194 protein-coding genes, 4 tRNA genes and 1 pseudogene (2 of these 199 cut by a window edge) are annotated in these 230,686 nt (G+C 71.7%); 86 read left to right on the top strand and 113 right to left on the bottom strand.

Annotated features, from left to right (window positions below):
* Positions 1–100, bottom strand: the beginning of a protein-coding gene (locus ACFYYR_RS18890) for a pyridoxal phosphate-dependent aminotransferase (RefSeq protein WP_388854202.1). It extends 1,058 nt beyond the left edge of the window; the window shows 100 of its 1,158 coding nt (coding positions 1–100); it begins with the start codon at positions 98–100; its stop codon lies beyond the left edge, outside the window.
* A gap of 513 nt (positions 101–613) precedes the next feature.
* Between ACFYYR_RS18890 and ACFYYR_RS18885 the strand changes: the two genes are divergently transcribed.
* The gene (locus ACFYYR_RS18885; protein ID WP_388854199.1) at positions 614–1,840 is read left to right on the top strand and encodes a hypothetical protein; all 1,227 of its coding nucleotides are present in this window, start codon (positions 614–616) and stop codon (positions 1,838–1,840) included.
* Positions 1,841–1,873: 33 nt separating this feature from the next.
* Here ACFYYR_RS18885 and ACFYYR_RS18880 read toward each other — a convergent pair whose 3' ends face one another.
* Positions 1,874–2,416, bottom strand: a complete 543-nt coding sequence (locus ACFYYR_RS18880) for a YbjN domain-containing protein (RefSeq protein WP_388854196.1) — start codon at positions 2,414–2,416, stop codon at positions 1,874–1,876.
* Between the two features lie 252 nt (positions 2,417–2,668).
* Positions 2,669–5,356, bottom strand: coding sequence for an ATP-dependent Clp protease ATP-binding subunit (locus tag ACFYYR_RS18875; protein WP_388854193.1), 2,688 nt, complete (start codon positions 5,354–5,356; stop codon positions 2,669–2,671).
* Between the two features lie 504 nt (positions 5,357–5,860).
* Between ACFYYR_RS18875 and ACFYYR_RS18870 the strand changes: the two genes are divergently transcribed.
* A complete protein-coding gene (locus ACFYYR_RS18870; RefSeq protein ID WP_388854190.1) occupies positions 5,861–6,274 on the top strand; it encodes a pyridoxamine 5'-phosphate oxidase family protein in 414 nt (137 codons plus the stop codon).
* A 79-nt stretch (positions 6,275–6,353) separates the two neighbouring features.
* Here the strand turns inward: ACFYYR_RS18870 and ACFYYR_RS18865 are convergent, their stop codons facing one another.
* The 3 genes from ACFYYR_RS18865 to ACFYYR_RS18855 all read right to left on the bottom strand — a co-directional run bounded on the left by ACFYYR_RS18865 (position 6,354) and on the right by ACFYYR_RS18855 (position 7,925).
* Positions 6,354–6,647 (bottom strand): hypothetical protein, encoded by a 294-nt coding sequence (locus ACFYYR_RS18865; protein ID WP_388854187.1) that lies wholly within the window; start codon positions 6,645–6,647, stop codon positions 6,354–6,356.
* Positions 6,648–6,652: 5 nt separating this feature from the next.
* On the bottom strand, positions 6,653–7,012 hold the full coding sequence (locus tag ACFYYR_RS18860) for a cupin domain-containing protein (protein ID WP_388854184.1): 360 nt from the start codon (positions 7,010–7,012) through the stop codon (positions 6,653–6,655).
* Positions 7,013–7,175: 163 nt separating this feature from the next.
* Entirely contained in the window at positions 7,176–7,925 is a 750-nt protein-coding gene (locus tag ACFYYR_RS18855; RefSeq protein WP_388854181.1) for a DUF4232 domain-containing protein, read from the bottom strand.
* A gap of 203 nt (positions 7,926–8,128) precedes the next feature.
* Here ACFYYR_RS18855 and ACFYYR_RS18850 point away from each other — a divergent pair, with 203 nt between their 5' ends.
* A complete protein-coding gene (locus ACFYYR_RS18850; RefSeq protein ID WP_388854179.1) occupies positions 8,129–9,703 on the top strand; it encodes a helix-turn-helix domain-containing protein in 1,575 nt (524 codons plus the stop codon).
* Between the two features lie 103 nt (positions 9,704–9,806).
* On the opposite strand, the gene ACFYYR_RS18845 is transcribed toward ACFYYR_RS18850, so the two are convergent.
* Genes ACFYYR_RS18845 through dnaK form a run of 4 tightly spaced genes read right to left on the bottom strand, consistent with a single transcriptional unit; the run spans position 9,807 to position 14,054 of the window.
* The gene (locus ACFYYR_RS18845; RefSeq protein ID WP_388854176.1) at positions 9,807–10,283 is read right to left on the bottom strand and encodes a heat shock protein transcriptional repressor HspR; all 477 of its coding nucleotides are present in this window, start codon (positions 10,281–10,283) and stop codon (positions 9,807–9,809) included.
* Position 10,284: 1 nt separating this feature from the next.
* The gene (dnaJ, locus tag ACFYYR_RS18840; protein WP_388854173.1) at positions 10,285–11,472 is read right to left on the bottom strand and encodes a molecular chaperone DnaJ; all 1,188 of its coding nucleotides are present in this window, start codon (positions 11,470–11,472) and stop codon (positions 10,285–10,287) included.
* Between the two features lie 39 nt (positions 11,473–11,511).
* On the bottom strand, positions 11,512–12,204 hold the full coding sequence (gene grpE, locus ACFYYR_RS18835; RefSeq protein WP_388854170.1) for a nucleotide exchange factor GrpE: 693 nt from the start codon (positions 12,202–12,204) through the stop codon (positions 11,512–11,514).
* Positions 12,201–14,054: a molecular chaperone DnaK gene (gene dnaK / locus ACFYYR_RS18830; protein WP_388854167.1), complete on the bottom strand. Its 1,854-nt coding sequence runs from the start codon at positions 14,052–14,054 to the stop codon at positions 12,201–12,203. Before dnaK ends, grpE begins: the two co-directional genes overlap by 4 nt.
* Before the next feature lie 343 nt (positions 14,055–14,397).
* Here dnaK and ACFYYR_RS18825 point away from each other — a divergent pair, with 343 nt between their 5' ends.
* Positions 14,398–16,665: a heterodisulfide reductase-related iron-sulfur binding cluster gene (locus ACFYYR_RS18825; protein ID WP_388854165.1), complete on the top strand. Its 2,268-nt coding sequence runs from the start codon at positions 14,398–14,400 to the stop codon at positions 16,663–16,665.
* A gap of 333 nt (positions 16,666–16,998) precedes the next feature.
* Here ACFYYR_RS18825 and ACFYYR_RS18820 read toward each other — a convergent pair whose 3' ends face one another.
* Entirely contained in the window at positions 16,999–19,668 is a 2,670-nt protein-coding gene (locus ACFYYR_RS18820) for a SpoIIE family protein phosphatase (RefSeq protein WP_388854162.1), read from the bottom strand.
* 649 nt (positions 19,669–20,317) lie between these two features.
* Here ACFYYR_RS18820 and ACFYYR_RS18815 point away from each other — a divergent pair.
* From ACFYYR_RS18815 to ACFYYR_RS18795, 5 genes are all read left to right on the top strand, one after another.
* Positions 20,318–21,913 carry an FG-GAP repeat protein gene (locus ACFYYR_RS18815; protein ID WP_388854159.1) on the top strand — a complete coding sequence of 532 codons (1,596 nt, stop codon included), beginning with the start codon at positions 20,318–20,320 and terminating at the stop codon, positions 21,911–21,913.
* 211 nt (positions 21,914–22,124) lie between these two features.
* Positions 22,125–23,006, top strand: coding sequence for a hypothetical protein (locus ACFYYR_RS18810; RefSeq protein WP_388854156.1), 882 nt, complete (start codon positions 22,125–22,127; stop codon positions 23,004–23,006).
* Positions 23,007–23,166: 160 nt separating this feature from the next.
* The gene (locus ACFYYR_RS18805) at positions 23,167–24,363 is read left to right on the top strand and encodes an FG-GAP repeat domain-containing protein (protein ID WP_388854153.1); all 1,197 of its coding nucleotides are present in this window, start codon (positions 23,167–23,169) and stop codon (positions 24,361–24,363) included.
* Positions 24,364–24,765: 402 nt separating this feature from the next.
* Positions 24,766–26,331: an FG-GAP repeat protein gene (locus ACFYYR_RS18800; RefSeq protein ID WP_388854150.1), complete on the top strand. Its 1,566-nt coding sequence runs from the start codon at positions 24,766–24,768 to the stop codon at positions 26,329–26,331.
* 247 nt (positions 26,332–26,578) lie between these two features.
* Entirely contained in the window at positions 26,579–27,556 is a 978-nt protein-coding gene (locus ACFYYR_RS18795) for a Yip1 family protein (RefSeq protein ID WP_388854504.1), read from the top strand.
* Between the two features lie 159 nt (positions 27,557–27,715).
* Here ACFYYR_RS18795 and ACFYYR_RS18790 read toward each other — a convergent pair whose 3' ends face one another.
* The 3 genes from ACFYYR_RS18790 to ACFYYR_RS18780 form a co-directional block, all read right to left on the bottom strand.
* A complete protein-coding gene (locus ACFYYR_RS18790; protein WP_351506773.1) occupies positions 27,716–28,213 on the bottom strand; it encodes a phosphoribosyltransferase in 498 nt (165 codons plus the stop codon).
* A gap of 27 nt (positions 28,214–28,240) precedes the next feature.
* The gene (dcd, locus tag ACFYYR_RS18785; RefSeq protein WP_351506772.1) at positions 28,241–28,816 is read right to left on the bottom strand and encodes a dCTP deaminase; all 576 of its coding nucleotides are present in this window, start codon (positions 28,814–28,816) and stop codon (positions 28,241–28,243) included.
* A 148-nt stretch (positions 28,817–28,964) separates the two neighbouring features.
* Entirely contained in the window at positions 28,965–29,174 is a 210-nt protein-coding gene (locus tag ACFYYR_RS18780) for a hypothetical protein (RefSeq protein WP_388854146.1), read from the bottom strand.
* 576 nt (positions 29,175–29,750) lie between these two features.
* Here ACFYYR_RS18780 and ACFYYR_RS18775 point away from each other — a divergent pair.
* A tRNA-Gly gene (locus ACFYYR_RS18775) sits at positions 29,751–29,824 on the top strand.
* A gap of 140 nt (positions 29,825–29,964) precedes the next feature.
* On the opposite strand, the gene ACFYYR_RS18770 is transcribed toward ACFYYR_RS18775, so the two are convergent.
* From ACFYYR_RS18770 to ACFYYR_RS18755, 4 genes are all read right to left on the bottom strand, one after another.
* Positions 29,965–30,702 (bottom strand): response regulator, encoded by a 738-nt coding sequence (locus ACFYYR_RS18770; protein ID WP_388854143.1) that lies wholly within the window; start codon positions 30,700–30,702, stop codon positions 29,965–29,967.
* The gene (locus ACFYYR_RS18765; protein ID WP_388854141.1) at positions 30,699–31,862 is read right to left on the bottom strand and encodes a sensor histidine kinase; all 1,164 of its coding nucleotides are present in this window, start codon (positions 31,860–31,862) and stop codon (positions 30,699–30,701) included. The genes ACFYYR_RS18770 and ACFYYR_RS18765 overlap by 4 nt, the downstream gene beginning before the upstream one ends.
* A 161-nt stretch (positions 31,863–32,023) precedes the next feature.
* Positions 32,024–32,539 carry a hypothetical protein gene (locus ACFYYR_RS18760; protein ID WP_388854139.1) on the bottom strand — a complete coding sequence of 172 codons (516 nt, stop codon included), beginning with the start codon at positions 32,537–32,539 and terminating at the stop codon, positions 32,024–32,026.
* Between the two features lie 903 nt (positions 32,540–33,442).
* Entirely contained in the window at positions 33,443–33,994 is a 552-nt protein-coding gene (locus tag ACFYYR_RS18755) for a DUF5994 family protein (RefSeq protein WP_388854136.1), read from the bottom strand.
* Between the two features lie 536 nt (positions 33,995–34,530).
* Here ACFYYR_RS18755 and ACFYYR_RS18750 point away from each other — a divergent pair.
* Positions 34,531–35,814, top strand: a complete 1,284-nt coding sequence (locus ACFYYR_RS18750) for a PAS domain-containing protein (protein ID WP_388854133.1) — start codon at positions 34,531–34,533, stop codon at positions 35,812–35,814.
* Between the two features lie 453 nt (positions 35,815–36,267).
* Positions 36,268–36,489 (top strand): type A2 lantipeptide, encoded by a 222-nt coding sequence (locus ACFYYR_RS18745; protein ID WP_388854130.1) that lies wholly within the window; start codon positions 36,268–36,270, stop codon positions 36,487–36,489.
* Between the two features lie 369 nt (positions 36,490–36,858).
* Here ACFYYR_RS18745 and ACFYYR_RS18740 read toward each other — a convergent pair whose 3' ends face one another.
* From ACFYYR_RS18740 to ACFYYR_RS18730, 3 genes are all read right to left on the bottom strand, one after another.
* Positions 36,859–37,647, bottom strand: a complete 789-nt coding sequence (locus ACFYYR_RS18740) for a DUF4232 domain-containing protein (RefSeq protein ID WP_388854127.1) — start codon at positions 37,645–37,647, stop codon at positions 36,859–36,861.
* Positions 37,648–37,921: 274 nt separating this feature from the next.
* Entirely contained in the window at positions 37,922–38,689 is a 768-nt protein-coding gene (locus tag ACFYYR_RS18735; protein ID WP_388854124.1) for an SDR family NAD(P)-dependent oxidoreductase, read from the bottom strand.
* A 106-nt stretch (positions 38,690–38,795) separates the two neighbouring features.
* Positions 38,796–39,875, bottom strand: coding sequence for an alkene reductase (locus tag ACFYYR_RS18730; protein WP_388854121.1), 1,080 nt, complete (start codon positions 39,873–39,875; stop codon positions 38,796–38,798).
* Positions 39,876–40,196: 321 nt separating this feature from the next.
* On the opposite strand from ACFYYR_RS18730, the gene ACFYYR_RS18725 reads away from it, so the two are divergent.
* Complete coding sequence (locus ACFYYR_RS18725; protein ID WP_388854118.1) at positions 40,197–40,781, top strand: MarR family winged helix-turn-helix transcriptional regulator; 585 nt, start codon at positions 40,197–40,199, stop codon at positions 40,779–40,781.
* A gap of 123 nt (positions 40,782–40,904) precedes the next feature.
* Here the strand turns inward: ACFYYR_RS18725 and ACFYYR_RS18720 are convergent, their stop codons facing one another.
* A complete protein-coding gene (locus ACFYYR_RS18720; protein ID WP_388854115.1) occupies positions 40,905–41,837 on the bottom strand; it encodes a squalene/phytoene synthase family protein in 933 nt (310 codons plus the stop codon).
* Between the two features lie 257 nt (positions 41,838–42,094).
* Here ACFYYR_RS18720 and ACFYYR_RS18715 point away from each other — a divergent pair, with 257 nt between their 5' ends.
* The 3 genes from ACFYYR_RS18715 (at position 42,095) to ACFYYR_RS18705 (ending at position 44,354) form a co-directional block, all read left to right on the top strand.
* A complete protein-coding gene (locus ACFYYR_RS18715; RefSeq protein WP_388854113.1) occupies positions 42,095–42,442 on the top strand; it encodes a PadR family transcriptional regulator in 348 nt (115 codons plus the stop codon).
* Entirely contained in the window at positions 42,439–43,152 is a 714-nt protein-coding gene (locus tag ACFYYR_RS18710) for a hypothetical protein (RefSeq protein ID WP_388854110.1), read from the top strand. The genes ACFYYR_RS18715 and ACFYYR_RS18710 overlap by 4 nt, the downstream gene beginning before the upstream one ends.
* Positions 43,153–43,394: 242 nt before the next feature.
* Complete coding sequence (locus ACFYYR_RS18705) at positions 43,395–44,354, top strand: class I SAM-dependent methyltransferase (RefSeq protein WP_388854107.1); 960 nt, start codon at positions 43,395–43,397, stop codon at positions 44,352–44,354.
* A 163-nt stretch (positions 44,355–44,517) separates the two neighbouring features.
* Here ACFYYR_RS18705 and ACFYYR_RS18700 read toward each other — a convergent pair whose 3' ends face one another.
* From ACFYYR_RS18700 to ACFYYR_RS18685, 4 genes are all read right to left on the bottom strand, one after another.
* Positions 44,518–44,778 carry a hypothetical protein gene (locus tag ACFYYR_RS18700; RefSeq protein WP_388854104.1) on the bottom strand — a complete coding sequence of 87 codons (261 nt, stop codon included), beginning with the start codon at positions 44,776–44,778 and terminating at the stop codon, positions 44,518–44,520.
* 316 nt (positions 44,779–45,094) lie between these two features.
* On the bottom strand, positions 45,095–46,429 hold the full coding sequence (locus ACFYYR_RS18695) for a diaminopimelate decarboxylase (protein WP_388854101.1): 1,335 nt from the start codon (positions 46,427–46,429) through the stop codon (positions 45,095–45,097).
* A 279-nt stretch (positions 46,430–46,708) separates the two neighbouring features.
* Entirely contained in the window at positions 46,709–48,373 is a 1,665-nt protein-coding gene (locus ACFYYR_RS18690) for a PucR family transcriptional regulator (RefSeq protein WP_388854098.1), read from the bottom strand.
* A gap of 301 nt (positions 48,374–48,674) precedes the next feature.
* Entirely contained in the window at positions 48,675–50,312 is a 1,638-nt protein-coding gene (locus ACFYYR_RS18685; RefSeq protein ID WP_388854095.1) for an alpha/beta hydrolase, read from the bottom strand.
* A gap of 330 nt (positions 50,313–50,642) precedes the next feature.
* On the opposite strand from ACFYYR_RS18685, the gene ACFYYR_RS18680 reads away from it, so the two are divergent.
* The 3 genes from ACFYYR_RS18680 to ACFYYR_RS18670 all read left to right on the top strand — a co-directional run bounded on the left by ACFYYR_RS18680 (position 50,643) and on the right by ACFYYR_RS18670 (position 52,646).
* Positions 50,643–51,422, top strand: a complete 780-nt coding sequence (locus ACFYYR_RS18680; RefSeq protein WP_388854092.1) for a hypothetical protein — start codon at positions 50,643–50,645, stop codon at positions 51,420–51,422.
* A gap of 278 nt (positions 51,423–51,700) precedes the next feature.
* Entirely contained in the window at positions 51,701–52,066 is a 366-nt protein-coding gene (locus tag ACFYYR_RS18675) for a PH domain-containing protein (RefSeq protein ID WP_388854089.1), read from the top strand.
* Between the two features lie 247 nt (positions 52,067–52,313).
* On the top strand, positions 52,314–52,646 hold the full coding sequence (locus tag ACFYYR_RS18670) for a putative quinol monooxygenase (protein WP_388854086.1): 333 nt from the start codon (positions 52,314–52,316) through the stop codon (positions 52,644–52,646).
* A 239-nt stretch (positions 52,647–52,885) separates the two neighbouring features.
* Here the strand turns inward: ACFYYR_RS18670 and ACFYYR_RS18665 are convergent, their stop codons facing one another.
* Together ACFYYR_RS18665 and ACFYYR_RS18660 are read right to left on the bottom strand one after the other, a co-directional pair.
* The gene (locus ACFYYR_RS18665) at positions 52,886–53,596 is read right to left on the bottom strand and encodes a hypothetical protein (RefSeq protein WP_388854083.1); all 711 of its coding nucleotides are present in this window, start codon (positions 53,594–53,596) and stop codon (positions 52,886–52,888) included.
* A 329-nt stretch (positions 53,597–53,925) separates the two neighbouring features.
* A complete protein-coding gene (locus ACFYYR_RS18660; protein ID WP_388854501.1) occupies positions 53,926–55,221 on the bottom strand; it encodes a S41 family peptidase in 1,296 nt (431 codons plus the stop codon).
* Between the two features lie 175 nt (positions 55,222–55,396).
* Here ACFYYR_RS18660 and ACFYYR_RS18655 point away from each other — a divergent pair, with 175 nt between their 5' ends.
* Complete coding sequence (locus tag ACFYYR_RS18655; protein ID WP_388854081.1) at positions 55,397–55,654, top strand: hypothetical protein; 258 nt, start codon at positions 55,397–55,399, stop codon at positions 55,652–55,654.
* Between the two features lie 141 nt (positions 55,655–55,795).
* Here the strand turns inward: ACFYYR_RS18655 and ACFYYR_RS18650 are convergent, their stop codons facing one another.
* On the bottom strand, positions 55,796–56,524 hold the full coding sequence (locus tag ACFYYR_RS18650) for a peptidoglycan recognition protein (RefSeq protein ID WP_388854079.1): 729 nt from the start codon (positions 56,522–56,524) through the stop codon (positions 55,796–55,798).
* A 294-nt stretch (positions 56,525–56,818) separates the two neighbouring features.
* Between ACFYYR_RS18650 and ACFYYR_RS18645 the strand changes: the two genes are divergently transcribed.
* Positions 56,819–57,109 carry a hypothetical protein gene (locus ACFYYR_RS18645; protein ID WP_388854076.1) on the top strand — a complete coding sequence of 97 codons (291 nt, stop codon included), beginning with the start codon at positions 56,819–56,821 and terminating at the stop codon, positions 57,107–57,109.
* Positions 57,110–57,401: 292 nt separating this feature from the next.
* On the opposite strand, the gene ACFYYR_RS18640 is transcribed toward ACFYYR_RS18645, so the two are convergent.
* The gene (locus ACFYYR_RS18640; RefSeq protein ID WP_388854073.1) at positions 57,402–58,202 is read right to left on the bottom strand and encodes a VOC family protein; all 801 of its coding nucleotides are present in this window, start codon (positions 58,200–58,202) and stop codon (positions 57,402–57,404) included.
* 547 nt (positions 58,203–58,749) lie between these two features.
* Here ACFYYR_RS18640 and rsgA point away from each other — a divergent pair.
* Positions 58,750–59,856 carry a ribosome small subunit-dependent GTPase A gene (gene rsgA / locus ACFYYR_RS18635; protein WP_388854070.1) on the top strand — a complete coding sequence of 369 codons (1,107 nt, stop codon included), beginning with the start codon at positions 58,750–58,752 and terminating at the stop codon, positions 59,854–59,856.
* 123 nt (positions 59,857–59,979) lie between these two features.
* Here rsgA and ACFYYR_RS18630 read toward each other — a convergent pair whose 3' ends face one another.
* The 3 genes from ACFYYR_RS18630 to ACFYYR_RS18620 are packed head-to-tail and all read right to left on the bottom strand — an operon-like array spanning position 59,980 to position 63,354.
* Positions 59,980–60,249, bottom strand: coding sequence for an acyl carrier protein (locus ACFYYR_RS18630; protein WP_388854067.1), 270 nt, complete (start codon positions 60,247–60,249; stop codon positions 59,980–59,982).
* A 13-nt stretch (positions 60,250–60,262) separates the two neighbouring features.
* Positions 60,263–61,408 carry an HAD-IIIC family phosphatase gene (locus ACFYYR_RS18625; RefSeq protein ID WP_388854064.1) on the bottom strand — a complete coding sequence of 382 codons (1,146 nt, stop codon included), beginning with the start codon at positions 61,406–61,408 and terminating at the stop codon, positions 60,263–60,265.
* Positions 61,405–63,354: a GNAT family N-acetyltransferase gene (locus tag ACFYYR_RS18620; RefSeq protein WP_388854061.1), complete on the bottom strand. Its 1,950-nt coding sequence runs from the start codon at positions 63,352–63,354 to the stop codon at positions 61,405–61,407. The genes ACFYYR_RS18625 and ACFYYR_RS18620 overlap by 4 nt, the downstream gene beginning before the upstream one ends.
* A gap of 894 nt (positions 63,355–64,248) precedes the next feature.
* On the opposite strand from ACFYYR_RS18620, the gene speD reads away from it, so the two are divergent.
* The 3 genes from speD to ACFYYR_RS18605 all read left to right on the top strand — a co-directional run bounded on the left by speD (position 64,249) and on the right by ACFYYR_RS18605 (position 66,288).
* Positions 64,249–64,629: an S-adenosylmethionine decarboxylase gene (gene speD, locus ACFYYR_RS18615; RefSeq protein ID WP_388854058.1), complete on the top strand. Its 381-nt coding sequence runs from the start codon at positions 64,249–64,251 to the stop codon at positions 64,627–64,629.
* A 378-nt stretch (positions 64,630–65,007) separates the two neighbouring features.
* Positions 65,008–65,205 (top strand): DUF3073 domain-containing protein, encoded by a 198-nt coding sequence (locus ACFYYR_RS18610; RefSeq protein ID WP_388854055.1) that lies wholly within the window; start codon positions 65,008–65,010, stop codon positions 65,203–65,205.
* 330 nt (positions 65,206–65,535) lie between these two features.
* Positions 65,536–66,288, top strand: coding sequence for a 4'-phosphopantetheinyl transferase family protein (locus ACFYYR_RS18605; protein ID WP_388854052.1), 753 nt, complete (start codon positions 65,536–65,538; stop codon positions 66,286–66,288).
* A 72-nt stretch (positions 66,289–66,360) separates the two neighbouring features.
* Here the strand turns inward: ACFYYR_RS18605 and ACFYYR_RS18600 are convergent, their stop codons facing one another.
* The gene (locus tag ACFYYR_RS18600; RefSeq protein WP_388854048.1) at positions 66,361–67,422 is read right to left on the bottom strand and encodes a Ku protein; all 1,062 of its coding nucleotides are present in this window, start codon (positions 67,420–67,422) and stop codon (positions 66,361–66,363) included.
* Between the two features lie 70 nt (positions 67,423–67,492).
* Positions 67,493–67,960, bottom strand: a complete 468-nt coding sequence (locus ACFYYR_RS18595) for a DUF6233 domain-containing protein (RefSeq protein WP_388854045.1) — start codon at positions 67,958–67,960, stop codon at positions 67,493–67,495.
* A gap of 330 nt (positions 67,961–68,290) precedes the next feature.
* Between ACFYYR_RS18595 and ACFYYR_RS18590 the strand changes: the two genes are divergently transcribed.
* Complete coding sequence (locus tag ACFYYR_RS18590; RefSeq protein ID WP_388854042.1) at positions 68,291–68,662, top strand: VOC family protein; 372 nt, start codon at positions 68,291–68,293, stop codon at positions 68,660–68,662.
* Positions 68,663–68,783: 121 nt separating this feature from the next.
* Here the strand turns inward: ACFYYR_RS18590 and ACFYYR_RS18585 are convergent, their stop codons facing one another.
* Positions 68,784–69,026: a DUF1059 domain-containing protein gene (locus tag ACFYYR_RS18585; RefSeq protein ID WP_388854039.1), complete on the bottom strand. Its 243-nt coding sequence runs from the start codon at positions 69,024–69,026 to the stop codon at positions 68,784–68,786.
* Positions 69,027–69,164: 138 nt separating this feature from the next.
* Here ACFYYR_RS18585 and ACFYYR_RS18580 point away from each other — a divergent pair, with 138 nt between their 5' ends.
* Positions 69,165–69,398: a hypothetical protein gene (locus ACFYYR_RS18580; RefSeq protein ID WP_388854036.1), complete on the top strand. Its 234-nt coding sequence runs from the start codon at positions 69,165–69,167 to the stop codon at positions 69,396–69,398.
* Positions 69,399–69,536: 138 nt separating this feature from the next.
* On the opposite strand, the gene ACFYYR_RS18575 is transcribed toward ACFYYR_RS18580, so the two are convergent.
* Both ACFYYR_RS18575 and ACFYYR_RS18570 read right to left on the bottom strand, forming a co-directional pair.
* Complete coding sequence (locus tag ACFYYR_RS18575; protein ID WP_388854033.1) at positions 69,537–70,439, bottom strand: class I SAM-dependent methyltransferase; 903 nt, start codon at positions 70,437–70,439, stop codon at positions 69,537–69,539.
* A 220-nt stretch (positions 70,440–70,659) separates the two neighbouring features.
* Complete coding sequence (locus ACFYYR_RS18570) at positions 70,660–70,896, bottom strand: hypothetical protein (protein WP_388854031.1); 237 nt, start codon at positions 70,894–70,896, stop codon at positions 70,660–70,662.
* A 522-nt stretch (positions 70,897–71,418) separates the two neighbouring features.
* Here ACFYYR_RS18570 and ACFYYR_RS18565 point away from each other — a divergent pair.
* Entirely contained in the window at positions 71,419–72,798 is a 1,380-nt protein-coding gene (locus ACFYYR_RS18565) for an FAD-binding oxidoreductase (protein ID WP_388854028.1), read from the top strand.
* A gap of 79 nt (positions 72,799–72,877) precedes the next feature.
* Here ACFYYR_RS18565 and ACFYYR_RS18560 read toward each other — a convergent pair whose 3' ends face one another.
* From ACFYYR_RS18560 to ACFYYR_RS18545, 4 genes are all read right to left on the bottom strand, one after another.
* Positions 72,878–74,560, bottom strand: coding sequence for an MFS transporter (locus ACFYYR_RS18560; RefSeq protein ID WP_388854026.1), 1,683 nt, complete (start codon positions 74,558–74,560; stop codon positions 72,878–72,880).
* 403 nt (positions 74,561–74,963) lie between these two features.
* Positions 74,964–76,610: a hypothetical protein gene (locus ACFYYR_RS18555; RefSeq protein ID WP_388854023.1), complete on the bottom strand. Its 1,647-nt coding sequence runs from the start codon at positions 76,608–76,610 to the stop codon at positions 74,964–74,966.
* A gap of 430 nt (positions 76,611–77,040) precedes the next feature.
* Positions 77,041–77,829, bottom strand: a complete 789-nt coding sequence (locus ACFYYR_RS18550) for a VanZ family protein (RefSeq protein WP_388854020.1) — start codon at positions 77,827–77,829, stop codon at positions 77,041–77,043.
* A 367-nt stretch (positions 77,830–78,196) separates the two neighbouring features.
* Positions 78,197–80,281 carry a PhoX family protein gene (locus ACFYYR_RS18545; RefSeq protein WP_388854017.1) on the bottom strand — a complete coding sequence of 695 codons (2,085 nt, stop codon included), beginning with the start codon at positions 80,279–80,281 and terminating at the stop codon, positions 78,197–78,199.
* Positions 80,282–80,469: 188 nt separating this feature from the next.
* Between ACFYYR_RS18545 and ACFYYR_RS18540 the strand changes: the two genes are divergently transcribed.
* From ACFYYR_RS18540 to metG, 3 genes are all read left to right on the top strand, one after another.
* A complete protein-coding gene (locus ACFYYR_RS18540) occupies positions 80,470–80,757 on the top strand; it encodes a barstar family protein (protein ID WP_388854014.1) in 288 nt (95 codons plus the stop codon).
* Between the two features lie 372 nt (positions 80,758–81,129).
* Positions 81,130–82,827, top strand: a complete 1,698-nt coding sequence (locus tag ACFYYR_RS18535) for a VWA domain-containing protein (RefSeq protein WP_388854010.1) — start codon at positions 81,130–81,132, stop codon at positions 82,825–82,827.
* A gap of 376 nt (positions 82,828–83,203) precedes the next feature.
* Complete coding sequence (gene metG / locus ACFYYR_RS18530; RefSeq protein WP_388854007.1) at positions 83,204–84,934, top strand: methionine--tRNA ligase; 1,731 nt, start codon at positions 83,204–83,206, stop codon at positions 84,932–84,934.
* 143 nt (positions 84,935–85,077) lie between these two features.
* Here the strand turns inward: metG and aspS are convergent, their stop codons facing one another.
* A complete protein-coding gene (gene aspS, locus ACFYYR_RS18525; protein ID WP_388854004.1) occupies positions 85,078–86,913 on the bottom strand; it encodes an aspartate--tRNA ligase in 1,836 nt (611 codons plus the stop codon).
* Between the two features lie 141 nt (positions 86,914–87,054).
* On the opposite strand from aspS, the pseudogene ACFYYR_RS18520 reads away from it, so the two are divergent.
* A pseudogene (locus ACFYYR_RS18520) lies at positions 87,055–89,220 on the top strand (SpoIIE family protein phosphatase); the annotation flags it as partial.
* Here ACFYYR_RS18520 and ACFYYR_RS18515 read toward each other — a convergent pair.
* The 3 genes from ACFYYR_RS18515 to ACFYYR_RS18505 form a co-directional block, all read right to left on the bottom strand.
* Positions 89,136–90,305 (bottom strand): AI-2E family transporter, encoded by a 1,170-nt coding sequence (locus ACFYYR_RS18515; protein ID WP_388854498.1) that lies wholly within the window; start codon positions 90,303–90,305, stop codon positions 89,136–89,138. The pseudogene ACFYYR_RS18520 and the gene ACFYYR_RS18515 sit on opposite strands and share 85 nt — an antisense overlap.
* 66 nt (positions 90,306–90,371) lie before the next feature.
* Positions 90,372–91,325 (bottom strand): pirin family protein, encoded by a 954-nt coding sequence (locus ACFYYR_RS18510; protein ID WP_388854001.1) that lies wholly within the window; start codon positions 91,323–91,325, stop codon positions 90,372–90,374.
* 200 nt (positions 91,326–91,525) lie between these two features.
* Positions 91,526–91,990, bottom strand: coding sequence for an SseB family protein (locus ACFYYR_RS18505; RefSeq protein WP_388853998.1), 465 nt, complete (start codon positions 91,988–91,990; stop codon positions 91,526–91,528).
* A gap of 133 nt (positions 91,991–92,123) precedes the next feature.
* Here ACFYYR_RS18505 and ACFYYR_RS18500 point away from each other — a divergent pair, with 133 nt between their 5' ends.
* The 5 genes from ACFYYR_RS18500 (at position 92,124) to ACFYYR_RS18480 (ending at position 99,474) form a co-directional block, all read left to right on the top strand.
* A complete protein-coding gene (locus ACFYYR_RS18500) occupies positions 92,124–93,950 on the top strand; it encodes an acyl-CoA dehydrogenase (RefSeq protein ID WP_388853995.1) in 1,827 nt (608 codons plus the stop codon).
* A gap of 699 nt (positions 93,951–94,649) precedes the next feature.
* Positions 94,650–95,945, top strand: a complete 1,296-nt coding sequence (locus ACFYYR_RS18495) for a M18 family aminopeptidase (RefSeq protein ID WP_388853992.1) — start codon at positions 94,650–94,652, stop codon at positions 95,943–95,945.
* Between the two features lies 1 nt (position 95,946).
* Positions 95,947–97,860 (top strand): BTAD domain-containing putative transcriptional regulator, encoded by a 1,914-nt coding sequence (locus ACFYYR_RS18490; protein ID WP_388853989.1) that lies wholly within the window; start codon positions 95,947–95,949, stop codon positions 97,858–97,860.
* Between the two features lie 190 nt (positions 97,861–98,050).
* Positions 98,051–99,013, top strand: a complete 963-nt coding sequence (locus ACFYYR_RS18485; protein ID WP_388853986.1) for a DUF4232 domain-containing protein — start codon at positions 98,051–98,053, stop codon at positions 99,011–99,013.
* Between the two features lie 230 nt (positions 99,014–99,243).
* Positions 99,244–99,474 (top strand): hypothetical protein, encoded by a 231-nt coding sequence (locus ACFYYR_RS18480; RefSeq protein ID WP_388853983.1) that lies wholly within the window; start codon positions 99,244–99,246, stop codon positions 99,472–99,474.
* Positions 99,475–99,894: 420 nt separating this feature from the next.
* Here the strand turns inward: ACFYYR_RS18480 and ACFYYR_RS18475 are convergent, their stop codons facing one another.
* Together ACFYYR_RS18475 and ACFYYR_RS18470 are read right to left on the bottom strand one after the other, a co-directional pair.
* Positions 99,895–101,757 (bottom strand): NHL domain-containing thioredoxin family protein, encoded by a 1,863-nt coding sequence (locus tag ACFYYR_RS18475; protein WP_388853980.1) that lies wholly within the window; start codon positions 101,755–101,757, stop codon positions 99,895–99,897.
* A gap of 53 nt (positions 101,758–101,810) precedes the next feature.
* Complete coding sequence (locus ACFYYR_RS18470; protein WP_388853977.1) at positions 101,811–102,638, bottom strand: carbon-nitrogen family hydrolase; 828 nt, start codon at positions 102,636–102,638, stop codon at positions 101,811–101,813.
* A 161-nt stretch (positions 102,639–102,799) separates the two neighbouring features.
* Between ACFYYR_RS18470 and ACFYYR_RS18465 the strand changes: the two genes are divergently transcribed.
* A complete protein-coding gene (locus ACFYYR_RS18465) occupies positions 102,800–103,624 on the top strand; it encodes a maleylpyruvate isomerase family mycothiol-dependent enzyme (protein ID WP_388853974.1) in 825 nt (274 codons plus the stop codon).
* A gap of 34 nt (positions 103,625–103,658) precedes the next feature.
* Here the strand turns inward: ACFYYR_RS18465 and ACFYYR_RS18460 are convergent, their stop codons facing one another.
* The 6 genes from ACFYYR_RS18460 to pdhA (ACFYYR_RS18435) form a co-directional block, all read right to left on the bottom strand.
* Complete coding sequence (locus ACFYYR_RS18460) at positions 103,659–104,957, bottom strand: nitrate/nitrite transporter (RefSeq protein ID WP_388853971.1); 1,299 nt, start codon at positions 104,955–104,957, stop codon at positions 103,659–103,661.
* Entirely contained in the window at positions 104,954–105,613 is a 660-nt protein-coding gene (locus ACFYYR_RS18455) for a GntR family transcriptional regulator (protein WP_388853968.1), read from the bottom strand. The genes ACFYYR_RS18460 and ACFYYR_RS18455 overlap by 4 nt, the downstream gene beginning before the upstream one ends.
* 83 nt (positions 105,614–105,696) lie before the next feature.
* Entirely contained in the window at positions 105,697–107,019 is a 1,323-nt protein-coding gene (locus tag ACFYYR_RS18450) for a DUF222 domain-containing protein (RefSeq protein WP_388853965.1), read from the bottom strand.
* A 678-nt stretch (positions 107,020–107,697) separates the two neighbouring features.
* The gene (locus ACFYYR_RS18445) at positions 107,698–109,266 is read right to left on the bottom strand and encodes a dihydrolipoamide acetyltransferase family protein (RefSeq protein WP_388854495.1); all 1,569 of its coding nucleotides are present in this window, start codon (positions 109,264–109,266) and stop codon (positions 107,698–107,700) included.
* A gap of 24 nt (positions 109,267–109,290) precedes the next feature.
* Positions 109,291–110,271 carry an alpha-ketoacid dehydrogenase subunit beta gene (locus ACFYYR_RS18440; protein ID WP_388853962.1) on the bottom strand — a complete coding sequence of 327 codons (981 nt, stop codon included), beginning with the start codon at positions 110,269–110,271 and terminating at the stop codon, positions 109,291–109,293.
* A gap of 1 nt (position 110,272) precedes the next feature.
* Complete coding sequence (gene pdhA, locus ACFYYR_RS18435) at positions 110,273–111,421, bottom strand: pyruvate dehydrogenase (acetyl-transferring) E1 component subunit alpha (protein WP_388853959.1); 1,149 nt, start codon at positions 111,419–111,421, stop codon at positions 110,273–110,275.
* Between the two features lie 347 nt (positions 111,422–111,768).
* On the opposite strand from pdhA (ACFYYR_RS18435), the gene ACFYYR_RS18430 reads away from it, so the two are divergent.
* The 3 genes from ACFYYR_RS18430 (at position 111,769) to ACFYYR_RS18420 (ending at position 114,275) form a co-directional block, all read left to right on the top strand.
* Positions 111,769–112,428: a response regulator gene (locus ACFYYR_RS18430; protein ID WP_388853956.1), complete on the top strand. Its 660-nt coding sequence runs from the start codon at positions 111,769–111,771 to the stop codon at positions 112,426–112,428.
* 160 nt (positions 112,429–112,588) lie between these two features.
* Positions 112,589–113,107: a pyridoxamine 5'-phosphate oxidase family protein gene (locus ACFYYR_RS18425; RefSeq protein WP_388853953.1), complete on the top strand. Its 519-nt coding sequence runs from the start codon at positions 112,589–112,591 to the stop codon at positions 113,105–113,107.
* Between the two features lie 178 nt (positions 113,108–113,285).
* A complete protein-coding gene (locus ACFYYR_RS18420; RefSeq protein WP_388854492.1) occupies positions 113,286–114,275 on the top strand; it encodes a phosphotransferase in 990 nt (329 codons plus the stop codon).
* A gap of 74 nt (positions 114,276–114,349) precedes the next feature.
* Here ACFYYR_RS18420 and ACFYYR_RS18415 read toward each other — a convergent pair whose 3' ends face one another.
* Entirely contained in the window at positions 114,350–115,939 is a 1,590-nt protein-coding gene (locus ACFYYR_RS18415) for a protein kinase (RefSeq protein ID WP_388853950.1), read from the bottom strand.
* Positions 115,940–116,261: 322 nt separating this feature from the next.
* Between ACFYYR_RS18415 and ACFYYR_RS18410 the strand changes: the two genes are divergently transcribed.
* Positions 116,262–117,938 (top strand): protein kinase, encoded by a 1,677-nt coding sequence (locus ACFYYR_RS18410; RefSeq protein ID WP_388853947.1) that lies wholly within the window; start codon positions 116,262–116,264, stop codon positions 117,936–117,938.
* 358 nt (positions 117,939–118,296) lie between these two features.
* On the opposite strand, the gene ACFYYR_RS18405 is transcribed toward ACFYYR_RS18410, so the two are convergent.
* The 8 genes from ACFYYR_RS18405 to pdhA (ACFYYR_RS18370) form a co-directional block, all read right to left on the bottom strand.
* Positions 118,297–118,860, bottom strand: coding sequence for a bacterial proteasome activator family protein (locus ACFYYR_RS18405; protein ID WP_388853944.1), 564 nt, complete (start codon positions 118,858–118,860; stop codon positions 118,297–118,299).
* Between the two features lie 414 nt (positions 118,861–119,274).
* Positions 119,275–120,027 carry a hypothetical protein gene (locus ACFYYR_RS18400; protein WP_388853941.1) on the bottom strand — a complete coding sequence of 251 codons (753 nt, stop codon included), beginning with the start codon at positions 120,025–120,027 and terminating at the stop codon, positions 119,275–119,277.
* 150 nt (positions 120,028–120,177) lie between these two features.
* Positions 120,178–121,155, bottom strand: coding sequence for an NAD(P)H-quinone oxidoreductase (locus tag ACFYYR_RS18395; protein ID WP_388854489.1), 978 nt, complete (start codon positions 121,153–121,155; stop codon positions 120,178–120,180).
* A 158-nt stretch (positions 121,156–121,313) separates the two neighbouring features.
* The gene (locus ACFYYR_RS18390) at positions 121,314–122,981 is read right to left on the bottom strand and encodes a molybdopterin-binding protein (protein WP_388854486.1); all 1,668 of its coding nucleotides are present in this window, start codon (positions 122,979–122,981) and stop codon (positions 121,314–121,316) included.
* 439 nt (positions 122,982–123,420) lie between these two features.
* A complete protein-coding gene (locus ACFYYR_RS18385) occupies positions 123,421–124,482 on the bottom strand; it encodes a DUF6457 domain-containing protein (protein WP_388853939.1) in 1,062 nt (353 codons plus the stop codon).
* A 136-nt stretch (positions 124,483–124,618) separates the two neighbouring features.
* Positions 124,619–126,184 carry a dihydrolipoamide acetyltransferase family protein gene (locus tag ACFYYR_RS18380; protein ID WP_388854483.1) on the bottom strand — a complete coding sequence of 522 codons (1,566 nt, stop codon included), beginning with the start codon at positions 126,182–126,184 and terminating at the stop codon, positions 124,619–124,621.
* Positions 126,184–127,179: an alpha-ketoacid dehydrogenase subunit beta gene (locus ACFYYR_RS18375; protein WP_388854480.1), complete on the bottom strand. Its 996-nt coding sequence runs from the start codon at positions 127,177–127,179 to the stop codon at positions 126,184–126,186. Before ACFYYR_RS18375 ends, ACFYYR_RS18380 begins: the two co-directional genes overlap by 1 nt.
* A 53-nt stretch (positions 127,180–127,232) precedes the next feature.
* A complete protein-coding gene (gene pdhA, locus ACFYYR_RS18370; protein WP_388853936.1) occupies positions 127,233–128,375 on the bottom strand; it encodes a pyruvate dehydrogenase (acetyl-transferring) E1 component subunit alpha in 1,143 nt (380 codons plus the stop codon).
* A 223-nt stretch (positions 128,376–128,598) separates the two neighbouring features.
* Here pdhA (ACFYYR_RS18370) and ACFYYR_RS18365 point away from each other — a divergent pair, with 223 nt between their 5' ends.
* Positions 128,599–129,099: an Lrp/AsnC family transcriptional regulator gene (locus ACFYYR_RS18365; RefSeq protein ID WP_388853934.1), complete on the top strand. Its 501-nt coding sequence runs from the start codon at positions 128,599–128,601 to the stop codon at positions 129,097–129,099.
* Between the two features lie 146 nt (positions 129,100–129,245).
* On the opposite strand, the gene ACFYYR_RS18360 is transcribed toward ACFYYR_RS18365, so the two are convergent.
* A complete protein-coding gene (locus ACFYYR_RS18360; protein WP_388853931.1) occupies positions 129,246–129,845 on the bottom strand; it encodes a TetR/AcrR family transcriptional regulator in 600 nt (199 codons plus the stop codon).
* Positions 129,842–131,365, bottom strand: coding sequence for a 3-hydroxyacyl-CoA dehydrogenase (locus tag ACFYYR_RS18355; protein WP_388853928.1), 1,524 nt, complete (start codon positions 131,363–131,365; stop codon positions 129,842–129,844). Before ACFYYR_RS18355 ends, ACFYYR_RS18360 begins: the two co-directional genes overlap by 4 nt.
* 154 nt (positions 131,366–131,519) lie before the next feature.
* Between ACFYYR_RS18355 and paaN the strand changes: the two genes are divergently transcribed.
* Entirely contained in the window at positions 131,520–133,217 is a 1,698-nt protein-coding gene (paaN, locus tag ACFYYR_RS18350; RefSeq protein WP_388853925.1) for a phenylacetic acid degradation protein PaaN, read from the top strand.
* Positions 133,218–133,271: 54 nt separating this feature from the next.
* Here the strand turns inward: paaN and ACFYYR_RS18345 are convergent, their stop codons facing one another.
* The 3 genes from ACFYYR_RS18345 to ACFYYR_RS18335 are packed head-to-tail and all read right to left on the bottom strand — an operon-like array spanning position 133,272 to position 136,041.
* Positions 133,272–133,931, bottom strand: coding sequence for a TrmH family RNA methyltransferase (locus ACFYYR_RS18345; RefSeq protein WP_388853922.1), 660 nt, complete (start codon positions 133,929–133,931; stop codon positions 133,272–133,274).
* Positions 133,928–135,370 carry an HTTM domain-containing protein gene (locus ACFYYR_RS18340; protein ID WP_388853919.1) on the bottom strand — a complete coding sequence of 481 codons (1,443 nt, stop codon included), beginning with the start codon at positions 135,368–135,370 and terminating at the stop codon, positions 133,928–133,930. The genes ACFYYR_RS18345 and ACFYYR_RS18340 overlap by 4 nt, the downstream gene beginning before the upstream one ends.
* Positions 135,367–136,041 carry a DUF5819 family protein gene (locus ACFYYR_RS18335; RefSeq protein ID WP_388853916.1) on the bottom strand — a complete coding sequence of 225 codons (675 nt, stop codon included), beginning with the start codon at positions 136,039–136,041 and terminating at the stop codon, positions 135,367–135,369. Before ACFYYR_RS18335 ends, ACFYYR_RS18340 begins: the two co-directional genes overlap by 4 nt.
* A gap of 178 nt (positions 136,042–136,219) precedes the next feature.
* Between ACFYYR_RS18335 and paaA the strand changes: the two genes are divergently transcribed.
* The 6 genes from paaA to ACFYYR_RS18305 all read left to right on the top strand — a co-directional run bounded on the left by paaA (position 136,220) and on the right by ACFYYR_RS18305 (position 141,176).
* Positions 136,220–137,176 (top strand): 1,2-phenylacetyl-CoA epoxidase subunit PaaA, encoded by a 957-nt coding sequence (paaA, locus tag ACFYYR_RS18330; RefSeq protein ID WP_388853913.1) that lies wholly within the window; start codon positions 136,220–136,222, stop codon positions 137,174–137,176.
* Positions 137,173–137,460, top strand: coding sequence for a 1,2-phenylacetyl-CoA epoxidase subunit PaaB (gene paaB, locus ACFYYR_RS18325; RefSeq protein WP_388853910.1), 288 nt, complete (start codon positions 137,173–137,175; stop codon positions 137,458–137,460). Before paaA ends, paaB begins: the two co-directional genes overlap by 4 nt.
* Complete coding sequence (paaC, locus tag ACFYYR_RS18320) at positions 137,457–138,161, top strand: 1,2-phenylacetyl-CoA epoxidase subunit PaaC (protein WP_388853907.1); 705 nt, start codon at positions 137,457–137,459, stop codon at positions 138,159–138,161. The genes paaB and paaC overlap by 4 nt, the downstream gene beginning before the upstream one ends.
* Positions 138,155–138,673 carry a 1,2-phenylacetyl-CoA epoxidase subunit PaaD gene (gene paaD, locus ACFYYR_RS18315; RefSeq protein WP_388853904.1) on the top strand — a complete coding sequence of 173 codons (519 nt, stop codon included), beginning with the start codon at positions 138,155–138,157 and terminating at the stop codon, positions 138,671–138,673. The genes paaC and paaD overlap by 7 nt, the downstream gene beginning before the upstream one ends.
* Entirely contained in the window at positions 138,674–139,753 is a 1,080-nt protein-coding gene (locus ACFYYR_RS18310) for a 2Fe-2S iron-sulfur cluster-binding protein (RefSeq protein ID WP_388853901.1), read from the top strand.
* A gap of 286 nt (positions 139,754–140,039) precedes the next feature.
* Positions 140,040–141,176: an acyl-CoA dehydrogenase family protein gene (locus ACFYYR_RS18305; protein ID WP_388853898.1), complete on the top strand. Its 1,137-nt coding sequence runs from the start codon at positions 140,040–140,042 to the stop codon at positions 141,174–141,176.
* 152 nt (positions 141,177–141,328) lie between these two features.
* Here ACFYYR_RS18305 and ACFYYR_RS18300 read toward each other — a convergent pair whose 3' ends face one another.
* The 4 genes from ACFYYR_RS18300 to ACFYYR_RS18285 all read right to left on the bottom strand — a co-directional run bounded on the left by ACFYYR_RS18300 (position 141,329) and on the right by ACFYYR_RS18285 (position 145,000).
* Complete coding sequence (locus ACFYYR_RS18300; protein ID WP_388853895.1) at positions 141,329–141,676, bottom strand: rhodanese-like domain-containing protein; 348 nt, start codon at positions 141,674–141,676, stop codon at positions 141,329–141,331.
* A gap of 55 nt (positions 141,677–141,731) precedes the next feature.
* On the bottom strand, positions 141,732–142,565 hold the full coding sequence (locus ACFYYR_RS18295) for a J domain-containing protein (RefSeq protein WP_388853892.1): 834 nt from the start codon (positions 142,563–142,565) through the stop codon (positions 141,732–141,734).
* A 294-nt stretch (positions 142,566–142,859) separates the two neighbouring features.
* The gene (locus ACFYYR_RS18290; protein WP_388853889.1) at positions 142,860–144,302 is read right to left on the bottom strand and encodes a DUF2252 domain-containing protein; all 1,443 of its coding nucleotides are present in this window, start codon (positions 144,300–144,302) and stop codon (positions 142,860–142,862) included.
* A gap of 335 nt (positions 144,303–144,637) precedes the next feature.
* On the bottom strand, positions 144,638–145,000 hold the full coding sequence (locus ACFYYR_RS18285) for a winged helix-turn-helix transcriptional regulator (protein WP_388853886.1): 363 nt from the start codon (positions 144,998–145,000) through the stop codon (positions 144,638–144,640).
* Positions 145,001–145,103: 103 nt separating this feature from the next.
* On the opposite strand from ACFYYR_RS18285, the gene ACFYYR_RS18280 reads away from it, so the two are divergent.
* Positions 145,104–145,754: an FMN-dependent NADH-azoreductase gene (locus tag ACFYYR_RS18280; RefSeq protein ID WP_388853883.1), complete on the top strand. Its 651-nt coding sequence runs from the start codon at positions 145,104–145,106 to the stop codon at positions 145,752–145,754.
* A 642-nt stretch (positions 145,755–146,396) separates the two neighbouring features.
* Here the strand turns inward: ACFYYR_RS18280 and ACFYYR_RS18275 are convergent.
* Positions 146,397–146,483, bottom strand: a tRNA-Leu gene (locus tag ACFYYR_RS18275).
* A gap of 363 nt (positions 146,484–146,846) precedes the next feature.
* Between ACFYYR_RS18275 and ACFYYR_RS18270 the strand changes: the two genes are divergently transcribed.
* The 6 genes from ACFYYR_RS18270 (at position 146,847) to pknB (ending at position 154,936) form a co-directional block, all read left to right on the top strand.
* Entirely contained in the window at positions 146,847–147,680 is an 834-nt protein-coding gene (locus ACFYYR_RS18270) for an FhaA domain-containing protein (RefSeq protein WP_388853880.1), read from the top strand.
* A 10-nt stretch (positions 147,681–147,690) separates the two neighbouring features.
* A complete protein-coding gene (locus tag ACFYYR_RS18265) occupies positions 147,691–148,224 on the top strand; it encodes an FHA domain-containing protein (protein WP_388853877.1) in 534 nt (177 codons plus the stop codon).
* A gap of 120 nt (positions 148,225–148,344) precedes the next feature.
* Entirely contained in the window at positions 148,345–149,904 is a 1,560-nt protein-coding gene (locus ACFYYR_RS18260; RefSeq protein ID WP_388853873.1) for a PP2C family protein-serine/threonine phosphatase, read from the top strand.
* Between the two features lie 21 nt (positions 149,905–149,925).
* Complete coding sequence (locus tag ACFYYR_RS18255; protein WP_351506539.1) at positions 149,926–151,323, top strand: FtsW/RodA/SpoVE family cell cycle protein; 1,398 nt, start codon at positions 149,926–149,928, stop codon at positions 151,321–151,323.
* The gene (locus ACFYYR_RS18250) at positions 151,320–152,780 is read left to right on the top strand and encodes a peptidoglycan D,D-transpeptidase FtsI family protein (RefSeq protein ID WP_388853869.1); all 1,461 of its coding nucleotides are present in this window, start codon (positions 151,320–151,322) and stop codon (positions 152,778–152,780) included. Before ACFYYR_RS18255 ends, ACFYYR_RS18250 begins: the two co-directional genes overlap by 4 nt.
* 167 nt (positions 152,781–152,947) lie before the next feature.
* Complete coding sequence (gene pknB, locus ACFYYR_RS18245; RefSeq protein ID WP_388853865.1) at positions 152,948–154,936, top strand: Stk1 family PASTA domain-containing Ser/Thr kinase; 1,989 nt, start codon at positions 152,948–152,950, stop codon at positions 154,934–154,936.
* 321 nt (positions 154,937–155,257) lie between these two features.
* On the opposite strand, the gene ACFYYR_RS18240 is transcribed toward pknB, so the two are convergent.
* The 6 genes from ACFYYR_RS18240 to ACFYYR_RS18215 all read right to left on the bottom strand — a co-directional run bounded on the left by ACFYYR_RS18240 (position 155,258) and on the right by ACFYYR_RS18215 (position 159,978).
* A complete protein-coding gene (locus ACFYYR_RS18240) occupies positions 155,258–155,980 on the bottom strand; it encodes a class E sortase (RefSeq protein ID WP_388853862.1) in 723 nt (240 codons plus the stop codon).
* Positions 155,981–156,095: 115 nt separating this feature from the next.
* Positions 156,096–157,586, bottom strand: a complete 1,491-nt coding sequence (locus ACFYYR_RS18235) for a class E sortase (RefSeq protein ID WP_388853859.1) — start codon at positions 157,584–157,586, stop codon at positions 156,096–156,098.
* On the bottom strand, positions 157,583–158,221 hold the full coding sequence (locus tag ACFYYR_RS18230) for an aminodeoxychorismate/anthranilate synthase component II (protein WP_388853856.1): 639 nt from the start codon (positions 158,219–158,221) through the stop codon (positions 157,583–157,585). Before ACFYYR_RS18230 ends, ACFYYR_RS18235 begins: the two co-directional genes overlap by 4 nt.
* Positions 158,218–158,397 (bottom strand): hypothetical protein, encoded by a 180-nt coding sequence (locus ACFYYR_RS18225; protein ID WP_388853853.1) that lies wholly within the window; start codon positions 158,395–158,397, stop codon positions 158,218–158,220. The genes ACFYYR_RS18230 and ACFYYR_RS18225 overlap by 4 nt, the downstream gene beginning before the upstream one ends.
* A 71-nt stretch (positions 158,398–158,468) precedes the next feature.
* Positions 158,469–159,170, bottom strand: a complete 702-nt coding sequence (locus tag ACFYYR_RS18220) for a class E sortase (protein WP_388854477.1) — start codon at positions 159,168–159,170, stop codon at positions 158,469–158,471.
* Between the two features lie 34 nt (positions 159,171–159,204).
* Positions 159,205–159,978: a DUF881 domain-containing protein gene (locus ACFYYR_RS18215; protein WP_388853850.1), complete on the bottom strand. Its 774-nt coding sequence runs from the start codon at positions 159,976–159,978 to the stop codon at positions 159,205–159,207.
* Positions 159,979–160,120: 142 nt separating this feature from the next.
* Here ACFYYR_RS18215 and crgA point away from each other — a divergent pair, with 142 nt between their 5' ends.
* The gene (gene crgA / locus ACFYYR_RS18210; protein WP_388853847.1) at positions 160,121–160,372 is read left to right on the top strand and encodes a cell division protein CrgA; all 252 of its coding nucleotides are present in this window, start codon (positions 160,121–160,123) and stop codon (positions 160,370–160,372) included.
* A gap of 311 nt (positions 160,373–160,683) precedes the next feature.
* Here crgA and ACFYYR_RS18205 read toward each other — a convergent pair whose 3' ends face one another.
* Positions 160,684–161,583: a rhomboid family intramembrane serine protease gene (locus ACFYYR_RS18205; protein WP_388853844.1), complete on the bottom strand. Its 900-nt coding sequence runs from the start codon at positions 161,581–161,583 to the stop codon at positions 160,684–160,686.
* A gap of 187 nt (positions 161,584–161,770) precedes the next feature.
* Complete coding sequence (locus ACFYYR_RS18200; protein ID WP_351509157.1) at positions 161,771–162,304, bottom strand: peptidylprolyl isomerase; 534 nt, start codon at positions 162,302–162,304, stop codon at positions 161,771–161,773.
* Between the two features lie 323 nt (positions 162,305–162,627).
* On the opposite strand from ACFYYR_RS18200, the gene ACFYYR_RS18195 reads away from it, so the two are divergent.
* Positions 162,628–163,347: a DUF5324 family protein gene (locus tag ACFYYR_RS18195; protein ID WP_351509128.1), complete on the top strand. Its 720-nt coding sequence runs from the start codon at positions 162,628–162,630 to the stop codon at positions 163,345–163,347.
* Positions 163,348–163,798: 451 nt separating this feature from the next.
* Here the strand turns inward: ACFYYR_RS18195 and ACFYYR_RS18190 are convergent.
* Positions 163,799–163,871, bottom strand: a tRNA-Ala gene (locus ACFYYR_RS18190).
* 162 nt (positions 163,872–164,033) lie between these two features.
* Between ACFYYR_RS18190 and ACFYYR_RS18185 the strand changes: the two genes are divergently transcribed.
* The gene (locus ACFYYR_RS18185; protein WP_351509109.1) at positions 164,034–164,582 is read left to right on the top strand and encodes a DNA-binding protein; all 549 of its coding nucleotides are present in this window, start codon (positions 164,034–164,036) and stop codon (positions 164,580–164,582) included.
* A 24-nt stretch (positions 164,583–164,606) separates the two neighbouring features.
* A complete protein-coding gene (locus tag ACFYYR_RS18180; RefSeq protein ID WP_388853840.1) occupies positions 164,607–166,100 on the top strand; it encodes a protein kinase in 1,494 nt (497 codons plus the stop codon).
* Position 166,101: 1 nt separating this feature from the next.
* Here the strand turns inward: ACFYYR_RS18180 and ACFYYR_RS18175 are convergent, their stop codons facing one another.
* The 12 genes from ACFYYR_RS18175 to dnaA all read right to left on the bottom strand — a co-directional run bounded on the left by ACFYYR_RS18175 (position 166,102) and on the right by dnaA (position 182,618).
* Entirely contained in the window at positions 166,102–167,625 is a 1,524-nt protein-coding gene (locus tag ACFYYR_RS18175) for a hypothetical protein (protein ID WP_388853837.1), read from the bottom strand.
* An 8-nt stretch (positions 167,626–167,633) separates the two neighbouring features.
* Positions 167,634–169,559, bottom strand: coding sequence for a VWA domain-containing protein (locus tag ACFYYR_RS18170; protein WP_388853834.1), 1,926 nt, complete (start codon positions 169,557–169,559; stop codon positions 167,634–167,636).
* A gap of 148 nt (positions 169,560–169,707) precedes the next feature.
* Positions 169,708–169,842, bottom strand: coding sequence for a DLW-39 family protein (locus ACFYYR_RS18165; RefSeq protein ID WP_003958712.1), 135 nt, complete (start codon positions 169,840–169,842; stop codon positions 169,708–169,710).
* Positions 169,843–170,000: 158 nt separating this feature from the next.
* Positions 170,001–170,074: transfer RNA gene (locus tag ACFYYR_RS18160), tRNA-Ile, on the bottom strand.
* Positions 170,075–170,122: 48 nt separating this feature from the next.
* Positions 170,123–170,953 (bottom strand): DUF3566 domain-containing protein, encoded by an 831-nt coding sequence (locus tag ACFYYR_RS18155; RefSeq protein WP_388853831.1) that lies wholly within the window; start codon positions 170,951–170,953, stop codon positions 170,123–170,125.
* Between the two features lie 3 nt (positions 170,954–170,956).
* Entirely contained in the window at positions 170,957–173,584 is a 2,628-nt protein-coding gene (gene gyrA / locus ACFYYR_RS18150) for a DNA gyrase subunit A (RefSeq protein ID WP_388853828.1), read from the bottom strand.
* A 42-nt stretch (positions 173,585–173,626) separates the two neighbouring features.
* Positions 173,627–175,684: a DNA topoisomerase (ATP-hydrolyzing) subunit B gene (gene gyrB / locus ACFYYR_RS18145; RefSeq protein WP_388853825.1), complete on the bottom strand. Its 2,058-nt coding sequence runs from the start codon at positions 175,682–175,684 to the stop codon at positions 173,627–173,629.
* Between the two features lie 269 nt (positions 175,685–175,953).
* Positions 175,954–176,490: a DciA family protein gene (locus ACFYYR_RS18140; protein WP_351509095.1), complete on the bottom strand. Its 537-nt coding sequence runs from the start codon at positions 176,488–176,490 to the stop codon at positions 175,954–175,956.
* Positions 176,490–177,671, bottom strand: coding sequence for a DNA replication/repair protein RecF (recF, locus tag ACFYYR_RS18135; protein ID WP_388853822.1), 1,182 nt, complete (start codon positions 177,669–177,671; stop codon positions 176,490–176,492). Before recF ends, ACFYYR_RS18140 begins: the two co-directional genes overlap by 1 nt.
* An 81-nt stretch (positions 177,672–177,752) precedes the next feature.
* The gene (gnd, locus tag ACFYYR_RS18130; protein ID WP_388853819.1) at positions 177,753–178,628 is read right to left on the bottom strand and encodes a phosphogluconate dehydrogenase (NAD(+)-dependent, decarboxylating); all 876 of its coding nucleotides are present in this window, start codon (positions 178,626–178,628) and stop codon (positions 177,753–177,755) included.
* Between the two features lie 174 nt (positions 178,629–178,802).
* Entirely contained in the window at positions 178,803–179,933 is a 1,131-nt protein-coding gene (gene dnaN, locus ACFYYR_RS18125) for a DNA polymerase III subunit beta (RefSeq protein WP_388854474.1), read from the bottom strand.
* A gap of 855 nt (positions 179,934–180,788) precedes the next feature.
* Complete coding sequence (gene dnaA, locus ACFYYR_RS18120) at positions 180,789–182,618, bottom strand: chromosomal replication initiator protein DnaA (protein WP_388853816.1); 1,830 nt, start codon at positions 182,616–182,618, stop codon at positions 180,789–180,791.
* 428 nt (positions 182,619–183,046) lie between these two features.
* Here dnaA and rpmH point away from each other — a divergent pair, with 428 nt between their 5' ends.
* From rpmH to ACFYYR_RS18075, 9 genes are all read left to right on the top strand, one after another.
* Positions 183,047–183,184: a 50S ribosomal protein L34 gene (gene rpmH / locus ACFYYR_RS18115; RefSeq protein ID WP_030354375.1), complete on the top strand. Its 138-nt coding sequence runs from the start codon at positions 183,047–183,049 to the stop codon at positions 183,182–183,184.
* Between the two features lie 17 nt (positions 183,185–183,201).
* Entirely contained in the window at positions 183,202–183,618 is a 417-nt protein-coding gene (gene rnpA / locus ACFYYR_RS18110; protein ID WP_388853813.1) for a ribonuclease P protein component, read from the top strand.
* Entirely contained in the window at positions 183,615–183,932 is a 318-nt protein-coding gene (gene yidD, locus ACFYYR_RS18105; RefSeq protein ID WP_388853810.1) for a membrane protein insertion efficiency factor YidD, read from the top strand. Before rnpA ends, yidD begins: the two co-directional genes overlap by 4 nt.
* A 3-nt stretch (positions 183,933–183,935) precedes the next feature.
* Positions 183,936–185,051, top strand: coding sequence for a membrane protein insertase YidC (gene yidC, locus ACFYYR_RS18100; RefSeq protein WP_388853807.1), 1,116 nt, complete (start codon positions 183,936–183,938; stop codon positions 185,049–185,051).
* A 12-nt stretch (positions 185,052–185,063) separates the two neighbouring features.
* Positions 185,064–185,600: a protein jag gene (locus ACFYYR_RS18095; RefSeq protein WP_388853804.1), complete on the top strand. Its 537-nt coding sequence runs from the start codon at positions 185,064–185,066 to the stop codon at positions 185,598–185,600.
* 104 nt (positions 185,601–185,704) lie between these two features.
* Positions 185,705–186,424 carry a 16S rRNA (guanine(527)-N(7))-methyltransferase RsmG gene (gene rsmG / locus ACFYYR_RS18090; protein ID WP_388853801.1) on the top strand — a complete coding sequence of 240 codons (720 nt, stop codon included), beginning with the start codon at positions 185,705–185,707 and terminating at the stop codon, positions 186,422–186,424.
* 221 nt (positions 186,425–186,645) lie between these two features.
* Complete coding sequence (locus ACFYYR_RS18085) at positions 186,646–187,731, top strand: AAA family ATPase (protein ID WP_388853798.1); 1,086 nt, start codon at positions 186,646–186,648, stop codon at positions 187,729–187,731.
* Positions 187,728–188,834, top strand: a complete 1,107-nt coding sequence (locus ACFYYR_RS18080; RefSeq protein ID WP_388853795.1) for a ParB/RepB/Spo0J family partition protein — start codon at positions 187,728–187,730, stop codon at positions 188,832–188,834. The genes ACFYYR_RS18085 and ACFYYR_RS18080 overlap by 4 nt, the downstream gene beginning before the upstream one ends.
* A 335-nt stretch (positions 188,835–189,169) precedes the next feature.
* The gene (locus ACFYYR_RS18075) at positions 189,170–189,787 is read left to right on the top strand and encodes a GNAT family N-acetyltransferase (protein WP_388853792.1); all 618 of its coding nucleotides are present in this window, start codon (positions 189,170–189,172) and stop codon (positions 189,785–189,787) included.
* 62 nt (positions 189,788–189,849) lie between these two features.
* On the opposite strand, the gene trxA is transcribed toward ACFYYR_RS18075, so the two are convergent.
* The 7 genes from trxA to ACFYYR_RS18040 form a co-directional block, all read right to left on the bottom strand.
* Entirely contained in the window at positions 189,850–190,179 is a 330-nt protein-coding gene (gene trxA / locus ACFYYR_RS18070) for a thioredoxin (RefSeq protein WP_351509074.1), read from the bottom strand.
* Between the two features lie 40 nt (positions 190,180–190,219).
* Complete coding sequence (gene trxB, locus ACFYYR_RS18065) at positions 190,220–191,194, bottom strand: thioredoxin-disulfide reductase (protein WP_388853789.1); 975 nt, start codon at positions 191,192–191,194, stop codon at positions 190,220–190,222.
* Positions 191,195–191,305: 111 nt separating this feature from the next.
* The gene (locus ACFYYR_RS18060) at positions 191,306–192,211 is read right to left on the bottom strand and encodes an anti-sigma factor family protein (RefSeq protein WP_388853786.1); all 906 of its coding nucleotides are present in this window, start codon (positions 192,209–192,211) and stop codon (positions 191,306–191,308) included.
* Positions 192,208–192,885: an RNA polymerase sigma factor SigM gene (gene sigM / locus ACFYYR_RS18055; RefSeq protein WP_388854471.1), complete on the bottom strand. Its 678-nt coding sequence runs from the start codon at positions 192,883–192,885 to the stop codon at positions 192,208–192,210. Before sigM ends, ACFYYR_RS18060 begins: the two co-directional genes overlap by 4 nt.
* A gap of 53 nt (positions 192,886–192,938) precedes the next feature.
* Entirely contained in the window at positions 192,939–194,672 is a 1,734-nt protein-coding gene (locus ACFYYR_RS18050) for a serine/threonine protein kinase (protein ID WP_388853783.1), read from the bottom strand.
* 112 nt (positions 194,673–194,784) lie between these two features.
* Positions 194,785–196,950, bottom strand: coding sequence for a murein biosynthesis integral membrane protein MurJ (gene murJ / locus ACFYYR_RS18045; protein WP_388853780.1), 2,166 nt, complete (start codon positions 196,948–196,950; stop codon positions 194,785–194,787).
* Positions 196,951–196,995: 45 nt separating this feature from the next.
* Positions 196,996–199,362, bottom strand: a complete 2,367-nt coding sequence (locus tag ACFYYR_RS18040) for a DUF6049 family protein (protein WP_388853777.1) — start codon at positions 199,360–199,362, stop codon at positions 196,996–196,998.
* A gap of 172 nt (positions 199,363–199,534) precedes the next feature.
* Here ACFYYR_RS18040 and ACFYYR_RS18035 point away from each other — a divergent pair, with 172 nt between their 5' ends.
* Positions 199,535–201,046: a CCA tRNA nucleotidyltransferase gene (locus tag ACFYYR_RS18035; protein ID WP_388853775.1), complete on the top strand. Its 1,512-nt coding sequence runs from the start codon at positions 199,535–199,537 to the stop codon at positions 201,044–201,046.
* Positions 201,047–201,155: 109 nt separating this feature from the next.
* Here the strand turns inward: ACFYYR_RS18035 and ACFYYR_RS18030 are convergent, their stop codons facing one another.
* The 3 genes from ACFYYR_RS18030 to ACFYYR_RS18020 all read right to left on the bottom strand — a co-directional run bounded on the left by ACFYYR_RS18030 (position 201,156) and on the right by ACFYYR_RS18020 (position 204,380).
* A complete protein-coding gene (locus tag ACFYYR_RS18030; protein WP_388853772.1) occupies positions 201,156–202,442 on the bottom strand; it encodes an MFS transporter in 1,287 nt (428 codons plus the stop codon).
* A gap of 100 nt (positions 202,443–202,542) precedes the next feature.
* Complete coding sequence (locus tag ACFYYR_RS18025; RefSeq protein WP_388853769.1) at positions 202,543–203,625, bottom strand: inositol-3-phosphate synthase; 1,083 nt, start codon at positions 203,623–203,625, stop codon at positions 202,543–202,545.
* Positions 203,626–203,675: 50 nt separating this feature from the next.
* Entirely contained in the window at positions 203,676–204,380 is a 705-nt protein-coding gene (locus tag ACFYYR_RS18020; protein WP_388853766.1) for a helix-turn-helix transcriptional regulator, read from the bottom strand.
* Positions 204,381–204,736: 356 nt separating this feature from the next.
* On the opposite strand from ACFYYR_RS18020, the gene ACFYYR_RS18015 reads away from it, so the two are divergent.
* The 3 genes from ACFYYR_RS18015 (at position 204,737) to ACFYYR_RS18005 (ending at position 209,993) form a co-directional block, all read left to right on the top strand.
* Complete coding sequence (locus ACFYYR_RS18015; protein WP_388853763.1) at positions 204,737–207,364, top strand: transglycosylase domain-containing protein; 2,628 nt, start codon at positions 204,737–204,739, stop codon at positions 207,362–207,364.
* Between the two features lie 93 nt (positions 207,365–207,457).
* Positions 207,458–208,939, top strand: coding sequence for a glycosyltransferase family 87 protein (locus ACFYYR_RS18010; RefSeq protein WP_388853760.1), 1,482 nt, complete (start codon positions 207,458–207,460; stop codon positions 208,937–208,939).
* 70 nt (positions 208,940–209,009) lie between these two features.
* Positions 209,010–209,993 (top strand): Bro-N domain-containing protein, encoded by a 984-nt coding sequence (locus tag ACFYYR_RS18005; RefSeq protein ID WP_388853757.1) that lies wholly within the window; start codon positions 209,010–209,012, stop codon positions 209,991–209,993.
* A 173-nt stretch (positions 209,994–210,166) separates the two neighbouring features.
* Here ACFYYR_RS18005 and ACFYYR_RS18000 read toward each other — a convergent pair whose 3' ends face one another.
* The 3 genes from ACFYYR_RS18000 to ACFYYR_RS17990 all read right to left on the bottom strand — a co-directional run bounded on the left by ACFYYR_RS18000 (position 210,167) and on the right by ACFYYR_RS17990 (position 212,861).
* Positions 210,167–211,198 (bottom strand): alanine racemase, encoded by a 1,032-nt coding sequence (locus ACFYYR_RS18000; RefSeq protein ID WP_351509050.1) that lies wholly within the window; start codon positions 211,196–211,198, stop codon positions 210,167–210,169.
* 90 nt (positions 211,199–211,288) lie between these two features.
* Entirely contained in the window at positions 211,289–212,407 is a 1,119-nt protein-coding gene (locus ACFYYR_RS17995; RefSeq protein WP_388853754.1) for a lipid II:glycine glycyltransferase FemX, read from the bottom strand.
* Positions 212,408–212,531: 124 nt separating this feature from the next.
* Positions 212,532–212,861: a hypothetical protein gene (locus ACFYYR_RS17990; RefSeq protein ID WP_388853751.1), complete on the bottom strand. Its 330-nt coding sequence runs from the start codon at positions 212,859–212,861 to the stop codon at positions 212,532–212,534.
* 268 nt (positions 212,862–213,129) lie between these two features.
* On the opposite strand from ACFYYR_RS17990, the gene rpsF reads away from it, so the two are divergent.
* The 4 genes from rpsF to rplI all read left to right on the top strand — a co-directional run bounded on the left by rpsF (position 213,130) and on the right by rplI (position 214,856).
* On the top strand, positions 213,130–213,420 hold the full coding sequence (gene rpsF, locus ACFYYR_RS17985) for a 30S ribosomal protein S6 (protein ID WP_351509044.1): 291 nt from the start codon (positions 213,130–213,132) through the stop codon (positions 213,418–213,420).
* An 83-nt stretch (positions 213,421–213,503) separates the two neighbouring features.
* Positions 213,504–214,091 carry a single-stranded DNA-binding protein gene (locus ACFYYR_RS17980; RefSeq protein WP_388853747.1) on the top strand — a complete coding sequence of 196 codons (588 nt, stop codon included), beginning with the start codon at positions 213,504–213,506 and terminating at the stop codon, positions 214,089–214,091.
* A gap of 63 nt (positions 214,092–214,154) precedes the next feature.
* Positions 214,155–214,391: a 30S ribosomal protein S18 gene (rpsR, locus tag ACFYYR_RS17975; RefSeq protein WP_003978893.1), complete on the top strand. Its 237-nt coding sequence runs from the start codon at positions 214,155–214,157 to the stop codon at positions 214,389–214,391.
* An 18-nt stretch (positions 214,392–214,409) separates the two neighbouring features.
* A complete protein-coding gene (gene rplI / locus ACFYYR_RS17970) occupies positions 214,410–214,856 on the top strand; it encodes a 50S ribosomal protein L9 (RefSeq protein WP_388853744.1) in 447 nt (148 codons plus the stop codon).
* A 277-nt stretch (positions 214,857–215,133) separates the two neighbouring features.
* On the opposite strand, the gene ACFYYR_RS17965 is transcribed toward rplI, so the two are convergent.
* On the bottom strand, positions 215,134–216,468 hold the full coding sequence (locus ACFYYR_RS17965) for an MATE family efflux transporter (protein ID WP_388853741.1): 1,335 nt from the start codon (positions 216,466–216,468) through the stop codon (positions 215,134–215,136).
* A gap of 498 nt (positions 216,469–216,966) precedes the next feature.
* Here ACFYYR_RS17965 and dnaB point away from each other — a divergent pair, with 498 nt between their 5' ends.
* Positions 216,967–218,421 carry a replicative DNA helicase gene (gene dnaB / locus ACFYYR_RS17960; RefSeq protein ID WP_388854468.1) on the top strand — a complete coding sequence of 485 codons (1,455 nt, stop codon included), beginning with the start codon at positions 216,967–216,969 and terminating at the stop codon, positions 218,419–218,421.
* Between the two features lie 109 nt (positions 218,422–218,530).
* Here the strand turns inward: dnaB and def are convergent, their stop codons facing one another.
* A complete protein-coding gene (gene def / locus ACFYYR_RS17955) occupies positions 218,531–219,193 on the bottom strand; it encodes a peptide deformylase (protein WP_388853738.1) in 663 nt (220 codons plus the stop codon).
* A 110-nt stretch (positions 219,194–219,303) separates the two neighbouring features.
* Here def and ACFYYR_RS17950 point away from each other — a divergent pair, with 110 nt between their 5' ends.
* The 3 genes from ACFYYR_RS17950 to ACFYYR_RS17940 all read left to right on the top strand — a co-directional run bounded on the left by ACFYYR_RS17950 (position 219,304) and on the right by ACFYYR_RS17940 (position 222,813).
* Positions 219,304–219,885, top strand: coding sequence for a winged helix-turn-helix domain-containing protein (locus ACFYYR_RS17950; protein WP_388853734.1), 582 nt, complete (start codon positions 219,304–219,306; stop codon positions 219,883–219,885).
* Between the two features lie 764 nt (positions 219,886–220,649).
* Positions 220,650–221,153: a GNAT family N-acetyltransferase gene (locus ACFYYR_RS17945; RefSeq protein WP_388854465.1), complete on the top strand. Its 504-nt coding sequence runs from the start codon at positions 220,650–220,652 to the stop codon at positions 221,151–221,153.
* A 280-nt stretch (positions 221,154–221,433) separates the two neighbouring features.
* Positions 221,434–222,813 (top strand): serine hydrolase domain-containing protein, encoded by a 1,380-nt coding sequence (locus tag ACFYYR_RS17940; RefSeq protein WP_388853731.1) that lies wholly within the window; start codon positions 221,434–221,436, stop codon positions 222,811–222,813.
* A gap of 87 nt (positions 222,814–222,900) precedes the next feature.
* Here the strand turns inward: ACFYYR_RS17940 and ACFYYR_RS17935 are convergent, their stop codons facing one another.
* Together ACFYYR_RS17935 and ACFYYR_RS17930 are read right to left on the bottom strand one after the other, a co-directional pair.
* Positions 222,901–223,353 carry a GNAT family N-acetyltransferase gene (locus ACFYYR_RS17935; RefSeq protein ID WP_388853728.1) on the bottom strand — a complete coding sequence of 151 codons (453 nt, stop codon included), beginning with the start codon at positions 223,351–223,353 and terminating at the stop codon, positions 222,901–222,903.
* A 43-nt stretch (positions 223,354–223,396) separates the two neighbouring features.
* Positions 223,397–223,870: a MarR family winged helix-turn-helix transcriptional regulator gene (locus tag ACFYYR_RS17930; RefSeq protein WP_388853725.1), complete on the bottom strand. Its 474-nt coding sequence runs from the start codon at positions 223,868–223,870 to the stop codon at positions 223,397–223,399.
* 174 nt (positions 223,871–224,044) lie between these two features.
* Here ACFYYR_RS17930 and ACFYYR_RS17925 point away from each other — a divergent pair, with 174 nt between their 5' ends.
* On the top strand, positions 224,045–225,262 hold the full coding sequence (locus ACFYYR_RS17925) for an MFS transporter (protein WP_388853722.1): 1,218 nt from the start codon (positions 224,045–224,047) through the stop codon (positions 225,260–225,262).
* 77 nt (positions 225,263–225,339) lie between these two features.
* On the opposite strand, the gene ACFYYR_RS17920 is transcribed toward ACFYYR_RS17925, so the two are convergent.
* Positions 225,340–225,906, bottom strand: a complete 567-nt coding sequence (locus ACFYYR_RS17920; protein WP_388853719.1) for a DUF2269 domain-containing protein — start codon at positions 225,904–225,906, stop codon at positions 225,340–225,342.
* A 90-nt stretch (positions 225,907–225,996) separates the two neighbouring features.
* Here ACFYYR_RS17920 and ACFYYR_RS17915 point away from each other — a divergent pair, with 90 nt between their 5' ends.
* The 3 genes from ACFYYR_RS17915 to ACFYYR_RS17905 all read left to right on the top strand — a co-directional run bounded on the left by ACFYYR_RS17915 (position 225,997) and on the right by ACFYYR_RS17905 (position 230,176).
* Positions 225,997–226,629, top strand: a complete 633-nt coding sequence (locus tag ACFYYR_RS17915) for an HAD family hydrolase (protein ID WP_388854462.1) — start codon at positions 225,997–225,999, stop codon at positions 226,627–226,629.
* Positions 226,630–227,204: 575 nt separating this feature from the next.
* Positions 227,205–229,334 carry a globin domain-containing protein gene (locus ACFYYR_RS17910; RefSeq protein ID WP_388853716.1) on the top strand — a complete coding sequence of 710 codons (2,130 nt, stop codon included), beginning with the start codon at positions 227,205–227,207 and terminating at the stop codon, positions 229,332–229,334.
* 107 nt (positions 229,335–229,441) lie between these two features.
* Entirely contained in the window at positions 229,442–230,176 is a 735-nt protein-coding gene (locus ACFYYR_RS17905) for a pyridoxamine 5'-phosphate oxidase family protein (protein WP_388854459.1), read from the top strand.
* 45 nt (positions 230,177–230,221) lie between these two features.
* Here ACFYYR_RS17905 and ACFYYR_RS17900 read toward each other — a convergent pair whose 3' ends face one another.
* Positions 230,222–230,686, bottom strand: partial view of an NUDIX hydrolase gene (locus ACFYYR_RS17900; protein ID WP_351509026.1) — the 3' portion only. It continues 15 nt past the right edge of the window; only the last 465 of its 480 coding nucleotides appear in the window; its start codon lies beyond the right edge, outside the window — the gene reads right to left on this strand; its stop codon occupies positions 230,222–230,224.

Here is a 230,686-nt window from a genome sequence, read left to right as displayed (position 1 = left end):
GGTTGATCGCGCCCGTCCGGACCGCCAGCGCCGACATCTCGGCGAAGATCGTCGTCCCGTGCCCGTCCAGCCTGCGGTTCAGCAGCGGCCTGCCGTCCATCTCTCCACCGTCCTCGCGTGGGTGCCCTGCCCCCGGTGGCCGGTTCCGCGGTCCGCCGTCCGTCCCGGGGCTCCGGGATTCGGCCCCACGATAGGCGGGCCCCGGGGCGGCGGGGCAGACATCCGGGCAGTTCGGGCGGACCGTTCGGGCGGACCGTTCGGGCGGACAGCGGCGAGGTCCGGCCACCGCCGGCGGTTCCGGTCCCGGTCCCGCCCCCGCCGGGTCGCGGGGCCCGGCCGCCGCACCTCCCGATGCCGGCCGGCCGCCGCCACGCGGCCCGGCCGGGCTCCACGACCGCTCCTGCCGGCCGGAGACCGGCCCCGGCCCCAGCTCCCGGCCGGCCCCGGCCCCCGGCCCGAGGCGAAGGCCGTGCACCCGGGCGGGTGCACTTCCGCACACCGTCGGACGTGAGCGGTCGCGCGCCCCGCGGGCGGCCCACAAGGTCGGGGGTGCAGACCCTCTCCCGGCGGGGGTCCGCGTCCGCTCCGCCGCGCCCGCACCGGAGGTGCTCCCGTGTCCGCCGACACCCATGTGCGCGTCACCGCCCGCGGGCCGCGGCCCGTGCGGGTCCGGGCAGGACTGTTCTGGCGGGTGCGGGGGGCGCTGCTGCGGGCCGGGCCCGCCCTCGCGCTGTACGCGGCGGCCCGGCTGTCCGGCATGGCCTTCATGACGCTCTGGGCCTGGCACACCGGCCGGCACCCGCGCGATCTGCTCGGCTCCTCGTGGGACTCCGTCTGGTACGCGCGGGTCGTGGAGCACGGCTACGGCACCATCGTGCAGGGCGGCGCCCCCGGCCGCCTCTACAGCGATCTGGCGTTCTTCCCGCTCTACCCGGCGCTCGTCCGGGGGACCCGCGGTGTGCTGTCCCTCGGCTTCGTCAACGCCGGGCTGCTCGTCTCCTGGACCGCGGCGGCCTGCGCGGCCTGGGGGATCTACGCGGTGGGCGAGCGGCTGCACGGCCGTCGCGCCGCCACCCTGCTGGTGCTGCTCTGGGGCGTGCTGCCGCACGCGGTCGTCCAGTCGATGGCGTACACCGAGAGCCTGCTCACCGCCTGCGCCGCCTGGGCGCTGCACTCCGTGCTGGCCGGGCGCTGGGTGTGGGCGGGGGCGCTCGCCGTGCTCGCCGGGCTCTCCCGGCCGAACGGGATCGCGGTCGCCGCGGCCGTCTCCCTGGCCGCGGCCTGGCAGATCGTGCAGCTGTGGCGGGCCCGGGACCCCGGCCTCGGGCCGCTCCGCGGCGGCCGGGCCCGGCTGTGGGCGGGGGCGCTGCTGGCGCCGCTCGGCTGGTGCGGATACGTCCTGTGGGTCGGCCGGCAGCAGGGCAGCCCGCTGTTCGGCTACTTCCGGGTGCAGCGGAGGTGGGGGTCGGAGTTCGACTTCGGGCAGGACGCCTGGCTGTCGGTCCGCGCGCTCGTCGTGGGCCGCGAACACCTCACGTACCCGATGGTGGTGGCGGTCGCCGCGCTGGCGGTGCTGATGTTCGTCCTGCTGCTGCTGGACCGGGCGCCGCTGCCCCTGCTGGTGTACTGCGCGGTGCTGCTGGTCATCGCGCTGGGCGGGGCGAGCTACTTCACCTCCAAGCCGCGCTTCCTGCTCCCCGCCTTCCCGCTGCTGCTGCCGGCGGCGGCAGCCATGGCGAGAGCCCGGCTGCGCACCGTCGCGGTGACGGTCGGCGCGCTGGCCGGGCTCTCGTGCTGCTACGGGACGTACTTGCTCACGATCGCCACCTCGGCACCCTGACGGGCGCCGGGCGATCACGGCGTACGGCGGGGGTCAGTCCTCGCCGTTGTCGTCCTTCTTGTCGTCGGGGTCGGCGGACTCCACGTCCGCCTCCAGCCCGAGCTGCTCCACGATCCACTTGTCGAACTCGATCGACGCCCGGACCCAGCTGACGGTGCTGGACACGAAGTGCTCCAGGCTGACGCCGGTGCCCACCAGCATCTGCGCCTCGCCGATCAGGCGGACGGTGCCGTCGTCGTTGGTGTGGCTGTAGACCTTCGGCCACAGGGTGCGACGGTTCCAGTCGTCGATCGACTCCAGCAGCTGGGGCTTGGACTCGATGGGGTGCGGGCGGTCGTAGAAGGTACGGACCGAGAAGACTTCCTGCTCGTCCTCACCGCGGAACATGAAGTACGTGCGGAACTGCTCCCACGGGGCGGCGAGGTCGCCCTCGTCGTCGACGACGTACTTCAGCTCCATCTGATCGAGGAGCTGCTTGACCAGATCCTGATCAGGGACGACGGGGCCCACCGGCCCCGACGGCTGCGGTTCGGGCTGGCCCCCGAAATTCGGAATCGAGGACGGGTCGATGCTCACCGTGGATTTCCCTTCGTACGGTTCCTCCCATCCTCTCCCATGCCGGGCGGGGGCTGGCAACCCCCGCCCGCCGCGCACCGGTGCGGGCGGCACGATCAGCCCGTTCGGTGCAGCGGGGCGGTGCCGCGCCGCGGCCGCGGGGGACCGCCGGGCTTCCACGGGAACGGCCCGCCCCCGGCGTGCGCCGCGGGAGGTCCGCACGCCCCGCGGATGCCGGGCGTGCGGGTGTGCGGGCGCGGGCGTCCGGCCGGTTCAGCGGACCGGGGTCACCGACAGCCCGGTGCCGTCCAGGTCCACCCGGACCGTGTCGCCGTTCTGCACCGCGCCGGAGAGGATCTCCTTCGCCAGCCGGTCGCCGATCGCCGTCTGGACCAGGCGGCGCAGCGGCCGGGCCCCGTACGCCGCCTCCGGGCCGGGCACCCGGTCCCCCTCCTCCGCGCCCTCCGGGGCGTAGCCGAGCCGGCCCAGCCACTCCAGGGCGGCGTCGGTGACGTCGAGGGTGAGCCGGCGCTCCGCGAGCCGCTGCTGCAGATGACCGATCTGGAGCCGGGCGATCCGCTGGAGCTGGTCGGCGCCGAGGGCGTGGAAGACCACCAGGTCGTCCAGGCGGTTGAGGAACTCCGGCCGGAACGCGGCGCGGACGGTCTCCATCACCTTGGCCCGCTTCTCGTCCTCGCTCAGCGCCGGGTCGACCAGATAGGGGGAGCCGAGGTTGGAGGTGAGGATGAGGATGGTGTTGCGGAAGTCGACCGTCCGGCCCTGGCCGTCGGTGAGCCGTCCGTCGTCCAGCACCTGGAGCAGGATGTCGAAGACCTCGTGGTGGGCCTTCTCCACCTCGTCCAGCAGCACCACGCTGTACGGCCGGCGGCGCACCGCCTCCGTCAGCTGGCCGCCCTCCTCGTAGCCGACGTAGCCGGGCGGGGCGCCGACCAGCCGGGCCACCGAGTGCTTCTCGCCGTACTCGCTCATGTCGATGCGGACCATGGCCCGCTCGTCGTCGAAGAGGAAGTCCGCGAGGGCCTTGGCCAGCTCGGTCTTGCCGACGCCGGTCGGCCCGAGGAACACGAACGAGCCGGTGGGGCGGTCGGGGTCGGCGATCCCGGCGCGGGTGCGGCGCACCGCGTCCGACACCGCGCGGACGGCCTCGGCCTGCCCGATCAGCCTCCTGCCGAGCTCCTCCTCCATCCGCAGCAGCTTCTGCGTCTCGCCCTCCAGCAGCCGCCCGGCGGGGATGCCGGTCCAGGAGGCGACGACATCGGCGATGTCGTCCGGTCCGACCTCCTCGCCGATCATGCCCTCCAGGGCCTTCTGCTCGACGGTCGCCTCCTCCAGCTCCTTGCGGGTCTGCGGGATGACCTCGGAGCGGAGCCGGCCGGGGGTGACCCAGTCGCCGGTCTCGGGGGCCTTGCGCTCGGCGAGTTCGAGCTCCGTCTCCAGCTCGTCCAGCCGCTTCTTCAGATCTCCGACCCGGGTGTGGATCTCCTTCTCGGCGTTCCAGCGGGCCCGCAGACCGCGGAGCTTCTCCTCCTTCTCGGCGCGGTCCCTGCGCAGCCGGTCCAGCCGCTCCCGGGCGTCCGGCGAGAGGTCCTTCTCCCGGTCCTGCTTCTTGCGGAACATCCCGGCCGACTCGGTGGCCTGGGCCGCCAGCAGCGACTCCTCCTCCATGAGCAGCCGGTCGACGGCGCGCTGGAGCTCGTCGATCTCGACGGGCGAGGAGTCGATCTCCATCTGGAGCCGGGAGGACGCCTCGTCGACCAGGTCGATGGCCTTGTCGGGGAGGAAGCGGGAGGTGATGTAGCGGTCGGAGAGGGTGGCGGCGGCGACCAGCGCGGAGTCGGCGATCCGCACGCCGTGGTGGGCCTCGTAGCGGCCCTTGAGGCCGCGCAGGATCGCGATCGAGTCCTGCACGGACGGCTCGGCGACCAGCACCTGCTGGAAGCGGCGCTCCAGGGCCGGGTCCTTCTCGATCCGCTCGCGGTACTCGTCGAGCGTGGTCGCGCCGACCATCCGCAGCTCGCCGCGGGCCAGCATCGGCTTGAGCATGTTGCCCGCGTCCATCGCGGAGTCGCCGCCGGCGCCCGCGCCGACGACCGTGTGCAGCTCGTCGATGAAGGTGATGATCCGGCCGTCGCTCTCCTTGATCTCGGCGAGCACGGTCTTCAGCCGCTCCTCGAACTCACCGCGGTACTTGGCCCCGGCGACCATCGCGCCCAGGTCGAGCGAGACGAGCCGCTTGTGCTTCAGCGACTCGGGCACGTCGCCCTTCACGATCCGCTGGGCCAGGCCCTCGACGACGGCGGTCTTGCCGACGCCGGGCTCACCGATCAGCACCGGGTTGTTCTTGGTGCGGCGGGACAGCACCTGGATGACCCGGCGGATCTCCTGGTCCCGGCCGATCACCGGGTCGAGCCGGCCCTCGCGGGCCAGGGCCGTGAAGTCGGTGCCGAACTTCTCCAGGGCCTTGTAGGTGCCCTCCGGGTCGGGCGTGGTCACGCGTCGTCCTCCACGACTGTTCTCGAAGGCTTCCAGCAGCTTCTCCGCGCTCGCGCCCTGCTGCTCCAGCAGCTCCCCGGCGGCGCCGCCGCGGGCGGCGATGCCGATGAGCAGGTGCTCGGTGGAGAGGTAGTCGTCCCCGAGCTCCTTGGCCCGCTCCGCCGCGTCGGCCACGACCGCGAGCAGGGTGCGGTCCGGCTCGGGCGGGGCCACCGTGGACCCCCGCACGCTGGGCAGCGAGCCGAGCAGCCGCTCGGCACCGGACCGCACCGCCGCCTGGTCGGCCTCGACCGCGGCGAGCAGGTCCTGGAGGTTCTCGTTGTCCTGGCCCTCCAGCAGCGCGAGCAGCAGGTGCACGGGGGTGATGTCCGGGTTCCCCACGGCCACGGCACGGCTGCTGGCAGCGCTGATGGCTTCCTGGCTCTTGTTGGTCAGCTCGGCATCCACGGGCGCCCGCTCCTCCTCCTGGTCACATCAACCTGCTGGTCAACATCGATGCCGGTCACATCCATCCTGCCAGATCGACCCTGCATTAACTTGAGTCTACCCGACTCAAGAATATACCGGGGAGGTTTCCCGTCCCGATCGCCCTCACCGTCCGGGGGCCGGCTCCACGCCCGGCTCTCCCGGTTTCGAAGGACCCGGGCGCCCGCGAGGAGGCCTCCCGATGCCGGTGACGCCCCCGATCCACCGTTTCCACGGGACGCCCGCACCACACACCCGCACCACAGGCCTGCGGATCAGGCCGCGGCTCACGCCGCCCGCCTCGCCGGGCCGCTCCTCAGCAAGTACGCCGCGCCGCCCGCACCGCACTCATCCGGCGCACAGCCCGGAGCCCCGGCGGGCGTCCGCGGGCCCGTGCCCCGTCCGTACAGCAGCCCGCCCCCTTGGTGCCCCCGGAAGCGGGCCCCGTCGGGCCGGGCCGCCCCCGCGGCTGGGTAGTGTCGGGGCATGGCTCTTCCCCGGCGCGACCCCCGCGACCCCGGCCCGGAGTACGTCGCCTTCTGGCAGGAGCGTCACCTGTGCACCCTGACGACGCTCCGCCCCGACGGCACCCCGCACGTGGTGCCGGTCGGCGTCACCTACGAGGCGGAGGCGGGCGTGGCCCGGGTGATCACCAACAAGAACAGCCGGAAGGTCGCCCACGTCCAGGCCGCCGGGCCGGAGGGGGCGCGCGTCGCCGTCTGCCAGATGGACCGGGGCCGCTGGGCGACGCTGGAGGGCCGGGCCACCGTCCGTACCGAGGCCCCGCTCGTCGAGGACGCGGTGCGCCGCTACGCCGAGCGCTACGAGCGCACCCCGGCCCCGAACCCGGACCGGGTCGTCATCGAGATCCGGGTCGACCGCGCCCTCGGCCGCGCCTGACCTCACACGCCTGAGCCGCACGCGGCCGGGCCGGCCGTTGTCCGCCCGCGCCGTGCGGCCGGCGGGACGGGCCGTCCGCTCAGGCCTGCTCCTCCATGACCTCCAGGTTCATGAACCGCGGCTCCTTCGTGCACAGCGCCCGGAACTGCTCGGCGAGCTTCTGCGTCTCGGGCAGCCGGTTGTTGACCATGGCCTGCTCGTAGGACGGGAACTCGATGATGTCCACGTAGTGGTGGGTGTCGTCGCGGTCCTGGGTGTGGGCGTCACGGGTGACCGTGCGCTTGCCCTCGGTGGCCCGCAGCCACGACTGGAAGAGCGCCTCCATCTCGTCTTCCCGGGTCGTCTCGTACTCGATGATCTGGACGAACGTCATCGCGATCAGCCCTTCTTGGCGAATGTCTGAGCGGTCGGCCCGGCGAAGTCGTAGGCGATGAGCGGCTCGTCACCGACCACCCACGCGTCGTGACCGGGCGAGGCGACATAGACGTCACCCGGTCCGATCTCGCTCTCCGCACCGTCGTTCATCCGGATGCGCATCCGCCCCTGCACCACCATCGCGGTGTGGTGGATCTGGCAGCTCTCCGTACCGGCGATCGGGCCCACGGACTCCGACCAGCGCCAGCCGGGCTCCAGGGTGGCCACGGCGAAGTCCAGACCGGTCAGGTGCAGGACTTCGAGGTGGCCCGAGGGGAAGTCGCGCCGTTCATCCGGCTTCTCGATCGTCTTGACTTCCAACATGACCGTGCCTCCTTGGCCCCCCTTCCATCGTGCTCGCCGGACGACCCGATGCGCGACCGGAGCCGCCGGCCCGGTCCCGCCGGGCGCACCGACGCCAGGGCGGTGTGCCCCGTGAGGACACACCGCCCTGGCTGATCGCGTGGCGCCGTTCGTGCCGTTCCGGTCAGTACTCCAGGGCGTCCTCGGCGCTGGAGAGCCAGTAGGTGACGCGGAGCGAGTCGTCGATGTGGACGCCGGTGCCCGGCAGGGAGGGGTGCGCGACCGGGCCGACGCCGTTGCCGCGGGCGTCGAAGAACGAGACCGCGAGGGTCTTCTCCGTGTGGCCGCCCGAACCGCTGCCGTCCGCGGCCGACAGGCGCACCCCCGCGTAACCGGACTCGCCCGGGGCGAGACCGAGCACCGACTGCGGCTTGCTCTCCTCGAACACCGGGGGCACGGACTGGGCCTCACCGAACTGGACGGCCGGATAGCTGTACAGGTCGCAGCTGCGGGAGCCGGTGTTGGTGACCGTGATCAGCATGTGGTTGAGCGGACGGGCCACCTTCTTCGCGGTCACCTTGGTGTTGGCACCGGTGCACGTGACGCGCCCGTTCTTCTGCTGCGAACCGCCGTTGGCGGCCGTGCTCGTCGGGGCAGGCGCGCCCGGTTCGGCACCCCGCGTCCGGGCGCCGGCGGCGTCGCCGGTCTCCCCGGACGGGACCGAACCCTGCGCGCCGCCACCGGACTTCGCACCGTCGGTGGTCCCGTCGGCGGTCCCGCCGCCGGACTGCGCGGTCTGCGACGAGGCGGGGGCACCGGCGCCCTCGTCGCGCGGGGCCGGATTGTCCTGGCACGCGGTGAGCGAGAACGCGGCGAGGGCGGCGGTGGTGGCCGCGAGAAGGCCGGTACGGCGACGGCTGATGAAGGCAGACATGGCGGATCCGTTCGTCACAGGTGTGTATTGGTCGGCACGCCATCCGGCCGGTCGGCAGCAGCGTGCTTGGATGACCGCAGCTTGTGCCGAGCCTCGTCCCACCGGCCAGACCTGCCGGACCATCAGGGAGGCTCGAACGTTCGCACCGGCTGTGAGCTGGGGATTCTCCCTTGCCTCGAATGCTCGAACGGGATGGAGGAACGGTGGGGGCAGCTGAGGAGTTGGCCGGGTTCGGACAGCTTTTGCGAGAGCTGAAGGACCGCTCCGGGCTGAGTTACGGCACGCTGGCCAAACGGCTGCACATGAGCGCGTCGACGCTGCACCGCTACTGCAAGGGGGAAGCAGTACCGGCGGATTACGCTCCCATCGAGCGGCTCGCCCGGCTGTGCAAGGCGACGCCGGAGGAGCTCCTGGAGCTGCACCGGCGGTGGGTGGTGGCGGACGCCGCGCGACGGCACGAACGCAGAACGGCGGCGGCCGGCGGAAACCGGCAGGGCGCGGCGGCCGTTGCGGACCGGCAGGATCCCTCGGCCGGCGGAGGAAGACCGGGCCCCGCCGCCGACCGGGACCGCAGAAGCCCGTCGCCCGACGGCGGCCCCGGAGCCCCCGGAACGGCCCGCGGGGCCGCGGCCCGGACCCCTGCCCCGTCAGGCCCCGTTGCTCCGGACGCGCAGACCGTTCCGGCTCCGGGCGCCCGGCCGGAACCGGAATCCGCGGCGGAGCGGGCCGACGCTCCGGCACCGGGAGCCGGTACGGGGGCGCGGGGCGGTACGGGGCCGTGGGGCGGCGCAGCCGACGCTGCCGCGCTCGACCCCGCACCCGGCACCCGCCCCGGAGCCGGCGACCGCCCCGGCGCGGGGGGCGGCGCGTGGGCCGGGCGACGGCTCGCCCTCGCCGCGGCTGCCGCCGCCGCGCTCCTCGCCTCCGGGCTCGTCGTCGCCCAGATCTCGGACCCCGAGCTGGGCCGGCCCGCGGGCAGCGCCCCCGCCGGCAACGACACCGGCACCGTCACCGACGACGAGCCGCCCCGGGCCTCGGCATCTCCCTCCACGTCCCCGTCCCCCTCCGCGAAGCCGAGCGTGTCGGCGTCCCGGGGCAAGGGCGGCATGGACGACCGGGTCCCGGGCTCGCCGGCGGACCCCACGTCCGCCCTCCCCGGCCGCTCCTCGGCCCCCACCCCGCTGACGGTGGCCACCCGCCCCTACGCCTGGGAGAACACCCCGTGCAGCCGGCAGTACCTGGTGGACCGCTCGCCGGACGACGTGGGGCCGCCGCCCGGCGAGCAGGACGCCCCGCGGTGGGTGCGGTCGCTGGACGCCGTCTCCGCCGGTGACCAGCTCGTCGAACTCACCGTCCAGGGCACCGGGAAGGACACCGTCGTGGTGCAGGGCCTGGACGTCCATGTGGTGAGCAGCCGGGCGCCGCTGGACCGGAACGTGTACAGCATGGGCGTCGGCTGCGGCGGTGACGTCGTCACCCGGTCGTTCGGCGTCGACCTCGACGCCGGGCGCCCGCAGACCTCGCCGCGGGACGGGCAGCGCGACTTCCCCTACAAGGTCAGTGAGACCGACCCCGAGGTCTTCTACGTGCTCGCCGGCACCCGGGCCCACGACGTGAGCTGGTACCTGGAGCTCCGCTGGTCCAGCGGCGACCGGCAGGGCACGGTGCGCATCGACGACCACGGCAGGCCGTTCCGCACCAGCGGCACGGGCGGCAGTGCGCGCTACGACTACCCGCTGGGCAGTAACGAGTGGATCCGCAACGAGTCGGAGCAGTAGCACCGCCGCCGGGCGCGCCCGGCGGCACACGACACGGCACACGACAGGGGCCGGGAGGAACGGTCGTTCCTCCCGGCCCCTGTCACAGACCTTCCGGCGCCCGCTACTCCGAGCGCTTCGGCTTCGGACGCCAGACCACCAGCGCGCTGGTCTGCTGGACGTCCTGGTACGGCACCAGGTCCCGGCGGTACGAGGCGTGCACCGCGGCCTCGCGCTGCTGGATGGCCGCCGCCGCGCCCTCGACCGCCTGCTGGAGCTCGGCGACCCGCTGCTGGAGCGCCGTCACCTGGTTCTCCAGTTCGATGATGCGCTTGATGCCGGCGAGGTTGATGCCCTCGTCCTGGGACAGCTGCTGCACCTGCCGGAGCAGCTCGATGTCCCGGGCCGAGTAGCGCCGGCCCCGGCCCGCCGTGCGGTCCGGGGAGACCAGACCCAGCCGGTCGTACTGCCGCAGGGTCTGCGGGTGCAGACCCGAGAGCTGAGCGGCGACCGAGATGACGTAGACGGGCGATTCGTCGGTCAGCTCGTAGGGGTTGCGGCTCCTGCCGCCCCTGCCTCCGGGCAATCCTCGGCCGTCCATCTCATGCTCCCTTCGCGGCCTGGAACAGCTCGGCCCGCGGGTCCTCCCCCGCGGTGGCCTCGGCGAAGGCCTCCAGCGCTTCCTTCGCCTCGTCGCCGAGGTCCTTGGGGACGCTGACCTCCACGGTGACCAGCAGGTCGCCACGGGTGCCGTCCTTGCGGACCGCGCCCTTGCCGCGGGCGCGCATGGTGCGCCCGTTGGGCGTACCGGCCGGCAGCTTGAGCGTGACCGGCGGGCCGCCGAGGGTGGGCACCTTGACCTCGCCGCCGAGCGCCGCCTCCGGGTAGGTGACGGGCACGGTGACGGTGAGGTTGTCGCCCTTGCGGCCGAAGACCGGGTGCGGATCGACGTTCACCACGACGTACAGGTCGCCGTTGGGCCCGCCGCGCTCGCCCGGTGCGCCCTTGCCGCGCAGCCGGATGCGCTGGCCGTCGGAGACCCCCGCCGGGATCCGCACCTGCATGGTGCGGGAGCTGGTGGCGCGCCCGCTGCCCTTGCAGGTCTCGCACGGATCCTGGGCGATCAGCCCGCGGCCGCGGCACTCCACGCACGGGTCGGTGAGGGAGAAGCCGCCACCGCCGCCGCGGCTGACCTGACCGGTGCCGACACAGGTCGGGCACACCCGAGGCGTACCGTTTCTGTCGCCGGTGCCCGAACAGGCCTTGCACGCGGCCGAGCTGGACATCCGCAGCGGGACCGTGGCCCCGTCGACCGCCTCGGTGAAGCTCAGCGTCACCTCGGACTCGATGTCCTGGCCGCGGCGCGGCTGGGTGCGGGTGCCGGGGCCCCCGCGGTTGAACAGACCCCCGAAGACGTCACCGATTCCGCCGCCGCCGAAGCCGCCCGCGCCCGCGCCGCCCCCGCCCTGGGCGCCTCCGAAGAGGTCGCCCAGGTCGAAGTTGAAGCTGCCGGAGCCGCCCGCGCCCGGACCGGCACGGAATCCTCCGTTGCCGAAGAGCGCGCGCGCCTCGTCGTACTCCTTGCGGCGCTTGGCGTCGGCCAGGACGTCGTTGGCCTCGGAGATCTCCTTGAAGCGCTCCTCGGCCTTGGCGTCGTTCTTGTTGGCGTCCGGGTGGTACTCGCGGGCGAGCTTCCGGTACGCCTTCTTGATCTCCGCCTCGGTGGCGTCCTTGGGGACGCCGAGAACCTTGTAGAGGTCCTTTTCCAGCAAGTCCCTGCTCAGGCTCATCCCCGACGCCCCTCCTCTCCTGCTGTCCCTGTTGCTGCGTCAGCCCTCGTCCGGGCCACCGCTCTCCTCGTCCGGCCCGTCGCCCCCGTCGCCCTTGGGCTGGGCTCCGGGCTGCGGCTCGGCCACGGCGACCCGTGCGGGACGGATCGTCCGCTCGCCGATGCGATACCCCGGCTGGAGGATCGACACGCACGTCGTCTCGGTGACGTCGGGCGCATAACTGTGCATCAGGGCCTCGTGGATCAGCGGGTCGAAGGGCTCGCCCTCCTTGCCGAACTGCTGCAGCCCCATCTTGGCGGCCGTGCCCTCCACCGATTCGGCGACCGACTTGAAGCCGCCGACCAGCTCACCGTGCTCCCGCGCCCGGCCGATGTCGTCGAGCACCGGAAGCAGCTCGGTCAGGAGGTTCGCCGCGGCGATCTCCTTGACCGTTATCCGGTCCCGCTCCACCCGGCGGCGGTAGTTCTGGTACTCGGCCTGGAGGCGCTGGAGGTCGGCCGTGCGCTCGTTGAGCGCCGTCCGCACCTGGTCCAGCTGCGCCTGCAGGCCCACGGTCTGCAGCTCGTCCCCCGCCGGGGCCGCCGGGCCCGCCTGCTCGGCGGACCCGTCGGCCTTCGCGCCGTCCCGGCCCGCGGCGTGCGGACCCTGCGCGGCGGCGGACCCCTCCTCGAAGGGAGGCGAGGAGGGAGAGCCGTCGGGCTGCTCGTCGAAGCCCGGGGTCTCCTCCGTCACGCGGCACCGCCCTTCGGCTTCTCCTCGTCGACGATCTCGGCGTCGACGACGTCGTCGTCGGCCTTCGCCTCACCGTCGCCACCGGCACCGGCACCGGCCGCACCCGCGCCGTCCGCCGGGGCGTTGGCGTACATCGCCTGGCCCAGCTTCTGGCTGACCGCGGCGACCTTCTCGGTCGCGGTGCGGATCTCGGCGGTGTCGTCGCCCTCGAGCTTCTCCTTCAGCTCGGTGAGCGCGGTCTCGACCTCGGTCTTGACGTCGCCCGGGACCTTCTCCTCGTTGTCCTTGAGGAACTTGTCCGTCTGGTAGACGAGCTGCTCGGCCTGGTTGCGGGTCTCGGCGGCCTCGCGGCGCTTGTGGTCCTCCTCCGCGTACTGCTCGGCCTCGCGCATCATGCGGTCGATGTCGTCCTTCGGCAGCGCGGAGCCACCGGTGACGGTCATCCGCTGCTCCTTGCCCGTGCCGAGGTCCTTCGCGGCGACGTGCATGATGCCGTTGGCGTCGATGTCGAAGGTGACCTCGACCTGCGGGACGCCGCGCGGGGCCGGCGGGAGGCCGGTGAGCTCGAACATCCCGAGCTTCTTGTTGTACGCCGCGATCTCGCGCTCGCCCTGGTAGACCTGGATCTGCACGGACGGCTGGTTGTCCTCGGCCGTGGTGAAGATCTCGGAGCGCTTGGTCGGGATCGTGGTGTTGCGCTCGATCAGCTTCGTCATGATGCCGCCCTTGGTCTCGATACCGAGGGACAGCGGGGTGACGTCGAGCAGCAGGACGTCCTTGACCTCGCCCTTGAGCACACCGGCCTGCAGGGCGGCGCCGATGGCGACGACCTCGTCCGGGTTGACGCCCTTGTTGGCGTCCTTGCCGCCGGTCAGGTCGCGGACGAGCTCGGCGACGGCGGGCATCCGGGTGGAGCCACCGACGAGGACCACGTGGTCGATCTCGGACAGCTGGATGCCGGCGTCCTTGATGACGTTGTGGAACGGGGTCTTGCAGCGCTCGAGCAGGTCCGAGGTGAGCTGCTGGAACTGGGCCCGGGTGAGCTTCTCGTCCAGGTGCAGCGGGCCCTCGGCGGACGCCGTGATGTACGGCAGGTTGATCGTGGTCTCGGTGGACGAGGACAGCTCGATCTTCGCCTTCTCCGCGGCCTCACGGAGGCGCTGGAGGGCCATCTTGTCCTTGGCCAGGTCGACGCCGTGGCCGTTCTTGAACTGCTCGACCAGGTAGTCGACGACGCGCTGGTCCCAGTCGTCACCACCGAGGTGGTTGTCACCGTTGGTGGCCTTGACCTCCACCACGCCGTCGCCGATCTCGAGCAGCGAGACGTCGAAGGTGCCGCCGCCGAGGTCGAAGACCAGAATGGTCTGGTCGTCCTTCTCCAGCCCGTAGGCGAGGGCGGCCGCGGTCGGCTCGTTGACAATGCGCAGGACGTTGAGACCCGCGATCTCGCCGGCCTCCTTGGTGGCCTGGCGCTCGGAGTCGTTGAAGTAGGCCGGGACGGTGATGACCGCGTCCGCGACCTTCTCACCGAGGTAGGACTCGGCGTCCCGCTTCAGCTTCTGCAGAATGAACGCAGACATCTGCTGCGGGTTGAAGTCCTTGCCGTCCAGGTCGATCTTCCAGTCGGTGCCCATGTGGCGCTTGACCGACCGGATGGTCCTGTCGACGTTGGTGACCGCCTGGCGCTTCGCGACCTCGCCCACGAGCACCTCGCCGTTCTTGGCGAAGGCCACAACAGACGGCGTGGTCCTGGCGCCCTCGGCGTTGGTGATGACGGTGGGCTCACCGCCTTCGAGAACACTGACGACGGAGTTCGTCGTACCCAGGTCGATGCCGACCGCACGTGCCATGATCGCTTCCTCCAGAGGACTTGAGCGGAACAGACTCAAGCGTGCATGATCCACTTTTCCCTGTCAACAGACCTGAGTCACCCTTACTCAAGTCTTATGCGGGATGACATGTCACGGCTGGAAGGGAGAGGTCCGCAGGGCGGGGCGGCCGGAACCGGCGGCGACAGCGAAGGGTTGCCTGGGCGACGCAGATCACCGGCCGGGCGGCTTCATGCGGCCTGCGATCCTGGGTAATGTCAGCAAGACTGGAAAAGTTACCGCTTAGTAAGTCTGGGGTCCCGGTGCCCGCCCGCAGGGGGACACAGCCTCCCAGACAGCTCTCGCAGGCCCGAGGAGCCCCCTAATGCAACTCGCCGCGATCATTGTGTCGCTGGTCCTAATCGCGGTCGGCGTCGCGCTGTTCGGCCGTGCCATCCTGCAGATCTACCGCTTCGTACGGCTCGGCCAGCCCGTACCCGCCGGTTCCCGCACGGACGACCCCACGCAGCGCACCATCACCGTGGTCAAGGAGTTCCTCGGCCACACCCGGATGAACCGCTGGGGCGTCGTCGGCGTGGCGCACTGGTTCGTGGCGGTGGGCTTCTTCTCGCTGCTGCTGACGATCGTCAACGCCATCGGCCAGCTCTTCCAGGCCGACTGGCTGATCCCGTTCATCGGCGACTGGCTGCCGTGGGAGATGTTCGTCGAGCTCATCGGCACCCTGACGACGGTCGGCATCGTGACCCTGATCGTCATCCGGCAGATGAGCAGGCCCGGCGGGGCCGGCCGCAAGTCCCGGTTCGCGGGCTCCAACACCGGCCAGGCCTACTTCGTCGAGGCCGTCATCCTCATCGTCGGCATCTGCATCGTCACGCTGCACGCCCTGGAGGGCGCCCAGCACGGTGTGGAGCACTACGAGCCGGCGTTCTTCATCTCGTACCCGCTGGTCGCGTTCTTCAAGGGCCTGAGCCTGGGCACCCTGCAGAACCTCACCTACTTCTTCGCGCTGGTCAAGATCGCGACGTCCTTCATCTGGATGATCACGGTCTCGCTCAAGACCGACATGGGTGTGGCCTGGCACCGCTTCCTGGCCTTCCCCAACATCTGGTTCAAGCGCGAGGCCGACGGCGACGTGGCGCTCGGCGCGCTCCAGCCGATGGTCTCCGGCGGCAAGCCGATCGACTTCGAGGACCCGGGCGAGGACGACCAGTTCGGCGTCTCCCAGGTCGAGCACTTCTCCTGGAAGGGCATCCTCGACTTCTCCACCTGCACCGAGTGCGGCCGCTGCCAGTCGCAGTGCCCCGCCTGGAACACCGGCAAGCCGCTCTCCCCGAAGCTCCTCATCATGTCGCTGCGCGACCACGCGCACGCCAAGGCGCCGTACCTGCTCGCGGGCGGCGGCAAGGACGCCGAGGGCGAGGAGAAGGCCACCGCGGAGCAGCTCAAGGACGTTCCGGCGGCGGCCCTGGCCGAGGCCGAGCGCCCGCTGATCGGGACCCTGGAGGAGAACGGCGTCATCGACCCGGACGTCCTCTGGTCCTGCACCACCTGCGGCGCCTGCGTCGAGCAGTGCCCGGTGGACATCGAGCACATCGACCACATCGTCGACATGCGCCGCTACCAGGTGATGATCGAGTCGTCCTTCCCGAGCGAGGCCGGGACGATGCTCAAGAACCTGGAGAAGAAGGGCAACCCCTGGGGCCTGGCCAAGAAGCAGCGGCTGGAGTGGACCAAGGAGGTCGACTTCGAGGTCCCGGTCGTCGGCAAGGACATCGAGGACCTCACCGAGGTCGACTACCTCTACTGGGTCGGCTGCGCCGGCGCCCTGGAGGACCGCGCCAAGAAGACCACCAAGGCCTTCGCGGAGCTGCTGCACATCGCGGGCGTCAAGTTCGCGATCATGGGCGGCGACGAGGCGTGCACTGGTGACTCCGCCCGCCGCCTGGGCAACGAGTTCCTGTTCCAGCAGCTCGGCCAGCAGAACGTCGAGATGCTGAACATGGCCTTCGGCGAGGACGCGGACGAAGGCGTGACGGTCGAGAAGTCCAAGAAGAAGATCGTCGCGACCTGCCCGCACTGCTTCAACACCATCGCCAACGAGTACCCGCAGCTCGGCGGCGAGTACGAGGTCATCCACCACACCCAGCTGCTCCAGCACCTGGTGGACGAGGGCAAGCTCATCCCGGTCACCCCGGTCGAGGGTCTGATCACCTACCACGACCCGTGCTACCTGGGCCGCCACAACAAGGTCTACACGCCGCCGCGCGAGATCATCGCCAAGGTGCCGGGCCTGCGCAACGAGGAGATGCACCGCCACAAGGAGCGGGGCTTCTGCTGCGGCGCCGGCGGTGCGCGCATGTGGATGGAGGAGCGGATCGGCAAGCGCATCAACACCGAGCGCGTGGACGAGGCGCTGTCCCTCAACCCGGACATCGTCTCCACCGCCTGCCCGTTCTGCCTCGTCATGCTGACCGACTCGGTCAACGGCAAGAAGAACGACGGCAAGGCCAAGGAGTCGCTCCAGGTCGTGGATGTGGCCCAGCTGCTCCTGGACTCGGTGAAGACCCCGCCGTCCGACCCGGCGGGCGACGCCGAGCCGGCGGACGAGCCGGAGCCCGAGCCGGTGAAGTAGCCGGGGAGACGCCGGTACGGCCCGAGGGCCGGACGGCATCCCGCCCCCTCGGAAACGCCGACGGCCGGTCCCGCATCGCGCGGGGCCGGCCGTCGGCGTTTCCGGGGAGGGGCGACGGGTTTCCGGAGGCCGTCGGGGTGCCGGGCGGACGGCCTCGCTGCCGGGGACGGAGACGGCCTGCCCGGCACGGCCCCGGGCGCGTACGGACCCACCAGGCGCCCCCGGGGAGCGAGAGCGCCCCCGCACGGACCCTGGGCGCCCCCGCAACCACCCCCGGGGCTTCCTCGCCGGTCAGCGGGCCGCGGACCGGCCCCGCTCCGCCCAAGGGGTTCCCTACAGCTCCTCCGCCTCCAGGTCGAAGGGCATGATCTGCCGGGCGCCGCCCTGGAGGGGCAGCTCGGTCCAGATGATCTTCCCCTCGGCGATGTAGCGCGTGCCCCACCGCTCGGCGAACTGGGCGACGAGGAAGAGTCCCCGGCCGCCCTCGTCCGTGGTGGCCGCCCGCCGCAGGTGCGGCGAGGTGTTGCTGGTGTCCGAGACCTCGCAGATCAGGCTGCGGTCGCGGAGCAGCCGCACCCGGATCGGGCCGGTGGCGTAGCGGATGGCGTTGGTGATCAGCTCGCTGAGGATCAGCTCCGTGGTGAACACCATGTCCTCGTCCACCCCCCACTCCCCCAGCTTCCGGGTCACGTCCGCCCGCACCCGGGCGACCGCGGACGGGTCGGACGGGACGTCCCACTCGGCGACCTGGTGCTCCGGGACGATGTGCGTCCGGGCGACGATCAGCGCGATGTCGTCCACCGGCCGGTCCGGCATCAGCGCTCCGAGCACCGCGTCACAGGTGTCCTCCGGGGTCCGCTCCGGGTGGCCGGACAGGGCGGTGCGCAGCAGCTCCAGCCCCTCGTCGATGTCCCGGTCGCGGTCCTCGATGAGCCCGTCGGTGTAGAGCACCAGCCGGGAGTCCTCCGGCAGCCGCAGCTCGCCCGTCTCGAACGGCATGCCGCCCAGGCCCAGCGGCGGCCCACTGGGCAGCTCCGGGAAGTCCACGCTGCCGTCGGGGTGCACCACGGCGGGCGGCGGGTGTCCGGCCCGGGCGGCGGTGCAGGTCCGCGAGACCGGGTCGTAGATCGCGTACAGGCAGGTGGCCCCGGTGATCGCCTCGCCGCCGCCCTCCTGGGCCTCGTCCTGGTCGATCCGGGCCACGAGTTCGTCGAGGTGGAAGAGGAGCTCGTCGGGCGGCATGTCGAGGGTGCAGAAGTTGTTGATCGCGGTGCGCAGCCGGCCCATCGTCGCGGTGGCGTGCAGCCCGTGTCCGACGACGTCCCCGACGACCAGCGCCACCCGCGCCCCCGGCAGGGGTATGACGTCGAACCAGTCGCCGCCGACCCCGGCCTGCGCCGGGAGGTAGCGGTAGGCGACGTCGAGCGCGGTCTGGTCGGGCAGGGTGCGGGGCAGCAGGCTGCGCTGGAGGGTCACCGCCATGGTGTGCTCGCGGGTGTAGCGGCGGGCGTTGTCGACGCTGACCGCCGCCCGCGCCACCAGCTCCTCCGCCAGCGACAGGTCGTCCTCCTCGAACGGCTCGGGCTTCTCGGCACGCCAGAAGCTGGCCATGCCCAGCACCACGCCCCGGGCCCGCAGCGGGACGGTGATCATCGAGTGGATGCCGAAGTCGACGATCCGCCGGGCGCGCTCGGGGTCCTGCTCCTGCCAGCCCCCGAACGCGGTGAGGTCCGGCTCCATGACCGCCTGCCCGCTGGAGAACCCCCAGGCCTGCGGGGTGGACGGGACGAAGTGGATGAGCCGGCCGAGCGGGTAGAGCGGGTGGTCCTCCCGGATGCCGCTGGTCGCCGTGCGGCGCATGTCCGTGCCGTTGCCGGTCGGCTCCTCGCCGTGCAGCACCGGGTCCACCAGGTCGATGGTGACGAAGTCGGCGAACCGGCGCACCGCGAACTCGGCCAGCTCCTCGCAGGTGCGCACCACGTCCAGGCTGGTGCCGATCCGCACCCCCGCGTCGTAGAGCAGCTTGAGCCGTTTCCGGGCGCTGTCGGCCTTGCCGGTGAGCGCCCGCAGCTCGGTGGTGTCCCGGAGGGTGGCCACACTGCCCGGCGGTCCGCCGTCCCGGTCCGTCGGCTGGTGGTTGACGGCGATCAGCCGCTCCCCCACGAGGTGCACCTCGTCGCTGGCGGCCCGCCCGGAGACCAGCAGCTCGGCCATGCGGTGCGGCAGGCCGAGCTCGGAGACCGCACGGCCCTCGGCGTCCGCCGGCAGGCTCAGCAGCCGGCGCGCCTCGTCGTTGGCGAGCAGCAGCCGGTGGTCCGCCGCGACGATCAGGACGCCTTCCCGCACGGCGTGCAGCACCGCGTCGTGGTGCTCGTACATGCGGGCCATCTCGGCCGGGTCGAGGCCGTGCGTCTGGCGGCGCAGCCGCCGGGTGACCAGCGCCGTGCCCCCCGTCGCCACCAGCAGCGCCGCCGCGCCGGTGCCGAAGATGATCGGCAGCTGCCGGTCGACGACGCTGGTGACGTTGTTGACCTTGAGCCCGGCGGAGACCAGCCCGAGCACCTTGCCGTTGTTGCCCTTGACCGGCACCACGGCCTGCTCCTCGTAGCCGAGGGGGCCGTGGACGCGCTCGGTGAAGACCTTTCCGTTCAGCGACGGTTCGATGGTGCCGACGAACCGCTTCCCGATCCGGTCCGGGATCGGATGGGTGTAGCGGATCCCGTTGGTGTCCATGATCACGATGAAGTCGACGCCCGCCGCCTTCCGCCCGACCTCGGTCAGGGGCTGCAGCACGGCCGACGGGTCGCGCCGGGCCAGGGCGGCCTTGATGCCGGGGGCGTTGGCGTAGGACTGGGCCACGGCGACCGAGCGGTTGCGGGCCTCCCGTCCGGTGTCGTGCCGGGACTGGAGCACCAGCGCGACGACGGCGGCGACGACGAGCAGCACCACGAGCGCCACCTGCAGGACGAACACCTGCCCGGCGACGCTGCGCACATCCATCATCGAGCGCCAGTGCCGCCCCGGGGACGACGGCGGGACCTTCGGTTCGTGCCCTTCTCGCTCTTCTCGTCCCGAACGCGGGCGCTCGCGCCGACTGCGTGGGAGCCAGTTGGCCGGCGAGAGAACCGACTGCTCCCAAGATCGGCCGAAAAGTCCGGCCATATCCTTATTTCTAGCACTGCCCACGTCCGGTGGGCGAACGGTGGGCCCACGGGCCCTCGGCCGACAACAGGCCCGTACGGCGCCGCCTGCCTCCTGCGTTCTCCGAGGCACCGCGGCCGCTCCCCGCACCCGGGACGGCGTCCGCGCACCGCCTCCGCGGCGGGCCCCGCGTCCCCGGTCCGGGCTCGGCGGCCGGTCCTGTCCGTCAACAGGCCTACCCCGTAACGGCGTTGCGGAACGTGGCCCGCGCGGACCGGCCCCGCCCCGGCCGGCACCGGGGGCGTTTCCCCTGTTCGCGGGCGTTCCGTTGGCCGGCCCCGTCGGCCGCCCCGCGGCCGCGCGCCCCGGAGCCCGGCCCTCCGCCGTCGGCGCCCCGCCGGCGCCGTACAACCCTTCCCCCGCATCCGCCGTCATACAGGCGCGGAAAGGACGGGCCCTTTCCGCCCGCCCCCGCACCAGCCCGGCCTTCCTCATCACAAGGAGCCGTTTCGTGCGCATGTACCGCTCGACCGCCGTCGCCACGGCCTCGTTCCTCCTGCTGACCGGTGCCGCGATCGTCACCGCCCCGGCCGCCCACGCCGGGACACCCGGCGGGACCCAGGCCGCCGACCGCAACACCGACTTCAACGGCGACGGCCGCGAGGACGTCCTCACCGGCGCGCCCGGCGGCACCGCCGGCGGCGACCGCGGCGCCGGGTACGTCACCGTGCAGTACGGCTCCTCCCGGGGCATCACCACCGGGAACCGGGCCGTGATCCACCAGGGCACCGCGGGCGTGCCCGGCGCCGCCGAGCCGGGCGACGCCTTCGGCAGGGCCCTCGCCTCGGGCGACCTGGACGCGGACGGCTACGACGACGCGATCGTGGGCATCCCCGGCGAGGACATCGGCACCGCCGCCGACGCGGGCGGCCTCGTCGTCCTCTGGGGATCCCCCACGGGGCTGAGCGGGGCGTCGAGCCAGTGGCTGGAGTCCGCCGCGCCCAGAGCCGGGGAGGCCTTCGGCGCGGGCCTGGCCGCGGCCCGCTTCACCGCCGGCACACCGGGCGACCTGCTGGCCGTCCTGGACCGCGATGACCTGGAGCTCTACACCTTCGAGCCCGCCGGGCAGCCGGGAGCCCGGGAGCGCCGCGCGGCCGGCCGGGCGGACGCGGGCGGCACGGCGGGGCGCGCGGTCCGCGAGCGCACCGGATCGCTGCTCACCGGCCGCGCGGCCCGGGGCACCGGGCCCCGGGCGAAGAACGGCAGCGGCACGGCGGCCGACGACGGGCCCCGGGTGATCCGCCCGCAGACCCTCACCACCGGCGACTACGACCACAACGGCTTCGCCGACCTGGTGGTCTCCGGCCTGAGCACCGGCGAGGAGCCCGGCCACGGCTGGTCGGTCCAGTTCTCCGGCCGGGAGGACGGCCTGGTGTACGGGCGCGACCTGCGCGGCGGCCCCGTCGCCGCCTCCGGGGACCTCAACGGCGACGGCTACGACGACCTGGTCACCGGCGAACCGAACGGCCCGGACGACGGCGGGGCGAACTCAGGCGGCGGCACCGTCGGCGTGTACTACGGCGGCCCCGACGGCCCCGCCGGGACCGAGGGCCCGGGCACCCCGCCGCAGTGGTGGACCCAGGACGCGCCGGGCGTGCCCGGCGCCGCCGAGCGCGGCGACGGCTGGGGCACCGACCTCTCCCTCGGCGACACCGACGCCGACGGGTACGCGGACCTCGCGATCGGCGCCCCCGGGGAGGACCTCGGCACCCTGGCGGACGCCGGCGCCGTCTGGGTGCTCCGCGGCTCGAGGACCGGGCTGACCACGACCCGCGTCAAGGACTTCAACCAGGACACGGCGGGCGTCCCGGGCGCCCCCGAGAAGCAGGACCGCTTCGGCGGCCAGGTCCGGCTGGTCGACCCGGACAGCAACGGCACCTTCGGCCTCCTCGCCGCGGCCCCCGGCGAGAACACCGGCGACGGCGTGCTGTGGTTCCTCCCGTCCGGCACCGCGGGCGTCACCGCCACGGGCTCCTGGACGTACGACGGCGGCTCGCTGGGCGCCCCCGCCGCGGACGCCCGCTTCGGGGCGGCGATCGACGACTGAGCGGGGGTGGGACGGCGGGGACGCGGCGAGCGGCGGCCCCGGGCGGCCCGAGGGGCGCCGCCGGACGGCCGGGGGACCGGCCCCGGCGGCTCCCCGCCGCGCCCCGAACGGCCTACTAACCGCTCTTGATACAGGTGCGAAGAATCCGCTGTTCGGGTGCAGCCTGCCCCAGGAACGATTCCCCAGGTGCGGCTGGGGCGTTGGACGCGACATGGACCCCCGGCAGTTGTGGAACCGGAATACGGTGCTGGCGGAGGCCTTCTGCCTCAGCGACGAGCACGTGAAGTCGGCGCAGAGCGCCCTGGACGAGACACAGGCGCACAGGTCACGCCTGCTGGCCGCGTTCGCGGTCACCGTGGGCAGCGACAGCTCCGTCGCCGACCTGCTCGGGCTGAGCGAGCGCGAGGTGCGCGTCGCCCGGCGCACCGTGGGCAAGGACGACGCCCGCCGGGTGGCCGAGAACGTCCTCGGCGCGACCCCGCCGGCCGCGGAGCCGGAGGAGGAGCCGCTGCCCGAGCCCGCGCCCGTCCCGCAGGCCCCGGCGCCCGCGCCCGTCCAGGCCGCCCCGGCCCAGCAGGGTTACCTTCCGCAGCAGCCGCACGTCCCGCAGCACGCCGCCCCGCACGCGGCGCAGCAGCAGTACCTGCAGCAGCCCGTCCCGCAGTACTTCGACGTCCCGCAGGCCGGCCCCGAGATGCCGATGACGACCGGCGTCGAGAACCCGATGGCCCGGGAGACTGCGTGGACCTCGGCGATGGACGTCGTCCTCATCGACAGCTGGCAGTCCGGGATCGACCTGAGCGTCCTGGCCGACGAGTTCGGCCTCGACCTGGCCCGGCTGGTCGCCCGGGTCCAGCAGCTCTCCGCGGAGGGGCGCCTCACCGGGCAGCCGCTGCCCTGCCCGGCCCCCGAGGACCGGGCCGGCCGGCACCGGCGGGACACCGGAACGACGACGCTCGGCTACGACCCGTACGGCGGGCCGCTGCCGGCCACCGGCTGGGAGGCCCCGTCCACCATCCCCGACGAGATGCTCGCCTATCTGCCCAACCAGCACGCCTGGCCGCAGTACACCCCGGGCGCCGGGGTGCGCTGACCCCCGCCGGGCCCTCCTCCCGGACCCCGCACCCGCTCGCCTGCCTGGTGGCATCAAACCCGCTCCGGCCTGCGACGAAGCCCACTCCCCGGCGTCTTGCCGCCGGGCCCCCGCGGAGCGAGAGTGTCAGCCGCAGGTGCCGGGCGGTCCGGCGGCGCGGATGGGGTGGGTTGTGCGGATACGGGTCACTGCGGCGGGTCTGGGCTGCGCCGCGCTGATGCTGGCGGGCTGCGGCGCCCCGGGCGGCGGGGCGGACGGCGCGGGGCGCGCGTCCCGGGCGCACCGCCCCTCGGCGGCGCCCCTGCGGCCCGTACCGCGCGGTGACGGCAGCCGCACCGAGAACGACTTCAACGGCGACGGCCACCCGGACCTGATCCTCGACGAGCTGGTCAAGCGGCGCCGGGAGAGCCACGGCGACGACGCGGGCATCGGCGTCGTCTACGGGTCCGCCCACGGCCCGGACCCCGCCGTACGGCAGCTGGTCTCACCCGGCCGGTACGCCGTCGCCTCCGGCGGCACCCTGCCCGCCGCGTTCGACGCCGAGACCGCCTGCGACCTCGACGACGACGGCTACACCGACCTGCTCATCGGCACCGACCCGCCGTACGACGGGACCGGGCGGCCGCCGGTGCCGCACCAGATCCTGTTCGGCGGCCCGCACGGGCTCGCCGGCAAGGCCGTGAAGCTGCGCGTCCCCGGCCGGGCGCGGGCCGGGAACGAGTGGCCGGACCAGCCGGTCTGCGGCGACTTCGACGGCGACGGCAGCCAGGACCTGGTGCTGACGGCGAGCGGCTCGCGGATCAGCCGGCTGCGGGGCCCGTTCACCCGCACCGGGGCGCCGCACGCCGCCGGGGCCCCGCGCCCGGTCCCCGGGACGCAGCTCTCCCGCCCCCTCCCGGCCGCGGACGCCAACGGCGACGGGGCCGACGACCTCGTCGTGCGGGGCAGCCGAAGCAGCCTGCTGCTCGGCGGCCCGCTCGGCCCGGTGCGCCCCGGCGGCCGCTACACGGTGCCGCGCGCCTGGCGCGACGCGGGCGATGTGGACGGCGACGGGACGGCGGAGCTGGTGGCGGACGGCACCGGCCGGCGGGTGAAGCTGCTGGAGAGCGGCGGGGGCGGTGCGGGCGCGGGCGAGGCCCGTACGGTCCCCGTGGCCGGGCTCCCGGGCAGCGGCTCCGCGGAGACGACGGTGCTGGCCCTGACCGACCTCGACGGCGACCGGCGGGCGGACCTGGTGGTGCGTACCCACCGGGGCGACGAGCGGGACCTGATCACGATCCACCCCGGCACCCGCGACGGCCTGCGGAGGAAGCCGTCCCGCACCTTCAGCACGGCGGTGTTCGCGGGGGACCGCTGACGGGAGCGGCTGCCCGTCGGGGCCGAACGCCCGCGGGGCGGCAGCGGGCCCTGTCGTGGCAGGGACGTGTGGCAGGGACGTGTGGCAGGGACGTGCGGGGGTGCACGTACGGAAGGGGCGTGCGGGGGACACGTACGGCGTACGGACGGGGCGTGCGGGGGTGCATGCGGAAGGCGGGCCCTTCGGAAGGTGCGCAACACCTCTGCCGACGGGTGCAGTTCAGACACGCCACGAGCAAAAAGTCTCACTTTCCGTACAACCCTTGGCCGTTGAGCGAGGTCTTGCGATCGCCGACCGTCGTGCGGCCCGAGCCCGTCCGCCGGGAACCGCACGGCGGGCCGGCACACCACCCCCTCTGCGGATGCCGCAGCGCATCCCCCCGCAGGCACAGGAGATCTCCGCGTGCACCAGCGTTTCCGTACCGTCCTGGCCGCAGCGGTGGCCGCGACGCTGACCGGCGGGCTGCTCGCCCTCGCCGGCACCCCCGCCACCGCCTCCCCGGGCGCGGAAGGCAGCGCCGCCGAGGCCGACTTCGACCGGGACGGCTACCGGGACCTCGCCGTCCCCACACCGGACGCCGGCGTCGCCGGCCGGCGGAACGCGGGCGCGGTCACCGTGCTCTACGGTTCGCCCTCCGGAGCCGGCGCCGCCCGCCGCACCACGGTCAGCCGGAACACCCCCGGCGTACCGGGAACCGCGGAGCGGGGCAACCGCTTCGGCCACGCCACGGCCGTGGGCGACTTCGACAACGACGGCTACGCCGACCTGGCCGTGGGCGTGCCCCACGCGGCCGCGCCGGGGGGCCGTTCCGAGGACACCGCAGGGGGCCGTTCCCGAGGCACCTCGGGCGGCCGTTCCCAGGGCCGCTCCGGGGAAGGGCCCGGGAGCGCCTCCGGGGAACGGTCCGAGGTCCGGGCCGCCGGCACCGTGCAGATCCTCTGGGGCTCGGCGGCGGGCCTCACCGGTGGCACGACCCTCGCCGGCCCGGCCCCGAAGGCGCAGAGCCGCTTCGGACAGGCCCTGGCCGCCGGGGACTTCGACGGCGACCGGCGGACCGACCTCGCGGTGGGGACGGCCTCGGCCACCCTGCGGATCTTCAAGCACGGCATCGCACGGACCGGCACCGCGGGCGCCCGGCAGGACGTCCGGACCCCGGTACGGGGCGGCACGGGCCGCGGCATCGTCCGGCTCACCGCGGGCGAAGTGACCGCCGACGAGCGCACCGACCTGGTCGTGGGCGGCGTCCCGGGCACCGCGGACACCCCCGCCCGCCACGCCAACTCCTTTCTGCCCGGCAGCGCTTCGGGCCCGGACGCGTCCAGGGCGAAGCAGCTCCCCGCCGGGGCGTTCACCGCGATCGGCGACGTCAACGGCGACACCTACGGCGACCTCGTCGGCGGACGCCCCGAGGACACCGGTGCCCGGGGCGGCAGGGTCGACGTCGTCTACGGCTCCCCCTTCGGCCCCACCCGCCGGCGGGACACCATCACCCAGGAGTCCGGCGCCGTCCCCGGCGGCTCCGAGGCCGGCGACGGGTTCGGCCGCACCGTGACCCTCGGTGACATCAACGGCGACGGCTTCCAGGACCTTGCCGTCGGCACCCCGCACGAGAGGCTGCCCGCGACCGCCGGCACCGGATCGGTCACCGTCGTCTACGGCTCGTCCACGGGCCTGAACACCGGCCACGTGCAGTCCTTCCACCAGGGCACCCCGGGCGTCCCCGGCTCCCCCGAGGCACCGGACGTGTTCGGCGGCACGGTCGTCCTCTCCGACCTGACGGGGGACGGGCGGGCCGATCTGACCATCGGCGCCGACTCCGCGGAGGACGGCTTCGGTTCACTGGTCACCCTGCTCTCCGACGGCACGTCGGTCACCACGGCGGGCGCGGGCGCCCTGCTGCGCTCCCCGCTGGACACGAGCGCGGTCCCCGCCGGCCTGCCCCGGTACGAGAGCGTCATCTCCGGCTGAGCTCCGGCCCCTCCACTGCCGGTTCGCACCTCCTCACCGGCATGGGCTCGGGGTTCCCGAACTGAGCCCTCGCGCGGCTCCGGGGCGCCCCCAGGCGGTGCCGCACCCCGCCCCGGAGCCTCGGGCGCACCCCTCGGGGGAGCCCGTAGGGGATGTCACAGCTCGGCAGCAAACCCCGGACTGAACCCATGAGCGCGGCATGCACGTCTGCACAAGCAGGTACGTTCGAAGGGTGGCTGGATTCAGGATGGGACGCGGACGGGACTCCCGCTCGGCGCGGCAGGGTCAACAGGGGCAGCAGCAACCGTACGGGAACGGCGGGCAGCCGTACGGCGGTCAGCCGGTGCCGCCGCACGCCGGGCAGCAGTGGCAGGGCGTCGGACCGGGAGGTCCGAACGCCTACGCGTCGGGCCCCGGCCCGAGCGGCGGGTACGGCCCCGGCCCGGGCGGCGGGCACCGCGACGAGCCGGAGTACTTCGGCGCCCCGGACCAGGGCTACGCGCCGTACCCGGGCCAGGGCGGCCCGGGACCGGATGCTCATGCCAACAACCCCGGGCACACCCAGGCGTTCAGCATCGGCGAGAGCCCGGACGCCTACGGCCCGGACCAGGGCTACGCCCCGTACGACGACGGCCCGCAGGGCAGCACCTACCGCGCCGGCGGGTCCGGCGCCCCGGTGGCGGGCCCGCGCCTGCCCTGGAAGGAGCTGCTGAGCGGGATCGTGCTGCGGCCGGGCGCCACGTTCTTCCAGATGCGCGACTACCCGGTCTGGGGCCCGGCGCTCATCGTCACCTTCGTGTACGGCCTGGTCGCCGTGTTCGGCTTCGACCAGGCCCGCGAGGACGTGCTGAACGCCACACTCTCCAACAGCATCCCGTGGGTGGTCAGCACCGGCATCGCCGTGGTGATCAGTGGTCTGCTGCTGGGCGCGGTGACGCACACGCTCGCCCGTCAGCTGGGCGGCGACGGCGCCTGGCAGCCCACCGTCGGCCTGTCGATGCTGATCATGGCGCTGACCGACACGCCGCGGCTGCTCTTCGCGATGTTCCTCGGCGGCGACAGCTCGCTGGTGCAGGTCCTGGGCTGGGCGACCTGGTTCGCCGCGGGGGCGCTCTTCACCGCGATGGTGAGCAAGTCGCACGACCTGCCGTGGCCGAAGGCGCTGGGCGCCTCCGCGATCCAGCTGGTCGCCCTGCTGGCACTGATCAAGCTGGGCACGCTGTAGGACGGCCTCCGCCCGGCCGCTGCCCTCCGGGGCGGCAGCGGGCGGGGCAGCCCCGCCCGTGCACATGACAGAAGCCCGGTGCCGGACCTGTTCCCACAGGTTCCGGAACCGGGCTTTCCCGTGCGCTCTCCGGCCGCCCGCGGGCGGCCGGGCTCCGGGTCAGGCGTCCAGGATCTGGCCCTCGCGCCGGACCACGGGCGGCTCGACCGACCAGGGGAAATTGATCCACTGATCGGTCTTCTTCCAGACGTACTCGCACTTCACCAGCGACTGCGGCTTCTCGTAGATCACCGCGCACCGCACGTCCGCGACGTGCCCGGCACAGAAGTCGTGCACCAGCTTGAGCGTCTTGCCGGTGTCGGCGACGTCGTCCGCGACGAGCACCTTCTTCTCGCTGAGGTCCACCACGTTCGGCACCGGCGGCAGCATCACCGGCAGGTCGAGGGTGGTGCCGACACCGGTGTAGAACTCCACGTTCATGACGTGCAGGTTCTTCACGTCCAGCGCGTAGCCGAGACCACCGGCGACGAAGAGGCCGCCGCGCGCGATGGAGAGGATGATGTCCGGCTCGTAACCGTCGTCGGCCACGGTCTGGGCCAGCTCACGTATCGCCTGCCCGAAGAGGGGGTAGGTCAGGTTCTCCCGCTCGTCACTCACGTCGTTCCGCCCCGTCTCTTCCCTGTCTCAGACCTGCGTGCGGTGGAAATTCTTGAAGGAGCGGGAGGGCGTGGGCCCCCGCTGCCCCTGGTACCGGGACTGGTACTTCGCCGAGCCGTACGGGTGCTCGGCGGGCGAGGTCAGCCGGAACATGCACAGCTGCCCGATCTTCATGCCCGGCCACAGCTTGATCGGCAGCGTGGCGACGTTCGACAGCTCCAGCGTCACGTGGCCCGAGAAACCGGGGTCGATGAAGCCGGCGGTGGAGTGCGTCAGCAGGCCGAGCCGGCCCAGGCTGGACTTGCCCTCCAGCCGCGACGCGATGTCGTCGGGGAGCGTGATGACCTCGTACGTGGAGGCCAGCACGAACTCGCCGGGGTGCAGGATGAATGCCTCGTCCCCCTCGGGCTCCACGAGCCGGGTGAGGTCGCTCTGCTCCGTGGCGGGGTCGATGTGGGGGTACCGGTGGTTCTCGAACACCCGGAAGAAGCGGTCCAGCCGTACGTCGATGCTGGACGGCTGCACCATGTCGGGGTCGTAAGGATCGATCCGGACCCGGCCGGCGTCGATCTCGGTCCGGATGTCCTTGTCAGAGAGAAGCACGGGTCGAAGGGTACGCGGACGGGCTGGGCCCGGCCCAATCGGACCGGGCCCACCCTTCGCTGCGAGCGGTCGTCCCGCCCCTGCCGTCCCTTACGGCCGGCTGCTGTGCGGCCGGCCGGCGGAACGCGCCCCGGGCGGCTGCCGGCTGTCAGGCGCGGCGCCACTCCGGGCCGGCCGCGGCGGCCGGAGCCGGCGTCGGCACGGCGACCGGTACCGGCACCGAATGACGCAGCCGGGCACACCGGGGACAGCGCAGGAGCCGTCCGGGGCCGAGCCGGTCGGTACCGAGGTTCTGCAGCGGGAACGACGCGGTGCTGAAAACGTGCCCTTCGGCACAACGAACGACAGTGCGCTCCATCGAGTCCCTTCCCCAAAGAACGTTCAAGACAAAAGCCACATTAGGGGATGGTCCGGACGCCTCCGCACGCGGCACTCCGGCCCCCACGGTACGCCTCAACTCCCATACCCCACACCCGCATCCCCGTCCGGGCGACAACGCCGGAACACCCCAAACGCGGGCCTGCCGCGCCACTACGGACCCTGCCGGGACTCACCCCGACAGACACCCCGGCGGGCGCCCCGCGGGCGCCCCACAGGCGCTCCGGAGACGGGCCCGGCGCGAGCCCGGGCGGCGGATCGGAACGCGGCTCACCGACGGACCCGGGACACCCGGAGACGGATCGGAAGACGCTCCGGACGCGGGCCCGAACAGGCACCGTACAACCCGCCGCGCACTCCGGCTCGGCACCCCCGGGGCCGCCGTCCCGACGCTCCTTGCGGAGGGGACGCGCGTGCCCGGTCGCGAGTCCGGACGGACGGGGGACCCCACGACGGATCAGGACGATCACGGCGCTCACGACGGATGAACGGATACACCACGGGCCAGCGATGGGGTACAGTGTGCAACGGTGAGACGCCGTAGCGGCGATCTTTCGCGGGTGTAGTTTAATGGTAGAACATGAGCTTCCCAAGCTCAGAGCGCGAGTTCGATTCTCGTCACCCGCTCCAGAGAGAAACCCCGGGTCAGGCTGACCGGGGTTTGTTGTTGTCCGGACCTGTTGCGGAGCAGAGTGCCCACCGAATGCTCCCAACTCGCCGTTGGCGTGAGAAGTCGTGAGGCCCCGCGATTGGCGAGCCAAGTGCAGTGCTCAGTCCGCCAGTCCAGTGCGGTAGGCGTAGCGGACGGCCTGTGCGCGATCGCGTACGCCAGTCTTCGCGAAGATGCGGTTGATGTGCGTTTTGACCGTGGCGCGGCTGAGGTAGAGGCGTTCGCCGATCTCACCGTTGGACAGCCCGTGCGCGATCAGTATCAGGACCTCTGTCTCACGGGCAGTCAACGGCTCTGGCAGTGAGGCTGGGACGTCCCGCCTTGGCTGAGCCGGTTCGGGGGCTACGGTCGAGGAAGCCGACGCCTCGCGGTCCGGAACCGTCGCGGACTCCGGCAGCAGGCCCGATGTGACGGTCGCGACCAGACGTTCCTGCACCACCGGATCCATCCACGTCAGCCCCTCATGCACGGCACGGATCGCCCGTTCGATCTCGTCCGCACCCGCGTCCTTGGTGAGATATCCCTTCGCACCCGCTCGCAGTGCGGGAAAGACCGACGTGTCGTCCACGTAGGTCGTCAGCACCAGCACAGCGATCTGCGGGGCTTCCTCGCGCAACGTCCAGGTTGCGGCGAGGCCGTCCGTGCCAGGCATCGCCAGGTCCATCAGCACGACATTCGGGCGGTGTTCGAGGGCCATTTCCACCGCCTCGGCGCCGTCGGCCGCACCACCCACGACCTCCATGCCCGCATTCAGGCCGACCAGCAGCATCAGGCCCTCGCGGGTCACCCGCTGGTCATCAACGACCAGCACCCTGATGGGTGCCAGGGAATCGCTCACGCCGGTATCTCCATCTCCACAATCCAGCCCTGCTCGGTGGGTCCGGCATGAATGCGGCCGCCGGCCCGTTCGATGCGCTCGCGCATGCCCCGCAATCCGTTTCCCCCACCCGTCCACGCTTCGACGGGCGGCACGGGAGCGCCGGTTTCGGTGCCGTTGTGGTCCGCTGGAACTGCGCGGCCATGGTCCGAGATGGTCAGTGTGGTGGCCTGCGGTGTGTAGCGCAGCACCACGGTGGTGGGCGAACCTGCCGCGTAGCGGGCGGCGTTGGTGAGCGCCTCCTGGGTGCCCCGATAGAGCGCGAGGTTCGCCTCCGGCGTCATCCTTCTCGGCTGCCCGGCCACCGACAGCGTGATCGGCAGCGCGAGGTCGCGGCGGCACCGGCCGACCAGGGTGGTGAGCTGGTCGGCCATGGGCACGTCGTCCCCGCGCAAGGCGGCAACGGCCCGGCGCGCGTCGCCCAGACCCTCCCGGGTCAGTTCGCCGCTGCGCACGATCAGCTGGTGCAGGGCCGGGTCGACTGTGCCACGCTCGGCGAGTTTGCGGGCGCCCTCCAGCTGCACGGAAAGGGCGGACAGGGACTGCGCCAGGATGTCGTGCAGTTCCCGGGCGATGCGGGTGCGTTCAGCGACGGCGGCAGCACGTGTCTGTGCCTCACGCGAGTCTTCCAGCTCGGCGAGCAGCAGTTCGGTGTGGTCGTGTCGCAGGCGAGCCTGGCGGGCGAAGACGCAGGCGGCACCGAGCACCGCACACAGCAACGCGCAGGCCCCTGCGTTCTCGGCCGCGTTGTGCGATGGGCTGACACAGGCGGCGACGACTGCGATCGCCACGGTCAGCGGCGCGGCCAGCGGTACGGCCAGACGCGGCCGCAGGCGCGCGAAGAGCATCGCCACAGCGGTGGCGACGGGGACCATCATCATCGAGTTCGACTGAAGCAATGCCAGCACGTTTCCGCCGGCGCCCAGGATCAGCGGTAGGGCAGCGGTGGCCGCTTCCGACTTCCCCGTGCCCCGGACCAGGGCCGCGGCAGCCAGTGACAGCAGGCACCCGGCCAGCACCAGGCTGATGACGAGACGCTCGCCGGTCGCACCCGGGTGTGGCCGACTCTGCAGGACTGAGGCGGTGGTAAGGACCATGACCCCCCACAGCAACAAGTGCATCCGCGCAGCCTGACGCGCGGCACGCTCGGCCGCACGCGACCGGGCCTCCGCCACTCTTGGGCTGTCCCCCTCACAGCCGCCGGGCGGCGTTGAGCTCATGCCGGACAGCATAGGAGCGGCCGACCCCGGAAAGACCGGGCCCGGCCGCGGATACACGCTGTTCACGCCGCTGCCAAGTCGCGGGCTGCGGATGCGGTCAACCGGTAGGCGCGGTACCGGATCACCACCAGCCGGGTCACCGCCTGGGCCAGCGCCATCATGACGAAGGCCGCAATCCACGCCTGGGCAGATGTGATCTGATGGCTACGGCTGAAGTCGGCGATGGCGTCACCGGCGCCGTGATCGGCGGCGAAGGCGAAGACCATCCGGACCGCCATGCCGAAGACCCACAAAGCCGCGGCCACGAAGCCCGCCTTGGCGTAGACGCCATCCGCCTCGCGCCGAAGGTGCGTTGCGAGCCCACAGAGCAGCCCGAGAGCGACTCCCGAGCCGGCCAGCACCAGTTCAAGGACGAGGTCGTTGCCGACCGTGGGCACCGACCGCAGGTAGTAGGCGGCAGTGGCGCTGACCAGCACGACCGGGAGCACCAGGTTGATCAGATCCAGGCGGCTGCCACGCACCTGGCGCACGACGAGCAGGACGAGGATCCCGTTGACGCAGTAATCGGTGATGTTCACGGCTCCAAGCCTGCTTCGACCGCAGCCGCCAATCGCCAGCCCCTGGGTTGGACCGCGGGTTGACAGGCGCCTCCACCCACGGGTTGACAGGGCGCGACCGGACCTCTGCGTCGTTCGGCAGGAAGGGCCGTGAGTTCGCCGAACCCGGCGCACCCGCCTCCGAGTACGGGGGACGGGCGTCCCCGGCACAAGGGGCGCACCACGTTGGAGCATGAGGGCTTTCAGTCGCTTTTTGCATCGCGATCCATACGAAACCCGAAAGGCCCTCATCCGACCGGCATGAGAGAGAAGCTCCGAGGGGTCGGAGACACCGAAAGTCCCCTGATGCCCAAGCTCGGAGCGCGAGTTCGATTCTCGCCGCCCGCTCCACGAACGAAGGCCCGGCAAGGGGGCAACCCCCGAGCTGGGCCGCTGTGTTGTACGGGCCGGTTCAGGCGCCGCGCACTGCGTGCACGCCACCTCCGCCTCGTACGGCCGCTCAGCCCCTTTCGCCCTCGCGGCCGCGCCGTCTTCCGCTCGAGTCCGCCGGTCACCGCCCTCTGCCTCTCAGGGGCGGAGTGTGCCGCCCACCGCCCGGTGGTACCGCGGCGGGGCGGGCGATTGCGGCACGTGCGCGCTCAGCGAGGTCGACGGCGCCGCAGGCTGTGCCGGTCCACAGCCGGACGGCGGTCTCCGTGGCGGGAATGACGAGCATGCCGTCCGTCTCCGCGACGCGGGCCAGTGCGGCCGCGGTGTGGTGCAGCGGCGGGCGGGGCGCCTTCGGTGCCGTCGCACCACAGCACTGCGGCACGGTGGGTGCGCGAGACGTCAGCGGTGCTCGTCCGAAGCGCGTGGCCGTCACGGAGACGGCGACAACAGCTTCGCCATGCGCTCGTGCCCGCAGATGCGGAATCCGCACATCGGTCACTCCGCCGCCGATCCGGCCTGCCGGGTCGAATCGCCGCGTCCCCGGCCGCCCTCGTGGTCGTCCGCGGGGCTCGAGCGTGCCGGGCCAGTGCCCGTGTCGACGAGGATCTGTTCGGCGCCGGCGACGTTGTCGGCTCGGACCGCCCTGGCCATTGCGGCGGCTGCTGCTTCAGGCGTCGCCTGTGGCGGGACCACCAACAGGGAGAAGTGGTCCTGATCGCCCCGGGTGATGAGCACCGTGTCGTCACCCACCGGGAAGGAGTCGATGTGCACGACCCGGTCATCGATGATCAGCCGCGTCGGCAGTTCCTCCCACGCGTTCGTATCCAGGCCCACGCGCAGGACCGGGCCGAGGTGCTCGGTCAACGCGCTGATCAGACTGGGCAGCTCGGCACCGATATTGCGGGAACGCGGCCACCACGCCCCGTCGAGAATGCCCTCGCGGGACCGGGTCGTCTCAAGCCTCAGCAGTGCGGTTCCGGGTTTGACCGACTGATGGATCGCTTCCGGCAGAAACGTGGAGAGATCCGGAGTCTCGGAATCGGCCATGATGTGCTCGCTCGTCTGCGGTGCGTACGTCCGCTGATCACCGGTGGCGATGTCGGCGTGGCGGCCGATGCGGGGTGGCCGCGGTGGTTTCACCGTACTCCGCGGGCCGGCCTACCGGCCCGTGCACTGGGCCGACGCGGGCAAGGCGGGCTTCCGCGCTGCCGGCAGCCTCCGCGCAGCGGGGTACTGGCTCGGGCAGACGTGCGACGGGGTGATCACGGATGCCGTTGCTGGAGAGTTCGACGGCCCATCCGTCGTTACGCCCCTCCTGTCCGGCCGGCGCCGCAGAGAAGTGACCGGGCCCTGGCTCCAGCGAATCGGCTGAAGGGCCGGGCCCGGCTGCTGCGACGGCTTCGAAGGCCGGTGCGACCCTTGAAGCAGGAACTTCTGACGCGTCTGGAAGCCCGGCGCGCCGGAGCCGTCAGGTATTGCCCCTCACGGACGCTGGTGCAGTCCCCATGGATACCTCTGACAGCGCAGGTGCAGCCGGCCGCAGCCCGGGGCCCTCCGACGAGTGGTGGCATGCAGACCCGCCGATGCTGGAGCGGATCCTCGCCCTTTCGCCGGCCGGTATGGCCGTGCTGGACCGGGATCTGCGCTTCGTCTGGGTCAACGATGCTCTGGAGCGCCTCGGGGGCCTTTCCCGTGAGCAGCGGCTGGGCAAGCGCCTGCGGGATGTGCTGCCCCTGTTGGACCTCAGGCTGGATGCCGAGGGGATCGAGTCGCTCACGCGGGAGGTGCTCGACACCGGCCGCCCCCTGGTCGATCACCTGCTGCGAGGCGGGACGGACGCACACCCCCATCGGCCGCTCGCCTACTCGCTGTCCGTCTTTCGGCTCCACAGCGCCACGAACCGGGTACTGGGCGTGTCCTTCATCGTCCTCGACGTCACCGACCGTTGGCGGGCTCGGGAGCGACTCGCTCTGCTGAACGAGGTCGGGGCGCAGACCGGCAGCACCTTGGACGTCATGGACACCGCGCAGACCCTGGCCGATATCAGCGTGCCGCGGCTGGCCGACTTCGTCGCCGTCGACCTCCTGGAGTCGGTGATACGCGGCGACACACCGCGCCCTGGGGCTCGCCTCCATCCGCCGCGGATGCGCCGTGCGGGCCAGCAGTCGATCCACGAAGGCGTTCCCGAGTCGGTCGCGGCGACCGGGCAGGCCGTCGACTTCCACCCTCACTCACCCGAAATGCAGTGCATGCTCGACGGGCGCTCCCGCCTGGAAGCCATGCCGGGTGCCTCAACCAGAAGCTGGTTCGCAACGGACCCGGCCCGAGCCGCGAAAATCCAGGAATTCGGTCTCTGCTCCCTGATACTCGTCCCGATCCTCGCCCTCGGCGATGTTCTGGGCGTCGTCAGGTTCATCCGCTGGCAGCTACGCGACCCCTTCGAGCAGGACGACCTGCTCCTCGCGGAAGAGGTAGTGGCCCGCGCGGCGGTGAGCATCGACAACGCCCGCCGCTACACCCGGCAGCACAGCACCGCGCTGGCCCTGCAGCGCAGCCTGCTCCCGCGCAGTCTCACCGGCGGCAGCACGCTCGACGTCGCAGATCGTCTGGGCGGAGGAACACCTCCCGCGGTGACACGACGAGCTTGCGGCTGCGCGTGGCACTACGCCTCCGAGAGACCCGGGTCCGTCGGCTCACGGCCGGTGAACAGCGGTCGGCAAGGGGCAGGGCTCGGCCCGCCCGCAGACCCCGGACGGGGCGTCTTCCCTATTCGGAGAGGCACCGGGAATCGGCGAGGCGTGCGTCGAAATGACCACGGGTGGCGAAATTACCCGCGAACGGTGCAACCGGGAAGGGAGCTCCGGTGAATCCGGTATGTCAGGTGAACCGGAAATCCAGCGACACCATGCCATAGCGCTGCGGCTCAGCGAACCTGCGCGTCATCCACACAGAAAGGTCACAGCCTTGCCCCCGGGTCGCGCCGTGCTGGGTGAACGCCATCCTCAAGGGGCGATATGTCCTTCGAGTGACCATGCCGGTCCCCTCCGCAAGACTCGGCCGCTGAAAAATTAGGTGAGGAAGTTGTCACCGTCCGGCCGAAAATCCGGACGGCCGACATGCCGCGATACCGAAACGTCTGCGGAAATTTCGGACGGGTCAGGGGTGGCTGGGCCGCCGTGGACATGATTTGATCCACGGCAACCGGAAGTTGCACGTCCACTTCCGGTTGCCGGACGGTCGTCAAGCTGGCTGGACCGGCTGGACGGCGGGCCGTTCGATACGGCCCGTGATCACAGCAGAAACGAAAGGGAGGGCCTGCCATGCGTAAGGACGCCATGCCCCAGATCGAGACTCGCGAGATCCTCGACAGCGAGCTGGACAATGTCTCCGGCGGAATTCTCGGGACCGAAATTGTGACGGGTGGCGCCGAATCCGCACTGCCCGGCCTGCCCCCTCTGGGTGGCTCCCTTTCGGGTGGCCTGAGCGGCCAGGCGGGCCCTGTCTCCGCAGAGGCAGGTTTCTCCGGCGGCGCCGGCATCTGAGACGGATGCACCAAGTTCTGCTTGGTCTGCATTACTCACCCGACAGCCCAGGCGAATTCCAGGGTTGTCATGGGCCTCCGCGCTGCAGTGATGCCGTTGCACGCATTCGGGGCCCGGAGTGACGTCGGTCTTCAAGACCCGGTTGTGGTCTTGAGGACCGGCGTTGTCGTTCGGGGAGGGTGCCGATGCGATTCCCGTCACCCGCTCCACAGACGAAGGCCCGGCTCAGGGATTCACCCCCGAGGCGGGCCTCTTTCGTGTCCGGGCGGATTCAGGCGCCGCGCACCACCTGCCCCCGTGTCGGGCTGCTCAGCGCCCTTCGCCCGCGCGGCCCGCACCATCCGGTCGAGTCCGCCGGCGCCGAGGTGGTCAGCCGATGGGGTTGACGAAGGTGGCCGGGTGGGTGGCGCCCTGCTGGTCGACGAGCGGGCCCCAGGGCCACTTCAGGGTCAGCGCGGTGGTCTCGTTCGGCGGGGTGACGACCGCGAAGGCGGGCTTCCAGGAGCCCTCCTCGTTCTCCCCGGCCATGCCGAGGTTGATCGTGAAGTCGGTGCTGTCCCCGGGCTCCAGGGTGATCGAGCCGTGCTTGGCCGACGAGCGGGCCAGCGACCAGCTCTGACCGCCCTCCCCGGGCTTGAGGTCCACGCCCGGGAAGCCGCCGATCACGCAGGTGCGGCTGCCCTTGTTGGTCAGCACGACGCTGGTGGTCGTCGGGCCGTCCGCGGTCGGGTCCGGGGCCGCGTCCTCGCCCATGGCGAACGACGCCTTCAGGCCGGAGGTGTGACAGCGCTGGACGCCCGAGCCCGCCTTGCCGGCGCCGACGCCGGGCGCGCTGCCCGGCCGCTTGCCCGCGGCGCCCGCCTTGGTGCCGGCCTCGGCACCGGCGCCCGCCTGGGCCTCGGAGCCCGCCTGGGCGTCGGAGCCTGCCTGGGCGTCGGAGCCCGCCCGAGCCTCGGAGCCCTGCGCTCCGGCGGAGGAGCCCACCGGCCGCACGGACTTGGAGTCCGTGTCCGTGTCCGTGCGGCCCGCGGGCTTCGCGCCGGCGGTGTCCGAGCCGGAACAGGCCGTCAGGGTGAGGCCGGCGACTGCGGTCAGGGCCGCGGCGGCAACGCGCAGGGTGCGGCGACGAGCGGTGCGGACAGTGGTGCTGGAGCTCATTTCGGGTCCCCCCGGCAGTCGGTGTCGTGTTCCCTCGGTACGTCCACCACTCTGCTCGGGGCCACTGTCGCGAAGCTGCCGCTCCCCTAACGTCCGGCTAACCCGGTGTGAGCTGCGGAAGGACGCTCAGGAGAACCCGAAGTACCAAGCGTGGCAGCCTGGTTGGGAAACTCCGGGCTGTACGCGGAGACGCAGGGGCACCCGGCCGATCGAGGTCATGTCCACAGGCGTCCCGCCCCACGGCGACCGGAACGGTACGGCCAGGGGAGCCGGTTCAGGCGCGGATGCGGGCCAGTTCCCTGTCCAGTTCCTCCACGGTGCCGAGCCTGATGCTCTCGTCCTGAACGGAGGGGGCGAGCGTCACGGCAACGGCCGCCTCTCCCACCTGGTCGGCGGTGAGCCACGACGGGTCGCCGTTCGGGCGGCTGCGGTTGAGGATCGGGCCGAGGAGGAGGTTGTTGACGCGGCGCCGGCCGCGCAGGTCGGCGCTCAGAGCCTCGCGCATCATCAGGACCGCTGCCCCGTGCATGCTGATGATGCCGGCCCGCTGGTAGGGCTCGCGTGCGGCGAACCCGGCGATGAGCGTGTAGCTTCCGGCCGGGTCGAGCCGGGGCACGAAGGCCCGGGCCACGGCGAAGTGCGACGTGGTGGTCTCCAGGAAGTGCTTCTGCCAGTCGTTCTCGTCGGTCTGCCACAGGGTCTTGCCCATCCACCACCCGCCGATGGACGGGACGACGTGGTCGATGCGCCCGTGGTCGGCGGCGATCCGTTCCGCGAGTTCCGTCGCCTCGTCGAAGGTTCCGTATCCGGCGTGGAGCCGGACCAGGCGGTCGCCGGGGCGGGAGCCGACCAACTCGGCCAGCTCGTCGAGACGTTCCCGGTTCCGGCCGGGAACGACCACGGTGGCACCGGTGCGGAGGAAGGCGCGGACGATGCCTTCTCCGACGTTGCCCGTGCCGCCGGGGACGACCACGACCTTGCCGTCGAGCGGTGCGTCGTTCCGTGCGTCGTTCCGTGCGTCGGGCGCGATGGGGGTACTCATGGGCGTTCGTTCCTCAGGGAGTGTGCGGGGCATCTGTGGGTGGGGCCGGGGCTCGGCGTGCGGGCGGGACGGCTCGCCGGGCCCCGGCCGGTTGGGGTGACCCCGGTCAGGCGGGCAGGGCCGGGTAGTCGGTGTAGCCGCGCTCGTCGCCGCCGTAGAAGGTGGTCCGGTCGGGCTCGTTGTACGGACCGCCGGATGCCAGGCGGCGCGGCAGGTCGGGGTTGGCCAGGAACAGCGCGCCGAAGGCGATCATGTCCGCGGTGCCGTCCTCGACGAGGCCGAGGGAGTCGTGGCCGGTGGGCTCGGGGTGGGTGAACGGGTTGAGGACGAACGTGCCGGGCCAGTCCTTGCGCAGGCGCTCGGTCAGGCTCCGGTCGAGGCCTTCGAGCACGTGCAGATAGGCCAGGTTCAGCGGGGCGAGACCGGCCACCAGGGCCGTGTAGGTCTCCTCCAGGTCCGCCGGATCCGTCTCCGAGATGTCGTTGAAGGGCGTGCCGGGCGAGATACGGATGCCGGTCCGGTCGGCGCCGATGGCCTCCGCGACGGCCGCGGCGGCCTCGACGGCGAACCGCACCCGGCCCGCGGCGTCGCCTCCCCAGCTGTCGGTGCGCCGGTTGGCGTTGGGGGCGAGGAACTGGTGGATCAGGTAGCCGTTCGCCCCGTGGAGCTCCACCCCGTCGAACCCGGCGGCGATCGCGTTGCGTGCGGCGTCGGCGAAGTCGGCGATGGTCCGCACGATCTCGTCGTGCTCCAGCTCCTTCGGCGTGACGAAGTCCTGGGGGCCCTGGTGGGTGTACACCTGGCCGTTCGCGGCGACGGCGGACGGGCCCACCGGGATCAGGCCGTCGGGCAGCAGGCCGGGGTGGCCGATGCGGCCGGTGTGCATCAGCTGCGCGAAGATCACCCCGCCCTCGCGGTGGACCGCGTCGGTCACCTGCCGCCAGGCGGCGACCTGCTCGGCGGAGTGCAGGCCCGGGGTGTCGGGGTAGCCCTGGCCGACCACCGACGGCTGGACGCCCTCGGTGATGATCAGGCCGGCGCCTGCCCGCTGGGCGTAGTAGGTCGCCATCAGCTCCGTCGCGGTGGCACCCGGCCCGTAGGCGCGGCTGCGGGTCATCGGCGCCATCGCCACGCGGTTGGCGAGACGCTTGCCACCCAGCTCGATCGGGTCGAACGCGGTCGTCATGATCACTCCTTCGTTCAGGGGGCGGGAGGCGCCCGGACGGGCCGCTCTCCGTCGGCGTGCAGGGCCCAGCGCACCATTACCTGCCCGAACAAGCAAATCCCGTCAGAGCCTTCCCGCCCCGCTGCGTGAACCACGTCACCCGCCGGCCCCGTCGCGGGAAAACCCCTGGTCGACCTGTGGTGACCGGCCATTGAACACAAGGGAACTGCGGAGGAACGCGGGGAAGCCGCGGGGCGTGGAGGGTCGCTATCCTGGCTGCATCCGGCGCACCGTGAGCCGGATTACTGTCCGGCAATGCCAAGCCGGGAAAGGACGCCCTTGATGAGCCGGACAACCAACCGGAGCCGGACCACCGACCGGGACGCGCACAGCCGGCCGTCGGCCACGGCCCCGGCCACCTCCTCGGTACCGGTGCCCGCTGCAGCCCAGGCGGGGCCGGTCAGCCACGCGATCTTCCGCGTGGCCCGTCTGCACCGCATGATCGCCGGGCAGCTCCTGCGTCCCCTCGGCCTCCACCTCGGCCAGGAACTGGTCATGATGCACCTGTGGGAACTCGGCCCCCAGCGACAGACCGACCTCGTGCGCCTGCTCGACTCCGACGCGGCCACCATGACCCGCAGCATCAAGCGCCTGGAGAACGCGGGCTTCGTCCGCCGCCGCCCCTGCCCCGACGACAAACGCGCCGTCATCATCGAACCGACGGCGGCCAGCCAGGCGCTGCGCCGCGAAGTCGAGAGCGTCTGGGCCGAACTCGAGGACGCGTCGACCGCCGGCCAGACTCCGGACCAGCAGGCCGAAGCGCTGAACGCCCTGCGCCGCATCGAGGACAGCCTCGCCCGCACGGCTGCGCGTTCCCCCGAGGGTGCCCCCGCACCGGCCGCGGACGCCGACACGACGGCAGGCTGAGGCCGGACGTCACCACGGACGGCCGTCCCCGCAGGTCATGCCCGATCCCCAGGACAGGGCACATCGCCGACGTACGGGGGACCGGCCGGCTCGCCACCCGGATGCGGCTCGCTCCGAACCGGTTCACTCGGAGCGGTCGGCCCCGGTACGGCGCAGGCCGCGCGTGTGACGGTATTCGCGCGCGAGGATCTTCAGCGTGGTGGAAACGGCGGGCCGGGCGGGAGCGGTCAGGAGACCCGGCCCCCTGCCCTCGGCGGCGTGGGCGGTGGCCTCCTCCAGGGCGATCAAGGCCCGGACGAAGGGGCGGTTGGCCGGCGGCAGGAAGCCGGACACGTCGCGGCTCGCGGCCAGGTCGGTGCGGGCCTGTCGGACGAGGCGCCGCAGCACAGCGCGGACTCCGGGTGTGTCCTGGGCGCGTTCGAGGTCCGTACGGGTCACGCCATGGTGCGACAAGGCGTCCTCGGGGATGGTCAGCCGGCCGTCGGCCAGGTCCTCGGCGAGATCGTTGACGAAGTCGAGCCGCTGGCTCCCGTCGATGTAGGTGCGGCAGGCAGCGCGGTAGCCGACCGGTTCGTCACCGGGGACGAGCAGGCAGGCAACCAGCATGAAGGCGGGCAGTGAGTACTGGTCCAGGTAGCGCTGGTAGTCCGACTCCGTGGCGAAACCCTCGAATTCGAGGTCGGCGACCGCGGTACGGAGGAAGTCCGCGACGCGGTCGAGGAGTTGGGGGTGGCGGGCACCGGTGTGCAGGATCGGGCGGATCACGGGGTGATCGCTGCGGCCGGTGGCCAAGGCCCGGCTCACCTCTTGCTCCCAGGCCGCGTAGGCGGCGGCGCGCTGGGAGGACGGGCCGTGGTCGAGGAGGTTGTCGGTGTGGTGCATGAAGGCGACAACGGCGATCAGATGGGGGGCCAGGGGACGCGGCAGCAGCAGAAGGACCGCGACATAGGCCGCGCGCTTGTACCGCGACACCAAGGCACGCTGCTGGGTGAAGTCGTCGCGCAGCTGCGGGTCGTGAAGGCCCGCGGCATCCAGCCTGGCGGTCCACATGCTCATGCGGCTCTCCTTGAGTGGTGCGGGCGGCAAGGGCCCGAGGGCTCGTCACCGCACGGTCGGTGATCGGCCGGGTGGCAGCGGCCGGGACGGCACGCCGTCCTCCGTGACCTGTGTCCGAGCCACGGGCATGCCCATTCTCCGGCCCCGAGTGGAGGCAACCGGCGGATGGGCGGGGCGAGGAGGCGAGGCCTCGCGCCGGCGTCCCTTGTCGCGCACTACCTTGCAGTGCAAGACTCTTGCTGTGTAAGGTACTGCGCATGGAGGAGACATCCGCTCCACGCGCCCAGTGGCTTCGAGGCGTGCTGGACATGTGCCTGCTGGCACTGATGGCGGAAGCCCCGATCTACGGATACGAGATGACCGTCCGGCTCGGCGAGGCAGGGCTGGACGTCGCCGACGGGTCGATCTACCCGGCGTTGGCACGCCTGCGCAAGCGCCAACTCGTCGAGGTGGAACGCCGCACCGGAGAGGGGGGCCCCGCCCGCACCTATTACCGGCCCAGCGAGGCCGGCCTGCAGATGCTCCGGTCATGGAGCCGCGACTGGCACGCATTCGCCACGAGCATCGGCTCCATCGTCACCCACACCGCGGAGGAAGAACCATGACCATGACTGTCGAAACCGCAATATCCCAGGCCATGGAGACATGGCGCCGTCTCGGAGTCGGCGAGGAAGCAGCCGCCGAGATGGCCGAGGAACTGGCCGCCGACCTGACCGCCGCCGCCCTCGACGGCCGGGACACCGCCGACTACCTCGGGGGCGACGTGGACGCGCTCGCCACGTCCTGGGCGGTCGAACGCGGGCTTCTGCCCCTGCACCTGCGCCTGAAGGAGACAGCGGTCGCCGCGGCCAAGGGAGCCGTCGCGCCGGCCGTCCTCGCGCTGGGATTCTGTTACGTGTCGTGGAGCCACCTGCTCGACCCCTGCTCGGGCCTGGGCCTCTTCGGCGAGGCGAGCACCTGCCGCGGCACGCTCGACACTCCCTGGATATGGGTCGGTTGGGTCCTGTGCGCCGTCGTCGCGTTCTTCACGATCCGGCGCACCGTGCGGGTGACGCTCCAGCGCCATCTCGCCGCCCGGCGGGAAGCGACGCTGCACGCCCTGACCAGGACCGTTGCGCTGATCATCGTGGCGGCGGCTCTGGTGGGCGGGGGGATCGGCCTGCTGGCCCCGGCCGTGTTCGGATACTTCGCCATCCTCGGCTTCCCGGTGGCGCTGGCCGGCATGATCGGGACCGTCGCGGCGGGCGCCGCCCTGGTCCGGTACCGGACCTGCCCGACGACGGACCACCCAGAGGCCGCGGTGTCCCCGCTGTAGGCGGTGTCCCCGCTGTAGGCGGTGTCCCCGCGGTAGGCGGGGGCGCACCGGGCCTCCGAGCCTCCGGCATCCCCCGGCACGCACCTCCGGGCGGACGAACCGCCATCGCCTCCGGCGCGCGGAGCCCTCGCTCCAGCACCTATCCTTTTGGTGCCGATATCGGCTGATGTCGATACCGACGCATCGGACGTGGAGTACGCGCGGAGTACGGAGGACCGACCGGCGGCGGCGAAGGGGGCGGCATGCCTGCACCACCAGCGACGCCGGGGCCCGGGCGGGACGGACGGGATGGACGGGATGGACGGGACGGACGCTCACCGGGGGATCGTTCCCCGGGGCGGCACGGCCCTCCGGAGCGGAACGGTACTCCGGGGCGCAACGGTTCTCCCGGACGGTACGGGGAGGACGCGTTCGAGCCGGACGTCCCCGGTGAGTCCGAGCGCATCGACTACGGCGCGCTCACCTACGACCCGCTCACCCGGGCGCGCCTGCTCGCTCTCGGAGTGGGGCCCGGGTGGCGCTGCCTCGATGCCGGTGCCGGGACCGGGACCGTGTCCCGCTGGCTCGCCCAGGACGCCGGAGTGGCCGAAGTGGTCGCGGTCGACCGGGACATCCGGTTCCTGAGCGATGCCGCCGACGCCACCCTCCGGCCGCTGGAGGCCGACGTCACGGACCCGTCCTTCGATCCGGGCCGCTTCGATCTGGTGCACACGCGTTTTCTGCTGATGCACCTGCCGGGCCACGAGCAGGTGCTGTCCCGGCTCGCGGGACTGGTGGCCCCCGGGGGATGGCTGCTGGTCGGCGACGCCGTCGAGCTGACCGCGGACACCTCGCCGGAATCACCGGGCTCGCCGGAATCGCCGGAATCACCTGACGCGCCGTACCGGGCGGCCATGCGGGCCATGTGGCAGGCGCTGCGGGAGACCATCGGCACGGACATCAGCTGGGTGCCCGGGTATCCGCAGCAGCTGCGTGCGGCCGGGCTGACCGACGTCGGCGCCGAGGTGTACGTACCGCCGCTCGGCACCGGGCGGCCGATCACCTCGTTCTGGCTGGAGACCTGGGCCCGGCTGCGCGGCCCGATGCTCGGAACCGGCCTGGTGGACGCCCGGACGCTCGACGCCGCCGAGGAATCGCTGGCCTCGGGCTCCTGCACCGGCCTCTCCCCCGGAATGATCTCCGCCTGGGGCCGGCGGCCGTGACCGGGCGGCCGGCCCGTGGACGGCCCGGCGCCCCCGGGCTGCCGGAGGTGTGCACGGCGACCGGTCCGGTGACCGTGGTGCCGCCGGGCGGCATCGGGCGCTGCCGTGCCGCCGATGACCAGCGGCTTCGGGGTCTCGGTGGGGCCGCTGCCGGCCGGGGCCTCTACCGGGTCTGCGCCCACACCGCCAGCAGGCCCACCACCGCCGTGCCCGCTCCGTAGCAGGCACCGCGCAGGAACTGGTCGGCCGCGATCCTCCGGCGCCGGAGGAGCCAGCCGCCCAGCCCCCGCCCCGAGCGGCGGCAGCGCGCCGCGGCTGCCGCCAGCCGCCGGGCTGCGGCCGTCCGGAGCGGGATCGGCGGCTGTTCCGTCGGACCCCCTTGCGGGGTGCTCGGACACCCCCGTGGGGTGTGCTCGTCATGCACGGTCTCTGCACCTGCTTCCTCTGCGTCGTGGAACCGGAGGGGGGATGGGTCGGGCGACCTGGGGCGGGGCGGGTGGATCGGGGAGCCCTGGGGGGGGAACGGGCAGCCCTGGAGGGTGGGTTGGTGCATCGGAGGTCGGGCCGGATACGGCGTCCCTGACTGACGGTCGGTCGGGTACGGCGTCCCGGTCCGGTGGTTGTGCCGGTCCGGTGGTTGTCCCGGTCCGGTGGTTGTGCCGAACGGTGACCGGCGGACGGTGGCCGACGGACGGCGGCGTCCCGATCCGGGTGGTCGTGCCGGGACGGCCGGGGGCGCGTCAGGAGACCGGGAGCGCCGGTGCCGCGGCGGACAGGGGGCGCGTACCGGCCGCGGCGAGCAGCTGCTCCACCGTCTGCGCCGGGCGGATGAGCCGGAAGGTGACCCGCCCGGCGGCGTCCACGCGTACTCCGTGCACGGCCGGCTCGGGGAGCGAGTTGTAGTGGAACGGCGTGGAGAAGTAGTAGGCGCCGGTGTCCGGGAGGACGACGATGTCGCCCACGCCGAGGAGCGGCAGCGGCCGGTTGCGGGCCAGCAGGTCCCCGGCGAAGCAGCACGGCCCGGCGACGTCCTGCCGCGTCGTCCGCCCGTGCTTGGCGGCGCCGCGGGCGTCGTGGGCGTCCACCCGCAGCGGCCATGCGTCGGGGGCGAACACGGTCCGGGTGGCGACCTGGGCACCGGCATGGGTGATCGCGACCGGCCGCCCACCGACTGTCTTGGTGTACTCGACATAGGCGGCGGTGAATCCGTTTTTGGCGAGCAGTGAGCGTCCGAACTCGGTGACGATCTCGTACGCGCCGGTGAACAGGGCGGGCGCGTGGGCACGGAGCCGGTCCGCGTAGGCGTCGAAGCCCGGGGTCACCTCGTCGCTCCGGAAGTTGACCGGGAGCCCGCCGCCGATGTCGATGCCGACGACCTGGCGGCGGCCGAGGGTCTCGTTGATCTCCTCGGCGAACTCCACGGTGCGGGCGATGCCCTGGGCGATCAGGTCCAGGGGGCAGCCCTGCGAGCCGACGTGGGTGTGCACCCAGGTGAGCCAGGGGCGGTCCCGGTAGGCGTCGAGCAGCCGTCGCCGGTTGCCGGGGTCCTCCAGCGGGATGCCGAACTTCGAGGTGCTGGTGGCCGTGCTCATCGCCGCGATCGCACCGCCGCCGATCTGCGGGTTGACGCGGATGCCGAGCCGGGAGGCGGACGGCCGGGCAGCCAGGAGCCGGTCGATCCGGGCCAGTTCCTGGAAGCTGTCCGCGTTCACCGCGACGCCCAGCCGCAGCGCCTGCTCCAGTTCGGCCCGGGTCTTGGCCGGGGCGTCGTACACGATGTCGGCGGGGTCGAAGCCGGCCGCCAGCGCCTGGGCCAGCTCACCGGCGCTGGCGACCTCGCACCCCATGCCGTTCAGGCGCAGTTCCTCCAGCACGGGAATCAGGCAGTTCGCCTTGGCCGCGAAGGCGTGCCGGACCGGGAGCCCGTCGGGGAACGCGCCGTGCAGGGCCGCGACGCTCCCGGCGATGCCGTCGAGGTCGACGAAGCCGGCCAGCACGGCTGTTCCGGGGTCGAGCAGTCCCTGTTCGACGGCTGCCCGCAGGATCTGTTCGCGCCGTTCTGCCGTCCTGCTCATGGGGACTCCTCCGAGGTCGATGTCCTGGACCGCCCGCCGACCGCCGGCCTTCGACCGTCGCGTGTCGCTCGCCGCTCGCCGCTCGCCGCTCGCCGCCGGGCATGCCATCAGGTTCGCCCCGGTCCGGTGGCCGGGTCTTCGTGGCGTTCCCCGGACTTTCCCGGCCGCGTTGTCCGCGCAGGGCAACGGCGGTACGGCGGAACACGGTCGTGGTGCGGGAGGACGACGGCAGCGGGCCGGCTTCGTGCGCCGGCACCAAGGAGGAAGGAGCCGGCCTCGTCACCCGGGACGTTCCCCGTCGCTCCCGTCGTCGCGGGCGAGCAGCCGCAGTTGCAGGTGGGCCAGGAGGCGGGCGTCGGGGTCGCGAAGGTCGATGCCCGACAGCTCGGTCAGCCGGCGGATGCGGTAGCGCAGGCTGTTGGCGTGCACGCCCAGCACCCGGGCGGCAGCCGGCACATCACCGAAGTGGTCGAGATGCACCCGCAGGGTCTCCAGCAGGGTGCCGCCGCCCTGCTTGGCGTCGAGCTCCACCAGCCGGGCCACCGGGGTCTCCGGCGCCGGGGCCAGCCCCTCCAGCGCGTCCATGACCTGGTTCAGGGCGACCGCCTCGGCCACCTCGCGCGCGAAGGCCACGGCACGGTCACCGCCGGCCGACAGCAGGGCCCGCACCGCCAGTTCGGCCGACCGCCGGGACTCGGGCAGCTCCGCCAAGGCTCCGACGACCGTGCCGAGGCCGATCCGCACGGCCGTACCGAACACCTCCGACAGCTGCCGCACCAGTGCCGCGCCCAGCCGTGCCACCTGGTCCTCGGCCCGCTGCCGGGCCGGGTCCAGGGTGCCCAGCAGCACCAGGGCGCCCCCGTCGAGCGTCACCACCACGGTCTGGTGGCCGTACGCGGTGCACTGGAGCCCCAACAGACTCGTCAGCTTCCCGTGGTCGACGCCGCCCGGAGCGTTCCCGGTCCGTACGGCCAGGACCGCGCTGTGTCCGTGCGGCGGGAAGGCGGCGCGCTCGGCCAGCACCTCGGCGGGCCCCCGCCCGTCCAGCAGGGCGCGGGCCGCCTCCTCGACGAGCCGCGCCTGCCCGCGGTGGCAGCGGTGATGGACCAGGTGCACGGCGGCCATCCGGGCCGCCGACCGGAGGGCATCGGCGGCGTTGGGCGCCAGCGAACGGCCGGCGGCCGCCACCCAGATCGACCCCAGCACCTCCCCGCCGGCCCGGACCGCGACCACCAGCCGCTCCGGGTTCTCCCCGTGCTCGGGGCGGTGGATGACGTCCCCCGAGCCCCACAGGGCCCGGAAGAAACCGGCCTCCTGCATCGCGGCGACGCGCCACTGGGGCACCCGGCGGCCGAGGATGGTCCGCCGGCGCAGTTCGTCGACGTCCTCCTCGGTCGAGGAGTAGGCCAGGACCCGGGATTCCATGTCCTCGACGGTCACGGACCCGCCGACCAGGGCGGCCGTCGCGTCGGCGAGGGCGTTCAGATCGCCCAGCGCCACCCCGGCCAGGGCCGGATCGGCGGGCAGTCCCACCGAGAACAGTCCCGCGCGCAGCTCGGCCATCAGCTTCGTCCAGCCGAACCACGCCGTGCGGAACAGCACGGCCGTCCCCGCGTCCTCCGCGGCGGCCCGCAGCGCCGCCGGCGCCGGACCCGTACCGCCCCGCCCGAAGACCACCGCGACCGTCCCCGCCCGGCCGGCGTCCCGCACGCAGTCGACCGCGAGCGCGGACTGCGGATCGATCCCCACCGCGAGCACCACCTGCCCGGGCGGCATCCCGGGCTCCAGCGGGTCGAACAGCGTGACGCCCGCGACCGGCACCTTGAGGCCGCACGGAGCCACGCACAGCTCCAGCGCCCCGGTGCCCATCACCGACAGCAGGCTCTCCAGCGTCGGTTCGGACGCGGCGTCGTCGTCCGGCCCGAGCGTTCCGTTCACCGTCATCCGGCTCCCCCTCCGCCAGCACCCCCGGTAACGGTGAGTCTAGAAGTCGTCACATGATCGGGGAGGGGGATGGGCGTACCGGGGAGTGACCTCCCGTCAGGACGGGAGACGGGGGTGGGGCGGTGGGCGTGCCGGCCCTGCCCTCCCGCTGCTCCTGGCCGCCCCTGTACGGACCCTTGTGAAGGCCCGGTCAGGGCCTGTCAGTCAGGAATCCCTTCCCCCGGATGTGACGGACGCGGAAGGCCCGGATCGTCGGAGTGGGCCCGGTTGTTCACCACCCCGTCCGGGCCGGGGGGGGGCGTCACCGGCCCCGCGCCCGCTCCGCGCCGCAGACCGTGTCGCGGTCCGGGCGCTCGCCGGTGCGGAGGAACGCGGTGACCGTACGGTCGCCGCACGCGTTGCCGTTGTCCAGGTAGCTGCCGTGCCCGCCCCGGTCGACGGTGACCGTGCGGGCCCGTCCGCCGAGGGCCTCGCGCATCTTCCGGGCCCCGGCGTACGGAGTGGCGGGGTCCCGGAGGTTCTGGACGATCAGGATGTCGGACGGGCCGTCGTCGGTGATCCGGGTGGGCTTCTCCACCGGCGCCTCCTTCCAGAAGGCGCACGCCGGGACGCTCGCCGGCATTCCCGCCGTGAGCGGGTGCCGGGCGCGGTCCGCGGCCACCGCACGCCGGTACGCGGGGACCGATGTCGGCCAGCGCACGTCGTTGCAGACGGCCGCCATCGCCGCCGCGGCCTCCGCGTCCGGCAGGGGCCCGGCGACGGCGGGCGGCAGAACGGGCGTGGCCTCAGGGTCCCGGGCGTCCCTGATCAGCCGGGCCAGGGCGGGGAACGCGGTGTCGCTCTCCAGGGCCACCTGCATCGCCTGCCGCAGCCGGTTGCCGGTGAGCGGGACATCCGGCACGTTCGACCGCTTCGGATCGTGGTCCAGCCGCGCAGCCAGGGCCAGGAACTGCGGCCGTACGTCCTCGCTCCGCCGGGCGAGCCGGAGCCCCTCGTCCTCCCGGGCGGGGTCCGCCGCCCAGGCCGCGAAGTCGGGGAAGCGGTCGTCCGCGCCCGCCGCGGTGTTCCGCCGCCAGCCGTAGGCGACCCGGGCCGGGTCGGGGTCCCCGACGCTGTCCAGGACCCAGCGGTCGGTGTGCTGCGGGTACTTCTGGGCGTAGACCGCCCCCACATAGCTGCCGTACGAGACACCCCAGGCCGACAGCGTCCGCTCGCCCAGCGCCCGGCGGAACCGGTCGATGTCGCGCACCTCGTTGGCGGTGGTCATACTGCGCAGCACGGGGCCACCGTGCCGTTGGCACGCCTCGGCGACGCGCCGGGCGCGGGCGGCGTTCCCCGTGATGCCGCCGTCCGGATCCGGCCAGGCGAGCAGGTTCACCAGATGCCGGTCGTCGGGGTCGAGTCCGCAGCTCGCCGTCGTACTGCCGCCCGCGCCGCGCGGGTCGAAGCTGACGAGGTCGTAGGCCCCGGCCGTCGCCTTCCGCAGCGCCTCGCCCTTGCTCCGCAGGTGCTGCACCCCGGATCCGCCCGGCCCGCCGGGAATCATCAGCAGCGTGCCCCGTCGCGCGGCGGGCTCGTCGCTGCGCAGCCGGGTCACGGCGAGGGTGAGCCGCGGACCGTCCGGGTCGCGGTAGTCGACCGGTACGGGCAGCGTGGCGCACTCCTGCCCGGCGGGGCCGTCGGGCGTCGCGCAGGGCTTCCAGGCGAGGCCGGGTAACGCGGTCCGGGCGTCGGCACGGGCCACCGGAGCTCCGGGGGCCGGAGCTCCGGCAGTCAGGGTTCCGGCACTCGGGGTTCCGGACGTCGGGGTTCCGGACGTCGGTGCCGACGGGGCGGCGCCGGTGGCCGGGGCGGCGCCGGTGGCCGGGGCGGCCGAACCCAGGGTGCCGACGACCGCGGCGAGAGCCAGCAGCAGGGGTGTTCTGGTGCGTTGTGTCATGCCACAAGCGTTGTCCCCCGACGGTCCGGTGCCCATGGGGCAGCCGGGCCACCGCGGGCTGGTGCGGTCCCCACCCCGGACCGGGGGACGGCGGGGCCCCTTCCCTGCCCCGCCCGCTCGGGGCTGCGTCCCGTGGGAGGACCGCGTCGCGTCGCGCCGGGGGCCGCACCCCTCCTCCGCCCCGCCCAGCAGCCCCGTCCGCCCCCGGTGACTGCTGCCGCGGGCCGCTGCCGTCCGGCCCCGCCCGCTCTACGCTGGAACCGGAGCCGGAACAGGGTTCGAAACGCGGAGCGGGGCGAACCCACCAGCCGACCGCGCGGGGTGATGCCGATGCTCGACCTGTCCTCCGCTCTGCCGGACCTCCCGGCGGCACGGGACCGTGCGCCCTGGCCGCACCACGAATACGTACGGGGCTGGGGTGTGTTCGGGCTGCCCTTCGACTCCGGGCACGTCCTGGCGCTGCGCGTCTTCCCCGAGAACTCCTTCGCGCCCTACCGCACGCTGTGGCACCGCGACCCGGCCGGCCGCTGGTCGATCCACGTCGACGGCCCGCGGCTGGACACGGCCTGCCCCCGGTACTACGGCGCCGCCTGCGACCGGACCGGATTCGCCCGCATCCATCTCACCTGGACGGGTCCGGCGTCCCTGCGGGTGACCGTGGACTCGCTCCGCCTGGACTGGAGCCTCACCGCATCGTCCAGCCGGCTTCTCGACGTGCTCAACGCGGTGGGCGCCGCACTGCCGCCCGCCACCTGGCGACCGCGCGCCCTGGTCCGGGCCCGAGAGCTGATGGCCCGCGCCCTGGGCATGGGCGATCTGCGGCTGACCGGCGTGATGCCGAGCGGTCACCGGGGAATCCTCATGCCGCAGCGGATGTACTTCGTCGACGACTCCCGGGCCGTGCTCGACGGCGACGACCTCGGCCGGCCCGTCCGGCTGCCGCAGAACCCACGGATCGGCGATGTGCCGCTGCCCGCCCGCGGTGTCCTCGCCATCGGGGGCGCGGCCTGGCCGATCGTGGACCGGGCGGGCTACGAACGCACTCGCGTCGAGACCGCTCTTCACACCGGCCTCGCCCACCCGGCCGACCGAGCCGACCGAGCCGACTGAGGTCGACCGGGCCGGCGGTCCGAACAGGGCTGCTGTGCAGAAGTGTTGATGTACCGGGCATGCCCTGCGCGCGACCCCTCAACCGGTCGCGCGCGGACCGGGGAGGCTCCAACGGGCCCGGACCCGCAGGGAATCGGCGAACAAGCACGGCCCCCGCCGGGGACCGGCAACGCCCCCCGGCGGGGACCGGCAACGGACCGGCACGGACGGCCTTCGCGCCGCACCGGTCCGGTATACAGTGCGAAGATCGTGCAACTTTGACCACGCGGGGGGCCGTCATGGCACTGTTCGGGAACGCGCACACCATCGATCCGGCGACGGCGCAGCAGGAGTACGCGCGGCTGCTGGGGCAGGGCGAGCAGGTGCACGCCGCCTTTCTCCTGATCCGGGACACCATCCTGTTCACGGACCGCCGGCTCATCCTCGTCGACAAGCAGGGGATCACCGGCAAGAAGGTGGAGTACCACTCCGTTCCGTACCGGAGCATCACCCACTTCGCGGTGGAGACCGCGGGCACCTTCGACCTGGACGCGGAGCTCAAGATCTGGCTCTCCGGCAGCGCCACCCCGATCCAGAAGACGTTCACCAAGGGCGTCGACATCTACGAGGTGCAGGCCATCCTCACGCAGTTCGTGGCCCGCTAGGGACTGGTCCGGGCGATCACGTTCGGCAAGTCCTGGCCGGCGGACGGAACGCGGCGTCCGGCGCCGACGGCCGCGCCGGGCCCTCAGGAGGGCGAACCCTCGAGGCGGACGGCATATCCGCCGGTCAGCGGCCTGCGCGGGCGGGCGCGGTGCTGCGCGCCGGGTCCCGTGGACCTTGGTAGCGTGCGTGCACGAGACGAGGAGGCGGCGCGCGGACCGGGTGCGCGGTCCAGACGAGAGGAAGCCGATGATCTTCATCACCGCCAAGTTCAGGATCCGTCCCGAGGACGCCGACCGCTGGCCGGAGATCGCCGCGGACTTCACCGCGGCCACCCGCCGTGAGCCGGGCTGCCTGTGGTTCGACTGGTCCCGCAGCATCGAGGACCCGACGGAGTACGTGCTGGTCGAGGCCTTCCGGGACGGCGACGCGGGCGCGGCCCACGTGCAGTCCGAGCACTTCCGGACCGCACAGCGGACCCTGCCGCCGCACCTGGCCGAGACCCCGCGGATCGTGAACATGGACATCCCGCAGGACGACTGGTCGCTGCTGGGCGAGATGGCCGTTCCCGGCGGGGAGTAGCACCTCCCGGCGGGCAGCCCGATCCTGCGTGGAGCAGCACGATCGGAGCGGCCCCGCCCCCGGCGGACGGCCGGGATCAGCACCGGAGCCCCGGGCCATCGGCCCGGGGCTCCACCGCGTCACCCTCCGCACCCGGCTGCTCTGTCGCTATGCCCCTGCACCGCTGCACCGCTGCACCGCTCTGCCGACCGGTCGGCAACTCCGGGGGGTTCAGCGGCGCGACCCGTGCCGGCAGGTGCTCAACCGGCCTGCGCAGCAGTCGCGTTCCCCTTGAGGAGAGGCTGCAGGTAGGGCAGGTGCGGCAGATGGGCGAGCGCGGTGATCAGCCGGACCGGCATGTAGGCGGGCCAGTGACGCCGCCCCACCAGGTAGGGCACGTACCCGAGGTCCCGGCTCGCCTGTATCTCGTCGTCGGTCTCCGCCTGGTACACCATCCGGCAGCCGCCGGCCGCGTTCCTGGCCCGCTGCCACAGGGCGGGGGCGGGCTTCCGCTCCTCCTCGGTGCGCGGAGTGAAGATCCGGTCGCCGAAGTCCGCCCAGTCGAAGGGGCGCGCCCCCTTCCAGTCCTTGTCGATCACTCTCTTCAGCTCCGCCGCCCGTTCCGCGTCGGTCGCGCCCCAGGAGGACGGCACGTTGGTGATCAGGCCGACGGGTATGTTCCGGGCGCGCAGCGCGCGCAGATGCGCGGCGGCTCCCGGCATGTAGCTGATGCTCTTGTCCTCGGCCGTGTGCACCAGCGTCTCGCCGAGGTCGAAGTACACGACCACGCACCGGCCGCCCCGGCCGGAGTCGACGCGGCTGTCGGGGTGGGTGCCGGGGTGCGCGTCGGTGGCCGTACGGGGTAAGCGCTCGGCGGCGCCCGCGGCGGTGGCCGTCAGGGTCATCACCGCCACACAGCCGAGAGCGAGCAGCATCCGGCCGGTGATCCTCCGAGCGGAGGTCTTCTTCATGGGACTGCCTTTCCGTGGGGGGCTCCAGATCATATGCGCGCCATGTCCACGTCATACCCGTGTACGCGGAAATCTCTTCCGGGGACGCCCACTTCCGACCGCCCCTCCGCGCCACCCGCTCCCCACGGCCCCCTCTCCTCCCCACGGCCCCCTCCCCCTCCGCACGGCACACACGGCACCCGCCGCGGTGCGGTGGTGCGCTCGGCCCCCGTGCGTCGAGCGCACCACCGGCTCCCCTCCCGGCCCGGCTCCCCTCCCGGCTCGGCTCCCGGACCGGCCGGGCTCCCTTCAGCACCGGCCCGGAAGGTTGGGGAGTTCGGCAGCAGAACCTAGGGACGCCGCCCCAGCACCGTCACCGCACGGTCGAACGCGGAGTCCCGGCGGTGGGCGAACTCCGCCTCGGTGAAGACGGGTTCGGCGAGGTGCGGGGGAACCCCCGGGCCGTCGAAGGTCCGGCCGGAGGAGGTGAGGAACTCCTCGTTCGGAAGCCCGACGGTCCAGCCGTTCGGCAACGTGCGGTGCATGACGTCGGAGAACACGCCCTGGGTGGGCTCCCCGATGCGGACCGTCCGCCCCGGCCGGTCCATCAGGGACTGGGTGAAGGTCTCCCCCGCGCTGATGGTGCTGCCACCGGTCAGAACGGCGACGGGGCCCGTGAAGCGCGGCGCGTCGGCGGGCCGGACGTACACCGGCTGCGGTTCGGTGTGCCGGGACGGATCCGCCGGGTCGTTGCGGGCGCGCTTGGCGTACGCGAAGTGGGTGCGGTCGGTGAGGCGGGAGGCGAGCCGGAGCCCCAGCCCGTCGTAGCCGCCGCCGTTGATCCGCAGGTCGATGATCAGGCCGCGCATGCCGCGGGTGCGCTCCGGCGTGAGGACGGCGTCCAGGGCCCGGTCGAGCTCCGCCCGGTGCGCGGCGTAGCCGGGATGCCGGTCGTCGGTCCAGCCGGAGAAGCCGGACAGCCGCAGATAACCGAGGTTCCCGGGGAGGTCGGCGAATCCGATGCGTCCGCGGGCGAACGTCCGCAACGAACGCCCGCCGAGGTCCCGTTCCTGGATGAACGCCGTGATGTCGCGGTCCATGTCCGGGCCGGGCAGGGTGGTGCCGGGGCGGGTCGTCCCGAAGCGACGGCCGGGGCCGCCGTCGATGCTGACGTGGGCGTCGTGGAGCGGCTCGATCATCTTGCGGAAGACGGCGAAGAGTTCGTCGTCGGTGGTTCCGGCGTGCACCTCGGGCCGGTAGCGGTCCCGTACCGCCTTCCAGTCGATGCCCTTGGCCGCGAAGAACGGATAGTTCTCGTCGAGGTTCCGCCAGAAGACGTCGAAGGCGGCACGCGGGTCGTCGGGGACGGGCCGGGTGCAGGCGGCGGGCAACGCCCCGATGCGCCGCAGCCCACGGTCGCCCACGGCGCCGTGCACCCGGAACGACGCCCGGACCGGCCGGGCTCCGGGGCCGACGGTCAGCGTGCCGGCCTCGTCGTCGGACAGCGCGAAGCGGACGGCCCGGGAGCCGCCCCCGCCCTCGTCCGTACTCCGACCGCTCACGCCCCGCAGACAGCTGACCGCCGTGGTCTGGTACTCCCGCAGCCGGCCCCGGTCCACGGCCAGGACGGTGCCGTAGCCGTCCATGCGCCAGAGACCGTCCGTCGGCCGGTCCACCGCCGTTCGGCCGGTGGCCGCCGTGCCCCCGGTGTCCGCCGCCCCTCCGGTCGTCGCCGTACCTCCGGTCTCCGCCGCCGCGGGACAGGCGGGCAGCAGCGACCCGGCGGCGGCCAGCAGCACCGCCGCCAGCCCCTTGCCCGCCGTGTTCCTCCTGGTCTTCCCGGACTTCTCGGACTTCTCGGCCAGCGGGCCCTCGGTCTTCTCGGGCCGGGTCCTCTTGGTCCTCTCGGCGCGGATCTGCGTGGACGTCGTGGTTCCCCCGGACGTCGCGGACGGGGTGGTCCGCGTGGACGTCGTGATTCTCGTGGACGTGGTGGTGGTTGCCCCGGACGCCGTGGCTCTCGCGGACGTCGTGGACCGGCTGGTGGTGATGCGCATGGAAAGCACGCCCCGTTCGTGAGTCGATGGGTGGTCGATCACCCACCGCCATGCTTCCGAGGCGGGTGCCTGCCGCGTAATGACGGCAGCAGGCGGAAACGGCCGGAGAACACCGCCCCTCGGGGATACGTGCGCGCCACACCCCCGGACGTCGCCCCGTGCCTCAGTTGTTCCGCATCCGGGCCACGGTGTCCCTGATCGCGGGCAGCCGGTCGTACAGCGCGTCGCCCGGACAGCGGGTCTGGTGGCTGTCCCGGTGCCCGGAGATCACATGGAATTCGGCGGTGGCGCCCTTCCGGTACCGGCTCTCACCGTTCGTCGAGACCAGCCGCACCGTGCCCCGTGGATCGGCCCCCGGCCGCAGCTTCCACGCGGCGAGCTTCGCGATGCCCTCCAGGAGCGGCTTCGGCACGGTCACCCCGGCCCCGAAATTGCCCAGCGCCGCGATGCCCACGCTGTCGTCGTTGAACCCCTGGGTGTGGGCGCCGTGCACCGAGCGTCCGATGCCGCCCGCCCGGCCCTCGTAGATGTTGCCGCAGCGGTCGACGACGAAGTTGTAGCCGATGTCGTCCCAGCCCTCGATCCTGATGTGGTCCATCTGCAGCGCCCGGAGCATGGCCGGGACGTCGGCGCAGTCATAGCCGTTGGGATGTCCGGTGTGGTGGATGAAGACGGCGTTCACCGGGCCCGTGTAGGTCGCCCGGTGCCGGACCATGCGCTCGTCCGCCCGCCACACCGACCGTTTGACGATGGCGGGCTGCGGGGCGGTGCGCGGCGCGGCCGGCCCGACGGCGGCAGGTTCCGGCGGCAGCAGCCGCACCGGGTCATCGCGCATCACCAGCAGAGCCAGCGGCAGCACCACGGCGCCCAGGGCGAGTCGTCGGGACCACATGGCACCACCGTGCGCCCGAACAGCCGTTCCGGGCCGGTGAGCGAGCCATTCGGGTGACGTCGTGCCGCCCGCACCGGCACCGCCGCGGTTGCGCTCCGCGCCGTGCGGCGTTCCGCGCCGGCCCCCGGACCGCACCCCGGGTCCGGCGAACGGGCCCCGAGCGGCAGCGGCCCCGACCCACTCGGCGGCCCCGGGGCCCGGTTCGGCGGCCCCGGTGTCCGGATCCCAACCCCCCTGCTGCTTCCGTCCCTTGTCTCTGGGTCACTTCTCGGCCACGGGCTACGATGATCGATCATGGAGATATACGCCGTGTACGTGCTCATCGCCGTGGTGATCCTGCTGAGCGCAGGAATGGAGCGAAGGATCCAGCGGATCGACCGCAAGGTCACCCGAATGGACCAGAAGCTCGATGTGATTATCGATCACCTCGGTCTCCAGGCCGCGGGCCCGGATCTCCACCGGGTCGAGGCCCTGCTGCGGGAGGGCCAGACGATCTCCGCGATCAAGGCCTACCGGGAGATCACCGGCGCCGACCTGAAGAGCGCCAAGGACGAGGTCGAGCGCATGGCGGCGCAGCAGACCTGAGGCCGGGCCGGGCGGACCGAACTCCGCCCGGGCCCGGGCACCCGGCGTCGACCCGACGCACCGGCCCGACCCACCGGCCCGACGCACCGGCCTGCCGCACCGGCCCGGCCCCGCGCCCGGCCGGCCGCCCCGACCGGACCCCGGCTCCCTTCGTGCCGCCCCTCGCCCAAGCCGTCGCCCCGCTTCGCCCCGCTCAAGCCATCAGTCCCGCCCAGCCGTCGCCCCGCTCAAACCCCCCTCACGCGAACCTCACCACAGCCGAGCCGCCACCTCGCTCAGGCCGCCACCGCGGTCAAGCCGCCGCCTCGCTCGGGGTCAGCACCACGAAGTCCGCTCCGGCCGGGTCCAGGCAGACCGCCAGCCGGCCGACGCCCTCCGCGTCCTCCGGCCCCATCTGCACCGTGCCGCCCTTCTGTCTGAGCCGGGCCACCGTGGCGTCGCAGTCGGCGGAGGCGAACACCGGGTGCCAGTAGGGGCGGCCCCCGGTCGCCGTCAGGTGCTCGGCCGGGAGTTGCATCAGTCCGCCGTGCATCCGGTCCGGGTTCAGCCCGGCCGGTGTGATCAACCCGTAGGCGCCCCCGCCCCCCGGCAGCTCCATGTCCTGGAACTGCCAGCCGAAGAGGCTGCCGTAGAACTCCTTCGCCGCGGCGGCGTCCGTCGTGTACAGCTCGGTCCAGCACAGGGAACCCGCTTCGTCCACCGCCTCCAGGCCCTTGTTGCTCTGCGGCTGCCACACCGCGAACTGGCCGCCCTGCGGGTCGGTGAACTGGGCCAGCCGGCCCATGCCGTCGGCGTCGAGCGGAGCGACCCGCACCGTGCCGCCCAGCCGCTCCACGGACTCGGCCGTGGCCTCCACGTCCCCGGTGTGGAGGTAGATCATCCACGCGGACCGGGCGCCCTCCTCGGTGAGCGGGCCGATCGCGCCGACGGCCTTGCCGTTCAGCCGGAAGAGGCCGTACTGGCCGCCCTCCGGGTCGTAGGACTGGAAGTCCCAGCCGAAGACCGAGGTGTAGAAGTCGGTCGCGGCGGCGACATCGGGGGCGCCCAGATCGATCCAGCAGGGGGAACCGGGCACAAAGTCAGTGGTGATCACGGCCATTCCCTTCGCACGTCCCAGACGCGCATCCATGAGGAGGAGAGCTGGTGGTCAGCTCGGTACTCAGCGTGACACCCACCACTGACACTCGCCCGTCAGCCACTCCGCTCCGCCCGGCAATCCGAACATCACCACTGGCCACCGCGCCGCACGGCCCGATCCGACGTCACCCACCGTCCCGCCGCACGCCCTACGGAACGTCACCAGTGCCCCGTCCGCCGCCATATGACCCCGTCGCGGTGTCGGGGCCCGGCACTACACTGCTCGGCATGCGGTCGCCCGCGGGCTGCCGTGCCGCCCTCGAGCGAGGCCGAGGTGCCGCCGGGCACCGGAGCCGAGCGGTCCGTTCCCACCGGGCCGAGGTGCCGCCGCCCTCCGAGGTGCCGCCGCCCTCCGCGGTGCCGCCGGACCTCGTGGAACGGCGGCAGGGGGTGCCGCGTCGTCGTCACGGCGGGCGCCGCCGCATCCGGAAGACCGACTGCCCCACCCCGTGGTCACCGGCGGGAACGTCCGCCGCCGGAGCCGCCCGTCGAAGGGTCCCGCGTTGAACCGTGCCGCCGCCCCGACCCCGCTGACCCGCTACGGCTGGACCGACGCGCTCGCAGCGGAGTTCGCCCCCCACGCCGCCGACGGCCTCGTCCCCGGCCGCATCGTGCGGGTCGACCGCGGCCGGTGCGAGGCCGTCGCCGACGCTGGCGAGGGCCTGCTGACCCTGCACGCCGACACCGGCCCGGTGACCTCCCCGGACCCGGTGCGGAACCCGTGCACCGGCGACTGGGCGGCGTTCGACGCCGAGCGGCGGACCGTACGGGCGCTGCTCCCGCGCCGCACCGCGTTCATCCGCTCCACGTCCTCGCAGCGGTCCGAGGGCCAGGTCCTGGCCGCCAACGTCGACATCGCCCTCATCGCCGTCTCCCTCGCCGCCGAGCTCGACCTCGGCCGGGTCGAACGCTTCGTCGCGCTGGCCTGGGAGAGCGGCGCGGAGCCCATGGTGCTGCTCACCAAGGCGGACGTGGTGCCCGACGCCATCGGCCTGTCGTATCTGACCACCGATACGGAGGCCGCCGCTCCGGGCGTGCGGGTGCTGCCGGTCAGCGCGGCGAGCGGGCTGGGCATCGACGTGCTCACCGAACTCCTCGGCGGCGAACAGGGCCGGACGGCCGCCCTCCTCGGCCAGTCCGGAGCCGGGAAGTCCACCCTCACCAACGCGCTGCTGGGGGACGAGGTGCAGGACGTCCGCGCCACTCGCGACAGCGACGGCAAGGGGCGGCACACGACGAGCACCCGCGACCTGCTGCCGCTGCCCGCCGGCGGGGTCCTCATCGACACCCCGGGGCTGCGCGGTGTGGGGCTGTGGGACGCGGAGGACGGCGTCGCCCAGGCCTTCGCCGAGATCGAGGAGCTCGCGCGCGACTGCCGTTTCCACGACTGCTCGCACACGGTCGAGCCCGGCTGCGCGGTGCTCGAAGCGATCGAGGACGGAACGCTGCCGGAGCGGCGGCTGGAGAGCTACCGCAAGCTGGTCCGGGAGAACGAGCGCATAGCCTCCCAGAGCGACGCCCGGCTGCGCGCCGACATCCTCCGGGAGTGGAAGCAGAAGCGTGCCCTGGGCCGTCACATGATGGAACGCAAGCGCGGACCCCAGGCCTGAGGCCCCAGGCCTGAGACCCCGGGCCGGGCCGTTCACCTGCCCGGCCCGGTCCGCTCACGCACCGAGGGCGGGACACTCGGCGCCCCCGGGACACCGCTCCCGCCGGCCCCCGGGCCGGCCCGCTCACCGATGCGCGGCCACGAAGTCCCGGAGGGTGGCGATGGACTGGAGGGAGTCCAGGTTCAGGTCCTCGTCGGCCACGTCCACCCCGTAGCGGGCCTTGATGCCGCGCAGCAGGGCGGCGCCGGCCAGCGAGGACAGCGCGATCTCCGGCCCGAAGAGTTCGGTGTCGGCGGGCAGCCGGTCGATCGCCTCCCGGTCGGTCCGCAGGGCCTCGGCGAGCAGAGCGCGGATGGCCCGCTCCACCTCGGTCGTCGTCATGTACTGCGCCATCGTCGGCGTCTCCTTACCGGCCGGTGATGTCCAGCCACGACGGGTGCTCCGGCAACGGCTCCTCCAGCGACCGGCCGAGCGTGACCGGGCCGCCCTCCGCCCTCGCGTCGTCGGTCACCCGCAGGCCCGCCTGCCGGAAGAGCAGCCGCAGTTCGACATTGGCCGAGGTCGGACGGGAGTCCACCCGGAACTCGGCGGCACCGGACTCCGCGGCCCGGTCCATCAGCCAGCGCAGGAAGCCCAGCGACACCCCGCGGCCGGCGACCCGGCAGGACAGGGCCAGCAGCCGGACCCACCAGGTGTCGGCGGTGTGCTCGACGAGCGCGGCGCCGATCAGCCCGTACTCCCCGAAACGGTCCTCCAGCCGGGCGACCAGCAGGGAGTGCCCGCCGTGCGCCGTCAGCTTCCGGACGCGGCCGGCGTCCAGCGGCAGGCCGGACGAGTTCAACCGGTGGGTGCGGGTGGCCAGTTCCACGGCCCGCGGCAGGTCGTCGTCGCTCGCGGTGCCGACGGAGAGCCGCATCTCACACGACCGGAGGAACTCCTCCCGGGTGCCCGCGAACTGCCGCCCCGCATCCTTCCGGACGGCTTCCGTCCGGTACCGCCGGACGCGTTCCCGGGCGTCCGCCGTGAGCGGCCCCGAACCGAGGCCGTCGAGCAGCTCCGGCACCTGCTCCGGAGCGATGGCCGCCACCCCGGGGAGCATGGTGCCGACCTCGGCCCGCTCATAGGGGCTGTCGTCGACCAGCAGCAGCGCGTCCACCCCGATGCCGAGCTCCTCGGCGATCAGGCGCAGCGACTCGCTCTTGTCCTGCCAGCCGACCTGGGGCGCGACGAACCGCTCGGCCACCTCCGCGTCCGCACGCAGCGCATCGAGGACCGACGGCGCGGTGCGGCTGGCGATGCTGCTCAGCACGCCCCGCTCCGCCAGCTGGTCGATCGTGCGCAGGGCCCAGGGCCGGAAGGCGGGCAGCACCTCGCTCTCGGACTCGACCGCCACTCCGTCCCAGAGGGTGCCGTCGAGGTCCCAGACGACGCACTTCACCCGGTCGAACGCGACGGCGCCGGTCCCGCCGTCACCGCCCGCCGGACGGGACTCCGCAGGATCCGCCTCGTTCGCCGAATCCGTCGCGTTCGCCGGGTTCGCCGGGTGACTCATCGTCCGGCCCGCCTCACCTCGGCCAGCTGCAGCCGCATGGCCATGTGGGTCGACTCGAAGCCGTACTTCCGGTAGAGCGTGCGCATCGGCACGTTGCCCCCGTGCACCTTCCCGACCACCTCGACCAGTTCGTGCTCGACGGCGAACGCGAGCCCTTCCGCGATCAGCAGCTCGCCGACCTCGGCCCGCTGCTCGACCGGTGCCACGGCGAGGGAACGGAAGTTGGCGTACCGGTCCCCGGTCATCGTGTTCTGGTTGATGCTCATCCACAGCCAGCCGACGGCCGTGTCGTCGTCCGGGCGGCAGGCCACGTACATGCCCGCACGGGACTTCTGCATCGCCCGGGCCAGCCGCGACCGGTGCCGCTCGGGGTTGTCGATCGCGGCGTCACCGAAGGAGATCCGGGCGATCTCCGCCTCGAAGGCGGCGATGGCGTCCAGGTCGCGCTCGTCGGCGGGCCGGGTCACGAACGGAGCAGCCCGCTCCGCGACGCTCTCCAGCACCTCCCGTGCCACGGGCGGCTGCCAGACGACGGTGCGCTGCCCTGCCGCGGACCCCGGGAGCACGGACTCCGAAGCTGCGGTCGCGGAGACGGACAGCGGAGCCTGCTCGACGGCAGCAGCCGGCACGGGGGCGCCCGCTACGGGGGCCGAGGCAGGCCCCACCGGCGCGGATCCACCGACGGACGCCGCACCGGACGTCGCACCGGACACCGGATCGGCCCCCGGGCCGGAGGCCGGTTCCGCGGGCGGGCGGACCTGCGGAATGTCCCCGGCCGCCGGACCGTCACCGGCACCGTTGCCGCCACCGGCCCCGTTGCCGCCACCGGCCCCGGCGCTCTCACCGGGCGCCGCCATGCTGACCAGCTGGCGCGGCTTGAAGGGACCGCCGCCGCACTGCGGGCAGCCGTCGGCGCGCAGCGCGCCGACCGAGCTCCACCGGGCGCCGGGGCCGACCGGCGTCCGCGCCCCGCAGGACACGCACTCGTACTCCCGCTGCCGGGACCGCTTGTCCCGGGTGTAGAGCGGTCCGCCGTAGCTGCCGCCCACCGACGCCTGGGTGGCGCTGGTGGTGAGCAGGTGCTGGATGAAGCCGGTGCCGCCGAGGATCCCGCTGCCCTCGTACTCGTTGAAGTTGCGGATGAACCCGTTGACGACGAGCCCGAGGTCCATGATCTCTTGCTGGACCTCCAGCATCTCGTTCGGGCTCTTGGCGCCGAAGGAGAAGAAGATGCTGTTCGCGGCACCGGGACGCAGCCCCTCCACGGCCCGGGAGAGGAACAGCTGCGCGCCTTCCGGGGTGTAGGGCGGGTCGGTCATCGCCGCGTCGAACCGGCCGTGCAGCACCTCCGGCAGCGGCTGCCGGAGATCGTGCTCGACGGTGTCGATCCTGGTCTTGAACCCGGCGGAGACCTCCGCGATGTGGCCGAGGATCTCCGGGGAGATGTCGACGACGGTGACCCGCTCCACCAGCGGTGAACCGAGGACCTCCCCGACGACCGCGACGGCGAGCGAAATCGTGTCGTCATCGCCGACCAGCAGCAGGGAACCGCCCGGCAGCACGCCCGCCCGGAGCAGCGCCAGCACTCTGCGCACCTTGGTCTCCGGGGTGCACAGCGACTGGTCCAGGCTCATGTCGGCCTGCGGCCCCGCCTCCATGATGGCGGTCAGCCGCTCCACGGCCTCGTCCAGCACGTCGGGGATGACCAGTTCCCGGCCGTCGCAGGTGCCGCAGGTCGGATCGAGCACCAGATCCATACCGAGCTCGGCGACGAGGGAGAGACCGGAGGGGGTGAGGCGAGAGGGCCGCTTCTCGGTCAGCATGCCCCGGCGGCGCAGTTCGTTGCCGACGGCGGCGACGATGGGGACCGGAATGCTGGTCGCGCGGCTGATGTCCTTGGTCGAGGCGGGCGCCAGTCGGCGAATCGCTCGCAGTACCGAACGCACACCCGGTGCGCCCTCCTGCAGCCTGACCGCGCCGGCCACCTCGTGCAGAACTCCCTCAGCCCCGAGGCTTCGTTCGCCCGAACGCGGGCCCGTCACAATAGGGTTCCAAATGTACGCATGATCTCGCAGTATAGATGAACGTCTGTGATACAGGCGCAGCCTGACGCCCCGTCGGACGCCCCGGACCAGGCGCCGGGCCGGGCACCACCCACCCCGTGCGAGGGCCCCCGTCGGACCGTCCGGCGACACCGGCACGGCCACTGCGTCCGATCGTAGCGGCGTCCGCATGCCGCCGAGGCGATCTCCCCCACACCGGCCCCGGCACAGCACGGCGATGTGGCGCGGCGGCAGGACGGCGTCACTCACCCGACGCCAGGCCGCGCCCCAGTACCGGCCCGGGGCAGGCACCCCTTTATTCCTGACGGAACATCAAAAGTATTCAGCAGCCACCCGCATCACCGCAAAGCGCGGTTTATGCAAGGCATTGACGATAAGCCGCCCGAGGCCGAGTTCCCGCCCTCCCCCGGCACAACACCCGGCACACCGAGGGAATGAGCCGTCGGCGCTCGTCGGCCGCACCGGTCCGACCGGCACCGCGCCCGGCCTCACCATCCGCGGACACGCGGACCCACCACCCGAACGGCTCGGCCTTCCGGGCCGTATCGGTGGGGGCGACGGTGATTCAGATCGCTTATGCGGCAGTCGAGTTCGGCCGGTCCCGCGGCTCAGGTGGGACGATCTTCACGAAGGGCGACTTGGGGCATGGATGCTAAAATGACGTCATCCGAGCGTCGGGGTGCCGCCTGTGTGGAACACCGCAACATCGCGTATCGGAATACAGACCACAGCGAAAGGAGACGGGGGTCGACGCGTGGCGCGTGTCCCCCATCGCCCATGACGAACGACCTCGCCAGCGGCCCCGAAGACATAAGCGTCGACGACCTGTGCTCCTACGCGGTTGATGTGTGGGTCGGCGACCCGACCATTCTGACGGATGAGCGCCGCCTTCTGGAGGTGCTCCGCAGTGCGGCCCAGAAGGGAAATGCGAAGGTCCTCGGGGAGGCCTCGCACGTATTCCCGAACGGCGCCGTGACGGCGATTCTCCTGCTGTCGGCATCGCACCTCAGCATTCACACCTGGCCGGAATTCAACCTGGCGAATGTGGACTTGCTCGCCTACGGCCGCCTCAATGGCGAGCGGATGATGGAGAGCATCGAGGTGGACCTGTCGCCCACCCGCATCAACGTCTCCCGCCTGCTGCGCGCCGTTCACTGAGCGTCACCCCCGGCGGGGTGGCACGGCTGCCGGCCGGGGAGCGGGAGCGAGTGACGCCGCCGGGGGCCCGGGGGAGTGCGCCTCCAGGGGAGCGACGGGGGACGGTCGGGGCGGGGCCGAATGCCACGACACCGAGCAGGGCCAAACGCTCAACTGATGGCATTCACCCCACGGCTGACGACGTAAAACAGTCCATCCGTCCCGCCCGGGAAGCGGGACGGCCGACGGGGCGGAGGGGCCGCAGGCCGGACGGCCGTCGGGGCCCCTCTGACATGGCGTGGGTGTAGTGCACATGGTAACCTACGCTGCGTGACGTAAAAGACGAGCGGTTCCGTCGATGAGCCGGCCGCACCGCTCCTGTTCCGGGGAGATGCAGCTATGGGAAGTGGCCGCGCGCGAGCCAAGCAGGCGAAGGTGGCCCGAGAGCTCAAGTACTCGTCTCCCTCAGCGGACTTCGAGGCTCTCCAGCGGGAACTCGGCAGCAAGCCGACGACCTCGGACGACAAGGAAGAGCTCGACCAGGACCGCAGCATCGCGGAATCCCGGAATATCCGCCCCACGAGTGACGACGACTGAGCGGCTCCTCGAAAGGCTCAGCCTTCCTTCGATTTCCTCTCATGGTGTGCCATATTCCATGAGAGGAAATTCTTTTTCGGTGCCGCAGTTTTTCCTCGCCGATTCCGTTCGACCGTAGCCCCTTCCGCGGGATGTGCCGACGCAATCGACCGGCGGACCGCCTGATTCCGTTTGGGTGGGAATTCCACCGGTCCGGTGTCGGGGTCCGGCACAGCGGACCTGCGCCGGGCCCTGCTCCGGGGAGCGGCGACGGCCCCGGGACGGAGCAGCGGCGGTGCCCAGGGAGAGCGGGCTGCGGACCACGGCGAATCACGGGAAGGGAGCGCGGCATTGACGGACAGTTCGCTCCCGGACCGTGCGGTGCATGTGTGGTGGGCCGGGCTGGACGACGCGCACGACGGGCTGGCACGCCTGCTCGACCCCGTCGAACGGGCCAGGCTCGACGCGTATGCCCGCCCGGACGACCGGCACCGGTTCCTGCTGGGCTGCGCCGTCAGCCGGATCGCCCTGGGCGCATACCTGGGGGCGGACCCCGCGGACGTCGGTCTCGTACGGCGGTGCCCGCAGTGCGGCGGACCGCACGGCAAGGTTCGCCTCCGGGACGCGGCGGGGGCGGGGGGCATCCGGTTCTCCGTGACGCACGGCGGGCGGCTCGTCGGAGTGGCGTTCTGCCGGGCCGCCGAGGTCGGGCTCGACGTCGAGCCCATCGATCAGGCGCTGGACGTCGACGAGTTGGCCCCCGACGTGCTGGCCGGCCGCGAACTCGCCGCCCTGGCCGAGAGCGGCGCCGGGGCGGACCGGCGCCGGGATTTCCTGCGCTTCTGGTGCCGCAAGGAGGCCGTGGTGAAGGCCCTGGGCGTGGGTATGCGCACCCCGTTCCGACGGCTGGAGGTGACCGCCCCGCGGGAGCGGGCGGCCGTCGTCGCCTGGTCCGAGCACCCGGAGGCCGTCGGTACCACCCGGCTCTACGAGCTGGACGCGGGTCCGGAGCACGAGGCCTGCCTGGCCGTGCTGACCCCCGAGCCGCTGACGGTCGTGCCGCGCCGGGCGGGGGCGCTGCTGCGGAGCTGGGCGACGGGCTGAGCCCGTCCCGGCCGAGGCCCGCGGCCGGCATGGGGTGGGCCGAGGCCTAGCAGGCGGAGCGCACCGGGCGGGTCAGGCGCCCTTGCGGGTTCGGGATGCCGCTTTCTTGGCGGGCTTCGACGCCGTGGTCTTGCTCGCGGTCTTGCTCGCGGCCTTGCCGGCGGTCTTCTTCGCAGCCTGCTTCCCGGCCTTCTGGCTGCTCGGCTTCTCAGCGGATGCCGACGCCGGCTTCGAGGGCGTGCCGGTGGTGGTCTTCGTGGTGGTCTTCGTCGCCGCCTTCGCGGTCCTCCGGGAGGACGCCTTCCCCGTACCGCCGGGCTGCTTCCGGGCGGCCGGCTCCGACGGCTCTTCGCCGCGGCTCCGACGGCTCTTCCGCACGCTCTCCTCGAGTGCCGCCATGAGGTCGACGACCTGCGCCGACGGGGCCTCCGTCGCCGGTGGGGGCTCGACCTCGCGGCCCTCCAGCTTCGCCGACACCACCCGGACCAGCGCGTCGGTGTAGTCGTCGTGCAGTTCCTCCTCCGGCACCTCGCTCATGCTCGCCATGAGGTCCTCGGCCCGTTGCAGCTCCTCGTCGGTGAGCCGGATGTCCTGGTCGGGAGCGAGGCCGGTGTGGGGGCGGATCTCGTCCGGCCAGAGCATCGTGTGCATGGTCAGCGCGCCCTCGTGGATCCGGATCAGGGCGAGCACCTCCTTGCCCCGGAGGGCGACCTTGCCGATGGCCACCTTGCCGGAACGTTCCAGCGCGTCCCGCAGCAGGACGTAGGGCTTGGCCGCGGCCTGGCCGTCCGCCCGCAGGTAGTAGGCGCGGTCGAGCTGGAGGGGGTCGATCTCCTGGCTGGGCAGGAAGGCGAGCAGCTCGAAGGTCTTGGCGGTGGGGATGGGCAGGTGGTCGAAGTCCTCGTCGGTCAGCGGCACGACCTCGTCCCGGGAGACCGGATAGGCGCTGGCGATCTCCTCGTTGGGCACCACGTTCCCGTCGAGTTCGCACACCTTGCGGTTGCGGATCCGGCCGTTGTCCTTGGCGTGGACGCGGTGGAGGGCGATGTCGTGGGACTCGGTGGCGCTCACGACCTGGACGGGGATCGTGACCAGGCCGAAGCTGATCGCACCTCGCCAGATGGGCCGCGGCATGACGTTCCCTTTCTTCGGTTTTGTCATGCTATGCGGGTCGTTCGGAGGGCGCAGCCGACGGCTCAGCCGTTCAGACGTGCCGGAGCGCCCGCTCCGGGTGGCAGATGTCGCACGGCTCGACGTCCGGGTCGGCCAGCAGGGTGCACGCCTCCGCGGTGGGCACCCGCTGGTGCGCGGCCCGGGCGTGCCAGCAGTCCCGCCGGTGCAGCCGCCGGGTGGGACCCTCGGCAGTCCGCCACAGATTCTCGACCTGCCACTGCCGGCCGGAGACCGCCCCGTGCGTCGGCACCGCGGTGTAGTCCTCGCCGGGGATCGGGGTGACGCCGGCCGCCGGCGCACTGAACGCGACAGCCATGGGCTCGGCGACGGTGCGCCCGTCACCGAGGGTGCTGCGGGCCGTGAGGACGGCCTCCAGCTCGTACCACCAGTGCCCGTCGGGCGTGCGGGTGCGCCCGGTGACGATGACGTCGAGCTGCTGGCCGTCGGGGAGGGTGACCCTGGCCCAGGGGCCCGCCGACGCGTAGCGATCATCCTGCACCGTTCGATTCTAGTTCGAATTCTGGGGGCGAGGTCGTTCCGGTTCCTTCCGGTTCCTTCCGGTTCCTTCCGGCCCCGTCCGGTTCTGGCCCGGGCACCATCCGGTGAGAGCGGAAAGCGGCGGAAAGCAACAGATCCAGCGCCTCTTCCTCTTTTGCGGTGCCGCAGGCAACCCTGAGGAAGGGAGAGTCCCGAGGTCATCGGCTCGCCGCCAGGTTCCTCGCCGTGCGGCTGTGAGGCCGGCGGGCGAGGATGGAGCCGGTCCGGTGGGGGTCCCCGCGCCGGTCGGAGGGTGCGGGGGTATGCCTGCGGCAGATGGGAGAGGTCGAACATGTTCGGCAGCACCAAGGCGTTCAGCGGGTTCGCCGTGAACGATGTACAGCGCGCCAAGGACTTCTACGGTGCGACTCTCGGCCTGCGGGTGTCGGAACTGGACGGCCTGCTGATGCTGCACATCGAGGGCGGCACCGAGATCCTCGTCTACCCCAAGGAGGACCACACCCCCGCGTCGTTCACCGTTCTCAACTTCCCGGTGGACGACATCGAGCGGGCTGTGGACGCGCTGACCGCGAAGGGGGTGACCATGGAGCGCTACGCCGCCTTCGAGACCGACGAGCGGGGCATCTTCCGAGGCGGCGGCCCGTACATCGCATGGTTCAAGGACCCCGCCGGGAACGTGCTGTCCGTCCTCCAGGAACGCTGACCACGCAGCCGTGGCTGCCGGGGGTCGGGCGGTCCGGGGTCAGGTCCGGAAAGCCCCCTGCGAGGGCTCCGTCCCGCCCCGTCCAGGACCCGGATCCCCTGGTTCCGAGCGGGCCGGCGGGCTACAGGTCGAAGATCTCGCCGTGCGGAGGCGGCGGCCCCGACAGGGGGAACGCGGGCATCCGCTCGTCCTCGATCATCGCCTTGATCTCGCGGCGCAGCTCGGGGGTGTCGGTGTGCCGGTGCACCGACACCGCGTGCTCGACCGCCGCGCGGAGCACCTCTTCCTCCGTGTCACCGGAGATGGTGAGCGTGCAGTTCGACTCGCTGGGGAGCTTCCGGCAGTCGGCGACTTTCCTGGTCATGACGGCCTCCTCGACGTCGGCTCCTCTCCTCAGGCTAACCCGCGCCGAAGCCGCCCATCCGGACGGACAGGGGCGGCTCCGGGCGCGAGCGCATGAGGGCGGGATGCGACGGGACCGCTCCGGCTCCACGCTGGAGACATGAGCGACGGCAGTCCCGTGGAGGCACCTGCGCCGGTCGTCGTCTGGGGCCCGGAGCCCGACGACCCGCCGTTCCGTCTGGTCGAGGTCAACGGCGCGATGGTGGGCAAGGCGCACGGCATCGCGGACGTGGTCACCTTCATCCTGCGGGCCGGGCTGAAGGACTTCGACGTGGACGACCCGATGGTCGTGCGCTGGGTGAACGGCGGCCCGTACGACTGGATGCCCCACTGACCTCGGGGCGTTCCACCCCTCGGTCCACCCGGCCTCATCCGTCACCCGAAGTCCACCCGGGCCCGACGCCCCACCGGACTCGCCGCTGCCGCATAGTGCCGCCGGAACGCCGACCGCCGGCGAGGAGCGCGCCGACGCCTATCGCCGGTGACGGCGGATCGCGCGGGTCAGGGCCGGGGGCAGGAGGTCGGCAGCCAGCCGGTGGGCGCGGGAGGGCCGGCGGGGAGTGCCGTTCGGCGCGGCGAGGGCCGGGCCGCCGCGTCCGGACGGGGCCTCGTCGGCGAACCGGGACACCGGAGCGGCCGGCACCTCGGGGCGGCCCGAGAAGCGGAGGACCCGTCGACCCGCGATCTCCTGCCTGCTCAGATGCGTTCCGCGCCGCCACTCCTCGTCGGCCAGCAGCGCCTCCTGGAGCGGCTCGGGGTCGCCCCAGGTGCCGTAGAGCTTCTGGGTGCTGAGGCAGACCGGCCGCAGCCCACGGTTGAAGACCGCCTCCCAGGTGGCCGCCGCCACTCCCGGCGTGTGCTCGGAGCGGTAGTCGTCGAGCACGACCAGACCGTCGGGCACCAGAGCCATTCGGGCCGTATCGATGTCGCCCGCCACATGCTCGTACAGGTGCGAGGCGTCGACATGGACGAACCGGCATGAATCCGGCTCGACATGGGCCGGGACCACCGACGTGGGGCCCTGTATGACGTCGGGCAGCGTGTCGTGAAAGGCCAGGTAGTTCTGCTCGAAGGCGAGACGGGTGAGGGTCGGGTAGGACTTCCGGGCCTCGGCCGCGTTCCGCTCGTCCGGGGCGGGCCCGTCGAACAGGTCACAGACCGTGAAGCGCTCGCCCTCCCTCAGGAAACCTGCGGTGAAGATCGCGCTCTTGCCCATGAAGACGCCCAGTTCCATGAGGTCCCCACGCGCGTCGAGGCGTTCCTGGCGGGACAGAAAATAATGGAAGAGCACCTGGTCAAGGCTGGGAAACCAGCCCTTGACGTCGTTCAGCCGACAGGGGCGCTGCGTTGTCGCGGGGGTGAGGCTCGCCGTCATGTGTCGTCCTCGCAGGGGCAGGGAACGGGCGGAATCCGCCGCCACCGTAAAGGCCGAAAAGCATCGCTGAACCGTCGCGCATGTGTGTTTTGTGTGCCGGTCGCGACAGGTGATCAGGGGTCGTCACGGGTTCATCCCGCGGCTGGTCGGGGTTGGCCGCGCGGTTGCTCGCGGGTCCCGGAAGCGGCCGCGGGCCCGGTGGGGGCCGCGCGGCCGCCGGTCAGCGCTGGGTCCGGCGGTAGGCCAGGACGCTGGGCAGGGTGAGATAGCGGCGGTCCACACCGCCGCTCTCGCATTCGAGCCGGCCCGCGTCGATCAGCGCGGCGACGCTGTGGACGCCCAGGCCGAGCAGTCCGGCCGCCGTCCGCACCGTGACGCTCATCCCGGCGAAGACCGGCGGAATCGGCCCGTGGCCGTCGTCGCCGGGCGGTCCGGCGGAACGCTGCCCCCCGAGCATCCGTGCCTCTCCCCTCGTTCACGGGACGGCGCACCGCCCCCACGCCCCGCCCCTGCCCTCAGGTGCCGTTCGAGCGCTCGGTGCGTGCCTCGCGGAGGTTCCCCGGCCTTCTCGGACGGCGCCGGTCGCGCATGTCCTGGCGTTCCGCCCGGCCCGTCCGGGCGGGCAGCTCCCCTCGTCCGGCCTCCCCGAGCAGTCGGGCAGCAGGCCGGGCCGTCCCAGCCGGCCGCGCACCCCGGTGGGCACCTGACACGAGGCACCACCGGGCGTGGCCCTCCGGGCACGCCACCGAAGGAGACGGCTGTGCCGCGCGTCGCGTTCCACCGAGCGGTGGACGAATACGTCACACCGAAGGCGTCATCAGGGAGGGCACCGCAGGGAGGGCATCGCGGGAAGGCAGCACGGAAGGACGGCGCGGAGGCGGTGCCACCCTGCCCCCAGAGGTCCGATATGCCGGGTTCCGTCGGCCAGGGTTACGGTCGAAGAGGAGAGATCCGACCTCCCGCGGAAGAGGCACGTGCCATGGCTTCGCTCGGCACCACAACCGCCCTGACCGACCTGCGCACCGGTTTCGCGGGGGAGGTGATCACACCCGACGACGCGGCGTACGACGAGGCCCGGACGGTCTTCAACGCGATGATCGACCGGCGGCCCGCCGCCATCGCCCAGTGCGCAACCCCGGAGGACATCGCGAGAGCCCTCCGTTTCGGGCGGGAACTGGGCCTGGAGATCGCGGTGCGCGGCGGGGGACACAGCGTCGCGGGCACGGCCCTCACCGAGGGCGGCCTCGTTGTCGACCTGCGGCGGATGAACGCGGTGACCGTGGACCCCGGGGCCCGTACCGCCCGGGTCTCCGGCGGCGCCACCATGAGCCACCTCGACCGGGCCGCCGAACCGCACGGCCTGGCGACCACGGGCGGCCGGGTGTCCACCACCGGGGTGGGCGGCTTCACCCTCGGCGGCGGATCGGGCTGGCTGGACCGCAAGTTCGGGCTCGCCTGCGACAACCTGCTCTCCGTCAGCCTGGTGACCGCCGACGGCAGCACCGTGCGAGCCGACGAGAACGAGAATCCGGAACTCTTCTGGGCCCTCCACGGCGGCGGCGGGAACTTCGGCGTGGCGACCTCGTTCACGTTCCGCATGTATCCGCTCCCGGCCGTGACGGCGATGATCCTCATGTGGCCCGCCGACGCCGGCCCCGAAGTGGCGCGCGTCTACCGCGACTTCGTGGAGTCCGCACCGGACGAGGTCGGCGGCGGATTCATCTACTTCACCGGGCCGCCCGAGGAGTTCGTGCCCGAGGACCTGGTGGGACGGCTGGTCTGCTCGGTCCTGGTCACCTACGCGGGCGGGGAGGCGGCGGCCCGTGCGGTCGCGGCCCCGGTCCTGGAGCTCGGGCACGCGGCCGAGATGATCACCGAACTGCCCTACGCCGAGCTGCAGTGCATGCTCGACGACCCGCCCGGCTGCCGCAACTACTGGTCCGCGGAGTACCTGGACAGCTTCCCGGACGAGGCGGTGGACCTGTTCTGCGCCCGCGCGTCCGACATGATCGTGCCGTCCCCCTCCCAGCACGTGCTCTTCCCGCAGGGCGGCGCGACCGCGCGGGGCAACCCGGACTACCCCGTCCCCTGGCGGAACGCGTCCTGGGTGGCCCACCCGTTCGGACTGTGGGAGGACCCGGCCGACGACGAGCGGGGCCGGCAGTGGGCGCACGACATCCGTGCCGACCTCCGGCCGTGGTCCAGCGGAGCCGTGTACCTCAACTTCATCGGGAACGAGGGCGAGGAACGGCTGATCTCCGGCTTCGGGCCCGAGAACTACCGCCGGCTCGCGGCGGTGAAGGCCACCTACGACCCGGACAACGTCTTCCGGCTCAACCACAACATCGTGCCGGCGTGACGCTGAAGCCGAAGCCGAAGCCGGCGTAACGCCAGTTCCCTGAACCAGCGCCGGGCCCGGTGCACTGCCACGACCGCCCTCACTGCTCCGACGGCCGGTGCCCGCCCTCGTCGCCCGATGCCGCGTCCTCGGCCGACGCCGCGTCCGCGGCTGCCGTACCCGCCGCCTCCCCGGACACCGCCGTTGTATCCGCCGCCGCTTCCCCGAACGCCGCCGAGGGGGTTCCGGCAGCGGCGCCGCCCTGGAGGCGTTCGAGGTCGGAGGCCCGGACCTGGATGACGAACAGGGCGATCAGTGCCGCGACGATCGTGAACGCCGCCGAGGCGATGAACGCCGTGGAGACGCCCGTGGCCAGCACCTGGTCGCCCCAGGGCGCCGGCAGCTCGCCGGTGCGCTGGAACTGTGCGCGTTCCACGGGGGTCGCCTGGGCGAGGAACGCCGGGACCTGCTCGGTCGCCTCGTTCCGGCTCGCCGTACCGAAGACCGTGACCAGGATGGACAACCCGAGCGAGCCGCCCACCTGCTGGGTCGCGTTGAGCATGCCGGACGCCGCGCCCGACTCCTGCGGGGCGACCCCGGAGACCGCCATCAGGGTCAGCGACACGAACTGCATGCCCATGCCGAGGCCGAAGATCAGCATCGGGCCGAGGACACTGCCCGCGTACGTACTGTCCACATCGGTCTGCGTCAGCCAGGACAGGCCCCCCGCGGCGAGGATCGCACCGACCACCATGAACGGCTTGGGCCCGAATTTCGGCAGCAGCTGGGACGTCGTTCCCGCGCCCACCGCGATGACCGCGCTCACCGGCAGGAACGCCAGCCCGGCCTGGAGCGGACTGAAGTTCAGCACGTTCTGCACGAAGAGCGTCAGGAAGAAGAACATTCCGAAGATCGCCGCGGCGAGGCTGAGCATCATGCCGTACGAACCCGCGCGGTTGCGGTCGCGGAACATCTTCAGCGGGGTGATCGGCTGTCTGGAGCGCCGCTCGATGGTGAGGAAGGTCGTGAGCAGGACGATGGCCGCGCCGAACGCGACGAGGGTCAGCGGATCGCGCCAGCCGTCCTCCGACGCCCGGATGAAGCCGTAGACCAGCGAGGCCATACCGGCCGTGGAGGTCAGCGCACCCGCGAAGTCGAAGTGACCGGCGTGCCGCTCGGACTCCCTGATGTGGCGGGGCGTGGCGAAGGCGATGAGCAGCCCGATCGGCACATTGACGAAGAACACCCAGCGCCAGTCGAGCCATTCGACGAGGATGCCGCCCATGAGCAGGCCGATCGCGCCGCCGCCCGCGGAGACGGCCGCGAAGACGCCGAACGCCCGGTTGCGCTCCGGGCCCTCCCGGAAGGTCGTGGTGATCAGGGCGAGTGCGGTGGGGGACGCGATCGCCCCGCCCACGCCCTGCAGGGACCGGGCGGCGAGCAGTTGGGGGGCGTTCTGTGCGAGACCGCCGAGCAGTGAGGCGAGCACGAACAGCAGCACGCCGAAGATGAACACCCGTCTCCGGCCGAGGATGTCGCCGAGCCGCCCGCCGAGGAGCAGCAGACCGCCGAAGGTCAGCGTGTAGGCGTTGATGACCCACGACAGGCTCTCGGTGGAGAAGCCGAGGGAGCTCTGGATGTGCGGGAGCGCGATGTTCACGATGGTGATGTCGAGAACCACCATCAGCTGACAGGACGCGATGACGAGGAGCGCAATGACGCTGCCGCCGCCCCGTTCCGGGGCTTCGGCAGGACCGGCGGATGTGGAGTGGGAGCTCGTCATGGTCTTCCCGCGCTCACGACGGCGACGATCGGCTGCGTTCCCGCGGTGATCAGGCACGTCCACGGCCCCTGACCGGGCCACCACCCCTGACCGGGCCTTCCGCGGCCCGTGATCGGGAACTTCTACGACCCTAAGCCCGCCTCCGGGGGCCCACCACTCGAACGGCCCACACCCTCGCGCCCGTCCCGCCGGCCGCTCCCGGGCCGGTCAGGGCGGGCCCGCTGAGGGCTGGGCGGATCGGGGCCCGCGGCGCCCGGGGCCGGACAGGTCGGGGGCGGACAGGTCGGGGCCGGACGGCTCGGGGCCGGACAGGTCGGAGGCGGACGGGTTGGGGGCGGACGGCTCGGAGGCGGTCTCTCCGGACCGGACGGATCAGGAGCGGCCCGGTCAGGACCTTGCCCGGTCAGGGCTCGGCGGACGGCGACACCCAGGCCCGGTACCGCCCCTGCCCCGACAGCGGCGGCAGCGGGACGACGCGCCACCCGCGGGCGTAGGAGGGCGGCGGCGCGTTCCCCGTCCCGAGGTGGACCACGGGCCGGCGGCCGGCCACGTCCAGCAGCTCCGCCGGGGTGATGCTGCGGTCGTTCCCCCGGATCTGCCGCGAGGAGCAGCCGGTGCGGAACGCGATCCGGACCGCCTCGTGCCCGCTGATCACACAGGGCGCCCGCACCCCCTGCCGGTGCAGTCCGGCGGCGATCCGGTCGACGGCCTCCCGGGTGACGCGGGCGCGGGAGACCATGCTGCGCAGCACCGCGTACTGCACGGCGAGGTGCCCGGCCAGGGCGAGGACCAGCACGCCGACGACCACCGGACGCAGCCCCGGCCGCACCCCTGCCACCAGGCTGACCAGGCACAACGCCACCGGCAGGGCCAACAGGGCGTACACCGGCAGCAGGAAGCGGGGCGCGGCGTAGTCGATCAGCAGCAGATAGGGCACGGCGAGGAACAGTCCGGTGACGACGGGCAGCAGGGCCACGGCCGTGCGGCGGGCGCGGGCCGCCGCGACGACACCGCCCGCGGCGAGCAGGGGCAGCGCGAACCACCAGGCCGCGGTCGCCGGGTGCCGCCACGGCACCGCGCACGGCCGGCACAGCGAGCGCCCCTCCAGGGCGCGCACCTGGTCGTCGACGGCGAAGTGCAGGCCCATGCCGCCCTGGACCTCGCCGGCCCGCTCCAGCCGGGCGAACAGCCCTCCGTACCGGACATACGCCTCGATGATCCACTCTGCACTGCCGACGAGCGCCCCCGCCGCCAGCACCAGCAGCACCACCGGACGCCGCCACGCGCGTACGCACAGCGCGGCGCCGGCGAGCGGCAGGGCCAGCCAGAGCGCGTCCGCGGGGCGCATCAGCGCGGTGAACGCCACCGCACAGCCCAGCCCGACCAGGGCACGGCGGTCCGGGCGGCCCGGCACGCCGGCGGCGAACCGCGCCACGCCGTCGGCCACGCCGCCGGCCGGCCGGTCCGGGCCGACCGGGACGGCTCCGTTCCGGCGGGTCCCGACCGGGCCGTCGACCGGGCCGTCCTCACCGGTCCCGGCCGGGCGGCTCCGGACGGCGCGCAGGAAGCAACCGGTCGCGACCAGCGCCCCGTACGCGACCCACAGATTGGGCATGGCCTGCGGCCCGTAGTACAGGGTGATCCACAGCGAGGCGAACAGCGCTCCGGCGAGGGCGAGCACCGGGGCGGGCAGCAGCCGCCGCCACACCCACAGCGCGAGCAGGAGTCCCAGGCCGGAGAGCACCGCCAGATACACCCGGAGCGCGGTGACCGACGTGGTCAGCCCGGTGACGGGCGCGACGAGGAAGCTGATGCCCCGGGCGCGCGGCGCGCTGAAGAACGCGGCGGGGGCGTGCGGGCTGACCTGGCTGATGTAGACCGACTCGTCCCAGCCGAGGCCGAGGCCGGGCATCACCAGGACGAGCTGGGCGAGGGTGAACGCGGCGGCGACGGCGGCGAGCAGGGGCAGCGGACGGGTCGCCGGACTGCCGCCCGGACGGGTGCCGGATCCGCGCCGGCCGGGACCGGCGGCGAGACTCGCTGGGTGCATGACCGACCTCGCCGTACCTCGGACGCGTGGTCGGCTCCCGGAGAATGCGGACTCCCACGGCGTGTGCGGATGGGCTCGGCACCACGCTCCGCCGGGCGCACCGGCCCGGCCAGGTGGGAGAGGCAGTCGGCGGAACGATGCCCATCGAACGGGTCCCGCGGCGCCCGCGCCGGTGACCGGCCGCCCGGCACGGCGCCCCCTCCGCCCCGCGACCGGGTGTGCAGCCGTGATCGGGTGCAGCCAAGCCCGGGCCCGGGCCTCAGGGGTCCTTGCACGATGAGCGCCCGATGAGGTCGCGTGTCCGGTGCCGTGCGTCGCAAAGCGCCGGAAAGCCGGAAAGCCCTGGTAGCGGTGCTACCAGGGCTGTTCGGCAACGCGGCGAAGTGCGGTGCCGGGCCGCGCGACCCGGTCGGGACCGGGCAAGGACCCCTCAGCCGGTGACCGGCCGCCCGGTGAAGCGGTGCCACCAGTGGGTGCGGCGCGGGTGCACCGCCCGGCCCAGCCGCCGCCCGAGCAGCAGATAACCCAGCAGCGCACCGGTGGTGTTGAGGATGACGTCGTCGATGTCGAACGCCCGGCCGGTGACCAACGCGCCCTGCACCAGCTCGACCAGGACCATCACCACGGCGGTGGCGACGCCGACGCGCAGCAGCCCGCGGGCGCGGGGCACCAGTACCGGCAGCAGCAGCCCGAACGGCACGCCCAGCACGATGTTGCCGCCGATCTGCTTCACCGTGTCGCGGAAGGCGGGCTGGGAGACGTAGTCGCGGATCGAGTCGCCCGGCTGGAGGTTGCTGTGCGTCAGCGGCTCCGAGGCCGACGACGGGACCAGGGTGAGCTTGGCCAGGACGACCGCGAAGCCCACCATCGCGGCGAACGCCACCAGCATCAGCAGCACCCGGACCGCGGTGGGGGTGCGCGGTGCCGTGGCGACGGATTCCCGCTCAACGCCCTGCGGCCGCCCGGTCCACCAGGCACGGAGGGCACCGCCCCGCCGGGGAGCGTCACCGCCGCTCCGGGACGCCGTCGCCCGCCCGCCGCGCGCGCCCGTCCGGCTCCTCCCGGACACCGCGCCCCTCCCGAAGACCCCGCCCCGCCCGGAGGCCGCGCCCTTCCCTGCCGCCTTGCTCTTCCCGGAGGCCTTGCCCTTCCCGGACGTCCCGCTCTTCCCGGAGGCCTTGCCGATCTCGTAGCCGAACAGCACCACTCTGCGTGCCATGAGGTACCCCAAGTCCGTGGCGGATCCCGTGGTGGGGGCACCGGATTCCGCCGTTGCCATTGCCGGTGTCGCCTCACTCGCGGTTACCCGGAGTCCGGCACGGCACGCGCCCGGCCTCGGCGGGCTCGGGGTTCGACGGGTTCGGGGTTCGACGGGTTCGGGGTTCGACGGGTTCGAGGTCAGGCACGCTCGGGGTTCGAGGTTCGACGGGTTCGAGGTCAGGCACGCTCGGGGTTCGGCGGCGGGCACAGACGGTCACCCACCCGGGGCGGCCGAGCAGCGCACACGGACGAGGCGGCCGGCCCGGGCGGCCCGTCCGGCCGCGGCGCCCCCTCGTCCCCGTCCGGGGCGCCGCGGCCGCTTCCGTTCAGACGCCGATGTCGCGGCCGTCGCGGCGCCACACCGTGACGACCGACGGGCGCACCAGCGTGCCGGGCCCGTCCGGCCAGGTCGACGCGGGCTTCTCGACGCTCGCGCCGTCGACCTCGCCCGGATGCTGCACCGCCACCAGGACCCGCTTGTCCTGCACGATCGGACCGCAGGTCTCGGCGCCCTTGGGGACGGTGAGGAACTGCCGCACCTCACCGCGCCGCTCACCGGCCGTCGCCACCCCGAACAGCCCGTCGTGGCTGCCCAGCGCGTTGCCGTCGGTGGAGATCCAGAGGTTGCCGTACGCGTCGAACGTGATGTTGTCCGGGCAGGAGATCGGGCTGACGTGCTCCTTGGGGAAGCCGCCGAAGTAGGTGGCCGGGTCCTCCGGGTCGCCGCACACCAGGAACAGCCGCCAGGAGAAACGCTTCGCCGCCGGGTCGTCCCCCCGCTCGGCCAGCTCCAGCACCTGGCCGTGCTTGTTGCCGTTGCGCGGGTTGACCTCGTCGGCACCGGCCTTGCCGGGCTTGCCGCGGTCGGTGTTGTTGGTCAGCGCGACATAGACCCGTCCGGTGCGCGGGCTCGGCTCCACGTCCTCGGGCCGGTCCATCTTGGTGGCGCCCGCCTTGTCGGCGGCGATCCGGGTGAAGACGTACACCTCCTCGGCGGTCATGCCCTCCACATGAGAGGTGTCGCCGCTCGCCAGCGGGATCCACTCGCCGGTGCCGTCGAACCGGCCGTCCTCCGGGAGCTTGCCGGAGCCGTCGATCTCCCCGGCCGGGCTGTCACCGGTGAACTTGGCGACGTAGAGGGTGCCCTCGTCCAGCAGCGTGCGGTTGTGCTCCCGGGCGGCGCTGCCGGTACCCCGCATCATCCGCTTGGCGGAGACGAACTTGTAGAAGTAGTCGAACCGCTCGTCGTCGCCCATGTAGAGAACGGGCCGGCCGTCGTCGGTGAGCCGCGGCTCGGCGGCCTCGTGCTTGAAGCGGCCCAGGGCGGTGAGCTTCCGCGGTGTGGAGTCCGGGTCGTACGGGTCGATCTCGACGACCCAGCCGAAACGATTGCTCTCGTTCGGCTCCTCCGCCACGTCGAACCGCTGGTCGAACCGCTCCCACTTGCGCTCCGAGGCACCGCCGGTGATGCCGTAGCGCTTGAGGCGGGCCGCCGTCTCCGGGTCGGTGACGGATCCGCCGTTGGCGAAGTACTGGTTGACGTTCTCCTCGCCGGACAGCACGGTGCCCCAGGGGGTGATGCCGCCGCCGCAGTTGTTGAGCGTGCCGAGGATCCGGGTGCCGGTGGGGTCCGCGGAGGTGCGCAGCAGCTTGCTGCCGGCCGCCGGACCGGTCACCTCGAACGGTGTCGTGGCGGTGATCCGGCGGTTCAGCCGGTGGCGGGGCACGGCCGTGAGCTTCCCGGACCGGCTGTCCTCGGCCGCGACCAGGACGGACAGCCCGTGCGCCGCCCAGCCGATCTCCGCCTGCTCCCGTGTGGGGTCGTCCGGGTCGTAGTCGGCGAACATCAGCTGCTCGTCGGTGTACTCGTGGTTGATCACCAGCAGTTGGCGGTCGCGCTCGCCCGGGACGTCCAGCACGGCCATGTAGTCGTTGTTGTAACCGAACTGGCCCGCCTGCGCCTTCGCCGACTGCCGGTCGGGGTCGAAGGCCGGTGCCCCGCGCAGGATCGGGTCACCCCAGCGGATCAGGATGTTCTCGGCGTATCCCTCGGGGACGGTGACCGCGTCCGTGGTGTTCGGCGCGACCAGGGGGAACCGCAGGCCGCGGGCGGCCCGGCCCGCCGCCTGTCCGGCCCGGTCCGCCGTGCCGGCCGTGCCCGCGGGGGCCGCGGCGCGGGCCTGCGGCGCCTGCCCGGCGGCGGTGGCACCGGCCGTGGCGGCCACGGTGACGACCGCGCCCGCCCGCAGCAGCGAACGGCGCGAGAGAGCCTCGGCCACCACATCCCCGAGGTAGGCGTTCCCACTGGTGTTCGGCACCTCGTGGAAACAGGCGTCGCCGCAGCGGTAGCGGCAGGTCATCGCGGAACGTCCGCCCGGGTGCGAGCTGATCAGCGGCAGCAGTCTGCGCACGTCTTCCCCTCCGTAGGGCCCTCACCGGCGCAGCGCGCCGACATGATGTCGGAATAGGTCCGCGGTGACGCTAGGGGCGCGGCCCCGCTCCCGGGAGGACTGCGGGTGAACGCGCGATGAACGAGGACGGACGGACCAATTCCGCTGCCCCGCACGGCCCTTGGCCGGAACTACTACGATCCGGCGTCATGACCGACGAGTTGCTGATCGATCTGCGCGGCCGGGACCTGGGGACACTGGACGCGTTCTGGGACGCCGTCCGGGAGCCCTGCGCGTTGCCCGCCTGGTTCGGACGGAATCTCGACGCGTGGTGGGACGCGATCGAGTCGCGCGGGATCTCCCCGGTGATCGACGCGCACGAAGTCCTCGTCGTACAAGCGGACACGGCGGGTCTCTTCGCCCCGGACAATGCGGAGGGGAAACGACTCGCCGGGCTCTTCGCGGAAGCCACCCGTGCCCGGCTGGAACTCGCTTGAGCCCATTACCGTCCGCCATCCGGACATTGACGCCGGGCCGCGGGTGGCGAGGCGAGAACCGCGGCAGCGGCGCGGCACCGGAACACACCTGATGAGCACCACCTGTCAGCGGATTTCTCCGGCGGCCGATCCTGCTATTCGGTTTCTGCATGAGCGTTCCATTTCCCGGTCCGCATCGCGCCGCCCGCTCGGCGGGAACGCCCCCTTCGGGCACAAACGGGTCTTGTTCATTGGCCCGATCCGCATCACCCGGCGTCAAAACCGGAGCCTGACGAACAGATACCGGTAGCCTTACGTGTCCGTCCTGGTCAGGGACGAATTCCCGCACCGCGGACATTCATCGCACCCGATACGTGTGAAGGGCTTAATCCCATGGGCATTCGGAGTCTGCTGCGGAATGCGTTCGGCCGGTCGCGGGCGACCGGGAACGATGAGCCGACCGTGCCGGAGGCGCGTGGCGCCGAAGCGACGACGGGCGGGACGGCGGACGCCGCTCCCACCGCCACCGCGCCGGTCCCGGCTCAGTCGACGCCGGCCGAACCCGCATCCGCGTCCCCGCAGCCGGAGAAGAGCGATTCCCCCTTCGCCGCCTTCGACAGCGGCGCCACGGAGCCGGCCCAGCAGCAGGAGCCGGCCGCCCGGCAGGAGCCGGCGGCCGAGGACCGGCCGGCCGACGCACGCCGGCCGGAGACCACGGCCTCCGCCGAGGCGCCCGCGGCCGACGGTGCGGCTCCGGCGGACATCGCGTCCGCTGCCGTGCCCGCCCAGGCCGCGTCGCCCGACCCGGAGCCCGAGGCCGCGGAGGCGGCGCAGCCGGAGGCCCCGGCGGTGCCCGCGCAGGCCAAGCCGGTCGAGGAGCCCCGGAACACCCAGGTCCCCGCCCAGGGCGAGCCCACGGACGCGGAGCCCGCCCCGGCCGCGAGCACGGAGCCGGCGGACACCGCGGCACCGGAGCCGGAGACGGCCGCGGAGCCGGAGGCCATCACCGAGCCCGAGCCCGAGGCCGCCGCCGAGCCGGTGACCGCCGACGCCCCGGTGACCGCCGACGCCCCGGCGCCGGAGGACATCGTCGCCGCGGAGCCCGAGGCCGTCACCACGCCCGAGCCGGTGACCGCCGCCGAGGCAGTCGCCGCTCCCGCACCTGAGCCCGAGGCCGAGGCCGAGGCCGCCGCCGAGCCGGAGTCGACGCCGGAGGCCGCTCCCGAGCCGGAGCCCCTCGCCGCCCCGGAGCCCGAAGCCGCCGCCGTCCCGGCCCAGGCCGAGCCCGCCACGGCCGGGACCGTCGAGGCGGAGCCCGCCACCGCCGAGACCGTCGCCCACGAGCCCGCCGAGACCGCCCCGGCCGGTTCCGCCGGCGCCATCTCGCTCACCAAGATCGAGGAGTCCGCGCCCGGCCTGGTCAGCCTCTACAAGAGCGCCGGCTCCGCCCTCGGCACCCAGGGGCTCACCGGGACGCGCGCCGCCGTCTACCTCGTGCTCGACCGCTCCGGCTCCATGCGCCGGTACTACAAGGACGGCACGGTCCAGCACCTCGCCGAGCAGACGCTCGCGCTCTCCGCCCACCTCGACGACGACGGCACCGTCCCGGTGGTCTTCTTCTCCACCGACATCGACGGCACCGCGGACGTCTCCCTGGACGACTACTCCGGCCGGATCGAGACCCTGCACTCCGGCCTCGGCCACATGGGCCGGACGAACTACCACCGGGCCATCGAGACCGTCGTCGAGCACTACAAGAAGTCCGGCACCACCGCCCCGGCCTTCGTGATCTTCCAGACGGACGGTGCCCCCACGTCCAAGCCCGCCGCGGAGAAGGCGATCTGCGAGGCCGCCGGACTCCCGATCTTCTGGCAGTTCATCGGGTTCGGCGAGCCCGACGCGAAGGGCTTCGACTTCCTGCGGAAGCTCGATGTGCTGACCGTCCCCGACCGGCGCCCGGTGGACAACGCCGGTTTCTTCTCCGCCGGTGCCGACCCGCTGACCGTCGCCGACGCGGAGCTCTACAGCCGGCTCACGGCCGACCTCCCGCAGTGGCTGACCGAGGCGCGCGCCGCCGGCATCCTGCGCTGACGTGCGCTGCGGAACAGTCCGCGGCCGGCCGCCGCACACCACCGGCCGGCCGCGGACATCCGCACGGGCCACCCGGCGGATCACATCGTCGCCAGACCCCTCAGCCGACAGCTCACGCATCCGGCGGCGTCCCCGTCCGGGACGGACCGCCCACCCGGACCTCACCCCCGGCCCTCACCCCACGGCGGGCCTCCAGCGGGGCATCCGCAGCCGCATCCACGGTGCGCACCCCGGGGCTTACCACGGGGAAAAAGCGTGCGGAAAAAGGGGGCGCGGACGGCCCCCGGGGGTCCAGTACGATATTGACAGCCTGTAGACGCTGTATTCCGATGAACTACGGGCCTCACTCCGCGTCACGAATTGGGAGCAGCCGGCAATGGCTCGACACCTCATCACCAGCGCCCTTCCGTACATCAACGGGATCAAGCACCTGGGCAACATGGTGGGGTCCATGCTCCCGGCCGATGTCTACGCCCGCTATCTGCGGCAGCGCGGCCACGACGTGCTCTACATCTGCGCCACCGACGAGCACGGCACGCCGGCCGAGCTGGCCGCCAAGGAGGCGGGCCTGCCCGTCGACACCTTCTGCGGGCAGCAGCACGACGCGCAGAAGGCGATCTACGACGGGTTCGAGCTGGCCTTCGACTACTTCGGCCGCAGCTCCTCGCCGGAGAATGTGGAGATCACCCAGCGCTTCGCCCGCAGCCTCAAGGAGAACGGCTTCATCGAGGAGCGTTCGATCCGCCAGGTGTTCTCCGTCGCCGACGACCGCTTCCTCCCGGACCGCTACATCGTCGGCACCTGCCCGCACTGCGGCTACGACAAGGCGCGCGGCGACCAGTGCGAGAACTGCACCCGGGTGCTGGACCCGACGGACCTGATCGACCCGCGCTCCGCGGTCAGCGGCAGCAGCGACCTCGAGGTCCGCGAGACCAAGCACCTCTTCCTCCTCCAGTCCAAGCTGCAGCCCGAGGTGGAGGCCTGGCTGGAGGGCAACGGCAGCAAGGACTGGCCGACGCTGGCCTCCTCGATCGCCCACAAGTGGCTCACCGAGGGCCTCAACGACCGGGCGATCACCCGCGACCTGGAGTGGGGCGTTCCGGTCCCGGCCGACACCTGGCCGGAGCTCGCGGCCGAGGGCAAGGTCTTCTACGTCTGGTTCGACGCCCCGATCGAGTACATCGGCGCGACGAAGGAGTGGGCGGACGCCGACCCGGACAGCCGCGACTGGAAGTCCTGGTGGTACGAGGCGGACGACGTCCGGTACACGGAGTTCATGGCGAAGGACAACGTCCCGTTCCACACGGTGATGTTCCCGGCCATGCAGCTCGGCACCCGTGAGCCGTGGAAGAAGGTCGACTACGTCAAGGCCTTCAACTGGCTGAACTACTACGGCGGGAAGTTCTCCACCTCCCAGAAGCGCGGCATCTTCACGGACGCCGCCCTGGAGCTGCTGCCGGCCGACTACTGGCGCTACTTCCTGATGGCGAACGCCCCCGAGTCCGACGACACCTCCTTCTCCTGGGAGCTGTTCTCGTCCGTGGTCAACAAGGACCTGGCGGACACCCTCGGCAACTTCGTCAACCGGGTGCTGTCCTTCTCCCGCAAGCGCTTCGGTGACGAGGTGCCCGCCGGGAAGGAGGCCGGGGAGGCCGAGGTCCGGCTGGGCGAGGAGATCGCCCGCCTGCTGTCCGAGTACGAGGGACACCTGGAGGCGCTGCAGTTCCGCAAGGCCGCCCAGTCCCTGCGGGCCCTGTGGAGCGCGGGCAACTCCTACCTGGAGGAGAAGGCCCCCTGGCTGGAGATCAAGACCGACCAGGAGGCCGCGGCCCTCACGCTGCGCACCGCGATGAACCTCATCCACCTCTACTCGGTGGTGTCCGAGCCGTTCATCCCGGCGTCGGCGAAGGCGATGCGGTCGGCGTTCGCGCTGTCCGACGACGCCCGGACCTGGGTGACGGCGGCCGAGGCGAAGTCCCTGGACTCCGTCCCGGCGGGCACCGGGTTCACCGTTCCGCCGGTGCTCTTCGCCAAGATCTCCGAGGAGGACCTGGAGGCCTACCGCGAGCGCTTCGGCGGCGCGGAGACCGCCGAGTCCGGGGAGTGACCCGTCCCGCCGCGGCGTGACACCCCGCGTCCCGCCGCGGGACGCGTACCGCACCTACGACGAGGGGCCCGAACCATCCGGTTCGGGCCCCTCGTCGTTGTCCGTCCCGGCCGGACGGTCGTCCGTCCGGCCGGGGAACGCGGTTACTTCGCGCCGTCCGCCTCGGGCTTCTCGGCGCCGGACTGCTCGTCCGTGCCGGCCGACTTGGCCTTGGCCTGCTTGACCACGGGCTTGCGGACGGTGAGGTGCAGCTCCTTCAGCCGGGCCTCCTCCACCTCGCTCGGCGCGCCCATCAGCAGGTCCTGCGCGTTGCCGTTGAGCGGGAACGCGATGGTCTCCCGGATGTTCGGCTCGTCGGCCAGCAGCATCACGATGCGGTCGACGCCGGGGGCGATGCCACCATGCGGCGGGGCGCCGAAGTGGAACGCGCGCAGCATGCCGCCGAACTCGCGCTCCACCTCCTCCTTGGAGTAGCCGGCGATCTCGAAGGCCTCGTACATGACCTCGGGCTCGTGGTTCCGGATGGCGCCGGAGGAGAGCTCGACACCGTTGCAGACGATGTCGTACTGCCAGGCCAGGATGTCGAGCGGGTCCTTGGTGCGGAGCGCCTCGAGGCCGCCCTGCGGCATGGAGAACGGGTTGTGGGAGAACTCGATCTCGCCGGTGTCCTCGTTCTTCTCGAACATCGGGAAGTCGACGATCCAGCAGAAGCGGAAGACGTTCTCCTCGAAGTGGCCGGCGCGCTTGGCCGCCTCGACCCGGACCTCCGACATGATCTTGGAGACCTCGTCGAACTCGCCCGCGCCGAAGAAGACCGCGGTGCCGGGCTTGCCGTCGACCTCGGCGAGCAGCTTCTCGACGTCGGCCTCGCTGAGGAACTTGGCGATCGGGCCGGTGATGCCGCCGTCGTCGCCGATCCGGATCCAGGCCAGGCCCTTCGCGCCCTTCTCGACGGCGAACTCGCCCATCTGGTCGAAGAACTTCCGGGTCTGCCCGGCGGTGTCCGGCACCGGCAGCGCCCGCACGTGCTTGCCCGCGAAGGCCTTGAAGCCGCTGTCGGCGAAGACGTGCGAGACGTCCACCAGCTCCAGCTTGGCCCGCAGGTCCGGCTTGTCGCTGCCGTACTTCAGCAGCGCCTCGCGGAACGGGATCCGCGGGAACGGCGAGGTGACCTCACGGCCCTGGCCGAACTTGTTGAACAGGTCGGTCATCACCTTCTCGATGACCTGGAAGACGTCCTCCTGCTCGACGAAGCTCATCTCGACGTCGAGCTGGTAGAACTCGCCCGGCGAGCGGTCGGCGCGGGCGTCCTCGTCGCGGAAGCAGGGCGCGATCTGGAAGTACCGGTCGAAGCCGGCGATCATCAGCAGCTGCTTGAACTGCTGCGGCGCCTGCGGCAGCGCGTAGAACTTGCCGGCGTGCAGCCGGGACGGGACCAGGAAGTCCCGGGCGCCCTCGGGGGACGTCGCCGAGAGGATCGGGGTCGCCATCTCGTTGAAGCCGAGCGCGGTCATCTCCTCACGGATGGTGGCGATGACGGCCGACCGCAGCATGATGTTGCGGTGCATGCGCTCCCGGCGCAGGTCCAGGAAGCGGTACTCCAGGCGCCGCTCCTCGTTGACCCCGTCCTCCGGGTAGACGGTGAACGGCAGGGCGTCGGCGGCACCGAGCACCTCGACGTCGGAGACCTCGACCTCGATCTCACCGGTGGGCAGCTCGGGGTTGACGTTGTCGGCGCCCCGGGCGAGGACCGTCCCGTCGATCCGGACGACGGTCTCCTTGGTGATGCCGCTCAGCGCCTCGTACGCCGCGGTCTCGGGCCGGACGACCAGCTGCACCAGACCGTAGTGGTCACGGAGATCGATGAAGAGGATGCCGCCCAGGTTCCGACGGTTGTGCAGCCAGCCGCTCAGCCGCACGTCGGCGTCGACGTCGGCGGCACGGAGCTCGCCGCAGGTGTGGGAACGGTACCGATGCATCGCTCATCCAAGTCGTCAGGTCGGGGTGTGCCGCCCCAGGGGGCACTCGTCGGCCTAGCGAAGGCCGTATGCAAGGGTACCGGCACACCTCCGGCGCCCGGCCGCTCGTCAAAGCTTTGGAAAGCCTCATAAAGTGGTGCAATGCGCACCGAGGACGTCCTGGCCGCCACCGCGACCGGCCTCTGGCGCTGGGACAACGCCTCGGGGACGGTCACCGTCGACGCCGAGGCCGCCCGGCTGCTGGGCCTGCCCGCGGTTCCCGCCACCCTCTCCGTGTCCGCCGTGCGCTCCCGCTTCCACCCCGTCGACTGGGTCGAGATCAACGGTGTGGTGAATCTCGCCGTCGCCGAGGGGACCCTCGCCGAGATGCGGCTGCGGATCATGGGCGACGACGGCAAGGTGCTGCGCACCGTCCGCGCCCGGACCCGCCCCGACTCCCAGAAGCACGAGATCTTCGGCACCATCCAGGAGGTCGCCGAGCCGCAGCCCGGCACCGCCGCCGCGGCCCGCACCCGGGTCACCGGCGACTGGCGGCGCTCCCGCGAGGCGTTCCTCCTCGACGCGGGCCGGGCGCTGGCCGAGGCCCGCTCCACCTCCGAGGTGCTGCGGGTGGCCGCGGCCCTCTCCATGCCGGGCTTCTCCCCGGACGGGCTCGCCGTCTTCGGGGTGGAGGGCGACCGGCTGAACGTCATCGGCCACCACGGCTACGGCGACGGCGACGAGCGCCCCTTCGTCCACATGGGGCTGAACACCGACTACCCGGCCGCCGAGGTGGTGCGCACCGGACGGGCCGTGTACCTGCCCAGCCCCGAGGAGTACCGGCGCCGCTTCCCCGGCACCTGGCCGCTGTCCGCCCCCTACCACCGGCAGTCCTGGGCGTTCCTCCCGCTGATCGTGGCGGGCCGCACCATCGGGGCCTGGATGGCGGCGTTCCGCTACCCGGTGACCTTCACCCCCGACGAGCGGTCGGTCCTCACCACCGTCGCCCGGATGCTGGCACAGGCGCTGTCCCGGGCCAGCGTCCAGGAGTCCGAACGCGAACTGGCCAGCGGCCTGCAGCGCAGCATGCGGCCCACCGTCCAGCCCGACATCCCCGGCATGACGGTCGCCGCGCGCTACGTGCCGACCGGCGGCGGCCTCCAGGTCGGCGGCGACTGGTACGACATGATCCCGCTGCCGTCCGGCCGCATAGCCCTGGTCATCGGGGACGTCCAGGGGCACGACGTGCGGGCCGCCGGGCTGATGGGCCAGCTGCGGATCGCGCTGCGCGCCTACGCCGCCGAGGGCCACCGGCCGGACGCCGTCCTCTCCCGGGCCTCCCGCTTCCTGTCCGGTCTGGTCGACCAGTGGCCGGACGGGGAGGACGGGCCCGACCCGCGCTTCGCCACCTGCCTCTACATCGAGGTCGACCCCGAGACCGGCACCCTCGACGTCGCGCGGGCCGGCCATCCGGACATCGCGACCCGGATGAGCGACGGCACCATGCTGGTCCGGCCGACCGCCGGCGGGCTGCCGCTGGGCATCGACCCGGACACCGACTACCCGACCACCCGGCTGACCCTGGAGCCGGGCGAGCTGATGATGGTCTGCACCGACGGGCTGATCGAGACCGGCGGCCACGACCTGGAGAGCGGCTGGCGGCGGCTGCGCGGGATCATCGAACAGCACGCGGGCGAGGACCTGGAGTCCCTCGCCGACGGGCTCGTCCAGGCGGTGCACGGGCCGTCCTCGCACCACACCACCGGCCCGCTCGCCGACCGCCGCGAGGACGACATCGCGCTCCTCCTGCTCTGCCGGAACGCCCCGGGCTGCGGCTGCCACCCCGCCGAGGGCCCGGCCCCGCGGCCGCTGCGCCGGACGGTCCTCACCATCGCCCAGGCCGAGCCCGAGCGGGTCGCCGGCGTCCGGCACGAGCTGCGGGAGCTGCTCCACGACTGGGCGGACCCGGAACAGGTGGACTCGGCGGTGCTGATGGTCTCCGAGATGGTGACCAATGTGCTGGTGCACACCGACGGCGACGCCCTGATGGTCGCCGAGGCGGCGGGCGAGCGCTCCTCCCGGAAGCTGCGGGTCGACGTCTCGGACGCCAGCGACGAGCTGCCGCACCGCCGCCGTCCCGGCGAGATGGCCTCCTCGGGACGCGGGCTGCTGCTGATGGAGATCCTCGCCGACTCCTGGGGCGTGGACCCGCGGGGCGAGGGCAAGTGCATCTGGTTCGAGCTCTACGAGGGACCGCCCGGTTCGGCGGACGGGCCCTCGCCGGACGGACCTTCGCCCGACGGTCCCTCGCCCGACGGTCCCTCGCCCGACGGCGGCGGCGACGGCCCCTCGCCGGACGGCGACGGCTCCGGCCCCTCCTCGTAGGCCTCCCGGAGCGCACCGAGCACCCCGAAGGCGGCCGCGGCGATCGGCACCGCCAGCAGCATGCCGAGGATCCCGGCGAGGCCGGCCCCCGCGGTGATGGCGACCATCACCATCGCGGGGTGCATCTGCACGGTGCGGCTCTGGATCATCGGCTGGAGCACATGCCCCTCCAGCAGCTGCACGGCCAGCACCACGCCCACCGTCCACAGGGCGATGACGAAGCCCCGGTCGGCGAGCGCGACCAGCACCGCGACGGTGCCGGAGATCAGCGCGCCCAGATAGGGGATGTAGGCGCCGACGAGGACCAGCGCGCCGAGGCCGACCGCGCCGGGCACCCGCAGGATCAGCAGCCCCGCGGTGATGCACACCGCGTCGATGAAGGCGATCAGGGTGGTCCCCCGCATGAAGCCCTCGACGGCCCCGAAGGCGATCCGGGCGACGGCCTCCACCCGGGGTCCCGTCCCGCGGGGCGCGAGGGTGTGCAGGGTGCGCGCGGCCCGGTCGGAGTCGCGCAGGAAGAAGAAGGTCAGCAGCAGGGCGAGCACGGAGGCCGCGAAGAGCTGCCCGACGACGCTGAGCCCGGACAGCAGCCCGGACGCGGCGGACCCGCCGAACTTCCCCACCAGCTCCTTCGCCTTCGAGGCGAGGTCGTCGAGCGAGGTGCCGGCCAGATCGAGGTGGTCGCCGATCTGCCGGGCGACCGTCCGGACCGAGTCGACGATCTGGTCCCCGGAGTCGATCAACGCGCTCACCACGATGTATCCCGCGCCGCCGACCACGCCGACCAGGGCGAGACAGGTCAGCCCGGCGGCCAGGGAACGGGAGAGGCCCAGCCGGACGAGCCGGCGGTGCAGCGGCCCGAGCAGCGCGGTGCCGAGCAGCGCCAGCAGCACGGGCACGAGGGCGTCCCGCAGCACCACGCAGAGCCAGATCGCCAGCGCGCCGACCCCCGCGACGAGCAGCGCCACGGCGCACCAGGCCGCGGTCCTGCGCGCCGCGCGCGGAAGCAGAGGCGGGTCGTTCGCCACCACCCCAGCCCACCACGGGCGCGCCGGGCCATCCCGCCCAGCGCGCCCGGCCGGGTGACGGCGGGGTCAGGCGGCCCCGGCGGGGACGGTGCCGAGGCGGCCGGCCTGGAAGTCCTCGAAGGCCTGGGCCAGTTCCGCGCGGGTGTTCATCACGAACGGCCCGTACTGCATCATCGGCTCCCGGATGGGGGCACCGCCGAGCAGCACCACCTCGAGGTTCGGGCTGCGCGACTCCTGGGTGGCGTCCGCCCGTACCGTCAGCGACTCCCCCGGCCCGAGGACCACGGCCTGGCCGGTCCGGAAGGGGCGTCCCTCGGCGCCGGCGGTGCCACGTCCGGCCAGCCCGTACACCAGGGCGTTGAAGTCGGGACGCCACGGCAGGGTGAGCTCCGCGCCCGGGCCGACCGACGCGTGGATCATGGTGATCGGGGTGTGCGTGATCCCCGGCCCGCGGTGGCCGTCGAGCTCGCCCGCGATCAGCCGCAGCACGGCTCCGCCGTCGGACGAGGCGAGCAGCTTCACGTTGCCGCCGCCGATGTCCTGGTACTTCGGCGGGATCATCTTGTCCTTGCGCGGCAGGTTCACCCACAGCTGGAGGCCGTGGAACAGACCGCCGCTCACCACCAGTGACTCCGGCGGCGCCTCGATGTGCAGAAGCCCGGATCCGGCGGTCATCCACTGGGTGTCGCCACCGTTGATGGTTCCGCCGCCGCCGTGCGAGTCCTGGTGCACAAACGTTCCGTCAATGAGATAGGTGACGGTCTCGAAGCCGCGGTGCGGGTGCCAGGGGGTGCCCTTGGGCTCGCCGGGCGCGTACTCCACCTCGCCCATCTGGTCCATCATGATGAACGGGTCGAGGTGCCGGTAGTCGATGCCGGCGAAGGCCCGGCGCACCGGGAAGCCCTCGCCCTCCAGCCCGCTCGGCGCGGTGGCGACGGCCAGCACGGGGCGCGGCGCGACGTCCCCGGGGGCGGTGACGCGGGGCAGGGTCAGTGGGTTCTCGGGCGTGACAGCAGGCATGGCGGCCTCCTCGGGGCGTGCTCCCAATTTAGTTGAATGGTGAACATCCAGCAAGCGCGGAACATTCCCGGGGCACCCGGCACCTCCCGTCCCGGACATGCCGGAGGGCCCGCCGCGCGGGTGCGGCGGGCCCTCCGGGAGCGGGCGGGGCGTACGGGAAGAGGCGGATACAGGGAGGAGCAGCAGGAAGGGGAGCGCGGTCAGCCGTACATCCGGCGCATCGCGAAGTCGACCATCTGCTCCACGGCCTTCGCGTCGAAGACCATGCGGTGGTCGCCCTCCATGTCGAGCACGAAGCCGTATCCCGTGGGCAGCAGGTCCAGGACCTCGGCGCCGGTGATGACGAAGTACTTCGACTCCTTGCCGGCGTAGCCGCGCAGCTCCTTGAGCGAGGTGAACATCGGGATCACCGGCTGCTGGGTGTTGTGCAGCGCCAGGAAGCCCGGCCCCTCACCGCGGGGGCAGTAGACCTTGGAGGTGGAGAAGATCCCCTGGAAGTCCTCGGCCGACATCGAGCCGGTGGTGAAGGCACGCACCGCGTCGGCGAGCGAGGGCGGCGACGGCTCGGGGTACAGCGGCTGGCCGCCGTACCCTCCGGGCGCCTGCTGCGGCGGTGGCGCGGCGTACTGCTGCCCGGCGCCCGCGTTCTGGTCGTAGCCGTACATGGGTCAAAGCGTAACGAGTCACAGTTGCGCGGTTAGGGGTTGCTTCTTATTACCGGCCGGTAGCATCATGGCGGCAACGTAGTTGATATGCGCACGAGGATCCTGCCTCCCGAGCCTTAACGGAGCCGTCGCCATGGGGCACTACAAGTCGAATCTCCGCGACATCGAGTTCAACCTCTTCGAGGTACTCGGCCGCGACACGGTGTACGGCACCGGCCCGTTCGCGGAGATGGACGTCGAGACCGCCAAGAGCGTGCTGTCCGAGATAGCCCGTCTCTCGGAGAACGAGCTGGCCGCGTCCTACGCCGACGCGGACCGGAACCCCCCGGTGTTCGACCCGGAGACCAACACCGCACCCGTCCCGGCCGGCTTCAAGAAGAGCTACCAGGCCTACATGGACGCCGAGTGGTGGCGCCTGGGCATCCCGGAGGAGCTGGGCGGCACCTGCACCCCGCGCTCGCTGCTCTGGGGCTTCGCCGAGACCATCCTCGGCTCCAACCCGGCCGTGTGGATGTACGCCTCCGGCCCGGCCTTCGCCGGCGTCCTCTACGACGAGGGCACCGAGCAGCAGAAGCACATCGCGAAGATCGCCGTGGAAAAGGGCTGGGGCTCCACCATGGTGCTCACCGAGCCGGACGCCGGCTCCGACGTGGGCGCCGGCCGCACCAAGGCCGTGAAGCAGGAGGACGGCTCCTGGCACATCGAGGGCGTGAAGCGCTTCATCACGTCCGGTGAGCACGACATGTCGGAGAACATCCTCCACTACGTGCTCGCCCGCCCCGAGGGCGCCGGCCCCGGCACCAAGGGCCTCTCCCTCTTCCTCGTGCCGAAGTACGAGTTCGACTTCGAGACCGGCGAGCTGGGCGAGCGCAACGGCGTCTACGCCACCAACGTCGAGCACAAGATGGGCCTCAAGGCCTCCAACACCTGCGAGATGACCTTCGGCGACCGCCACCCGGCCAAGGGCTGGCTCATCGGCGAGAAGCACGACGGCATCCGCCAGATGTTCATGATCATCGAGTTCGCTCGGATGATGGTCGGCACGAAGGCGATCGCCACCCTCTCCACCGGCTACCTGAACGCCCTGGAGTACGCCAAGGAGCGCGTGCAGGGCCCGGACCTGGCCGCCTTCACCGACAAGACCGCCCCGCGCGTCACCATCACCCACCACCCCGACGTGCGCCGCGCGCTCATGACGCAGAAGGCCTACGCCGAGGGCATGCGCGCCCTGGTGCTCTACACCGCGACCGTCCAGGACGAGATCCTCGTCAAGGAGGCCGCGGGCGAGGACGCCTCCGCGCTGAGCCGCCTGAACGACCTGCTCCTGCCGATCGTGAAGGGCTACGGCTCGGAGAAGTCCTACGAGCAGCTCGCCCAGTCCCTGCAGACCTTCGGTGGCTCCGGCTACCTGCAGGAGTACCCGATCGAGCAGTACATCCGGGACGCCAAGATCGACACCCTCTACGAGGGCACCACCGCCATCCAGGGCCAGGACTACTTCTTCCGGAAGATCGTCCGGGACCAGGGCCAGGCGATGACCGCCCTCTCCGAGGAGATCAAGAAGTTCCTCGCCGAGGCCGTCGGCGGCGAGGGCCTGGCCGAGGCCCGCGAGGAGCTGGCCAAGGCCGCGGTCGACCTCGAGGCCATCGTCGGCGCCATGCTGACCGACCTCGCCGGCACCGAGAAGGACGTCAAGTCCATCTACAAGGTCGGCCTCAACACCACCCGCCTGCTGATGGCCTCCGGTGACGTCGTCATCGGCTACCTGCTGCTCCGCGGCGCGGCGGTGGCGGCCGACAAGCTGCCCTCGGCGTCCGCCAAGGACAAGGCCTTCTACGAGGGCAAGATCGCGGCGGCGAAGTTCTTCGCGCACAACGTCCTGCCGGGCGTCGCCGTGCAGCGCAACCTCGCCGAGACCGTCGACAACTCCCTGATGGAGCTGGACGAGGCGGCGTTCTGAGCCCGCTGATCCACTGACGGCGAAGCCGTTACGGGGCCCCTGTCCGCATGGTGCGGGCGGGGGCTTCGTCGTGGGTGGCGGGGGCTGGGCGCGGCGGGGCTGTGGGTGGCGGTTGTGGTGGCGGCGTTGTGGTGGCGGCGTGGCTCGGGCAGGGTCCGCTCGGCTTGTCGGTGTCCGCGTTGTTCGGACGGGGGGCGGCCGGCGGTGTCCGCGTCGTGTCGGGCGGAAGGTCGGCCGGCGGTGTCCGCGTTGTTCGGACGGGGGCAGGTCGTCGGTGTCCGCATCATGCGGACAGGGGCCACGTCCGCTGGTGTCCGCATCGTACGGACAGGCGCGCGGGGCGCCTCGGTTGCCCGCCCCGGCTCCGGTCCGCCCCATCGGGACACCCGGCTTCGTCTCGGCCGGCGTCCGGGGACGCCTGCCCGTCGCTCTGTCCGATCCCTTCGGACAACGGCCTGCCCGTTCGGACCCCGGCGCCGCCCCATCTCCTGTCCGATTCTTGTCCGACTCCTGTCCGATCCGACAGGACTGCCCGGCCTCGCACCGGCCTCACCCCGCCCCTGCCCGCGGTCAGCCCGCGCACCGTTCAGCGCGCGGCCGTCGGCCCACGCCCCGGCGGCTCCCCGCGAGGACCGCGGAACGCGTCACACCCGCTCCGGCTCCGGGAAAGCCGTAGGTGCTGCTCTCTATGCTGTTTGCATGAGCGCGCACGCCCGCTTCGACCGCGGCCACACCGACGACCTGATCACGTTTCTCGCCGGGAGCCCCTCCCCGTACCACGCGGTGGCGAGCGCGGCTGCACGGCTGGAGAAGGCCGGGTTCCGTCAGGTCGAGGAGACCGCGGCCTGGAACGGCAGCACCGGCGGCAAGTACGTACTGCGCGGCGGGGCGATCGTGGCCTGGTACGTCCCGGAGAACGCCCGCCCGGAGACCCCGTTCCGGATCGTCGGCGCCCACACCGACTCGCCCAACCTCAGGGTCAAGCCCATCCCGGACACCGGCTCGCACGGCTGGCGGCAGATCGCCGTCGAGATCTACGGCGGCACCCTGCTCAACACCTGGCTCGACCGCGACCTCGGCCTGTCCGGACGGCTCACCCTGCGCGACGGCAGCCACCGCCTCGTCGCCGTCGACCGGCCGCTGCTGCGGGTCCCCCAACTCGCCGTCCACCTCGACCGGTCGGTCAACAGCGAGGGCCTCAAGCTCGACAAGCAGCGCCACATGACGCCGATCTGGGGTCTCGGCGACTCCAGCGAAGGCGATCTGATCCGCTTCGTCGCCGGCGAGGCGGACGTTTCCGCCGACGACGTCACCGGCTGGGACCTGATGGTCCACAGCGTCGAGCCCCCCGCCTACCTCGGCCGGGACCGGGAACTCCTCGCCGGGCCGCGGATGGACAACCTCCTGTCCGTGCACGCGGCCACCGCCGCCCTGGCCGCCGTCGCCACGTCCGGCCAGGAACTGACCCACATCCCCGTCCTCGCCGCCTTCGACCACGAGGAGAACGGCAGCCAGTCCGACACCGGCGCCGACGGCCCGCTCCTCGGCAACGTCCTCGAACGCTCCGTCTTCGCCCGCGGGGGCAGCTACGAGGACCGGGCCCGCGCCTTCGCAGGAACGATCTGTCTCTCCTCCGACACCGGGCACGCCGTCCACCCCAACTACGCCGAGCGGCACGAGCCCGGCCACCACCCGATGCCCGGCGGCGGCCCGATCCTCAAGGTCAACGTCAACCAGCGCTACGCCACCGACGGCAGCGGCCGGGCCGTGTTCGTCGACGCCTGCGACCGGGCGGGGGTGCCGTGGCAGTCCTTCGTCTCCAACAACTCCATGCCGTGCGGCACCACGATCGGCCCCATCACGGCGGCACGGCACGGCATCGCGACCGTCGACATCGGCGTCGCGATCCTGTCCATGCACTCGGCCCGTGAACTCTGCGGCGCCGAGGACCCCTACCTCCTCGCCAACGCCCTGTCAGCTTTCCTGGGGGACTGAGTTGGAGTTCTCGCTGCTCGGGCCGGTCACCGTCACGGGCGCATCCGGTGAGCTGCCGCTCGGACCCGCCAAGCGGCGCAGTGTGCTGGCGATGATGCTGCTCCAGCCCAACGCCATCGTCTCCCTCGAGCAGCTGATCACCTGCCTCTGGGAGGACGAGCCACCGGCCCACGCCCGCACGGTCGTCCAGGGACACGTGTCGCGGCTGCGGGCCGTTCTGGCGGAGGGCGGCGCGGAGCGGTACGGCGTCGAACTCGCTACGCACGGCTCGGCGTACCTGCTGCGGCTTCCCGAAGAGCTGCTGGACGCCTACCGTTTCAGCGAACTGCTGGACCTCGCCCGGCCCGAGGGGGCTCCGGGCGACGCGGTGGGGCTGCTGCGCGAGGCGCTGAGCCTGTGGCGCGGGCCGGCGCTCACCGGCACCGTGCCCAGCCCGCCGTTCGCCGCCGCGTCGCACGCGCTGGAGGAACGGCGGCTGGCCGCCGTCGAGGCGCTGGCCACCGCGCACGGGGCGCTCGGCGAACACGAGCAGGCCGCCGTCGTCCTGTACGCCGAAGCCGCCGCCAACCCGCTGCGCGAAGGGCTCGTCGCCGACCTGATGGGGGCGCTGTACCGCTCGGGCCGCCAGTCGGACGCCATCAGCTGGTTCCACCGGACCCGGCAGCTCCTCGGCGAGGAACTGGGCGTCGACCCCGGGGAGCGGCTCACCCGCGCCTACGAGGACATCCTGCACGCCGAGGCCGCCGCCCCCGCGGCACACCACCCTTCGCAGCGGCACACGGCGACCGGCCCCAGCACCGGAACCAGTGACTCCGGATACGCCGAGTACACGGCGCCCTCTCTGCTGCCCCGGCCGCCGGCCCGTTTCCTCGGACGGGAGACCCAACTGGGCGAGCTGTCCGAGTGGTTCACGGCCACCGCGCAGGGGGAGAGTCCGGTCGCCGTCGTCACCGGACCCGCCGGGGCGGGCAAGACCGCCTGCGCCGTGCAGTGGGCACACCAGCACGCCGGCACCTTCCCCGACGGACAGCTCTTCGCCGACCTCGGCGGCTTCGGCGAGGGTGAGGAGGCCCACCCCGCCGCGGTCCTGCGGGAGTTCCTCATCGGGCTCGGCACCCCGCCCGACCGGGTCCCCCCGTCGGTGGAGGCGGCGTCCGCGCTCTTCCGCACCATCGCGGCGCGCCGCAGGCTCCTGGTCGTCCTCGACAACGCCCGCAGCTCAGCGCAGGTGCGGCCGCTGCTGCCGGGCGGTCCGTACTGCGCGACCCTGGTGACGAGCCGGAGCCGGCTCGACGGACTGGTCGCCACCGACTGCGCCCGTCCCGTCCCGGTGCAGGCGTTCGGGGCGGACGAGGGGGTGGCGCTGCTCGGTGCCATGCTCGGCACGGAACGGGTGGCCGACGACCCGCAGGCCGCCCGGGAGTTGGTTGGCCTGTGCGACGGCCTGCCCCTCGCGCTGCGCGCTGCCGCGGCACAGCTGACGGCCCGCCCGCGCTGGCGGCTGGCCCGGCTGGCCGCCGCGCTCCGCGACGAACGGCGCCGGCTGGCCCTGCTGTCCGCGGAGGACGCCGGGGTCGCCGCGGCACTGAGGAATTCGGTGGCGCGGCTCTCGGCGGACGACGCCCGGCTGCTCAGCACGCTCGCCATGGGCTCCGGCCGCCAGGTCGACGCCTCGGCCGCGGCCGCCCTCTCCGGATCGGACCCCGACCGCACCCGCGACGGGCTGGACCGGCTCGCCGAGATGCACCTGGTGGACGAGGAGGCCACGGACCGCTACGTCATCAGCGCACTGGTGCAACTGTTCGCCCGCGAGGTGGAAGGCGGTGCGGGTCCGGACGGGGGCGTGCCGGACCGTCCGGCGCGGCCCGACACCGACCGCCCGGGGGCGGCACCGCCCGGGGGCACGGAGCGGTAGGGGCGCGGAGCAGGCCGGGCAGATGGACCGGCGGGGCGGGGAACCGGCGCGACAGGGGACCGGCCCGGGCAGGAACCGGCCGGGCCGCGGCGGCCGGGCGGAGCGTTAGGCGGAAGTTAGCGGTACGGCAACGCGCCACGGCAGGGTTCCCCCTGTACTCGTCAGCCGCCCATCCCCACGGGAGACCGACATGCCGTCCGCCGCCCCCCGCCAGTCCCGTTCGCTGCGTCTCGCCGCGGCCTGCCTGACCGCCGTGGCCGCCCTCGCGCTGACCGCGTGCAATGACGGTTCGGGCGCCGGGGTGCGGATCTCGGACGACTCCACGAACAGCCTGGAGACCGGTTCGCCCGGGACGGGCCCGTCGGGGTCGGCGCCCCCGAAGGCCTCCGGACAGGCCGGCGCGAGCCGGGGCAGCGACGGCGCGGCACCGGACGACGAACGGCGCCACGCAGGCGGAGGGCGCGGGGCTTCCGGGCGCCTGGGGGCGAGCGACGCACGGCGCGAGACCGGCCGGACGCAGCCGGGCGACGGTGCAGAGCCGGGGTCCGGGCGGCCGGGCAGCGACGGACGCGGCTCCGGCAGGGGGACCGGGGCCGGCGAACGACGGGCCGGAGGCGGGCAGGAGCCCGGCCAGGCGTCGGGTGGGGACGACGGGCGGCAGGAGAGCAGCCTGGGCGGCGCCTTCGCCCGGGAGGACGCCGCCGGGCGGACAGGTCCGGTCTGCACCACCGCGAACACCGTTCTGCGGATCAAAGCCATCGAACGCCCCGTCAGGGACCTGGTCCTCACGGCCACCAACACCTCACGGACCGCCTGCGACGCCGCCACCGGTCCCCGAGTGACCCTGGGCACCGACCGGCCCGCCCTCGACCGGGCGGAGAACAGCAGCTCGCAGTCGGTCACCACGATCCCGCCCGGCGGCACCGTCTACGCCGGGATCCGTCTCTCCGGCACGGACACGGGCACGAACACCGGGAGGGGATCGGGCCGCTATGTCATGTCCGAACTCCGCGTCGATGTCACCGAGACGGACGGGAAGCGTGACGCAGACCGTCCGGTGATCCTGAAGGCCCCGGGCGGTACGGCCCACGCCGACGCCCACGCGCAGGTGACGTACTGGCTGGACAGCATGGCCGACGCTCTCACCTGGTGACGCACCGGACCAGCTGAGACGCGGACCGGAACCGGCCCGCGCCCGGCGGCGACGCGGCCGGCCGGATTCCCATCCGACTCCCGTACGACCGGCTCTCCTGAGCCCCATGAAGCCCCCACCGCATGGCCGTTCCGGACCCGGGTACCCGAAAAGGGTCCAGTCCGTCACAGGTCCGGCAGGAGCCCGGCCCCGGTCACGGAACAGCCATACGAACAACGAAGGCGGACACCATGGGTATCGGCGGGTGCATCGGTCTCATCGCAGTAGGGGCGATCCTCACCTTCGCGACCGACTGGCACATGGCCGGGGTCAACGTCGACCTGGCCGGCCTGATCATGATGGCGGTCGGATTCATCGGCCTCGCGGCGTACGTGAGCATCCTGAAGCGCCGGCGGGTCCAGCCTCCGGCACCGGGCGCTCCGGTGGTCGAGGTCGAGGACGAACACCGCTACTACCGCTGAGCGTTCCCGCGGCAGTCACGGGGACGGTCCGCTTCACCGGGACATCCGCCACCGGCTCCCTCCGGGAGCTGTCCCGTCGAGCAGGACACCATCGGCCCGGGAGCTGTCCCGTCAAGCGGGACACCATCGGCAAACGGCTACCCGAAAGCGCCGTTCACCGGGACACCATCAGCAGCAGCCGCCTCCGGCCAGCTGTCCCGTTCACCAGGACACCGCTGCTCACGCACCACTGCGCAGTGCACAGGGCGGCCCTGGGCGCAGAGACACGACCGCCGCGCCACCGATGTCCGGTGAGCTCTCCGCCTCCACCGGCCCAGGCCGACGGGCGGCCGGTGGTGCACATCGCCGTGCACACGGGTCACACGTCCCCCCACCGCAGGTGCGGCCCCGGCCCGGATGTCACGGTGCCGGAGCCGGGCGTCACCCCTCGTCCAGTCCGGCGAGCAGCAGCGGAAGCCGGTCCGCGCCGTCCGCGGTCACCCGGACCGGGACGCCCCAGTCCTGCTGGTGCACATGGCAGGCCGGGTACTCGTTCGCCGGGTCGTCGTCGCAGGATGCCGCCATCGCCGAGACGTGCAGCACGCCGTCCGTGACCCCCTCGGCCAGGACGAGGTCCCGGCCGAGGTCGGTACCCGTACCGGCGCCGTCCGCCAGCAGTTCCGGCGGCGAGGAGCTGACGATCAGGCGGGTCGACGGGCCGTACCGCTCGTCGAGCTTCTGGCCGGCCGGGGCCTGGAAGACCACGTCGAGCCGCAGCGTCCCCGGGGCGATACCGGTCGCCGTCCGCTGTGTCCGGTGCGCTACCGATGCGACCCGCACGGCCTCCTCGGGCAGCCGCAGCCGGGTCAGCCGGTGACGGGCGGACTCCACGACCACGATGTCGCCGTCGACCAGCACGGCTCCGGACGGCTCCCGCAGATCGGTGGCGAGGGTGGTCACCTCGTCGGTCTCCGGGTCGTAGCGGCGCAGCGCGTGGTTGTAGGTGTCGCTGACGGCGACCGAGCCGTCGGGCAGCGCGGTCACGCCCAGCGGGTGCTGGAGCAGGGCCTGTCCGGCGGGACCGTCACGGTGCCCGAAGTCGAAGAGACCGGTGCCGACGGCCGTGCGGATCGCGAAGCCCTCGCCGTCGCGCTCCGCCCAGCGCACGGCGCTCGTCTCGGAGTCGGCGATCCACAGCCGCTCCTCGGTCGCCGCGAGCCCGGACGGCTGGGCGAACCAGGCATCCGCCGCGGGCCCGTCGACCAGGCCTTCGTTGGTCGTGCCGGCGGCGGCCTCGACGGTGCCGGCCGACGGGTCGTACGTCCACAGCTGGTGCACGCCCGCCATGGCGATCCACAGCCGGTCCGCCCACCAGGCCACATCCCAGGGAGAGGAGAGGTTCACCTCGCGGGCGGGTCCGGACGTGGGCGAGCCCTGCCACCACTGGCGGCCGGTACCGGCGAGGGTACCGACCTCGCCGGTGGCGGGGTCGAAGCTGCGCAGCGCGTGGTTCACGGTGTCGGCGACGACCACTGTGCCATCGGGCAGCAGGGCCAGGCCCTGCGGTTCGCTGAACCGCGCCCGGTCCGGCCCGCCGTCGGTGAACCCGCGCTCACCGGTTCCGATGCGCCGGAGCACCGTCTCGCCGTCCTCGGCCAGCTCCACCAGGGCGTGCCGCGTCGTGTCCGAGACGAGGAAGGTGCCTCGCCCTGAGGTTCCTGCTCCTGAGGTTCCCGCCCCGGAGGTCCCCTCCGGCAGGAAGAGGGCCTTGCCGGGGAAGCGCAGTTCGGTCGCGACGGGCTCAGGCGCGACATACGGGCCGTCGCCGCGGCGCAGCGTGCCCTTGGCGGTGTGCGTGGCCTCCAGCTCCTCGACGAGTTTCTCCAAAGCGTGGGCGTGCCCCTCCCCGGCGTGCTGGGCGACGACGTAGCCCTCGGGGTCGATGACGACGAGCGTGGGCCAGGCGCGCACCGCGTACTGCTTCCAGGTGGCCAGGTCCGGATCGTCGAGGACGGGGTGGTGGACCTCGTACCGCTCGACGGCGTCCACGACCGCCTGATGCTCGGCCTCGTGCACGAACTTGGGCGAGTGCACCCCGATGATCACGACGGTGTCGCGGTGCTTCTCCTCCAGCTCGCGGAGCTCGTCGAGGACATGCAGGCAATTGACGCAGCAGAACGTCCAGAAGTCCAGAATGACCACTCGTCCTCGCAGGTCAGCGAGGGTGAGGTCGTTGCCGCCGGTGTTGAGCCAGCCGCCCCTCCCAATCAGCTCGGGAGCGCGGACGCGTGCACGTGGAGCCATGTCCTCAGCCAACCACATGCGGGACGTGGTCATTCCTGCGGCGGGCAGCGTGCCTACGGGCGGCGGTCCGGGTCGGGCAGGCCCAGCATCCGGTCACGCTGCGCGGGGAAGTCCTCCCGGGTCCGGGCCACGCGCTCCGGGTCCAGCTGCACCGTGAGCACCTCCTCACCGGTGCCCCCTTCGGCGAGGACCTCACCCCACGGGTCGACGACCAGGCTGTGCCCCGCCTGCTCCACCCCGGAGTGGGTGCCGGCCGAGCAGCAGGCCAGGACGTAGGCCTGGTTCTCGACGGCGCGGGCGCGGGACAGCAGCGTCCAGTGCTCGCGGCGCCGGGCAGGCCACCCCGCGGGGATGACGAGCAGCTCGGCACCGGCCATGGTCAGCCGCCGGAACAGCTCCGGGAAGCGCAGGTCGTAGCAGGTGGCCAGGCCGATGACGGTGTCCGGGACGCCGACGGTGACGATCTCGTCGCCGGCCCCCATCATCACGGCCTCGCCCTTGTCGAAGCCGAACCGGTGGATCTTGCGATAGGAGCGGTGGAACGCACCGTCGGGGCCGAAGACGAGAGAGGTGTTGAAGAGGGTGCCATCGGGCGCCTTCTCGACGATCGAGCCCGCATGCAGCCAGACCCGGGCGTCGGCGGCGGCAGCGGCCATCGCCTCGGAGGTGGGGCCGAGCGGAGCCTCCGCACCGTCCGCCGTCGGCACCGGCTCGGCGTGGTCGGTGAAGCTCTCGTAGGCGAACGCGCCCACGTGCCACAGCTCGGGAAGAACCACGAGATCGGCGTCGGACTGGGCACGGACGAGGGAAGCCACTCGCTCACGGCGGGATTCGACCGACTCCTGCTGATTCACGTCGATCTGGAGCAATGAGGCGCGCACACTATCACCAGTCTCATGGTTCGAGCGTTCGAATCGAGGCGGTCAACAGGCCCTACGATCAGTCGTGAAAGCACTGCCGGGGTGCCCGTGCGCAGCGTAACTTAACGGGCAGAGCCGAGGCTCGAGCACCCAGCCCACGTACCGACCGCCCGAGGGGTCACGTGACCGTCCACCCAAGCCTCCAGACCTACGTCGACGCCTGGACCCACTCCATCGAGGCAATATCCGAGCTGGTGACACCGCTCGTCGAAGGCGAGTGGAATCGCGCCACCGCCTGCCCGGGCTGGTCCGTGCGCGACGTGGTCTCCCATGTCATCGGGGTCGAGTGCGAGATGCTCGGCGACCCCCGTCCGATCCACACCCTGCCTCGCGACCTGTACCACGTGACGAACGAACTCACCCGGTACATGGAGGTCCCGGTCGACGTCCGGCGGTGCCACACGGCGCCCGAGATGACGGCGGAGCTGGAGTACACGATCATCCGTCGCTCCCGGCAGCTGCGGAACGAGACCCGGGACCCGGACACCAGGATCCGCGGCCCGCTCGGCAGTGAGACGACGCTGGAGCACGCCCTGCGGCTGCGGGCGTTCGACGTCTGGGTCCACGAGCAGGATCTGCGACGGGCCGTGGGCAGGCCGGGCAACCTCGACTCGCCGGCTGCGCTGGTCGCCCGCGACCTGCTGCTGGAAGCCCTGCCCAAGATCGTCGCCAAGGACGGGGACGCGCCGCCGAATTCGGCGGTTGTCTTCGATGTGAGCGGGGAACTGGAGTTCATCCGTACGGTCCGGGTGGACGCCGAGGGACGGGGCTCCATCACCGAAAGCCCGTCGTTGGGCCCCACGGCGACGCTGTCGCTGGGCTGGGAAACCTATGTGCTGCTGGCCTGCGGGCGGGGCAAGCCGGACGCGGTGGCGGAGTCGGTGAAGATCGAAGGCGACCAGGAGCTCGCCCGGACGATTCTGCGGCGGTTCGCCATCACGGTGTAGCGGCGCGGGTCGTGTCACGGGCGCTGCCCGAAGACTAGGCAGGGACGTGGACCGTCTCCACCCGGCTGGCCACCACTCGTTCACGCTCCAGGCGGTCCGCCCGGCGCCGCAGTCGCAGGATCTGCGAGAGCCCCAGCACCTCCAGGACGAAGACGGAGGCGAAGGCGATCCGGTAGTTGTCGCTGGTCGCGTCGAGCAGGACACCGATGGCCAGCAGCGTCACCATCGAGGCCGTGAAGCCGCCCATGTTGACGATGCCCGATGCCGTGCCCATCCGCTCGGGCGGATTGGCGGGACGGGCGAAGTCGAACCCGATCATCGAGGCGGGACCGCAGGATCCCAGCACCAGGCAGAGCGCGGTCAGCAACCACACCGGCGCCTGTCCGCCGGGCCAGCCCAGGGAGAGCCCCCAGGCGAGCGCGGTCGTGGCGACCGTGCCGAGCGCCAACGGCATCCGGGCACGGTGGTGACGGGCGATGACCTGTCCGTAGACGAGCCCGACCGCCATGTTGGAGAGCACGACGAGGGTGAGCAGTTCGCCGGCGACACCCCGGGAGAGCCCCTGGGCCTCGACCAGGAACGGCATCCCCCAGAGCAGCATGAAGACCATCGCGGGGAACTGGGTGGTGAAGTGCACCCACATACCGAGCCTCGTACCGGGCTCGCGCCAGGCAGCAGCGATCTGTTTCCGTACGAAACCGCCGCCGGCATGCGGGATGGTCTCGGGCTCGAAGCCTTCGGGATGGTCCTTGAGGAACAGCAGGATCAACACCAGGACGAGAACGCCGCCGAGCGCGCTGCTCGCGAACGTCGGGGTCCAGCCCACGCTGTGCAGGAGCCGGGCGAGCACCATCGTGGAGACCAGGTTGCCCGCCATGCCGAACAGCGCGGCGATCTGTGCGATGAGCGGCCCCCGACGGGCGGGGAACCAGCGTGCGCCGAGTCGCAGCACGCTGATGAACGTCATGGCGTCCCCACAGCCGAGAAGAGCACGCGAGAAGAGGGCGGCGCCGTACGAATGGGAGAACGCGAAGCCGAGCTGGCCGACCGTGAACAGGACGACACCGAGGGACAGCACCTTCTTCGTGCCGAGCCTGTCGACCATCAGCCCGACGGGTATCTGCATCCCGGCGTAGACCAGGAGCTGGAGGATGGAGAACGTCGACAGCGCCGAGGCATTGATGTGGAACCGGTCGGCGGCGTCGATGCCGGCAATGCCCAGGCTGGTCCGGTAGGTGATGGCCACGAAGTAGACCGCGACTCCGAGCCCCCAGATGGCTACGGCGCGTCGCCCTCCGGGCGGGTCACCCGGAAGTCGTAGCTCGGCGCTCACCGCTCGTCTCCGCGGACCAGGTTCTTCACCCAGCTGACGTGCTGGTGGACGGCGGCAGCAGCGGCTTCCGCGTCCCCGTTGCGCAGGGCCCGGAGGATCTCCGCGTGCTCGGTGATGTTCTTGGCGATCCGGTCGGGGTGAGCGTGCATCACAGCGACGCCCATCCGCAGCTGACGGTCACGCAGCTGGTCGTAGAGCCGCTCGAGAATCTGATTCCCGGCGTTGCGAACGATCTCGGCGTGGAAGCACCGGTCACTGGCGGCCACCGCGGCCAGATCGCCCTCCGCTGCGAACCGGCGCTGCTCCTCCAGCAGTTCCTCCAGCCGCTGGATGAGCCTCGGCCCCGGGGGAACGGCCTTACGAACTGCGTGCTCCTCGACGAGCAGGCGCGTTTCGACGACATCGCCGATCTCCTGAGCGGAGACCGGAAGCACCAGCGCGCCCTTCTTCGGGTAGAGCTTGATGAGCCCTTCGACCTCGAGGCGGAGCAGCGCCTCCCGCACAGGTGTCCGCGAGACGCCGACGGCTTCGGCGAGGTCCCCCTCGGTGAGCAACGTGCCGCCCTCGTAGCGGCGGTCGAGGACTGCCTGCTTGACGTGGCTGTACACCCGCTCGGCAGCGGGAGGTTGCTTGGTGGGGGCAGTAGCGGAAGGCATGCGCACAGCATAGATACAACAGGTATGCGTCGGCCTGCACCATCCGCGATACGGACACAGTTCGCAGGTACCCGTGAGCGACCTCACGCCACTGCGGTGAAGTGACCCGGTTCATTGAGGTAGACGTGCCCGGTGGGCGCGGTCCAGGTCGTCCGCCCGGTGGCAGGGTCGCGTGTCACCGACCAGCCGGCGTGGTGCTTCAGCATGTGATGCCGACGGCACAGGGCGACGAGGTTGTCCGGCGTCGTCGGTCCACCGGACGCGGAGTCACGGTGATCGAACGGCACGATGTGATCGAGGTCGCAACGGTGAGCCGGCATCCGGCAACTCGGAAAGGCGCAGCGCCGGTCCCGGATGGTGACATGGCGCGTGACGTCGGCCGTGGGCCGGTAGGTGGTGGGATCGACCTTGAGCAGCATCCCGGTCCCCGGGTCCGTGATCAGTCGTCGCCAGACCGAGCCCGGTTCCGCGGCGAGCGCCCTCGCCTGGACAGCGGTGACGGCACCGTACCCCTCGAGTTCTGCCGGCTCTTCCGAGACACCGATCAGGGTGTCCAGGGAGACCGTCACCTGGACGGTTGGGGCCGAGCGCCCGCCTGCATTGCCCGGCCTGAGGATTGCCCCGTCCTCATGAAGCTCCGTCCCGCTGAACGGGACGTCCCCGTGCAGAACCAGGTCGACCAGCGCGTCCACGCGCCGCTGCTCCAGAGTTCGCCCGGCATCCACTCCCGGACGCCCCTCCACACCACGCGCACCCTTCGTGCCAAGCCGGTGTTCCTCGGCACCCTGCAGAGCACGGGCATGGGTATCGACGGCGGCATCCAACTGCGCGGCCTGTTCCGCGGGAAGGTAGACGGACCACCAGGCCATACCGTCCTGGTCCATCCGGTGGGAGACCCTCCGCTCGGCTCGCGCCGACCGGTGACGGCGGTCCGCACCCTCCGGGTCGGCCTTGAGCACCGCGCGGTGCAGCGCCTTACGGGTTGCCGACACGGCCTGCTCAGGCATTCTGCGCACGACCAGCGTCTCGACCCGCACCGCGGTCGCGCGCGGCAGGTTGCGCGTCACGTCGACGACCGCGTGCGCCTGCCTGTAATGGATCCGCCCCGCTTGGAGCAGGTCCAGAGTTGCACGAAAAGTGCGCGTCAGATGCCGGGCGGTGGACAGTCGGGTGGCAGCTGTACGGTTCGAGATCCGTAACGCACAGGCAACCTGTTCACAGGTGAAATCCCACGCCTTCTCCGCGGGACTGTCGCCCTCAGGGGCAGGGTCGACCGGGTCGGCGTCCAGCGCACCCAGCACCCGTACCTGCAGAGCCTGAATCCACTCCGCGTGCCGCTCCAGAGCCCGCAGCGCGTCGATCCGACCCGCCGCGGAGAGCTGAGCCGGGTCCAGTTCCGCGATCATTGGGGCGGTCTCCGGGCCCGGCACACACGCTGCAAGGCAGGCGGCCCGTTCATCCAGCACCCCCGGAATTACAGCTCCAGGCCCCGCGCTCCCACCCACACCGGCATTCGCGGTCGCGGTCGCGGTCGCGGTCGCCGAGGGAGCGCCTGCCATCCCCCGGTCGGCTTCCGCAGAAGAGGCCCGTCCTGCTGCCTCTGCCGCTCCGTCCGCGCAACACATTCCATCCATGGCGCCTCCCCCATCCCCGATGAACCTCTCCCTCGTACGGAGGTTCGCAAGCCATCTTCAGTCACGGAGAGTGACGAATCCAGGCTCTGCAGGGTGAATCACTCCATCAGGTGGTCCGGAAAGCTGTCGGGAACGGCCGCCGGAGCAAGCCACGTTCCCCCTGTACAAGGCACCGGAGCCCGTCCGGTCCAGCCGGACAGGCAGCACAGAGCGGTGGCCCGCCTGCTCGACGCAGACGGGCCACCATCACAGAGCGCAATCTCCAACTATCGAACACCGGGGGCACCGATGCATTACCCACCAGTCGGCGAGGTCAGGGCTGCAACCGGCCCGCGGCCGGCCCGCAGTCATGTCGGCAGTCGGTGCTGCAGAGCACCCAGCCAACGGCCAAGGGCCGACCGATGGATCGGCGCGGGCGGACATACGGATCCGCAAGGCGACCCGGTCAGCTCAGCCCCAGGTGACGAGCCTCTTCGGATCCTCCAGGACCGCCGCGATGTCCGACAGCACCTTGGAGCCCAGCTCGCCGTCGACCAGTCGGTGATCGAAGGAGAGCGCAAGAGTCGTCACCTGGCGGGGCTTCACCTTCCCCTTGTGGACCCACGGCTGGAGCTTGACCGCTCCGAACGCGAGAATCGCCGACTCCCCCGGGTTGAGGATCGGGGTACCGGTGTCGACGCCGAAGACGCCGACGTTGGTGATGGTGACCGTGCCTCCCTGCATGGCGGCCGGGGAGGTCTTGCCCTCCCGCGCGGTGGACACCAGGTCGCCGAGGGACTCGGCGAGCTCGGCCAGGGTCATGGCGTGGGCGTCCTTGATGTTCGGGACGATCAGGCCACGCGGTGTGGCCGCAGCGATCCCCAGGTTCACGTAGTCCTTGCGGACGATCTCCTGGTTGGCCTCGTCCCACGCCGCGCTGATCTCCGGGTTGCGCCGGATGGCGATGAGCAGCGCCTTCGCCACCAGCAGGAGCGGGTTGATGCGCACACCCGCCATGTCCGGGTCCTGCTTGAGCTTCTGCACAAGTTTCATCGTCCGCGTGACGTCCACGGTGATGAACTCGGTGACGTGCGGCGCGGTGAAGGCGCTGGTGACCATCGCCTGGGCGGTCGCCTTGCGGACGCCCTTGATCGGCACCCGCGTCTCCCGGGCCCCCGGGGCGACCGTCTCAGCACCCTCCGCTGCGACGGCCGGCTGTGCCACCGGCGCCGGTGCGGACGACGTCACCGGCGCAGCCTCGGTGACCGCCATGGCCGAGGCCGCGGCAGCGTGCACGTCCTCGCGGGTGATCACACCGTCGCGGCCCGTCGGGGTCACCGCGGCCAGGTCGATGCCCAAGTCCTTGGCGAGCTTGCGGACCGGGGGCTTGGCGAGCGGCCGCGCCCCACCGGGCTCACCACCGGACGGCGCCATGGGGGGCGCTGCCGCAGGGGCGCCTGTGTGGCCGTTCAGCTCCGCCTGGATCGCGGCAGCCGTCGGCCGCGGCGATGCCGTGCCGTTGTTGCCGCCTGCACCTGCGCCCGCCTGGCCCGGCACGGAACGCCCCGGAACCGCCTGCCCCGGCTGAGGCTTGCGCGGCCGACGCTTCGTCGAAGAGGCGGACACGCCATAGCCCACGAGAACGGGCTGGCGGCCCTCCGGCTCCGTGTTCTGCTCGGCGGCCGGAGCACCGGCCGCTGTCGCGTCCGACTCCGCGGCCGACCCCGGAGCACCTTCCTCGGTCGAGGACGGGGCCGAGGCCGGGGCTGGAGCAGCACCCCCGGGCGCGGTGTCCACCGAAATGATCACCGTGCCGACGTCCACGGTCGTGCCCTCGGCGAAGCGCAACTCGTGCACCTGCCCGTCGAAGGGGATCGGGAGTTCGACCGCTGCCTTGGCGGTCTCCACCTCGCAGACCACCTGGCCGTCGGTGACGGTGTCACCGGGCTGTACATACCACTTGAGGATCTCCGCCTCGGTGAGTCCCTCGCCCACATCGGGCATCTTGAACTCTCGGAAGCGCTGACCGGTCTCAGTCATCGTCACGAACTCTCCTCAAGCCCCTCAGTACGCCAACGAGCGGTCGACGGCGTCCAGCACCCGGTCGAGCCCCGGCAGGTACTCGTCTTCCAGCCGGGCCGGCGGGTACGGGGCGTGCATGCCGCCGACCCGCAGTACCGGGGCCTCCAGGTGGTAGAAGCACCGCTCGGTGATCCGGGCGGCGATCTCCGAACCCGTACCCAGGAATACCGGAGCCTCGTGGACGACGACCAGCCTTCCGGTCTTCTCGACGGACTGCTGGACCGTGTCGAAGTCGATCGGGGACATCGAGCGCAGATCCACGACCTCGAGGGACTTGCCCTCCTCGGCCGCAGCGGCGGCGGCTTCGATGCAGACCTTCACCATCGGCCCGTAGGCGGCCAGCGTGAGGTCGGTGCCCTGCTGCGCAACCCGGGCCTTGTGCAGCGGGCCGGGGATGGCGGTGGTGTCCACCTCGCCCTTGTCCCAGTAACGGCGCTTCGGCTCGAAGTAGATGACCGGGTCGTCGCTCTCGATGGCCTGCTGCATCATCCAGTAGGCGTCCGAGGCGTTGGACGGGGAGACCACCTTGAGGCCCGCGACGTGCGCGAAGAGTGCCTCGGGCGACTCGCTGTGGTGCTCGACGGCGCCGATTCCACCCCCGTAGGGGATCCGGATGACGACCGGCAGCTTGATCTTGCCGAGCGCCCGGGCGTGCATCTTGGCGAGCTGCGTGACGATCTGGTCGTACGCGGGGAAGACGAAACCGTCGAACTGGATCTCCACGACGGGGCGGTAGCCGCGGAGCGCCAGACCGATCGCGGTGCCGACGATGCCGGACTCGGCGAGCGGGGTGTCGATGACCCGCTCCTCACCGAAGTCCTTCTGCAGGCCGTCGGTGACGCGGAAGACACCGCCGAGCTTGCCGACGTCCTCGCCCATGATGAGGACCTTGGTGTCGGTCTCCATGGACTTACGGAGCGATTCGTTGATCGCCTTGGCGAGCGAGAGCTTCTCGACAGCCATCTCAGTTCCCCTCCTCGGCGAAGGACGCCTGGTACGCAGCGAACTGCGCGCGCTCTTCGTCGACCAGCGCGTGGCCATCGGCGTAGACGTTCTCGAACATCGCCATGGAGTCGGGGTCGGGCATGGCACGTACGGCCTCCCGGACCCGCTTCGCGAGCGCGTCGCTCTCGGTCTCCAGCGCGGCGAAGTACGCCTCGTCGGCGTGCCCTTCCTTCTCCAGGTGGGCCTTCAGCCGCTGGATCGGGTCCTTGGCCTCCCAGGCCGCCCGCTCGTCGTCCTGGCGGTACTTGGTCGGATCGTCGGAGGTCGTGTGGGCACCCATGCGGTAGGTGAAGGCCTCGACGAGGGTCGGACCCTGGCCGCTGCGGGCCCGCTCCAGCGCGGACCGCGTCACGGCCAGGCAGGCGAGTACGTCGTTGCCGTCGACCCGGACACCGGGGAAGCCGAAGCCCTGAGCACGCTGGTAGAGCGGGACGCGGGTCTGCCGCTCGGTGGGTTCGGAGATCGCCCACTGATTGTTCTGGCAGAAGAACACCACGGGGGCGTTGTAGACCGCGGAGAAGGTGAAGGCCTCGGCGACATCGCCCTGGCTGGAGGCGCCGTCCCCGAAGTAGGCGATGACGGCGGAATCGGCGCCGTCCTTCGCCACACCCATCGCGTAACCGGTCGCGTGCAGCGTCTGCGAGCCGATCACGATCGTGTACAGGTGGAAGTTGTTGCTGTTCGGGTCCCAGCCGCCGTGGTTCACACCGCGGAACATGCCGAGCAGATTGGTCGGGTCGACCCCGCGACACCAGGCGACACCGTGCTCACGGTAAGTGGGGAAGACGTAGTCGTCGTCGCGCAGCGCGCGGCCGGAGCCGATCTGGGCGGCCTCCTGGCCGAGCAGCGATGCCCACAGGCCCAGCTCGCCCTGCCGCTGCAGCGCGGTCGCCTCGGCGTCGAAGCGCCGGGTCAGCACCATGTCCCGGTACAGGCCGCGCAGCTCGTCGGGGGTGAGGTCGATGGAGTACTCGGGGTGCTCGACCCGCTCGCCCTCCGGCGTCAGCAGCTGTACGAGCTCGGGCTGGCCGGCCGGTGGCTTCTTGGCGCCGGCTCGCTTGCCGCTGCTGCGACGCGGTTTCCGCGCGGCAGTGCTCTCCACGGTCACGGTGTGCTCCTCCGTCTGTCCGGCCCCCGGGATCCGCCGGGTGGCCTGGTGTCCCCCCTGGCCGTCGGCCAGGGGAGGGGCTCACCCGCTTCGGAACGGCGCACGGGGTAGGTGCGGCGGGCCGAACGGGCGTGACAGGCGCCCGGACAGTGGCCTGCAACACGCACGTTACCCAGTGCTTCGCATCTCTGCGAAACCCCTCCTGACCTGCGATTTTGCTTGGATTTCCAAGTAAATCGAGAAATTCGGGAACAACCACTGGTCACAGCCTTGCAGCCCTCCGGGCCAACGGCACGTTATCCCGGAGGGCAAGAGCACGGGAAGAGTTCGTGTGTGAGACTGACTATGTGTCCGAAGAAGGAAGAATTAGTGTATTTCTCCTCGACGACCATGAAGTGGTACGACGCGGCGTTCATGACCTTCTGTCGGTTGAGGACGATATCGAGGTGGTCGGCGAGGCCGGCACCGCCGCGGACGCGCTGGCCCGCATTCCGGCCACCCGTCCCGACGTAGCCGTGCTGGACGTGCGGCTTCCGGACGGCAGCGGCGTGGAGGTCTGCCGGGAGATCCGCTCGGCGGACGAGGACATCAAGTGCCTGATCCTGACCTCGTACGCCGATGACGAAGCGCTCTTCGACGCGATCATGGCAGGGGCCGCCGGCTACGTACTGAAGGCGATCCGCGGCAATGAGCTGCTCTCCGCCGTACGGGACGTCGCGGCCGGCAAATCCCTGCTCGATCCGGTGGCGACGGCACGGGTGCTGGACCGGCTGCGGGCCGGGAACGTCCCGGAGAGCGACTCTCGGCTGGCGAACCTCACCGAGCAGGAACGCAAGATCCTGGAACTGATCGGAGAGGGCCTGACCAACCGGGCCATCGGCGAACGGCTCCACCTCGCCGAAAAGACGATCAAGAACTACGTCTCCAGCCTGCTGGCGAAGCTCGGCATGGAACGCCGTTCCCAGGCCGCGGCGTACGTGGCCCGGCTGCAGGCGGAGAAGCCCTGATCCCGGCCCCCTGACCCCGCCCCCGGACGCGGGCCCCGAGGCGCGTGGAGCGGGCGAGTTGCCCGCGATCGGCCCGGCTGCCCGGATCGGGACCAACGGCCTCCGCTTCGAGGGCCGCCGCCCCTAGGGCTGTCCGCTTCGACCGGACAGGCTGGTGGGCATGTCCCCCGACCCCTCCTCCCCCGACCCGTCCACCGAGCCCACGCCCCCGTCCGGCACCGCGCCCGGCACCGCATCCGGCCCTGCCTCCGGAACCGCCCCCGGGCCCGCTTCCGGCAGCCGCGCGATCGAACTGCTGCGCAGCATCGCGTACGGCCGGCTCTCGGTGAGCATGCGCGCCCTGCCGTTCGTGACCCCGGCACGGCACATCGTGGCTAATGACAGAGTGCTGCTGCGGTTGCACCGCGGTTACGGCTACCACCGGGCCTGCGACGGCAACGTGGTGGCCTACGGGGCGGACAACATCGGCCACGGCACCGAGGACATCTGGTCCGTCCAGTTCACCGGGACAGCCCGCAGTGTCGACCCGGAGCCGCGGGAACTCGCCCTGTTCGGGCGGATGCCGCGCTCCGCCGACAGCGACCCCTTCGAGCCGGCATATCTGCACGTCGAGCCCCGGTTCATCACCGTGCACGACCTGTCCGGCGTCCCGCTGCGACATTCCGGGCGCACTGTGTGACCCCGGGTGATCTAACATCTGGCGAGTGCCGCGCTCATATGCCGCCCCGGCTTCTCGCGCCCCGCTGCCATCGCCCCGGACCGCTCCGGACGGCGACGGCGGCCAGGGGGCTGGACCGGACGACGGCCCCGACGCCGCCGCCGACGGGCCCGCCGGCGGGACTCCGGACGGCGGCACCCTGTGCGCCCTGTTACGCCGGTACGAGGGCGCGGGCGAGCCGCTGTCCTGCGAGCGCCTCGCACAGGGTCTGCTGAACCGCGGCTACCACCTGGCCACCACCCGCGGCCGGTACTTCCTCAAGCACCACCTCGACGGCGACCGCGCCGCCATCGCCCGCCAGCACGGCGCCACCGCGCGGCTCGCCGTGCTGGGCCTGCCGGTCGCCCCGCCGGTCGCGGACGCGGAGGGGCGCACCGTCGCCGTGATCGGCGGCCGCTGCTACGCGCTGCACCCCTGGGTGGACGGCCGGCACCGCGGCGGCGGCGAGCTGACCGCCGCCCAGTCGCGGCGCCTGGGATCCCTGCTGGGGCTGGTGCACACCTGTCTGGAGCGGGTGATGCAGCAGTCCACGGTCCCGGAAGCGGAGGCCCGGGTGGAGAGCGCCGACCCCTCCGACACCTTCGAGCTCATCGAGGAGCTGCTCGCGCTCGCCCGTGCGAGGCGGCCCCGGGACGCCTTCGACGAACTGGCCGAGCACCGGCTCGTCGAACGGCGGGCGCTGCTGGAGCGGCACGCCCACCGCCGCCCGGAGGCCGGTGCCGAGCCCGCGACGGGCTGGGTGCACGGCGACTTCCATCCGCTGAACCTGCTCTACCGGGGCGCCGAGCCCGCGGCCATCCTCGACTGGGACCGGCTGGGCGTCCAGCCGCGCGCCGAGGAGGCGGTCCGGGCCGCGGCGATCTTCTTCGTCGGCCCGCGGGGAATGCTGGAGCTGTCCAAGGTGCGGCCGTACGCCCGTGCCTACCGGCGGGCCACCGGCGCCGCACCGGAGGAGCTGGCGGCGGCCGTGCACCGGGTCTGGTGGGAGCGGCTCAACGACTTCTGGATGCTGCGCTGGCGCTATCAGCTGCGCGACGGCAGGGCGGACCCGCAGTTCCCCGCGGCGGCCGCGCTGTCGGTCTGGTGGACGCGGGAGTACGAGGCCGTGCGCGACGCCTTCGCGGACTGAGCGGAACCGGCCCGGTCCGGGTGGACCGGACCGGACGGTGCCCGACGGGGTACCGGCGGCCCCGCCGGCCGACGTCAGCCCGTCGGCTCGCCGACCGTGCCGGGGCTGCCGATGGCGCCCTCGTCGTCACCGTTGCCGCCGTCGGTCGCAGTGTCGTCCTCCGAGGGGACCGGAGTCTCGCCCGTACCGCCGTCACCCGTACCGCTCGAGGTGCTCTCGCTGGGCTGCTCGCTCGGCGACACCGACGGCGTCGAGGACGGCGTGTAACTGGGCGTGTACGAAGGGGTGTAGGACGGCGTGTAGTCGTCCTGGCCGCCCACCGAGCTGTCGCCGGTGTCGGTGTCCTCCGTCGTCTCCTCGTCCGAGGGCTCGCTCGACTCTTTCTTCGTCGTCTGCGAGCTGGTGGGGCGTTGCTTGGGGTCGTCCTTCGTCGTCGACTTCATGTTCTGGACGGCCACCACGACCCCCACCGTGACCGCGATCACCGCGAGTGCGGCGAGCAGCCACGCCTTGCCACGGCCGCCCTTGCCGTTGCCGCGGCCCTGCCGGTGGCCTCCGTCGAAGCCGCCGTCGTCGTCCCGGCCGCCCGGCAGGATCGGACCGCCGACGCCCATCTGCGACGTGTCGCCGTGGCTCGGGTGCGGCATCACGCTGGTGCCGGCCATCCCCATCGCCGACGTCCTCATGCCCGCGTGCTCGACCGGCCCGGTGTCCCACACGCCGGTGTGGCCGCCCTTGTCGGTCAGCATCTGCAGCGCGTACTGCACCAGCCCGCGCATCTCCTCGGCGCTCTGGAACCGGTCGTCCGGGTCCTTCGCCAGGGAGCGCATGACGAGGCCGTCGAGCTCCGGCGGCACCGAGTCGGAGACCTCCGACGGCGCCACCGGGGTGTCCTGAACGTGCTGGTAGACCACCGAGAGCGGCGTCTCGCCGGTGAACGGCGGGCGCAGCGCGAGAAGTTCGTAGAGAAGGCAGCCCGTGGCGTACAGGTCGGAGCGGTGGTCGACGGCCTTGCCGAGAGCCTGCTCGGGGGAGAGGTACTGCGGGGTGCCCATGACCATGCCGGTCTGGGTCATGGTGGACTGGGCGCCGTGCAGGGCGCGGGCGATGCCGAAGTCCATGACCTTGACCGCACCGCTGTTGGTGATGATCACGTTGGCGGGCTTGATGTCACGGTGCACGATGCCGTGATGGTGGCTGTAGGCCAGCGCCTCCAGCACACCGGAGACGATGATCAGCGCCTGGTCCGCCGGCGGTGCCTCCGCGTTGAGCAGGAGGTCGCGGATGGTGCGGCCCTCGACCAACTCCATGACGATGTACGGCACGGTGTTGGGGCCGACGACGTCCTCGCCGGAGTCGTAGACGGCGACGACGGCGTGGTGGTTGAGGCCCGCGACGGACTGGGCCTCGCGGGTGAAGCGGGCCTTCGAGACCGGGTCCTCGGCGAGGTCGGCGCGGAGGAGCTTGACGGCCACGGTGCGGCCGAGCCGCACGTCCTCCGCGGCGAAGACCTCGGCCATGCCTCCGCGGCCGAGGCGGTGGGTCAGGCGGTAGCGGCCGTCGCCCACAAGTCCGCCGCTACCCCACTGCTCCGGCGCATCGGGGTTTCCCCCGCCGGAGGCCTCGGGTTCGGACGGGCCCTGGGCGCGCTGCGTCTGTGCCATCGGTCCTCGCCGTCATTTCTGTCCGCGGCTCGAATGGCTGCGGTCCTACGGTCTTCCGCTAAGGCACGCTACAGGGTCCGGAGGGCGCGCCGGTCCGTGATGGACAGGCCATCAAACCCGCTCCGGAACGAGCGGCGCAAATCCCGTGGTGAGCCAGTAACGCTTCATGAACTCTTCCTGCGCAACCAGTCACGGAACGGGCATGCGGCTTGACGTGTCCGACCCCTGCGGCAGACTTTGGCGAGAATCACCATCGCAGCATCGCTGAAATCGGTACACCGGGCCGCGTTGCCAGGCTGCGTGCCACGGGGGGAGCAGGAAAATGAGTCAGGACGGCGCTCAGGGACGCTACGAGGGCCGTGCGGTAGGCGGCGGCCGCTATCAGCTGCGCGACCTGCTCGGCGCCGGCGGTATGGCATCCGTGCACCTGGCCTACGACACCGTGCTCGACCGACAGGTCGCGATCAAGACACTGCACACCGAACTCGGCCGGGAACAGTCGTTCCGCGAGCGGTTCCGCCGCGAGGCCCAGTCCGTGGCGAAACTCTCACACACCAATATCGTCTCCGTCTTCGACACCGGCGAGGACGCGCTGTCGGACGATCAGGGCGAGGGCGGCGCGGTGATGCCGTACATCGTCATGGAGTACGTGGAGGGCAAGCCGCTGCGCTCGGTGCTCGACGCGGATGTGGCGCAGTACGGCGCGATGCCCGCCGACAAGGCGCTGAAGATCACCGGCGATGTGCTGGCGGCGCTCGAGGTCAGCCACGAGATGGGCCTGGTCCACCGGGACATCAAGCCGGGCAACGTGATGATGACCAAGCGCAATGTGGTCAAAGTCATGGACTTCGGCATCGCCCGGGCCATGCAGTCCGGGGTCACGTCGATGACGCAGACCGGCATGGTCGTCGGCACTCCGCAGTATCTGTCGCCGGAGCAGGCGCTGGGCCGCGGTGTGGACGCCCGGTCCGACCTGTACTCGGTGGGCATCATGCTCTTCGAGCTGCTGACCGGGCGGCTGCCGTTCGACGCCGACTCGCCGCTGGCCATCGCCTACGCCCACGTCCAGGAGGAGCCGGCCGCACCGTCGAGCATCAACAGCTCGATCCCTCCGGCCGTGGACGCGCTGGTCGCGCGGGCCCTGAAGAAGAACCCCAACGAGCGTTTCCCGACGGCCGAGTCGATGCGCGACGAGTGCGCGCGCGTGGCGGGGAGCGGGCAGACCGGGGCCGCGCCGATCATCATCGCCGGCGGCCCCGCGGCGCGCAGCGGGGCGGGCGTGGGGTCCGCGGTCTTCCCGCCGGTGGACCAGCCCACCCCGCCGGCGCCGCAGGTGCAGACCCCGTACCAGCCCCACCCGTCCCATGGTCAGATGGGCGGCTTCGGGCCGTCCACCCCGCCGCCCCCGACGCACCCGCTCCAGCAGGGCTACCAGAGCCCGCCGCCGTCCCCGTACGCCGTCGGTCCCCAGACTCCGCCGCCGTACTCGCCGGCGCCCTCCACGACGTCGACCGGCGGCAGCGGGGGGAAGAGCAGCGCGTCGGTGATCGTGGGCGCGACCCTCGTGGCGCTGCTCGCGATCGGCGGACTGATCGCCGCGATCGTGGTGAACAAGGGCGACGACAGCGGCGGACAGCAGGCGAGAACCGGAAACGCGTCCCAGTCGGAGAAGCCGGATCCGGACGACGACGATGACGACGAGGCGTTCAACCCCGGCGACAAGACGAAGACCGTCAAGCGCGAGGCGTGCACCGAGGCGTACGAGTACTACGACGACAAGTCGAAGCTCACGGCGCCGGACTTCCAGTACCGCGACATCACCTCGGTGAAGGACTGCCTGCGGGCAGCCGGGTGGAAGTTCGAGGTGGTGCGCGAGAACGAGAACACCTGGGGCAAGGACCTGGTGCTGCGTCAGACTCCGCTGGACGGCGACCCCTTCGACCCGAACGACAAGACGGAGAAGTTCGTCCTCACCGTCTCCACGGGCAGGCCCTCCTGAACACGGGCCGGTAGGCCGACTGGGTCCTCGGGGCGGCACGTCGACACTGCCCAGCTGCGCCACGGCTGCGGGGGCGCTGGTGGCGGAGTGAGCACGACAGACTCCGCCCGGAGGGCCCGGCGCGCGATGTGCGCACCGGGCCCTCCGGCGTATCGGTTCAACGGCGCTGCGGGCGCGGCCCGATGCGGCGCTCCGTGATCCATCGGTCGATTCGGGACGCTGAGCTCCGACGCCGGTCACGCGACGGCTGCGGGCTCCCTCCGGGCGACGGCCCCCGACGCGCGAGCCGACGGCAGCCGTGGGGCTGCCCCCGGATCAGCGGTCGAGGTGCCGGTGGCCCGCCGGATGAGCTCCGTGCTCAGAGGTACGGACCCGAGCGGGCACCGCCGTGAGCGGGCACGTCCTCGCCGCCCTCGGCACCCATCACCCCGGGCGGCAGAGCCCGGCGCATCTGCTCCAACTGCGCCCGCGCCGCCATCTGCTGTGCGAACAGCGCGGTCTGGATGCCGTGGAAGAGACCCTCCAGCCAGCCGACCAGCTGAGCCTGGGCGATGCGCAGTTCGGCCTCGGTCGGAATGGCGTCGTTGGTGAAGGGAAGCGACAGCCGCTCCAGTTCCTCGACGAGTTCCGGCGCGAGACCGTCCTCCAGCTCCTTGACCGAGCTGGCGTGGATCTCCTTGAGCCGTACCCGGCTCGCCTCGTCGAGAGGAGCCGCCCGGACCTCCTCCAGAAGCTGCTTGATCATGCTGCCGATGCGCATGACCTTCGCGGGCTGCTCGACCATCTCCGTCACCGGGACCTCGCGCGACTCGTCGTCACCCTCCCCGCCGCCGGGGTTGGCGTTGCCGAGAGCCATTCCGTCGGGTCCGACGACCAGAACGTGGGGGCTCTCCTGCGACCGTTCGTTCCTCGGCATCTCCATGCCGCCCATTCTCTCGCACCCGTGCCTCGAAGGCGTTGTGCCCCTGCCAGGGCGTGATCCACCCTGCCGCGGCGCCGACGGAGACGTCGGTGACCGGTATCGGCATCGTGCCCGGCGGCCGGCAGGGGCCGAAGGAACGGCGGGAAACCGGAGGGAGGGCGGGTTGCCGGCGGCTGTCGTTACGGAACGCCCGGCTCCGGGGCGGGTGGGATGTCAGCGACTGTTGCGGGGACCGTTCGGCAGTGGACGGCTGAGCGCTGGCTCCGCTGCCTCCGCTGCCTCCGCAGGTGGCCGTATCGCCTGGTCACTGCCGGTTCGGCTCGATCGTGGCCATCCGGCTCGGTCGCAGCCGTTCGGTCCAGTGGTGCGTGCGGCGTTCGGCCACGCGGTGTCCTGCAGCTCTGCGAGCGCCGATCAGCGCTGGCGGAGCCGGAAGCCGATGAAGGCCAGGCCGATCCCCATGAGCGCCAGCCCGGTGCCGAGCGGCAGCACCCGCAGCATGCGTCCGGAGTGCTGAGCGACCGTCTGCCCGGTGCTCTCGCCGGTAGCGCTCGGGCCGTCCGGACCGGTCGTCGAGGTGACGGGCTCGTCCGGTTCCGCGGCACCGCTCTCGGCCGGACGGGGCGAGCGCGGCCGCTCGGCCTCCAGCCGGTCGCGGCCCGTCTCGGAGGTGTCCGGCTTCGCGGATCCGTGGGGTTCCGGTGGCCTGGAGATGCCGGCACCCGGGGAGGGAGGGACGGCGGGACGGTTCGGCCTGCGCGCTTCGTCCGGTGCGCTCGGGTTCCGCGCACCAGGCCGTTCCGGCACTCCCGGCGGCACCTCGGGGCGGGCCGCCGAGTCCGGGCCCCGGCCCGGCCGCGCCCGCCCTTCCCCGGCGAGACGCCCGGCGAAGGGCCCGCCCGGGTCCCTGCTCCGCTGCCATTCGGCGACGCGTCCGTCGAGCTCGGCGAGCAGCGGAGACGGGAGTCCGATCACGGGAAGGGCGAGCTGCGGGCCGGGCCGGAGGCCGGGGGTCCGTCCGATGGAGTGATCCCGGGACCAGGTGTCGGGTGTCCGGCCCGGGACGTGGGCCGACCGGCCCTCGAGAGCGAACGCCGCAGGTGCCGGCAGCAGCACGGCCCCCGCAAGGAGGCCGATGGCGAAACGTAGGCGAAGCGCTGGAGCCACGGCTGTGACCCCCTCCCGTGCCGAGCCGTGCAGTGACCGTGTTCAGCGTCACACGACCGGAAGAATCCGGCATCTCGGGCATTTCGTGCGATTCACCACCACGGTGCGGCCGTCCGCCCGCTGTTCCGGAGCCGGCGCCGGGCCGCCTCTTCACACGGTCAGCAGGATCTTCCCGATGTGGCCGCTCTCCTCCAGCACCCGATGGGCTTCGGCCGCATCGCGCATCGGCAGGGCCCGGTCCACCACCGGACGGACCCGTCCGTTGGCGATCAACGGCCAGACGTGCTCACGCACCGCCGCGACGATCGCGGCCTTCTCCGAGAGCGGGCGCCCGCGCAGCGAGGTCGCGGTGACCGCCCCCCGCTTGGCCAGCAGCGCACCGAGGTCCAGCTCTCCCTTGCGGCCACCCTGCATGCCGATGACCGCAAGGCGGCCGCTCACCGCGAGCGCCTTCACGTTCCGGCTCAGATACTTGGCGCCGACGATGTCGAGGATGACATCCGCGCCCTTGCCGTCGGTGGCCTTCCGGAGCTCCTCCACGAAGTCCTGCTCGTGGTAGTCGATCAGGATGTCGGCGCCCAACTCCCGGCAGCGCTCCAGCTTCTCCGCGCTGCCCGCCGTCACCGCGACCCGAGCGCCGATGGCCTTGGCCAGCTGGATCGCCATCGTGCCGATGCCGCTGGAGCCGCCATGGATCAGCAGGGTGTCCCCGGGGCGCAGGTGGGCGACCATGAAGACGTTGGACCAGACGGTGCAGACGGCCTCCGGCAGAGCCGCCGCCGTCACGAGATCGACGCCCTCCGGCACCGGCAGCAACTGGCCCGACGGGACCACGACCTGCTCCGCGTACCCGCCGCCGGCCAGCAGCGCACACACCTCGTCGCCCACGGCCCACCCGGACACATTGGGCCCCAGGGCGGTGATCCGCCCGGAACACTCCAGGCCGGGGTACGGGGAGGAGCCGGGCGGCGGATCGTAGAAGCCCTGCCGCTGCAGCAGATCGGCACGATTGACCGCGCCGGCCGCGACCTCGACCAGGACTTCTCCCTCGCCGGGGACGGGTTCCGGGACCTCGGCCCACACCAGGGCCTCGGGTCCGCCGGGTTCGGGGATGGTGATCGCGTTCATAGGCATGGCGGCGAGGCTACTCCGCCCCCGGACGGCACGACGATCACGCAGGCCCGGGGCGGCGGCCGACGCCGCTCCGTGGCACCCGCCGGTCCGTCAGCGCGCCGTTCGCGGACGGACGGTCGCCGTGCGGGGCCGCCCGCTCGCCCGTGGCCGGTTCACCGGCTGCCGTCCCCCGCCGGAGGTGCGGCCGCGTCGAACCGGTCGGGCCAGGGCAGTTCGAGGATCTCCGCATCCGTTCCCGCTGCGGCTCCGCCCGGCGGTACGACGGCGAGCCCGTCGGCGGCGGCGATGCCCCGCAGCATGGCCGGACCGGTGAAGTGCAGCGGCCTGGCGGCCCCGCCGTCGAGGGCGACCGGGACGAGACGGGTGTCGTGAGGATGGCCCTGCACATCGGTGGCGAACGGCAGCGTGACGGCGTACGGGTTCGGGCCGCGGCCGGAGAGCGTCCGCAGCAACGGTTCTGCAAGCGTGAGCAGGCCGGAGACAGCTGCGAGCGGATTGCCGGGGAGCCCCACCAGGTGCCGTTCCGGGGCGAGTCGGGCGAGCAGCATCGGGTGCCCCGGGCGCACGGCCACACCGTCGACCAGCAGCGTGGCACCGGCCCGGCGCAGGATCGGATGGAGGTGGTCGACGGGGCCGGCGGCGGTGCCACCGGTCGTGACGAGGAGGTCGGCGGTGGAGTCGGCGACGGCCCGGTGCAGGACGCCGGCGTCGTCGCCGAGCCGGCGGGTGGACACCACGTCCGCCCCGAGCGCCCGCAGCCAGGGGCCGAGCATCGGTCCGAGCGCGTCGCGGATACGCCCTTCGCGGGGAAGTCCGCTGGTCAGCAGCTCGTCGCCGAGGACGAGGACCTCGACCCGGGGGCGTGCGACGGTCGGCAGTTCGTCATAGCCGGCGGCGGCCGCGAGGCCGAGCACGGCAGGGGTGACGAGGGTCCCGCCGGGCAGCAGCCGGTCGCCGCGGCGGCACTCCTGGCCTCGGGGGCGGATGTCCTGGCCGGGGGTGATGTTCCGGCCGGGGGCGATGTGCAGGCGCTCGCCGGGGGAGCCGGGCCGCCCTCTGGTCCCGCCGTGCTCGGTGCGCAGCACCGCGGTGGTTCCGGCAGGAACGGGAGCCCCGGTGGCGATGCGGACGGCGTGCCCGTCGGGCAGCGCCGCAGGACCCTCCTGACCGGCGAGAATGCCGGGTTCACCGGGATCGTCGACCGTCCAGGGGCCGGGACCGGCGAGGGCCCAGCCGTCCATCGCGGAGGTGTCGAAGGAGGGCAGGTCGGTCAGCGCCGGCAGCGGCTCGGCGAGGATGCGTCCCAGCGAGTCGCCCAGTCCCAGGATCTCCGTCGGCAGGGGACCGCTCGCCGCCCGGGCGGCCCGTTCCCGGGCAGCGGGCCATGGAGTCGCTCCGTGACGGGCACGGCCACCGGCAGAAGCGGGCGCGGCTGCCCCTGATCCCACGCCGGGGTGCGCCGTGGGATTCGGGGTGCGGGGGGCGTGGTCGGTTCCGGTCCTCGGGTGGTCGGTCCTCGGGTGGTCGCGGTCGGGTCCCGTCCTCGCGTCGTGGTCGGTTCTGGTGCGCCGCTCGGGATCCTGCCTTGGCTCCGACTCGGGATCGGGCACGGGGCCGGGACCGGTATCCGGACCGGGGCGGGCGTCGGACCGGCCGGAGGCTCCGTACCGGGCTTCGGCATCGGGCCGCGGGTGCCGGCCGGAGGGGACATGCCGAGGCGTGAGCCATGCCGGGACGGCGAGTTCATCGCCTTCGGACGGCTGATGGCGGTGGCCGGTCCCCCGATCGGGGCGATGGGGAGATGCCTGACGACCGCTCATCCGGTCGGCGCCACGGGCGGTCGCACCGGTTCGCCCACCGTGACGAGGCTCGGCCGTATCGGCGGACCCGGTCGAGTGCCGTCCCGTCAGCGGCCGGCGCCCCTCGTTCGCGATGGCCAGGGCCTCGTCCACCGCCTGGTCGACGTCCCTCTCGTCCACCGCCGACCGGGCTCTCCGGTCCGGTCCGGTGGCCTCGGGGCCGAAGGCGTCATTCCCCGGGGCGTTCTGTTGTGCCTCGCTCCCCCCGGTGGCCGTCCCGCCGATGTCACCGCAGTCGTGTGCGGAGCGGTGGGCGCGCCCGTGCCCGTGCCGGGCGTCCCCGCCGGCGCTGCCGTCACCGAGTACACGGCCGTCGCCGGGAGACAGAGCGTCGCGGTCCGCGTCCCGGTCGGTGTCGCCATCCGTCTCACGGTTCGTCATCGGTCCGCGCCCTGCCTCGTCATCCGTCGGTCCTTCCACCGTCGGCCGGTCCCTCGGCGGACTCCGCCGCCCAGCGCTCGGCGAGTGCCGCCGCCCGGCGCGCGGCTTCGGCCACCTCGGCCGGACTGCCACCCGCCCGGCCCGCCGCGTACCCGACCAGGAAGGTGGTGAGGGGCGCCGCCGGCCGGGTCACGCCGTGCGCGGCATCGCGGGCGAGGTCCAGCAGAACGCCGGTGTCGACGTCCAGCTCGATCCCGAGTTCGTCCTTGACTGCGGCTATCCATTCATCCAGCACGTTTCCATGCTCCCTGATACGGGCGCGGGCGGACGCAAGGTCCTCCCAGGTGTCGCAGTCGAAGGACGCCGCGGGGACGGGTCCGGGTATGCGCCGGAGGGTGAGTTCGGCGCTGAGCAGGCGCAGCGGCAGATGCGCGAGGCCGCCGTGCTCAGCGGCGAGGAGGGAGAGTTCGCGGCGCAGCGGCTCGGTTCGGTAGGCGGCGACCAGCGGCTGGTCCCTGCCGTCGGAATCGACGAGCAGCACCCCGTCGGCCGGCTCGCTTTCCGCGGTGCCGTTGGCATCGCTCGCCCGGGCCGTGGCCGAGTCCCGCGCCGCCCGGGAGGTCTCGGCCGTCTCGGCCCGGGCCGCGCCGCCGGCCCGGATCACCCGGTCCGCGGTGGCCCGGCCGGCATCCGGGCCGGCGTCCGGCCGCGTCGCGGGGGCCGGGCCGGGCCCGTGCTCCTCCCCGTCCAGCGCCCCGATCAGCGCCCGCACCGTTTCGGCCGACAGAAACGGCAGATCCGCCGAGAGGGCGAGTACCACCGGCTCCGTGACGTGGGCGAGGCCGGCGGCGAGCGCCGCCAGCGGGCCGCCGCCGGCCGGCGCCTCGCGCGCCCAGCGCACCGGCCGCGCGGTCGGTCGCCGGGAACCGACGACAACGGTCGCGGTGGCGTCGGCGCACGCCCCGAGCACGCGGTCCAGGAGAGGGCGTCCGCCCACCCGGAGGCCCGGCTTGTCCGCCCCGCTCATCCGCTTCGCGGCGCCACCGGCCAGCACCACCGCGTCGTACCCCTGCGCAGTCATGCATCGAGTATCCCGGGCCCGTGGGACGTCACGGCAGCCTCATGGCTCCCGCCCCACGGGCGCGCCCCACTTCCCGGGACGCCCGTCCCTGCCCACGGCGCCGGCCGCAGGGGGCAGGCGCCGAGGGCAGGCTGCGTCACACCGTGCGCAGCAGCACCGCCGGCTGCTCGACGCAGTCGGCGACGTACCGGAGGAAGCCCCCGGCAGTGCCGCCGTCGCACACCCGGTGGTCGAAGGTGAGCGACAGCTGAACGACCTGCCGCACCGCCAACTCGCCCCGGTGCACCCACGGCTTGGGCACGATGCGCCCCACGCCCAGCATCGCCGCTTCGGGGTGGTTGATGATCGGCGTCGAGCCGTCCACGCCGAAGACGCCGTAGTTGTTGAGTGTGAACGTGCCGCCGGTCAGGTCGGCCGGCGTCAGCGTGCCCTCCCGCGCCTTCTCCGTGAGCCGGGCGAATTCCTCGGACAGCGAGGCCGCGTTCCGCGTGTGCGCGTCCCGGACGACGGGCACCACCAGCCCCCGGTCCGTCTGCGCCGCGAATCCGATGTGGACGCCGGAGAGCCGGACGACCTCGCGGGCCTCCATGTCCACCGTGGAGTTCAGTTCGGGGTAGCGGGCGAGTGCGGCCGTGCAGATCCGGGCCAGCAGCGCGAGCAGCGACACCTTCGGCCCACCGGCGGCATTCATGGCGGACCGGGCCGCCATGAGTTCGGTGGCGTCGGCGTCCACCCAGCACGTCGCCTCGGGGATCTCCCGCCGGCTCCGCGACAGCTTGTCCGCCACGGCTCCGCGCACCCCGCGCAGCGGAATGCGTTCCGCCACCGGGGCCCCACCGGTCTCCGGCTGCCTGCCCCCGGCGGGCTCGCCCCGGTCGGGGACGGTCCTGCCCCCGGCGGCGTGGGGAGCCGTGTCGCTCCGCTCCGACCGGGCCGGCGGTTCGGCGAGCGTCCGCGCGGCGCTCTCGACGTCGGCCCGCAGGATGAGCCCCTCGGGCCCGCTGCCCCACACCTCGCGGAGATCGATCCCGTTCTCCCTGGCCAGCCGCCGGACGAGGGGCGAGATCACGGCAACCGGTCCGGAGCCGCCGGCTGTCACGGCTCCGGAGGTGGCGCCCGTCGTGGCACGGCCGTCTGCCGGAACGTTCGCTTCCTGCGGCGGGGCCGCACGGACAGCTGCTCCACCGGCTGCCCCTCGCGGTCCGGCGGCCGCGGGCGCGGACGGCGGGGAGAAGCCGCCCGTGGGGCGGACCCTGCGCCGACGGGCCACCGGCGCACCGGTGCCGTAGCCGACGAGCACATTGCCCGATCCCTCGTCCCTGCCCGCGTCGGCTGTACCGTCGACGCCACCGGCGGCCCCGGTGCCCGGCGCAGCCGCCCCCGCGCCGGCCGGAGCGGGGGTGGTTCCCGGCACCGAGGCGCCCGGTTCGGGGCCGTCCGGGGCGGCGCCCGCATCCGCGCCGACCGCGACCGTCAGCAGCGGTGCCCCGACCGGCAGCTCCGTGCCTTCCTCGCCGTAGCGTGCGGTGACCACGCCCCCGTAGGGGCAGGGCACCTCCACCACGGCCTTCGCCGTCTCGACCTCGACCACCGGCTGGTCGACGGCGACGACGTCGCCGACCTGCACCAGCCAGCGGATGATCTCGGCCTCGGTCAGCCCCTCGCCGAGATCGGGCAGCCTGAACTCCCGCACCACGGCCATCAGCTCCGCACCTCCCCCGGCGTCCATTCGGACTCCCACTGCAGCCGGGCGACCGCGTCCAGGATGCGGTCGACGCCGGGCAGATGGTGGCGTTCGAGCATCGGCGGCGGATACGGGATGTCGAAGCCCGCGACCCTGAGCACCGGGGCCTCCAGGTGGTGGAAGCACCGCTCCGTCACCCGCGCGGCGATCTCCCCTCCGGGACCGCCGAACCCGCTGGACTCGTGCACGACGACGGCCCGCCCGGTCCGGCGGACGGACGCGCAGACCGTCGCGTCGTCGAACGGCACCAGACTCCGCAGGTCGAGGACTTCCAGATCCCAGCCCTCGGCGCGGGCGGCGTCGGCGGCCTCGAGGCACACCGGCACGGACGGCCCGTAGCTGATGAGTGTCGCGCTGCGGCCCGTCCGCCGGACCGCGGCGCGACCGATCGGGCCGACCGCTTCGGGCTCGTCCGGCGACCAGTCGGCCTTCGACCAGTACAGCCGCTTCGGCTCCAGGAAGACGACGGGGTCGTCGGAGGCGATGGCGGCCCGCAGCAGGCCGTACGCGTCCGCCACCGTCGCCGGTGTGACGACGTGCAGGCCCGGGGTGGCCATGTAGTAGGCCTCGGACGAGTCGCTGTGGTGTTCGACGCCGCCGATCCCGCCGCCGTACGGCACCCGCACCGTGACCGGCATCGGCATCGCGCCCCGCGTCCGGTTGCGCATCCGTGCGACATGGCTGATGAGCTGCTCGAACGCCGGGTAGGCGAAGGCGTCGAACTGCATCTCCACGACGGGCCGCAGACCGTACATCGCCATGCCGACCGCCGTGCCCAGGATTCCCGCCTCAGCCAGCGGCGTGTCCGTGCAGCGGTCGTCGCCGAACTCCCGGGCGAGGCCGTCGGTGATCCGGAAGACACCGCCCAGCGTGCCGACGTCCTCCCCGAGGACGTGCACGGACGGGTCCTCGGCCAGGGAATCCCGCAGGGCGCGGCCCAGGGCATGGGCCATGGTGGCGGGTTTGCGCACCGGGGCGGCGGGCCCGGCGGCGGCTGGTGCGGTGGTCACTTCCCGCCCTCTCCCTCGTGGTCGGCGGCGTCGAGTTCGGCGCGCAGCTGGGCGGCCTGTTCACGCAGCTGTTCCGTCTGCTCGGCGTACACGTGGCCGAACAGGTCCAGCGGGTTCAGGACCGGGTCCTGGTTCATCCGCTCCCGCAGGTCGGCCGCCATCTCCTCGGCGGACTCGCGGACCACCCGGGCCTCCTTGTCGTCCAGCAGGTGCCGGTCCCGCATCTCGCGCTCCAGCAGGCTTATCGGGTCGTGTTCCCGCCACTCCGCGACCTCGTCGTCCGGCCGGTAGCGGGTGGCGTCGTCGGCATTGGTGTGGGCTTCCATGCGGTAGGTGACGGCTTCCACGAGCGTCGGGCCGTCCCCCGCGCGGGCACGGCGGACGGCCTCGCCGAGCACCTCGTGGACCGCGACCGCGTCGTTCCCGTCGACGAGCCGGCCCGGCATGCCGTACCCCACCGCCTTGTGGGCGAGGGAGGGCGCGGCGGTCTGCTTGGCGAGCGGCACGGAGATCGCGAAGCCGTTGTTCTGGACGAGGAAGACGACGGGGGCGCGCCAGACGGCGGCGAAGTTCAGTGCTTCGTGGAAGTCGCCCTCGCTGGTGCCGCCGTCCCCGACCATGGCGAGCGCGACGACGTCGTCCCCCTTGAGCCGGGCGGCGTGCGCCAGGCCCACGGCGTGCGGGAGCTGGGTGGCCAGCGGTGTGCACAGCGGCGCGACGCGGTGCTCCCGCGGGTCGTACCCGGTGTGCCAGTCGCCGCGGAGCAGGGTGAGGGCCTGCACGGGGTCGAGGCCGCGGGCCACGGCGGCGAGGGTGTCGCGGTAGCTGGGGAAGAGCCAGTCCCGGTCCTCCAGGACGAGGGCGGCGGCGACCTGGCAGGCCTCCTGGCCGGTGCTGGAGGGATACACGGCCAGCCGGCCCTGCCGGGTGAGGGCGGTGGCCTGCGTGTTGTAGCGGCGGCCGCGGACCAGCTCGGCGTGGAGCCGCTTCAGCAGGGCGGGGTCGGTGTCCCGCCCCGCGGGGGTACCCAGCAGGCGGTACGGCTCCTGGTCGGGCAGGAGCGGCGCGGGGTCGGTGCGGGGCCGCCAGGCGGGCGGCGGGACCGGGTGGTACGACCCGGGCTGTTCGAGGACCGTCATTCGAGCACCTCCTGGGACTCGCCCCTGGGCTTCGGCGTGGGGACCTGGGGCCTGCTGGCCGGGGCGACGGGCAGGGCTTAGCGCGACGCGGTGTGGCACGTCTCACCTACCGATTGTTCGGTCGACGGCACATTTTGGCTACATGCGGCCTCAGCCTGTGGACAAACGGTTTTCCACAGCCTGAGATGAAGACAGGACGTCCACCGTGGGGAGGCATAGGCGGATGGCAACTGAACGGATGGCCGACGAGAGCCGGATGCCGCCCCCGCGCCCGCTGGACGCGATCGACCGCGCGATCCTCCGGATGCTCCGCACCGACGGGCGCGCCTCGATACGCTCCGTGGCCGAGCGGGTGCACATCTCGCGGGCCAACGCGTACGCGCGCATCAACCGGCTCATCGAGGACGGCGTGATCCAGGGCTTCGGTGCCCGGGTCGACATGGAACGGGCAGGCCAGGGCGCCGCCGCGTACATCACGCTGAAGATCGTGCAGAACTCCTGGCGCACGGTCCGCGAACAGCTCGAGGAGCTGCCGGGCGCCGCGCACATCGCCCTGGTCAGCGGCGATTTCGACGTCCTGCTGCTGGTGCACACCGAGGACAACCGCGCACTCCGGGAACTCGTCCTGACCCGGATCCAGGCGATCCCCGAGGTGCTGAGCACGCGCACGCTGCTGGTGTTCGAGGAGACGGACCTCTGGCCGGAGGACCCGGCCGAGGCCTGAACCGCGGCCGGCGGCAGCGACGGAACCGGCCCGGGGCGTGGTGGGAGAAGCCCAGCGGCCCGCCGGCGCCCGACCGGAGCGTCACCCCGGAGGAAGGTCAACGCCCAGAAGAAGGGCCTACGCAGAAAACGCCCAGAAGAGAGGGGCTACGCAGAAGCGGACGTCCGCAGGCCCGCGAAAGCCATGCGCACCACCGTTTCGGCCACGTCGTCGCCGTCCATGTGGCCGCTGCCGTGCGGCCGGTACCACTCGACGATCGAGTTGATCATGCCGAAGAGCAGCCGGGTGGCGAGCCGCAGGTCCACGTCGTCGCGCAGGTCGCCCTCCGCCGCGGCCTGCTTCAGCAGCTCCGCGACCTGCTGGTCGAACTCGCGGCGGCGCTCCATGGCCCACCGTTCGGTGTCGGTGTTGCCGCGCACCCGCAGCAGCAGCGTGACGTACGGCAGCTCGGCCATCAGCACCTCCGCGGTCCGCCGCGTGACGTGCTCGAGACGGTCGATGGCCCGGCCCTCGCACGCCCCCGGCTCCCGCAGGATCGCGAAGAGCCCGTCGAGGGCGCGGCGTATCGCCAGTCGCAGCAGTTCCTCCTTGCCGCGGACATGGTGATAGATGGACGACTTGGAGATCCCCGCCGCCCGGGAGAGGTGCTCCATGGAGGTGCCGTCGTAGCCCCGCTCGTTGAACACCTCGACGGCGACCGCGAGCAGCGATTCGGGCGTATAGGTGTCGCGCTTGGCCATGGTCATGATGAGAACAGCTTTCCTTCGGCCGTCGCACGACGGAGCAAGGGCTGGGACGGGACGTAGCGGCCAGTAGGGTACGCGTCGTCGAGCCCCCACAGGACCCTGCGCACCCAGCCGACGCCGAGCTCATCGGCCCACTCCAGCGGGCCGCGCGGGTAGTTGACGCCCAGCCGCATCGCGGTGTCGACGTCCTCCGCGCCGGCGACGCCGCGGGCGACCGCCTCGGTGGCGAAGTCGGCGAGCATCGCGACGGTCCGCGCGACGATCATTCCGGGGACGTCGTCGATCACGCTGACCTGCTTGCCGAGCGCCTGGAACAGGCCGATCGCGTCGCTGAGCGCCTCGGGGGAGGCGAGGTCGGAGGGGGCGAGGGCGATCCGGGTCGCGGTGCGGTAGTCCAGCGCGAGGTCGAAGCGGATGTGGGTGCCGGACAGATCGGTGGTGGCGGCCGAACCGTCGGTGAGCGTGAGCCGCGTGCCGCCGGGCAGCGCGATGAACCCCTCCGACACGAAGGAGGTGCGGTCGCGGGTGACCTCGATGCCCGCCTCGGCGATCAGCTCGGCCAGGACCGCGGCGGGCCCGAGGTCGCCGTGGACGCCGACCGTGGCCGGCGCCTTGCGGGGCTCCGCGGTGTGCGGCTCCGGCCTGGACTCCCCCTCGCCGTACGCGTACCAGCCGCGGCCCGACTTCCGGCCGTGCAGCCCCGCTTCGACGAGCCTGCGCTGAGCGAGCGAGGGCGTGAACCGCGGGTCGTGGAAGCAGGACTCCCAGACGGACCGGGTGACAGCCTCGTTGACGTCCTGGCCGATGAGGTCGGTCAGCTCGAACGGGCCCATCCGGAAGCCGCCGGACTCCCGCAGGACGGCGTCGATGGTGGCCGGGTCGGCCGCCCGCTCCTCGTACAGCCGGAAGGCCTCGGCGTAGAACGGCCGGGCGACGCGGTTGACGATGAAACCGGGGGTGTCGGCGCAGCGGACGGGCGTCTTCCCCCAGGCCGCCGCCGTGGCGTGGGCACGTGCCGCGGCGGCTTCGTCGGTGGCGAACCCGCTCACCACCTCCACCAGCGGAAGGAGCGGCGCCGGGTTGAAGAAGTGCAGCCCGACCAGGCGTCCGGGGCGGGCGAGCGCCCCGCCGACCGCGGTGACGGACAGCGAGGAGGTATTGGTGGCGAGCAGGCAGTCCTCGGAGACGACGGTTTCGAGGGCCGTGAAGAGCTGCTGCTTGGCGCCCAGCTCCTCCAGGATCGCCTCGACGACGAGCCGGGCGTCCGCGAGCCCGCCGAGCTCGGTGACCGCGCCGAGCCGGCCGCGGGCGGCGTCGCGCTCCTCCGCGGTGAGCCTGCCCTTCTCCACGAGCCGGTCGAGGCGCACCGTGATGGCGTCGACCGCCGTCCCGGCCCGGCCGGGAGCCACGTCGTAGAGCCTCACCGGGTGCCCGGCCAGCAGCGCGACCTGGGCGATCCCCTGGCCCATGGTGCCGGTGCCGACGACGGCGACGGTGCCGGTGCGGTCGATTGCGGTCATGGTGAAGATCCTCCCCGACGAGTTGTCCACAGGACCCGAGGCCCCCTTGTCCCGACCGATCGTTCGGTTACAGTATCTCCCGGGGGAAGCCCCCGGGCCCCTCGCACTCCGGATACTCGATTCCCAGCCCGGCTCAACGAGGAGTTGGTCAGCCATGGCCGCCGATCTCACCGCTCTCCAGCTGATCGAGAAGCACCGCTCGACCCTCGACCAGGCGCTGGAAGCCATCCGCACCCGCGCGTACTGGTCTCCCCACCCGGAGCACCCGAAGGCGTACGGCGAATCCGCGGCCGGCGACGGCCTGGCCGCCTTCGAGGCGCTGCGCGGCAAGCAGCTCGACCTCGGCCAGCCGGGGACGGACGCCTGGGTGGGAGACGAGGTCTCCCCGTACGGCCCGGAGCTGGGCGTGGAGTATCCGCACCCGGACGTCGACGTGCTGCTGCCGGCGATGCGGGCGGCCATGCCGGGGTGGCGGGAGGCCGGGCCCGAGACCCGCGCGATGGTGTGCCTGGAGATCCTGTCCCGGATCAGCGCCCGGACCCATGAGTTCGCCCAGGCGGTCATGCACACCAGTGGCCAGGCGTTCATGATGGCGTTCCAGGCGGGCGGGCCGCACGCCCAGGACCGCGGCCTGGAGGCCGTGGCGTACGCGTATGTGGAGCAGGTGCGCACCCCCGAGGCCGCGGACTGGTCCAAGCCCCAGGGGAAGCGGGACCCGCTGAATCTGCGCAAGGCGTTCACCGCCGTGCCGCGCGGCATCTCCCTGCTGATCGGCTGCAACACCTTCCCCACCTGGAACGGCTACCCGGGCCTGTTCGCCTCCCTGGCCACCGGGAACGCCGTGCTGGTCAAGCCGCACCCGCGGGCGGTCCTGCCGCTGGCGCTGACGGTGGCGGTCGCGCGCGAGGTGCTGTCCGAGGCCGGGTTCGACCCGAACCTGGTGGCGCTGGCCGCCGAACGGCCCGGCGAGGGGCTGGCCAAGACCCTGGCCGTGCGTCCCGAGATCCGCATCATCGACTACACCGGCTCGACCGCCTTCGGCGACTGGCTGGAGGCCAACGCCCGGCAGGCGCAGGTGTACACGGAGAAGGCCGGCGTCAACACGGTGATCGTCGACTCGACCGACGACTACCAGGGCATGCTCGGCAACCTCGCCTTCTCGCTGTCCCTCTACAGCGGCCAGATGTGCACCACTCCGCAGAACCTCCTCGTCCCGCGCGACGGCATCACCACGGACGCCGGCCACAAGTCGTACGACGAGTTCGTCAGCGACCTGGCGGGCGCGGTGAGCGGCCTGCTGGGCGACGACGCCCGGGCGAACGCCCTGCTGGGCGCCATCGTCAACCCCCAGGTGCGGGAGCGCCTGGAGTCCGCCGCCGGGCACGGCGAGGTCGCCCTGGAGTCCCGGAAGGTGGCGCACCCGGACTTCCCCGACGCCACGGTCCGTACGCCGGTGATCGTGAAGGCGGACGGGGCGCGGAAGGTCTGGGAGGGGGCGGAGCCGGATGCCGCCTATCTGACGGAGTGCTTCGGACCGGTGTCGTTCGCGGTGGCAGTGGACTCCTCGTCGGACGCGGTGGAGCTGCTGCGCCGCACCGTCCGGGAGAAGGGGGCCATGACGGTCGGCGCGTACACGACCTCCCCGGAGGTCGAGCAGCTGATCGAGGAGGCGTGCCTGGAGGAGTGCGCCCAGCTGTCGCTCAATCTGACCGGCGGCGTGTACGTCAACCAGACCGCGGCGTTCTCGGACTTCCACGGCTCGGGCGGCAACCCGGCAGCGAACTCCGTGCTCTGTGACGGGGCGTTCGTCGCGAACCGCTTCCGCACGGTCGAGGTCCGCCGCCCGGCGTAGTGCGCGCTTCCCCGGCGCCGCGGATCCCTCCGGCGCCGGGGGACGGGCGGGGCCCTACGGGTTCTCGATACGGGCGTGGCGGCTGATCCAGGCGTGCATGGCGACGGCGGCCGCCGCGCCCGCGTTGATCGACCGGGTGGAGCCGAACTGCGCGATCGAGCACACCATGGCCGCGTGCCGGCGGGCCTCCTCGGTCAGCCCCGGGCCCTCCTGACCGAACAGCAGCACACAGCGGCGGGGCAGCTCGGTGGTCTCCAGCGGGACGGAGCCGGGGAGATTGTCGATACCGATGATCGGCAGACCCTCGGCCGCCGCCCAGGCGGTGAGCTCCGCGGTGTCGGGGTGGTGGCGGACGTGCTGGTAGCGGTCGGTGACCATGGCACCGCGCCGGTTCCAGCGCCGCCGGCCCACGATGTGGATCTCCTTCGCGAGGAAGGCGTTGGCGGTGCGCACCACGGAGCCGATGTTGAAGTCGTGCCCCCAGTTCTCCACAGCGACGTGGAAGTCGTGGCGGCGGGTGTCGAGGTCGGCGACGATCGCCTCACGCGTCCAGTAGCGGTAGCGGTCGACGACATTGCGCCGGTCGCCGTGCGCGAGCAGCTCGGGGTCGTATCGGTCGCCCTCCGGCCACGGCAGGGGGTGCGGGCCGACGCCGACCTCGGCGGGGCCGTAGCCGTCGTCGTACTGAACGGTCTCGATGCTGTCGCTGGTCACCCGACGAGGGTACGGTCCGGCCGCCTGCTGTCGCTCCGGACGGCCTCCCCCGCGGAGCGGGCGGGACGGAGCTCCCGGAGCCGGGCGGCCCGGCCCCCGACCCACCGGAGGAACCCGGTCGGCAGGAAGACCGCGTCCGCGGCGATCATGGCGAGTGAGAAGAAGGGCAGGCCGAGCGCGAAGGCGATGGCCAGGTGCTCGGCCATCATCAGCACGAGCAGGACGTTCTTGACCCCGCGGTTGAACAGGGTGAACGGGAAGGCGACCTGGACGATCACCGTGCCGTAGGTGATGAGCAGAACCAGCACCCCGCTGCCGGCGAGGACACCGGAGAGCTCGGGCCAGGGCGAGAAGTAGTTCAGGTGCATCGGGTAGTAGAGGGCGGTGCCGTCCTGCCAGCGCGTGCCCTGGACCTTGTACCAGCCGGCGGTCGCGTAGATCAGACACACCTCGGCCATGATCACAAACAGGGCGCCGTTGTGGACGAGGTTGGTGATGGCCTCCAGGACGGTGGCCGCCTCACGGCTCAGGGGCCGCTCCGGCCGCACCTCCCGGGGCGCTCGCTCCGCGGCTGCCCCCGCGCCCGTACCCGCCGCGCCCGCCTGCTGCATCGCCGTCTGCTCGGCCGGTGCGGATTCCGTCGGTGCGGATTGCGTCAGTGCAGCACCGGCCGATGCCGCCGGGGCCGGTGGCGTCCGTGCGGGTGTCGCGTCGGCCGGTGTGCGCTGCCCCGGCACACCCGGTGCGTTCGCACCCCCGGGTATCGGCAGGCCGGCGCCGGCGACGCGGCGGCGGACCGCCCCGTGGACGCCCTGCGCGGCCCAGAGGCCCCAGTAGACCGCCTGCCAGCCCCAGCTGAGCCGGCCCAGCCCGGTGGCGAGGAGGAGAACGGCGCCGAGCACGGCCCAGAGAACGATCCCGCCCCGGTCCCTGCCGCCGTTCCCCGTCCGCGCGCGGCGCCGGGCGTCCAGGGACCACACCTGGCCGCAGCGGGTGAGCACGAGGTAGATCGCCATGAGGTGGATGACGTTGTCGCCGCCGTCGCCGACGAAGATGCTGCGGTTCTGCAGGGACAGCACCCCGGTCATGAACAGCACCGATGTGGCACGGGTGCGCCAGCCGAGCAGCAGCAGCGCGCCGGCGGCGATGGCGAAGAAGTAGACGGCTTCGAACCAGAGCCTGCTGTCGGACCAGATCAGCGCGGTGAGAGCACCGTTCTCGTCGATCAGCCGACGGGCCATGTCCCAGTTCCACGGTCCGTCGGGCCCGTACAGCTCATGGCGGTGCGGCCACTCGCGGAGCAGGAAGGCCAGCCAGGTGAAGGAGAAGCCGATCCGGATCACCGCGGTCTGGTACGGCCCGAGGGCGCTGCCGGTGACGCGGGCGATGCCCCGGGCGAGCGCCCGTTCGGCGCGACGCGGGGCGGAGATCGGGGTCATCGGTGGCCGGCCCCTTCCGGAACGTCCTTCGCGGAGACCGTCCACCAGGGCATCACCCGGTGGACGGTCTTGGTGTCGACCTTCTCGTCACTCCACGGCGGCGGGGCGATCGGGGTGGTGGCGGACCTCAGCTGGATCCGCTGGACCCTGCCCCCGGACTCCTCGGGGCCGATCCGGAGCATCACGATGCGCCGCATGTACTGCTCGGACAGCTGTCCGCGCAGACCGTTGGGCCGGTTCTCGGTGTCGTGCGAACCGATGAGCAGGTCCCAGGCGCGGCGCAGTTCGTTCTGCTCGGTGTGGCTGGGGAGGAGCCGGTGGTGGATCGCCGCCCCGTCCTGGGCGGACAGATCGATCCACTTCGTGGTCGCGGTGCCCCCCTCGGCCGTGCGTATCTCGGCGCGGGCCTGTACGGCGATGTTCTGCTGGAGCGGGTTCGGGGCGAACAGCTTCCAGTTCTGTTCGAACTCCGGATAGATGTAGTCGTCGACCGTCGCCCCGTGCTGCTTGGTGATCGTGTTGGCGGGGGCGAGGTGCAGGAAGACCATCGCGAGATGCACCGCGGCGGCGACCACGACCGCGGCGAACGCCACCGCGATCACTATGCGTGAGGGCAGCGAGAGCGCGGCGACACCGCCCGGCACCGCCGTCCCCTCCTCGTGACGCTCCATTCCGCCCCTTCCGAGTCCGAATCTCCGTGGAACGGTACTCAGAGCGCCCCTTCCGGCACAGCGTCTCGCGGTTATCCACAGCCTTGACACCCTACGATCCCTCACCGCACCATTGAACCGAACGATCGGTCGGTCGGCGGTCGGTCGGTCCGGGCTCGTCGGATGAGAGGGGCGCCTGGTGACAACGGTGGTTGCAGCCGAGAGCGCGGGCGCGTACGCAGCGGCGTTCGACGCGGCGGTGGCGGCGGACGAGCGGATCGAACCACGTGACTGGATGCCGGACGCCTACCGCGCGACGCTGGTGCGGCAGATCGCCCAGCACGCCCACTCCGAGATCATCGGCATGCAGCCGGAGGCCAACTGGATCACCCGCGCGCCGTCCCTGCGGCGCAAGGCGATTCTCATGGCGAAGGTCCAGGACGAGGCCGGACACGGGCTCTACCTGTACAGCGCGGCCGAGACCCTGGGCACCGGGCGGGACGAACTGCTCGACAAGCTCCACTCCGGTCGCCAGAAGTACTCCTCGATCTTCAACTACCCCACGCTGACCTGGGCGGACGTAGGGGCCATCGGCTGGCTGGTGGACGGTGCCGCGATCACCAACCAGGTGCCGCTGTGCCGCTGCTCCTACGGGCCCTATGCCCGCGCCATGGTGCGGATCTGCAAGGAGGAGTCGTTCCACCAGCGGCAGGGATACGAACTGCTGCTGGCCCTCAGCAGGGGCACCGAAGCACAGCACGCGATGGCGCAGGACGCGGTCGACCGCTGGTGGTGGCCGTCCCTGATGATGTTCGGCCCGCCCGACGACGAGTCCGCGCACTCCGCCCAGTCGATGGCCTGGAAGATCAAGCGGCACTCCAACGACGAGCTGCGGCAGCGCTTCGTGGACATCTGCGTGCCGCAGGCCGAGGCCCTCGGGCTGACACTGCCCGACCCGGACCTGCGGTGGAACGAGGACCGCGGGCACCACGATTTCGGGGCCATCGACTGGGACGAGTTCCGCGAGGTCCTCAAGGGCAACGGCCCGTGCAACGAACAGCGGATGACCCAGCGCCGACGGGCGCACGAGGAAGGCGCCTGGGTGCGCGAGGCAGCGGCGGCCTACGCCGCCAAACACGGGGAGGCAACGGCATGAGCGCTACGGACTGGCCGCTGTGGGAGGTGTTCGTTCGCAGCAGGCGGGGCCTGTCGCACACCCACGCCGGAAGCCTGCACGCCCCCGACGCCGCCATGGCGCTCCGCAACGCCCGTGACCTCTACACCCGGCGGGCCGAGGGCGTCTCGATCTGGGTGGTGCCCTCCGCGGCCGTCACCGCATCCTCCCCCGACGAGAAGGACCCCTTCTTCGAGCCGGCCGCCGACAAGCCCTACCGGCACCCGACCTTCTACGAGATCCCGGAAGGGGTGCAGCACCTGTGACCACCGCAGCGCTGGCCCTCGGCGACGACGCCCTCGTGCTCTCCCACCGGCTGGGGGAGTGGGCGGGCAACGCCCCTGTGCTCGAGGAGGAGGTCGCGCTCGCCAACATCGCCCTCGACCTGCTCGGCCAGGCCCGGGTCCTGCTGTCCATGGAGGGCGACGAGGACGAACTCGCCTACCTCCGCGAGGAGCGCGCCTTCCGCAATGTGCAGCTCGTCGAACAGCCCTGTGCCGACTTCGCGCAGGCCATGGCCCGGCAGCTCTACTTCTCCACCTACCAGGAGCTGCTGTACGGGCAGTTGGCCCAGGGGGACGGGGCGTTCGCCCCGCTGGCGGCGAAGGCGGTCAAGGAGGTCGCCTACCACCGCGACCACGCCGAGCACTGGACCCTGCGCCTGGGTGACGGCACGGCGGAGAGCCACACCCGGATGCAGCGCGCGCTCGATGAGCTGTGGCGCTTCACCGGCGAGCTGTTCCAGCCGCTGGAGGGGCTGGTCGTGGACTGGGAATCCCTCCGCGAGGCGTGGACGGCATCCGTGGCGTCCGTGGTGGAGCGCGCCACTCTGACCCTGCCGACCGGTCCGCAGCGCGGCGGATGGGCCGCGGGCGCGGGTCGTCAGGGCCTGCACACCGAACCATTCGGCCGGATGCTCGCGGAGATGCAGCATCTGCACCGCAGCCACCCGGGGGCGACATGGTGACCCCCGACACGGCGCCCCCGGCCGCCCCGACCCCGCTCGAGGAGGAGCTCCGACGGCTCGCCGGTTCGGTGCCCGACCCGGAACTCCCCGTGCTCACCCTCGAGGAGCTGGGGGTCCTGCGCGGACTGCACCTCCTGGGCCCGGGACGGGTCGAGGTGGAGCTCACCCCGACGTACACCGGCTGCCCGGCCATCGAGTCCATGACCGCGGACATCGAGCGGGTACTGCACGAGCGAGGCATACCCGAGGTCGCCGTCCGCACGGTCCTCTCCCCGCCGTGGTCCACCGATGCCATCAGCTCCGAGGGCCGGCGCAAGCTCGAAGAGTTCGGTATCGCACCACCGCGCCCGGGAGGCCCGAGCGGCCCGGTCATGGTGGAGCTGTCCGTGCGCTGCCCGAACTGCGGATCCACCGACACCACGCTGCTGAGCCGTTTCTCCTCCACCGCGTGCAAGGCGCTGCGCCGCTGCGAGTCCTGCCGCGAACCGTTCGACCACTTCAAGGAGTTGTAGATGGCCGCGGCTCGTCATGGCGCCTTCCATCCGCTGCAGGTGGCCGCGGTCGACCGGCTCACCGACGACTCGGTCGCCGTCACCTTCGCGGTTCCGCCCGAGCTGCGCGAGGCGTACCGGTTCACCCCCGGGCAGCACCTCGCACTGCGGCGCCGCAGCACGGACGGTTCGGAGATCCGCCGCACCTACTCCATCTGCGGCCCCGCCGGGAGTTCCGGTGGCCCGGAGACGCTGCGGGTGGGCGTGCGACTGGTCGAGGGCGGGGAGTTCTCGACGTTCGCCCTCAAGGAATTGCAGACCGGCCACACCGTGGAGGTCATGGCGCCGGCCGGGCGATTCGTACTGGAGCCCACGGCGGGGTACTTCGCCGCCGTGGTCGGGGGCAGCGGTATCACCCCGGTGCTGTCGATCGTCTCCACCCTGCTGGCCCGGGAGCCGAACGCCCGCTTCTGTCTGATCCGCAGCGACCGCACCGCCGCCTCGACGATGTTCCTGGACGAGGTCGCCGATCTGAAGGACCGGTACCCGGACCGGCTGCAGCTCGTCCAGACCCTGTCCCGCGAGGATCAACAGGCCGGTCTGCCGTCGGGACGGCTGGACGAGGCCCGGCTCGGGGAACTGCTGCCGGCCCTGCTGCCCGTGGACTCGATCGACGGCTGGTTCCTGTGCGGCCCCTACGGACTGGTGCAGGGTGCGGAGCGGGCCCTGCGGGCGCTCGGCGTACCGCGCGCCCGGGTCCACGAGGAGATCTTCCATGTGGCGGACGACTCGTCCGCGCCGGCCGCACCCGCGTCGGCACCGGCGCACAGCACGGTGACGGCCACCCTGGACGGCCGGTCCGGCAGCTGGCCCGTGCGGAACGCCGAGTCGCTGCTGGAGGCGGTTCTGCGGAACCGCGCCGACGCTCCGTACGCCTGCAAGGGCGGCGTGTGCGGGACCTGCCGGGCCTTCGTGGTCTCCGGTGAGGTCCGTATGGACCGGAACTTCGCGCTGGAACCGGACGAGGTCGGCGCGGGCTATGTCCTGGCCTGCCAGTCCCACCCGGTCACCGAACAGGTGGAGCTGGACTTCGACCGCTGACCTGCGGACCCGTTGCTCCGAAGGTGGCCGGCCCCGGGAAGGGGAGCAGCGATCCGGGGCAGCGACGATCCGGGGAGCCACGGCTCCGGGGCATCCTCGCTCTGGAGGACCCTCGCTCCGGGGGAGCCACGCTCCGCGGGGTCTCCGCCGTGGCTGCGGGGGCTTCCCGGCGGACAAATGCAGCGCGCTGTCCGGTCCGGGTGCGGACACCATTCCCAATTCCTGCAACATGTTCTATCTTGACGCACCGTCAGAAACTCTGCGGGTGTGCGTGGGAGGACGGGCAGTGGACTTCACCTTCACCGAAGAGCAGCAGGCGGCCGTCGAGGCAGCACAGGCCGTCTTCTCCGGGGTGGCACCCGACGGTGTGCCCAGCCCCGCCCTCGTGCCCGGTGCCGTCGCCGAGGACTTCGACCGTGCGCTGTGGCACCGGCTGGCCCGGGCCGACCTGTTGAGCCTCGTCCTCGAGCCCCGGCACGGCGGGGCGGGCCTCGACCTCATGGCGCTCTGCCTCGTGCTGCGGGAGTCCGCGAAGGTTCTGGCACGGACTCCCCTCCTGGAAACCGGCGCCGCTGCCCTCGCCCTGCGGACCCACGGCAGTGCCGAACTCTGCGACGACCTGCTCCCCCGGGTCGGCCGGGGCGAACTCGTCCTGACGGTCGCCTCCAACGGCCGTACCGGCCACGACGCCGCCCCGCTCTCGGTCACCGCGCACCGGGACGGTGACGCCTGGCAGTTGGACGGGGTGCAGACGGCCGTGCCCTGGGCACAGGTCGCGGACCTCGTGCTCGTACCGGCCCGTGCCGGGGACGGTCGAACGGTGGTCGCCCTGGCCCCCCGCCTCCACGACGGGGTGTCCCTGGCCGATCAGGTGTCCACCAGCGGCGAGCGTTACGCGGAGGTCTCCCTGGACTCCGTACGGATCGCCGACCGCGACACCCTGTCCGGCGAGGGCGTCTGGGAGCGGCTGCGCGATGTGCTCGCCACCGGCACCTGCGCTCTCGCGCTCGGCCTGGGGCTCGGTGTGCTCGGAATGACCGGCGAATACACCAGCAAGCGGGAGCAATTCGGCTTCCCGGTGGCCACCTTCCAGGCGGTGGCGGTCCAGGCCGCGGACCGCTTCATCGATCTGCGCGCCATGGAGGCGACCCTCTGGCAGGCCGCCTGGCGGCTCACCAGCGGAGCAACGGGGGCGCTGCCCCCGAGTGGAGACGTGGCGGTGGCGAAGATCTGGGCCTCCGAGGGGGTGCGCCGGGTCGTGCAGACGGCCCAGCACCTGCACGGCGGCTTCGGCGCGGACACCGACTACGCGCTGCACCGCTACCACGCCTGGGCCAAACAGCTGGAGCTGTCGCTCGGCCCGGCCGCGGCCCATGAGGAAGCCCTCGGCAACCTTCTCGCCGCCCACCCCCTCGCCTCCTAGAAGCTCGCCCGGGCACCGGCCGAGCTCCAACACCACCCGAGCGCCGGACACCCGGACACCCGGACCGCTGGGGACGGCACGGAAAGGCCGGGGCGAGGCAACAGCGGGAAGCGTCGAACCGAGCAGGGACGCTCAGAGCACGGGCGGGAGGCTCAGAGCACGTAGGCCTGTCCGCCGGTGGTCTCCGCGACCAGCGGGCGCCCCGCTGCTTCCCAGCCGAGCATGCCGCCGTCGACGTTCACCGCGTCCAGACCCTGGGCGATCAAGTACTGCGCCACCTGTGCGGACCGGCCGCCGACCCGGCACACCACGTGCACCCGCCGGCCGTCGGCGGCCGCCTCGGTCAGCTCGCCGAACCGTGCCACGACCTGACCCATCGGGAGGTGCAGCGCGCCCTCGGCGTGCCCGGCGGCCCATTCGTCGTCCTCGCGGACGTCCAGCAGAAAGCCGTCGGACGGAACCGCCCCGGCATCCACGGCGGGCAGCTGGGCGAAGTGCATGAGGTCAGCCTCTCTCGGTGTCGTCGGGCCGGACAGGTCGGCCCTCCCCCGCACGTTACCCAACCAGCTCCGCCAGCCGCGCCTCCCGCTCGGAGACCTGCGCCAGCAGCTGCTCGGCGATCTCGTCGAGCAGGGCGTCCGGGTCCTCCGGCGCCATCTTCAGCATCGCGCCGATGGCGCTCGACTCCAGTTCGGCCGCGACGGCGGCCAGCATCTCCTTGCGCTGGGCCAGCCACTCCAGACGGGCGTACAGCTCCTCGCTCCTGCTGGGCCGCTGCTCCTCGCCGCGGGGACCGGCCTCCCACTCCTCGGCGAGGTCTCCGAGCGCCGCCTGATCGCCCGCCGCGTAAGCCTTGTTGACCCGCACGATGAACTCGCTGCGCCGCTCCCGCTCCGCCTCGTCCCGTGCCAGATCGGGGTGCGCCTTGCGGACCAGCTCGCGGTACATCCGCCGGGCCTCTTCGCTCGGCCGCACCCGCCGCGGCGGCTGCACCGGTCGCTCGGTGAGCATCGCCGAGGCTTCGGGCGACAGGCCGTCGGAGTCGATCCAGCCGTTGAACAGCTCCTCGACGGCAGGCATCGGCAGGACCAGCCCCCGGGCCTGCTGTGCCTTGCGCAGGTCCTCCGGGTCACCGGTCCGGGCGGCGATCGCTTCGGCGATCAACGCGTCGAGCTCGTCGAGCCGGGCATACATCGGGCCGAGCCGCTGGTGGTGCAGCCGGGAGAAGTTCTCCACCTCGACCCGGAAGGTCTCCACGGCGATCTCGAACTCGATCAGCGCCTGCTCGGCCGCGCTCACCGCCTGCTCCAGGCGTGCCTCCGGCCGCGGACCGCCCTGAGGCTCCGTCCGCTCCGCTTCCGGGTTCGTCTCGGCTTCCGGATTTGTCACCCGGCCAGCCTACGGGCCGTTCCTCCCCGGTGGTTCCGGTAGGGCCATGAACGGTGGCCCGGCAAGGGGCTGCCGCCGCGACGGAGCGGCGCCGCGCTCCGGTTCACGAGTCGCCGGTTCGCCGGCTGCCCTTCACCGACCACCGGCTCGTGAGCTGCCGCACACCGGTACCGGCCTGGCCGTCGCCGTCCCGGGACGGCAGGGCAAGGGGACGCCGGAACGGTGACGGCCGGGCCCGGGAGCGGGCCCGCTGCGTCCCGCCCGGCGCCCGCAGACCCAGCCGGCTCAGCCGGATCAGACCCCCAGATCAGCGGCTATCCGCCCGTTCCGCACCGCGGTGACGAGCTCGGCATGGTCCGCCTCGGTCCGGTCCGCGTACGCCACCGCGAAGGCGGCGACCGCCTCGTCCAGCACGTCGTTCTTGCCGCAGTAGCCGGCGATCAGCCGGGGATCCACGCTGTGCGTGTGCGCCCGCGCCAGGAGCGCACCGGTCATCCGCCCGTAGTCGTCGAGCTGGTCGGGGGCGAGGGCTGCCGGGTCCACGCTGCCCTTCCGGTTCCGGAACTGCCGGACCTGGAACGGACGCCCGTCGACGGTGGCCCAGCCGAGCAGGAGGTCGCTCACCACCTGCATCCGCTGCTGGCCGAGCACCACGCGCTGCCCCTCGTGCCCGCCGCGGCGCTCCTGGTGCGTGCCGAATCCGGCCTTCTCCACGTGGGGCAGCAGCACCGAGGGCCGCGCCTCCTTGACCTGGAGCACCAGCGGCTCGCCCAGATCGTCGAGCAGCAGCACCACATAGGACCGCAGGCCCACACTGCCGGTGCCGACGACCCGGAAGGCGACGTCGTGCACCGCGTACCGCCCGAGCAGCGGCAGCCGGTCCGGCGGCAGTGTCCGGAGATAGTCGGGCAGCGCGGATGCCACCGCGGCGGCCTCGGCGTCGGGGACCCGCCGCAGCACCGGCGGGGCGTCCGTGAAGCCCCGACCGCCGTCCGGGAGGCTCTCGGTCGCCTTGGCGGCGAATCGCGCACTGGTGTTGCGCCGCGCCTTCTCCGAGACCCGTTGCAGGGTGCCGATCAGGTCGCGCGCGTCGGTGTGGGAGACCAGTTCCTCGTCGGCGATGGCGTTCCAGGCGTCCAGCACCGGCATCTTTGCGAGCAGCCGGGCGGTACGGCGGTAGGCCCCCGCGGTGTCCTGTGCCGCCTTCCGGCAGGTGTCCTCGTCCGCGCCCGCCACCCGGCCCGCCAGCACGAGCGAGGTGGCCAACCGTTTGAGATCCCACTCCCAGGGCCCGTGCACGGTCTCGTCGAAGTCGTTGATGTCCATGACGAGATTGCCCAGGGGGTCGCCGTAGAGGCCGTAGTTCCCGGCGTGCGCGTCACCGCAGATCTGCGCGCCGATCCCGGTGACCGGCGTGCCCGACAGGTCGTACGCCATCAGCCCCGCCGATCCGCGGAGGAAGGCGAACGGGTTCGCGGCCATGCGGCCGACCCGGATCGGCGTCAGCTCCGGGAGCCGCCCGGCGTTGGACTCCTCGACGGCCGTCAGGGCATCCGGCCGCCCCGCACCGAGCGCCGCCTCGGCGTGCGCGGAGCGCGGCACCCGCTCCCGCAGCGCCTTGCCCCGCTCCTTCGGCGTGGGGGATCCCTCCGGCCAGGGGGCGAACCCCGGCACATGAGGAATCCGCCTGCCCGGCCGCTCCGCACGTCCCGTGTCCGCCTCGGCCTCGGCCATCATGTGCCGCCTCCCCGTAACCACCCACTACGACTGGGCCACGACCGTACCGCCGGTTCCCGGCCGCCGCAGGCCCTGTGGACAACCTCGGCGGACGGCGCCCGGCGGTCGGGCATGGGAATGTTCGCACCGGGCGCGACCTGCGAGGGAGCGGCGAGAGGGCCAGGAGAACGAGGACGAGGGCGCACCGTGCCGCACCGCCGCGCGCCGGCAGTCCCGCGCACCGTTCGCCGGGCACCAGGCACGCTCCGCCGCAGCCCCGGCCGTCAGCACCCAGCCCGTCAGCCGTCAGTGCCCAGCCGTCAGCCCTCCCCCTCAGCCCCCGCACCCCCGTCCCCTCAGCCGCGGAAGCGCTCGGGGCAGCCGCCCCCGTCCGGAAGGTGGAGCTCCGCCCACCGCCCCAGCTCCTTCAGCGCCGGCTCCAGGGCCCGGCCGGCCTCCGTGAGCCGGTAGGAGACGCGCAGCGGGGGCCCCGCGTCGACCTCCCGCACGACCAGGCCCGCCCCGGCGAGCTGCGTCAGCCGGTCCGACAGCATGCGCTCGCTGATGCCCGGGATGGCCCGGCGGAGTTCGGCGAAGTGCACCGCCCGCTGCAGCAGCACGGACACGATCAGGCCGGTCCAGCGCTTTCCGAACAGCTCGAAGACCCGCGTCATGCCGGCATCGACCTTCTTGCACGCCTGCTCGTCGCCGTTCGTCATGGCTTCAGCGTACTAGCCATCCGTACGGGACTGCAGAAAAGTAAGTGACTGTGCTAAGAATAGCTACGTACGGATTTCAACTTCTCGTTTCCGGAGGCACCCCATGCCCACGCTGCTCCACCTCGACTCCTCCGCCTTCCCGCTGGGCGGCTCCTCCTCCCGTGACGTGGCCGCCACCTTCCGCAAGGCCTGGGAGGCGCAGCACCCCGACGGCACGGTCATCCACCGCGACCTGGCCGCCGACCCGCTGCCGCACATCGACGCCGCGGGGATCTCCGCCGCCTTCGCCGACCCGTCCGAGCACTCCGCCGAGCAGGAGGCGGCCTTCGCCCTCCGCGACACCCTCGCGAAGGAGCTGGAGCAGGCCGACGCGGTGCTCATCGGTGCCCCGATGTACAACTTCACGATTCCCTCGACCCTCAAGGCCTGGCTCGACCACGTGATCGTGATGGGCCGGACGGCCGGGGACTCCCCCTCCGCGGCGGGCACGCCGGTCACCGTGATCGCCAGCCGGGGCGGTTCGTACGCCCCGGGCACCCCGCGCGAGGGCTTCGAGTTCGTCCAGACCTACCTGGAGAAGGTGCTCGGCGGGATGCTCGGGCTCGAGGTGGACTTCATCGTTCCGGAGCTCACGCTCGCCCGGAGCAACCCGGCCATGGCCGACCTGGTCGAGCTGTCCGACGCGTCCCGCACCAAGGCGCACGAGGACGCGACGGAGAAGGCCGAGGCCCTCGCCGCCCGCCTCGCCGCCTGACCGGCCCGCGGCACGGCCGAGGCCCACCGCCACGGACCACCCACCGCCCACCGGCACCGACGCCCCGACAGTGGGCCCCGTCGACGGCGGGGCCCACTGCGTGCGCTCGTCGCCCACGCCCCGGTCCGGCTCTCCGCGCATTCCCTGCGGACCCGCACCCCTGCACCCCTGCACCCCTGCACCCCTGCAGCACATACCGCCCCGCGCCCTCACGGCCGCGAGCGCCGCACCCCGGACCTCGCCGACGTCTCGACGGCGCCGGGCAACCCGACGGCGCGGACAACCCGACCTCGGGGACAACGCGACCTCGGGGACAACTCCCGGCGAACTCCGGGCAATCGGCTCGACAACTCTTCCGCGGCGGCGGTACGCCCGGCCGCGGCCTCCCGCACGAGGCAGGGGCACTCACGGCTCCCGCGCAGCAGAGACGAGCAGCGCCGCAAGGACGAACGGCTCCGGCCCCAGCGGCCGGAGCCGCGGACCGCCGAAACACCGGAAGCTGGAAGCCGGAAACGGGAAACGGGAAACCGCCCACGCCGTGACCGAACGCCACGAGACGACCACACTTGGCGATGAAGGGAGGTAAAACGAAACGGACCCCTCCGGGTGACTATCGTCACCTCGAAGAGGCCCGCTTTCGCATGGTGCGCGAGGGGGGAGTTGAACCCCCACGCCCTTTCGGGCACTGGAACCTGAATCCAGCGCGTCTGCCTATTCCGCCACCCGCGCATGGGTGTTGCCGTTCGACTCTCCCCGCCGGAACCGGACCTTCCGGCCCGTGTCGTTGGGGTGAGCGCCTTCCGACATCCAGAAGATTAGCACGCTGTCGGGGGTGGGTTCACACGCGCATTCCCCGCCCACGGGCCGGGCACCTCGCCGGTTGCGGGACACTGTCGTGGTGGTCGCCTCTACGATCCGGTGGGGACGGCCCCACGAGCACTCCCGCGAACCGCTCCGGGCGGGCCCCTGTGAGGGGCGACACTCGACGGTGATGGCGGGAAGTGGAACCACCGGTGTTTGCGGCTCGTGGATACGATCAGTAAGCAGTACTTGGACGACTTCAAGGAAGAGCATCAGGGAAGGAGGTGCCCCGTGGGAGTACTGAAGCGCTTCGAGCAGCGACTCGAGGGTCTCGTCAACGGCACCTTCGCCAAGGTGTTCAAGTCCGAGGTCCAGCCCGTCGAGATCGCGGGGGCACTCCAGCGGGAGTGCGACAACAACGCGACCATCTGGAACCGCGACCGGACGGTCGTCCCCAACGACTTCATTGTCGAATTGAGCACACCGGACTACGACCGGCTCAGCCCGTACTCGGGCCAGCTCGGCGACGAGCTGGCCAGCATGGTGCGCGACTACGCCAAGCAGCAGCGCTACACCTTCATGGGCTCGATCAAGGTCAACCTGGAGAAGGCCGACGACCTCGACACCGGTCTGTACCGCGTGCGGAGCCGGACGCTGGCCTCCAGTGAGTCCCAGAGCCCCGCGGGCCGGCGCCCCGCCGCCGCCCCGCATCCGGGCGGATACCCGGCGCAGCCCGCCGGCGCACCGCCGATGCCCACCTCGCCGCCCGGCGGCCGTCCGCAGGGCGGTTCCTCCCCGGCGACCCGACCGCCCGGTCCGGGCGGGGGGCCGATGCCGGGCGCCCAGATCCGGCGCTGGATCGAGATCAACGGCAACCGCCACCAGATCTCCCGGCCGACCCTGGTGCTGGGCCGCAGCACCGAGGCAGACGTCCGGGTCGACGACCCCGGTGTCTCCCGCCGGCACTGCGAGATCCGGACCGGAACGCCCTCGACGATCCAGGATCTGGGGTCCACCAACGGCATCGTGGTGGACGGGCAGCACACCACCCGCGCTACGCTCCGCGACGGCTCGCGGATCGTCGTGGGCAGTACCACCATCGTTTACCGGCAAGCCGAAGGGTGAAGCGGGGGCAATGTCAGAGCTGACCCTGACGGTCATGCGGTTGGGTTTTCTCGCCGTACTGTGGCTGTTCGTCATCGTGGCCGTGCAGGTCATTCGCAGCGATCTGTTCGGAACGCGGGTGACCCAACGCGCGGGGCGCCGCAACGCCTCCGAGCAGAACCGCCCGCCGGCCTCCGGCCGCCAGCAGCAACAGCCGCCGCAGCAGCGCACCCAGTCCGGCGGCCGCAGTTCCGGCCGCCAGCGCCGCGGAGCACCCACCAAGCTGGTGGTCTCCGAGGGCTCGCTGACGGGCACCACGGTCTCGCTCCAGGGCCAGACCATCTCCCTCGGCCGGGCCCACGACTCGACGATCGTGCTGGACGACGACTACGCGTCCAGCAGGCATGCCAGGATCTACCCGGACCGTGACGGCCAGTGGATCGTCGAGGACCTCGGGTCCACCAACGGCACGTACCTCGACCGGACCCGACTCACCACCCCGACCCCGATTCCGCTGGGCGCGCCGATCCGCATCGGCAAGACCGTCATCGAGCTGCGGAAGTAGTACGACAATGAGCGAGCGGAGCGAGCGAGCCGTGGCCTCGTTGTCAACAGGCCTCGGCAAGCTCCCGACCGGAGGGTGGGCACCGTGCGGATGTACCCGGAGCCGACGGGCGAGGTGCGCATGAGTCTGTCACTGCGTTTCGCCGCCGGATCGCACAAAGGCATGATCCGCGAGGGCAACGAGGACTCCGGCTACGCCGGTCCCCGCCTCCTCGCCATCGCCGACGGGATGGGAGGCCAGGCCGCCGGCGAGGTCGCCAGCTCCGAGGTCATCTCCACGCTGGTCCAGCTCGACGACGACGTCCCGGGCTCCGACATCCTGACGTCCCTCGGGACGGCCGTGCAGCGGGCCAACGACCAGCTGCGGGTCATGGTCGAGGAGGACCCCCAGCTCGAGGGCATGGGCACCACGCTCACCGCCCTGCTGTGGACCGGACAGCGGCTCGGCCTCGTGCACGTCGGCGACTCCCGCGCCTATCTGCTGCGGGACGGCGTGCTCACCCAGATCACCCAGGACCACACCTGGGTGCAGCGGCTGGTCGACGAGGGCCGGATCACCGAGGAGGAGGCCACCACGCATCCGCAGCGTTCGCTGCTGATGCGGGCGCTGGGCAGCGGCGACCACGTCGAGCCCGACCTCTCGATCCGCGAGGTCCGGGCCGGTGACCGGTATCTCATCTGCTCCGACGGCCTCTCCGGCGTCGTCAGCCACGAGACGCTCGAGGACACCCTCGCCGGGTACCAGGGCCCGCACGAGACCGTGCAGGACCTGATCCAGCTCGCGCTGCGCGGCGGCGGCCCCGACAACATCACCTGCATCGTCGCCGACGTCTTCGACGTGGACGACGGCGACACCCTCACCGGGCAGCTCAACGACACCCCCGTCGTGGTGGGCGCGGTGGCCGAGAACCAGCACCAGCTCGGTGACGGCGGCGCCATGGAGACCCCGGCCGGCCGCGCGGCCGAACTGGGCCGCGGCGTACCGCCGCAGAGCCCCTCAGGCGCGGGGGGCTTCGGTCCGCCCGGCAGCGGTGACATCGCCGATCTCTCCGACGGCGGCTACGGCGCGTACACCGACGAGGACTTCACCAAGCCCCGCCGTCGCGGCCGGTGGCTGAAGCGTTCGCTGATCATCACGCTGGCGCTCGGTGCCCTCGGCGGCGCCCTGTACGGCGGCTACACCTGGACCCAGACCCAGTACTACGTGGGCACCAAGGGTGAGCACATCGCGCTGTACCAGGGCATCAGCCAGGATCTGGCCTGGATCAGCCTCAACGAGGTCCATGAGGACCACCCCGAGATCGAACTCAAGTACCTCCCCGCCTACCAGCGGAACCAGGTCAAGGAGACGATCGCGGTGGGCAGCCTCGACCAGGCCAAGGGCAAGGTCTCGGAGCTGAACAAGCAGGCCTCGGCGTGCCAGAAGAGCGCCGAGCGGGCCGAGAACGCCCGGAAGCAGGCCGCCGAGGAACGCCGCAAGGCCGAGGAACGCCAGTCCAAGCCGAATGCGAGCGCCAGCCCGAGCAGCAGTCCGAGCAGCAGTGCCTCGGGCAGCAATGTCTCGACCCGCAGCACGACCGAAACGACCCGCCCGTCCAGCAGCGCCACTCCGTCGCCCGGCCCCAGCTTGTCGGAGGAAGAGAAGCAGCTGGCCAAGCAGTGCGATAGCACCCAGCAGTAGCCGTAGGGGGCCATCCGGACCATGACCAGCACCACGAACACGACCACGATCAGCTCCGTGGGAGCGCCGAGCCGTCGCAACACCGAGCTCGCGCTCCTTGTCTTCGCGATCCTGATCCCGGTCTTCGCCTATGCCAACGTCGGCCTGGCCAAGGACGGCACCATGCCGACCGGCATGCTCGGCTACGGCGTCGGGCTCGGCCTCCTCGCGGGCGTCGCGCACCTGATGGTGCGCAAGTTCGCCCCGTACGCCGACCCGCTGATGCTGCCCATCGCCACCCTGCTCAACGGTCTGGGCCTGGTCCTCATCTGGCGGCTCGACCTGGAGCCGTCCATCAGCACACCGACGCTCGGCGGTGCCATGGCGCCGGGCCAGCTGATGTGGTCCACCCTCGGTGTCGCGCTCTTCCTCGGGGTGCTGGTCTTCCTGAAGGACCACCGCGTCCTGCAGCGCTACACCTACATCTCCATGGTCGTGGCGCTGGTCCTGCTGATCCTCCCGATGTTCTTCCCGGCCCGGTTCGGCGCACGCATCTGGATCACCATTCCCGGTGTCGGCTCCCTCCAGCCCGGTGAGTTCGCGAAGATCGTCATCGCGGTCTTCTTCGCCGGCTACCTGATGGTGAAGCGGGACGCGCTGGCACTGGCCAGCCGCCGGTTCATGGGCCTCTACCTGCCGCGCGGCCGTGACCTCGGCCCGATTCTGGTGATCTGGGCCCTCAGCCTGCTGATCCTGGTCTTCGAGACCGACCTCGGCACCTCGCTGCTGTTCTTCGGCCTCTTCGTGATCATGCTGTACGTGGCGACCGAACGCACCAGCTGGGTCGTCTTCGGCCTCACGCTGAGCGGGGCCGGCGCCGTCGCCGTGGCGTCCTTCGCGGGCCACGTCCAGCGCCGTGTCGACGACTGGCTGGACCCGCTGCGGCTGGTCAACGGCGGTGTCACCGAGACCGCCCAGGCGATGTACTCCTTCGGCTCCGGCGGCATCTTCGGCTCCGGCCTCGGTCAGGGCTACTCCCGTCTCATCGGCGGCATCGCCCCCAAGAGCGACTACATCCTCGCCACCGTCGGCGAGGAGCTCGGCCTCACCGGTCTGATGGCGATCCTGGTGCTGTACGGCCTGCTCATCGAGCGCGGCGTGCGCACCGCCCTGGCCGCGCGTGACCCGTTCGGCAAGCTGCTGGCCGTCGGCCTCTCCGGCGCGTTCGCCCTTCAGGTCTTCGTCGTCGCGGGCGGCGTGACCGGGCTCATCCCGCTGACCGGTATGACCATGCCCTTCCTCGCGCAGGGTGGCTCGTCCGTCATCGCCAACTGGGCCCTCGTCGCCGTTCTGCTGCGCATCAGCGACACCGCGCGCCGGCCGGCCCCGGCCCCTGCTCCGTCCACCGACGCCGAGATGACCCAGGTGGTCCGACCGTGAACAAGCCTCTCCGCCGGGTCGCCATTTTCTGCGGCCTGCTCGTCCTCGCCCTGCTGGTCCGGGTCAACTGGGTCCAGTTCGTCCAGGCCGAGGAGCTCTCCACCGACTCCCACAACCGCCGGGTGGCCATCGGCCGCTACAGCCAGGAGCGCGGCGACATCATCGTCGACGGCAAGCCGATCACCGGCCACCGCGAGACGACCGGCAGCGACTTCAAGTTCAAGCGCACCTACAAGAACGGGCCGATGTGGGCCCCGGTCACCGGCCGCGCCTCGCAGGCCTTCGGCGCCAACCAGCTCGAGGAGCTGTACGACGGCATCCTCACCGGCGACGACGACCGGCTCTTCTTCAACCGCACGCTGGACATGATCACCGGCAAGGAGAAGAAGGGCGGGCAGGTCGTCACCACCCTCAACGCGAAGGCGCAGAAGGCCGCCTTCAAGGGGCTGGGCGACAAGAAGGGCGCCGCGGTCGCGCTCGACCCGAAGACCGGTGCGATCCTCGCCCTGGCGAGCACCCCGAGCTACGACCCGTCGAGCTTCGCCGGCAACGGCACGGACGACGAGAAGGCCTGGGTCGAGCTCAACAAGGACAAGGACAAGCCGATGGTCAACCGGGCGCTGCGGGAGACCTACCCGCCCGGCTCGACCTTCAAGGTCGTCACCGCCGCCGCCGCCCTGGAGAACGGCGTGGTCGACGACATCGACGCGAACACCAAGTCCCCGCTGCCGTGGCAGCTGCCGCTCAGCTCCCGGAACCTGGAGAACGAGGGGAACATCCCCTGCGAGAACGCCACGCTCCGGGACGCGCTCAAGGTGTCCTGCAACACCGTCTTCGGCAAGCTCGGTGACGACGTGGGCCGGGACAAGATGGTGAAGCAGGCCGAGAAGTTCGGCTTCAACAAGGAAGTCTTCACCCCGGTCCGCGCCGACAAGAGCGTCTACGACGACAAGATGGACCGGCCGGGCAACGCCCTGTCCTCCATCGGCCAGTTCAACACCGCCACCACCCCGCTCCAGATGGCCATGGTCGCCTCCGCGGTCGCCAACGACGGCAAGCTGATGGAGCCGTACATGGTGGACGAGCTGCGGGCGCGCAACCTCACCAAGGTCGAGCAGCACACTCCCAAGGAGATGAGCCGGCCGCTGAAGCCGGAGAACGCCCAGAAGCTCCAGGAAATGATGGAGACGGTCGTCCAGGACGGCACCGGCAAGAACGCCCAGATCCCGGGGACCACCGTGGGTGGCAAGACCGGTACGGCGCAGCACGGTGTGGACAACAGCGAGAAGCCGTACGCCTGGTTCATCTCGTACGCCAAGACCGACAACGGCAGCCCGGTCGCGGTGGCCGTCGTCGTCGAGGACGGCAGCGCCAACCGGGACGACATCTCGGGTGGCGGTCTGGCCGCTCCGATCGCGCGGAACATCATGGAGGCGGTCGTCAACGACGACAAGTGACCGGGATCACGGTCTGAACCGAACCGCCCACGAGACCGTACCGGTCCGGTATCAGGTAGCGGTCGTGTCCGGGACCCCCACGGCGTGCCGGGTACGGTAGGCCCGAACAGCACACTGCCGGACCCACACCGGTGCGCCGGGAAAGACGGAGAGGGCTGGAGAAAGCTATGGAAGAGCCGCGTCGCCTCGGCGGCCGGTACGAGCTGGGCTCGGTGCTCGGGCGCGGTGGCATGGCCGAGGTGTACCTCGCCCATGACACCCGCCTCGGTCGCACCGTGGCTGTGAAGACGCTGCGGGTCGACCTGGCCCGTGACCCGTCGTTCCAGGCCCGGTTCCGCCGAGAGGCCCAGTCGGCCGCATCGCTCAACCACCCGTCGATCGTCGCCGTGTACGACACCGGCGAGGACTACGTCGACGGGGTCTCGATCCCGTACATCGTCATGGAGTACGTGGACGGGTCGACTCTCCGTGAGCTGCTGCACTCCGGCAGAAAGCTGCTGCCCGAGCGGTCGCTGGAGATGACCGTGGGGATCCTCCAGGCGCTGGAGTACTCCCACCGCGCGGGCATCGTGCACCGTGACATCAAGCCGGCGAACGTCATGCTGACGCGCACCGGTCAAGTCAAGGTGATGGACTTCGGCATCGCCCGCGCCATGGGCGACTCCGGCATGACCATGACGCAGACGGCGGCCGTCATCGGCACCGCGCAGTACCTCTCGCCCGAGCAGGCCAAGGGCGAGCAGGTCGACGCGCGCTCGGACCTCTACTCCACCGGCTGTCTGCTGTACGAGCTGCTGACCGTGCGGCCGCCCTTCGTGGGCGACTCGCCGGTCGCCGTGGCGTACCAGCACGTCCGGGAGGAGCCGCAGCCGCCGAGCACCTTCGATCCGGAGATCGCTCCGGAGATGGACGCCATCGTCCTCAAGGCGCTCACCAAGGATCCCGACTACCGCTACCAGTCGGCCGACGAGATGCGGGCCGACATCGAGGCCGCACTCGAGGGCCAGCCCGTGGCGGCGACGGCGGCCATGGGGGCGGTCGGTTACGGCGCGTACGGCGGCGACCACCCGACGACCGCTCTGCGCCCGCAGGACGGGAACGGGCAGACGTCGATGCTGCCGCCGATGCGGGACGACGACGGCGGCTTCGGCTACGACGAGCGGGGCGGCGGCCGTCGCGGCGGCGGCAAGAAGAGCAACACCTCCACGGTGCTGCTGGTGGTCGCGGGCATACTCGTGCTGGTCGGAGCGATTTTCATCGGCCGGGAGATCTTCGCCGGCGACCGGCCGGAAGATCAGGTGGACGTACCCAACCTGGTCGGCGACTCCCTGTCCGAGGCCAAGGCGCAGGGTGAGAACGGCGGCTTCAGCGTGGTCAAGGACGGCTCGACGTCCTGCGACAACGTCAAGAAGAACCAGGTCACCAAGCAGGATCCGGAGCAGGGCGCCCAGGTCGAGAAGAAGGGGACCGTGAAGGTCACCCTGTGCTCGGGTCCCGAGCTGGTCTCCGTCCCGGACGTCGAGGACCTGCCGCTCGACGACGCCCGGAGCCGTCTCCAGCGCAAGGGCTTCGACAAGATCCTGACCAAGCAGGTCGAGTCGGACCGGACGCCGCGCACGGTGATCGAGCAGACTCCGGCGGCGGGCAGTGAGCGGGCGAAGACCGCCACGATCACGCTCACCGTGGCCAAGGAGAAGACGAAGACCCAGGTCCCGGACGTCACCAACCAGCCGTTCGACGCGGCGAAGCAGCAGCTCGAGGGGCTGGGCTTCACGGTGCAGAAGCGGGAGACGGAGAGTGCCGACGCCGCTCCCGGCACGGTGGTCTCCCAGACGCCCACCGGCAACAGCGAGGTGACCGCGGGCTCGACGGTCACCCTGGTCGTGGCGAAGCAGGCCGAACAGTTCGCCATGCCGGACGTGACGAACCAGAAGCTCAAGGACGCCAAGAAGGCCCTGGAGGACGCCGGCCTGGTCGTCCAGTCCGCCGGTCCGGCGCAGGAGGACGACGCCACCGTGGTCGCCTCCAGCCCGGCGGCCGGTACCCAGGTGAAGAAGGGCGACCAGGTCGGCCTGGTCACCAGCCCGGCCCAGGGCGGCGACGACGGCGGAATCCTCTTCGGCGGCACGGGCGGCGAGAAGGGCAAGAAGAACTGAGCCGCCGCAGGGCGTGACGCGCTGCACGGCATGACAGAGGGCCCCTGACACCTGCACGGTGTCAGGGGCCCTCTGCGATGTTTCCCGGGGCGCCGCCGTGAGCCCCGCCGCCGGACCGCCGGGGCTCTCACGGCGGCGGAGAGGCCCGTGGAGCCGTTGTGCGGGCACCGGCCACCGGGCCGGCGCCGAGGTACGCCTCAGCGGCGCCGCGGGGCCGGGGGCACCGGCGACCGGGTCACGGCCCGTCCGCCCGGATCCACCGGGTGCCGTGCACCCGGCGTTCCGGCCCGACGTCCCTGTGCCTGCTCCGCCTCTGCGGGGTCAGCTCAGTTCCTTCGGGGGCGTGCGGTCCGCGTCGACCTTCTCGGTGCGCTCCAGCTCGCCCCAGACGATGTACCGGTACTTCGACGTGAGCACCGGAGTACAGGTCGTGAGGGTGATGTAGCGGCCCGGCTTCTTCCGCCCCGACTCCTTCGGGATGCGGTCCAGGACGTCCACGTTGTACTTGGAGGTCTCCGGGAGCTTGGCGAAGACCTTGTAGACGTACCAGGTGTCGCGGGTCTCGAAGACGACCGGATCGCCCTCGTCCACCTTGTCGATGTTGTGGAACTTCGCGCCGTGGCCGTCGCGGTGGGCGGCCAGCGAGAAGTTGCCGGTCCGGTTCCAGGGCATCGCCGACTTGACCGGCTTGGTGTAGTAGCCGGCCACGCCGTGGTTGAGCTCGTCGGAACCGGTGCCCTTGGTGACGAGCACCTCACCGTTCTTCATCGCCGGTACGTGCAGGAAGCCGATGCCGTCCTTGGTGTCCAGGGGCCCGGGGCCGTCCGCCCAGCGATCCCGGATCTGGTGGCCCTTCTCCGAGGCGTCCCGGTCGGCCAGCACGTTCGTCCACCACAGCGAGTAGACGACGAACAGGGCGAGCACCAGGCCCGCCGTGATCAGCAGTTCCCCGATGACGCTGACGACGGCGGCTGCCCGCCGTCGAGGGCGCTGGGGTCGCGGTGGCTGTGCCTCGGTGTCCTCTGCGTGATGGGTCACTGCCACCGCGTCGTACTCCGTTTCGATTTTTCCGTGTGCTCTGGTGCTCGGGTGCTGCTTCTTCGGTGCTGCTCGGGTTCTCGGTGCTGCTCAGCGGCTCCGGCCCTGCGGAGCGCGGGGTCTAGCCGACGAGCGCGTCCGGTTTGCCCTGGCTGCGGGCCCGCTCATCGACCATCCTTCCCCAGACGATCATTCGATACGTGCTGGTGAACTCGGGTGTGCAGGTCGTCAGCGTGATGTAGCGCCCCGGTCCGGTGAAGCCCGAACCCGGGGGAACCGGCTTGATCACATCGGTGTTGGACGGCGGCGTCTGCGGAAGGATGCTCGCCATCTCGTACGTGTAGAACGTGCGCTGCGTCTCAACGATGATCTCGTCGCCCGGGTTGAGGCGGTTGATGTACCGGAAGGGCTCACCGTGGGTGTTGCGGTGGCCCGCGACCGCGAAGTTCCCCTTCTTGTCCCAGGGCATCGCCGTCTTCAGCTTCCCGTCGGCGTAGTGGCCGACCATGCCGTGGTCGAGCACCTTGTTCTTGTCGATGCCCTCGGCGATGGGGACCTTCACGTCCAGCTTGGGGATGTACATGATGGCGAAGCCCTGCCCGGGCGAGAACGCGCCGGCGCTGCGCGCGCCCTTGCCGTCCCACTCCTTCTGCAGATTGCTGGCGGCGCCGCCGGCCTCCTGCTGGGCGAGAACATTGGTGTACCAGAGCTGATACGTCACGAACAGCAGCATCAGCACACCGATGGTGATGAACGTCTCACCCAGGACGCGGCTGGCGATCACACTCGGCGGATCCTTGCGCGCTCGCGCCTGCCGCCGGGCCTCCACCCGGGAGAGCGGAGCGGCGGCGGCCGTGCCGGACGCGGCGGAGGCGGCCGGTCCGGCCGCGCGCCGTCCGTGCCCGGCCCGGCGGCGCCCGCCGCCCTGTGCGGCCTTGCGCCGGGCGGCCCGGCCTCCCGCCGGTGCCCCGACGGCGGCGGAGCCGCCCGCGACGTTGCGCAGCTCGTCCACGCGCAGCGCCACGGTCCGCTCGTCGCCGAGCCCGTCGGCACCGGCGGCGGGTTCCCGGCCGTCCGCAGCCGGCGGGGCGTCACCGGCGGGGCCCGAGGCGCGGCGACGGGCCGCCGCCCGGCGGGCGGCGCGGCCCATCGTCGGCTCCTGCGGGGCCGCGTAGCCCTCCGGGGCGGGTGTCTGCTCCAGCACCCGCCACGCGTCCGCGGGGGTGTAGGAGGGCGGGTTCTCCGGCGGGAGGGGCAGATGCGCCTGCGCGGGCTCCTGGGGCGTGCCGTACGCCCGGGCGTGCGGGTCGGCGTACCCCTGGCCGTACGCCGTGGACGGCGCCTCGGCACCGGGCAGCGGGCCGTGCTCCGGCCGGGCCCCCGGCCACGCGACGGCCGGCGGTTCCGGCTCCTGGCGCGGGAGTTGGTGGGGCACATGGCCCAGCGCCCGGCTGCCCGTGCCGTGACCGGGGGCCTGATCGGGGGCCTGGCCGGGCAGCGGGTCGTTCAGCGGATCGTGGAGCCGCCCGACAGCCGCCTCGAACGTACCGGACTCGCCGTACGGCTCTCCGTACGGCGACCCGGTGTCGCGTTCGGGGCGGAGTGCGGTCACGCGCCGACCTTGCCGACCACCGGCGCCAGTCCCGCGGATCGTTCGACGGCGCCGGAATCGCCGCACACCACCAGCCAGTTGGCGAGCATCCGGTGGCCCCACTCGGTGAGCACCGACTCGGGGTGGAACTGCACGCCCTCCACCGGGAGATCGCGGTGGCGCAGGCCCATGGCGATGCCGGTCTCCGTCCAGGCCGTGACCTCCAACTCGTCCGGGACGGTGCCGCGTTCGACGGCGAGCGAGTGGTAGCGGGTGGCCGTGAACGGCGAGGGGAGTCCCCTGAAGACCCCGCTGCCCTCGTGCGTGACCAGGGAGGTCTTGCCGTGCAGCAGCTCGGGGGCGCGGTCGACGACCCCGCCGTAGGCGACCGCCATCGACTGCATGCCCAAACACACGCCGAACACCGGGACTCCGGTGTCCGCGCAGTGCCGCACCATGGCGGTGCACACCCCGGCCTGTTCCGGCGTTCCGGGGCCCGGGGACAGCAGGACGCCGTCGAAGCCGTCCTGGGCGTGGGCGGTCGCGACCTCGTCGTTGCGCAGCACCTCGCACTCGGCGCCGAGCTGGTAGAGGTACTGGACGAGGTTGAAGACGAAGCTGTCGTAGTTGTCGACGACGAGAATGCGTGCACTCATCGGGCTGAAGGTCCTCCGCCGTTGTCGACTGTCACGTCGTTGAACGGAAGCAGGGGCTCCGCCCACGGGAAGACGTACTGGAAGAGAACGAAGACGATCGCCAGTACGAGCATGAGCGAGATCCCCGCCCGTACCCAGGCGTTCCCCGGCAGATGCCGCCAGATCCAGCCGTACATGCTGTCCCCACTTGCCGATGATGAAGCCGATTGCAGCTCCAGAGTAAAGGTCGGAGCGGGGGGAAGGTGGGTCAGCTGCGCAATGCGTCGGGCTTCCCGCGTCCGACGCGGCGGGTGTCGTCCAGGTGTGCCCAGGCGATCAGCCGGTGGCTGTGTCCCCACTCCGGGTCGCAGGTGGTGAGGGTGAGATAGCGGCCCGGCCCGCCGTATCCCGACTTCCGCGGAACCGGGTCGATCACCCCGGTGTCGGTAGGCAGCGTGCGGTACGGCCTGCGGTCGATGCGGTAGGTGAACCAGGTCGTGCCGTCGGTCAGCACCACGGCGTCCCCGGGGCGCAGCTTCGGGAAGTCCTTGAACGGGTCCCCGTGGGTGCGGCGGTGGCCGGCCACGGAGAAGTTCCCACGCGCGCCGAGCGGGGCGGTGCGCGCGTAGTGGCCGAGGCCGCGGGCGAGGGTGTCCCGGTCCGTTCCCTCCAGCACCGGCTTGGCCCAACTGTCCCCGAAACGGGGGATGTACATCACGGCGAACGCCTTCCCCCGCGCGGAGGGCGCAGCGGTGGGCGGGGCTCCGGGGCCGTCCGGTTCCGGTCCGGCCGGCGCTCCCGCGACCGGACCGTCCGACCACCGCTCCTGGAGACGGTCGATCTCGCCGTGCATCGCGCTGTCGGCACGGACCCCCGTCCAGAACAGCACATAGGTGACGAACAGCACGATGACGCTGCCGACGGTGACGCACAATTCGCTCAGCGTTCTGACGATCAGTCGCGCGGTCACCGGTGCCGGCAACGGCGGCCCCCTTCGTCCCGGGTCACTTCACGGGCTTGGCGTAGTGCAGGTCCACTGTGCCGGAGTAGCCGGGCAGAGTCACCGCCTGCTGCTGTTCGACTTTCCAGCCCAGCCCGTAGGCGTTGACGTACTGCATGTAGTTCTGGATGGCCGGGGACTCGGCCAGCGCCGTCTGGAGCCGTTCGGTGTTGCCGACGGCCGTCACCTTGTACGGCGGCGAGTAGACGCGGCCCTGGAGGATCAGGGTGTTGCCCACGCAGCGGACCGCGCTGGTCGAGATGAGCCGCTGGTCCATGACCTTGATCCCGCGGGCGCCGCCCTGCCAGAGGGCGTTGACGACGGCCTGGAGGTCCTGCTGGTGGATGACGAGATCGTTGGGCTGCGGTTCGGGGACTCCGGGGATACGGGCGGTGGCGTTGGGGGGCGCGTCGGTGAGGGTGACCGCCACCCCGGACCCCTTGAGCGGTTTGGTGCCCGCGACCCGCTCCAGCGCGTCGAGCTTGACCTTCTCGGCCTCCGTGCTGCCGTCGTCCCGCTCGGCGAGCCGGTCGACCTGGCTCCGGGCGGTGGCCGCCTCGTCGGTGAGCTCGGCGTTCTTCCGGCTGCGCTCACGGATCAGGTCGGAGAGCCGGAGCATCGAGTCGTCGGAGCGGAGGTTTGTACCCTGGGCCGTGTTGAAGCTGGTCCAGAAGATGAGCCCGGCGAGTGCGAACACGGCGGCGGTCAGCAGTCGCACCGGACGGAACCGGCGGAGCCGCCGGACCCGGCCGGTATCGGTGTCGGCAGAATTGCTCACCGTACCCTTATCTCCTTCTGCGCCGCGGAAGGACTACGCTAACGGACGCCCCCGGGGTGAACGTACGCCCCGTCGGGCCTCGCCCCGGCGACAGACCCAGATCACTGCGCGGTCACGCAGCGCATCGACAGGAGAGACCCTCGTGCCGAAGTCACGTATCCGCAAGAAGGCCGAATTCACGCCCCCGCCGGCGAAGCAGACCAATATCAAGCTGACCAGCCGCAGCTGGGTCGCGCCGCTGATGCTGGCCATGTTCCTGATCGGCCTCGCCTGGATCGTGGTCTTCTACGTGACCGCCGGCGACATGCCGGTCGGCTCCCTGGGCAACTGGAACATCGTCGTCGGCTTCGGCTTCATCGCCGCGGGGTTCGTGGTCTCCACCCAGTGGAAGTAGCGGTCGGCGCGCCGGTCGGAGCACCACTCGACGTACCGCCCGGCGCGGTCCGCCGCAAGCCTTGCCCCAAGGTTGCCCACAGAGTTATCCACAGCCCTGTCCACATGGGGAAAAGGTCAGACGATCTGTGGATAACCCCTTGAGCATTGACGCCGGTGTGACTGGTGGTACGTCCTACCACCCACCCGTCACCCCTGCGCGGTACTGGGAAAACGCAGGTCAGTGCGATTCCCGTAGCCATCTCCGCACAGCACGCACAAGATTCGCCACCCGCTGTGGACAACGGCCCCGTCCGGGCCGCCGGAAGTCCCTCAGGGGGTGAGCTGCAGGGTCCGTACGCACACCACCGCGACGATCGCCAGAAGCGCTGCCAGGCAGGTGGCCCGCTGCACCAGGGCGCGGTGCTCACGCGGCGCGTGGACCAGGCCGTACGCGACCGCCGCCCCCACCACCAGCCCGCCGATATGGGCCTGCCAGGCGATGTTCCCCCAGGTGAAGGTGAAGATCAGGTTGAGCACCAGCAGGGCGATGACCGGCCGCATGTCGTAGTTCATCCGGCGCATCAGCACGGCGGTCGCGCCGAGCAGGCCGAAGACGGCACCGGACGCACCCAGCGAGGGCTGGCCCGGGGACGCGAGCAGGTACGACAGCGCGCTGCCGCCGAGCCCGGAGAGCAGGTAGAGCGCGACATAGCGCACCCGGCCGAGGGCGGCCTCCAGGGGCGGACCGAGCCACCACAGCGACAGCATGTTGAACGCGATGTGCATCAGCTGCTGGTGCAGGAACATCGCGGTCAGCAGGCGGTACCACTGGCCCTCCGCGACGCCCTCGACCGGGCCGCCGTAGTAGTACTGCAGCCGGCCGACCAGGTCGAGCTCGTCGACGAGCCGGTCGCCGGCGCCGAGCACGGCGAACCAGAGCGCCAGGTTCAGCCCCAGCAGGATCTTGGTGACCAGACGCGGATCGTCGGCCACCGAGCCGCCCGCTATCGTCCGCGGGCGCGTGGCCTGCGGGGCGTGGCCGGTGCCCGACCCCTCCTTCACACAGGTGGGGCACTGGAAGCCGACGGACGCACTGACCATGCACTCCGGGCAGATGGGCCGCTCGCAGCGGGTGCAGCTGATACCCGTCTCGCGGTCCGGATGCCGGTAGCAGCCGGGCAGGCCGCCCGCGGCCTCGGGAGCGTCCGAGCTTCCTGGCGCCTGATCCATCGGTTCCCTCGTCTCCGTCCTGCCGGTGCACTCCTGCCGGGTGGCAGGCTCCCACCGGATGGCATGGGCCTGTCCGGTGCCCTCTCGGCCCGGACGCCCGCCCACCCGGTGTGTGCCCGCCGGGCGCGTGCCAAAGACCTGCCCCGCCCGTCATACGGACGGGCGGGGCAGTTCGGTTCCCGTTCGGTCAGCCCTCGCGGGTCTCCACGACGACCGACTCGATGACGACGTCCTGCAGCGGACGGTCGGTGCGCGGGTTGGTGTCGGCGGTCGCGATGGCGTCCACGACCTGCTGGCTCTTCGGGTCGACGACCTCACCGAAGATGCTGTGCTTGCCGGTCAGCCACGCCGTGGGCGAGACCGTGATGAAGAACTGCGAGCCGTTGGTGCCCGGGCCGGCGTTCGCCATGGCGAGCAGGTAGGGACGGTCGAAGGCGAGGTCCGGGTGGAACTCGTCACCGAACTCGTAGCCCGGGCCGCCCGTGCCGTTGCCCAGCGGGTCGCCGCCCTGGATCATGAAGCCGCTGATCACCCGGTGGAAGACCGTGCCGTCGTACAGCTTGTCCTGGGACCGCTTGCCGGTCTCCGGGTGGGTCCACTCGCGAGTGCCCTCGGCAAGCTCGACGAAGTTCTTGACCGTCTTCGGCGCGTGGTTCGGCAGGAGCCGGACCACGATGTCGCCGCGATTGGTCTTCAGGGTGGCGTAGAGCTGCTCAGCCACGATCTGCCTTCCGTAGTTCTCACTGACGTCCACCGATCCTCGCACGGACTTCGTCGCGACGAGTAGCCGCCGGACCGTTGGCGGGTGACGGAATGCCCGCCCGTGACGGGAGAGGCCGCTGTGGCGCCCCTGTCCTTCCTCTGCGGCGCCTCGGTCCGTGCTTTCGGGGAAGCCGTCCCCCCATCGGGTCGGGGAAGCCGTCCCCCCTTTCGGGGAACGTGACCCGGATGCCTGTCCACGCATGCCGTACGGACCCCGCAGGGGCATGATCTCTTATCGGGTGGAAAGGCGAAAACCGTACCGCCACCGAGGAGGAGGTTCCTGTGACCCGCATCGACAGCGTGCGCGCCGCGACCGGCACCGCGAAGGACAGCGTGCTGCACGCCGCGGAGGTGGTGGCGCCCTATGCCGGCACGGCGAAGGACCAGGCCGTGCAGTACGCGCACGAGGCCCGCGCACGGCTGGCGCCCAAGGTGTCCCAGGCCGCTCAGCAGGCCCGCGAGACCGCGCTCGTCCAGTACGACGCCCACCTCCAGCCCCGTATCCAGCACGGGCTGCACCAGGCCCGGGAATCGCTGCCGCCCAAGGTCGACGCCGCCGCCACCCGGGCCGCGAAGCGCGCCCGCAAGGCCGCGCGGCAGGCCGCCGAGTACACCGTGCCCCGGGTCGAGCAGGCGGTCGCCGCCGCCGAACCGGTGCGGGAGGAAGCGGTGGAACGCAGTGCCGCCGCCCTCGCCGCGCTGCGCGGCCAGGTGACCCGGGCCGAGGTCGAGAAACTGGTGCGGAAGCGCCGGCGCCGCGCCACCTGCGGCCGGGCCACCAAGCGCCTCCTGGTGATCGGCGCCGTCGCCGGAGCGGCCGTGGCCGCCTGGAAGTGGTGGGACCGGCAGGCCAACCCGGACTGGCTGGTCGAACCGCCCGCCGCCACGGAGCTCGGCGACCGTCCGCCGCTCACCTCGGTGGACGGCAGCGAGGCCCTGGACCCGGAGGTGCAGGCGAAGCAGGCGGAGGCGGACCAGCGCAAGCGGGGCGAACAGGGCTGAGCCGGCGGCGGCCCCGGTCGGCGCCGGCGGCGGTGCGGGCCGTGGCCGGCGCATCGCCGGCGCCGGTTCGGACCGCGGCTGGTCCGGCCCGTGCACGGGCTGCGGCTGCAGCTGTGCGACGCCTCGGATGGCGGGGGACCGCTCCTGGTCCCCCGCCATCCGTCGTATGAGCTCGCCGGGCCGTCCTGTTGCTTGATCCGCCGGATGCGGACCCGTGAACGGATCAATCCCTTGTCCTTGCCTGGGACTTCCGCCCGTGCAGAAGGCCTGCTCCGAGCAGTGGGCGGACCGCCACGGTCGACCGTCCGTGATGCCGGCCCGAGGAACCTCAGGGGCGCGGACCGGCCGGGCAGGGGAGCGCGCACGGGGAGCGGAGCGGCCGAGTGGGCACCAGGAGCGCGCAAAGAACCCCCTGACCGTCTCGAGCACAGGTCAGGGGGTTTCTCGGGAGTGGAGCCTAGGGGAGTCGAACCCCTGACATCTGCCATGCAAAGACAGCGCTCTACCAACTGAGCTAAGGCCCCGAGGGTGGGAAAGCCGGACGTTGCGCATCGCGCGCCGCCGACTGCCGCAGACCAGAGTACCGGGTGTTCGGGGGAACCCTGCAAAAGGATAAGGGACTCCCGATCGGCAATCACGCTCCGTAGGATGTCGCGCGAGGTTCGCAGCAGCGAAGGGGAGTCGGCATGGATGCAGCACAGCAGGAAGCCACAGCGAGAGCCCGGGAGCTGCAGCGCAGCTGGTACGGCGAGCCGCTCGGCGCACTGTTCCGCCGGCTGATCGACGACCTCGGCCTCAACCAGGCCCGGCTGGCCGCTGTGCTGGGACTGTCCGCCCCCATGCTGTCGCAGCTCATGAGCGGCCAGCGCGCGAAGATCGGCAACCCCGCGGTCGTGCAGCGGGTCCAAGCCCTCCAGGAGCTCGCGGGGCTCGTCGCCGACGGCAGCGTGAGCGCCGCCGAGGCCGCGGACCGCATGGAGGAGATCAAGAAGACCTCCGGCGGGTCCGTACTGAGCACCACCGCGCAGTCGACGCCGAGTTCGGGCGCTCCGACCGTGCGGCGGGTGGTCCGGGAGATCCAGTCGCTGCTGCGGTCGGTGGCCGCGGCGGGGGACATCATCGAGGCCGCGGACGCTCTCGCCCCGACCCAGCCGGAGCTGGCAGAGTTCCTCCGGGTGTACGGCGCCGGGCGGACCGCTGAGGCAGTCGCCCACTACGAGGCGCACCAAGGCTGACGGGCGAGGGGCTGACACGGGGCAATGGGTGAGGTCTTCGCCGGCCGGTACGAGCTGATCGATCCGATCGGACGCGGTGGGGTGGGCGCGGTCTGGCGCGCGTGGGACCAGCGGCGGCGGCGCTACGTCGCCGCCAAGGTGCTCCAGCAGAGCGACGCGCACACGCTGCTGCGGTTCGTGCGCGAACAGGCGCTGCGGATCGACCACCCGCACGTCCTGGCTCCGGCGAGCTGGGCCGCGGACGACGACAAGGTGCTGTTCACCATGGAGCTGGTGCGCGGCGGCTCTCTCGCCCATCTCATCGGCGACTACGGACCGCTGCCTCCCCGCTTCGTCTGCACCCTGCTCGACCAGCTGCTCGCGGGTCTCACCGCCGTGCACGCCGAAGGGGTGGTGCACCGCGACATCAAGCCCGCCAACATCCTGCTCGAGGCGACCGGTACCGGGCGTCCGCATCTGAGGCTCTCCGACTTCGGCATCTCGATGCGCAAGGGGGAGCCGCGGCTCACGGACACCAACTACGTGGTGGGGACGCCCGGTTACTTCGCCCCCGAGCAAATGCTGGGGGCGGAGCCGGACTTCACCGGGGACCTCTACGCAGTCGGTCTGGTGTCGGTGTTCCTGCTGACCGGGAGCAAGCCGGACTCCCAGGCCCTGGTCGAGCGCTTCACCTCCCACGGGGTGCCGAGCGCGCCGGAGGGCGTGCCGGAGCCGCTGTGGCAGGTGCTCGCGGGCCTTCTGCAGCCGGACCCACAGGCCCGCTTCCGGACGGCGACCGGCGCCCGCAAGGCCCTCACCGCCGCGGTCGAGATGCTGCCGGACACCACGCTCGAAGAGGAGGCCGTCGAGGTCTTCGACCACATCGGGCCGCTGCCCGCGGGGTTCGGCCCGGAGGGGCCCGCCTCCCGGAAGCCGGCCGACGGTGCCGCACCGGCCGAGGCGTCCGCGTCGATGTCGGCGACCGGAAGTTTCCCGCTCGCGCCGCCCGCGCAACCCGCCCAGCAGTCCGTCGCCCCGCAGTCCGCTGCCCCACAGCCTCCCGGAGCACTGCCCGGGCAGCCGAGCACTCCGCCGACGCCCGATGCCGTGCCGGGCGGCGGGGCGTACTCCCCGGCATCGGCTCACGCTCCGGCACCGCACTCCCCCGCGCCGGCGCATCCCCACGCGCCGGGGCACCCTCAGGTGCCGACGCACGCTCATCCAGCGGTGCCCGCCCAGCCTCCGGCCACTCCCACCGCTCCGGCACCTCGGACGCGGCATCCGGCGGCTCCTTCGCCCATGACGGCTCCGGACGCCTCCGGTGTCCCGGCGTCCGGCGTGCACGCTCAGCACACTCCCACCCGGCCGTACACCGCGGGGAGCCCGCAGGTTCCCGCGCCGCCGCCGGCCTCCTCCGCGGCGTCCCCGGCCCTCGCCCCGCAACGCCGACCGGGACCGCCCCCGAAGGTGGCGGTCCCGGTGCTGGCTCTTGCGCTGCTGTGCTTCGCGGTCGGCATCTGGGCACTGACCACGAGCTGAATCACCAGCCCTGCGACGGACCGTACGGCGGCGACCCCGGCTGCTGCGGTGCTTCCGGCGGGTACGGTCCCGGCTGCTGCCCCGGCCCGCCCGGCTGCTGAGGACGGGGAGACGCGGAGTGCTGTGGATGTGCCTGCGGCTGGTGATGCGGATGCGACTGATGGGGTACATGGGGCTGCTGAGCGCCTGCCGTGTCCACTGCTGAGGGCACCCGGTCCGGTGCCCCCGCAGCCGCCCCGGCCGCGCGCCGCCGCGCGGCGAGCGTCCACGCACCCAGCCCCAGCAGCAGGACCGTTCCGGCGCCGAACCCCGCGACGGCGACGAGCTGCCGGGAGTCGCTGCGCTCGCTCTCGGCGGCCGTCTGCCCCTGCTCCGCCATCTCGCGGTCCTCGTCACTGACCCCGAAGCCCGCCTTGACCGCGTCCCCCCGGTAGCGGGGCGCCGCCTTCGGCTCCCCCCTGACGTCGACACGCAGCGTGAGATCCGCGCCCTTCGGGAAGAACGCCTCGGTCTTCGGGTGCAGCGAGACCGCGAGGTAGTACCAGCCCGCGACGCACATCGGTGGGACCCCGGTCTCGGTACGGAAGCGGTTCCCGTACTCCACCGGCGCGGTGAACAGCGTGGCCGCCGTCTGCTTCCCCTGGTACGCGGCGAAGTTGTCGTCGTCCACCAGCCCGCGCGCCGGGTTGTAGACGGTCAGGCCGAGCGCCTCGGTGATGAAGGGGGCGGAGACGCCCTGCTGTCCTCCCGCGGCGTTCGGCAGTTCCGCGCTCAGGTTCAGCCGTTGCCCCCAGTCGACGGGGACCCGGAAGAAACGGGTCTCCCCGGGCCGGATCCGGTCCTTCCAGATGCCCTCGGCGACCGAGCGGGCGTCGTTGAAGCCCGTTCCGCCCCTGGCTTCCTTCCCGGCCGCGGTGCCGGTGAGCGGTGCGGGCGTCGCCGTGCTCCAACTCCCCGGTTCCCGCCCGGCGGACGCGCCGCCCTTCAGCCCCGGCTCGGACATGTAGCGGATCTCGATCGGCCAGCGGCCCGGATCCGAGGTGGCCTTCCCGCCGCGCTCCACCTTGAGGAAGTAGGGGCCGCCGCGCTGGCACTGGAGGTCGTCCGCACCGATCCGCCGGGTGGCGTGGTTCCCCAGGGGATAGGCCATGCCGTTGCCGGTGAAACTGACGTCGCCGCTGCCGCACTCGTTGCCGTCGTTGTCCTCCAGCACCACGTCGAGGCTGTCGCTGTAGTCATCGACCCTGGTTCCGGGCTTCGGTACCGCCACGGCCGAGACGAAGGCGGTGGACGTGGCGTCCAGCGTGACGCTGTAGTACCTGGTCTCACCGCGGCCGATGGAGTCGGTGTAGATGCCCGGCTCGATGGATTCGGCGTTCGCGCTGCTCGCCGTGCCCTCGACCGCCTCGGCGCCCTCGGCGGTCCGGTACTCCGGAAGCCCCTGCGCACCGTCGGCCACGGCGGTGCCGGGCACCGCGGCCACCGCGCACAGCGCCGCCAGCGCGGCGAGGCACCGCGTCCTCACATCCCGCGTCACCACGAGCCACCCCTCATCGGATCCGTCCTGTTCTTCCTGCGCGCCCGCCCGTAGGCCACCGCCAGGCCGGCGAGGAGCGCGACGCCGGTACCGCCCGCGACAGCGGCGATCACCGGACGGGAGGGCCATCCTCCACTGCCGCTGCCGCCGGTGCCGGCCGATCCGCCGGGATCACCGGCCTTCACCACGGGCGCGTGGTGCTCCGGTCCCGACTTCTCCCTGCCGAGCAGTGCGACGCGCAGGGTGACACCGATCTGCGGATTCTCGGCGATCTCGGCAGCGCCGGCGCCCAGCGTCACCGCGATGTAGAAGTCGCCGCGGTGATGGACGGGGATGACATCGGGGTGGTTCTCGTAGCGGTTGGTCCAGGCCACCGGCACGGTGCCCATCCGGAGCGCCATGGGCCGCCCCACGTAGATCTCCTGCTGCCCGAACTCCGTGGTGCCTCCGCCCACCGGGTGCCGGGCTGGGGTGTGGACCTCCGTCCTGCCGTAGGAGAACTTCCCGCCGAAGCCCCGCACCGTGGGCTCGTTGGCGAACTCCACGTCGTAGCGCAGCTGCTGGTTCCAGCCCACCGGGACCTTGTACCAAAGGGTCTGCGAGGGAAGGATCCTGTCCCGCCAGACTCCCCGGCCGATGGTCCGTGCGTCGTTGAACCCCGTCCCTCCGGTGACGTCCTTCGGGGCAGTGGTCGGCAGGTCGCCGTCCTCGGCCGCCGCCCCGTAGTCCGGCTGGGACCGGTCCGGGGTGACGCCCTTGGCCAGCGGCCTCTCGACGTCGAAGGTCAGCTCCAGCGGCCACCGCGCGGAGTCCGACCCCTCGGCGCCCCGGCGCTCGACCGACAGCCAGTACCGGCCGCTGTCGTCGCACAGGCCGTCGCCGCTCTCGGACGGGACGCGGCTGACCCCCGAAGTAATCGGGGCCGCGCCCTCGTTCTGCCCGAACATCCCGGTCTCGGACGTGCAGACGCTGCCCGGCGCGGACTCCACCTGGGCGGTCAGCCCGTCGATGCGGTCCACGGCCGCACCGGGCTGCGGCACTCCGGTGGCGGAGAAGTTCGCGGTGGACTTCCCGTCCAGTTCGACCGCGTAATAGCGCTTCTCGTTCGGACCGATGGTGTCCAGGAACTGCCCCGGTGCGAGCCGGGGAGCCCCGCCCGTGTCCGGGGCGCCGGTGACCTTCCGGCCCTTGAACCGGTAGCCGTCCGCCGACAGCTGTCCCGCGCGCTGGAGTTGCCGGGTCAGGGCCTTCGCGTCGGGTGCGTCGTAGTAACGGCCGTTTCCGGCCCCGGCGATGCACTCGAGCTGCTTGCGCGCCGTGCCGCGCACCTGGAAGCCGATCGCGTCGATCCGCAGGTCGACCCCGCTCCTGCCGAGCTCTTCGGCGACCTCGCACGGCGGCGGGTCCTGACAGTTGTCCTCGCCGTCCGAGATCAGCAGGATCGTGCGCTTGCCGATCGCCCCGCCCGGGTGCTCCGGGAGGTCGGCGGCGGCCTTGCGCAGCGACAGACCGATGGGGGTGTCGCCCTTGGGCTTCACCGCCGCCACGGCCCGCTTGAGGCCGGCCCGGTCCAGCGGTTTCACCGGCTGTGCCAGCTGGGTGTCGTCACAGCCCCGGGCCTTGTCGGCGCCGTAGACCCGCAGACCGGTCGGGTAGTTGTCGGGAAGCGAGTCCACCACGGTGCCGACTGCGCTGCGGGCAGCGGCGATCCGGGTGCGCCCGGATCCGTCGTCATCGGCCATCGAGCCCGAGGAGTCGAGCACCATCACCATGCTGCTGCGGCCGTTTCCGGCCGAGGCCGCTGCCGTCGCCGTCGTAGCGGCCGTGGCTCCGGCGGCGGCCGGTGGGAGAGAGACCAAGGCCCCCGCCAGCACCACACCCCCCAGCAGGCCCCGGGCCGTTCGGCGATGCGGTCGTGCCATGTCGTACGTCCCCTCCGCACCCTCTTGAAGTTTTGCTCCTGCAAGGTATTGCTTTGCTCAGGCAAACATCAAGAGGCGTGCGTCACGGTCCCGCAACAGCACGAAGCCCCGGCTGCACAGCAGCCGGGGCTTGTCAGGACTTGTCAGCTCACACACCCGAACCTGCGGGCACGGAGTCGGTCGCCTCCGTCCACAGATCCTGCTCGGCGCGATCCGCCTGGATCTGGCGGTACACGAGGAGCCCGCCGATGGCGGCCAGTGCGACCAGGAGAAGCTTCTTCACCGCGCGACCTCGTCTTTCTTTGACGTAGGGGACCTCTGCCGCCCGACTATACACACCGACCGATACCGATCGGTGACCTACACCGGAGCCAACTTCCCGACCCCGCCAACGAATCAGGCCCGGGCGGAGAATTCTCCGTCCGGGCCTGATCACCGCGGTGGGGCTAACAGGACTTGAACCTGTGGCCTCTTCCTTATCAGGGAAGCGCTCTAACCGTCTGAGCTATAGCCCCGCGCTGCACCGAAAGATTAGCGCACGTCGGGCGCAGTCCCAAAATCGGTTACTCGTCCTCCGCCAGCGTCAGCTCCACGCCGCCGACGAAGCCCGCCGACAGGTTGTAGATGAACGCCCCCAGCGTCGCCAGCGCCGTGGCCAGCACGACGTCGATGACGGCGATGATCGAGGTGAACGTCAGCACCCGCGGCAGCGACAGGAACGACGCCAGATCGAAGCCGCCGCCCTCGTTGGAGCCCGTGGCCTCGCTGATCGTGCTGCCGACCGTGGTGAAGACGCCCATCGCGTCCATGACCATCCAGAGCACCGCCACGGCCACGACCGTGCAGATGCCCAGGGCGATCGAGAGCAGGAAGCTGACCTTCATCACCGACCACGGGTCGGCCTTGGCCACCCGCAGCCGCGCCTTGCGGATGCGCGGGGCGGTACGGGCCGCCGCGCCGGTACGGGGCCGCTGCGCGGCCCCCTGCCCGCCGCCCTGCCCCTCACCGGCCGGCGCGGGGTAGGCCTGCGGCGGGTGGTACGGCCGGTCGGCCGCGGACCCGGCCCTGGCCTCGGGCTGCGGGAGCACCTTCCCGGACTGCGCCGGTGCGGGCTGCGCCGGTGCGGGCTGCGCCTGCGCCGGCTGGGCCTCCGCGGACTTCGCCGGTGCCGCTGCCTCGGGCTGCGCGGCGGCCTCCGGCTGGGCGCGGAGCGGGCGCGTGTCCGTCGTCGTGCCGCCGCCCTGGGAGCTCTTCTCCCGGGCGCCGTCCCGCGCGGACGCCGCCGCGGCGTCCCCGGAAGCACCACGGGCGCCGTCCGACGTGGTCGCGGACTCCGAGGAGGCTTTTTCCCCGGCTGTCGGACCGCCCGAACCGGCGCCCGTGGCTTTACTCACGACTTACTCCTCGTGTTCGTCCGCCGGGGCCTCGGTGCCCTCGGCAGCCTCCGGCGCGGCGCCTTCGACTGCGTCGGCGATCTCCTCGACCTCTTCAGCCACGCGACCGGCCTCGGCGTTCCGGGCGATACCGACCACGGCATCGCGCTTGCCCAGGTTGATCAGTTGAACACCCATGGTGTCACGGCCCGTTTCCCTGACTTCGCTGACCCGGGTACGGATCACACCGCCGCTCAGCGTGATGGCGAGGATCTCGTCGCTCTCCTCCACCACCAGCGCCCCGACCAGCGAACCCCGGTCCTCCACGATCTTGGCGGCCTTGATGCCGAGGCCACCGCGCCCCTGGACGCGGTAGTCGTCGACGTCGGTCCGCTTCGCGTATCCGCCGTCGGTGGCGGTGAAGACGAACGTACCCGGCCGGACGACATTCATCGAGAGCAGTTCGTCGTCCTCGCGGAAACTCATGCCCTTCACGCCCGAGGTGGCACGCCCCATCGGGCGCAGCGCGTCGTCCGTCGCCGTGAACCGGATCGACTGCGCCTTCTTGCTGACCAGCAGCAGATCGTCCTCCGAGGAGACCAGCTCCGCGCCGATGAGCTCGTCCTCGCGGCCGTCGTCCATCTCCCGGAGGTTGATCGCGATGACGCCGCCCGAGCGGGGCGAGTCGTAGTCCTTCAGCGGGGTCTTCTTCACCAGGCCGGACTTGGTGGCCAGCACCAGGTACGGGACGGCCTCGTAGTCCCGGATCGCCAGGATCTCGGCGATCTGCTCGTCCGGCTGGAAGGCCAGCAGGTTCGCCACGTGCTGCCCGCGGGCGTCCCGGCCGGCGTCCGGCAGCTCGTAGGCCTTCGCCCGGTACACCCGGCCCTTGTTGGTGAAGAACAGCAGCCAGTGGTGGGTGGTGGAGACGAAGAAGTGGTCGACGATGTCGTCCTGCTTCAGCTTCGTCCCGCGCACGCCCTTGCCGCCGCGCTTCTGCGACCGGTAGTCCTCGGTCTTGGTGCGCTTCACATAGCCGCCACGGGTGATCGTGACGACGATGTCCTCCTCGGCGATCAGGTCCTCGATGGACATGTCGCCCTCGAACGGCACCAGCTTGCTGCGCCGGTCGTCGCCGAACTTGTCGACGATCGCCGCGAGCTCCTCGCTGATGATCTGCCGCTGCCGCTCCGGCGAGGCCAGGATCGCGTTGTACTCATTGATCTTGGCCTGCAGCTCGTCGTGCTCCTGCACGATCTTCTGCCGCTCCAGGGCGGCCAGCCGGCGCAGCTGCATCTCCAGGATCGCGTTGGCCTGGATGTCGTCGATCTCCAGCAGGCCCATCAGGCCCTCGCGCGCGACGTCGACCGTCTCACTGCGCCGGATCAGCGCGATGACCTCGTCGATGGCGTCCAGCGCCTTGAGCAGACCGCGCAGGATGTGCGCCCGCTCCTCGGCCTTCTTCAGCCGGAACTTGGTGCGGCGGACGATGACCTCGACCTGGTGCGCCACCCAGTGCCGGATGAACGCGTCCAGCGAGAGCGTGCGCGGCACACCGTCGACCAGCGCCAGCATGTTGGCGCCGAAGTTCGTCTGCAGGTCGGTGTGCTTGTAGAGGTTGTTGAGGACCACCTTGGCGACGGCGTCCCGGCGCAGCACGATGACCAGCCGCTGGCCCGTCCGCGACGAGGTCTCGTCCCGGACGTCCGCGATCCCGCCGATCTTGCCGTCCTTCACCAGGTCGGCGATCTTCTGCGCGAGGTTGTCCGGGTTCACCTGGTACGGCAGTTCGGTGACGACCAGGCACTGCCGGCCCTGGATCTCCTCGACCTCGACGACCGCGCGCATGGTGATCGAGCCGCGCCCGGTCCGGTACGCCTCCTCGATGCCCTTGCGGCCGACGACCAGCGCACCGGTCGGGAAGTCCGGGCCCTTGATCCGCTCGATGAGGGCGTCCAGCAGCTCCTCGTGGGTGGCCTCGGGGTGCTCCAGCGCCCACTGCGCACCGGCCGCCACCTCCCGCAGGTTGTGCGGCGGGATGTTGGTGGCCATACCGACGGCGATACCGGCCGAGCCGTTGATCAGCAGGTTCGGGAAGCGGGCCGGCAGAACCGTCGGCTCCTGGTTCCGGCCGTCGTAGTTGTCCTGGAAGTCGACGGTGTTCTCGTCGATGTCCCGGAGCATCTCCATGGACAGCGGCGCCATCTTGCACTCGGTGTACCGCATGGCGGCCGCCGGGTCGTTGCCCGGGGAACCGAAGTTGCCGTTGGAGTCCACCAGCGGCATGCGCATGGACCAGGTCTGCGCCAGGCGCACCAGGGCGTCGTAGATGGAGGAGTCGCCGTGCGGGTGGTAGGTGCCCATGACGTCGCCCACGACGCGGGCGCACTTGTAGAAGCCCCGCTCGGGCCGGTAGCCGCCGTCGTACATCGCGTACAGGACGCGGCGGTGCACCGGCTTGAGGCCGTCACGGACGTCGGGCAGCGCTCGCGACACGATGACGGACATCGCGTAGTCGAGGTAGCTGCGCTGCATCTCCGTCTCGAGCCCGACGGGCTCGACGCGCATGCCCACGCCCTCGATGGCGGCGGGCAGGCCCTCCGGCGTGACGGTCTCGGGAAGATCGGGAGTGTCTGGGGTGTCGTCGGCCATGGCTGGTCGAAGTCCTTTCGAGGTGCGGCGTAACGGGCCGACTCAGATGTCGAGGAAGCGGACGTCCTTGGCGTTGCGCTGGATGAACGAGCGCCGCGCTTCGACGTCCTCACCCATCAGCACCGAGAACAGGTCGTCGGCCTGGGCGGCGTCGTCCAGGCTGACCTGGCCGAGGACACGGTGGTCGGTGTCCATCGTGGTGATGCGCAGCTCCTCCGCGTTCATCTCACCGAGACCCTTGAAGCGCTGGACGGAGTCGTCCTTGATGCGCTTGCCGTTCCGCCGGCCCATCTCGATCAGGGCGTTGCGCTCACGGTCCGAGTACGCGTACTCGAAGTCGTCACGGCCCCACTTGATCTTGTAGAGCGGCGGGCGGGAGAGGTAGACGTGTCCCGCCTCGACCAGCGGCCGCATGAAGCGGAAGAGGAAGGTCAGCAGCAGGGTGTTGATGTGCTGGCCGTCCACATCGGCGTCCGCCATCAGAATGATCTTGTGGTAGCGGAGCTTGTCGATGTCGAAGTCCTCGTGGACCCCGGTGCCGAAGGCCGAGATCAGCGCCTGGACCTCCTGGTTCTGGAGGATCTTGTCGACGCGGGCCTTCTCAACGTTCAGGATCTTGCCGCGGATCGGCAGGATGGCCTGGTACTGCGGGTTCCGGCCGGACTTGGCCGAGCCGCCGGCGGAGTCACCCTCGACGATGAAGATCTCGCACTTCGTCGGGTCGTTGGACTGGCAGTCGCTGAGCTTGCCCGGCAGCGACGCGCTCTCCAGCAGGCCCTTGCGGCGGGTCAGGTCGCGCGCCTTGCGGGCGGCGACCCGCGCCGTGGCGGCCTGGATGCCCTTGCGGATGATGTCCGCGGCCTCGTTGGGGTTGCGGTCGAGCCAGTCGGTCAGATGCTCGTGGACGATCTTCTGGACGAAGGTCTTCGCCTCCGTGTTGCCCAGCTTCGTCTTCGTCTGGCCCTCGAACTGCGGCTCGCCGAGCTTGACCGAGATGATCGCGGTCAGACCCTCGCGGATGTCCTCACCGGTGAGGTTGTCGTCGCGCTCCCGCAGCAGCTTCTTGTCGCGCGCGTAGCGGTTGATGAGACCGGTCAGCGCCGCGCGGAAGCCCTCCTCGTGAGTACCGCCCTCGTGGGTGTGGATCGTGTTGGCGAAGCTGTAGACACCCTCGCTGTACTGCGAGTTCCACTGCATCGCGATCTCCACCGAGAGCATCCGCTCCGTGTCCTCGGCGTCGATGTCGATCACCGTGGGGTGGATCAGGTCGCCCTTGCGGGAGTTCAGGTACTTCACGAAGTCGACGATGCCGCCCTCGTAGTAGTACCGGACGGAGAGCGGGTTGCCCTCCTCGTCGACGTGGTCGGGGCGCTCGTCCCGCAGCGAGATGGTGAGGCCCTTGTTCAGGAACGCCATCTCCTGGAAGCGCCGCGCCAGCGTCTCGAAGGAGTAGTCGGTGGTCTCGAAGATGTCCGGGTCGGCCCAGAAGGTGACCGAGGTGCCCGTGATGTCGACCGGCTCGTTCTTCGCCAGCGGGGCCGTCGGCACACCCAGCTTGTAGTCCTGGGTCCACCGGGAGCCGTCCCGCCGGACCTCGACCGAGACCTTGCTCGACAGGGCGTTCACCACGGAGACGCCGACGCCGTGCAGACCGCCGGAGACCGCGTAGCCGCCGCCGCCGAACTTGCCGCCGGCGTGCAGCACGGTCAGCACGACCTCGACCGCCGGCTTCCCCTCGGAGGGAACGATGTCGACGGGGATGCCGCGGCCGTTGTCCACGACGCGGACGCCGCCGTCCGGCAGGATCGTCACGTCGATGGTGTCGGCGTGCCCGGCCAGGGCCTCGTCGACGGAGTTGTCGACGACCTCGTACACCAGGTGGTGCAGACCCCGCTCACCGGTCGAGCCGATGTACATGCCGGGTCGCTTACGGACCGCGTCCAGACCCTCGAGGACCGTGATGGCGCTGGCGTCGTACGACGCCTTGCCGGTCGCCGACCCGTCGCCGGAGCTCGCGACGGCTCCGTCGGGGCTGGAAGCGGTGTTGTTCTCGTTGGGGTTGCCGGAATCGGCCACGAAGCGCCCTTTCTGGCACAGCACAAGCCGTCTCCGGGGCATGCAGGAGCGGCTGCGTCGTTCGACTTGTTCCGCGAGTGGGCGGGATTGCTCTCTAGTCTACCGGTAGCGCTGACATGAATGGGGGTTTGCGGGCGCCTGAGTCCGCATGTGCCGCCCTGAACCTCCATCGCCCGACTCCCCATATGCGGCCCAGGGCTCCAAGAGGCTCACGACGGCGCTCAGCGCTTCCGAGTGTCAACCCTTCGCTACGGTGAGGGACACCTCTTCCGCGACCCTCCGTCCCAGGGGCCTCACCCGTAGGTGTCACCCGGTCCGCGGCTGCCCGGGGAGCGCAGCGGACCGAAGCGACGGGGCGGCCCGCCGGGGCCCAGCACCTTGATCATTTTCACGGTGCCCTGCCCGAGGTCCGCGTTGAGGCGGGCCACCAGCTGCGGGGCCAGCAGCCGGAGCTGCGTCGCCCAGGCCGTCGAGTCGCACTGCACGGTCAGCACCCGCGCGTCCTCGTCGTACCGCTGCGGCTCGCAGTGCTGCGCCACCTCCGGGCCCACCATCTGCGGCCAGCGGCCCATCACCCCGCCGACCGCGGCCGGAGCCTCCCAGCCGCGCTCGGTGATCAGACGGTTGATCGCGGCGCCCAGCGGCAGCGGATCCCGGCCGTCCGCCCGGGCACCGGAGCGCAGCCCGCCGCGCCGCGCCTGCTTCTTCTGCTGCGCCGCCGCGCCACGGGCCCTGGCCTGCTCCTTCGCCGCACGCAGCGCGACCCGGGCGAGATCGACGCCCGACGGCTCCGCTCCGGGGGACTTCTCCGGGGGGCGGGACTCCGCCATCACGCGCCCGCCTTCTCGACGGTGCCGCCGGACACCGTGTAGCGGGCCCCCGCCAGCAGCCCCGGCACGTCCTCCGCCACCGCCGCGGTGACCAGCACCTGCTCACCCGGCGCCACCAGCTCGGCGAGCCGCTCGCGGCGCCTGGCGTCCAGCTCCGCGAAGACGTCGTCCAGGACGAGCACCGGTTCACCGGACCGGCGCGTCCCCTCCGGCACGGACGGATCCGCGCTGCCGAGGCTCTCGACGCGCAGCAGGTCGTACGAGGCCAGGCGCAGCGCGAGCGCGTACGACCAGGACTCGCCGTGGCTCGCGTAGCCCTTGGCCGGCAGCCGGCCGAGCTTGAGGACCAGATCGTCGCGGTGCGGGCCGACGAGCGTCACACCGCGCTCGATCTCCTGCTTCCGGGCGTCGCCGAGCGCGGCCAGCAGCAGCTGGTACAGCTCCTCCCGGGTGCCCGCGTCCGCCGCGCCCTCCCCGGCCGAGCCGCGGTACTCGAGCGCGACCGGGCCGCCGCCGGGCGCCAGTTGCTCGTACGCCTTGTCGGCGAGCGGCTGCAGGGCGGTGATCAGGTCCAGCCGCTGCGCCAGCAGCTCGGCACCCGCCCGGGCCAGATGCTGGTCCCAGACGTCGAGGGTGGACAGGTCGAGCGACCGCCCGCCGTGCCGGCGGGCCATCGCCGCGCTCTTCAGCAGGGTGTTCCGCTGCTTGAGCACGCGGTCGTAGTCGGAACGCACGCCCGCCATCCGCGGAGAGCGGGCGGTGATCAGCTCGTCGAGGAAGCGGCGCCGCTCGCCGGGGTCGCCCTTGACCAGCGCCAGGTCCTCCGGGGCGAACAGGACCGAGCGCACGATGCCGACCACGTCACGCGGCCTGACCTGCGAGGACCGGTTGATCCGGGCCCGGTTCGCGCGGCCCGGGTTCAGCTCCAGCTCGATCAGCTGCCGGCGCTCGTCCTGAACGACCGACGCCCGGAGGATCGCCCGCTCGGCGCCGGCCCGCACCAGCGGGGCGTCCGAGGACACCCGGTGACTGCCCAGTGTCGCGAGATAGCCGACCGCCTCGACCAGGTTGGTCTTGCCCTGCCCGTTGGGGCCCACGAAGGCCGTGACGCCCGGCTCGAGCGGGACCTCGACCCGGGCGTACGAGCGGAAGTCGGAGAGCGACAGGTGCGATACGTACATGACGCGCTGCGGCTGCGGACGCCGCCGACCTCCCTTGAGCTGTGTGACTGTGGCGGCCGGGGAGACCTCCCCGGCCCCGGATCAGACCGACTCGACCGCGTGGCCGCCGAACTGGTTGCGCAGCGCGGCGATCATCTTCATCTGCGGGGAGTCGTCCTGGCGGGACGCGAAGCGCGCGAAGAGCGACGCCGTGATCGCGGGCAGCGGCACCGCGTGGTCGATGGCCGCCTCGACGGTCCAGCGGCCCTCGCCGGAGTCCGCCGCGTAGCCGCGCAGCTTCTGCAGGTGCTCGTCCTCGTCCAGGGCGTTGACCGCCAGGTCGAGCAGCCAGGAACGGATGACGGTCCCCTCCTGCCAGCTGCGGAAGACCTCGCGGACGTCGGTGACGGAGTCGACGGCCTCCAGCAGCTCCCAGCCCTCGGCGTAGGCCTGCATCATCGCGTACTCGATGCCGTTGTGGACCATCTTCGCGAAGTGCCCGGCGCCGACCTTGCCTGCGTGGACCGAGCCGAACTCGCCCGCCGGCTTGAGGGCGTCGAAGACCGGCTGGACCTTCGCCACATGCTCGGCGTCGCCGCCGTACATCAGGGCGTAGCCGTTCTCCAGGCCCCAGACGCCGCCGGAGACACCGCAGTCCACGAAGCCGATGCCGCGGTGGGCCAGCTGCTCCGCGTGCTTCTCGTCGTCGGTCCAGCGGGAGTTCCCGCCGTCGACGACGACATCGCCGGGCGACAGGAGCTCGGCCAGCTCGTCGATGGTGGTCTGGGTGGCGATTCCGGCCGGGACCATGACCCACACCACCCGCGGGCCCTTGAGCTTGCCCACCAGCTCCTCGAGGCTGTGGACATCCGCGAGGTCCGGGTTGCGGTCGTATCCGATGACGGTGTGGCCTGCCTGGCGGATGCGCTCGCGCATGTTGCCGCCCATTTTGCCGAGACCGATCAGACCGAGCTCCATCAGTGCCCCTTCATAGCGTTGCGTACCTGCGGTCGAGCCTACGCCCGGTCACCGGTGCTCACCTGTGGGCTCGGCCGCTCAGCCGACCGCCCCGGGGCGATGCCTCCGCACCGACCGACGCGCGCGGCGTTTCGGCAGGTGGGAGGCCCGGTGGCGGCCGGCGGAAGCCGTGGCTCAGCCGCTCAGCCGCACCGGCATGATCAGGTACTTGTACGCGTCGTCCGCCTCGGCGTCCACGGCGGGCTTGCCGCTCAGCAGCGCCGGCTTGGTGGACGTGGTGAAGGACAGCTGGGCCACCGGGGAGTCGATGGCGCTGAGGCCCTCGAGGAGGAAGCCCGGGTTGAAGGCGATGGAGATGTCGTCGCCCTCGAGCCGGCAGTCGACGCGCTCCACAGCCTGTGCGTCGTCGCTCGACCCGGCCTCCAGGATCAGCACACCCTGCTCGAAGCTCAGCCGGACCGGGGTGTTCCGCTCCGCGACCAGCGCCACACGCTTGACCGCGTCCACGAACGGGGCGGTCTCGATCACCGCGACCGAGTTGAACTCGGTCGGGAAGAGCGTCCGGTACTTCGGCAGGTCGCCCTCGAGCAGGCGGGTGGTGGTACGGCGCCCGGCACCCTCGAACCCGATCAGGCCCTCGCCCGCGCCGGAGCCGGCCAGGGCGATGCTCACGGTGTCACCGCTGGTCAGCGACTTGGCGGTGTCGAGGAGCGTCTTGGCGGGCACCAGGGCGACGGCGGAGACGTCCGGCGTCTCGGGCTTCCACAGGAACTCGCGGACGGCGAAGCGGTAGCGGTCGGTGGCGGCCAGCGTGACGGTGTCGCCCTCGATCTCGACCCGCACACCGGTGAGCACGGGCAGCGTGTCGTCACGGCCGGCGGCGATGGCGACCTGGGCGGCGGCCGCGGCGAAGACGTCACCGGGGACGGTGCCGGTGGCGGTCGGCATCTGGGGCAGCGCCGGGTACTCCTCCACCGGGAGGGTGTGCAGGGTGAAGCGGGAGGAACCGCAGACCACGGTCACCCGCACCCCGTCCGTGGAGATCTCCACGGGCCTGTTGGGAAGGGCGCGGCAGATGTCGGCCAGCAGCCGGCCGGAGACGAGGACGGTGCCGCCCTCCTCCACGTCCGCGTCGACGGAGACCCGGGCCGACACCTCGTAGTCGAAGCCGGAGAGGCTCAGGGAGCTCTCCTCCGCCTTCAGCAGCAGGCCCGCGAGGACGGGCACCGGCGGACGGGCCGGGAGGCTGCGGGCTGCCCAGGCCACCGCCTCCGCGAGTACATCGCGTTCCACCCGGATCTTCACCGGAACCGCCTCCTGCTGTTGCTCACTCGCCCTGCTGGCCTTCTTCGTCGTCGGCACCGGATCCTCCGGCCGGAGGCAGGGCCGATGCCGGAGACCAGTCTGACGCACGCCACGGACAGTCGGTGCGGCTCGGGGTCAAGTCGTTGCGAGGGGTCCCGGTCGCTCCGGGGCCGAGTTGTGCACAGGGCCCGTTTCCAGAGGAGTTTCCCGCTAGATCTACGTGGTCGTAGTAGTAGGCCTTGTGGAAACCGTGGATAACCGCGTCTGCCCAGGTCAGAGTGGAAATTTTGTCCACTGCGCCTGTGGGCGCAGCCCGTGGACAACCGGGCATGTCTGTGGACGCGGGAAAGTTCTGCACACGCGGTGCACAGGCTGCACCCGGTTCTCCCCAGCGGCGTCCCCAGGTTTACCCAGGTTCTCCCCAGCCCAACCGGCCTCGTTGGTGTGATGCCTTTCACTCGGCCCGGTGAGAGCGGGTGTTGCGTTGCCGAACAGTGGACAACGGTGTGGAAAGGCTGTGCACAAGTGGCCTCTCCCTGTGGGCGGCCGGTGGACAACGGCGCGGGCCCGCTGTGGGCACTCTCTTCATCCACAGTCTGTGGAATCCGGTTGGCCACAAATCCACACCCCGCTGACCTCCCAGGATGCTCTGTGACTGCAGTCGGTTGTGGACGCGATCTGGACAACTCCCAAGTCCCCAGGGTGTGGACGGGCCGTCGGTCGCTGTCTTGTGGAGAAGCTGCCGCACCGGGCACGGATTCGAACAGCCCCGCCGCCCCGACGACGAAGGGCGCCCCGGGGAATCGTCCCCGGGGCGCCCTTCAGGTGTGCTCGGACCGGCTTCCGTGCCCGCTGTCAGCCGTTCTTGATGCGGTTCGTGAGCTCGGTGACCTGGTTGTAGATGGAGCGCCGCTCGGCCATCAGCGCGCGGATCTTCCGGTCCGCGTGCATCACGGTCGTGTGGTCGCGGCCGCCGAACTGCGCACCGATCTTCGGCAGCGACAGGTCCGTCAGCTCCCGGCAGAGGTACATGGCGATCTGCCGCGCGGTCACCAGCACCCGGCTGCGGGAGGAGCCGCAGAGATCGTCCACGGTGAGCCCGAAGTACTGCGCGGTCTCGGCCATGATGGCCGTGGCCGTGATCTCGGGAGCCGCGTCCTCGCCGCCGGGGATCAGGTCCTTCAGCACGATCTCGGTGAGCCCCAGGTCCACCGGCTGCCGGTTCAGGCTCGCGAACGCCGTGACCCGGATCAGCGCGCCCTCCAGCTCACGGATGTTCCGCGAGATCCGGGACGCGATGAACTCCAGCACCTCGGGCGGTGCGTTGAGCTGTTCCTGCACCGCCTTCTTGCGGAGGATCGCGATCCGGGTCTCCAGCTCGGGCGGCTGGACGTCCGTGATCAGACCCCACTCGAAGCGGTTCCGGAGCCGGTCCTCCAGGGTGACCAGCTGCTTCGGCGGCCGGTCCGAGGAGAGCACGATCTGCTTGTTGGCGTTGTGCAGCGTGTTGAAGGTGTGGAAGAACTCCTCCTGCGTCGACTCCTTGCTCGCCAGGAACTGGATGTCGTCGACGAGCAGGATGTCCATGTCCCGGTACCGCTTGCGGAACGCGTCCGCCTTGCCGTCGCGGATGGAGTTGATGAACTCGTTGGTGAACTCCTCGGAGCTCACGTACCGCACCCGGGTCCCGGGGTAGAGGCTGCGCGCGTAGTGCCCGATCGCGTGGAGCAGGTGGGTCTTGCCCAGCCCGGACTCGCCGTAGATGAAGAGCGGGTTGTACGCCTTGGCCGGGGCCTCGGCGACCGCCACCGCCGCGGCGTGCGCGAAGCGGTTGGAGGCGCCGATGACGAAGGTGTCGAAGAGGTACTTCGGGTTCAGGCGCGCGGTCGGCTCACCGGGGCCGGTGGCCGGCGCGGGCTGCGCGGCGAGCGGCCCCGGGGCACCGCTGGGCGCGGGCGGACCGCCGTGGGAGCGGCCGTGCCCCCCCTGCTCCGGGATCTCGCGGCGCGGCGGCTCGTACGGCCGGTCCTGCTGCGGTTCGTAACCCCGCTCCTGCTGCCCGTCGTAGGGCCGGTCCGGCTGCGGCGCGGTGCGCGGCGAGGCGTACGGGTCGTGCTCGGGGAAGCCGCCGAGCCGCTGCTGCTGCCAGCCGTAGTCGTCGCGCGGAGCGTGGCCGCCCATACCGGCGCCCCGCGGCCAGGCACCCGGCTCGGGGCGGCTCTGCTGGTACTCGGGGTACGCGGGACGGGCGGTCGGCAGCGGTTCGGTGGGCCGGCCGTAAGGAGCGGCATACCCCTCGTAACCGTCGTAGCCGTCGCGGCCGGGCTCCTGGTGCGGGGGCTGGTGCCGCGGGGGTTCCTCGTACCTCTGGAGTTCCGGCCTCTGGGGTTCCGGAATCTGCGGCGCGGGGGGTTCCTCGGCGGCGCTGACCGTGATCGCCAGGCGGACCGTCTGGTTGCACTCGCGGCTCAGCGCGTCGCTGATCAGCGGGGAGAGACGGCCCTCGAGAACGCCCTTGGCGTACTCGTTGGGCACGGCGAGCACCGCGGTGCCGGCGATCAGCACCAGGGGCTGGCAGTCCTTGAGCCAGCGCTGGTCCTTCGCTTCGATGCCCTGCCCCTCTCCGAGGAGCTGGTCGAGCACGCGTGGCCACACTGCGGCAAGATCGGCAGGTACGTCAGCCACAGGGCACGCTCTCTCACTCGCTGGGTGGGGGGTGGCGCCGACGGGTCCCACGAATGTGTGGTTCTCGGGACGGGCGGGAAGGAAACGGAGTTGGGCCACGGTAGTCAGGGCGGCGTGCGCGGTTCAAGTCGTTGTCCACAGGGTGTGTACAAATGTGCCATGCCGGAGCCGACTCCCCTACGCTGGCCCGTGAAGAAGCGGCTTTCCGTATCACCGGGGCGCCACCGGTTTGACCGGATGGCGTAGCCGCGCGTACCGTGACCAGGTCGAGTTGTCGATGGCTGCTGCCGCCTGCCTCCGATGGGCAAAGATCACGAAAATTGTGGTCATGAAGCGGTGCACTCGGGCGTATTGCGAGCTACTCGTGGGCGCACGGTGACAGCCAGGCGATATCCCGCCATCACCCGATTCATTTCTGGAGCCCCCGAGTGAGCAAGCGCACCTTCCAGCCGAACAACCGTCGCCGCGCGAAGACCCATGGCTTCCGGCTGCGTATGCGTACCCGTGCCGGCCGTGCGATTCTCGCGACTCGCCGTGGCAAGGGTCGCGCGCGCCTGTCCGCCTGATCGCACAGGCCCAGTCCGTGCTGCCTACCGAGAATCGGCTGAGGCGGCGTGAGGACTTTGCGACCGCGGTACGCCGAGGACGCAGGGCGGGGCGACCCCACCTTGTTGTCCATTTTCGAAGCGCAACCTCCTCTGCACGAGGAGGAACGGACCCGCATGCGTCTGGGGAGAACGCTACCCCGGCGCGTGCGGGTTTCGTCGTGAGCAAGGCTGTCGGCGGCGCGGTCGTCCGCAACCTGGTGAAGCGGCGGCTGCGTCACCTCATGCGCGACCGCCTCGCCCTGCTGCCCGCAGGTAGCCTGGTTGTGGTACGGGCGCTGCCCGGTGCCGGTGAGGCGGACCACGACCAGCTGGCCCGTGACCTCGACGCCGCGCTGCAGCGCCTGGTGGGTGGGTCCACCCATGGCGAAGCCGAGGGGAGGGCGCCGCGATGAAATACCCGCTGCTGTGGTTGATCAAGTTGTACCAGTGGACCATCAGCCCGATGCTCGGGCCGGTCTGCAAGTACTACCCGTCGTGTTCGCACTACGGCTACCAGGCCATCGACGTGCACGGCGCGGTCAAAGGGACGGCGCTGACCGCCTGGCGCATTCTGCGTTGCAATCCGTGGTCGCTCGGTGGCGTCGACCACGTTCCTCCCCGGAAGCATCCGGTCTGGCACCAACGGCTGAGGAGCCGGTGGGGCGGTAGTTCCCCGGGAACGCCCGCGGGCCAGGCCGAGACTCAGCCCAACGCCCAAGGAGCCTGATTCGTGGACACGATCCTCGGTCCTCTCTATACCGCAGTTTCCTGGATCATCGTCCAGTTCCACTCGCTGTACAGCCTTGTCTTCGACAAGGACAGTGGGATGGCCTGGGGTCTGTCCATCGTTTCCCTGGTGGTGCTGATCCGCATCTGCCTGATCCCGCTCTTCGTGAAGCAGATCAAGGCGACGCGGAACATGCAGGTGCTCCAGCCGAAGATGAAGGCGATCCAGGAGCGCTACAAGAACGACAAGCAGCGCCAGTCCGAAGAGATGATGAAGCTCTACAAGGAGTCGGGCACCAACCCGCTCTCGAGCTGTCTCCCGATTCTGGCGCAGTCGCCCTTCTTCATCTCGCTGTACCAGGTTCTGAACCACATCGCCAACGACAAGCCCGTCGGCGTGATGGGGCAGGGACTCGTCGACAGCGCCCGGAGCGCGAAGATCTTCGGCGCCCCCATCGCCTCCAAGTTCCTGGACAGCACGGACAAGATCGAGTCCCTGGGCGCCACGCTGATCGATGTGCGGGTCGTCACGGTCATCATGATCGTGCTGATGTCGGCGTCGCAGTTCTACACCCAGCGCCAGCTGATGACGAAGAACGTCGACATGACGGTGAAGACGCCGTTCATGCAGCAGCAGAAGATGCTGATGTACGTCTTCCCCATCATGTTCGCCGTCTTCGGCATCAACTTCCCGGTCGGTGTCCTCGTCTACTGGCTGACCACCAACGTGTGGACCATGGGCCAGCAGATGTTCGTCATCCGCCGGAACCCGACGCCCGGCAGCCTCGCGTTCAAGGAGCGCCAGGACCGGCTGCGGGCGAAGGGCAAGCTCAAGGAGGACCCCGCCGAGGTCGAGGCCAAGAAGGCCGCCGAGACCGCGCGGGCGGCGCGGCACCAGCCGAAGCGCCAGAGCAAGGCGAAGCGTCAGACCGGTGGTGCGACGCAGACGGCCAAGGAGACGGACGCGGGCTCCGCTTCGTCGGCCGACAAGCCGTCGATGCAGAAGAAGGAGCAGTCGCAGGACGCCGACGGCCCGAAGCCTGCCGGCGGCTCCTCCCGTAACGCGAAGTCCGGGCAGCGCAAGGGCCAGCAGCGGCCCAAGCACCCGTCCAAGAAGTAAGGAGACCGTCCGGTGACGGAAGGCACGACCAGCCCCTCGCCCTCGGTGGAGGCGACCGACGCCGCCGAGGGCAGCGACACCCTGACCCGTCTGGAGCAGGAAGGGGAGATCGCGGCCGACTACCTCGAGGGGCTGCTCGACATCGCGGATCTCGACGGGGACATCGACATGGATGTCGAGGCCGACCGGGCCGCAGTCTCGATCATCAGCGACTCCACCAGCCGCGACCTGCAGAAGCTGGTCGGGCGGGACGGAGAGGTGCTGGAGGCACTCCAGGAGCTGACCCGGCTCGCGGTGCACCGCGAGACCGGCGACCGCAGCCGCCTGATGCTGGACGTCGCCGGATTCCGGGCCCGGAAGCGTGAGGAGCTCGCGGAGCTGGGCGCCAAGGCCGCCGAGGAGGCGAAGGGCAGCGGCGAGCCGGTGAAGCTGAAGCCGATGACGCCCTTCGAGCGCAAGGTGGTCCACGACGCGGTGGCGGCAGCGGGGCTGCGCAGCGAATCGGAGGGCGAGGAGCCCCAGCGCTGCGTCGTGGTGCTCCCGGCCTGACCGACCGGTCCCCGAGTACTCCTGGCCCCGCCTGTTCGCAGGCGGGGCCGTCTTTTGTCAGCCTGAACATCAGCATGCACAGCGTGTACGGAAGGACGGTCCCCGTGATGGAGGAAACGGAGCTCCCACCGGCCCCGCAGGAGGCAGTGGCGGTATTCGGCGAGCGCCTTCCGGAAGCGGTGCGCTATGCCGAGCTGCTCGCCGATGCGGGTGTCCGACGCGGGCTCATCGGCCCCCGCGAGGTCCCGCGGCTGTGGGAGCGGCATCTGCTCAACTGCGCGGTGCTGTCCGAGGCCGTTCCCGAGGGTGTCACGGTGTGCGATGTGGGCTCGGGGGCCGGGCTGCCCGGCATCCCGCTGGCCCTGGTCCGCCCGGACCTGCGGATCACCCTGCTGGAGCCGCTGCTGCGGCGCACCACCTTCCTGCAGGAAGTGGTGGAGCTGCTGGGCCTGGACCATGTGACCGTGGTGCGGGGCCGCGCCGAGGAAGTGCTGGGAAAGCTGCCGCCGGTGCATGTGGTCACGGCCCGCGCCGTCGCCCCGCTCGACCGGCTGGCCGGCTGGGGTGTCCCGCTGCTCCGCCCCTACGGGGAGATGCTCGCGCTCAAGGGCGACACGGCCGAGGAGGAGCTGAAGGGCGCCCGTGCCGCGCTGAGCAAGCTCGGAGTGGTGAAGACATCCGTGCTCCACGTCGGGGAAGGCGTGGTGAACCCACCCTCCACGGTGGTGCGCGCGGAGGTCGGGGAGAGCCCCGGTGGCGTGCGCTTCGCAGCCAAACGAGCCAAGGCGGCCCGGACGGGACGGGCGCGGCGTCGTCGATCGTAGCCGCAATGCTCCATACAAGCTGCCAAAACTACACAAATCGGAGTGTCGCGACCCGGTAAGGCGTGTGCCCATGCAAGGTGTTTCACGTGAAACGTCGCTCCCTGTTGCATGGAATCATCAGCCGTGGCCGTGCGGCTGCCTCGCCGCGCGACCGTAGAGCCGCTATCTCTGTGGATTCATCCACAGGAGGACGGGCCTCGCTGGTTCACGACCCCGAAAGCATGGCAGGCTCTGTTCATTGCGAGCCTGTAGTCGAGGAGAGTGAATCCTTGCGGTCCGACGCCAACATCGCGGGACCGATGACCGATCCGGTCCCCGGCCCCCGCACCGAATCGGTGGGGGAAGACGTTTCACGTGAAACGCCAGCTCCCATGGACGACACCCCCATCGGCCGCGCCGCCCAGCTGGCGGTGGAAGCGATCGGCCGCGCCGGTGAGGGGCTGCCACGCCCCGAGCAGACGCGGGTGATGGTGGTGGCCAACCAGAAGGGCGGGGTCGGGAAGACCACGACCACGGTCAATCTCGCCGCATCCCTCGCGCTGCACGGTGCCCGGGTCCTGGTGATCGACCTCGACCCTCAGGGCAATGCCTCGACGGCTCTCGGCATCGACCACCATGCCGAGGTTCCGTCGATCTATGACGTGCTGGTGGAGAGCAAGCCGCTCTCCGATGTCGTGCAGCCCGTTCCGGACGTCGAGGGACTGTTCTGCGCTCCGGCCACCATCGACCTCGCCGGTGCCGAGATCGAGCTCGTCTCTCTGGTGGCGCGGGAGAGCCGGCTGCAGCGTGCGATCCAGTCGTACGAGCAGCCGTTGGACTACGTGCTCATCGACTGCCCGCCGTCGCTCGGACTCCTCACGGTGAACGCCCTGGTGGCGGGAGCCGAGGTGCTGATCCCGATCCAGTGCGAGTACTACGCGCTGGAAGGACTCGGGCAGTTGCTGCGCAACGTGGACCTGGTGCGGGGTCACCTCAACCCTCAGTTGCATGTGTCCACGATCCTGCTGACGATGTACGACGGCAGGACGCGGCTCGCCTCCCAGGTGGCGGACGAGGTCCGCAGCCACTTCGGCAGTGAGGTGCTGCGGACGAGCATCCCGCGGTCCGTGCGGATCTCGGAGGCGCCGAGCTATGGGCAGACGGTGCTGACCTACGATCCCGGTTCCAGTGGTTCACTCTCCTACCTGGAGGCCGCCCGGGAGATCGCACTCCGGGGTGTGGGCGTGCACTACGAGCCGCAGCGTGCACACGCTGTCGGCCAGAGCGCCCAGCAGGACCAGCACACGATGGCGGAGGGCATGCAGTGAGTGATCGTCGTAGGGGACTGGGCCGTGGGCTCGGTGCTCTGATTCCCGCGGCTCCGCAGGGGGCGGACAACGCCGGGCCGACCGTCGGTCCAGGGGCGACCTCCCCGTCCGCGGTCCCGGTGCTCACCACCGACCGGGGGGTGGCGGCTGCCAAGGTGGCCACCCTGCCGTCCGCCGTTTCACGTGAAACGGAAGCCGGTTCTCCGGACGAGGCTGCGACGGCGGTCGTTCCTGAGGAGCAGCCGAGTGGAGCTCACTTCGCCGAACTGGCGCTGGACTCGATCACCCCCAACCCCCGGCAGCCCCGAGAGGTCTTCGACGAGGACGCTCTCGCGGAACTGGTCACCTCGATCCAGGAGGTCGGGCTCCTCCAGCCGGTGGTCGTCCGGCAGTTGGCGCCGGAGCGCTATGAGCTCATCATGGGGGAGCGCCGCTGGCGCGCCTGCCGTGAGGCAGGGCTGGAGCGCATCCCCGCGATCGTCCGGGCCACCGATGACGAGAAGCTTCTGCTCGATGCCCTGCTGGAGAACCTCCACCGGGCACAGCTGAACCCGCTGGAGGAGGCTGCCGCCTACGACCAGCTGCTGAAGGACTTCAGCTGCACCCATGACCAGCTCGCCGACCGCATCGGCCGGTCGCGCCCCCAGGTCTCCAATACGCTGCGGCTGCTCAAGCTCTCCCCGTCGGTCCAGCGGCGGGTCGCGGCCGGAGTGCTGTCGGCCGGACATGCCCGTGCGCTGCTGTCGGTCGATGACTCCGAGGAGCAGGACCGGCTGGCCCATCGGATCGTGGCCGAGGGGCTCTCCGTACGGGCCGTCGAGGAGATCGTCACCTTGATGGGCTCCCGGCCGAGCAGCGGGCCGAAGCCCAAGGGGCCGCGGGCCGGTGCCCGGGTGTCGCCGGCGCTCACGGACCTCGCCTCCCGGCTGTCCGACCGCTTCGAGACCCGGGTGAAGGTGGACCTGGGGCAGAAGAAGGGGAAGATCGTCGTCGAGTTCGCTTCCATGGACGACTTGGAGCGGATCCTGGGGACGCTGGCCCCCGGTGAGGGGCGAGTGCTGGAGCAGAAGCTCTCGGAGGAGGCCGCGGACAGCGAGGACTGAGCAGCTTCCTCTCCGCACATCAAGGGCGGTACGTGCGCCTGCTGGGACGTCGGGGTCACCCGGAGTCCCAGCAGGACGACACGGACCGCCCCTTTGCTTTCCTGCGGTATCGGTGCAATCTCCACCTGGATACGATGTGGTCGGGTATGGCGCATCCACGTGGAGAGACCTCTTTTGGAGGGAAGGGCCATGCGAACGGTGAGCCGCACCGGATTGATCGCAGCAGGATTGAGCCTGGGAGCAGTCGGCGGTTTCGTCGGCAGCCTCATCAGGGAGCGCGAAGCGCTGGCAGCCGCCCGAGGGGCGGCGGGCTACGGAAGCGAGGAACAGGCTGCATGGGGCGTCGGCTCGTACCGCTCACACTGGACAACCTCCCGGATCTTCCCAAGCGTTGCCGCTCCTGTGTCTTCTGGGAGCTCGACCCGGTCAGCGGAGAAGCCGCGGTAAAGGCCGGCAGGCCGGAACTGGAGAAGGAGGCCTGGATCTCCGCTGTGCTCCTGGAGTGGGGGTCCTGTGGCCGGGTGATCTATGTCGACGAGGTCCCGGTCGGCTTCGTCCTCTATGCGCCGCCTGCCTATGTGCCGCGCTCCACGGCGTTCCCCACCAGTCCGGTGTCACCGGACGCTGTCCAGCTCATGACCGGCTGGATCATTCCCGGGTACCAGGGACAGGGCCTCGGGCGGGTCATGGTGCAGACCGTGGCCAAGGACCTTCTCCGCCGGGGCTTCAAGGCGATCGAAGCGTTCGGGGATGCCCGGTGGCAGGAGCCGGCGTGTGTGCTCCCGGCCGACCATCTGCTCGCGGTGGGGTTCAAGACCGTGCGTCCGCACCATCGCTTCCCTCGTCTGCGGCTGGAGCTCCGGACCACACTCTCCTGGAAAGAGGATGTCGAACTGGCTCTGGACCGGCTGCTGGGGGCGGTCCAGAAGGAACCCGCCCTCCGTCCGTTGTGAGAGAACGTGAAACAGGCCCGCCCCTGAGGGGGCGGGCCTGTTTCACGTGAAACGGCGGAGCGTCAGCCGATGAAGTCCTCGAGGTCGCGCAGGAGCGCGGCCTTCGGCTTGGCACCGACGATGGTCTTCCGGACCTCGCCGCCCTGGTAGACGTTGAGCGTCGGGATGGACATGACGCCGTACTTGGCCGCCGTGCCCGGGTTCTCGTCGATGTTGAGCTTGACGATCTCGATCTTGTCGCCGTGCTCGGCGGCAATGGCCTCCAGCGAGGGGGCAATCTGGCGGCACGGGCCGCACCAGGCAGCCCAGAAGTCCACGAGGACGGGCTTGTCGCTCTTCAGGACGTCCTCGTCGAAGCTGGCATCGGTCACGTGCTTGAGGTCGCCGGCCATGGCGGTCTCCTAAATCGTTGGTGCGAGGGGAAGAGAGGTCTCAGAGAGCTGCTGCGGCCTTCTCCGGCTCAGCGGGCTGGGAGTCGCTGAGCGCGGCGAGGAACCGCTCGGCGTCGAGGGCGGCGGAGCACCCGGTCCCGGCGGCCGTGATGGCCTGGCGGTAGGTGTGGTCCACCACATCACCCGCAGCGAAGACGCCGGAGATGTTGGTGTGGGTCGAGGGCGCGTCGACCTTGAGGTATCCCTCGGAGTCCAGGTCGAGCTGGCCCTTGAACAGTTCGGTGCGCGGGTCGTGGCCCACGGCGATGAAGAGTCCGGTCACCGGAAGTTCGGACAGCTCGCCGGTCTTGGTGTTCCGCAGCGTCAGCCCGGTGAGCTTGGGGTCGCCGTGGATCTCGGAGACCTCGCTGTGCCAGGCGAAGGAGATCTTCGGGTCCGCGAACGCCCGCTCCTGCATGGCCTTGGAGGCGCGGAGGGCGTCACGGCGGTGGATGATGGTCACCGACTTGGCGAAGCGGGAGAGGAAGGTCGCCTCTTCCATCGCGGTGTCGCCACCGCCCACCACGGCGATGTCCTGGTCCTTGAAGAAGAACCCGTCGCAGGTGGCGCACCAGGAGACACCGCGGCCGGACAGCTCGTCCTCCCGCGGCAGCCCGAGCTTGCGGTGCTGGGACCCGGTGGAGACGATCACTGCCCTGGCGCGGTGCACGGTACCCGCCGAGTCCGTGACGGTCTTGACCTCGCCGGTCAGGTCCGCGGAGACGATGTCGTCGGGGATCAGCTCCGCCCCGAAGCGCTCGGCCTGGGCGCGCATGTTGTCCATCAGGTCCGGACCCATGATGCCGTCGCGGAAGCCGGGGAAGTTCTCCACCTCGGTGGTGTTCATCAGCGCACCACCGGCGGTCACGGAGCCCTCGAAGACCAGAGGCTTCAAGGAGGCGCGCGCGGTGTACAGCGCCGCGGTGTAACCGGCCGGCCCGGAGCCGATGATGATCACGTTACGGACGTCGCTCACGGGTGTCTTCCTCGTCTCTGCCGACTGCTCTTCGGTCCGTGGGGACTCTCATCCCACCCAACGGATCCTACGGGGCGAGCATTCCCGGCGTGGCACGCCGCACGCGGGTCGTCAGCCGCGTCGGACGCTGCGTGTGAGCAAGACCTCGCCCGGCCCCTGAGGGGTCCTCCCGGCACAGGAGGAGTCGACGACGTAGGCGTCGACCCGCGCCGTGTCCGAGGGGTCGGGCAGGACGACGAGATAGGCCTCGGTGCCCCGGTAGGTGCCCTCGGTGGCGGCGAGGGGCGCGTCGGAGCGGCCGATCCCCTCCCGTACACAGGACGGCACGGTGACGGCACTCCCCCGCAGGGTCCGGTTCGGGCCCTGCTTCGCGCCCATGTCCTCGGACGGCTTCTTCTTGGGGCCGGTGGCCAGCAGGCTCTGGACCCGCGACTCCACCTTCTCGCCAGAGAAACTCCCGGCCGTGGTGCGGTGGCCCGGAGAGTCCGTCGCACTGGGGGGCTTCGCGGTGCTGCCCGGGGAGCCGATGGCATGGATCACGACGCCGCCGAGTCCGAGTGCGGCCAGCGCTGTGGCGGAGCCGAATACAGCGGTCCGCCAGCGCCGTGCACGACGGCCTCGACCGGGCCCTGTCGCCCCGCCCGGTCGTCCCACCGGGCGGTCCACGGTCCGGTGGCTGCGGGCCGGCTCTGTTTCACGTGAAACAGAGGGCGCGGCGGAGACGGATACGCCGGTTTCACGTGAAACAGCTGCAGGCGTGGTGGCGTCCAGGAGTGCTTCCGCGGCGAGCGCCGCGTCGATGCGGCCCGCGACGTCGGCCGGCATCCGGACGGGACCCGGGAGGGTGCCGAGAAGCTCCCGGATCTCGTCCAGTGAGGTACGGACATCGGCGCACAGTTCGCAGCTCGCCAGGTGCTCTCGTACGTCCACCGTGCGGTCCGGGGAGAGCAGTCCCTCGGCGAGTGCGGAGATCTCCGCCACTTCCGGGTGCTGGTCCGTGTCAGTCGAGGATGTCACGCCCGCCCACCTCCGCCCTTCACGGCATCTGTGTCCCTCGGTCCTGCCGCCTGTGGGACGGATGGCCGCCGTGTCCGGTTCCGTCCCTGCCCCGGGTCCGTGCCGTCTCCGCCTCCGGGGCGCAGATGGGTGAGCTGCGGCAGCAGCCGTGCGCGGCCACGGGCGCACCGGCTCTTCACGGTCCCGGTCGGGACGTCGAGAATCCGGGCCGCCTCCGCGACGGGGTAGCCCTGCATGTCCACCAGGACGAGCGCGGCCCGCTGTTCCTGGGGCAGGGTGCCGAGCGCCTGCAGCAGCTCCCGGTGCAAGTCGTCACGCTCGACGGGAGCGGCAGCGGACTCATGGGGCTCGAGAAGCTGCTCCAGACGCTCGGTCTCGGCGACCGGGGAGCTGCGGCGTGAGGCGGCCTTGCGGGCGCGGTCGAGGCACGCATTGACGGTGATGCGGTGCAGCCAGGTCGTGACGGCCGACTGACCGCGGAAGGTGTGGGCAGCCCGGTAGGCGGACACCAGGGCGTCCTGGACGGCATCCGCGGCCTCCTCACGGTCACCGAGGGTCCGCAGGGCCACCGCCCACAGCCGGTCCCGGTGCCGCCGGACGATCTCCCCGAAGGCCTCGTGGTCCCCCGCGACGTGGGCGGTGAGGAGCTCCTGGTCGCTCGCGGCGCCGTACATGGCGTCGTCGTCCACCTCGGAACCCCTCCCCTTCACCTGTTCTGCCGACCGGATCAGCCCGTGATCTCGATCTCCGAGATGCCCCCGCGGTACCCATTGGGCGACTTGTCCGGCGGCAGCTCGGTGATGTGGATCAGTACGTATCGCGTCCGCACGGGCTTGTCGAGCGTGGTCTTGAGCTTGTCGCCGGCCTTCTCCAGCTCGGTGAGGCGCTTGGGAAAGTCGGAGAGGACGGAGGCCGATGTCGCGGCTTCGTCCGCGGCCAGGACCTCCACGGTCTGCCCGCTGCGGTACAAGTCCACATCGAGGCCCGAGACCTTCTTGGCGCTGCCGAGGTCGACGACGATGCCGCTCCCGTCCCGGTAGTTCGGCAGGTTCCCGAAGTTGGGGTATCCGATGAACCCCAAGGTCACCCAGGCGGTGCCCGGGTCCTTGTCCGCGGAAGCGGGAACCTTCTCGGAGGCCATGGCCTGGTGCCCCGACGAGAACTCGGTTTTGTTCGCGATCTCCAGCGGCTTTCCGGGGACCTTTTTCTTCTTCCCGGAGCCACCGCCCCCCGTGTGCTGGGGGGTGCCGTTGGATTCGTCGGTGCGGTCCGAACGGTGAATCAACACGTCGGCGACCTGCCAACTGCCCAGGCCCAGCGCTGCGATGAGCAGGGCGGCCACGGTCCACTTCAGCATCTTGCCGCTGCGCGTCTGGAGCGGCGGGGGAGGCGCCGGAACGGCATGAGCCGGGACCCCCGGCCCGTTGTGGCCGTGCGGCGTGGCGTACTGGCTCCGTCGGTAGCCCGTCGGCTGGTATGCGGGGGTGGCGAAGGACGGCTCCGGCGGACGGATGCGCGGCAGCGCGGCCACGGCCTTCGACAGCTCCTCCGGCGTGGTGCAGGGCTGCTCCTGGCGGGACGGCGTGGCACCGTTGTTCGCCAGCGCGCGCATCGCGAGCTCCGCGAGGCCTCGGTGCACGCCTGCCCGGACCTGGTCCGGAGCGATCAGCCCCACGCCCTTGGGCAGGCCGGAGAGACCGTAGGCGTTCTCCTCGTACGGCCAGCGCTGGGTCAGCGCGGCGTACAGGAGCGCCCCGATGGCCTCGGTGTCCACCCGCTGGGGCTGCTGGGAGCTGATGCCGCGCAGCGCCGCCATCACGGCCAGACCACGGATCCGGTACTGGCCGGACTCGGTGCGCAGGACCGAGCTCGGCGTGAGCCTCAGGTGGGCCAGGCCTTCCCGGTGGGCAGCCGTCATCGCCTGGGAGACCTGGCTGACGAGCTGGTGCGCCTCATGCGGCTCCAGCGGCCCGGAGGCGAGCACGGTGGTGAGCTCGGTCGCGTCGGGAAGCCACTCGTGGACCACGTAGACCAGGTCGTCCTCCTCGACGGCGTCGAGGACCTGGACGAAGCGGGGGTCGGGCAGGAGCGCCGCGGAACGGGCCGCGGCCAGGACCGGACGGGCCCGCGGGTGGTCGGCGTGCAGCAGATGGACGCCGACGGCCCGCCGGAGTTTCTCGTCCACGGCACGCCAACTGCTGAATCCGTCCAGTCGGGTGACGCACTCCTCGAGGCGGTAGCGTCTGGCCAGTTTGTGGCCGCTGTGCAGCTCCGGGGGCTCCACGTCCGGCACAGAGCTCGTGCTCGTGTCCTGCGCCGCGCCGGTGGTCGCGTTCTCCGCGTCCTCTCCGGCCTTCTCCTGGGTCTCCACCCCGTCGGCCGTGGCCTCGCCCGCCTGGGCGGTCAGCGACTCATCGCCGCTGTCGGCCACGTCGACGGCAGCCGTGCTCCGTTCCGCCACCGTCGTTCCTGCCTCCCCATCCGTTGCACGCTTTCGCACCACAGCAAAGACAATTGTGCCCACAGTCCGCCGCTATGCACGACACACAGTGGCGCACGATGGTTGTGCTCCGTCAGCGACCGAGTCGGCCGCGGACCATTCCGACCATGGCGGTCAGTTCCTCGACCCGCATGCGCTTCGCCGCTCCGTAGAACACGCCGATGAGCACGATCCCACCACCGACCAGGGCCGCGAGAGAGCCGAGTACGCCATTGTCGAGGAGTTCGAGGACGCCGAACGCCACGGCTCCGCCCAGGAGAGCCGCGGGAATGCTGGCTCCGATCAGCCGGGCGTAGGTGCGGACCACATGGGCGCCGTCCAGATCACCGCCCAGACGGGTGCGCAGCCGTCGCCAGGCGACACCCACCCCCACGACGTACGCGAGCCCGTAGGAGGCGGCCATGCCGACCACGGCCCAGCGGGCGGGGAGCAGCACGAACGAGAGGCCCGACGCCGCGGCGTTGACGGCCGCGACGATCAGCGTGTTGTAGAAGGGGGTCCGCGTGTCCTCGTAGGCGTAGAACCCGCGCAGGACGACGTACTGCACGGAGTAGGGGATCAGGCCGAGGCCGAAGGCCATCAGGACGTAGCCGATGCTGCGGGCGCCGGATTCCCCGGATCCCGCGTACAGCAGGGTGGCCAGCGGCACGCCCAGGGCCAGGAAGGCGAAGGCGCACGGAACGATCGCCACGGCCGAGGTGCGCAGCCCGTACGAGATGTCGTCCCGGACGGCGCTCGCGTCGCCGTCCTGGGCGGCCCGGGAGATGCGGGGCAGCACGGCGGTCATCACGGAGACGGTGATGATGGCCTGCGGCATCTGCCACAGGAGCAGCGCGTAGTTGTACGCGGTGATGCCGGTGCCGGTGTAGCCCTGGTCCTCCGCCACCGAGCCCGCCCACGTGGCGAGCTGGGTGACGACGACCATGCCGAGCTGGTTGGCCAGCACGAAGAGGAAGGTCCACTTGGCGAGGCGCGCGGCCTTGCCGAGCCCGTGGCCGCGCCAGTCGAAGCGCGGACGGATGCGGAAGCCGGCCTCGCGGAGGTACGGCACCATCGCCAGGGCCTGGACGACGAGGCCCAGCAGGGTGCCGATGCCCAGCAGCCGGACCCCTTCGGGGGTGATGGTGGCGGCGCTGACCCGGGTGTCGGTGAAGCCGCCGAAGGCCCAGATGAAGGCCCCGAAGGTGGAGATGACGACGATGTTGTTGAGGACCGGGGTCCACATCATGGCGCCGAAGCGGCCCCGGGCGTTGAGGATCTGGCCGAGCACCACATGCACGCCCATGAAGAACATGGTGGGCAGGCAGTACCGGGCGAAGGCGACCGCCACGTCCATCTGCTCGGGGTCGGAGGCGATCTTCGGCGACATCATGCGGATGAAGAGCGGGGCACCCAGGACGCAGACGGTGGTGACACCGGCCATCAGCGCCATGACGAGCGTGAGCAGGCGGTTCGCGTAGGCGTCGCCGCCGTCGTCGTCGTTCTTCATGGCACGGACCAGCTGCGGGATGAACACCGCGTTGAGGGCGCCGCCCCCGACCAGGATGTAGATCATCGTGGGCAGGGTGTTGGCGACCTGGTACGTGTCGTTGAGGGTGCCCACGCCGATCGCCGCGGCGATGACCAGCGTGCGCAGGAAGCCGGTGATCCGGGAGACGATCGTGCCGGCCGCCATCAGGGCGCTCGACTTGAGGACGCTCGCGGCGCGGCCGCCGGAGCGCTTGGCGGGGGCTGCCGGCGGCTCCGGAGCCGGGTCCGCGACGGGCTCGGCAGGAGGCGGCGGAGCCGCGCTGGGCGCTGCCTGCTGGTCGTACGGCTGCTGCTGGTCCCGGTAGAGGTGGGCGAACGCGTTCTGCTGCCGGGTCTCGTCCGATGCCCGGCCGGCCAGGTCGTTCAGGCCCAGCTGCGTGGTCGCCGTGTCCTCGCCGTGGGGCGGGCGGCCGGCCGCCGCGCCCTGCCCGGGGGTCGGCGGAGGCCCCCACAGCCGGGGGTCCGGAGCCTGCTGAGGCTGCTGGAAGGGAGGGGCCCCGCCCTGCGACCCCGGGGGCGGAGGGGGCGCCGCACGGTCGTACAGCCCTTCGGTCGCCGGGTCCTGGGCGGAGGGGGCCGGATCGCGGTACGGATCGTGGGCGTACGCGTCCTGCCCGTACGGGTCCGGGCCGGGGGGCGCCGACGGCACCTGGGCCGCGGGGTCACCGGCCGGACTCTGCCCGCGGTCACCGTCGTACGGCGCGTTCATCGCTACCCCACCTCATCGTCCCCGGCCGCACGGCCCCGACTACGCTCAACGGTCCACCTTCTCACCCGTGCCGGATGCGTCATCGTTCTCCGGTCCGGTGTCCGGCGTCACGTCACCCTGCTGCCCGGAACCGGGGGCACCGGTCCCGGAACCCTCGGGATCCGCCTCGTCGCCGGTGGCCTCCGCGGGCTCGCCGGAGGTGCCGGCGCTCTCCTCGACGGGCTCGGAGCCCTCCGCGGCGTCGCGGGCGGCCGCCCGCTTGCGCTGGGTGTACATCCGGATTCCGGCGAGCACGAGGAGCAGGACGCCGCCGGCGATGACCAGCATCACCGTGGACGTGATCTCGGTGACGTTCACCTGGAACGTCATGGGGGCGCCGTAGGGCGTGCCGTCCTCGGTCTCGAGCCGTGCGGTCACCCAGACCTTGCCGTTCGCGTGGGCCGTGGTGTCGAACTTCACCGACTGGCTGTGACCGCCCTCGATCCTGATGGGCTGCCCCTCGCCGACGTCGAGGCGGTTGGGCTGGCCGGAGGTGAGGACCAGCTTCATCCCCTTGACGCCCTGGACCAGGTTGTTCTGCACGGTCACGGGGATGGTCGCGCTCCGCCCGGACAGCGTCTGCGTCGACTTCTGGATGAGCCGGACCTCCTGGGTGAGGCCGGAGAGGTACTCCTGCAGGGTGTCGCGGAACGCCGCCGCGCCGTCGGCGTCCCCGCGCCAGGAGGTGGACATCCCGCGCATGATCGCATTGCCCACCGGCGTCACGACGCGGTCCTGACGGGAGAGGATCACCCGGAAGCCCTCGAGCGCCCCCTGGGTCCGCTGGATCTCCCGGAAGGCCTCCGTGGGCAGCTCCTGCTTGCGGAGCGAGCGAGGGTAGGCCGCGGGGCTCGGGATCCGGCTGTTGGCCCGCGGGTCGGGCTTCGCTTTCGCCGCGTCCCCGAGATCCAGCGGTTCGGTCCAGCGCTCGTCCTCGAGCCCCTTGACCGCCTCGGCCATCGTCCGCGCCTGGCTCGCGGTGGGCATGCGCTGCGGCGCCACGACGATGCTGCGCTGCTTGCCCGGCGCCTGCATCGTGACCATGAGCGTCTGGGCGAGGAACCGCTGCCGGCTGAGGGTGGACTCCTCGGCCTCGGACAGGTCGCCCTCGAAGGCGGTGGAGAGACGGGCGTCCGACACGACCGCCCGGTTCCCGCCGCCGATCGGACGGGCCGCCGTGGGGCTGTAGGAGAGGGCCCCGGACTCCCGGAGGCTGTCGTTGCGGGTGATCACGTTGTGGGCGCCGGCCGAGGTCGCGACATCGACGACCGAGGAGTCGATGGCGCCGTCCTTGGGCCAGGCGAAGTCGGTGCGCAGCCTCGCGCCCGGCAGCATCGTCTCCACGGTCCGTGAGGCCAGATCGGTGGCGGGCCTGAGGTGGGCCAGTGCTCCGGAGACGTCCTTGCCCCGGTGGGCGAGGGAGGCGAGATCGGGGTCGCCGTACGGCAGGGCGACGACCTCATGACCGTCCGTGGCCTTCTGGAGATCGCTCAGCCACTGCCTGGCGACGGCCTGCCCCTTGCCTGCGACCGTGGAGCCGTCGGGCTGCTCGACCCTGTAGTTCTCCGCCATGGCGGAGACGGCGGCCAGCAGGTCCGGGTCGACGACCCAGGTCACCGGGAGGCTCTTGCCGAGGCTCACCATCTGCTGGAGCCGCCCGCCCGGGGCCAGCTCCTCGGTGAGGGAATCGTCACGGAAGACCGGCGTCTGCTGTGGGTCGGAGCCCGTCTCCGCGCTGAGGTGGGGAGTCGAGATCAGCGGCCACATGAAGCTGAGCCGGGTCTTCTGCCGGGCGGCGGAGGTCTGCCAGGGCAGGAAGGTCCGCTCGATGCCGAGCACGTGCTCGTAGCGCTGCGCCCGGGTCTGCCCGGAGACCGAGACGCCGAGCTGGTAGATGCCCGCCTGCTTCAGGTCGAGGTCCTTGGCGGGGACGCTGAGACTGAAGCCGCGCGTGATGCCCGAGGGAAGATCCCGGAGCTCGAGGGTGTGCTTGCCCCCGATTTCGCGCCCGTCGGCACCGGGCGCGTAGCCGGTGCGCCGGTCGGCGCTGTCGATGCCGCTCCGGCTGTTCAGCGTGGCGCCGACCCGTAGTCCGACATGGGCATCGGTCACCGTCGAGGTGCTGTCGTTCGTGACCGTGCCCTTGATGGTGACCGTGTCGTCCTTCGAGGGGGACGACGGCGTCATCGAGTTGATCGAGACGCCGACGGACCGCGACCCGGTCGCCTGCGGTGCGGCCTGGGCCGGGGGCGCCGCGGGAAGCTGCAGCGGACCCGCGACCAGTGGCACCCCCACCAGCACCGCGGCGGTGCGCCGCAGCCACCGGCGGGCGGGAGCGGGTCGCGTCCCCTGGTTCTGTGCCGCCTCGGCCACGCCTCGCCCGTCCCTCGTCGTCGTCAGTGGTGGTCGTCGGATGTGCGTCCCCGCATGGTAACGAGGTCGGCCGGGGCTACGTGCCGGGGAGTGTTCCACATGATCGCCGAGGCGTCCGGCCCGGCTGGAACGGGGACGCCCCGGCCGGTTGCGGCACGTACCCTGTTCTGTTGTGCCGAACGCCAAGAATGAGAGCCACGCCCAGCAGACCTCGCAGCCCTCGCCGCCGGCGAGCGAGCTGAACCAGGCGCAGCGCCGTGCCGTCAGTGAACTGCTGCGAGTGTCCCCCGTCGCCGACGACCTCGCACGCCGCTTCCGGGAGGCGGGCCACTCCCTCGCCCTGGTCGGCGGATCGGTACGGGACGCGTTGCTCGGCAGGCTCGGCAACGACCTGGACTTCACCACGGACGCCCGCCCCGAGGACGTGCTGAAGATCGTGAAGCCGTGGGCGGACACCGTGTGGGAGGTCGGCATCGCCTTCGGCACCGTCGGCTGCCTGAAGCACAGCCGTGGCAGTGACGGCACCCGGAGCTACCAGATCGAGATCACCACGTATCGCTCCGAGGCCTACGACCGGACGTCCCGGAAGCCGGAGGTGTCCTACGGCGACTCCATCGAGGAGGACCTCGTCCGCCGTGACTTCACGGTGAACGCGATGGCCGTCGCGCTGCCCGAGAAGGAGTTCGTCGACCCGCACGGCGGTCTGCAGGATCTGGCCGCCCGGGTGCTGCGGACTCCGGGGGCCCCGGAGGACTCCTTCTCCGACGACCCGCTGCGGATGCTGCGGGCCGCGCGGTTCGCCGCCCAGCTGGACTTCGAGGTGGCGCCGGACGTCGTCGCCGCGATGACGGCGATGGCGGACCGGATCGGGATCGTCTCCGCCGAGCGGGTCCGTGACGAGCTCAACAAGCTGGTGCTCGCGGCGCGCCCCAGGAAGGGGCTGAAGCTGCTGGTCGACACCGGCCTGGCCGACCACTTCCTGCCGGAGCTCCCGGCGCTGCGGCTGGAACGCGACGAGCACCACCGGCACAAGGATGTGTACGAACACTCGCTGACCGTGCTGGACCAGGCCATCGCCCTCGAAGAGGGTGAACCGGACCTGGTGCTGCGGCTGGCCGCGCTGCTGCACGACATCGGCAAGCCCCGGACCCGGCGCTTCGAGTCGGACGGCCGGGTCTCCTTCCACCACCACGAGGTGGTGGGCGCGAAGATGACCAAGTCGCGGATGACCAAGCTGAAGTACTCCAACGAGCTGGTGAAGGACGTGTCGCGCCTGGTGGAGCTCCACCTGCGCTTCCACGGCTACGGCACGGGTGAGTGGACCGATGCGGCCGTCCGCCGGTACGTGCGGGACGCCGGTCCGCTCCTGGACCGGCTGCACAAGCTCACGCGGTCGGACTGCACCACGCGCAACAAGCGCAAGGCCAACGCCCTCTCCGGCGCGTACGACGGCCTGGAGGAGCGGATCGCGCGGCTCCAGGAGCAGGAGGAGCTGGACTCGATCCGGCCCGACCTCGACGGCAACGAGATCATGGAGATTCTCGGGGTGGGGCCCGGCCCGGTCGTGGGCAAGGCCTACAAGCACCTGCTGGAGCTGCGGCTGGAGAACGGTCCGATGGAGCGCGACGGTGCCGTGGCCGCGCTCAAGGAGTGGTGGACCGCCCAGGAGGCGTCCACGGGCTGACCCCGCTCCTGGACCGGCTGCACAAGCTGCGGGCGCGTGTTTCACGTGAAACATGTCTCCGCGGCGACACACTCGAGGGCGGTGTTTCACGTGAAACACCGCCCTTCGTCTAGGCCCGCCGGGGTCGGCCGGTGGCCACGGCGATCCCCGCATAGAGCAGGGCCACGGCGATGACCAGCGTGGACGACTGCCCGTCCGGCGGGAGCATCAGAGCGGCCACCCCGGCGGCTCCGACGAAGGCGACGTTGAAGAACACGTCGTAGAGGGAGAAGATCCGCCCGCGGAAGGCGTCGTCGACCGTGGACTGGACCACAGTGTCCGTGGCGATCTTCGCCCCCTGGGTGATCAGCCCCAGCACTCCCGCGGCCACCAGCATCGGCGTCGGTGCGAAGGGAAGGCCGAGTGCGGGCTCCAGCACCGCGGCCAGGCCGGCGCAGACGATCACCCAGCGCAGCGGGCCGTCCTGCCCCAGCCAGTCGGCGGACTCCAGCCGCTCGACGGCCCAGGGGGTGACCACGGCCGCCGCGAAGAAACCCACCCCTGACGCGACGAGTGCCAGTCCGAGGAGCGCAAGCCCTTTCGAATCGGTGTCCGACCAGGCGTAACGGCACAACATCAGCACCATCACCGTGAGGGCGCCGTAGCAGAAACGCATCAGGGTCATGGCTGCCAGGGCGCGTGCGGCGGGCGGCCGCCGCGCCAGGTGGCGCACCCCGCCCATGAGCCCGCGGACGGTGCCCGCCAGTGCGGCCCGCAGCCCGGACTGCACCAGAGCTGTATCCGGCCCCAGCAGCCCGCGCGGCATGCGGAGGGCGGCGAGCGCCGCGCAGAGATAGAGGGCGGCTCCCAGCAGTACCGTCACGGCGTCCGAGTCCCAGCCCACGAGGCGGACCAGGAAGGCCAGGCCGCCGCCCGCCGTGGCGGCCAGGGTCCCGGCGGTCGGTGAGACGGCATTGGCCATCACCAGCCGGCGCGGGCTGTCGACCACGTGCGGCAGGGCGGCGGACAGCCCCGCGAGAACGAAGCGGTTCACGGCGGTGACCGACAGCGCGGAGACGTAGAAGAGCCAGTCGGGGACGCGGCCCACGATCAGGACCGCCGTTCCGCAGGCGAGGACCGCCCGGAGCACATTGCCGTGGAGCAGGACCTGTCGCCGCTGCCAGCGGTCCAGCAGGACGCCCGCGAAGGGGCCGACGACGGAGTAGGGCAGCAGCAGCACGGCCATGGCCGAGGCGATGGCGGCGGGCGAGGTCTGGCGCTCCGGAGAGAAGACGACGTAGGTGGCGAGTGCGACCTGATAGACGCCGTCGGCGGACTGGGACAGCAGGCGGACGGCGAGCAGACGGCGGAAGTCGCGCAGCCGCAGCAGCACGCGCAGATCACGCACAACGGGCATGGCTCACAGCCTCACACAGCGCACCGGCCCCCGGGCGGATTGCCCGGGGGCCGGTGGTCACGGGATGAACCGGCGTCCGCTCACGGCCGGACCGGCATCATCAGCGCTCGACGTCGCCGTTGATGAACTTCTCCACGTTCTCGCGCGCCTCGTCGTCGAAGTACTGCACCGGCGGCGACTTCATGAAGTACGAGGACGCCGACAGGACCGGCCCGCCGACCCCGCGGTCCTTGGCGATCTTCGCGGCCCGGAGCGCGTCGATGATGACGCCCGCGGAGTTGGGGGAGTCCCACACCTCGAGCTTGTACTCCAGGTTCAGCGGGACGTCGCCGAACGCGCGGCCCTCGAGGCGCACGTACGCCCACTTGCGGTCGTCCAGCCAGGCCACGTAGTCCGACGGGCCGATGTGGACGTTGTCCTCGCCCAGCTCGCGGTCGCGGATCTGCGAGGTGACGGCCTGGGTCTTGGAGATCTTCTTGGACTCCAGGCGGTCGCGCTCCAGCATGTTCTTGAAGTCCATGTTGCCGCCGACGTTGAGCTGCATCGTACGGTCCAGGATGACGCCCCGGTCCTCGAACAGCTTGGCCATCACACGGTGCGTGATGGTGGCGCCGACCTGCGACTTGATGTCGTCACCGACGATGGGCACGCCCGCCTCGGTGAACTTGTCCGCCCACTCCTTGGTGCCCGCGATGAAGACCGGGAGGGCGTTGACGAAGGCCACCTCGGCGTCGATGGCGCACTGCGCGTAGAACTTCGCCGCGTCCTCGGAACCCACCGGCAGGTAGCAGACCAGGACGTCGACCTGCCGGTCCTTGAGGACCTGCACGACGTCGGCCGGCGCCTCGTCGGACTCCTCGATCGTCTGGCGGTAGTACTTGCCCAGGCCGTCGAGGGTGTGGCCGCGCTGGACGGTGACGCCGGTCGGCGGCACGTCGCAGATCTTGATGGTGTTGTTCTCGCTGGCGTCGATCGCGTGCGCGAGGTCCTGACCGACCTTCTTCGCGTCGACGTCGAAGGCGGCCACGAACTCGATGTCCCGCACGTGGTAGTCGCCGAACTGCACGTGCATCAGACCCGGCACGCGGCTCTTCGGGTCGGCGTCCTTGTAGTACTCGACGCCCTGTACCAGCGAGGCGGCGCAGTTGCCCACGCCGACGATGGCTACGCGAACCGAACCCATTCCGGTTGCTCCCTGTGTGTTCTCGACGAGGTCCTGCGGGGTGCAGGACCTCACTTGGCGGTGTCGTCGGACGGATCCGGACGGGAGCTACCCCGGTCCCGGGGCAGGCCGCCCGCGTTCCCTGACTGGTCCTGTGTGTGCGATGCGGGCTGCTCGGTGGGCACGGAACCGTCCCCGGCCGACGGGCGCAGGTCACGCCCGGTCCGCTCGCTCTCGATCAGCTCGTTGAGCCAGCGGACCTCGCGTTCCACGGATTCCATCCCGTGCCGCTGCAGCTCGAGGGTGTAGTCGTCCAGCCGCTCCCGGGTGCGGGCCAGGGAGGCGCGCATCCTCTCGAGGCGCTCCTCCAGCCGGCTGCGGCGTCCTTCCAGCACGCGCATCCGCACGTCCCGCGAGGTCTGGCCGAAGAAGGCGAAGCGGACGCCGAAGTGCTCGTCCTCCCACGCGTCGGGACCGGAGTGGGCGAGCAGCTCCTCGAAGTGCTCCTTCCCCGCGGCGGTCAGGCGATAGACGATCTTCGCCCGGCGGCCGGCCAGCGATGCCGCGAGAGCGTCCTCCGGAGCGCTTCCCGGCTCCTCGATCAACCACCCCTGGCCGACCAGAGTCTTGAGGCAGGGGTAGAGGCTGCCGTAGCTGAAGGCGCGGAAGACACCCAGCGAGGTGTTGAGCCGCTTCCGCAGCTCGTAGCCGTGCATGGGGGACTCACGGAGCAGCCCGAGAACGGCGAACTCGAGGATGCCGGAGCGTCTGCTCATCCTTCGCCTCCCCTTCTCCTGAATCCCTTATGCCGGGCTGATGTATCGACTCGATACATCCAGACGATAGAACGGCCCTCCGGTCGCGACAAGGGGAGCCATGGTGAACGGCGTCACATCACTGATTCGTAGGAATCAACAGGACTGATTTGGGGTGAAGATGCGTGCTGCGCGGGTTTTGGGCCTGCGTAGTCTGTGCGCCATGCAGACCAGTGGGAACCAAACAGCACCGCGGGACGTCTTCGTCACCGGTGCAGTGCGGCCCGTTGTCCTCCGGGGCGGGTCCGCGCTTCGGGGGGACCGGAAGTCAACTGTCGCTGTCAGGCGAGAGCGCCTGCCCGAGGAGTAGCTGTTCCATGAGCGAGCACCGTCGCAAACCACCGCAGTCGCCAGGCGGTGGACGCGCTGCGGCCCGGCGCGGAGGGCAGCAGCCGCCGTCCGGCCGCCGAGCCGCGCCCCAGCGTGGCACGACCGGGTCCGCAGCGGGCCCTGACGAGAACCCAGGGCGCGCTGAAGCGCGCCGAGCCACCCAGCGAAGTGGTGGGGGCAGACGACGGGCCGCCGTGGGGCTCGAGGGCGGTGCCCGCGCCGCCGGCCGGGCCTCCGCGCGGGAACCCCGGAAGAAGCGCTGGATCGACTACCCGCGGTCGGACCGTGACGGTGCCCGCCGCTGGGTGCCGTCCTGGAAGCAGACGCTCGGCACCTGCATCGGCTTCATGGGGCTGATCGTCGCCGGCGCCGGCATCGCCCTCGCGGTGGTCGAGGTGCCGAACGTCAACGACGCCGCCGAGGTCGAGAAGAACGTCTACTACTGGTCGAACGGCAAGCAGATGGCGGTCGCGGGCGGCGGCGACTTCAACCGCCAGATCGTGCCCATCACCGAGATCCCCGTGTCGATGCAGAACGCCGTGATCTCGGCGGAGAACGCCTCGTTCGAGGAAGACTCGGGTGTCGACCCGATGGGTATCGCCCGCGCCGTGTTCAACATGGCCAAGGGCGGCGCGACCCAGAGCGGTTCGACGATCACCCAGCAGTACGTCAAGAACGCCATGCTCACCCAGGAGCAGACGCTCAAGCGGAAGCTCTCCGAGCTCCTCATCTCCATAAAGGTGGGCGCCACCAAGGAGAAGCCCGAGATCCTCGCGGGCTACCTGAACACCGCCTACTACGGTCGCGGTGCGTACGGCATCCAGGCTGCCGCCCGCGCGTACTACGGCGTGGACTGCAAGAAGCTCAACGCCAGCCAGGGCGCGTTCCTCTCCGCGGTGCTCAACGGTCCCAACCTGTACGACCCCTCGGGCGGGCAGGGACCGCTGGCGACCCGGGAGAAGAACTACAAGCGGGCGAAGGCCCGCTGGGCGTGGACGCTCAAGCGGGAGGTCCAGGTCAACAGGATGGAACCGGCGGAGCGGGACAAGTTCCTCAAGCAGGGCTTCCCGATGCCGGATCCGCCGAAGCCCGCCACCTCGATGTCGGGTCAGCGCGGCTACCTGGTGAACCTCGCGGACAACTACATCGTCGCCAACAGCAAGATCAGCAAGGCGCGGCTGGACAAGGGTGGATACCAGATCCACACCACGTTCAACGAGAAGAAGATGCGTCAGCTCGAGTCGGCCGTCCGGCGGGTCTCCAAGGAGAACCTCGACCCGGACAAGCGGGAGCGGGACAAGTACGTCCAGTTCGGCGGCGCTTCGGTGGAGCCCAAGACCGGCAAGATCGTCGCGATCTACGGCGGCAAGGACGCCACCGAGCACTACACCAACAACGCCGACTACACCGGCGTTCAGGTCGGTTCGACGTTCAAGCCCTTCGTGCTGGCCGCGGCGATGACCGACGGCCGGAGGGATCCGAAGGGGCCGCGCGTCCAGGAGGACGCGATGCGGACGCCGATCTCCCCGTCCAGCGTCTACGACGGTGACAACAACCTGACGCTCAAGGACTACGACGGTTCCGTCTGGTACAACGAGCACAACAAGGAGTGGCACCAGCGGAACGACGGCAACGAGGACCGCGGGCAGATCGACCTGCGGACCGCGATGCGGTTCTCGGTGAACACCCCGTACATCCAGCTCGGCATGGACGTCGGCACCGACAAGGTGAAGGAGGCGGCGCTCGCCGCGGGGATGACCGAGGAACAGCTCTCCTCGATCATGCCGTCCTTCTCGCTCGGTACCTCCGCGCCCAGCGCGATCCGGCTCGCCGGTTCGTACGCGACCTTCGCGGCCAGCGGCCAGCAGATCGACCCGTACTCGGTCTCGAAGGTCGAGCGGAAGGGCCGGAACTACTACACGCACAAGGACAAGTTCGCGACGGCGTTCGACCCCAATGTGGCGAACAACGTCACCGACGTCCTCAAGACCGTGGTCCAGAAGGGCACCGGCACCTCCGCCCAGCTCCCGGACCGTGAGGTGGCGGGCAAGACCGGTACCACCGACGGCAACAAGTCGGCCTGGTTCGCGGGCTACACACGGCAGCTGTCCACCGCGATCGGCATGTTCCGGGTGAACGACCAGGCCAAGAGCCAGAAGTTCCTCGAGATGTACGGCGTGGGCGGCGAGAAGAGCATCCACGGTGCCTCGTACCCGGCCGAGATCTGGGCCGACTACATGGGCAAGGCGATGCAGGGCCTTCCGGCGAAGCCGTTCCCGGCCGCGGAGCCGATCGGCCGGAAGATCTTCGGAACCGGAGCCGTGCGGCCGACTCCGACACCGACTCCGTCGGACACGCCCACGGCGTCTCCGTCGAAGTCCCCGTCCGAATCGCCGAGCAGTTCCCCGTCCACCTCTCCGAGCCCGTCGGACACCTGCAGCGTCTTCGACCCGCGGTGCGAGCCGAACGGCGGGGCGAGCGACGGCGGTACGGACGAGGGTGCCGACGCCGGTACCGACGCCGGGTCCACCGGTACGCCGACGCCTCCGGGCAACGGAAACGGCAACGGAGGCGGCGAACTCTTCGGCGGTCCCACCGCGACCCGCCGCGAGTGACCGTTCGCGTGTGACCCGAACACGACACAGCCCCCGCCCGGTCCGACCGGGCGGGGGCTCCGTCGTAGGGGTACGTACGGCAGGATGTGGACCATGACGAGCGTGCAGGAGGACCGGCAGCCCGTACGGCCCACGACGGAGGACGAGGTCGCCGCGGCCGGCAGCGAGCTGATCGGCGGCCCGGCCGGCCGCCGTGCGCTGCCCGGCACCGGCTGGTGGACGCCGGTGCGGGTCGTCGCGCTCGTGGCGATCGGGATGTTCGCGCTGGGCATGGTGCAGAAGCTGCCCTGCTACAACGGCGCCTGGTTCTTCGGGGCCGACAGTCAGTACACCCACGCGTGTTATTCGGACATTCCCCACCTTTTCTCCGCCCGTGGCTTCGCGTCGAACCTGACTCCGTACTTCGACCGGCTGTCCGGTGACATGGAGTACCTGGAGTACCCGGTCCTCACCGGCCTGTTCATGGAGGTGGCCTCGTGGCTGACCCCGGGCGGCGGGGTCCAGCACCGGGAGCAGATCTACTGGCTGGTCAACGCGGGGATGCTGATGGCCTGCACGGCCGTCCTCGCCGTCTGTGTAGCCCGCACCCACCGGCGCCGCCCCTGGGACGCGCTGCTCGTGGCCCTGGCGCCCGCCCTCGCGCTCACCGCCACGATCAACTGGGACCTGCTCGCGGTCGCGCTCACCGCCGCGGCGATGCTCATGTGGTCGCGCAGCCGGCCGCTCGCGGCGGGGGTGCTGATCGGGCTGGCGACGGCGGCCAAGCTCTACCCCTTCCTGCTGCTCGGACCGCTGTTCCTGCTGTGCCTGCGGGCCGGGCGGTGGCGTGCGTTCGGCCGGGCGTTCGGCGGGGCGGCCGGTGCCTGGCTGGTGGTGAACCTGCCGGTGATGGCCCTGGCCCCGGAGGGGTGGAAGAAGTTCTACACCTTCAGCCAGGAGCGGCCCGTCGACTTCGGCTCGTTCTGGCTGATCATTTCGCAGCGCACCGGTGACCCCCTGGAGAACGCCAACACCTGGGCCACGGTGATCACCCTGGTGCTGTTCGCCGGGATCGGGGCCCTGGCCCTCACCGCGCCCCGCCGCCCCCGCTTCGCCCAGCTCGCGTTCCTGGTCGTCGCCGTGTTCATCCTGGTGAACAAGGTCTACTCGCCGCAGTACGTGCTGTGGCTGATCCCCCTCGCGGCGCTGGCGCGCCCCCGCTGGCGGGACTTCCTGATCTGGCAGGCCTGCGAGGTCATGTACTTCACCGGCATCTGGATGTACCTCGCGTACACCTCCAGTGGCGACAAGCACCACGGTCTGCCGCCCGAGGGCTACCAACTGGTGATCCTGATCCACCTGCTGGGCACACTGTACCTCTGCGCCGTGATCGTGCGGGACGCGCTGTTCCCCGAGCGGGACGTGGTGCGGCGCGACGGCTCGGACGACCCGTCGGGGGGTGTCCTGGACGGTGCCCCGGACGCGTTCGTCCTCGGCCGGGAGCAGCACGCGCGGCACGCCCTCTACGAGGGCGGGACCTATGTGCAGTGGGGAGTGCGGACGCACGGAACCGCACATTCGGCATCTATGGAGTGAACTTCCCCCAGTGCGGGTGAATGTGGTTTACCAACTCACCTAGCGTGCGCGGCGGAGGTGATGTTCCGCCATGAGCGAACGCGGTGAATCATCCGTCGGAGCGCCGGAACACGATGCCATCGACGTCGACGACTTCGTCTACGCGGCCACGGGCGCACGGGTGCGCCGACTGACCATGCCGGGCGGAGAGCACTGGTTCCCGGCGGCGGAGGTGGCCGAGGCGCTCGGGTATCCGGAGCCGCTGCTCGCCGTCGCCCGGCTGGTGCCCGGAGAGCACACGGCCACCCTCGACGAGCTGGCGCGGAGCGTCGCCGGGAGCGATGCGCTCCGGGCCATGGCGGGGCAGGCGGTCCGGGAACGGACGGGCATGGTCAGCCTCCAGGGGCTCGTGCTGCTCGTGGGCGGCTGTGCCGAGCCGGCCGCGCAGCCGTTCCGGAGCTGGATCGCCGAGGTCGTGCACACCGTGCAGCGCGACGGCGGCTACGTCCTGGCCGAGTCCGAGGTGCAGCCCCGCCGGTGTCCCGGACGGGCGGACGGGCCGCGGGTGCGTGCCGTGCCGGACGCGGTGATCGACGCGATCGCCGGGCTGGAGCAGCGCAGGGGCGCGTTCGACCACGGGCTCGTACCGGTCCGCCGGGAGGGCGCCCGCACGCGGCGGGAGGGCATCGACGCGCAGCTCGACGTGGTGCGGTCGATGGCCCGGATCGCGGACTCGCTGGAGCGCATCGCCCAGCGCATGCGCTCGCGCTCCCCCAAGGCGCGGCCCGGGGCCCGGGCCCTGTCGACCGAGGCCGTCCTCACGGACTGGCGGGAACGGCTCGCCCTCACCGAGGAGGTCGACGCGGTGGCCGCGCACATCGTGCCGCACCTGGTGCGCTCCGGAGAGGTCAGCCGCCCGCTGGAGTCGATCGCCGACCGCACCGGACTGTCGGTCGACCGGGTCCGGGACTGCCTGCACTTTCTGCTGCGCCGTGACTGCATCCGGCGGTCCGGGGTGACGGCGGAGGGCACACCGGTGTACGTGCTCGGCCGGCGGGGGCGGCCCGGAGCGTGAGGCGGTGGCGGGCGTGCCGGGCCGGGAGCACCGGGCCGGTCACGAGCGTGCGGGAACGGCCCGGAGGGTTGTGGAGGGACGCAGAGCCCGGCCGGGCGGACCCGGGGCACGGGAAGGGCCCGGGTCGCACGTCGGCCGTGCGGTCCGGGCCCTCGCCGCGGGTGTTGCGGACCTCAGCGGTCGACCACCCGGTCGAACTGGGTCGTGGTGTGCCGGAGGTGGGCCACCAGCTCCTCACCCACCTTGGGCTCGGGGGCGTCGTTCGGCACGAACAGGATGGACACCTGCATGTGCGGCGGCTCGGCGAACCAGCGCTGCTTGCCCGACCAGACGAAGGGCGACAGATTGCGGTTCACCGTCGCCAGTCCGGCGCGGGCCACCCCCTTGGCGCGGGGCATGACGCCGTGCAGGGCCTTCGGGGACTCCAGCCCGACCCCGTGCGAGGTGCCGCCGGCGACCACCACCAGATAGCCGTCGGAGGCGGCCCGCTGCTGGCGGTAGCCGAAGCGGTCGCCCTTCGCGACCCGCGTGACGTCCAGCACCGAGCCCCGGTACTCGGTGGCCTCGTGGTCGCCGAGCCACAGCCGGGTGCCGATCCTGGCCCGGAAGCGGGTCTGCGGGAACTGCTGCTGGAGACGGGCGAGTTCGTCCGCGCCCAGGTGGCTGACGAACATCGTGTGCAGCGGCAGCCGGGCGGCGCGGATCCGGTCCATCCAGGCGATGACCTCCTCGACCGCGTCCGAGCCGTCCGTGCGGTCCAGCGGGAGGTGCAGGGCGAAGCCCTCCAGCCGCACGTCCTCGATCGCCGCGTGCAGCATGGGCAGGTCGTGCTCGCTCACGCCGTGCCGCTTCATGCTGCTCATGACCTCGATGACGACGCGCGCGCCGACCAGGCCGTGCACGCCCTCGACGGAGGACACCGAGCGGATCACCCGGTCCGGCAGCGGCACGGGTTCCTCGCCGCGCCGGAACGGAGTGAGGACCAGCAGGTCGCCGCCGAAGTAGTCCTTCATCCGGGCCGCCTCGTACGTGGTGCCCACGGCGATGATGTCGGAGCGGAAGCGGGTGACCTCCTCGGCCAGGCGCTCGTGGCCGAAGCCGTAGCCGTTGCCCTTGCAGACCGGGACGATCCCCGGGAACTGCTGGATCACCGACTGCTGATGCGCCCGCCAGCGTGCGGTGTCGACATAAAGGGTGAGCGCCATGGCCGGTCCGGAACCTCTCTCGTATCTGCGTGCTGGGCAGGTATGAAGCGGAGAACGTGGGGGACGACGGTGGCGTCGTCGAAGGATCGGTCAGCGCCGCGACATGTAGATGTCGAGCGCCTTGTGCAGCAGCTTGTTGAGCGGGAAGTCCCACTCGCCGAGGTACTCGGCTGCCTGCCCGCCGGTGCCGACCTTGAACTGGATCAGACCGAAGAGATGGTCGTTCTCGTCGAGGGAGTCGCTGATGCCGCGCAGGTCGTAGACGCTGGCGCCGAGGGCGTAGGCGTCGCGCAGCATGCGCCACTGCATCGCGTTCGAGGGCCGGACCTCGCGCTTGTGGTTGGCGGAGGCCCCGTAGGAGTACCAGACGTGGCCGCCGACGATCAGCATCGTCGCGGCCGCGACGGCTTCACCCTCGTGCGTGGCGAAGTAGAGCCGCATCCGGTTGGGGTCCTCGGAGTTGAGGGCCGTCCACATCCGCTGGAAGTAGCCGAGCGGCCGCGGGCGGAACTGGTCGCGCTCCGCGGTGATCTCGTAGAGGCGCTGCCACTCGGCCAGGTCGTCGTAGCCGCCCTGGACGACCTCGACGCCCGCCTTCTCGGCCTTCTTGATGTTGCGGCGCCACAGCTGGTTGAAGCCCTTGTGGACGTCCTCGAGGGAGCGGTTCTCCAGCGGCACCTGGAAGACGTAGCGGGGCTGCACGTCACCGAAGCCGGCTCCGCCGTCCTCGCCCTGCTGCCAGCCCATCTTGCGCAGCCGGTCCGCGACCTCGAAGGCACGCGGCTCGATGTGGGTCGCCTCCACGTCGCGCAGGCGCTTCACATCCGGGTTCTGGATACCGCCCTTGATCGCGGCGGCGTCCCACCGCCGGATCACCACCGGCGGGCCCATCTTCACGGAGAAGGCGCCCTGCTGCTTGAGGTGCGCCAGCATGGGCTGCAGCCAGTCCTCGAGGTTCGGCGAGAACCAGTTGATGACCGGCCCCTCGGGCAGGTAGGCCAGGTAGCGCTTGATCTTGGGCAGCTGCCGGTACAGGACCAGGCCCGCGCCGACGAGTTCACCGTTCCTGTCGAACCAGCCGAGGTTCTCGGAGCGCCACTCCGACTTGACGTCGGCCCAGGCCGGTACCTGCATGTGGCTCGCCGCAGGCAGGCTCTGGATGTACGCCAGATGCTGCTCACGGCTGATCGTCCTCAGGGTCAAGCTCATGCGGGGCGCTCCTCGGCAGGTGTGTCCCCAGGGTCGGGGCTCCGGCTCTCGCCGGAAGCCTACTGCGCCAAGGTCCGTGCCCTCCCGTGCACGGTCCCCCGGCCACCTGCGCCCCGCCGCGCCGCTAGCCGAGCACCCCGCCGAAGAGCCCGCCGTGGGCCATGCCGAGGAAGAAGCCGAACGCCGCCGCACCGAGCCCGATGATCAGGAGAAAGCGCTCAGCGGTGGTCGCCGAGATCATCTGCCCCCATGCCCCGGTCAGGACACCGATCAGACCGGTCCAGGAGCTGATCAGGTGGAGGTTGTCGAACTGCGCCGTGACGAAGGCGACAGCCCCCAGCACGATCGTCGCGGCCACCAGGCTGTTCGCGACGGGATGCGCCTTGCCGTCGCTGTTGAGGACAGAGGTCAGTGCGGAGAAGCGGCCGTGGGACTGTCGGACCGGTTGCGCCATGGGGCACCTCCTGGCGAATCGGCGGCGCACTGTAGCGCCGCACCCACCCGATGTGTACAGATTGCGGCCATCCGGGTCCGGATTTCAACCGGAAGGCTCGTAGCAGGTACTCTGTACGGTCTGCACCGGCGTCTGTCCAGGTCGAATTCCGGTCCCGCAACGGGACGGGAACCGACTGTCAGTGGCAGCCGATACCGTTGCTAACGCATTACGACCCTCCTGCCACGGAAATGCCGTGGCCGCTGAGTCCAGAGGAGGTGGGTTCCACATGCGTCACTACGAGGTGATGGTCATCCTCGACCCCGATCTCGAGGAGCGCGCTGTCTCCCCGCTGATCGAGAACTTCCTTTCCGTCGTCCGTGAGGGCAACGGCAAGGTCGAGAAGGTCGACACCTGGGGCCGTCGTCGTCTCTCGTACGAGATCAACAAGAAGCCCGAGGGCATCTACTCGGTCATCGACCTGCAGGCCGAGCCTGGGGTTGTCAAGGAGCTCGACCGTCAGATGAACCTGAACGAGTCGGTCCTCCGGACCAAGGTCCTCCGTCCCGAGACCCACTGACCTCAGTCCTCGCGACTGACGTTCAGCGGTAATCGGGTCCGAGCAGCAAGCAGCCAGCAGCACACCCGCCGAGAGGTTCACCCATGGCAGGCGAGACCGTCATCACGGTCGTCGGCAATCTCGTCGACGACCCCGAGCTGCGCTTCACCCCGTCCGGTGCGGCGGTCGCGAAGTTCCGCGTCGCGTCCACTCCCCGCACCTTCGACCGCCAGACCAACGAGTGGAAGGACGGCGAGAGCCTCTTCCTCACGTGCTCGGTGTGGCGTCAGGCGGCGGAGAACGTCGCCGAGTCGCTCCAGCGCGGCATGCGCGTCATCGTGCAGGGCCGGCTGAAGCAGCGGTCCTACGAGGACCGCGAGGGCGTCAAGCGCACGGTCTACGAGCTGGATGTCGACGAGGTCGGCGCCAGCCTGCGCAATGCCACGGCCAAGGTCACCAAGACCACCGGCCGCGGTGGCCAGGGTGGTTACGGCGGCGGTGGCGGCGGTGGCCAGGGTGGCGGCGGCTGGGGCGGCGGCCCCGGTGGCGGCCAGCAGGGCGGCGGCGGGGCTCCCGCCGACGACCCGTGGGCGACCGGCGCGCCGGCCGGCGGTGGCCAGCAGGGCGGTGGCGGTGGCTGGGGCGGCGGCTCCGGCTCCGGCGGCGGCTACTCGGACGAGCCGCCCTTCTAGGCCGCCTCGGCGGTCTGGTCAGGGCGACCAGCACAAACTTCTTGATCACACTGGAGAGAGACAATGGCGAAGCCGCCTGCTCGCAAGCCTAAGAAGAAGGTTTGCGTGTTCTGCAAGGAGAAGATCTCCTACGTCGACTACAAGGACACGAACCTGCTGCGGAAGTTCATTTCCGACCGCGGCAAGATCCGTGCCCGCCGGGTCACCGGCAACTGCACCCAGCACCAGCGTGACGTCGCCACGGCCGTGAAGAACAGCCGTGAGATGGCGCTGCTGCCCTACACCTCGACTGCTCGCTAAAGGGAGGGTGACCGAATCATGAAGATCATCCTCACGCACGAGGTCTCCGGCCTCGGCACCGCAGGCGACGTCGTGGACGTCAAGGACGGCTACGCTCGCAACTACCTGGTCCCGCGCGGTTTCGCGATCCGCTGGACCAAGGGTGGCGAGAAGGACGTCGAGCAGATCCGTCGCGGTCGCAAGATCCGCGAGATCGCCACGATCGAGCAGGCCAACGAGGTCAAGGCTCAGCTCGAGGGCGTGAAGGTCCGTCTGGCCACCCGCTCGGGTGAAGCCGGCCGTCTCTTCGGCTCCGTGACCCCGGCCGACATCGCCTCGGCGATCAAGGCTGCCGGTGGTCCGGACGTGGACAAGCGCCGTGTCGAGCTCGGCACGCCGATCAAGACCCTGGGCGCGCACCAGGTGTCCGTGCGTCTGCACGCCGAGGTCACCGCGAAGGTCGGCATCGAGGTCGTCGCCGCCTGACGCTGTGCTCGGCACATCGTGTCGAAGGGGCCGCACCTGACGAGGTGCGGCCCCTTCGCCGTGTTCGCGGTGACGCGGTGGTGTCCGGGACCGGAGGTGGTGTCCCCCGGACAGGGGAGTCAGGGCTGTGTCCATGGACAGGCGCCATGCCCATGGCGCACGTGCCGTGTTCGCGGTGACGGACGCGCCGGTCCGTGGTGCGGGAGGAGTGTCCGCAGGAGGGCGTCCCTCCTGACGGCTTACCGCTCCACCCGGACGCGGCGTCAGCGACGCGGCGTCAGCGGGTCGCGCCGGTGACGATCCAGCGCCCGGACCGTGTCCTGGTCGCCAGGGTGACCAGCCGGATCGACATCATCAGGGCCATCACCCACCACAGGGCGGTGAGGCCGCCCCCGAGGTGCGGTACGGCGAGCGCCACCGGGGCGAACACGGCGAGTGTCGCGATCATGGCCCAGGCCAGGTACGGACCGTCGCCGGCGCCCATCAGCACACCGTCCAGGACGAAGACCACCCCCGCGACCGGCTGGGTGAGTGCGACGACCAGCAGGGCGGGGAGCAGGAGTTCGTGCACCGCCGGGTCACCGGTGAACACCGGCAGGATCAGCGGCCGGGCGATCACCACCAGCAGGCCCAGCACCACCCCGGAGGCGATGCCCCACTGCACCATCCGCCGGCAGGCCGCCTTGGCGCCGGCCACGTCCTCGGCTCCCAGGTAGCGGCCGATGATGGCCTGCCCGGCGATGGCGATGGCGTCCAGGGCGAAGGCCAGCAGTGACCAGAGCGACACGATGATCTGGTGGGCGGCGATCTCGGCGTCGCCGAGCCGGGCCGCCACCGCTGTGGCGATCAGCAGAACCGCGCGCAGCGACAGCGTACGGATGAGCAGGGGCGCCCCTGCCTGGGCGCAGGCCCGGATGCCGGCGGCGTCGGGGCGCAGGGAGGCGCCGTGCTTCCGTGCTCCGCGCACCACGACGACGAGATAGGCCGCCGCCATGCCGCACTGGGCGACGACGGTGCCCCAGGCGGAGCCGGCGATCCCGAGACCGGCACCGTAGACGAGCGCCGCGTTGAGGGCGGCGTTGGCGGCGAAGCCGCCGATCGCGACCTTGAGCGGGGTCCGGGTGTCCTGGAGGCCCCGCAGCACGCCGGTGGCGGCCAGCACGACGAGCATGGCCGGTATGCCGAGGGCGCTGATCCGCAGATAGGTCACGGCATACGGGGTGGCCGTGTCGGAGGCGCCGAAGAGCCCGACCAGCGCCGGAGCTGCCGCCACCGTGGCCACGGCCACGCCGGCACCGAGCAGCAGGGCGAGCCAGATGCCGTCCATGCCCTGCCGGATCGCGGCCGGAAGGTCTCCCGCGCCCACCCGGCGGGCGACCGCGGCGGTGGTGGCGTAGGCGAGGAAGACGAAGACGTTGACGGCGGTCAGCAGCAGGCCGCCGGAGATGCCGAGCCCGGCCAGCTGCGGGGTGCCGAGGTGGCCGACGATCGCACTGTCGACCATGAGGAAGAGCGGTTCCGCGACGAGTGCGCCGAAGGCGGGGAGGGCGAGCGTCACGATCTCGCGATCGTGGCGTCTGCTGCGCTGCGCGGTCGCGGGGCCCTGATTCATGCGCCCCACCGTAATCTTCCACAGGTAAGAGGTGCAAGGGTCCATGGTCCCTTACTGAGCACTCGGAGGGGCGATCTCCTCTGCGCCGTTTGTCGCGATCTTGAACCCCTCGGGGAAGTTTTTCTTCTGCACAGCCAGTGGATGGAAAAAGTGCAGGTCAGGGCGGTGCGGTTGGGGTGATTGTGTGTTTGTCCACAGTGCTTTCCCCCGCGCTGTGCACAGGTTTGGCGCGCTTCTCCACAGGTTGGGCCCGACCATCCACATGGCCTGTGGATAACCATCTTGGCTGACGGTGGCGTCGGCCCTACCGTGGTGCGGCGCCCGCCGCCTGTTCCGGCCTCGAAACCCCAGTGAACTCGACGCGCCGGACCGGGAGTCGGGCGCCTCATGTGTCAGCGCCGTGCCGTATGAAGGACGAGGACGGCATCGGGGAATGCGCCGTGCCCGGAAGGGCGCGCGTCGCGGTCGGAGGGAGGTGCCGGGGTGAGCCAACAGGAGATGGAAGATGCCTGGGCGGCGGACCTGGGTCCGAGTGATCGTCTGCCGGCCTCCCGGTCCCCCCGCGGCGGCGACCGGGCGCGGACCGAGCGGCACGACCGCGGTGAGGACGACTGGTCGGGCGGCTCCGGCTTCGAACGCGTGCCCCCGCAGGATCTGGACGCCGAGCAGTCCGTGCTCGGCGGCATGCTGCTGTCCAAGGACGCCATCGCCGACGTGGTGGAGGTCCTCAAGGGCAACGACTTCTACCGCCCGGCGCACGAGACCGTCTACCAGGCGATCCTCGACCTCTACGCCAAGGGCGAGCCCGCCGACCCGATCACGGTCGCCGCGGAGCTGACGAAGCGCGGCGAGATCACCAAGGTCGGCGGCGCGTCCTATCTGCACACCCTGGTGCAGTCGGTGCCGACGGCGGCGAACGCCGAGTACTACGCCGAGATCGTCCACGAGCGGGCGGTGCTGCGGCGGCTGGTCGAGGCGGGCACCCGTATCACCCAGATGGGATACGCGGCCGACGGCGACGTGGACGAGATCGTCAACAACGCCCAGGCCGAGATCTACGCCGTCACCGAGCAGCGGACCAGCGAGGACTACCTCCCGCTCGGCGACATCATGGAGGGCGCCCTCGACGAGATCGAGGCCATCGGCTCGCGCAGCGGTCAGATGTCGGGCGTCCCGACCGGCTTCACGGATCTGGACTCGCTCACCAACGGACTGCACCCGGGCCAGATGATCGTCATCGCGGCCCGTCCCGCGATGGGCAAGTCCACCCTGGCGCTGGACTTCGCCCGGGCCTGTTCCATCAAGAGCAACATGCCGAGCGTGATCTTCTCCCTGGAGATGGGGCGCAACGAGATCGCGATGCGATTGCTGTCCGCCGAGGCCCGGGTCGCCCTGCACCACATGCGGTCGGGCAGCATGACCGACGAGGACTGGACCCGGCTGGCCCGCCGGATGCCGGACGTCTCCGGCGCCCCGCTCTACATCGACGACTCGCCCAACCTGTCGATGATGGAGATCCGGGCCAAGTGCCGGCGGCTCAAGCAGCGCAACGACCTGCAACTGGTCGTCATCGACTACCTCCAGCTGATGCAGTCCGGCGGCGCGCGGCGCCCCGAGAGCCGTCAGCAGGAGGTCTCGGACATGTCCCGGAACCTGAAGCTGCTGGCCAAGGAGCTCGAAGTCCCGGTCATCGCGCTGTCGCAGCTGAACCGTGGTCCGGAGCAGCGGACGGACAAGAAGCCGATGGTGTCGGACCTGCGTGAGTCGGGCTCCATCGAGCAGGACGCCGACATGGTCATCCTGCTGCACCGCGAGGACGCCTACGAGAAGGAGTCCCCGCGGGCGGGCGAGGCGGACCTGATCGTGGCGAAGCACCGTAACGGTCCGACCGCGACGATCACCGTGGCCTTCCAGGGCCACTACTCCCGGTTCGTGGACATGGCTCAGACCTGAACGGACCGTGTAGGTTCTCAAATTTCGTGTCGGAATCTCACGGTCGATGTCGGATTGAAGTCGGATCCGACACCGAGCTGAGATTCACAGGTCGCTGCCGTCAGGCGTCTCATTGGCCCAGGCGGGCGGCCTTGATCGCGCGTTGGGCGAAGACATCTTCACGGCGGTCTTCCATCTGCCGAAACGCGTCCTTGCGGTCCCGCTTTGAGAGCCGGTCAAGATACGTGTGGCCGACGAGGTGATCGGTCTCATGCTGCAGACATCGGGCGAAGTAGCCCATCCCGTCGATGACGAGAGGGTTGCCGTCCTTGTCGAACCCGCGAGCGGCAGCACGATCGGTGCGGGGAACCGCCATGGCGGCACCGGGCACGGACAGGCAGCCCTCGGATTCGTCAACAAGCCGCCGACTCCTCGGATCGGGCAGGTCCAGGACGGGGTTGATGATGTGACCGACATGCCGGATCCCATAGTCGTCCGGGCAGTCATACACGAACAGCCGCAGGTCGACGCCAACCTGGTTGGCGGCCAGACCGGCGCCGTCGGCGACATACATGGTCAGGAACATGTCGTCAATTAACGCCGACAACTCCGGAGTCCCGAACTCGGTCACCTCCCGGCACGGATGGCTCAGTACCTCCTCACCCACCACCGTGACTCTGCGAACCGAACCCCGTTCCGCCTCCGGTGGCAGAGCCGGATAGGTGTCCACTGCGCGGCCTTGCACACGGACTCGCCGGTCGAGGGAACGGGGCCGCTGGTGACGAACAGACATGGCTGTCTCCCTTTTGCACACGCCACAGATGCCGCGGAGGTCACCGCAGCCGATGCCTTCAGCAGGACTACTACTTGCCAAGCTCTTTGCAAAGTAGCAGACTTTGCAAAGTGACTGAAGATGACGTCAACACCCCGGACGACCAGGCAGCCGGCACCGGCGAAGAATTGCGCGAGCACGAGGTCCGCACAGCCTTGCTGGACCTGCTCGCCGAAGTCGGCACCATCACGGCGACTGAAGCCGCCTCCCGGCTGGGCTACAGCTCTGGGCTCTGCTCATTTCACCTACGGCAGCTCGCACGTCACGGATACATCGAAGAGGCTCCCCACAGCGGAGGCCGTGCACGTCCCTGGCGTCTGAGGCAGCACACCCCCGACGCCGACGGTCCGATGGCGGAGGAGCAGTTCGGCGACTTGGCCCGTGGGCTGGAGGACGAGAGCTGGCAGCGATGGCTGACTCAGCGAGATGAAGCGCCGTCCGAATGGCGCCTCGACGAAGCCTTCAGCGCTGTCGCCTACCTGACACCTGAAGAGATGAGCCGGGTCGCGAACGTGATCCGACGTGCGCTCGCCCCCTACCAGGACCGCGAACAACGCCCCCTGGCCCGGCCCGACGGCGCTCGACCGGTGGCACTCATCACCCGACTGTTCCCACTGCTTCCCCACACAGCAGACGACGTTGACCAGGACTGAGGAGCTGGCGGCCTTCAGCACCCGCTTGAGGAAATGACACGAGGCTGAGACGGCAGGCAGACGACACGACGTGAGACAGCCTGAAAACGTCCAGGTCACAGCGTCGCTGCAGGACACAGAGGCTGAGACCCTACAGACCGGATGCAGGGCCTCAATTCGGTGTCGGCATCCCTGGGATGGTCCCGGCTCGGAATCGGATGGGACACGGAGCTGAGGCGCGCAGGCCGCGGCCGTCCTGCGCAGACCTGCCGTGTGGGGCCGAATCGTCACGTGGCCTTGAGCGCTCAAGTGGTGTGGATCTCGACTCGGTCGTCCGGCCGGTCATCGCCGAGAATCCGGCCGGTTTCCGAGGACGAGGCCCGGACGGGGAGTGCCGGCCGGACGGAGGCCGGCCTCGTTCTGGGTCCGCCGTCGCACGAGCTCTTGCGGGCCTGGGACTCAGAGGGCCATGAACTTGCTGCCTGAAAGGGCGAGTTCGGCCTGCGGGAGGATGGCGTCATGACCCCACGGAGTGGTGGCACTGGTCGTACGGAGACCGCTATTGGGCGTTGCTGACCGGAGCGGAAGCCGCTCTCTACGGGGCCAGGGAACTCGGCGCACCGCACCCCGCATAGGTTCGGTGCCGCCGCCCCGGCCCCGCTGCGGCTCGGGACTCGCGGCGACGGCCGGCGGGGGATCGTCCCGAGGCCTCCCACCGGCGGGAACCCGGAGGCCGCGGAGTGCCATGGACGGCTCCGGGGCCTCGCGGCAGACTCGTCGGCATGGTGGTGTCCCTGCGGGTTCTCACGGTGGACGACTGGCCGCTGTGGCGGGAGGTCCGGCTCGCTGCCCTGGCCGAGGCGCCGGAGGCGTTCACCGCCCGGCTCGCCGACTGGGACCGGGGCGGGGAGGAGCAGTGGCGGGCACGACTGGAGATGCCCGGCGCCCACCCTGTCGTCGCCCTGCTGGACGGCCGGGCCGTCGGGGTCGCCCGGGGCGTCCCCGACGGCAGGGGCGGGTGCGAGCTGAGGTCGGTGTGGGTCGGCCCGGAGGCGCGGGGCCGCGGTGTCGGGGACCGGCTGATCGCAGCGGTCGAGACCTGGGCCCGGCAGTCGGGGGCCGGGGTGCTGCGGCTCGCCGTGATCCCGGGCAATGCGTCCGCTGTCGCCCTGTACCGGCGCAACGGGTTCGTCACCACGGACGAGCCCGGCGCGCTGCTGTCCGACGGCGTCACCCGCGAGCGGGTGATGGTGAAGGCGCTCCGCGGGCCCGACGGCGGGAGGGCGTGAGGTGGAGTGAGCCGGGTGCGGTCGTACGGTTCGGGTCACCGGAGGGCCGGAAGAGGGATCGGCGGCCGCGCGGCCCGGCCCCGCCCCGGCGGTGGGGCCGGGTGCTCCGCGGCCCGGCCCGCCCGAGCCGTCCGGCCCGGTGCTCCGCGGTACGGCCCGGCCATGCGGCCTCGGTCCCCGTGATCCGGCCCGCCCGAGCGGCCCCGGTGCCCCCGCCGTACGCCCCGCGGGCGCGGCAAAAGCGTGCGCCGTGTCCCGCGCACCGGTAGAAGTGGTCCCCATGACTGACCCGTTCGAGAATCTGCTGCCCGACACCCGGCGGGCCCTGCACCACCGGATCGCCACCGCACAGGCTCAGGGCCGTGCCCCGTCGCTGGTCGGGGCGGTCGTACGGGACGGCCGTACGGTGTGGACAGGGGGCCGCGGCGCGGTGGCGGGGCGGGAGCCGGACGGCGACACCCAGTACCGGACGGGCTCGATCACCAAGACCTTCACCGCCGTCCTGGTGCTGCGCCTGCGCGACGAGGGGCTGCTCGACCTCGCCGACCCGCTCGACAAGCACCTTCCGGCGACCGGAGCCGGGGAGGTGACGATCGCCCAGCTGCTCGCCCACACCGGCGGCCTGGCCGCCGAGACCCCCGGCCCCTGGTGGGAGCGGACGCCGGGCGAGCTGCGCCGCGCGCTCCCCGACGTCCTGGGCGAGGAACCGTTCCGGCACCCGCCCGGCCGGGTGCACCACTACTCCAACCCCGGCTACACCCTGCTCGGTTCCCTCGTCGAGCAGCTGCGCGGCGAACCGTGGGAGACCGTGCTGCGGCGCGAGGTGCTGGAACCGCTCGGGATGGACCGGACGACGACGCGGCACCAAGCCCCGTACGCCGACGGCTGGGCGGTGCATCCGTGGGCGGATGTGCTGCTCCCCGAACCCGCCCAGGACCTGGGGCTGATGGAACCCGCCGGTCAGCTCTGGTCCACGGCCGCCGACCTCGGCCGCTGGGGCGCCTTCCTCACCGCGGGCGACGAGCGGGTGCTCGCACCGGAGACCCTCGCCGAGATGCGCACCCCGGCCGCGGCACCCGGGAGCGACAGCTGGGACGCGGGCTACGGCCTCGGTCTCCAGCTCGTCCGCCGGGACGGCCGGACGCTGGCCGGACACACCGGCTCCCTGCCCGGCTTCCTCGCCACGCTGTGGACGAGCGCGGAGGACCGGCTGGCCGCGGTGGTCATGGCCAATGTGACCGCCGGGCCCGCGGTCGCCGCCGTCGCCGCGGAACTCGTCCGGATCGTGGCCGAGCGCGAGCCCGTGGTCCCCGCCCCCTGGAAGCCGCTCCCGGAGGCCGATCCGGAGCTGCTGGCGCTGACCGGGCCCTGGTACTGGGGGCCGACGCCGTACACGCTGCGCCTCGCCGCCGGCCGCTCCCTGGAGCTCACCCCGCTCGGCGGCGCCGGCCGCGCCTCCCGCTTCCGGGCCGAGAAGGACGGGACGTGGACCGGCCTGGACGGCTACCACGCGGGCGAGACGCTCCGCGCGGTGCGGTCCGACGACGGCTCGGTGAGCCACCTCGACCTGGGGTCCTTCGTGTTCACCCGGCAGCCGTACGACCCCGCGGCACCGGTGCCGGGCGGGGTCGACCCGCAGGGCTGGCGGCCCCTTCCGTAGCGGTCGCGGCCGTGGCGGTCGCCGCCGCCGGAGTCGCCGGCCGGCGCGGAGACCGCCGGCCGGTGCCGCCGCCCTCGGCGGTGGGCGTCAGAGCTGGAGTTTGAAGCCGATGTGCGAGCCGGTGAAGCCGAGCCGCTCGTAGAAGCGGTGGGCGTCGGTGCGGGTGGCGTCGGAGGTCAGCTGCACCAGCCCGCAGTCCTGGCGGCGCGACTCGGCCACCGCCCATTCGATCAGCAGCGTGCCCAGGCCGCTGCCCCGTTCGTCCGCGTGGACGCGCACGCCCTCGATGACGGAGCGGGTGGTGCCGCGGCGGGAGAGGCCGGGTATCACGGTGAGCTGGAGCGTCCCCACGACCCGGCCCGCGCGTTCGGCCACCACCAGATGCTGGTTCGGGTCGGCCGTCAGCCGTTCCAGGGCGCGCAGGTACGGCGCCGGGTCGTCGGGTGACTCGCGCTGCGCGCCGAGGGGGTCGTCGGCCAGCATCGCGACGACGGCGGGGATGTCCTGCGGCGCCGCCGGGCGGATCTCAAGATCATTCATGGCCGCACCCTAAGCGGGCCGGGCTCTCCGGTGGCGGGGGTTTCTAGACCGCGACGACCGGGGCCGCCGGGCCGATGGCCTCCACCGCGGCGACCAGCGGAGCCAGCTCCGGCACCCCCGAGGCCTCGTCCAGTGCTTCCCGGAGAGCCGCGTCATGGGTCGGGCGGGCGCGTTCCAGCAGGTCACGGCCGGTCTCGGTGACCTCGGTGTAGATGCCCCGCCGGTCGGTGGGGCAGAGGTAGCGGGACAGCAGACCGCGGTCCTCGAGCCGGTTGACCAGCCGGGTGGTGGCGCTCTGGCTGAGGACGACGGCGTCCGCGAGCCGGTTCATCCGCAGGTGCCCGCCCTCGCCCCGGTGCTGTCCGCTGAGCACGTTCAGCACGGAGAACTCGCGGACGCTCAGCTCGTGTCCGGCCTGGAGGGCCCGCTCGATATGGGCCTCGATCCTGCCGTGCAGCAGCGTGAGGGCGCACCAGCCCTGCGCGAGGCCGCGCTCCCCGGCGTTCGGCTCGGACATCCGATGTCCTCCTCGGCTCGTCCCACGGCGCACGGCCGTTCCATCCGGACCCCAGGATAGGCCACCACCGAAATATACGGCGTCTGCAAATGCATCGCTTGAAAATAACAAGCGTCTGCAACTATTGTCTGCGCCCGTAAGGAGCGCACGCACGTACACAGGGAAGGCGCACTCATGCCTCTCGCTCTTCTGGCGCTGGCCATCGGCGCCTTCGGCATCGGCACCACCGAATTCGTGATCATGGGGCTGCTGCCCGAGGTCGCGGCCGACTTCCACGTCTCCATCCCGACGGCCGGCCTCCTGACCACCGGCTATGCCCTCGGGGTCGGCATCGGTGCCCCGCTGCTCGCCGCGCTGGGCACCCGGATCCCCCGCAAGCGGATGCTGATGCTGCTCATGGGGCTGTTCGTCGCGGGCAATCTGCTCTCCGCGGCCGCGCCCGTCTTCGGCGTGATGCTCGCGGGGCGCGTCCTGGCCTCCCTGGCGCACGGCGCCTTCTTCGGCATCGGCGCGGTGGTCGCGGCCGACCTGGTCGCCCCGCAGAAGCGGGCCGGGGCCATCGCGCTGATGTTCACCGGCCTGACGGTGGCCAATGTGGTGGGGGTACCGGCGGGCACCTTCATCGGGCAGGGACTGGGCTGGCGGGTCACGTTCACCCTGGTCGCGGCGCTCGGCGTGGTCGGCCTGGCCGGTATCGCGGCGCTGGTCCCGGCACAGCCGCGGCCGGAGGGGGCCCGGCTCCGCGGCGAGCTGGCCGCCTTCCGCAACGTCCAGGTGCTGCTCGCGATGGGGATGACGGTCCTGGGCTTCGGCGGGGTCTTCGCCGCCGTCACCTACATCGCGCCGATGATGACCGGGGCGGCAGGCTTCGCGGACTCCTCCGTCACCTGGCTGCTGGTCCTCTTCGGCCTGGGCATGGTCGCCGGCAACCTCGTCGGCGGGAAGTTCGCCGACCGGGCCCTGATGCCGATGCTGTACGTGGCCCTGGCCGCGCTGGCCCTGGTGCTCGGGCTGTTCGCCTTCACCGCGTACGACAAGGTGGCGGCCGCCGTGACCCTGCCGCTGATCGGAGCGCTGGGCTTCGCGACCGTGCCGCCGCTGCAGAAGCGGGTGCTCGACCAGACCGCGGGGGCGCCCACCCTCGCGTCGGCGGTCAACATCGGTGCCTTCAACCTCGGCAACGCGCTGGCCGCTTGGCTCGGCGGGGTCGTCCTCACCCAGGGCTTCGGCCCCACCGCGCCCAACGTGGTGGGCGCGGCGCTCGCGGCGTCCGCGCTCGGGCTGGCCGTGCTCTCCGGTGCCCTGGAGCGCCGGACGGCCCGCGGCGGCGGCCGGGTCGTGGCCGGTGGCCGGCCGGCCGAGGAGCTTCGGGCGCCGGCGGCTCACTCCTGACAACTGCCTCCCGGTGAAAGCCCGCGCTCGCCCGGCACCTGGTCGTCAGCCGTGTGCCGGGCGGTCCGACCGCGGTCTCAGGGCGCCGGGCTGTCCGAGGCGGTGCCCGCCCGCTGTCCGGACCGGTCGGCGCCGCCGGCGGAACGCGCGGTCCCCCGCACCCGGCGGCCGCGCCGGGTGAGCCCCCAGGGCTTCAGGACCGAGACCGCGGTGAGGAACACATAGAGGGCCGTGGCCACCGCCGGGGCGACCACGAGATCGGTGGCGGCCGCCCCCACCGGCCCGCCGGAGTCGACGGCCGCCGCCGCGTGGTCGATCCGCGAGCGGAGGGCGACGACCGAGGCGCCGGTCGCGGCGAGGGTGAGCCAGAACTTGGTCAGCACCCAGCGGTGCCGGGCCAGCCCCCAGGGCGTGCCCAGGGCCAGCACCACCCCGCTGAGCAGGGAGAGCACACTGAGCGGGGCGACCAGCCAGTCGCCGAAGACCTTCATCGCACGGTAGGCGGCCTCGGCGGTGACGGCGGATTCGGTGGCCGCGGCGGCGATGCCGAGGGCGAGCAGACCGACCGTCAGGCCGAGCCAGCCGACACCGACACACACATGGACGACGAGGGCGGCCCGGCGGGCGGGGCGGGTCAGATGCATGCCTCCACGGTCGCCGCGGCCGGGCCGGGGCGCATCCCGCAGCGGGAGTATCCGCCGCTGCGCGCGGGCGAGTACGCCTACCCTCGCGCCATGGCGACTCTGCATCTCTTCGACCTGGACGGCACCCTGATACACGGCTCGGCGGCGCCGGTGGAGATCTCCCGGCAGCTCGGTCTGACCGAGGAGATCGCCGAGCTCGAACGGGCCTTCGCGACGCGGCGGATCGAGCCGCCCGCGTTCGCGGAGCGGGTCCGCGACCTCTGGTCCGACCTCACCGAGGCCCATGTGGCGGCGGCGTTCGACGGCGCACCGTGGCTGGACGGCATCCGCGAGGTGTGGGCGGGTATCCGGGAGAGCGGCGACCACTGCGCGGTGATCTCCCTGTCGCCCGGCTTCTTCGTGGAGCGGCTGCTGGACTGGGGGGCGCACGCGGCGTACGGATCCCGCTTCCCGGCGGTGCCGTTCCGTGAGCCGGTCGACCCCGCGGGCATCCTCTCCCCCGCGGCGAAGGTCCGGATCGCCGACGAGCTGTGCGCGCGGTTCGGGGTGGCGCGCGCGGACTGCGTGGCCTACGGCGACTCGATGTCGGACGCGGAGCTCTTCGCGGCGGTACCGACGTCGGTCGCGGTGAACGCGGACCACCATCTGACGGACCTCGCCTCATGGGCATACACCGGACGTGATCTCCGAGAGGCTTACGAACTGGTGCGTAACCGCCGGTAATTCATTACTGGCGAGTCGCCTAGGGAATTCTCGGCATTGTGGGCGAGATCACGGAAATCGGGGGGTTTCCGGAAGTGATCGAGATCGGGACTTGTGGTTTCATCCGCGCCCGGTATGGTCGACTCCAGTTCAGCCACGACTCGCTGCCGTCATGTCGAGACTGACATGGCAGCCTAGCGGGAATGCGGCCTTCAGTACCCGGACTTCCGGCTATTTGTCCGGCGAGGTCATGGGAAGTGGCACGCTGCACGGAAGGGAACTGCGGCCAATGTCACACCAGGCGGCTTTCGTCCGCTTTGTGTTGACTCGTCGGCGCTGGTAAGAGCCGTAAAGGACTTTGATCGAGAGCGATCAATTGCGGGCACATTCCAACGTTTGGATGTGCGAAGACTGACCGAAAGACGTTCGAGGCGAGGCAGACCATGGATGCTCCGACCACTACGTCAGCCGATAACGGCGGCTCTGGCGGAAACGGTGGGGACTGGGGTTGGTTCACTCCTGGGCCGAGCAGGAAGCGGACAACGGAACCCGAAAACGAGGACCGGGAACAGGCCGACCGGATACCCAGCCGTCCGGTGAGCCCGATCCGCCCGGTGGGCGGCCGCGGCCAGGACCGCGGGCCGGCCGAGCAGCACGACGACGCCCCCCGGCCCGGTCCCGCCGCCCCGCCGAACGCCTTCGGCGGCGCCCCCGAGCACCAACGCCCCGCCGACCACGGTCCCGGCCAGGGCGTACGTCCCGGAACCGGCCCGCAGCCGGCGGCCCCCGGGTACGGCACGCCCGAGCGCCCCGCCCCGGACCACACCGACGGCTACGCGGCTCCCGGATACCGGGCGCCCGGTGAGCCCGGCACCGCTCCGGGCACCGCTCCGCAGGGCCGTCCGTACGCCGATGACCGCGGTGCGCCGCCGGCCGGCCCCGCCGCCGGGTACGGCGAGCCCGCTCCCGCCGAGGAGGAGCAGCTGGTCCCCTCCTTCATGCGCCGGACCGGCCAGGGCCTGGTCGCCACCGACCCGCACCGCCCCGAAGAGCACTACCCCGACGAGCGCTACGCCGAAGAGCAGCGCCCGGAGGAGCAGCGCGCGGCAGCGCCTCGCCCCGGGGGCGCCGCCGCGGCGGGCCGCCCCCAGCCGCAGCAGGCCGCCGCGCAGCAGACGGCCCCGCAGCAGACGTTCCCCCAGCGGACCGCCCCGCAGCCGCCGCGTGGCACCCCGCCCCAGCCGCACGCCGACCGGCCGCAGCCGCCGTACGCCGCCGCGCCGTCCGCGCCGTCCACTCCTCAGGCACCTGCTTCTCAGGCACCGGCTCCTCAGGCGCCCGCCGGAACAGCGCCGTCCCCGGCGGCACCGCCCCGGCAGCAGCCCCAGCACCCCGCGCACCCGGCCTCGTCGCAGCCCCCGGCGGGCCCGGCGGGCGGCACCTCGTCCGCAGCTCCCGCCGCCCCCGCCGCCGCAGGCACCGCGGGGTCCGCAGGCGCCACGAGACCCGCAAGCACCGCGGCCCCCGCAAACACCGCCGGCCCCGCGGCCGAGGCGCACCCCGAGGACCGGCCCCGGCCGGCCGCCGAAGCCGGCACCGCCTCACCGGACGCGATCCTCATCCAGCGCACCATGGCGGAGATCGAGCCCATCGCGGACAAGGTCACCTCGTACTTCTACGCGATGCTCTTCGTCCAGCACCCGGATCTGCGGGCGCTGTTCCCCGCCTCCATGGACACCCAGCGCGACCGCCTGTTCAAGGCCCTGCTGACGGCGGCCCGGCACGTGGACGACTCGGCCACCCTCAGCGAGTACCTCTCCCATCTCGGCCGCGGCCACCGGAAGTACGGCACGCAGCCCGAGCACTACCCGGCGGTCGGCGAGGCCCTGCTCGGCGCGCTCGCCCGTCACGCCCCGGAGAGCTGGAGCGCCGAGACCCAGGCCGCCTGGGTGCGCGCCTACACCGCGATCTCCCAGATCATGATCGACGCGGCGGCCGAGAACGAGCGCACGGCCCCCGCCTGGTGGGACGCCGAGGTGGTCGCCCACGATCTGCGCACTCCCGACATCGCGGTGGTCACCGTGCGGCCCGACCAGCCCTACCCGTTCCGGGCCGGCCAGTACACGTCGCTGGAGACCCCGTGGTGGCCGCGCGTCTGGCGGCACTACTCCTTCTCCTCCGCGCCGCGCTCCGACGGGCTGCTCTCCTTCCACGTGAAGGCGGTCCCGGCCGGCTGGGTGTCGAACGCCCTGGTGCACCGGGCGCGTCCGGGCGACACCATCCGCCTCGGCCCGCCCGCAGGTTCCATGACCGTCGACCACAGCACCGACAACGGACTCCTCTGCCTGGGCGGCGGCACCGGCATCGCCCCCATCAAGGCGCTGGTGGAGGACGTCGCCGAGCACGGCCGCACGCGCCCCGTCGAGGTCTTCTACGGCGCCCGCAGCGACCACGACCTCTACGACATCGACACCCTGCTGCGGCTGGAGAAGTCGCACTCCTGGCTGGCGGTGCGGCCGGTCGTCTCGCACGGCCCGACCAACGGCCTCAGCGGCCCGCTGCCCGACGCCGTCCGGCAGTACGGCCCCTGGAACGCCTACGACGCGTACCTCTCCGGCCCGCCCGGCATGATCCGCAGCGGTATCGACGCGCTCACCGGCATCGGCATCCCCTCGCACCGCATCCGGCACGACTCCCTCGAAGAGCTGGTGGCGGCGGGCGCCTGATGGACGCGGACGTGGAGACGGATCCCGGCGCGGCGCCGTCCGACACCGAGCCTCCCGGGGCGTCGCCCGGGCCCGCCGAGCGCCCCGGCAGCGACGGCGAGCACGCGGTGCAGCGGGCGCTGGGGACGACCGCGCGCGCCGACCGGTTCTACCGGGAGCAGGTGCTCGACCGGCTGAACGACCGGATGCGCGAGTTCGTCGGCCGGCAGGAGATGTTCTTCCTGGCCACCGCGGACCGGCACGGCGAGTGCGACAGTTCGTTCCGGGCCGGGCCGCCCGGCTTCCTCCGGGTCCTGGACGACCGGACGCTGGTCTACCCCGAGTACCGGGGCAACGGCGTGCACGCCAGCCTGGGCAACATCGAGGAGAACCCGCACCTCGGCATCATGCTGATCGACTTCCTCCGGGACCGGATCGGGCTGCACATCAACGGCCGGGCGAGGATCGTCCCCGACGCGGAGATGCGGGCCGCCCGTCCGGAACTGCCGGTCGACCCGGTGCCCGGCCGCCGGGCCCGGGTCTGGGTCGAGGTCACGGTCGAGGAGGCGTATATCCACTGCGCCAAGCACATCCCGCACCTGCAGAAGGTCCCGGCGCAGGACCGGGCGCAGGCGTGGGGGTCCGACGACGTCAAGCGCAAGGGCGGGGACTTCTTCGGCGCCGCCGCCGAGGCCGGGAGCCGTCCGCCGTACACCCGGCCGCCCCGGGAGGGCGCGGACGGGCCGTCGTGGGCCGGCGAGGGGGCCGCGGGCTGGCGCCGGGTCGCCGAACAGGCCCTCGCGGAGGCCCGCCGCCGGGACGCGGGAAGCCGGCCGGCGCCGTACGGCGGCTGGTTCCGCTGAGCGGGTGGCCGGTCCGGGAGCTTCGTCCGGCCGGCTGTCGTCGTATCAGCCCAGGTCGGGGGCGTGCATCGCCCGCACGCCCTCGATGTTGCCGTCCAGGTAGTGGCGCAGCGAGAGGGGGACGACCTCGACCGAGGCGATGCCCACCCGGCTGAACGGGATGCGCTCCACCGCGTACTCCCCGCACGGCTCCTCGACCTCGGGTCCGTGCCGCCGGGAGAGGTCCAGCGATTCGAGCCGGCAGACGAAGAAGTGCTGCACCTTCACCCCGGTCACCCCGCCGTCGGTGATGTGCTCGACGGTGTCGACGAAGACCGGGACGACGTCGGTGACCTTGGCGCCCAGCTCCTCGTCCACCTCGCGGTGGAGGGCGTCGACGACGGTGGCGTCCTCCGGCTCGACCCCGCCGCCCGGGGTGATCCAGTAGGGCGGACACCCGGGCTTGGTCCGCTTGATCAGCAGCATCTCGTCACCGTCGAGCAGGATGGCGCGGGCGGTTCGCTTGACCAC

It is taken from the genome of Streptomyces sp. NPDC001922 (genome assembly GCF_042891165.1).
Classification (GTDB): domain Bacteria; phylum Actinomycetota; class Actinomycetes; order Streptomycetales; family Streptomycetaceae; genus Streptomyces.
Note: the sequence above shows the minus strand (reverse complement) of the source record. Positions and strands in the feature narration are given on the sequence as shown.

Coding starts and splice junctions, on each gene's coding strand:
- ACFYYR_RS18140 (WP_351509095.1), bottom strand. CDS start 176,490: ATGGCGGAGTCCCGCCCCCCGGAGAAGTCCCCCGGAGCGGAGCCGTCG.
- ACFYYR_RS18715 (WP_388854113.1), top strand. CDS start 42,095: ATGGAGGAGACATCCGCTCCACGCGCCCAGTGGCTTCGAGGCGTGCTG.
- ACFYYR_RS18675 (WP_388854089.1), top strand. CDS start 51,701: ATGGCACTGTTCGGGAACGCGCACACCATCGATCCGGCGACGGCGCAG.
- ACFYYR_RS18020 (WP_388853766.1), bottom strand. CDS start 204,380: ATGAGCAGACGCTCCGGCATCCTCGAGTTCGCCGTTCTCGGGCTGCTC.
- ACFYYR_RS18265 (WP_388853877.1), top strand. CDS start 147,691: ATGTCAGAGCTGACCCTGACGGTCATGCGGTTGGGTTTTCTCGCCGTA.
- ACFYYR_RS18025 (WP_388853769.1), bottom strand. CDS start 203,625: ATGGGTTCGGTTCGCGTAGCCATCGTCGGCGTGGGCAACTGCGCCGCC.
- ACFYYR_RS18425 (WP_388853953.1), top strand. CDS start 112,589: ATGTCCCCCGACCCCTCCTCCCCCGACCCGTCCACCGAGCCCACGCCC.
- ACFYYR_RS18015 (WP_388853763.1), top strand. CDS start 204,737: ATGAGCGAGCACCGTCGCAAACCACCGCAGTCGCCAGGCGGTGGACGC.
- ACFYYR_RS18860 (WP_388854184.1), bottom strand. CDS start 7,012: ATGTTGGAAGTCAAGACGATCGAGAAGCCGGATGAACGGCGCGACTTC.
- ACFYYR_RS18285 (WP_388853886.1), bottom strand. CDS start 145,000: ATGACGAACGGCGACGAGCAGGCGTGCAAGAAGGTCGATGCCGGCATG.
- ACFYYR_RS18485 (WP_388853986.1), top strand. CDS start 98,051: ATGCCGTCCGCCGCCCCCCGCCAGTCCCGTTCGCTGCGTCTCGCCGCG.
- ACFYYR_RS18690 (WP_388854098.1), bottom strand. CDS start 48,373: ATGACGGTGAACGGAACGCTCGGGCCGGACGACGACGCCGCGTCCGAA.
- ACFYYR_RS18735 (WP_388854124.1), bottom strand. CDS start 38,689: ATGAGTACCCCCATCGCGCCCGACGCACGGAACGACGCACGGAACGAC.
- yidD (WP_388853810.1), top strand. CDS start 183,615: ATGAAATACCCGCTGCTGTGGTTGATCAAGTTGTACCAGTGGACCATC.
- ACFYYR_RS18845 (WP_388854176.1), bottom strand. CDS start 10,283: ATGGACGGCCGAGGATTGCCCGGAGGCAGGGGCGGCAGGAGCCGCAAC.
- ACFYYR_RS17935 (WP_388853728.1), bottom strand. CDS start 223,353: ATGAATGATCTTGAGATCCGCCCGGCGGCGCCGCAGGACATCCCCGCC.
- sigM (WP_388854471.1), bottom strand. CDS start 192,885: ATGTACGGCGCCGCGAGCGACCAGGAGCTCCTCACCGCCCACGTCGCG.
- ACFYYR_RS18385 (WP_388853939.1), bottom strand. CDS start 124,482: ATGACTGCGCAGGGGTACGACGCGGTGGTGCTGGCCGGTGGCGCCGCG.
- ACFYYR_RS18540 (WP_388854014.1), top strand. CDS start 80,470: ATGACCGACGAGTTGCTGATCGATCTGCGCGGCCGGGACCTGGGGACA.
- ACFYYR_RS18390 (WP_388854486.1), bottom strand. CDS start 122,981: ATGAGCGGTCGTCAGGCATCTCCCCATCGCCCCGATCGGGGGACCGGC.
- ACFYYR_RS17965 (WP_388853741.1), bottom strand. CDS start 216,468: ATGAATCAGGGCCCCGCGACCGCGCAGCGCAGCAGACGCCACGATCGC.
- ACFYYR_RS18445 (WP_388854495.1), bottom strand. CDS start 109,266: ATGACTGAGACCGGTCAGCGCTTCCGAGAGTTCAAGATGCCCGATGTG.
- ACFYYR_RS18310 (WP_388853901.1), top strand. CDS start 138,674: ATGGCCGCGGCTCGTCATGGCGCCTTCCATCCGCTGCAGGTGGCCGCG.
- ACFYYR_RS18000 (WP_351509050.1), bottom strand. CDS start 211,198: ATGGCGCTCACCCTTTATGTCGACACCGCACGCTGGCGGGCGCATCAG.
- ACFYYR_RS18495 (WP_388853992.1), top strand. CDS start 94,650: ATGAGCGCGCACGCCCGCTTCGACCGCGGCCACACCGACGACCTGATC.
- paaB (WP_388853910.1), top strand. CDS start 137,173: ATGAGCGCTACGGACTGGCCGCTGTGGGAGGTGTTCGTTCGCAGCAGG.
- ACFYYR_RS18645 (WP_388854076.1), top strand. CDS start 56,819: ATGGAGATATACGCCGTGTACGTGCTCATCGCCGTGGTGATCCTGCTG.
- ACFYYR_RS17990 (WP_388853751.1), bottom strand. CDS start 212,861: ATGGCGCAACCGGTCCGACAGTCCCACGGCCGCTTCTCCGCACTGACC.
- ACFYYR_RS18705 (WP_388854107.1), top strand. CDS start 43,395: ATGCCTGCACCACCAGCGACGCCGGGGCCCGGGCGGGACGGACGGGAT.
- ACFYYR_RS18810 (WP_388854156.1), top strand. CDS start 22,125: ATGGACCCCCGGCAGTTGTGGAACCGGAATACGGTGCTGGCGGAGGCC.
- ACFYYR_RS18630 (WP_388854067.1), bottom strand. CDS start 60,249: ATGGCGCAGTACATGACGACGACCGAGGTGGAGCGGGCCATCCGCGCT.
- ACFYYR_RS18300 (WP_388853895.1), bottom strand. CDS start 141,676: ATGCACTTCGCCCAGCTGCCCGCCGTGGATGCCGGGGCGGTTCCGTCC.
- ACFYYR_RS18005 (WP_388853757.1), top strand. CDS start 209,010: ATGAGCGAACGCGGTGAATCATCCGTCGGAGCGCCGGAACACGATGCC.
- ACFYYR_RS18570 (WP_388854031.1), bottom strand. CDS start 70,896: ATGCTCGGGGGGCAGCGTTCCGCCGGACCGCCCGGCGACGACGGCCAC.
- ACFYYR_RS18500 (WP_388853995.1), top strand. CDS start 92,124: ATGGGGCACTACAAGTCGAATCTCCGCGACATCGAGTTCAACCTCTTC.
- ACFYYR_RS17980 (WP_388853747.1), top strand. CDS start 213,504: ATGGCAGGCGAGACCGTCATCACGGTCGTCGGCAATCTCGTCGACGAC.
- ACFYYR_RS18355 (WP_388853928.1), bottom strand. CDS start 131,365: ATGACCGCAATCGACCGCACCGGCACCGTCGCCGTCGTCGGCACCGGC.
- ACFYYR_RS18695 (WP_388854101.1), bottom strand. CDS start 46,429: ATGAGCAGGACGGCAGAACGGCGCGAACAGATCCTGCGGGCAGCCGTC.
- ACFYYR_RS18575 (WP_388854033.1), bottom strand. CDS start 70,439: ATGACGGCGAGCCTCACCCCCGCGACAACGCAGCGCCCCTGTCGGCTG.
- ACFYYR_RS18565 (WP_388854028.1), top strand. CDS start 71,419: ATGGCTTCGCTCGGCACCACAACCGCCCTGACCGACCTGCGCACCGGT.
- dnaB (WP_388854468.1), top strand. CDS start 216,967: ATGGAAGATGCCTGGGCGGCGGACCTGGGTCCGAGTGATCGTCTGCCG.
- ACFYYR_RS18225 (WP_388853853.1), bottom strand. CDS start 158,397: ATGTACGGCTGGATCTGGCGGCATCTGCCGGGGAACGCCTGGGTACGG.
- ACFYYR_RS18180 (WP_388853840.1), top strand. CDS start 164,607: ATGGGTGAGGTCTTCGCCGGCCGGTACGAGCTGATCGATCCGATCGGA.
- ACFYYR_RS18745 (WP_388854130.1), top strand. CDS start 36,268: ATGCGTAAGGACGCCATGCCCCAGATCGAGACTCGCGAGATCCTCGAC.
- ACFYYR_RS18535 (WP_388854010.1), top strand. CDS start 81,130: ATGGGCATTCGGAGTCTGCTGCGGAATGCGTTCGGCCGGTCGCGGGCG.
- ACFYYR_RS18780 (WP_388854146.1), bottom strand. CDS start 29,174: ATGGAGCGCACTGTCGTTCGTTGTGCCGAAGGGCACGTTTTCAGCACC.
- ACFYYR_RS18085 (WP_388853798.1), top strand. CDS start 186,646: ATGGCAGGCTCTGTTCATTGCGAGCCTGTAGTCGAGGAGAGTGAATCC.
- ACFYYR_RS18720 (WP_388854115.1), bottom strand. CDS start 41,837: ATGAGCATGTGGACCGCCAGGCTGGATGCCGCGGGCCTTCACGACCCG.
- ACFYYR_RS17920 (WP_388853719.1), bottom strand. CDS start 225,906: ATGCATCTGACCCGCCCCGCCCGCCGGGCCGCCCTCGTCGTCCATGTG.
- ACFYYR_RS17995 (WP_388853754.1), bottom strand. CDS start 212,407: ATGAGCTTGACCCTGAGGACGATCAGCCGTGAGCAGCATCTGGCGTAC.
- ACFYYR_RS18580 (WP_388854036.1), top strand. CDS start 69,165: ATGAGCGACGGCAGTCCCGTGGAGGCACCTGCGCCGGTCGTCGTCTGG.
- ACFYYR_RS18185 (WP_351509109.1), top strand. CDS start 164,034: ATGGATGCAGCACAGCAGGAAGCCACAGCGAGAGCCCGGGAGCTGCAG.
- ACFYYR_RS18475 (WP_388853980.1), bottom strand. CDS start 101,757: ATGGCTCCACGTGCACGCGTCCGCGCTCCCGAGCTGATTGGGAGGGGC.
- ACFYYR_RS18670 (WP_388854086.1), top strand. CDS start 52,314: ATGATCTTCATCACCGCCAAGTTCAGGATCCGTCCCGAGGACGCCGAC.
- ACFYYR_RS18415 (WP_388853950.1), bottom strand. CDS start 115,939: ATGGCACAGACGCAGCGCGCCCAGGGCCCGTCCGAACCCGAGGCCTCC.
- speD (WP_388854058.1), top strand. CDS start 64,249: ATGACGAACGACCTCGCCAGCGGCCCCGAAGACATAAGCGTCGACGAC.
- ACFYYR_RS18395 (WP_388854489.1), bottom strand. CDS start 121,155: ATGAACGCGATCACCATCCCCGAACCCGGCGGACCCGAGGCCCTGGTG.
- ACFYYR_RS18725 (WP_388854118.1), top strand. CDS start 40,197: ATGAGCCGGACAACCAACCGGAGCCGGACCACCGACCGGGACGCGCAC.
- ACFYYR_RS18805 (WP_388854153.1), top strand. CDS start 23,167: ATGGGGTGGGTTGTGCGGATACGGGTCACTGCGGCGGGTCTGGGCTGC.
- ACFYYR_RS18280 (WP_388853883.1), top strand. CDS start 145,104: ATGCCCACGCTGCTCCACCTCGACTCCTCCGCCTTCCCGCTGGGCGGC.
- ACFYYR_RS18480 (WP_388853983.1), top strand. CDS start 99,244: ATGGGTATCGGCGGGTGCATCGGTCTCATCGCAGTAGGGGCGATCCTC.
- ACFYYR_RS18685 (WP_388854095.1), bottom strand. CDS start 50,312: ATGACACAACGCACCAGAACACCCCTGCTGCTGGCTCTCGCCGCGGTC.
- ACFYYR_RS18380 (WP_388854483.1), bottom strand. CDS start 126,184: ATGGCCGTGGTGCGGGAGTTCAGGCTGCCCGATCTCGGCGAGGGGCTG.
- ACFYYR_RS18625 (WP_388854064.1), bottom strand. CDS start 61,408: ATGAGTCACCCGGCGAACCCGGCGAACGCGACGGATTCGGCGAACGAG.
- aspS (WP_388854004.1), bottom strand. CDS start 86,913: ATGCATCGGTACCGTTCCCACACCTGCGGCGAGCTCCGTGCCGCCGAC.
- ACFYYR_RS18855 (WP_388854181.1), bottom strand. CDS start 7,925: ATGTCTGCCTTCATCAGCCGTCGCCGTACCGGCCTTCTCGCGGCCACC.
- ACFYYR_RS18030 (WP_388853772.1), bottom strand. CDS start 202,442: ATGCCCGTTGTGCGTGATCTGCGCGTGCTGCTGCGGCTGCGCGACTTC.
- ACFYYR_RS18710 (WP_388854110.1), top strand. CDS start 42,439: ATGACCATGACTGTCGAAACCGCAATATCCCAGGCCATGGAGACATGG.
- ACFYYR_RS17940 (WP_388853731.1), top strand. CDS start 221,434: ATGACTGACCCGTTCGAGAATCTGCTGCCCGACACCCGGCGGGCCCTG.
- ACFYYR_RS18450 (WP_388853965.1), bottom strand. CDS start 107,019: ATGATCGCGGAACTGGACCCGGCTCAGCTCTCCGCGGCGGGTCGGATC.
- trxA (WP_351509074.1), bottom strand. CDS start 190,179: ATGGCCGGCGACCTCAAGCACGTGACCGATGCCAGCTTCGACGAGGAC.
- ACFYYR_RS18440 (WP_388853962.1), bottom strand. CDS start 110,271: ATGGCTGTCGAGAAGCTCTCGCTCGCCAAGGCGATCAACGAATCGCTC.
- ACFYYR_RS18365 (WP_388853934.1), top strand. CDS start 128,599: ATGGCAACTGAACGGATGGCCGACGAGAGCCGGATGCCGCCCCCGCGC.
- dnaK (WP_388854167.1), bottom strand. CDS start 14,054: ATGGCACGTGCGGTCGGCATCGACCTGGGTACGACGAACTCCGTCGTC.
- ACFYYR_RS18650 (WP_388854079.1), bottom strand. CDS start 56,524: ATGTGGTCCCGACGACTCGCCCTGGGCGCCGTGGTGCTGCCGCTGGCT.
- ACFYYR_RS18340 (WP_388853919.1), bottom strand. CDS start 135,370: ATGACCCCGATCTCCGCCCCGCGTCGCGCCGAACGGGCGCTCGCCCGG.
- ACFYYR_RS18505 (WP_388853998.1), bottom strand. CDS start 91,990: ATGTACGGCTACGACCAGAACGCGGGCGCCGGGCAGCAGTACGCCGCG.
- ACFYYR_RS18010 (WP_388853760.1), top strand. CDS start 207,458: ATGACGAGCGTGCAGGAGGACCGGCAGCCCGTACGGCCCACGACGGAG.
- murJ (WP_388853780.1), bottom strand. CDS start 196,950: ATGAACGCGCCGTACGACGGTGACCGCGGGCAGAGTCCGGCCGGTGAC.
- def (WP_388853738.1), bottom strand. CDS start 219,193: ATGTCTGTTCGTCACCAGCGGCCCCGTTCCCTCGACCGGCGAGTCCGT.
- ACFYYR_RS18730 (WP_388854121.1), bottom strand. CDS start 39,875: ATGACGACCGCGTTCGACCCGATCGAGCTGGGTGGCAAGCGTCTCGCC.
- ACFYYR_RS18740 (WP_388854127.1), bottom strand. CDS start 37,647: ATGAGCTCCAGCACCACTGTCCGCACCGCTCGTCGCCGCACCCTGCGC.
- ACFYYR_RS18360 (WP_388853931.1), bottom strand. CDS start 129,845: ATGACCATGGCCAAGCGCGACACCTATACGCCCGAATCGCTGCTCGCG.
- rpsR (WP_003978893.1), top strand. CDS start 214,155: ATGGCGAAGCCGCCTGCTCGCAAGCCTAAGAAGAAGGTTTGCGTGTTC.
- ACFYYR_RS18585 (WP_388854039.1), bottom strand. CDS start 69,026: ATGACCAGGAAAGTCGCCGACTGCCGGAAGCTCCCCAGCGAGTCGAAC.
- ACFYYR_RS18825 (WP_388854165.1), top strand. CDS start 14,398: ATGCAACTCGCCGCGATCATTGTGTCGCTGGTCCTAATCGCGGTCGGC.
- ACFYYR_RS18870 (WP_388854190.1), top strand. CDS start 5,861: ATGGCTCTTCCCCGGCGCGACCCCCGCGACCCCGGCCCGGAGTACGTC.
- ACFYYR_RS18755 (WP_388854136.1), bottom strand. CDS start 33,994: ATGGCCGATTCCGAGACTCCGGATCTCTCCACGTTTCTGCCGGAAGCG.
- ACFYYR_RS18865 (WP_388854187.1), bottom strand. CDS start 6,647: ATGACGTTCGTCCAGATCATCGAGTACGAGACGACCCGGGAAGACGAG.
- metG (WP_388854007.1), top strand. CDS start 83,204: ATGGCTCGACACCTCATCACCAGCGCCCTTCCGTACATCAACGGGATC.
- ACFYYR_RS18290 (WP_388853889.1), bottom strand. CDS start 144,302: ATGATGGCCGAGGCCGAGGCGGACACGGGACGTGCGGAGCGGCCGGGC.
- rplI (WP_388853744.1), top strand. CDS start 214,410: ATGAAGATCATCCTCACGCACGAGGTCTCCGGCCTCGGCACCGCAGGC.
- paaN (WP_388853925.1), top strand. CDS start 131,520: ATGGCCGCCGATCTCACCGCTCTCCAGCTGATCGAGAAGCACCGCTCG.
- ACFYYR_RS17925 (WP_388853722.1), top strand. CDS start 224,045: ATGCCTCTCGCTCTTCTGGCGCTGGCCATCGGCGCCTTCGGCATCGGC.
- ACFYYR_RS18455 (WP_388853968.1), bottom strand. CDS start 105,613: ATGCCTTCCGCTACTGCCCCCACCAAGCAACCTCCCGCTGCCGAGCGG.
- ACFYYR_RS18795 (WP_388854504.1), top strand. CDS start 26,579: ATGGGACGCGGACGGGACTCCCGCTCGGCGCGGCAGGGTCAACAGGGG.
- ACFYYR_RS18205 (WP_388853844.1), bottom strand. CDS start 161,583: ATGGATCAGGCGCCAGGAAGCTCGGACGCTCCCGAGGCCGCGGGCGGC.
- paaD (WP_388853904.1), top strand. CDS start 138,155: ATGGTGACCCCCGACACGGCGCCCCCGGCCGCCCCGACCCCGCTCGAG.
- gnd (WP_388853819.1), bottom strand. CDS start 178,628: ATGGAGCTCGGTCTGATCGGTCTCGGCAAAATGGGCGGCAACATGCGC.
- pknB (WP_388853865.1), top strand. CDS start 152,948: ATGGAAGAGCCGCGTCGCCTCGGCGGCCGGTACGAGCTGGGCTCGGTG.
- ACFYYR_RS18590 (WP_388854042.1), top strand. CDS start 68,291: ATGTTCGGCAGCACCAAGGCGTTCAGCGGGTTCGCCGTGAACGATGTA.
- ACFYYR_RS18680 (WP_388854092.1), top strand. CDS start 50,643: ATGCTCGACCTGTCCTCCGCTCTGCCGGACCTCCCGGCGGCACGGGAC.
- ACFYYR_RS18075 (WP_388853792.1), top strand. CDS start 189,170: ATGGGGCGTCGGCTCGTACCGCTCACACTGGACAACCTCCCGGATCTT.
- gyrA (WP_388853828.1), bottom strand. CDS start 173,584: ATGGCCGACGACACCCCAGACACTCCCGATCTTCCCGAGACCGTCACG.
- ACFYYR_RS18665 (WP_388854083.1), bottom strand. CDS start 53,596: ATGAAGAAGACCTCCGCTCGGAGGATCACCGGCCGGATGCTGCTCGCT.
- pdhA (WP_388853936.1), bottom strand. CDS start 128,375: ATGACGGTCCTCGAACAGCCCGGGTCGTACCACCCGGTCCCGCCGCCC.
- ACFYYR_RS18405 (WP_388853944.1), bottom strand. CDS start 118,860: ATGGAGATGCCGAGGAACGAACGGTCGCAGGAGAGCCCCCACGTTCTG.
- recF (WP_388853822.1), bottom strand. CDS start 177,671: ATGTACGTATCGCACCTGTCGCTCTCCGACTTCCGCTCGTACGCCCGG.
- ACFYYR_RS18555 (WP_388854023.1), bottom strand. CDS start 76,610: ATGCACCCAGCGAGTCTCGCCGCCGGTCCCGGCCGGCGCGGATCCGGC.
- ACFYYR_RS18820 (WP_388854162.1), bottom strand. CDS start 19,668: ATGATGGATGTGCGCAGCGTCGCCGGGCAGGTGTTCGTCCTGCAGGTG.
- ACFYYR_RS18375 (WP_388854480.1), bottom strand. CDS start 127,179: ATGGCCCATGCCCTGGGCCGCGCCCTGCGGGATTCCCTGGCCGAGGAC.
- rpsF (WP_351509044.1), top strand. CDS start 213,130: ATGCGTCACTACGAGGTGATGGTCATCCTCGACCCCGATCTCGAGGAG.
- ACFYYR_RS18560 (WP_388854026.1), bottom strand. CDS start 74,560: ATGACGAGCTCCCACTCCACATCCGCCGGTCCTGCCGAAGCCCCGGAA.
- ACFYYR_RS18750 (WP_388854133.1), top strand. CDS start 34,531: ATGCTGGAGCGGATCCTCGCCCTTTCGCCGGCCGGTATGGCCGTGCTG.
- ACFYYR_RS17915 (WP_388854462.1), top strand. CDS start 225,997: ATGGCGACTCTGCATCTCTTCGACCTGGACGGCACCCTGATACACGGC.
- ACFYYR_RS18550 (WP_388854020.1), bottom strand. CDS start 77,829: ATGGCACGCAGAGTGGTGCTGTTCGGCTACGAGATCGGCAAGGCCTCC.
- ACFYYR_RS18335 (WP_388853916.1), bottom strand. CDS start 136,041: ATGGAGCGTCACGAGGAGGGGACGGCGGTGCCGGGCGGTGTCGCCGCG.
- ACFYYR_RS18610 (WP_388854055.1), top strand. CDS start 65,008: ATGGGAAGTGGCCGCGCGCGAGCCAAGCAGGCGAAGGTGGCCCGAGAG.
- ACFYYR_RS17930 (WP_388853725.1), bottom strand. CDS start 223,870: ATGTCCGAGCCGAACGCCGGGGAGCGCGGCCTCGCGCAGGGCTGGTGC.
- ACFYYR_RS18410 (WP_388853947.1), top strand. CDS start 116,262: ATGAGTCAGGACGGCGCTCAGGGACGCTACGAGGGCCGTGCGGTAGGC.
- ACFYYR_RS18765 (WP_388854141.1), bottom strand. CDS start 31,862: ATGCACTTGTTGCTGTGGGGGGTCATGGTCCTTACCACCGCCTCAGTC.
- ACFYYR_RS18255 (WP_351506539.1), top strand. CDS start 149,926: ATGACCAGCACCACGAACACGACCACGATCAGCTCCGTGGGAGCGCCG.
- ACFYYR_RS18600 (WP_388854048.1), bottom strand. CDS start 67,422: ATGCCGCGGCCCATCTGGCGAGGTGCGATCAGCTTCGGCCTGGTCACG.
- dnaJ (WP_388854173.1), bottom strand. CDS start 11,472: ATGAGCCTGAGCAGGGACTTGCTGGAAAAGGACCTCTACAAGGTTCTC.
- ACFYYR_RS18260 (WP_388853873.1), top strand. CDS start 148,345: ATGAGTCTGTCACTGCGTTTCGCCGCCGGATCGCACAAAGGCATGATC.
- ACFYYR_RS18230 (WP_388853856.1), bottom strand. CDS start 158,221: ATGAGTGCACGCATTCTCGTCGTCGACAACTACGACAGCTTCGTCTTC.
- ACFYYR_RS18170 (WP_388853834.1), bottom strand. CDS start 169,559: ATGGCACGACCGCATCGCCGAACGGCCCGGGGCCTGCTGGGGGGTGTG.
- ACFYYR_RS18510 (WP_388854001.1), bottom strand. CDS start 91,325: ATGCCTGCTGTCACGCCCGAGAACCCACTGACCCTGCCCCGCGTCACC.
- ACFYYR_RS18660 (WP_388854501.1), bottom strand. CDS start 55,221: ATGGACGGCTACGGCACCGTCCTGGCCGTGGACCGGGGCCGGCTGCGG.